At 62.9% G+C, this 230,686-nt stretch carries 204 protein-coding genes, 2 tRNA genes and 1 pseudogene (2 of these 207 cut by a window edge); 118 read left to right on the forward strand and 89 right to left on the reverse strand.

Annotated features, from left to right (window positions below; translation table 11 throughout):
• Positions 1-1,511, reverse strand: the 5' portion of a protein-coding gene (locus TM49_RS08335; RefSeq protein WP_052700023.1) for a Ppx/GppA phosphatase family protein. Its footprint begins 61 nt before the window's first position; 1,511 of the gene's 1,572 nt are visible here — the first part of the coding sequence; the start codon lies at positions 1,509-1,511; the stop codon falls past the left edge of the window.
• Positions 1,512-1,791: 280 nt separating this feature from the next.
• Between TM49_RS08335 and TM49_RS08340 the strand changes: the two genes are divergently transcribed.
• Both TM49_RS08340 and TM49_RS08345 read left to right on the forward strand, forming a co-directional pair.
• Positions 1,792-1,865, forward strand: a tRNA-Gln gene (locus TM49_RS08340).
• A gap of 356 nt (positions 1,866-2,221) precedes the next feature.
• Positions 2,222-9,088: an autotransporter outer membrane beta-barrel domain-containing protein gene (locus tag TM49_RS08345; RefSeq protein ID WP_082074672.1), complete on the forward strand. Its 6,867-nt coding sequence runs from the start codon at positions 2,222-2,224 to the stop codon at positions 9,086-9,088.
• Positions 9,089-9,123: 35 nt separating this feature from the next.
• Here TM49_RS08345 and TM49_RS08350 read toward each other — a convergent pair whose 3' ends face one another.
• From TM49_RS08350 to TM49_RS08380, 7 genes are all read right to left on the reverse strand, one after another.
• Positions 9,124-10,008, reverse strand: a complete 885-nt coding sequence (locus TM49_RS08350) for a MurR/RpiR family transcriptional regulator (RefSeq protein WP_045680486.1) — start codon at positions 10,006-10,008, stop codon at positions 9,124-9,126.
• 13 nt (positions 10,009-10,021) lie between these two features.
• The gene (locus tag TM49_RS08355) at positions 10,022-11,062 is read right to left on the reverse strand and encodes an ABC transporter ATP-binding protein (RefSeq protein WP_045680488.1); all 1,041 of its coding nucleotides are present in this window, start codon (positions 11,060-11,062) and stop codon (positions 10,022-10,024) included.
• On the reverse strand, positions 11,059-11,811 hold the full coding sequence (locus TM49_RS08360; protein WP_144409672.1) for a glycerophosphodiester phosphodiesterase family protein: 753 nt from the start codon (positions 11,809-11,811) through the stop codon (positions 11,059-11,061). The genes TM49_RS08355 and TM49_RS08360 overlap by 4 nt, the downstream gene beginning before the upstream one ends.
• A 26-nt stretch (positions 11,812-11,837) precedes the next feature.
• Positions 11,838-12,647 carry a carbohydrate ABC transporter permease gene (locus TM49_RS08365; protein ID WP_052699770.1) on the reverse strand — a complete coding sequence of 270 codons (810 nt, stop codon included), beginning with the start codon at positions 12,645-12,647 and terminating at the stop codon, positions 11,838-11,840.
• Positions 12,637-13,506: a carbohydrate ABC transporter permease gene (locus TM49_RS08370; RefSeq protein ID WP_045680493.1), complete on the reverse strand. Its 870-nt coding sequence runs from the start codon at positions 13,504-13,506 to the stop codon at positions 12,637-12,639. The genes TM49_RS08365 and TM49_RS08370 overlap by 11 nt, the downstream gene beginning before the upstream one ends.
• Before the next feature lie 103 nt (positions 13,507-13,609).
• On the reverse strand, positions 13,610-14,863 hold the full coding sequence (locus TM49_RS08375) for an ABC transporter substrate-binding protein (protein WP_045680495.1): 1,254 nt from the start codon (positions 14,861-14,863) through the stop codon (positions 13,610-13,612).
• Between the two features lie 116 nt (positions 14,864-14,979).
• On the reverse strand, positions 14,980-15,900 hold the full coding sequence (locus TM49_RS08380) for a LysR family transcriptional regulator (RefSeq protein WP_045680496.1): 921 nt from the start codon (positions 15,898-15,900) through the stop codon (positions 14,980-14,982).
• A gap of 531 nt (positions 15,901-16,431) precedes the next feature.
• Between TM49_RS08380 and odc2 the strand changes: the two genes are divergently transcribed.
• Positions 16,432-17,565: an ornithine/lysine decarboxylase gene (odc2, locus tag TM49_RS08385; RefSeq protein ID WP_045680497.1), complete on the forward strand. Its 1,134-nt coding sequence runs from the start codon at positions 16,432-16,434 to the stop codon at positions 17,563-17,565.
• Positions 17,566-17,681: 116 nt separating this feature from the next.
• On the forward strand, positions 17,682-18,272 hold the full coding sequence (locus TM49_RS08390; protein ID WP_045680500.1) for a GNAT family N-acetyltransferase: 591 nt from the start codon (positions 17,682-17,684) through the stop codon (positions 18,270-18,272).
• Positions 18,273-18,385: 113 nt separating this feature from the next.
• Here the strand turns inward: TM49_RS08390 and TM49_RS08395 are convergent, their stop codons facing one another.
• Together TM49_RS08395 and TM49_RS23630 are read right to left on the reverse strand one after the other, a co-directional pair.
• Positions 18,386-18,949, reverse strand: a complete 564-nt coding sequence (locus tag TM49_RS08395) for a GcrA family cell cycle regulator (RefSeq protein ID WP_045680502.1) — start codon at positions 18,947-18,949, stop codon at positions 18,386-18,388.
• 243 nt (positions 18,950-19,192) lie between these two features.
• A complete protein-coding gene (locus tag TM49_RS23630) occupies positions 19,193-19,333 on the reverse strand; it encodes a hypothetical protein (RefSeq protein WP_158498619.1) in 141 nt (46 codons plus the stop codon).
• Between TM49_RS23630 and TM49_RS08400 the strand changes: the two genes are divergently transcribed.
• The 4 genes from TM49_RS08400 to TM49_RS08415 all read left to right on the forward strand — a co-directional run bounded on the left by TM49_RS08400 (position 19,332) and on the right by TM49_RS08415 (position 23,402).
• Positions 19,332-20,519 carry an aspartate aminotransferase family protein gene (locus TM49_RS08400; RefSeq protein WP_045680504.1) on the forward strand — a complete coding sequence of 396 codons (1,188 nt, stop codon included), beginning with the start codon at positions 19,332-19,334 and terminating at the stop codon, positions 20,517-20,519. The two genes, TM49_RS23630 and TM49_RS08400, sit on opposite strands and share 2 nt — an antisense overlap.
• 30 nt (positions 20,520-20,549) lie before the next feature.
• Entirely contained in the window at positions 20,550-21,473 is a 924-nt protein-coding gene (gene argF / locus TM49_RS08405) for an ornithine carbamoyltransferase (RefSeq protein WP_045680506.1), read from the forward strand.
• Between the two features lie 31 nt (positions 21,474-21,504).
• On the forward strand, positions 21,505-22,497 hold the full coding sequence (locus TM49_RS08410; RefSeq protein ID WP_045680509.1) for an Hsp33 family molecular chaperone: 993 nt from the start codon (positions 21,505-21,507) through the stop codon (positions 22,495-22,497).
• Between the two features lie 206 nt (positions 22,498-22,703).
• Positions 22,704-23,402, forward strand: coding sequence for a TetR/AcrR family transcriptional regulator (locus tag TM49_RS08415; RefSeq protein ID WP_052699771.1), 699 nt, complete (start codon positions 22,704-22,706; stop codon positions 23,400-23,402).
• Between the two features lie 7 nt (positions 23,403-23,409).
• On the opposite strand, the gene TM49_RS08420 is transcribed toward TM49_RS08415, so the two are convergent.
• Together TM49_RS08420 and TM49_RS08425 are read right to left on the reverse strand one after the other, a co-directional pair.
• Positions 23,410-24,984, reverse strand: a complete 1,575-nt coding sequence (locus TM49_RS08420; RefSeq protein ID WP_045680511.1) for a DHA2 family efflux MFS transporter permease subunit — start codon at positions 24,982-24,984, stop codon at positions 23,410-23,412.
• Between the two features lie 61 nt (positions 24,985-25,045).
• Complete coding sequence (locus tag TM49_RS08425; protein ID WP_045680513.1) at positions 25,046-26,173, reverse strand: HlyD family secretion protein; 1,128 nt, start codon at positions 26,171-26,173, stop codon at positions 25,046-25,048.
• A gap of 326 nt (positions 26,174-26,499) precedes the next feature.
• Here TM49_RS08425 and TM49_RS08430 point away from each other — a divergent pair, with 326 nt between their 5' ends.
• From TM49_RS08430 to lysS, 3 genes are all read left to right on the forward strand, one after another.
• The gene (locus TM49_RS08430; protein WP_045680515.1) at positions 26,500-27,285 is read left to right on the forward strand and encodes a TerC family protein; all 786 of its coding nucleotides are present in this window, start codon (positions 26,500-26,502) and stop codon (positions 27,283-27,285) included.
• A 157-nt stretch (positions 27,286-27,442) separates the two neighbouring features.
• Positions 27,443-28,909 carry a glutamate--tRNA ligase gene (gene gltX, locus TM49_RS08435; RefSeq protein ID WP_045680516.1) on the forward strand — a complete coding sequence of 489 codons (1,467 nt, stop codon included), beginning with the start codon at positions 27,443-27,445 and terminating at the stop codon, positions 28,907-28,909.
• Between the two features lies 1 nt (position 28,910).
• On the forward strand, positions 28,911-30,398 hold the full coding sequence (gene lysS, locus TM49_RS08440) for a lysine--tRNA ligase (protein ID WP_045680517.1): 1,488 nt from the start codon (positions 28,911-28,913) through the stop codon (positions 30,396-30,398).
• 190 nt (positions 30,399-30,588) lie between these two features.
• Here lysS and TM49_RS08445 read toward each other — a convergent pair whose 3' ends face one another.
• Both TM49_RS08445 and TM49_RS08450 read right to left on the reverse strand, forming a co-directional pair.
• On the reverse strand, positions 30,589-31,920 hold the full coding sequence (locus TM49_RS08445) for an aspartate aminotransferase family protein (protein WP_045680518.1): 1,332 nt from the start codon (positions 31,918-31,920) through the stop codon (positions 30,589-30,591).
• Between the two features lie 11 nt (positions 31,921-31,931).
• Entirely contained in the window at positions 31,932-32,909 is a 978-nt protein-coding gene (locus tag TM49_RS08450) for a phosphotransferase enzyme family protein (protein ID WP_045685005.1), read from the reverse strand.
• Positions 32,910-33,310: 401 nt separating this feature from the next.
• Between TM49_RS08450 and TM49_RS08455 the strand changes: the two genes are divergently transcribed.
• The 10 genes from TM49_RS08455 (at position 33,311) to eutC (ending at position 44,116) form a co-directional block, all read left to right on the forward strand.
• Complete coding sequence (locus tag TM49_RS08455; RefSeq protein ID WP_045680520.1) at positions 33,311-34,471, forward strand: transporter substrate-binding protein; 1,161 nt, start codon at positions 33,311-33,313, stop codon at positions 34,469-34,471.
• A complete protein-coding gene (locus tag TM49_RS08460) occupies positions 34,468-35,046 on the forward strand; it encodes an ANTAR domain-containing response regulator (RefSeq protein WP_144409511.1) in 579 nt (192 codons plus the stop codon). Before TM49_RS08455 ends, TM49_RS08460 begins: the two co-directional genes overlap by 4 nt.
• Before the next feature lie 21 nt (positions 35,047-35,067).
• The gene (locus TM49_RS08465) at positions 35,068-35,961 is read left to right on the forward strand and encodes a proline iminopeptidase-family hydrolase (protein WP_045680523.1); all 894 of its coding nucleotides are present in this window, start codon (positions 35,068-35,070) and stop codon (positions 35,959-35,961) included.
• A gap of 40 nt (positions 35,962-36,001) precedes the next feature.
• Positions 36,002-37,696 (forward strand): ABC transporter substrate-binding protein, encoded by a 1,695-nt coding sequence (locus TM49_RS08470; protein WP_045685006.1) that lies wholly within the window; start codon positions 36,002-36,004, stop codon positions 37,694-37,696.
• 255 nt (positions 37,697-37,951) lie between these two features.
• Entirely contained in the window at positions 37,952-38,974 is a 1,023-nt protein-coding gene (locus TM49_RS08475; RefSeq protein ID WP_045680525.1) for an ABC transporter permease, read from the forward strand.
• Between the two features lie 10 nt (positions 38,975-38,984).
• Positions 38,985-39,956, forward strand: a complete 972-nt coding sequence (locus tag TM49_RS08480; RefSeq protein WP_045680527.1) for an ABC transporter permease — start codon at positions 38,985-38,987, stop codon at positions 39,954-39,956.
• The gene (locus tag TM49_RS08485; RefSeq protein WP_045680529.1) at positions 39,956-40,975 is read left to right on the forward strand and encodes an ABC transporter ATP-binding protein; all 1,020 of its coding nucleotides are present in this window, start codon (positions 39,956-39,958) and stop codon (positions 40,973-40,975) included. The genes TM49_RS08480 and TM49_RS08485 overlap by 1 nt, the downstream gene beginning before the upstream one ends.
• Positions 40,972-41,955 carry an ABC transporter ATP-binding protein gene (locus TM49_RS08490; RefSeq protein WP_045680533.1) on the forward strand — a complete coding sequence of 328 codons (984 nt, stop codon included), beginning with the start codon at positions 40,972-40,974 and terminating at the stop codon, positions 41,953-41,955. Before TM49_RS08485 ends, TM49_RS08490 begins: the two co-directional genes overlap by 4 nt.
• 47 nt (positions 41,956-42,002) lie before the next feature.
• Positions 42,003-43,373 (forward strand): ethanolamine ammonia-lyase subunit EutB, encoded by a 1,371-nt coding sequence (locus TM49_RS08495; RefSeq protein ID WP_045680534.1) that lies wholly within the window; start codon positions 42,003-42,005, stop codon positions 43,371-43,373.
• Positions 43,370-44,116: an ethanolamine ammonia-lyase subunit EutC gene (gene eutC, locus TM49_RS08500; RefSeq protein WP_045680535.1), complete on the forward strand. Its 747-nt coding sequence runs from the start codon at positions 43,370-43,372 to the stop codon at positions 44,114-44,116. Before TM49_RS08495 ends, eutC begins: the two co-directional genes overlap by 4 nt.
• 98 nt (positions 44,117-44,214) lie before the next feature.
• Here the strand turns inward: eutC and pglB are convergent, their stop codons facing one another.
• Entirely contained in the window at positions 44,215-45,528 is a 1,314-nt protein-coding gene (pglB, locus tag TM49_RS08505) for a polygalacturonase PglB (RefSeq protein ID WP_045680536.1), read from the reverse strand.
• Positions 45,529-45,784: 256 nt separating this feature from the next.
• Here pglB and TM49_RS08510 point away from each other — a divergent pair, with 256 nt between their 5' ends.
• The 11 genes from TM49_RS08510 to TM49_RS08560 all read left to right on the forward strand — a co-directional run bounded on the left by TM49_RS08510 (position 45,785) and on the right by TM49_RS08560 (position 62,090).
• Positions 45,785-48,829 carry an alpha-mannosidase gene (locus TM49_RS08510; protein WP_169749066.1) on the forward strand — a complete coding sequence of 1,015 codons (3,045 nt, stop codon included), beginning with the start codon at positions 45,785-45,787 and terminating at the stop codon, positions 48,827-48,829.
• Positions 48,826-49,869, forward strand: a complete 1,044-nt coding sequence (locus TM49_RS08515; protein ID WP_045680538.1) for a LacI family DNA-binding transcriptional regulator — start codon at positions 48,826-48,828, stop codon at positions 49,867-49,869. The genes TM49_RS08510 and TM49_RS08515 overlap by 4 nt, the downstream gene beginning before the upstream one ends.
• A gap of 186 nt (positions 49,870-50,055) precedes the next feature.
• Positions 50,056-51,957, forward strand: a complete 1,902-nt coding sequence (locus tag TM49_RS08520) for an ABC transporter substrate-binding protein (RefSeq protein ID WP_045680539.1) — start codon at positions 50,056-50,058, stop codon at positions 51,955-51,957.
• A gap of 149 nt (positions 51,958-52,106) precedes the next feature.
• Complete coding sequence (locus TM49_RS08525; RefSeq protein ID WP_045685007.1) at positions 52,107-53,093, forward strand: ABC transporter permease; 987 nt, start codon at positions 52,107-52,109, stop codon at positions 53,091-53,093.
• A gap of 7 nt (positions 53,094-53,100) precedes the next feature.
• Positions 53,101-54,237, forward strand: coding sequence for an ABC transporter permease (locus TM49_RS08530; RefSeq protein WP_045680541.1), 1,137 nt, complete (start codon positions 53,101-53,103; stop codon positions 54,235-54,237).
• Positions 54,238-54,245: 8 nt separating this feature from the next.
• On the forward strand, positions 54,246-55,280 hold the full coding sequence (locus TM49_RS08535; RefSeq protein WP_201777037.1) for an ABC transporter ATP-binding protein: 1,035 nt from the start codon (positions 54,246-54,248) through the stop codon (positions 55,278-55,280).
• Positions 55,277-56,308: an ABC transporter ATP-binding protein gene (locus TM49_RS08540; RefSeq protein WP_045680543.1), complete on the forward strand. Its 1,032-nt coding sequence runs from the start codon at positions 55,277-55,279 to the stop codon at positions 56,306-56,308. Before TM49_RS08535 ends, TM49_RS08540 begins: the two co-directional genes overlap by 4 nt.
• Positions 56,305-57,558, forward strand: coding sequence for an HAD family hydrolase (locus TM49_RS08545; protein ID WP_045680545.1), 1,254 nt, complete (start codon positions 56,305-56,307; stop codon positions 57,556-57,558). The genes TM49_RS08540 and TM49_RS08545 overlap by 4 nt, the downstream gene beginning before the upstream one ends.
• Positions 57,551-60,049, forward strand: coding sequence for a hypothetical protein (locus TM49_RS08550; protein ID WP_179945017.1), 2,499 nt, complete (start codon positions 57,551-57,553; stop codon positions 60,047-60,049). The genes TM49_RS08545 and TM49_RS08550 overlap by 8 nt, the downstream gene beginning before the upstream one ends.
• Before the next feature lie 4 nt (positions 60,050-60,053).
• Complete coding sequence (gene bglB / locus TM49_RS08555) at positions 60,054-61,139, forward strand: beta-galactosidase BglB (RefSeq protein ID WP_045680547.1); 1,086 nt, start codon at positions 60,054-60,056, stop codon at positions 61,137-61,139.
• A 78-nt stretch (positions 61,140-61,217) separates the two neighbouring features.
• On the forward strand, positions 61,218-62,090 hold the full coding sequence (locus TM49_RS08560; RefSeq protein WP_045680549.1) for an NAD(P)-dependent oxidoreductase: 873 nt from the start codon (positions 61,218-61,220) through the stop codon (positions 62,088-62,090).
• Between the two features lie 6 nt (positions 62,091-62,096).
• Here the strand turns inward: TM49_RS08560 and TM49_RS08565 are convergent, their stop codons facing one another.
• Positions 62,097-63,080 carry an AraC family transcriptional regulator gene (locus tag TM49_RS08565; protein ID WP_045680551.1) on the reverse strand — a complete coding sequence of 328 codons (984 nt, stop codon included), beginning with the start codon at positions 63,078-63,080 and terminating at the stop codon, positions 62,097-62,099.
• A gap of 83 nt (positions 63,081-63,163) precedes the next feature.
• Between TM49_RS08565 and TM49_RS08570 the strand changes: the two genes are divergently transcribed.
• Both TM49_RS08570 and TM49_RS08575 read left to right on the forward strand, forming a co-directional pair.
• The gene (locus tag TM49_RS08570; RefSeq protein WP_045680553.1) at positions 63,164-64,357 is read left to right on the forward strand and encodes an MFS transporter; all 1,194 of its coding nucleotides are present in this window, start codon (positions 63,164-63,166) and stop codon (positions 64,355-64,357) included.
• Between the two features lie 172 nt (positions 64,358-64,529).
• A complete protein-coding gene (locus tag TM49_RS08575) occupies positions 64,530-65,027 on the forward strand; it encodes a BON domain-containing protein (RefSeq protein WP_045680555.1) in 498 nt (165 codons plus the stop codon).
• Positions 65,028-65,085: 58 nt separating this feature from the next.
• On the opposite strand, the gene TM49_RS08580 is transcribed toward TM49_RS08575, so the two are convergent.
• The 3 genes from TM49_RS08580 to TM49_RS08590 all read right to left on the reverse strand — a co-directional run bounded on the left by TM49_RS08580 (position 65,086) and on the right by TM49_RS08590 (position 69,849).
• Positions 65,086-67,533 carry a beta-glucosidase gene (locus TM49_RS08580; RefSeq protein ID WP_045680556.1) on the reverse strand — a complete coding sequence of 816 codons (2,448 nt, stop codon included), beginning with the start codon at positions 67,531-67,533 and terminating at the stop codon, positions 65,086-65,088.
• 109 nt (positions 67,534-67,642) lie between these two features.
• The gene (locus TM49_RS08585) at positions 67,643-68,248 is read right to left on the reverse strand and encodes an exopolysaccharide biosynthesis protein (protein ID WP_244464823.1); all 606 of its coding nucleotides are present in this window, start codon (positions 68,246-68,248) and stop codon (positions 67,643-67,645) included.
• Positions 68,249-68,328: 80 nt separating this feature from the next.
• Complete coding sequence (locus TM49_RS08590; protein WP_045680559.1) at positions 68,329-69,849, reverse strand: alkaline phosphatase family protein; 1,521 nt, start codon at positions 69,847-69,849, stop codon at positions 68,329-68,331.
• A gap of 164 nt (positions 69,850-70,013) precedes the next feature.
• On the opposite strand from TM49_RS08590, the gene TM49_RS08595 reads away from it, so the two are divergent.
• Both TM49_RS08595 and TM49_RS23635 read left to right on the forward strand, forming a co-directional pair.
• On the forward strand, positions 70,014-70,262 hold the full coding sequence (locus TM49_RS08595; RefSeq protein WP_045680562.1) for a hypothetical protein: 249 nt from the start codon (positions 70,014-70,016) through the stop codon (positions 70,260-70,262).
• 72 nt (positions 70,263-70,334) lie between these two features.
• A complete protein-coding gene (locus TM49_RS23635; RefSeq protein WP_158498620.1) occupies positions 70,335-70,607 on the forward strand; it encodes a DUF7218 family protein in 273 nt (90 codons plus the stop codon).
• Here TM49_RS23635 and TM49_RS08605 read toward each other — a convergent pair.
• Positions 70,601-71,083: a MarR family winged helix-turn-helix transcriptional regulator gene (locus TM49_RS08605; RefSeq protein ID WP_045680564.1), complete on the reverse strand. Its 483-nt coding sequence runs from the start codon at positions 71,081-71,083 to the stop codon at positions 70,601-70,603. The genes TM49_RS23635 and TM49_RS08605 overlap by 7 nt on opposite strands.
• Before the next feature lie 276 nt (positions 71,084-71,359).
• On the opposite strand from TM49_RS08605, the gene TM49_RS08610 reads away from it, so the two are divergent.
• The 7 genes from TM49_RS08610 to mutT all read left to right on the forward strand — a co-directional run bounded on the left by TM49_RS08610 (position 71,360) and on the right by mutT (position 79,725).
• The gene (locus TM49_RS08610; protein ID WP_045680566.1) at positions 71,360-73,135 is read left to right on the forward strand and encodes an N-acetylglutaminylglutamine amidotransferase; all 1,776 of its coding nucleotides are present in this window, start codon (positions 71,360-71,362) and stop codon (positions 73,133-73,135) included.
• Positions 73,136-73,146: 11 nt separating this feature from the next.
• Positions 73,147-74,973, forward strand: coding sequence for an N-acetylglutaminylglutamine synthetase (gene ngg / locus TM49_RS08615; protein WP_082074675.1), 1,827 nt, complete (start codon positions 73,147-73,149; stop codon positions 74,971-74,973).
• 3 nt (positions 74,974-74,976) lie between these two features.
• A complete protein-coding gene (locus TM49_RS08620) occupies positions 74,977-76,170 on the forward strand; it encodes an osmoprotectant NAGGN system M42 family peptidase (RefSeq protein ID WP_045680568.1) in 1,194 nt (397 codons plus the stop codon).
• A gap of 115 nt (positions 76,171-76,285) precedes the next feature.
• Entirely contained in the window at positions 76,286-77,158 is an 873-nt protein-coding gene (locus tag TM49_RS08625; RefSeq protein WP_045680570.1) for a peptidylprolyl isomerase, read from the forward strand.
• A 48-nt stretch (positions 77,159-77,206) separates the two neighbouring features.
• On the forward strand, positions 77,207-78,442 hold the full coding sequence (gene argJ, locus TM49_RS08630; protein ID WP_045680572.1) for a bifunctional glutamate N-acetyltransferase/amino-acid acetyltransferase ArgJ: 1,236 nt from the start codon (positions 77,207-77,209) through the stop codon (positions 78,440-78,442).
• A 117-nt stretch (positions 78,443-78,559) separates the two neighbouring features.
• Entirely contained in the window at positions 78,560-79,318 is a 759-nt protein-coding gene (locus TM49_RS08635) for a GNAT family N-acetyltransferase (protein WP_425283280.1), read from the forward strand.
• On the forward strand, positions 79,315-79,725 hold the full coding sequence (mutT, locus tag TM49_RS08640; protein WP_045680576.1) for an 8-oxo-dGTP diphosphatase MutT: 411 nt from the start codon (positions 79,315-79,317) through the stop codon (positions 79,723-79,725). The genes TM49_RS08635 and mutT overlap by 4 nt, the downstream gene beginning before the upstream one ends.
• Before the next feature lie 422 nt (positions 79,726-80,147).
• Here mutT and xseA read toward each other — a convergent pair whose 3' ends face one another.
• Together xseA and TM49_RS08650 are read right to left on the reverse strand one after the other, a co-directional pair.
• Positions 80,148-81,611, reverse strand: coding sequence for an exodeoxyribonuclease VII large subunit (xseA, locus tag TM49_RS08645; RefSeq protein WP_045680578.1), 1,464 nt, complete (start codon positions 81,609-81,611; stop codon positions 80,148-80,150).
• 146 nt (positions 81,612-81,757) lie between these two features.
• Positions 81,758-82,747: a Gfo/Idh/MocA family protein gene (locus TM49_RS08650; protein ID WP_045685011.1), complete on the reverse strand. Its 990-nt coding sequence runs from the start codon at positions 82,745-82,747 to the stop codon at positions 81,758-81,760.
• A gap of 169 nt (positions 82,748-82,916) precedes the next feature.
• Between TM49_RS08650 and TM49_RS08655 the strand changes: the two genes are divergently transcribed.
• The gene (locus TM49_RS08655) at positions 82,917-83,867 is read left to right on the forward strand and encodes an aldo/keto reductase (RefSeq protein WP_045680580.1); all 951 of its coding nucleotides are present in this window, start codon (positions 82,917-82,919) and stop codon (positions 83,865-83,867) included.
• A complete protein-coding gene (locus TM49_RS08660; RefSeq protein ID WP_045680582.1) occupies positions 83,864-84,319 on the forward strand; it encodes a GNAT family N-acetyltransferase in 456 nt (151 codons plus the stop codon). Before TM49_RS08655 ends, TM49_RS08660 begins: the two co-directional genes overlap by 4 nt.
• Before the next feature lie 294 nt (positions 84,320-84,613).
• On the opposite strand, the gene mutM is transcribed toward TM49_RS08660, so the two are convergent.
• Positions 84,614-85,504, reverse strand: coding sequence for a bifunctional DNA-formamidopyrimidine glycosylase/DNA-(apurinic or apyrimidinic site) lyase (gene mutM / locus TM49_RS08665; RefSeq protein ID WP_045680584.1), 891 nt, complete (start codon positions 85,502-85,504; stop codon positions 84,614-84,616).
• 123 nt (positions 85,505-85,627) lie between these two features.
• Here mutM and ubiE point away from each other — a divergent pair, with 123 nt between their 5' ends.
• The 11 genes from ubiE to guaA all read left to right on the forward strand — a co-directional run bounded on the left by ubiE (position 85,628) and on the right by guaA (position 98,067).
• On the forward strand, positions 85,628-86,404 hold the full coding sequence (ubiE, locus tag TM49_RS08670; RefSeq protein ID WP_045680586.1) for a bifunctional demethylmenaquinone methyltransferase/2-methoxy-6-polyprenyl-1,4-benzoquinol methylase UbiE: 777 nt from the start codon (positions 85,628-85,630) through the stop codon (positions 86,402-86,404).
• Positions 86,405-86,413: 9 nt separating this feature from the next.
• Positions 86,414-88,003 (forward strand): 2-polyprenylphenol 6-hydroxylase, encoded by a 1,590-nt coding sequence (gene ubiB / locus TM49_RS08675; RefSeq protein ID WP_045680588.1) that lies wholly within the window; start codon positions 86,414-86,416, stop codon positions 88,001-88,003.
• Positions 88,004-88,132: 129 nt separating this feature from the next.
• Positions 88,133-89,416 carry an RsmB/NOP family class I SAM-dependent RNA methyltransferase gene (locus tag TM49_RS08680; protein ID WP_045680591.1) on the forward strand — a complete coding sequence of 428 codons (1,284 nt, stop codon included), beginning with the start codon at positions 88,133-88,135 and terminating at the stop codon, positions 89,414-89,416.
• Positions 89,417-89,542: 126 nt separating this feature from the next.
• Entirely contained in the window at positions 89,543-90,817 is a 1,275-nt protein-coding gene (locus TM49_RS08685) for an imelysin family protein (RefSeq protein ID WP_045685012.1), read from the forward strand.
• A 198-nt stretch (positions 90,818-91,015) separates the two neighbouring features.
• The gene (locus TM49_RS08690) at positions 91,016-92,554 is read left to right on the forward strand and encodes a di-heme oxidoreductase family protein (protein ID WP_045680593.1); all 1,539 of its coding nucleotides are present in this window, start codon (positions 91,016-91,018) and stop codon (positions 92,552-92,554) included.
• Positions 92,551-93,630 (forward strand): imelysin family protein, encoded by a 1,080-nt coding sequence (locus tag TM49_RS08695; protein ID WP_045680596.1) that lies wholly within the window; start codon positions 92,551-92,553, stop codon positions 93,628-93,630. Before TM49_RS08690 ends, TM49_RS08695 begins: the two co-directional genes overlap by 4 nt.
• A 6-nt stretch (positions 93,631-93,636) precedes the next feature.
• Positions 93,637-94,731 (forward strand): DUF1513 domain-containing protein, encoded by a 1,095-nt coding sequence (locus TM49_RS08700; RefSeq protein WP_045680597.1) that lies wholly within the window; start codon positions 93,637-93,639, stop codon positions 94,729-94,731.
• Between the two features lie 42 nt (positions 94,732-94,773).
• Complete coding sequence (locus tag TM49_RS08705) at positions 94,774-95,229, forward strand: TspO/MBR family protein (RefSeq protein ID WP_045680598.1); 456 nt, start codon at positions 94,774-94,776, stop codon at positions 95,227-95,229.
• 157 nt (positions 95,230-95,386) lie between these two features.
• Positions 95,387-95,836 (forward strand): PaaI family thioesterase, encoded by a 450-nt coding sequence (locus tag TM49_RS08710; RefSeq protein WP_045680599.1) that lies wholly within the window; start codon positions 95,387-95,389, stop codon positions 95,834-95,836.
• The gene (locus TM49_RS08715; RefSeq protein WP_045680601.1) at positions 95,837-96,463 is read left to right on the forward strand and encodes a 5'-methylthioadenosine/S-adenosylhomocysteine nucleosidase; all 627 of its coding nucleotides are present in this window, start codon (positions 95,837-95,839) and stop codon (positions 96,461-96,463) included.
• A 38-nt stretch (positions 96,464-96,501) separates the two neighbouring features.
• Positions 96,502-98,067, forward strand: a complete 1,566-nt coding sequence (gene guaA, locus TM49_RS08720) for a glutamine-hydrolyzing GMP synthase (protein ID WP_045680602.1) — start codon at positions 96,502-96,504, stop codon at positions 98,065-98,067.
• 9 nt (positions 98,068-98,076) lie between these two features.
• Here guaA and TM49_RS08725 read toward each other — a convergent pair whose 3' ends face one another.
• Entirely contained in the window at positions 98,077-98,967 is an 891-nt protein-coding gene (locus TM49_RS08725) for a LysR family transcriptional regulator (protein WP_045680604.1), read from the reverse strand.
• Positions 98,968-99,070: 103 nt separating this feature from the next.
• Between TM49_RS08725 and TM49_RS08730 the strand changes: the two genes are divergently transcribed.
• Positions 99,071-99,934 carry an SDR family oxidoreductase gene (locus TM49_RS08730; RefSeq protein WP_045680606.1) on the forward strand — a complete coding sequence of 288 codons (864 nt, stop codon included), beginning with the start codon at positions 99,071-99,073 and terminating at the stop codon, positions 99,932-99,934.
• Positions 99,935-99,999: 65 nt separating this feature from the next.
• On the opposite strand, the gene TM49_RS08735 is transcribed toward TM49_RS08730, so the two are convergent.
• From TM49_RS08735 to TM49_RS08755, 5 genes are all read right to left on the reverse strand, one after another.
• Complete coding sequence (locus TM49_RS08735; RefSeq protein ID WP_045680607.1) at positions 100,000-101,100, reverse strand: transporter substrate-binding domain-containing protein; 1,101 nt, start codon at positions 101,098-101,100, stop codon at positions 100,000-100,002.
• A gap of 26 nt (positions 101,101-101,126) precedes the next feature.
• Positions 101,127-102,281, reverse strand: a complete 1,155-nt coding sequence (locus TM49_RS08740) for a calcium:cation antiporter (RefSeq protein WP_045680608.1) — start codon at positions 102,279-102,281, stop codon at positions 101,127-101,129.
• 111 nt (positions 102,282-102,392) lie between these two features.
• Positions 102,393-106,562: a translocation/assembly module TamB domain-containing protein gene (locus TM49_RS08745; protein WP_045680609.1), complete on the reverse strand. Its 4,170-nt coding sequence runs from the start codon at positions 106,560-106,562 to the stop codon at positions 102,393-102,395.
• Positions 106,563-106,954: 392 nt separating this feature from the next.
• The gene (locus TM49_RS08750) at positions 106,955-108,883 is read right to left on the reverse strand and encodes an autotransporter assembly complex protein TamA (protein WP_052699773.1); all 1,929 of its coding nucleotides are present in this window, start codon (positions 108,881-108,883) and stop codon (positions 106,955-106,957) included.
• A gap of 217 nt (positions 108,884-109,100) precedes the next feature.
• Positions 109,101-109,379: a YMGG-like glycine zipper-containing protein gene (locus TM49_RS08755; RefSeq protein ID WP_045680612.1), complete on the reverse strand. Its 279-nt coding sequence runs from the start codon at positions 109,377-109,379 to the stop codon at positions 109,101-109,103.
• Between the two features lie 358 nt (positions 109,380-109,737).
• Between TM49_RS08755 and hemA the strand changes: the two genes are divergently transcribed.
• Positions 109,738-110,952 carry a 5-aminolevulinate synthase gene (hemA, locus tag TM49_RS08760; protein ID WP_045680613.1) on the forward strand — a complete coding sequence of 405 codons (1,215 nt, stop codon included), beginning with the start codon at positions 109,738-109,740 and terminating at the stop codon, positions 110,950-110,952.
• A 112-nt stretch (positions 110,953-111,064) separates the two neighbouring features.
• Positions 111,065-112,180, forward strand: a complete 1,116-nt coding sequence (locus TM49_RS08765; protein ID WP_045680615.1) for a serine hydrolase domain-containing protein — start codon at positions 111,065-111,067, stop codon at positions 112,178-112,180.
• 6 nt (positions 112,181-112,186) lie between these two features.
• On the opposite strand, the gene dxr is transcribed toward TM49_RS08765, so the two are convergent.
• Entirely contained in the window at positions 112,187-113,350 is a 1,164-nt protein-coding gene (gene dxr / locus TM49_RS08770; RefSeq protein ID WP_144409513.1) for a 1-deoxy-D-xylulose-5-phosphate reductoisomerase, read from the reverse strand.
• 200 nt (positions 113,351-113,550) lie between these two features.
• On the opposite strand from dxr, the gene TM49_RS08775 reads away from it, so the two are divergent.
• The gene (locus tag TM49_RS08775; RefSeq protein WP_045680617.1) at positions 113,551-114,432 is read left to right on the forward strand and encodes a 3-hydroxybutyryl-CoA dehydrogenase; all 882 of its coding nucleotides are present in this window, start codon (positions 113,551-113,553) and stop codon (positions 114,430-114,432) included.
• Between the two features lie 4 nt (positions 114,433-114,436).
• Here the strand turns inward: TM49_RS08775 and cueR are convergent, their stop codons facing one another.
• The 3 genes from cueR to TM49_RS08790 are packed head-to-tail and all read right to left on the reverse strand — an operon-like array spanning position 114,437 to position 117,353.
• On the reverse strand, positions 114,437-114,841 hold the full coding sequence (cueR, locus tag TM49_RS08780) for a Cu(I)-responsive transcriptional regulator (RefSeq protein WP_045680618.1): 405 nt from the start codon (positions 114,839-114,841) through the stop codon (positions 114,437-114,439).
• A gap of 54 nt (positions 114,842-114,895) precedes the next feature.
• Positions 114,896-115,768: an NAD(P)-dependent oxidoreductase gene (locus TM49_RS08785; protein WP_045680619.1), complete on the reverse strand. Its 873-nt coding sequence runs from the start codon at positions 115,766-115,768 to the stop codon at positions 114,896-114,898.
• 1 nt (position 115,769) lies between these two features.
• Positions 115,770-117,353: a peptide chain release factor 3 gene (locus TM49_RS08790; RefSeq protein WP_045680620.1), complete on the reverse strand. Its 1,584-nt coding sequence runs from the start codon at positions 117,351-117,353 to the stop codon at positions 115,770-115,772.
• A gap of 299 nt (positions 117,354-117,652) precedes the next feature.
• On the opposite strand from TM49_RS08790, the gene dut reads away from it, so the two are divergent.
• From dut to TM49_RS08820, 6 genes are all read left to right on the forward strand, one after another.
• Complete coding sequence (dut, locus tag TM49_RS08795; RefSeq protein ID WP_045680622.1) at positions 117,653-118,144, forward strand: dUTP diphosphatase; 492 nt, start codon at positions 117,653-117,655, stop codon at positions 118,142-118,144.
• A gap of 98 nt (positions 118,145-118,242) precedes the next feature.
• On the forward strand, positions 118,243-119,505 hold the full coding sequence (locus TM49_RS08800; RefSeq protein ID WP_045680623.1) for an MgtC/SapB family protein: 1,263 nt from the start codon (positions 118,243-118,245) through the stop codon (positions 119,503-119,505).
• 149 nt (positions 119,506-119,654) lie between these two features.
• Positions 119,655-120,623 carry a cysteine synthase A gene (cysK, locus tag TM49_RS08805; RefSeq protein ID WP_045680625.1) on the forward strand — a complete coding sequence of 323 codons (969 nt, stop codon included), beginning with the start codon at positions 119,655-119,657 and terminating at the stop codon, positions 120,621-120,623.
• A 223-nt stretch (positions 120,624-120,846) separates the two neighbouring features.
• Positions 120,847-121,821, forward strand: a complete 975-nt coding sequence (locus TM49_RS08810; RefSeq protein ID WP_045680627.1) for a C4-dicarboxylate TRAP transporter substrate-binding protein — start codon at positions 120,847-120,849, stop codon at positions 121,819-121,821.
• Positions 121,822-121,897: 76 nt separating this feature from the next.
• Positions 121,898-122,434, forward strand: coding sequence for a TRAP transporter small permease (locus TM49_RS08815; protein WP_045680628.1), 537 nt, complete (start codon positions 121,898-121,900; stop codon positions 122,432-122,434).
• Positions 122,425-123,711: a TRAP transporter large permease gene (locus TM49_RS08820; protein ID WP_045680631.1), complete on the forward strand. Its 1,287-nt coding sequence runs from the start codon at positions 122,425-122,427 to the stop codon at positions 123,709-123,711. The genes TM49_RS08815 and TM49_RS08820 overlap by 10 nt, the downstream gene beginning before the upstream one ends.
• 36 nt (positions 123,712-123,747) lie before the next feature.
• On the opposite strand, the gene TM49_RS08825 is transcribed toward TM49_RS08820, so the two are convergent.
• Together TM49_RS08825 and TM49_RS08830 are read right to left on the reverse strand one after the other, a co-directional pair.
• Positions 123,748-124,656, reverse strand: coding sequence for a response regulator transcription factor (locus tag TM49_RS08825; protein ID WP_045680634.1), 909 nt, complete (start codon positions 124,654-124,656; stop codon positions 123,748-123,750).
• Entirely contained in the window at positions 124,649-128,014 is a 3,366-nt protein-coding gene (locus TM49_RS08830) for a hybrid sensor histidine kinase/response regulator (RefSeq protein WP_045680635.1), read from the reverse strand. Before TM49_RS08830 ends, TM49_RS08825 begins: the two co-directional genes overlap by 8 nt.
• Positions 128,015-128,172: 158 nt before the next feature.
• On the opposite strand from TM49_RS08830, the gene olsC reads away from it, so the two are divergent.
• On the forward strand, positions 128,173-128,991 hold the full coding sequence (gene olsC, locus TM49_RS08835) for an ornithine lipid ester-linked acyl 2-hydroxylase OlsC (protein ID WP_082074678.1): 819 nt from the start codon (positions 128,173-128,175) through the stop codon (positions 128,989-128,991).
• 15 nt (positions 128,992-129,006) lie between these two features.
• On the opposite strand, the gene trmD is transcribed toward olsC, so the two are convergent.
• The 5 genes from trmD to ffh all read right to left on the reverse strand — a co-directional run bounded on the left by trmD (position 129,007) and on the right by ffh (position 132,702).
• Entirely contained in the window at positions 129,007-129,693 is a 687-nt protein-coding gene (trmD, locus tag TM49_RS08840) for a tRNA (guanosine(37)-N1)-methyltransferase TrmD (protein WP_045680637.1), read from the reverse strand.
• Positions 129,693-130,259 (reverse strand): ribosome maturation factor RimM, encoded by a 567-nt coding sequence (rimM, locus tag TM49_RS08845; RefSeq protein ID WP_045685016.1) that lies wholly within the window; start codon positions 130,257-130,259, stop codon positions 129,693-129,695. Before rimM ends, trmD begins: the two co-directional genes overlap by 1 nt.
• 166 nt (positions 130,260-130,425) lie before the next feature.
• Positions 130,426-130,809 carry a 30S ribosomal protein S16 gene (gene rpsP / locus TM49_RS08850; protein ID WP_045680640.1) on the reverse strand — a complete coding sequence of 128 codons (384 nt, stop codon included), beginning with the start codon at positions 130,807-130,809 and terminating at the stop codon, positions 130,426-130,428.
• A gap of 40 nt (positions 130,810-130,849) precedes the next feature.
• Positions 130,850-131,161 (reverse strand): chorismate mutase, encoded by a 312-nt coding sequence (locus TM49_RS08855; RefSeq protein WP_045680643.1) that lies wholly within the window; start codon positions 131,159-131,161, stop codon positions 130,850-130,852.
• Positions 131,161-132,702 (reverse strand): signal recognition particle protein, encoded by a 1,542-nt coding sequence (gene ffh / locus TM49_RS08860; protein ID WP_045680644.1) that lies wholly within the window; start codon positions 132,700-132,702, stop codon positions 131,161-131,163. The genes TM49_RS08855 and ffh overlap by 1 nt, the downstream gene beginning before the upstream one ends.
• Positions 132,703-133,013: 311 nt before the next feature.
• Here ffh and TM49_RS08865 point away from each other — a divergent pair, with 311 nt between their 5' ends.
• Positions 133,014-134,036 (forward strand): MBL fold metallo-hydrolase, encoded by a 1,023-nt coding sequence (locus TM49_RS08865; protein ID WP_045680646.1) that lies wholly within the window; start codon positions 133,014-133,016, stop codon positions 134,034-134,036.
• 1 nt (position 134,037) lies between these two features.
• Here TM49_RS08865 and TM49_RS08870 read toward each other — a convergent pair whose 3' ends face one another.
• Together TM49_RS08870 and TM49_RS08875 are read right to left on the reverse strand one after the other, a co-directional pair.
• Positions 134,038-134,727: a DNA alkylation repair protein gene (locus TM49_RS08870; protein WP_045680648.1), complete on the reverse strand. Its 690-nt coding sequence runs from the start codon at positions 134,725-134,727 to the stop codon at positions 134,038-134,040.
• 33 nt (positions 134,728-134,760) lie between these two features.
• Entirely contained in the window at positions 134,761-135,660 is a 900-nt protein-coding gene (locus tag TM49_RS08875; protein ID WP_045680649.1) for a DMT family transporter, read from the reverse strand.
• Positions 135,661-135,975: 315 nt separating this feature from the next.
• Between TM49_RS08875 and dapF the strand changes: the two genes are divergently transcribed.
• The 16 genes from dapF to TM49_RS08950 all read left to right on the forward strand — a co-directional run bounded on the left by dapF (position 135,976) and on the right by TM49_RS08950 (position 151,478).
• On the forward strand, positions 135,976-136,854 hold the full coding sequence (dapF, locus tag TM49_RS08880; RefSeq protein ID WP_045680650.1) for a diaminopimelate epimerase: 879 nt from the start codon (positions 135,976-135,978) through the stop codon (positions 136,852-136,854).
• A gap of 92 nt (positions 136,855-136,946) precedes the next feature.
• Positions 136,947-138,209 carry a tRNA (N(6)-L-threonylcarbamoyladenosine(37)-C(2))-methylthiotransferase MtaB gene (gene mtaB / locus TM49_RS08885; protein WP_045680651.1) on the forward strand — a complete coding sequence of 421 codons (1,263 nt, stop codon included), beginning with the start codon at positions 136,947-136,949 and terminating at the stop codon, positions 138,207-138,209.
• A 61-nt stretch (positions 138,210-138,270) separates the two neighbouring features.
• Positions 138,271-139,620 carry a signal recognition particle-docking protein FtsY gene (gene ftsY / locus TM49_RS08890; protein WP_045680652.1) on the forward strand — a complete coding sequence of 450 codons (1,350 nt, stop codon included), beginning with the start codon at positions 138,271-138,273 and terminating at the stop codon, positions 139,618-139,620.
• Positions 139,621-139,740: 120 nt separating this feature from the next.
• A complete protein-coding gene (locus TM49_RS08895; protein ID WP_045680653.1) occupies positions 139,741-140,385 on the forward strand; it encodes a septation protein A in 645 nt (214 codons plus the stop codon).
• A gap of 121 nt (positions 140,386-140,506) precedes the next feature.
• Positions 140,507-141,295 carry a DeoR/GlpR family DNA-binding transcription regulator gene (locus TM49_RS08900; protein WP_144409515.1) on the forward strand — a complete coding sequence of 263 codons (789 nt, stop codon included), beginning with the start codon at positions 140,507-140,509 and terminating at the stop codon, positions 141,293-141,295.
• 136 nt (positions 141,296-141,431) lie between these two features.
• Positions 141,432-141,710, forward strand: a complete 279-nt coding sequence (locus TM49_RS08905; protein ID WP_045680655.1) for a metal/formaldehyde-sensitive transcriptional repressor — start codon at positions 141,432-141,434, stop codon at positions 141,708-141,710.
• Positions 141,707-142,753, forward strand: a complete 1,047-nt coding sequence (dmeF, locus tag TM49_RS08910) for a CDF family Co(II)/Ni(II) efflux transporter DmeF (RefSeq protein ID WP_082074679.1) — start codon at positions 141,707-141,709, stop codon at positions 142,751-142,753. Before TM49_RS08905 ends, dmeF begins: the two co-directional genes overlap by 4 nt.
• Positions 142,754-142,947: 194 nt before the next feature.
• Entirely contained in the window at positions 142,948-143,403 is a 456-nt protein-coding gene (rplS, locus tag TM49_RS08915) for a 50S ribosomal protein L19 (RefSeq protein WP_045680662.1), read from the forward strand.
• Between the two features lie 175 nt (positions 143,404-143,578).
• A complete protein-coding gene (locus tag TM49_RS23395) occupies positions 143,579-143,797 on the forward strand; it encodes a hypothetical protein (protein WP_144409516.1) in 219 nt (72 codons plus the stop codon).
• Positions 143,798-143,922: 125 nt separating this feature from the next.
• Positions 143,923-144,717: a transporter substrate-binding domain-containing protein gene (locus TM49_RS08920; protein WP_045680663.1), complete on the forward strand. Its 795-nt coding sequence runs from the start codon at positions 143,923-143,925 to the stop codon at positions 144,715-144,717.
• Positions 144,718-144,753: 36 nt separating this feature from the next.
• Entirely contained in the window at positions 144,754-145,584 is an 831-nt protein-coding gene (locus tag TM49_RS08925; RefSeq protein WP_045680664.1) for an amino acid ABC transporter permease, read from the forward strand.
• Positions 145,585-145,842: 258 nt separating this feature from the next.
• On the forward strand, positions 145,843-147,252 hold the full coding sequence (gene leuC, locus TM49_RS08930) for a 3-isopropylmalate dehydratase large subunit (protein WP_045685019.1): 1,410 nt from the start codon (positions 145,843-145,845) through the stop codon (positions 147,250-147,252).
• A gap of 258 nt (positions 147,253-147,510) precedes the next feature.
• On the forward strand, positions 147,511-148,575 hold the full coding sequence (locus tag TM49_RS08935) for a 3-carboxy-cis,cis-muconate cycloisomerase (protein WP_045680665.1): 1,065 nt from the start codon (positions 147,511-147,513) through the stop codon (positions 148,573-148,575).
• A 143-nt stretch (positions 148,576-148,718) separates the two neighbouring features.
• Positions 148,719-150,107, forward strand: coding sequence for a MocR-like ectoine utilization transcription factor EhuR (gene ehuR / locus TM49_RS08940; RefSeq protein WP_045680666.1), 1,389 nt, complete (start codon positions 148,719-148,721; stop codon positions 150,105-150,107).
• Positions 150,108-150,109: 2 nt separating this feature from the next.
• On the forward strand, positions 150,110-150,913 hold the full coding sequence (gene fdhD / locus TM49_RS08945; protein ID WP_045685021.1) for a formate dehydrogenase accessory sulfurtransferase FdhD: 804 nt from the start codon (positions 150,110-150,112) through the stop codon (positions 150,911-150,913).
• Entirely contained in the window at positions 150,906-151,478 is a 573-nt protein-coding gene (locus TM49_RS08950) for a nucleotidyltransferase family protein (protein ID WP_045680667.1), read from the forward strand. The genes fdhD and TM49_RS08950 overlap by 8 nt, the downstream gene beginning before the upstream one ends.
• On the opposite strand, the gene TM49_RS08955 is transcribed toward TM49_RS08950, so the two are convergent.
• Entirely contained in the window at positions 151,459-151,839 is a 381-nt protein-coding gene (locus tag TM49_RS08955; protein WP_045680668.1) for a winged helix-turn-helix transcriptional regulator, read from the reverse strand. The genes TM49_RS08950 and TM49_RS08955 overlap by 20 nt on opposite strands.
• Before the next feature lie 109 nt (positions 151,840-151,948).
• On the opposite strand from TM49_RS08955, the gene TM49_RS08960 reads away from it, so the two are divergent.
• The gene (locus TM49_RS08960; protein WP_045680670.1) at positions 151,949-152,695 is read left to right on the forward strand and encodes an SDR family NAD(P)-dependent oxidoreductase; all 747 of its coding nucleotides are present in this window, start codon (positions 151,949-151,951) and stop codon (positions 152,693-152,695) included.
• A gap of 64 nt (positions 152,696-152,759) precedes the next feature.
• Here TM49_RS08960 and typA read toward each other — a convergent pair whose 3' ends face one another.
• From typA to uxaC, 14 genes are all read right to left on the reverse strand, one after another.
• On the reverse strand, positions 152,760-154,586 hold the full coding sequence (gene typA, locus TM49_RS08965) for a translational GTPase TypA (RefSeq protein ID WP_045680672.1): 1,827 nt from the start codon (positions 154,584-154,586) through the stop codon (positions 152,760-152,762).
• A gap of 158 nt (positions 154,587-154,744) precedes the next feature.
• Positions 154,745-155,371, reverse strand: coding sequence for a GUN4 domain-containing protein (locus TM49_RS08970; RefSeq protein ID WP_045680673.1), 627 nt, complete (start codon positions 155,369-155,371; stop codon positions 154,745-154,747).
• Between the two features lie 11 nt (positions 155,372-155,382).
• The gene (feoB, locus tag TM49_RS08975) at positions 155,383-157,221 is read right to left on the reverse strand and encodes a ferrous iron transport protein B (protein ID WP_045680675.1); all 1,839 of its coding nucleotides are present in this window, start codon (positions 157,219-157,221) and stop codon (positions 155,383-155,385) included.
• A 140-nt stretch (positions 157,222-157,361) separates the two neighbouring features.
• Entirely contained in the window at positions 157,362-157,640 is a 279-nt protein-coding gene (locus tag TM49_RS08980; RefSeq protein ID WP_045680677.1) for a FeoA family protein, read from the reverse strand.
• A 2-nt stretch (positions 157,641-157,642) separates the two neighbouring features.
• Positions 157,643-158,149: a ferritin gene (locus TM49_RS08985; RefSeq protein ID WP_045680679.1), complete on the reverse strand. Its 507-nt coding sequence runs from the start codon at positions 158,147-158,149 to the stop codon at positions 157,643-157,645.
• A 284-nt stretch (positions 158,150-158,433) separates the two neighbouring features.
• A complete protein-coding gene (locus tag TM49_RS08990; RefSeq protein ID WP_045680681.1) occupies positions 158,434-159,960 on the reverse strand; it encodes a UxaA family hydrolase in 1,527 nt (508 codons plus the stop codon).
• A gap of 56 nt (positions 159,961-160,016) precedes the next feature.
• Positions 160,017-161,486 (reverse strand): mannitol dehydrogenase family protein, encoded by a 1,470-nt coding sequence (locus TM49_RS08995; RefSeq protein WP_045680683.1) that lies wholly within the window; start codon positions 161,484-161,486, stop codon positions 160,017-160,019.
• A complete protein-coding gene (gene kduD, locus TM49_RS09000) occupies positions 161,464-162,213 on the reverse strand; it encodes a 2-dehydro-3-deoxy-D-gluconate 5-dehydrogenase KduD (RefSeq protein ID WP_045680685.1) in 750 nt (249 codons plus the stop codon). Before kduD ends, TM49_RS08995 begins: the two co-directional genes overlap by 23 nt.
• Positions 162,213-163,034 (reverse strand): 5-dehydro-4-deoxy-D-glucuronate isomerase, encoded by an 822-nt coding sequence (gene kduI / locus TM49_RS09005; RefSeq protein ID WP_045680686.1) that lies wholly within the window; start codon positions 163,032-163,034, stop codon positions 162,213-162,215. The genes kduD and kduI overlap by 1 nt, the downstream gene beginning before the upstream one ends.
• Before the next feature lie 16 nt (positions 163,035-163,050).
• Complete coding sequence (locus tag TM49_RS09010; RefSeq protein WP_045680688.1) at positions 163,051-163,374, reverse strand: cupin domain-containing protein; 324 nt, start codon at positions 163,372-163,374, stop codon at positions 163,051-163,053.
• 10 nt (positions 163,375-163,384) lie between these two features.
• Positions 163,385-164,665 (reverse strand): TRAP transporter large permease, encoded by a 1,281-nt coding sequence (locus TM49_RS09015; RefSeq protein WP_045680690.1) that lies wholly within the window; start codon positions 164,663-164,665, stop codon positions 163,385-163,387.
• Positions 164,666-164,669: 4 nt separating this feature from the next.
• On the reverse strand, positions 164,670-165,188 hold the full coding sequence (locus TM49_RS09020) for a TRAP transporter small permease (protein ID WP_045680692.1): 519 nt from the start codon (positions 165,186-165,188) through the stop codon (positions 164,670-164,672).
• 70 nt (positions 165,189-165,258) lie between these two features.
• Positions 165,259-166,248, reverse strand: a complete 990-nt coding sequence (locus TM49_RS09025; RefSeq protein WP_045680694.1) for a TRAP transporter substrate-binding protein — start codon at positions 166,246-166,248, stop codon at positions 165,259-165,261.
• Positions 166,249-166,280: 32 nt separating this feature from the next.
• Positions 166,281-167,684 (reverse strand): glucuronate isomerase, encoded by a 1,404-nt coding sequence (gene uxaC, locus TM49_RS09030; RefSeq protein ID WP_045680695.1) that lies wholly within the window; start codon positions 167,682-167,684, stop codon positions 166,281-166,283.
• Positions 167,685-167,789: 105 nt separating this feature from the next.
• Here uxaC and TM49_RS09035 point away from each other — a divergent pair, with 105 nt between their 5' ends.
• Both TM49_RS09035 and TM49_RS09040 read left to right on the forward strand, forming a co-directional pair.
• Positions 167,790-168,491 (forward strand): GntR family transcriptional regulator, encoded by a 702-nt coding sequence (locus TM49_RS09035; RefSeq protein WP_045685023.1) that lies wholly within the window; start codon positions 167,790-167,792, stop codon positions 168,489-168,491.
• Complete coding sequence (locus tag TM49_RS09040) at positions 168,488-169,396, forward strand: sugar kinase (protein ID WP_045680697.1); 909 nt, start codon at positions 168,488-168,490, stop codon at positions 169,394-169,396. Before TM49_RS09035 ends, TM49_RS09040 begins: the two co-directional genes overlap by 4 nt.
• Positions 169,397-169,420: 24 nt before the next feature.
• Here TM49_RS09040 and TM49_RS09045 read toward each other — a convergent pair whose 3' ends face one another.
• Positions 169,421-170,365 carry a helix-turn-helix transcriptional regulator gene (locus TM49_RS09045; RefSeq protein ID WP_045680699.1) on the reverse strand — a complete coding sequence of 315 codons (945 nt, stop codon included), beginning with the start codon at positions 170,363-170,365 and terminating at the stop codon, positions 169,421-169,423.
• A gap of 301 nt (positions 170,366-170,666) precedes the next feature.
• On the opposite strand from TM49_RS09045, the gene TM49_RS09050 reads away from it, so the two are divergent.
• The 5 genes from TM49_RS09050 (at position 170,667) to pglA (ending at position 177,549) form a co-directional block, all read left to right on the forward strand.
• Positions 170,667-171,563 carry a carbohydrate ABC transporter permease gene (locus TM49_RS09050; RefSeq protein WP_045680701.1) on the forward strand — a complete coding sequence of 299 codons (897 nt, stop codon included), beginning with the start codon at positions 170,667-170,669 and terminating at the stop codon, positions 171,561-171,563.
• A gap of 2 nt (positions 171,564-171,565) precedes the next feature.
• Positions 171,566-172,477, forward strand: coding sequence for a carbohydrate ABC transporter permease (locus tag TM49_RS09055; protein WP_045680702.1), 912 nt, complete (start codon positions 171,566-171,568; stop codon positions 172,475-172,477).
• A gap of 5 nt (positions 172,478-172,482) precedes the next feature.
• Positions 172,483-173,595, forward strand: coding sequence for an ABC transporter ATP-binding protein (locus TM49_RS09060; protein WP_045680704.1), 1,113 nt, complete (start codon positions 172,483-172,485; stop codon positions 173,593-173,595).
• 28 nt (positions 173,596-173,623) lie between these two features.
• Complete coding sequence (locus TM49_RS09065) at positions 173,624-174,898, forward strand: ABC transporter substrate-binding protein (RefSeq protein WP_045680706.1); 1,275 nt, start codon at positions 173,624-173,626, stop codon at positions 174,896-174,898.
• Between the two features lie 71 nt (positions 174,899-174,969).
• Positions 174,970-177,549 (forward strand): polygalacturonase PglA, encoded by a 2,580-nt coding sequence (gene pglA, locus TM49_RS24015; protein WP_342021362.1) that lies wholly within the window; start codon positions 174,970-174,972, stop codon positions 177,547-177,549.
• Between the two features lie 115 nt (positions 177,550-177,664).
• On the opposite strand, the gene TM49_RS09080 is transcribed toward pglA, so the two are convergent.
• From TM49_RS09080 to TM49_RS09090, 3 genes are read right to left on the reverse strand one after another with little or no spacing between them, the layout of a single operon-like run.
• Positions 177,665-178,462: an ABC transporter ATP-binding protein gene (locus TM49_RS09080; RefSeq protein WP_045680708.1), complete on the reverse strand. Its 798-nt coding sequence runs from the start codon at positions 178,460-178,462 to the stop codon at positions 177,665-177,667.
• Positions 178,462-179,400 (reverse strand): ABC transporter permease, encoded by a 939-nt coding sequence (locus TM49_RS09085; protein WP_045680710.1) that lies wholly within the window; start codon positions 179,398-179,400, stop codon positions 178,462-178,464. The genes TM49_RS09080 and TM49_RS09085 overlap by 1 nt, the downstream gene beginning before the upstream one ends.
• A 2-nt stretch (positions 179,401-179,402) precedes the next feature.
• On the reverse strand, positions 179,403-180,368 hold the full coding sequence (locus TM49_RS09090) for an ABC transporter substrate-binding protein (protein ID WP_045685027.1): 966 nt from the start codon (positions 180,366-180,368) through the stop codon (positions 179,403-179,405).
• Between the two features lie 196 nt (positions 180,369-180,564).
• Between TM49_RS09090 and ung the strand changes: the two genes are divergently transcribed.
• From ung to TM49_RS09110, 4 genes are all read left to right on the forward strand, one after another.
• Positions 180,565-181,266, forward strand: a complete 702-nt coding sequence (gene ung / locus TM49_RS09095) for a uracil-DNA glycosylase (RefSeq protein ID WP_045680713.1) — start codon at positions 180,565-180,567, stop codon at positions 181,264-181,266.
• 57 nt (positions 181,267-181,323) lie between these two features.
• The gene (locus TM49_RS09100) at positions 181,324-182,751 is read left to right on the forward strand and encodes an aldehyde dehydrogenase family protein (protein ID WP_045680716.1); all 1,428 of its coding nucleotides are present in this window, start codon (positions 181,324-181,326) and stop codon (positions 182,749-182,751) included.
• A 115-nt stretch (positions 182,752-182,866) separates the two neighbouring features.
• Positions 182,867-183,256: a RidA family protein gene (locus TM49_RS09105; protein ID WP_045680717.1), complete on the forward strand. Its 390-nt coding sequence runs from the start codon at positions 182,867-182,869 to the stop codon at positions 183,254-183,256.
• 41 nt (positions 183,257-183,297) lie between these two features.
• The gene (locus tag TM49_RS09110; RefSeq protein WP_045680718.1) at positions 183,298-183,726 is read left to right on the forward strand and encodes a GlcG/HbpS family heme-binding protein; all 429 of its coding nucleotides are present in this window, start codon (positions 183,298-183,300) and stop codon (positions 183,724-183,726) included.
• A 51-nt stretch (positions 183,727-183,777) separates the two neighbouring features.
• Here TM49_RS09110 and TM49_RS09115 read toward each other — a convergent pair whose 3' ends face one another.
• Positions 183,778-185,487 carry a glycoside hydrolase family 32 protein gene (locus TM49_RS09115; RefSeq protein WP_045680719.1) on the reverse strand — a complete coding sequence of 570 codons (1,710 nt, stop codon included), beginning with the start codon at positions 185,485-185,487 and terminating at the stop codon, positions 183,778-183,780.
• Between the two features lie 250 nt (positions 185,488-185,737).
• On the opposite strand from TM49_RS09115, the pseudogene TM49_RS09120 reads away from it, so the two are divergent.
• A pseudogene (locus TM49_RS09120) lies at positions 185,738-186,480 on the forward strand (Stf0 family sulfotransferase).
• A 33-nt stretch (positions 186,481-186,513) separates the two neighbouring features.
• Here the strand turns inward: TM49_RS09120 and TM49_RS09125 are convergent.
• Positions 186,514-187,404, reverse strand: a complete 891-nt coding sequence (locus tag TM49_RS09125; protein WP_045680720.1) for a DMT family transporter — start codon at positions 187,402-187,404, stop codon at positions 186,514-186,516.
• Between the two features lie 209 nt (positions 187,405-187,613).
• Here TM49_RS09125 and TM49_RS09130 point away from each other — a divergent pair, with 209 nt between their 5' ends.
• From TM49_RS09130 to TM49_RS09145, 4 genes are all read left to right on the forward strand, one after another.
• Positions 187,614-188,912 carry an adenylosuccinate synthase gene (locus TM49_RS09130; protein ID WP_045680721.1) on the forward strand — a complete coding sequence of 433 codons (1,299 nt, stop codon included), beginning with the start codon at positions 187,614-187,616 and terminating at the stop codon, positions 188,910-188,912.
• Positions 188,913-188,974: 62 nt separating this feature from the next.
• Positions 188,975-190,852 carry a hypothetical protein gene (locus TM49_RS22595; RefSeq protein WP_144409518.1) on the forward strand — a complete coding sequence of 626 codons (1,878 nt, stop codon included), beginning with the start codon at positions 188,975-188,977 and terminating at the stop codon, positions 190,850-190,852.
• 284 nt (positions 190,853-191,136) lie between these two features.
• A complete protein-coding gene (locus TM49_RS09140) occupies positions 191,137-192,279 on the forward strand; it encodes a fumarylacetoacetate hydrolase family protein (protein ID WP_144409519.1) in 1,143 nt (380 codons plus the stop codon).
• Positions 192,280-192,304: 25 nt separating this feature from the next.
• Positions 192,305-193,825: an aldehyde dehydrogenase (NADP(+)) gene (locus TM49_RS09145; protein WP_045680723.1), complete on the forward strand. Its 1,521-nt coding sequence runs from the start codon at positions 192,305-192,307 to the stop codon at positions 193,823-193,825.
• Between the two features lie 84 nt (positions 193,826-193,909).
• Here TM49_RS09145 and efp read toward each other — a convergent pair whose 3' ends face one another.
• The gene (gene efp, locus TM49_RS09150; protein ID WP_045680725.1) at positions 193,910-194,479 is read right to left on the reverse strand and encodes an elongation factor P; all 570 of its coding nucleotides are present in this window, start codon (positions 194,477-194,479) and stop codon (positions 193,910-193,912) included.
• A 121-nt stretch (positions 194,480-194,600) separates the two neighbouring features.
• Between efp and epmA the strand changes: the two genes are divergently transcribed.
• On the forward strand, positions 194,601-195,656 hold the full coding sequence (gene epmA / locus TM49_RS09155; protein WP_045680727.1) for an EF-P lysine aminoacylase EpmA: 1,056 nt from the start codon (positions 194,601-194,603) through the stop codon (positions 195,654-195,656).
• Between the two features lie 41 nt (positions 195,657-195,697).
• Here epmA and cel5A read toward each other — a convergent pair whose 3' ends face one another.
• Positions 195,698-196,747: an endoglucanase Cel5A gene (gene cel5A / locus TM49_RS09160; protein WP_082074680.1), complete on the reverse strand. Its 1,050-nt coding sequence runs from the start codon at positions 196,745-196,747 to the stop codon at positions 195,698-195,700.
• 374 nt (positions 196,748-197,121) lie between these two features.
• On the opposite strand from cel5A, the gene purU reads away from it, so the two are divergent.
• From purU to TM49_RS09195, 7 genes are all read left to right on the forward strand, one after another.
• Positions 197,122-198,012, forward strand: a complete 891-nt coding sequence (gene purU, locus TM49_RS09165) for a formyltetrahydrofolate deformylase (RefSeq protein ID WP_045680730.1) — start codon at positions 197,122-197,124, stop codon at positions 198,010-198,012.
• A gap of 445 nt (positions 198,013-198,457) precedes the next feature.
• Positions 198,458-198,667: a hypothetical protein gene (locus tag TM49_RS09170; RefSeq protein ID WP_045680732.1), complete on the forward strand. Its 210-nt coding sequence runs from the start codon at positions 198,458-198,460 to the stop codon at positions 198,665-198,667.
• A 104-nt stretch (positions 198,668-198,771) separates the two neighbouring features.
• The gene (locus TM49_RS09175) at positions 198,772-199,113 is read left to right on the forward strand and encodes an ElaB/YgaM/YqjD family protein (protein WP_045680734.1); all 342 of its coding nucleotides are present in this window, start codon (positions 198,772-198,774) and stop codon (positions 199,111-199,113) included.
• Between the two features lie 2 nt (positions 199,114-199,115).
• Complete coding sequence (locus TM49_RS09180) at positions 199,116-199,538, forward strand: hypothetical protein (RefSeq protein ID WP_052699779.1); 423 nt, start codon at positions 199,116-199,118, stop codon at positions 199,536-199,538.
• Between the two features lie 102 nt (positions 199,539-199,640).
• Positions 199,641-200,651 carry an aldo/keto reductase gene (locus tag TM49_RS09185; RefSeq protein WP_244464824.1) on the forward strand — a complete coding sequence of 337 codons (1,011 nt, stop codon included), beginning with the start codon at positions 199,641-199,643 and terminating at the stop codon, positions 200,649-200,651.
• 112 nt (positions 200,652-200,763) lie between these two features.
• A complete protein-coding gene (locus TM49_RS09190) occupies positions 200,764-201,576 on the forward strand; it encodes an aldo/keto reductase (RefSeq protein WP_045685035.1) in 813 nt (270 codons plus the stop codon).
• A 130-nt stretch (positions 201,577-201,706) separates the two neighbouring features.
• The gene (locus tag TM49_RS09195) at positions 201,707-201,979 is read left to right on the forward strand and encodes an usg protein (RefSeq protein ID WP_045680738.1); all 273 of its coding nucleotides are present in this window, start codon (positions 201,707-201,709) and stop codon (positions 201,977-201,979) included.
• A 12-nt stretch (positions 201,980-201,991) separates the two neighbouring features.
• Here TM49_RS09195 and TM49_RS09200 read toward each other — a convergent pair whose 3' ends face one another.
• From TM49_RS09200 to msrA, 10 genes are all read right to left on the reverse strand, one after another.
• Positions 201,992-202,528, reverse strand: coding sequence for a hypothetical protein (locus TM49_RS09200; RefSeq protein ID WP_052699780.1), 537 nt, complete (start codon positions 202,526-202,528; stop codon positions 201,992-201,994).
• A complete protein-coding gene (gene deoA / locus TM49_RS09205) occupies positions 202,525-203,835 on the reverse strand; it encodes a thymidine phosphorylase (RefSeq protein WP_045680740.1) in 1,311 nt (436 codons plus the stop codon). Before deoA ends, TM49_RS09200 begins: the two co-directional genes overlap by 4 nt.
• A gap of 3 nt (positions 203,836-203,838) precedes the next feature.
• A complete protein-coding gene (gene deoC / locus TM49_RS09210) occupies positions 203,839-204,612 on the reverse strand; it encodes a deoxyribose-phosphate aldolase (RefSeq protein WP_045680742.1) in 774 nt (257 codons plus the stop codon).
• On the reverse strand, positions 204,609-205,409 hold the full coding sequence (locus TM49_RS09215) for a purine-nucleoside phosphorylase (protein ID WP_045680744.1): 801 nt from the start codon (positions 205,407-205,409) through the stop codon (positions 204,609-204,611). The genes deoC and TM49_RS09215 overlap by 4 nt, the downstream gene beginning before the upstream one ends.
• Positions 205,406-205,804 carry a cytidine deaminase gene (cdd, locus tag TM49_RS09220; protein WP_045680746.1) on the reverse strand — a complete coding sequence of 133 codons (399 nt, stop codon included), beginning with the start codon at positions 205,802-205,804 and terminating at the stop codon, positions 205,406-205,408. Before cdd ends, TM49_RS09215 begins: the two co-directional genes overlap by 4 nt.
• A gap of 1 nt (position 205,805) precedes the next feature.
• Positions 205,806-206,771 (reverse strand): ABC transporter permease, encoded by a 966-nt coding sequence (locus TM49_RS09225; RefSeq protein ID WP_045680748.1) that lies wholly within the window; start codon positions 206,769-206,771, stop codon positions 205,806-205,808.
• Between the two features lie 2 nt (positions 206,772-206,773).
• Positions 206,774-207,883 carry an ABC transporter permease gene (locus TM49_RS09230; RefSeq protein ID WP_045680750.1) on the reverse strand — a complete coding sequence of 370 codons (1,110 nt, stop codon included), beginning with the start codon at positions 207,881-207,883 and terminating at the stop codon, positions 206,774-206,776.
• Between the two features lie 7 nt (positions 207,884-207,890).
• Complete coding sequence (locus tag TM49_RS09235) at positions 207,891-209,417, reverse strand: ABC transporter ATP-binding protein (protein ID WP_045680752.1); 1,527 nt, start codon at positions 209,415-209,417, stop codon at positions 207,891-207,893.
• Positions 209,418-209,640: 223 nt separating this feature from the next.
• Positions 209,641-210,633 (reverse strand): BMP family lipoprotein, encoded by a 993-nt coding sequence (locus tag TM49_RS09240; protein WP_045680754.1) that lies wholly within the window; start codon positions 210,631-210,633, stop codon positions 209,641-209,643.
• Between the two features lie 235 nt (positions 210,634-210,868).
• Positions 210,869-211,519, reverse strand: a complete 651-nt coding sequence (gene msrA / locus TM49_RS09245) for a peptide-methionine (S)-S-oxide reductase MsrA (RefSeq protein WP_045680755.1) — start codon at positions 211,517-211,519, stop codon at positions 210,869-210,871.
• 257 nt (positions 211,520-211,776) lie between these two features.
• Here msrA and TM49_RS09250 point away from each other — a divergent pair.
• Positions 211,777-211,866 (forward strand) — tRNA-Ser (locus TM49_RS09250).
• 141 nt (positions 211,867-212,007) lie between these two features.
• Positions 212,008-213,273, forward strand: a complete 1,266-nt coding sequence (locus tag TM49_RS09255) for a tyrosine-type recombinase/integrase (RefSeq protein WP_045680758.1) — start codon at positions 212,008-212,010, stop codon at positions 213,271-213,273.
• Here the strand turns inward: TM49_RS09255 and TM49_RS09260 are convergent.
• The 6 genes from TM49_RS09260 to TM49_RS09280 all read right to left on the reverse strand — a co-directional run bounded on the left by TM49_RS09260 (position 213,255) and on the right by TM49_RS09280 (position 218,937).
• A complete protein-coding gene (locus TM49_RS09260) occupies positions 213,255-213,554 on the reverse strand; it encodes a hypothetical protein (protein WP_045680760.1) in 300 nt (99 codons plus the stop codon). The genes TM49_RS09255 and TM49_RS09260 overlap by 19 nt on opposite strands.
• Before the next feature lie 746 nt (positions 213,555-214,300).
• Entirely contained in the window at positions 214,301-214,699 is a 399-nt protein-coding gene (locus TM49_RS23400) for a c-type cytochrome (RefSeq protein WP_244464825.1), read from the reverse strand.
• Positions 214,623-215,696 (reverse strand): c-type cytochrome, encoded by a 1,074-nt coding sequence (locus tag TM49_RS23875; RefSeq protein ID WP_244464826.1) that lies wholly within the window; start codon positions 215,694-215,696, stop codon positions 214,623-214,625. Before TM49_RS23875 ends, TM49_RS23400 begins: the two co-directional genes overlap by 77 nt.
• An 11-nt stretch (positions 215,697-215,707) precedes the next feature.
• Positions 215,708-217,312 carry a GMC family oxidoreductase gene (locus TM49_RS09270; protein WP_045680762.1) on the reverse strand — a complete coding sequence of 535 codons (1,605 nt, stop codon included), beginning with the start codon at positions 217,310-217,312 and terminating at the stop codon, positions 215,708-215,710.
• 30 nt (positions 217,313-217,342) lie between these two features.
• Positions 217,343-217,858: a sugar dehydrogenase complex small subunit gene (locus tag TM49_RS09275; RefSeq protein ID WP_045680765.1), complete on the reverse strand. Its 516-nt coding sequence runs from the start codon at positions 217,856-217,858 to the stop codon at positions 217,343-217,345.
• A gap of 134 nt (positions 217,859-217,992) precedes the next feature.
• On the reverse strand, positions 217,993-218,937 hold the full coding sequence (locus TM49_RS09280; RefSeq protein ID WP_045680766.1) for a DMT family transporter: 945 nt from the start codon (positions 218,935-218,937) through the stop codon (positions 217,993-217,995).
• A 125-nt stretch (positions 218,938-219,062) separates the two neighbouring features.
• Here TM49_RS09280 and TM49_RS09285 point away from each other — a divergent pair, with 125 nt between their 5' ends.
• Positions 219,063-219,548 (forward strand): Lrp/AsnC family transcriptional regulator, encoded by a 486-nt coding sequence (locus TM49_RS09285; protein WP_045680768.1) that lies wholly within the window; start codon positions 219,063-219,065, stop codon positions 219,546-219,548.
• 12 nt (positions 219,549-219,560) lie between these two features.
• Here TM49_RS09285 and TM49_RS09290 read toward each other — a convergent pair whose 3' ends face one another.
• Positions 219,561-219,926 (reverse strand): winged helix-turn-helix transcriptional regulator, encoded by a 366-nt coding sequence (locus TM49_RS09290; protein WP_201777038.1) that lies wholly within the window; start codon positions 219,924-219,926, stop codon positions 219,561-219,563.
• 109 nt (positions 219,927-220,035) lie between these two features.
• Between TM49_RS09290 and TM49_RS09295 the strand changes: the two genes are divergently transcribed.
• Positions 220,036-220,893 (forward strand): MBL fold metallo-hydrolase, encoded by an 858-nt coding sequence (locus tag TM49_RS09295; RefSeq protein ID WP_045680771.1) that lies wholly within the window; start codon positions 220,036-220,038, stop codon positions 220,891-220,893.
• Between the two features lie 62 nt (positions 220,894-220,955).
• Here the strand turns inward: TM49_RS09295 and TM49_RS09300 are convergent, their stop codons facing one another.
• The 5 genes from TM49_RS09300 to TM49_RS09320 all read right to left on the reverse strand — a co-directional run bounded on the left by TM49_RS09300 (position 220,956) and on the right by TM49_RS09320 (position 225,772).
• Positions 220,956-222,152, reverse strand: a complete 1,197-nt coding sequence (locus TM49_RS09300; protein ID WP_244464827.1) for an MFS transporter — start codon at positions 222,150-222,152, stop codon at positions 220,956-220,958.
• A gap of 167 nt (positions 222,153-222,319) precedes the next feature.
• A complete protein-coding gene (locus TM49_RS09305) occupies positions 222,320-223,078 on the reverse strand; it encodes an SDR family oxidoreductase (RefSeq protein ID WP_045680774.1) in 759 nt (252 codons plus the stop codon).
• 140 nt (positions 223,079-223,218) lie between these two features.
• A complete protein-coding gene (locus TM49_RS09310; RefSeq protein ID WP_045680775.1) occupies positions 223,219-223,761 on the reverse strand; it encodes a carboxymuconolactone decarboxylase family protein in 543 nt (180 codons plus the stop codon).
• Positions 223,762-223,851: 90 nt separating this feature from the next.
• Entirely contained in the window at positions 223,852-224,670 is an 819-nt protein-coding gene (locus TM49_RS09315; RefSeq protein ID WP_045680777.1) for an alpha/beta fold hydrolase, read from the reverse strand.
• A gap of 112 nt (positions 224,671-224,782) precedes the next feature.
• Positions 224,783-225,772, reverse strand: coding sequence for a GlxA family transcriptional regulator (locus tag TM49_RS09320; protein WP_045680779.1), 990 nt, complete (start codon positions 225,770-225,772; stop codon positions 224,783-224,785).
• A 100-nt stretch (positions 225,773-225,872) separates the two neighbouring features.
• Here TM49_RS09320 and TM49_RS09325 point away from each other — a divergent pair, with 100 nt between their 5' ends.
• Positions 225,873-226,664 (forward strand): SDR family NAD(P)-dependent oxidoreductase, encoded by a 792-nt coding sequence (locus tag TM49_RS09325; protein WP_045680780.1) that lies wholly within the window; start codon positions 225,873-225,875, stop codon positions 226,662-226,664.
• 21 nt (positions 226,665-226,685) lie between these two features.
• Here TM49_RS09325 and TM49_RS09330 read toward each other — a convergent pair whose 3' ends face one another.
• Positions 226,686-227,084 carry a winged helix-turn-helix transcriptional regulator gene (locus tag TM49_RS09330; RefSeq protein ID WP_045680783.1) on the reverse strand — a complete coding sequence of 133 codons (399 nt, stop codon included), beginning with the start codon at positions 227,082-227,084 and terminating at the stop codon, positions 226,686-226,688.
• A gap of 124 nt (positions 227,085-227,208) precedes the next feature.
• Between TM49_RS09330 and TM49_RS09335 the strand changes: the two genes are divergently transcribed.
• Genes TM49_RS09335 through TM49_RS09345 form a run of 3 tightly spaced genes read left to right on the forward strand, consistent with a single transcriptional unit; the run spans position 227,209 to position 229,319 of the window.
• Positions 227,209-228,222, forward strand: coding sequence for a zinc-binding alcohol dehydrogenase family protein (locus TM49_RS09335; RefSeq protein WP_045680785.1), 1,014 nt, complete (start codon positions 227,209-227,211; stop codon positions 228,220-228,222).
• Between the two features lie 14 nt (positions 228,223-228,236).
• Positions 228,237-228,545, forward strand: a complete 309-nt coding sequence (locus tag TM49_RS09340; protein WP_045685037.1) for a putative quinol monooxygenase — start codon at positions 228,237-228,239, stop codon at positions 228,543-228,545.
• Positions 228,546-228,605: 60 nt separating this feature from the next.
• The gene (locus TM49_RS09345; protein ID WP_045680787.1) at positions 228,606-229,319 is read left to right on the forward strand and encodes an SDR family oxidoreductase; all 714 of its coding nucleotides are present in this window, start codon (positions 228,606-228,608) and stop codon (positions 229,317-229,319) included.
• Positions 229,320-229,439: 120 nt separating this feature from the next.
• On the opposite strand, the gene TM49_RS09350 is transcribed toward TM49_RS09345, so the two are convergent.
• Positions 229,440-230,336: a LysR family transcriptional regulator gene (locus TM49_RS09350; RefSeq protein WP_045685039.1), complete on the reverse strand. Its 897-nt coding sequence runs from the start codon at positions 230,334-230,336 to the stop codon at positions 229,440-229,442.
• A gap of 97 nt (positions 230,337-230,433) precedes the next feature.
• Here TM49_RS09350 and TM49_RS09355 point away from each other — a divergent pair, with 97 nt between their 5' ends.
• Positions 230,434-230,686, forward strand: partial view of an SDR family oxidoreductase gene (locus tag TM49_RS09355; protein ID WP_045680789.1) — the 5' portion only. Its footprint extends 548 nt past the window's final position; 253 of the gene's 801 nt are visible here — the first part of the coding sequence; the start codon lies at positions 230,434-230,436; the stop codon falls past the right edge of the window.

The raw sequence follows: 230,686 nt of genomic DNA on the forward strand, positions 1-230,686 counted from the left end.
TCACGCATCATCATGTCGGTCAGGATGCCCTCGCGCAGGCCGCGATCGGCGACCCGCATGCGCGGCGCCGGCCAGCGGCGGCGGATGGCCTCCAGAATGGCGCACCCGGCCAGGACGAGATCGGCCCGGTCCGGCCCGATGCAGGGGTTGGCGGCCCGGCCGGCGAAATCCCAGGAGAGCAGCTTTGCCTGCATTGCCGAGACCTCGTCATCGGAAAGCCAGATGCCATCCACCTTGCGCCGGTCATAGCGCGGCAGGTCGAGATGGACGCCGGCAAGGGTTGTCACCGTTCCGGAGGTGCCGATGAGGTGGAAGCCGTCGCGGGCATCGCCGCATTCGATCTCCGGGCAATGGAAATCGCCCAGCAGGGCCTCGACTTCCCGCACCATGGTCTCGAACACTTCCGGCGTCACGTCGTGGCCGCCGTAACGCTCCGACAGCGTGACCACGCCGACGGGTAGAGAGGTCCAGTGCGAGATGTGGTTGGCAAGCCGCTGCGAACGCTGACCATCGAGCCGGATGACCGCGATCTCGGACGAGCCGCCGCCGATATCGAAAAGCACTGCCGCGCGGGTCTCGCGTCCGATCAGCGAGGCGCAGCTCGAGACAGCAAGGCGCGCCTCGGTCTCGCGGTTGATGATCTCGAGCTCGAGCCCGGTCTCCTCGCGCACCCTTGTCAGGAAGGCCTCGCCATTGTCGGCTGCCCGGCAGGCCTCGGTCGCGATCAGCCGCATGCGGCGCACGGCGCGGCCCTTCAGCTTGGCGGCGCAGAGCGACAGCGCCTCGATGGCACGGTCCATGGCGTCCGGCGACAGGCTTCCCGTCGCCGCAAGACCCTCGCCGAGCCGGACGATGCGCGAAAACCCGTCGACGACGCGGAACTGGTGGCTGCGGGTCGGCTGGGCGATCAACAGGCGGCAATTATTGGTGCCGAGATCGAGTGCGGCATAGAGGCGGTGGTCGGGATGACGCTCGCCATGGTGCCGGCCGCGATGCGCGCCGCCAGCGTCAGGAGAGCTCGTCTTGTGCGATGGTTCCCGTGTGGTCGTGTCAGCCGGACGAGCCTCGCCGCCAGGCGCACGCGCCGGCGGAGCCTGATGGGCATCGGCAGTCTGCTGGGCCGTTTCCACGCGCTTGCAGCCATCTGCGCCGAGCGGTCCGCGCGCATGTCCCTTGCGCCGCCGCCGGCGCTTGTGAGAAGGCGCACTGGTCTGCTGGTTCTCGGCAGCATCCGCCTTCACGGCTTGCTGCGGGGCATCGCCATTGCCGCCATGCCGTCGCTTGCCGCGGCGACGCTTCTTCCTGCGTTTTCCGACAGGGGCATCGCCGGCCGATGCCGGGACATCCCTTGGCTGCGGTGCTTGCGCACCGCCACCATGAGCGGGCACTGCGGCGGCCGCCTTCGTGCGGCCTTTCCGTGATCGGCGGCGTGGCGGAGTGTCGCCATTGCCACCATTCGTCAAGCGCACCCCGCCATCTGACAGCCTGCCGCTGTTTTGGGGGTCTTCCACTTTGTCTGTTCCATCGCGCCGCGCAAACATAAGCTCGCGACATGGCGCTCATACGATTTTCAAGTTGACCCATCATAGCAGTGCGTCAGGACGAGGCCAATGCCTTTTGTGCGCTGCGCCGAAACCGCCCGCGCGCGTCGTCGTTTCAGGGCGAGGGCCGGCGGCGGCGATCTCGCCCGCAACGAAGGAAAAAGCGACACAAAAATTTTGCCTCCACCCCTTGGCAATCCCGCTCATTTCTGTTTATAAGCCCACCACACCGACGCGCCGGGCGCGTTGTTGGGGAATAGGTTAACGGTAGACCCACGGACTCTGACTCCGTTAGTCCTGGTTCGAATCCAGGTTCCCCAGCCAAATCCTTCCGTTATTTTTACGCCTTGTTGTCGCTTCGCTCTAAACGCGCATCGCGGTATCCTTTGATCGCTGCTACTGGGGCGTGACCGCGAATTTGCCATCTTGTGTTTCCTGCATGCCGTCCACCGGCGAGGGGCTACTGCTTTCCGGTGTTGCTAGTCCTGCGTGTGGCAGTTGCCGACGGACACGCTGAATTACGCCTAAATCCATGGAGAATATTGGAAAAACCGCAAGAACGGCGTCGTTTTACCAAAAACAGTCTGAGGTTTTTCCGTGCTTCAAGCTAAGGTCAAGGAGGAGCCCGCGCGCACGATTTTGCCGCGGGCTTAGCCTATCGACATGAGTGGGGAACGGACGTGGTCAGCAAAATCCGAAGCGCCAAGGCGGCAGCTAGCGAAAGCATGCGTCGGAAATCCCGCACTAAGTGGATCGCCTCGTCGCTCCTGTTCCAGTCGACGGCCCTTGCCGGGACGTTGGCCGGTGTGCCGGTGCCGTTCTATTCCAGAGGCTATACGAAGGCCTATGCGGCGGCGACGTGCGATCCCTCTTCGACGAGTTCCGTGGTCAACAATACCAGCGCTGTCAGCTCGACGACCTTTACCTGCACGATCTCGTCAAGTTCCACGCTGACCGCGCCGCAATATGCCTATGGCGGGGCCTACGCCGCCTATCAGAATCTCCAGTCCTATCAGTTCGGCTATTACAAGCGGAACCAGTATTTCTATAACACCACGTTCCAGCGCATCCCCCACGGTCAGCCGGGTCTGAACATCACGCTCACCAATAGCGCCACTGTCGACGTAACCGCTAGCGCGGCGACGTCGAGCCTGATTTCATCGAGCACCGCCAGCAAATATCTCTACTTCCAGCGGTCGACCCAGACGAATGGCATCTCGGTCGTGTCGCTCGGCAGCAATGCGTGGTACACGACAGGCAATGGCGGTGTGGTCGGCAGCGGCGGCAATGGCGGCAACATCACGATCACGAATACCGGGTCTATTACCAGCAGTGCTGGCGGCGGCATCTATGCGCTTTCGCGCGCCGGCGACGGGCTGCAGGCCTACAAGGGAGGTGTCGGCGGCGCGGTCTCGATCGTCTCCTCCGGCGATGTGTCCGGCTCGACCTCTGGCATCGCGGCGATCAGCCAGGGCGGAACGTCGAGCGGTCCCGTGCCGGGCTACTACGCCAAAGCGACGGCCGGAAAGGGTGGCGCGGTGACCGTCAAGGTCTATGGCGACGTTTCCGCCACGACCTCCGGACCGGCCGTGCTTGCGGCGTCCTACGGCGGCAACTCGCCGCGCGCCAAAAGCCGTTTCTACAAATACGAATACCAGATCGCCTACGATCTGGAGACCACGCAATTCGAGGGTGGCGTAGGCGGTGATGGCGACAGCGTCGGCCTTTATGTCGGCTCGTCCTCGAATGCCTTTTCGGGCACCATTTCCACGGTCTCTTCGGGCAAGGTCAATTCCGATACGGTCACGCGCGCGACGGGCGCTGCGCTCGCTGCCACGAGCATTGGTGGCCAGGGTATCAACACCTATTCGTCCGGCTATTATAACTATTACAGCGGCGGCAATGGCGGCGCGGTCACGGTCAAGGCAGAGGCCAGTTCGTCGGCGCTGATCACGACGGCGGGCGCCGGTTCCCCGGCCGTTCTGGCGCAGAGCGCCGGCGGGGCCAGCCCGGCCGATACCAGCACCTTCAACACCTATCTTTCAGGCTATACCGGTGGCGACGGCGGTGCCGTCACGGTCGGTCTTTCGGGCGGCGGCAGGATCGTGACCAGCGGCGACAATGCCAGCGGCATCGTCGCCCAGTCGCTTGGCGGCGCCGGCAAGTCGACGATCGACGATTCGACCTATGGCAATGCGGGCTCCGCCGGCACGGTCTCGGTCACCACGGATTTCGCGATCACCACCAAGGGCGCCTATTCGCACGGCATCGTCGCCCAGTCGGCGGCGGCGGCCTTCGGCTACGGCATCTACAGCTATGACGGCAACGGCGATATCGTCTGGGGCGATGTGAATGACGCCTCGACCGGCAGCGACAATGTCACGGTGACAAACAGCGGTGCGATCAACACCTATGGTACATCTTCGCACGGCATTGTCGCCCAGTCGATCGGCGGCGGCGGCGGCGTTCTCAATGCGACGGCGAAGCTCGAGACGACGAGCGGTTTCGTTGATACCAAGGCATCGCAGACCGTTGGCTCCGGCAACAGCAAGGCCGCCGGCTCGACGGTGACGGTCACCAACAACGGCAACATCACGACTCATGGCGGCACCACGACCACCGATACGCTGAGCGTCGGCGGCACGGCGCTGACCGGCGGCATCGGCATTCTTGCCCAATCGATCGGCGGCGGCGGCGGCATTGCCATCGGCTCCGGCGCGACTGGGATTCTCGGCGGCTCCGGCGATAGCGGAACGGCGGGCTCGGCGGGTGGCGGGGTCTATGTCACCAATACGGCCGTGATCACGACCAATGGCGCGGAAGCGCACGGCATCGTTGCGCAATCGGTCGGCGGCGGTGGCGGTATCGGTCAGAATGGGTACGGTTTCCTGTCCGCGATCGGCGGCAAGGGCGGCAATGGCGGAGACGGCGGTACGGTCACGGTGACCAATCCCGGAACCATCAACACCAACGGCGATTACGCGAGTGCGATCATCGCACAGTCGATCGGCGGCGGTGGCGGTACGGGCGGCAAGGCCAGTTCCACCGGCATCCTGGTATCGATTGCCGTCGGCGGACAGGGCGGCGGTGGCGGCGATGGCGGGTCCGTGACGCTGGAGCGGGAAGACGGCAGCGCCATTTCGACCACGGGTTATCATGCAACGGCCATTCTGCTGCAGTCGATCGGCGGCGGCGGCGGCTCGGGCGGCGCGGCGAAGGCCACGTCCGGCGGGCCGGACTTCTCGCTCTCGATAGCGACCGGCGGTGGCGGTGGCAGCGGCGGCCAGGGTGGTGGGGTGTACGGGCATATCGGCGGGAAAGTCGTGACAACCGGCTCGGACTCCGTCGGCGTGCTGGTGCAGTCGATCGGCGGCGGCGGCGGCGATGGCGGCGGCTCGACGGCCAAGGCGATTGCCGCCGGCATTCCCGACAATGAAGAGGGTGGCAGCTACTCGCTGGCGGTCTCCATATCGCATGGCGGGACCGGCGGGTCCGGCGGCGATGGCGGCAAAGCCGAGGCCTGGATTGAGGACGGTGCCTCGATCGGCACTGCCGGCGACGGTGCATCGGCACTGGTCGTTCAGTCGATCGGCGGCGGCGGCGGCAATGGCGGCGATTCAACGGCTGCATCGGGAACCACATCGCTGCAGGGCCTCGTGGACAAGGTCAGTGGCGGCGCGGTGGACCTGGAAGGCAAGGCGGTATCGCTTGCGATCGACGTTTCCCATGGCGGTTCGGGCGGCGATGGCGGTTCGGGCAGCGAGGCCTATGCCCACAATCTCGGCGCGATTTCGACTTCCGGTGACTTTTCCTATGGCATGCTGGTGCAGTCGATCGGCGGTGGCGGTGGCTCCGGCGGAACCGGCGAAAGCGATTCCCTCAGCACCTTCGGCGATTCCAAGTTCAGCGCCGGCGTCACGCTTGGCGGCAGCGGAGCGACGGCCGGCGATGGCGGCGTTGCCAAGAGCGGCGTCTCGGCCTCGGGTTCGATCAACACCTCCGGCAGCAATGCGAACGCGCTCGTTGCCCAGACCATCGGCGGCGGCGGTGGCACCGGCGGCAGCGGAAGTGGCGATCTCGACGCCGACAATGCCGTGTCCCTCGGTTTCGGCGGCACGGGCGGTGCCGGCGGCGCCGGAGGCACCGCCTATGCATGGAACGCCGGGAAGATCGTCACGACCGGCGATGCCTCGGACGGTGTTCTGGCGCAGTCGATTGGCGGCGGCGGCGGTACCGGCGGTTCCGGCACCAGCTCCATCTCGCACTCCACCGAGGTCAAGAAGGAACTCAAGAAATGGGAAAGCGCCAAGCTGGCCCTCAAGGCGGGCCTCGATATCGACAGCACGCTTTCAGCGACGCTGGGTGCCTCTGGCGGTAGTGGCGGTGATGGCGGGACTGTGATCGTCGGGCTGCCGGAAAAGGGCCAGACCGACTTTTCCTATGGCACGATCACGACCTCCGGCACGACCTCCCATGGTGTCGTCGCGCAGTCGATCGGTGCCGGCGGCGGTTCGGCCGCGGTTTCGTCCAACCAGAGTGCCGCGACTTTGGGTGCCGCCATCGACGGCCTCGATCTCAGTGTCGATGTCAACCTGTCGCTTGGAACCGCCAACACGGCAGGCTCGACCGGCAGTGGCGGACAGGTGAGCGTCTATGTCTCCGATACCTATACGTCCGGTTTTTCGTCGATGGGCGTGGTTGCCCAGTCGATTGGCGGCGGCGGCGGGATTGCGACCTCAAGCGGCTATGCACCCTCATCGCTTTCTGTCGTGCTCGGATCACACACGAAGGCGGACAACGCCATCAATACCGGCGGCACTGTCGGTGTGGAGCTTCTGAGTGGCGAGAAGATCGTCACCTCGGGCGATAATTCGAACGGCATCATGGCCCAGTCGATCGGCGGCGGCGGCGGTCTCGCAATCGCCGCGTTCGGCACGGATACTGCTGCAAACGACGACACGACGTCCGATGTACTGGATATCACGCTTGGCGCCGAGGCGGTCTCCTCGAATATCGGCGATCTCCAGAGTGGCGCGGTGACGGTCACGGGCAAGGGGGCTATCGCCACCAGCGGCACGCGCGCCATCGGCATCGTTGCCCAGTCGATCGGCGGCGGTGGCGGTTTCATTGCTGCCTCCAGCACCAGCATTTCCTCGGTAAAGTTTGCCGCGGCGCAGTATTCCGGGGTCGCCTACAGCGCCAACGTCTCGCTCGACAGCGGCTCGATCCAGACTTCCGGCGATGGCGCTGCGGGCATTGTCGCCCAGGCGATCGGTGGTGGTGGCGGCTTTGCCGCCGATCTCTCGTCAGGAAAGATCAATACCTATTACGTCTCCGCGAGCGATACGACATACGGCTACAACACCAGTTCCGGAGGCGCATCGCAGGGCGTCAATATCAGCGTCGATTCGAATTCCTCGATCTCCACGACCGGTGGCTATGCGCACGGCATCATCGCCCAGGCGATCGCCGGGTCGGGTGGCATCTGGCAGAAGAACGGCAAGGTCTATGCTGGGTCGCTCTACCGGAGCAGCTATTCTTTCTCGGGGTTCGTGGACATCACTGTCGACGGTTCGGTCAAGGTCGAGGACGAGCATGCCTGGGGCATCTGGGCGCAGACGCTCAACCGGGAGATCACCGTCACGGTGGGCGCCTCGGGGTCGATCAGCGGGTCCAACAGCTCGGACGAGAATGGCGGCGCCATTCATGGCGCCTCCGCCAGCAGCGGCAGTTTCCAGCTCTACAATTCCGGCAGCATCACCGGCAATGTCGTGACCTCGAAGGCTGGCAAGGAGACCTACGCGAAAGACTTTACCTCGACGTCGTCGGCGAGCGCGGACGGTGCCGTCAGTCTTTCGACAGCGGCTCCTGCGGGCAGCGCCCTGATGCTCAACAGCGGAACCGGTACGTTCACGACCGGCGCCATTGCCGGGCTCGATACGGTGCTCAATGCGGGCGCGATCAATGTCGGCGGAGAAGGCACGATCCAGCAGACGGTGTTCTCGGGCGATCTCGTCGGCGTCGGCACGTCGTCTGCCGGCAGCGCCTATGATGCTGCCACGATCGGACTGTCGCCGCAGTTCTCGACGTTCGACTATTACACCCGGGCAGCAAAAAACAGCTGGCGCACGGCGGATGCCAGCAAGGGCGGCCTGATCACCGGGCTCGATGTCGACATGGAGAACGGCACGGCGGACGCGCTGCTGGTATCCGGCGATTTCGCCGGCACCTGGGGCATCGACGTCAACGGGGTTTCGCTGCTACCGAACACCCGAACAGATTTCCTGCAGGTTAAGGGAACAGATACGTCCGATATCAGTGTGCTGTCGTCTCTGGTGTTCGATTTCACCGACGTCAGTACCTCATCCAAGGGCTGGACCGGCTTTTCCGTGGCCGATGCCCATTTTGCCAATACGGGTGTCTCGCTTGGTCGAAACGCCACAGAAATCACGACGGCAATGCAGCAGGTCTGGGACACGGTCGAAGACGGCAGCGCTACGGATGTGCAGGTCGGCGACGACGAGATTTCGCTCGGTCAGGTGTTCGGTGCCTTCCACCAGTCGACGCCGAAGAGTTTCTCCGACATGCTGCTCGAGCTCGCCTCCGAGGCAACGACGGCGCCCATGGCGGAATCGCCCTCGGCGGCCATCGCCGCGGCCAACAATGTTTTATCCTGCCCGGCCTTCGCGGTCACCGGCGTGATGATGGACGAGGGCTCCTGTACCTGGGGCCGACTTTATGGGAGCGGCGCCGAGCAGGGCATGGTCGGCGATTCCATGGGCTACCAGAAATCGGGCGGCGGCCTGCAGGCCGGCGGCCAGAAAGCGTGGGGCGACGGCTGGTTCACGGGCGCCGGGTTGACCTTCGAGAACGATTGGTTCCGCAACGATGCGGGAACCGAGAAGCTCGAGCAGCAGTCGCTGTCAGGTGCGGTCTCGCTGAAGAAGGAGATGGGCCCGTGGCTGTTCGGCCTCGTCGGCGGTGCCGGCTATAACTGGGGCGATTCCACCCGCTTCATCAGTCTCGATACGCTGCGGGCGACGGCAAAGGGTTCGCCGGATTCGGCGATGTTTTTCGCCCGGGCGCGGGCGTCTTATGAGTTCGCGCTCAGCGATGAATACTACATGCGTCCACGGGTCGATTTCGACGTCGTCAACATGCACCAGTATGGGTATGACGAGACCGGGGCGGGGGCACTGAACCTGATGGTCGATGGCAATTCGGACACTGTCTTCAGCGTCACGCCGGGGATCGAGTTCGGAGCGCGGCTGCCGTTCCTTCAAGACATGCCGGCGCGGCTTTATGGCGATCTCAGCGTTTCGTTCCTGTCGAATGACGAATGGGAGACGACGGCGCGGCTGGCGGGCATTTCCTCGATGGACAGTTTCTCGACGTTCACGCCGATTGCCGATACCGTCGGCCACCTCACGCTCGGCCTCGATCTCGCCAAGCGCCAGGGCATGGAGTTCCGGATCCAGTATGAAGGATCGTTTGCCGACTCCTACCAGTCGCATGTCGGGTCTATGCGTTTCGGCTATCGGTTCTGATACCCCGCGGCGGCGCCTTTGCCGCCGATCCCGCCTCAGCCCCAACTGAATGAGGGGCCTTCCTCGCGGAAGCGGTCGAACTGTTCGATCGCCTTCAGGGAACGGCCATTGTCGATCGCGGCAAGGTCAAGGATGACGGTGTTGGCGATGGTCATCGGCACGACGAGCGATTGCGACTGGCCGAGCGCGCCGCGCGAGACCGTGATGTGATGATCCGGCGGCGGATTGAACCGGCCGCCGGCGACATCGGTGACAGCGAGCGTCGTTGCGTCGCGGTCGGCCGCCACGGTGCGAATATCGTGCATCAGCGGCGGCGGGCTGCGGAAGGCGAAGAGCCAGAGCACGTCGTCTTCCGTCATGGTCATCAGCGTTTCGCGCATCAGGTTCGGCGTCGCCGTCAGGTCGGTGGCGTTGTAGCCGGAGCGGTTGAGGCGAAGGTTCACCAGATGGGCGAGCGCGCCGAAGTGGCCAAGGCCGACCACAAAGATCCGCCGGCAATCGCGCATGGCCTCCGAAAACCGCCGGATCTGGCCGTCATTGACCGCCTTTCGTGCGCTCTCCAGCGCGGCAATCTCGCTGTCGATGACGGAAGAGACGAGCGCGCCCTCATCGGCGCGCAGCAGGCGGGCGGCGACGCGGGCGGCGCCGTTGTCGAAATCCTCGCCTTCGTCGACGAGGCTGTTCTGCAAAAATGTGCGGAATTCGGGATAACCCTCGAAGCCGAGCCTGCGCGCAAGCCGGACGGCGGATGAGGGGTGAAGCCCGGCGCGGTTTGAAATCTCGCGTCCGTTCTCCAGCGCTGCCCGCATCGGGTTCTGCATCAGCACGTCGAGGAGGCGGGTATCGGCCTCCGTCAGCCGCTCGGCATTGAGCGCCACGAGTTCGCTCAGATGCTGTGGAATATCGTCTGCTCTGTCCATGTCCTGCCCGGTGTCAGCCTTCCTGAACGGCGAATTCACGACGCGCGCCGGTCTTGCTGTCGAAGAAATGCGCGGCCTTCATGTCGCAGGCGATCCAGCAATCATCGAGATCGGCGGGAAGCGCGCTGCGGTGGGCGGTCAGCGTAACCCGGCCGGCCGGCGTCTCGCAATGGAGCACGACATCCGAGCCCGTCATTTCGCTCAGAGTGACGCTGGCGGGAAGCGCGGTGCCTGCTGGTTTCGCGCCAACCAGCGTCAGCGCATCCGAACGGAGGCCGATGGTCAGATCCGAAGGAACGCCGGCGCTCTTCAGCTCGGCGGCTTCGAGGAAGTTCATTTCCGGTGCGCCGATGAAGGAGGCGACGAAGCGGTTCGCCGGCCGGTCGTAGATCGCCTCGGGCGTGTCGAACTGCTGCAGGTGGCCGTCCTTCATCACCGCGATCCGGTCAGCGAGCGACAGCGCCTCGGTCTGGTCGTGGGTGACGTAGATGATCGTGGCCTTCAGCGTCTTGTGCAGTTCCTTGATCTCGCGGCGCATGACGACGCGCAGCGCGTTGTCGAGGTTCGAGAGCGGCTCGTCCATCAGGAAGGTCGAGGTCTCGCGGGCAATTGCCCGGCCCATGGCGACGCGCTGGCGCTGGCCGCCGGAAAGGGCCGCGGGCTTGCGGTCGAGATAGGGCTCGAGCTGCAGCGTGCGGGCGACTTCCTCAGCCCTGGCATTACGCTCCCTCTTCGGCATGCCGCGCAGTTCCAGCCCGAAGGCGATGTTTTCCCGCACCGTCATGTGCGGGTAGAGCGCGTAGTTCTGGAAGATCATCGCGATGTCGCGATCCTGCGGGGCGATGTCGTTGGAACGCTTGCCGCCGAGGATGATGTCCCCCTCGCGGCAGGTCTCAAGCCCCGCGATCAGCCTCAGCAAGGTCGACTTGCCGCAGCCGGAGGGGCCGACGATGACGATGAATTCGCCGGGGGCGATATCCATCGACACGCCATGCAGCACGGTCGGCCCCCTGTCATAGGATTTGCGGATGTTCTGCAGTGTAATGCGGCTCATGGTCGGTTCTCCTGGCGGGCATTACGGATGGCGAGTGCAAGGGTGGGGCGGTCGGTGGTGAACACCTTGACGCCGAGATCGAAGGCCTTTTCGATCTGCGGACGTGTGTGTGCGGCCCAGCAGCCGAAGCCGAGGCCGGCCTCTTCCACCATCGCCTGCAGCGCGGCGCTGGCGGTATCGATGTTGACGCCGATTTCGGTGATGCCGCGCAGCCGGGCGATTTCGATCACGCCGCGCGCACCGAGCTGGCTGAGGATCGCGGGCGAGACCAGCCACAGGGCCGGCCGCTCGGTGGCGGGCGCAAGTTCGCTCAGCGTGTCGACAAGGAACGAGGAGAAGGTCGCTGTGGCAAGCTTTCCGCCGGCATCGAGCGCGGCAACGGCCTTTGGCACGAAACCGGGATAGGGGCGTCCGTCATGGCCGGGCTTGATCTCGCAGCGGAAGGCAACCGGGCTTTCGGCGAAGATGGCGCAGAGCTCCTCGACGTAAAGCGGATGGCGGTAACCGGCGCCGGCGTGGTCGACGATTGCGGTGCGCACCTCGGCTGCCGTCATCGCCGCAATCACGCCGGAGGTGTCGGTGGTGCGATCGAGGGTTGCGTCGTGGTGGACGATAATGCGGCCGTCGGCGGTCGGGTGCAGGTCGAACTCCACCTCGTCAACGGCCATGGCCGCGGTTGCGGTGAAACCCGCCCAGGTGCTGTCGCCGAATTCGAGGGTTCCGCCGCGGTGGGATGCAATGCGTGTCACTGTGGTCTTTCCAGTCATGATCATGATTATTTCACGGCGCCCATGGTGATGCCGCGGATCAGGTGGCGTTCGACGAGCACGAATCCGAGGATCACCGGCAGGAGCGAGATGGTGGAGGCGGCCATCACCAGCGGCCAGTCGATCAGCCCTTCGCCTGGGTTGAGGCGGTAGAGATGGGCGAGGCCGACCTGCAGGGTGTAGAGGTTCTCGCGGCTGGTGGCGACCAGCGGCCAGATGTAGTTGTTCCACTCGCCGATGAAGATGTATAGCCCCATCGAAAGGATGGCGGGCTTGGCGATCGGCACGATCACGCGCCACAGCACCTTCATGGGCGTCGCGCCATCCATATAGGCGGCCTCATCGAGCGCGCGCGGAATGCCTCGGATATATTGCCGGAGGAAGAAGGCGGCGAAGCCGTTCGAGATCGCCGGCAGGATCAGTCCGGCATAGGTGTCCAGCAGCCCGGCATCGGCAAGCGTCAGGTAGTTCGGGATGAGGCTGATATGGCTCGGGATCATCAGCGTCGCCACCGTTGCGGCAAACAGCAGGTTGTTGCCGGGAAAGGTGAAGCGGGCAAAGGCGAAGGCCGCCATAGTGGCGAAGACCGTTCCGATGACGGTGACCGCGCCGGAAACGATGATGCTGTTGAACAGATAGCGGGCGAAATTGTACTGGCCGACGGCGACCTCGTAGTTGACGAGGGTGAAATGCACCGTGCCGGTATAGTAGGCTGTCGAGGTCTGGAACGACATCCAGATCGAATAGAGCACCGGCGACAGGAACAGCAGGCCGGCGACAAGGGCGAGGCCGGAGAGGATGGGGTTGTCAGGCTTCATAGTGAACCCTCCGTCCAAGGACGCGCGATTTGAACACGGCCAGTCCCACCAGGAGAACGAACAGCAGCACGGCGAGCGCCGATCCCTGGCCGATGTCGAAGAGGGTGAAGCCGATCTGGTAGAGACGGTTGACGAGAAGGTCGGTGGCGCCCGCCGGCCCGCCTCTCGTCATGACGTCGACCAGCGTGAACACCTGGAAAGCCTCGATCACGGAAATGACCAGCAGGAAGTAGGTGGTCGGCATGACAAGAGGAAATGTAACCCGGCGGAACACGTGCGCCTTCTTGCCGCCGTCGACGGCAGCGGCATCGTAGAGCTCCTGCGGGATCGCCTGCAGGCCGGCAATGTAGATGACCACGTCATAGCCGAGCTGTTTCCAGGTGTTGATGAAGATCAGCACGCCGAGCGCCAGGTCCGGGTTCTGCATCCACCGCACCTTGTCGATGCCGACCACGCCGAGAAGGCCGTTCATCATTCCGAAGTCGGTGGCGAACACCCAGGAGAACACCACGGCGATGGAGACCGTCGAGGTCACGGACGGCAGGAACAGGGCGCCGCGCAGGATGCGCCGGGCAAACGTCTCGCGGGTCAGCGCGCTCGCAAACCAGAGCGCCAGGCCGAGCCGGATCGGCACGGAGATGACGGCGAAGACGGTCGTTACCCACAGCGAATTCCAGAACGCATCCGAGCGGAACAGGACCCGGTAGTTGTCGAAGCCGACGAAGGGCTTGTCGGCCGACATGAAGTCCCACTGGCGGAAACTGAGATCGACGCTGGTGACGATCGGGATATAGGTGAACACCGCGATGAACAGCATCAACGGCAGAACGAAGAGATAGGGCGTCAGCTTGCGCAGCATGGGCGGCTTCCTGTGCTGCCGGGTTTGCCGGCAGGCTGTTGGCGGCTTGGCCCGCGCGCCGGAGCGGGCGCGCGGGCCTTTGCGATTGTGCTGATTTCAGCGCTTACTTGGAGAGGCGGTCGGCTTCTTCGCGGGTGCGGGCGGCAAAGTCATCGAGCGCCGGCTGCACATCCTTGGTGCCGAGCGCCATGGCCTGCCAGACATCGTACTCGTTGGCGCGCATCCAGGTGACGACCGGCGGGCGCGGACGGCCGCGGGCAAAGTCGAGCTGGTCGATGGCAACCGTGATGCCCTCTTCGTTGGCGATTGCTTCGGCCGCGCGTGATTGGTCAGCGGTCTTCTTGTTGATCGGCATGTAGCCGGTCGCGGCAAACCAGATCGCGTTCGATTCCGGGTTGGCTGCAAACGAGATGAACTTGTAGGCCGCGTTCTTCACATCCTCATCGGCGGAGGACAGGATGCCGATGCCGGCGCCGCCGATTGGAACCGAGCAGACCTTGTTGCAGGGCATGCGCAGCACGACGACATCATCGCCAAGCGCCTTCTTGACGTCGCCGTAGTCGCCGGTCGAGTTCATCATCATGCCGGCATGGCCGGACAGGAACACCTGCTTGTCGCTGGACTCGTCGGTCACGCCATCGGGCGAGGCGACGCCATCCTTCACCAGCGAGGCCATCCATTCGTAGGCTTCGACCGTGTTCGGGCTGTCGATGAGAATGTCGCCGGACTTGGAATCGATCAGGTCGCTGTCGTTCGACATGATCAGGCCCCAGCGGGCGAACTGGCCCGGAGACGTCATTCCCATGACATCTTCACCGCCCAGAGTATCGGTGATCTTCGAGGCAGCAGTTTTGATTTCGTCATAGGTGACGAGCGGCGGCAGATCGGCGTAACCCGCCTTCTCGAAAACGTCCTTGTTGACGTAGAGAACAGGCGTCGAGGAGTTGAACGGGATGATGTAGTTCTTGTCCTGATAGACGCCGACCTCGCGGGCGAAGTTGAAGAGGTCGCCGGAAAGCGGATCGTTGGCGAGCTGTTCGGAAAGATCGTCGAGAACGCCACGGTCGGCGAACAGGCCGTAGCGGGTAACCTCCATGATCACCGCGTCAGGCGCGCGACGAGCCGGAATGGCTGCCTGGAGCTTGGCGACGATGTCGTTGTAGTTGCCGATGAACTGGGCATCGATATGGATATCGGGGTTCGCGGCTTCGAAATTGTCGATGATCTCGGCAAGCGCTTTGCCATTTTCGCGATCGTCGGCGAAACTGTGCCAGAATTCGACGGTGGTTTCAGCGAAGGCGGCAGGCGCCATCAGGGCGACGGCGCCGGCGAGGAGATATGCGGAAAGGGTCTTCATGGAAATTGTCCTTTGCAATCATAATTGCAGTGCGATGGCACTCTGCAATTATTCTTTCCGGACGACATTCCGATGAATGAAAGATGAAGCTTTGATTACAGTCGCCGGTTCGGCGCTCAGTGCTCCTGCGTGCCGTCGCAATCGTTTTCCCGGAACCATTTCGTCAGATAGTCGACGAAGCTTCTGACCTTGGTCGGCAGGTAGCGGCGGTGCGGGTAGATCGCGTAGATGCCCGAATGCGGCGGCAGGTGTTCTTCAAACAGGCTGATGAGCCGGCCGTCTGCAATCGCCTGGCGGGCGATGAAGTCAGGCAGGATCGCGACGCCAAGGCCGGAGAGCGCGCCGCGCATCGTCGCTATGGGCGAGTTGACCGTGACCGGGCCGCGGATCGGCACGGAATAGATTGTACCGTCCTCGGGGTTCTGGAAACGGACGGAGCCGTGGGATCGCGGATTGGTGTCCACCAGGAAAGGGACGTGTGAGAGGTCGGACGGGCTCTTCAGCGGGGTGTCGAGCGTTTCCAGCCATGCTGGCGACGCGCAGATCAGCGTTGAGAAGTCGGCGAGCTTGCGGGCGATCATCGCCGAATCCTCGAGCCGCGTGATCCTGAGGGCGACATCATAGCCTTCCTCGACCAGATCGACGAAGCGATCCTCGGCCACGATTTCGAGCGAGATTTCCTGGTGGCCGGCGGCGAAGTCGATCAGCGACTGTCCGACCGGGGCGTCGATGAAGGTGCGGGGCACGGAGATGCGCAGCTTGCCGCGGAGGTCGGTGTTATTGGCGCGCACGGAGTCGGCGAGGTTGTCGACCTCGAGCAGGATGTCGGCCGCGCGGCGGTGATAGATCTGTCCGGCCTCGGTGAGCGAGAACTGCCGCGTGGTGCGGTTGAGGAGCAGTGCGCCGAGGTCGTCCTCGAGCTCCCGGACATATTTCGACAGCAACGCCTTGGAGCGGCCGGTCTTGCGCGCGGCGGCGGAAAAACCTTCCGCCTCGACCACATCGATAAAGGCCCGCATCCTCGTCAAAGTGTCCATGAACGCTCCTGTCGGCTTGCCGAGAAAAAATTATTGGGTTTTGTCAAACAGATAGCATGACGACGGTCCCAGAGGGGAGATTTTCGCCCACACCCACTTGATTTCCAAGTGAGATTTTCATATTTCTCCGCTTGCCCAAAGTCGCGCGTGCCTGTGGGTGTCCGCCGAACCCTCGAATGGTGAGGGTCACGGTAAGGTACCTGGAACTAACCCCTCCAGTCGCTTCCCGGCCAACCGGTCAAGCGAGGACATCTTGAAGCAACGACGGTGCGGGCCTTTCTGGTGTCTCCCGGATTTCCATCCCCGGGGTACTAAAGAGGCACATACCATCATTGCCGGAAGTGCGGCGGGTTACCCCACCAATCCATGGCAGACAAAGCCGGATCAACCTTGTTCTCAGGGCTGGTTCATTCTTGAGCGTTCGCCGCTATCGTTCCCCGGGGTCTCCACCGGCCGGGATCGTGCGCGGATCGATGCGCCCTTTGTCATCCGGAAATACCGGATCAGAATGCTTCAGAAGGGGTTAGAACGATGACCACCGAGCGTATTGCCGAATTCTTCCGCACCCGCCGTCCCGATGGCCCTTGCCTCGTTGTCGACCGCGAAGTCGTGCGTGACAATTACACTGCCTTCCGCCGCGCCCTGCCGAACAGCGACATCTTCTATGCCGTCAAGGCCAACCCGGCGCCGCAGATCCTCGAATTGCTTGCCAGCCTCGGCTCCAATTTCGATTGCGCGTCCGTCGCAGAAATCGAAATGGCGCTCGAAGCCGGTGCGACTTCCGACCGCATCTCCTTCGGCAACACCATCAAGAAGGAGCGTGACATCGCGCGCGCTCACGTGCTCGGCGTCAACCTCTTTGCTGTCGACAGCCACGAGGAAGTCGAGAAGATTGCCCGTGCCGCCCCCGGCGCCCGCGTCTTCTGCCGGGTTCTGACCGATGGCGAAGGTGCCGAATGGCCGCTGTCGCGCAAGTTCGGCTGCGTCCCGCCGATGGCCGTCGATGTCCTGGTCTATGCACACCAGCTCGGTCTGGAGAGCTACGGCGTCTCCTTCCATGTCGGTTCGCAGATGACCAAGGTCGATGCCTGGGATGCTGCCCTTGGCGATGCCAAGCGCGTCTTCGCCCAGCTTGCCAAGCAGGGTATCCATCTGAAGATGGTCAACATGGGTGGTGGTTTTCCGACCAAGTACCTGCGTGACGTGCCGACGGCGGAAGCCTATGGCCAGGCGATCTTCGCGGCGCTGTCCCGCCATTTCGGCAACCAGCTTCCGCGCACGATCATCGAGCCGGGCCGCGGCATGGTCGGCAACGCCGGTGTCATCAAGTCGGAAGTCATCCTGATCTCGAAGAAGTCGGATGAGGACAAGCACCGATGGGTCTTCCTCGATATCGGCAAGTTCGGCGGTCTCGCCGAAACCATGGACGAGGCCATCCGCTACCCGATCCGCACAGAGCGTGACGAAGACGAGATGGAGCCCTGCGTTCTGGCCGGCCCGACCTGCGACAGCGCCGACGTGATGTACGAGAAGAACATGTATCCGCTGCCGATCACGCTGACGATCGGCGACGAAGTTCTGATCGAGGGAACTGGTGCCTACACCACGACCTATGCATCGGTCGCCTTCAACGGCTTCGAGCCCCTGAAGTCCTACGTTATCTGAGGACTTTCTCCTTTCTGCAAACCGATGCGGCGAACAAAACGCCGCATCGGGGTAAACCGACCGGGTGCGCGACGCCCGGCCATTTTGCTGCACCGTAATTTTGGGGATTGTCCGAGATGACCCCGGTACTTCAGGAAATCGTTTCCCTGTTTCACACGCCTGCCTTCGTCATCGAAGAGGAGGGTCTGTCCGACGTCATCGCCCGCGAAGCGCTGCTCGATCGCGCCATGGGGCCGAAGCGCAAGAAGAAGTCGTCGGAAAAGATCCGCCGCAACCGGCTGCCGGCCGATGGCCTGGCGCTGGTCGCGCGTGACGAGACCGGCCGCGTTATCGGCACGGTGCGCCTGTGGCATGTCGATGCCGGCGTCAACGCCGAAGGTCACGGCGTGCCCGCGCTGCTGCTCGGCCCGCTCGCCGTCGATCCGGACACCAACGGCAAGGGCGTCGGTTCGGCGCTGATGCGCGCTGCGATCTCGGCTGCCGCAAAGCGCGGCCATGGCGCGATCCTGCTGGTCGGCGATCCGGAATATTACGAGCGGTTCGGCTTTTCTGCCGCCAAGGCGCAGCATCTCGTCATGCCTGGCCCGTTCGAGCGTCGCCGTTTCCTCGGCCTCGAGTTGAAGAAAGGCTGGCTTGGTGGCGCTGCCGGTATGCTGGTTGCCACCGGGACGCGGCTCACCGCACCCCGCCTGCGCAACGCTGCCTGAGCCGGCGGCTTTCCCCATCCGTGAAGGCAAGCACTGGGAGCTGACCTTCACGAAAAAAAAGACCCCCGCCGGCATCGCCGCGGGGGTCTTTTTGATCGTTGATCGCTTGCGTCTCAGCTCGCGCGGCGACGTTCGCTTACCGGCTGGTAAGCAAGCTTGGCGTGATAGCTGCAATAGGGCGAGTTTTCCGGGCTTTCGCAGCCGCAGAAAAAGAAATCGTCGGCGGTCGGGTCGCCGACCGGCCACTTGCAGGTGCGTTCCGTCAATTCGGTCAGCGCGATCTTCCGCATGATCGGAACGACGACGCCGGCCTTGGCCTGGGGTGCCGGAGCGGCCTCGGCCTCGATCACCGTTTCCTGCTTCAGCGCCGTCGCGCCGGCCGTGCGCGGTGCGCTCGGCGTTGCCTGCGGCGGGGGTGCGCTCGGCTGGGTGCGGCCGGCGGCGCGCGAAGCGAAGTTCGGGGCGCGTGGCGGCGTCGTGTTGCGATTGGTGGGGCGGGTGGCCGAAGCGGTGGCGGGCGTCCCGCTCTTCGCGCGGCCGGGAAGCGCGAGGCGGTGCACCTTGCCGATCACCGCATTGCGGCTGACGCCGCCGAGCTGTGTCGCGATCTGGCTCGCGCTCAGGCCCTCGGACCAGAGTTGTTTGAGTTTTTCGACGCGCTCGTCTGTCCAGCTCATCCATTGTCTCCGCAGGTTGCTGGGCGGAATCCGATACCAAGCCCCGGAACATGTCCGGAGCGGCAATATGCCACCAGTTAGGGTGATCGGGACCCGCCGCTTGCAGTCTTGTGTTGGTGCTAAGGTAGGCCCATGGCGGTATCGTGGCAAGGTTGGCGCGAATCGGCGGAATCCATTTTCGCGGTTTTCCCCAACTTGATGCATTTGTCATTTTTCTGCGGTGTCGAGCCGGCATTGCCGGTCTCACGCTGCATTTATTGACATTGGAAGCGGACATGACAATATAAGAGCCGCCGCCGCCATCATGGCGGCATTTTTAATTTCTGAAGCGGCGAAACCACCACGAAAGCCGCCATCCAAAACCCGTCGGAGTTCAACCGTCATGTCCGGAGCATCGTCTCTCTACAACACTTTTGCCAGAATACCGCTCACCTTCGAGCGCGGCGAGGGCGTGTGGCTTGTCACCGACAAGGGCGAACGATACCTGGACTTTGCAGCGGGCGTCGCCGTCAATTCGCTTGGCCACGCGCATCCGCATCTGGTCGAGGCGCTGAAGGCCCAGGCTGAAAAGCTCTGGCACGTCTCGAACCTCTACCAGGTCGCAGGACAGGAGAGGCTGGCCGACCGGCTGACCGCCGTGACCTTCGCGGACAAGGCATTCTTCAACAATTCCGGTGCCGAGGCGCTGGAGACGGCGATCAAGACCGCGCGGCGCTACCAGTACAGCAAGGGGCATCCGGAGCGGATCGACATCATCACCTTCGAAGGGGCCTTCCATGGCCGGACGCTGGCGACCATCGCGGCCGGCGGCCAAGCGAAATATATGGAGGGCTTCGGTCCGAAGGCTCCGGGCTTCGTCCAGATCCCGGCGGGTGATGTCGCGCTGCTGAAGGAAACCATTTCGGAAACAACCGCGGCCCTGCTGATCGAGCCGATACAGGGCGAGGGCGGTGTGCGCACGGTTGAAAAGGCGTTTCTGCAGGAGATGCGCAAGCTTTGCGACGAGCATGGCCTGCTGCTGATTTTCGATGAAGTGCAGACCGGCGTCGGCCGGACCGGCACGCTGTTTGCCCACGAGCAGACCGGCGTGACGCCGGATATCATGGCGATCGCCAAGGGGATCGGCGGCGGTTTTCCGGTCGCAGCCTGTCTCGCCACCGAAGAGGCGGCCTCCGGCATGGTTCCGGGCGTTCACGGCACGACCTTCGGCGGCAATCCGCTCGCCATGGCGGTCGGCAATGCCGTGCTCGACATCGTTCTGGAGGACGGCTTCCTTGACCATGTGAAGTCGATGAGCCTGATCTTCCGTCAGGGGCTTGCCGAGCTCAAGGACCGCTTCCCCGGTGTTATCGAGGATATCCGCGGCGAAGGCCTGATGCTTGGTATCAAGGCGAAGGTGCCTGCAGCGCAGCTTGCCATTGCCATGCGCGAGGAGAAGCTTCTCTCGGTTCCCGCCGGCGACAATGTCATCCGGCTGCTGCCGCCACTGACGGTTTCGGCCGAAGAGGTGCGCGAGGGCCTTGCGCGACTTGGCCGCGCCGCTGAAAAGATCAGCGCCTCCGCCGCATAGACCGCATGACGTTTCTGAAAGAGTAGTTCCATGTCCACCAGTCCGAGGCATTTTCTCGATCTCTCCGCCGTTTCCAAGACCGCGCTGCGCGGCATTCTGGATGACGCGGCGGTGCGAAAGTCGGCCCAGAAGGCCGGAACGGCAGACAAGCCGCTTGCCGGCAAGGTGCTGGCTATGATCTTCGAGAAGCCGTCGACGCGCACGCGGGTCTCCTTCGATGTCGGCATGCGCCAGCTTGGCGGCGAGACGCTGGTGCTCTCCGGCAAGGACATGCAGCTCGGCCGCGCCGAAACCATCGGCGACACGGCGCGGGTGCTCTCGCGTTACGTCGATGCGATCATGATCCGCACCACCGATCACGACCGGCTGCTGGAGCTTGCCGAATACGCCACCGTGCCGGTGATCAACGGCCTGACGGATGCGACCCATCCCTGCCAGATCATGGCCGATCTGCAGACCTTCGAGGAGCATAATGGCCCGGTCGCAGGCAAGACGATCGCCTGGACCGGCGACGGCAACAACGTGCTGCATTCCTTCATCGAGGGTGCTGCGCGGTTCTCCTACCAGATGAACATCGCCGTGCCGGAAGGTTCCGAGCCAGATGCCCGCTTCGTCGACTGGGCGCGCAAGGAAGGGGCCGAAGTGCGTTTCTTCGACAGCGCAGATGAGGCCGTCGAGGGCGTTGACTGCGTGGTCACCGATACATGGGTGTCGATGAACCAGGAACACAAGGCGCGCGGCCACAACGTGTTCCAGCCCTACCAGGTCAACGCCGATCTCATGAAGCGGGCAAAGGACGATGCGGTGTTCATGCATTGCCTGCCCGCACACCGCGGCGAAGAAGTGACCGACGAGGTTATTGACGGACCGCAATCAGTTGTTTTCGATGAGGCCGAAAACCGGCTTCACGCACAGAAATCCGTTCTGGCCTGGTGCCTCGGCGCTTTCGACTGAGGCTTGCCTTGCCAGGCAAGGAGTAAAAACAATGCAGGATATTGAAAGCCAGCTCGGCGAACTCGGTTTCGCCGGAGACGACATGGTTGTGCCTTTCCAGGTGGACGCGCTCGATGTGCGCGGCCGCACGGTCCAGCTCGGACCGCTGCTCGATACCATTCTGTCGCGTCATGATTATCCCGAACCTGTCGCCCGGCTCTTGGCCGAGGTCGTGGTGCTGACGGCGCTGATCGGTACGTCGCTGAAATTCGAGGGCAAGTTCACCGTCCAGACCAAGAGCGACGGCGCGGTCGACCTTCTTGTCGCCGATTTCGCCACGCCCGACGCATTGCGCGGCTATGCCCGCTTCGACGCAGAGGCGCTTGAGGCCGCTGTCGTGGAAGGTCGCACCGAGCCGGAGCAACTTCTCGGCGCCGGCATTCTCGCCTTCACCATCGACCAGGGAAGCTACATGCAGCCCTACCAGGGCATCGTGCAGCTCGACGGCAGTTCGCTCGAGGACATCGCCACGACCTATTTCCGCCAGTCGGAGCAGATCCCGACAGCGGTGCGCCTTGGCGTCGCCAAGCTGTTCGACCGCGATGACAACGGCGAGCGGCGCGAGAGCTGGCGGGCGGGCGGTCTGGTCGCGCAGTTCCTCCCGCAGGAGCCGGAGCGCATGCGCCAGCCGGACCTTCCGGGCGGCGACGGCGATGACGGCGAACTTTCGCACGATGTCGATGACGCCTGGAACGAGGCGCGGGCGCTGGTCGAGACCATCGATCTCGACGAGATGACCGATCCCGAAGTGGGCGCCGAGCGTCTGCTTTATCGCCTGTTTCACGAGCGTGGCGTCAGGGTCTATCCGGCGCAGGCCGTTTATGATCGCTGCAGCTGCTCTCGCGACCGCATTCTTGGCGTGCTCAAGGGCTTCACCGCCGAGGAGATCGACGAGAGCACGGCCGAGGACGGCAAGATCACGGTCACCTGCGAGTTCTGCTCGACGGCCTACGAGTACACGCCGGACGAAGTGAAGAAGGCCTGATCGGCCGTTCATCAAACGACTTATCGAACCCGTTGGTTCAACAAAACCGTTGAACTGGCGGGTTCGCACGCGTATTCAGGAAGGGTGGCCGGGCGACAAAGCCGGGTCTTGTGACGGAAGCGGATGTAGTTTCGCCTTCGGCACTTTTCATGAATCGTGAAGGGAGATCGCGCCGGTCGCGGTCGCCTGAAACAGGAGCGGCGCCTTTGGCATTTGGCAAGCGAAAATCGGGTTTTGGCTCGGACTGTTGTCCAATCCAGCGCTTCGGTCGACATGCGGCCGGCGAGGACCCGATCAAGCGCGCGCAGATCCTGGAGGGCGCACGGCAGGTGTTCATGAATGTCGGCTTCGATGCCGCGAGCATGAACGACATCACCAAAGCGGCCGGTGTTTCCAAGGGCACGATCTACGTCTATTTCGAAAACAAGGGCGAGCTCTTCCAGACGATCATTCTCGAGGCCAAGCAGCGGATATTTGAGAATCTGCGCGACGCGCTGGCGGCGGAGGGGCCGGCCGAGGATATCCTCAAGCGCTTCGCGATCGGGCTTGGCACCGGCATGACCTGCGACGAGACCATCAAGGCAATGCGGATCGCCATCGGTGTCGCCGAGCGCTTCCCCGAACTGGTCCGCTCGTTCTTTGGCAATCACCCTGAAAACCTGATCGACACAGTGAGCGACTTTATCGTCGCCCGCGCCGAACGTGGCGAGCTCCAGGCAGAAGACCCGCGCATCGCCGCGACCCAGCTTCTGGAACTCTGCACTGGCCATCTGTGGAAGATGCGGCTGTTCGGCCTGATGGCCGACGAGCCGCCGCCCGAGATGGTAGAGGCCATGGCGAACGAGTCCATCACGCTGTTTCTCTGCCGCTATGGCACAAGCGAGAGCGCTTCTCCGTCAGCTTGAACTGGTATCAGTGGCCACCGCCGCCGGCGCCGGCCTTCGGTTTGCGCACCAGCACGACGCAGAGGCTGAGGAAGGCGAACAGCACCGTCAGCAGCACGAAGACGTCGATGAAGGCGAGCAGCCAGGCCTGCTGGCCGACGATCTGGTTGAGCTGCGACATCGCGCCCTTCTCGCCATCAAGGCCGTGGCTCGAATAGAGCGAGCTCAGCGAGTCGACCCATTCCTGGGTAGTGACGCTTGCAGCGTTCAGGCTTGCGGCCAGGCGGTCGAAATGAAAGTCGTCGCGGCGGCTGAGCAGGGTGTTGATGATCGCAAGCCCGACGGCGCCGCCGAGATTTCGCGTCAGGTTGAAGAGGCCCGAGGCGTTCTTCACGTCCTGCGGCGGCAGGGTGCCGAGCGCGATGTTCGATACCGGGATCATCGAGATCATCAGCGCCACGCCACGGCCGGCCTGCGGCCAGAACAGCTCCCAGTAGTCCCAGTCAGCGGTGATATGGGTCATCTGCCAGGTGCAGAGCGAAAACAGCGCCAGCCCTATCCCCATCATCACCCGCGGGTCGAGCTTGTTCTGCAGGATGCCGGCAACCGGTGCGGTCGCCATCATGAAGGCGCCGGTGACGAACATCGTCTCGCCGATCATCAGCGCGTCATAACCGCGGATGCGGGCCATGTAGAGCGGGAACAGGTAGACGAGGCCATAAAGCCCGATGCCGAGCGAAAACGAGAAGATCGAGCCGACGGCGAAGTTGAAGTTGCCGAAGGCGCGAAGATCGACCACCGGAGATGGGGAGGTGAAGGCGCGGTAGAAGAAGATGACGGCGCCGCCGATCATCGCCACGAAGGCATAGCGGATGACATCGGCCTGGAACCAGCCCTCGATGTTGCCTTCCTCGAGGAAATATTCGAGCGAGCCCAGGAAGACCGCCATCGACGCGAGGCCGAGCCAGTCGAAATGTTTCAGCAGCGAGAGGTCCGGTTCGTCGAAATTGATCAGGAACCAGGCGCTGATGGCCACCACAATGCCCGGGATGACGTTGATCAGGAACAGCCAGTGCCAGGAAAACGCATCGACAAGATAGCCGCCGACGGTCGGGCCGATCGTTGGGGCAAGCGTTGCGACGAGGCCGACGACAGGAATGACGGTCGAGCGCTTCGACGGCGGAAACGCCACGAAGGCCACGGCGAACACCGCTGGCACCATGCCGCCCGACATGAAGCCCTGCAGGGCGCGATAGACGATCATCTGGTCGATGCTGGTCGCCGTGGCGCAGAGCGCGCTGCAGGCGGTGAAGGCGGCCGCCGAGACGGCGAAGACCACGCGGGTCGAGAAGATCCGCGCCAGAATGCCCGACAGCGGGATCATGATGACCTCGGCGATGAGGTACGAAGTCTGCACCCAGGCGATTTCATCCGCGCTCGCCGAAATGCCCGCCTGAATGTCGGTCAGTGCCGAGGCGACGATCTGGATGTCGAGGATCGCCATGAACATGCCGAATGCCATGACAACGAACGCAATCCACGTGCGCAGGCTGACATGGTCGGACGGCACGCTTTGCGCGGTGCTTTCGGCGGTATCGGTCATGGCGGGTCTGTCCGGTTGGCATCGGGTCTGCGGGCGGCGGCGAGGTCGCCCGCAGCGGAAATCAGCGGTTGTCTGCGACCACCTGGCCGAGCGTGCCGTCCGGCGCGGTGCGGCTGTCGGCAGCGGCGGTCACCGAAAGCCCGGCCTTCAGATAGTCCTTGGCGAGCACGTCATCGGGGATCGAGATGCGCACGGGAATACGCTGCACCACCTTGGTGAAGTTGCCGGTGGCATTCTGCGGCGGCAGCAGGGCGAAGACGGCGCCCGAGGCAGGCGAGAAGGATTCCACCGTTCCCGTGAAGTCGTCCTCGGCGAAGGCATCGACACTGACGCGCACCTTTTCGCCGACACCGAGCCTGTCGAGGTCGGTCTCCTTGAAGTTGGCAACGACATAGAGATTGGCGGTCGGCACCAGCGCGCCGAGCCGGGTGCCGGAGGCGACGAGATCGCCGACCTGAACATTCTTGTTGCCGAAGATGCCGTCGAACGGGGCCCGGATTTCGGTGAAGGCGAGGTTGCGCTTGGCCATTTCGATGGCAAGCTGCTGCTCTTTCAGCGCTGCCTGCTGCTGGGCGAGCTGGGCCTGGGCGGTGGTGATGTTCGACTTGGCGACCTCGATGGCTGCGTTGGCGGCTTCCACCTGCGCCTTCAGCTGGTCGAGCGCTGCCCTGGCATCGTCATAGGCGGCGACGGTGGCGGCACCTTTTTCCTTCAGCGTCTCGGCGCGCTGCAGGGCGCTCTTGGCGTTGTCGATCTGCGGGTCCAGCGCGGTGCGGTTGGCCTTCGCCTGCGACAGCGATGCCTTGGCGCCGGCGATCTGGGCTTCGGTCGCCTTCAGCGCGACATTCTGGGCATTGAGCTGCGCTTCGGCCTGGGCAAGCGCATTCTGATAGTCGCCATCGTCAATGCTGACCAGCAGGTCGCCCTTGTTGACCTTCTGGTTGTTCTCAACCGCCACGCTTTCGACATAGCCCGAAACCTTGGGCGAGATCGTTGCGATATCGCCTTCGACATAGGCATCGTCGGTCGAGACGATGAAGCGGCCCTCGGTCCACCACTGGTAACCGAACCATCCGGCGGCGCCGACGATGGCAAGACCGATCACAGAGAAAACAATCGGGCGGATGCTGCCACCTGACTTCTTCTCGGGCTCGCGCGGGGCCGGGTGGACGTCTGTCTCGTTGCTCATGCTTAAGGGCCTTTCCTGCGCCGAAACCCTTTGGGAGCGGGGCGGCTTGAATGGGCAAAAAACAATTCGAACTGGTGAGTTCGATTTAAGGCGGTGCTAATGCGCCTTGGCGGGCGCGCTGTCAAGTCAGCTGGCGGAACCGGAACCGGAATGCAGGTAATACGTTGATGACGGAGGTATGGATTTGCAGATATATAAAGCGATGGCCGCACCGGACGGGGATGCCGACCAGGCAAACCATCCTCAACGGCCTTTCTTATATTAGAAGCAGCGACCGGTAAATCAAGCCGCCGACCGTCGGTAACCGGGCGCAGAGGGAGGCCAATTTGACCGACATTCTTGCGCTGGCCGGCGAGCCGGAAGCCTGGGCCGCCCTGGTGACGCTGATCATCATGGAGGTCGTGCTCGGCATCGACAACCTCGTCTTCATCTCGATCCTCACCAACAAGCTGCCGGAAGAACGGCGGCAGGCGGCACGCCGGATCGGCCTTGGCCTCGCACTGGTGTTGCGGCTTGTCCTGCTGGGAACGGTGGCCTGGATCGTGCAGTTGACCGAGCCGCTGTTTTCCGCCTTCGGCCATGGCTTCTCCTGGAAAGACGTGATCCTGATCGCCGGTGGCCTGTTTCTAGTGTGGAAGGCGACCCGCGAGATCCATCACAATGTCGACCCGCAGGAGCATCCCGGCGAAATGGTCGGCGGCGCGGTGAAGACCGGTTTTACCGCCGCGATCCTCCAGATCCTGCTGCTTGATCTGGTCTTTTCCATCGACAGCATCATCACCGCCGTCGGCATGACCGATCATCTGCCGATCATGGTGATTGCCGTTATCGTCGCCGTGACGCTGATGCTGATCGCGTCCGGCCCGCTTGCCCGTTTCATCGAGGCCAACCCGACCATTGTCATGCTGGCGCTTTCCTTCCTGCTGATGATCGGCATGACGCTGATTGCGGACGGCCTCGGCTTCCATGTGCCGAAGGGATATGTCTATGCCGCCATGGCGTTTTCCGGCCTCGTGGAGGCGCTCAACATGCTGGCGCGCCGCAAGCGCCGGCTGGACCGTGCCGCGCGCGGCGACGATGCGGGTGCGCCGGCTGCCGAAACCCGGCATTGAGCCTGCCGTCGCGGCCGTATGGCTTGACGGAAAGGGTTGAATATGGCCTAAGGCTGGCCTGAAAGGGCCGCCTTCCGGCAGGGAGCATAGCGGCCCGGGCAATTCAGCATTTTCCAGAGAAAGACTGCCGGCCCGGCCGGCAGGACGGACAAAAACAATGAGCACAACCGGCCCCCGCCTGCGCATCGCGCCATCTCCGACCGGCGAGCCGCATGTCGGCACCGCCTATACCGCGCTGTTCAACTATCTTTACGCCAAGAAGATGGGCGGCACATTCATTCTCCGCATCGAGGATACCGACGCCACGCGCTCGACCCCCGAATTCGAGAAGAACGTGCTCGACGCGCTGAAATGGTGCGGGCTGGAATGGGCCGAAGGTCCGGATGTCGGCGGCCCCTACGGCCCCTATCGTCAGTCCGACCGCAAGGACCTCTACAAGCCCTATGTCGACCGTCTGGTCGAAGAAGGCCATGCCTTCCATTGCTTCTGCACGCCGGAGCGGCTGGAACGCATGCGCGCCGGCCAGCGCGCCGAGGGCAGGGCGCCGAAGTATGACGGGCTCTGCATGCATCTGAAGGCCGAAGAGGTTACCGAGCGCATCAATTCCGGCGAACCCAATGTCGTGCGCATGAAGATCCCGACCGAAGGTTCCTGCAAGTTCACCGACGGCGTTTACGGCGATGTCGAAATCCCGTGGGATGCTGTCGACATGCAGGTGCTGCTGAAGGCCGACGGCATGCCGACCTACCACATGGCGAACGTCGTCGACGACCACATGATGAAGATCACCCATGTGGCGCGCGGCGAGGAGTGGCTCGCCTCGGTGCCGAAGCACATCCTGCTCTATACATATCTGGGGCTCGAGCCGCCGCAGTTCTTCCATCTGCCGCTGATGCGCAACCCCGACAAGTCGAAGCTTTCCAAACGGAAAAACCCGACCTCGATCTCCTATTACTCGGCCCTCGGCTACCTGCCGGAAGCGCTGATGAACTTCCTCGGCCTGTTCTTTATCCAGATCGCCGAGGGCGAAGAGCTGATGGATATGCCGACGCTCATCGAGAAGTTCGACGCCGACAATCTCAACAAGTCGGGCGCCGTGTTCGACACGCAGAAGCTTGAATGGCTGAACGGCCGCTTCCTGCGCGAGACGCTGTCGGAAGAGGATTTCATCCTGCGTGTCGCCGCCTGGGCGTCCGAGAATGCGCGGCTGAAGGAAGGGCTGAAGCTTTCCCAGAGCCGTATCACCAAGCTCGGCGAACTGCCGGCGCTGATGGGCTTCCTGCTGCAGTCGGACATGGTTCCGGAGGCCGAAGCCTTCGCGAAGATCAAGAAGACCAATCCGGCGGAAATCCTGGAGATCCTGCAGGCCGTCCAGCCGGTGCTGGAAAAGCTGGTCGAGTGGAACGTCACCACCATCGAGGAAGCGCTGCGCCAGCTTTCCGAGGATATGGACAAGAAGCTGCGCATCGTCGTTGCGCCGCTGTTCGTGGCCATGTCCGGCTCGTCGCGCTCGCTGCCGCTGTTTGACTCGATGGCCATTCTCGGCCGTGCCGTTGTCCGCCAGCGGCTGAAGACGGCCGAGACCGTCGTTGCAGGCATGGTCGCAGAAGAGGCAAAGAAGTAAGATGAACAAGAAGACAGAAGAACTCTCCTCCGACGCAACGGAAGTCCGCGCCCAGAAGCTTGAAATCCTGCGCGAGAAGATCGGCGACGTCTATCCGGCGCATTTTCATCGCACGATGACCAATGCCGAACTGGCCGAGCGCTATGCCGATCTGCCCGATGACGTGACGACCGAGGATGTCGTCACCGTCGCCGGCCGCGTCTATTCGATGCGCAATTCCGGCATGTTCGTCGATCTGCGCGATGCCTCCGGCAAGATCCAGATCTTCTCGCACAAGGACACGACGCCCGAGGATGTGCGCGAACTGTGGTCGCTGGTCGATCTCGCCGATATCGTCGGCGTCACCGGCGTCGTGCGCCGCACCAAGCGCGGCGAGCTGACGATCAACGCCCAGCAGCTCACCATCCTCACCAAGGCGCTGAAGCCGATGCCCGAGAAGTATCACGGGCTTGCCGATATCGAGACGCGCTATCGCCAGCGCTACCTCGACATCATGAGCAACGAGGATTCCAAGCTCCGTTTCATCCAGCGCTCGCAGGTGCTCTCCGGCGTCCGCCGTTTCCTCGAGGACGAAGGCTTCATGGAAGTCGAGACGCCGATGCTGCAGTCGATCTATGGCGGTGCCACGGCCGATCCGTTCAAGACGCATCACAATGCGCTCGACATCGACATGTATCTCAGGATCGCGCCCGAACTCTACCTGAAGCGCGTGCTGGTCTCGGGCCTCACCGACAAGGTGTTCGAGGTCAACCGCAACTTCCGCAACGAAGGCGTTTCGACCCGGCACAATCCCGAATTCACGATGATGGAGTGCTACTGGGCCTATGCCGATTACGAGGACATGATGGGTATCGTCGAACGCATGTTCGAGACGCTGGCCATCAAGCTCCATGGCGGCACGAAGCTGATGTTCGGTGAGACCGAGCTCGACTTCCAGGGCCCGTTCAGGCGCGTTCCGATGCCCGACGCCGTCAAGGAAGCGACCGGCATCGACTTTCTGTCGATCGCGACCGACGAAGACGCCCGCGCCGCGGCCAAGGGTGCCGGTTTCGAGATCGAGAACGACTGGACCTGGGGCGAGTGCCTCGCCTTCATCTTCGAGGAAAAGGTCGAGTCCACGCTGATCCAGCCGTCCCACGTTACCCACTTCCCGAAGGACATCTCGCCGTTTGCCAAGGAAGTGCCGGGCGAGCCGCGCCTCGTCGAGCGTTTCGAGACCTATGTCAACGGCTGGGAACTCGGCAATGCGTTTTCCGAGCTCAACGATCCGGTCGAGCAGCGCCGCCGCATGGTGGAGCAGCTCGAACAGGCCCATGCCCGCGGCGAGACCGACAAGCGGCTTGACGATGATTTCCTCAACGCCATGGACCACGGCATGCCGCCCGCCGGCGGCCTCGGCATCGGCATCGACCGCCTGATCATGCTTCTGACCAACGGTCCCTCGATCCGCGACGTCATTCTGTTCCCGGCCCGCCGGCAGAAGGACTGAGGGCGCCCGCAATTTTCAATCTCCCCCCTTGAGGGGGAGAGGCCCCGACAGGGGCAGAGAGGGGGGGGACCCTCTCGACACAGGTTCGGAGTTTGTGGCTTTCGCCCGATACCCCTCTCTGTCGCTTTCGCGACATCTCCCCCTCAAGGGGGGAGATTGATGGCCGTGGGTTGGGGCCTGTCGCCCCGCCTCAAATCCGCTGTAGCACCCCATCCAGCGCCTCCACAAAAAACGCTGACTGCGCTTCGGTAAACGTCAGCGGCGGCCGAACCTTCAGCGTGTTGGCGTCGCGGCCGGCGCTACCGAGGAGGACGCCGGCTTCCTTCATGCGATTGATGACCTTGCGGGTGGTGGGCTGGTCGGCGGCACCCGTTTCGGGGTCGACGATATCGACGCCGAAGAACAGGCCGGCGCCGCGCACCTCGCCGATGCGGGGATGGCGGGGCATCAGGTTCCGCAGCGCATCGGTGAAGGCACCGCCCGTCAGCCTGGCATTCTCGATCAGCCCCTCATTCTCGATCACATCCAGCGCCGCCATGCCGGCGGCTGCTGCGACCGGATTGCCGCCGAAGGTGTTGAAGTAGTTGGTGTCGGCGCAGAAGGCGCCGAGAAGAGCAGGCCGGGTGACGCAGGCGGCCATCGGGAAACCATTGCCGAGCGGCTTGCCCATGGTGACGATATCGGGCTCGATTTCGTGGCGCATGAAGCCCCAGAGACCGCCGCCGGTGCGACCCATGCCGGGCTGCACCTCGTCGGCGATATAGAGCCCGCCTGCCGCATGCACCGCCTCGACCGCCGGCTTCAGGAAGCCTGCCGGATCGGCATGGATGCCGTCGCTGGAAAAGATCGAATCCGCGATGAAGGCGGCGCAGCCATAGCCTTCCCCCTCGAGATCGGCGATCGCGGCCTTGAGTGCCGTGGTAAAGCTTGTCGCAACATCTCCACCGGGTGCCTGCGAGAGCGAAGGGGCCGGGATGGTCCGCACGAACGGCGCCGGCTTGCGGTCGCGGGAGACGTCCGGCGAGATTTCCGTCACCAGCGCGGTGTTGCCGTGATAGGCGGCTTCGGTGACGACGAAGCCCTGCTTTCCGGTGGCGTTTCGAGCGATCCGCATGGCGATATCGTTCGCCTCGCTGCCGGTGCAGGTGAAGACGATGTTGGAGAGGCGCGCGGGGAAGGTCGCGAGCAGGCGTTCGGAATAGTCCTCGACGACGCGGACCAGATAGCGGGTGTTGGTGGTCAGCAGCGCCGATTGCCGGGCGACGGCTTCGGCCACGTGGGGATGGCAATGGCCGACCGATGGCACGTTGTTGTAGGTGTCGAGGTAACGCCGGCCCTTGGCGTCGATCATGTAGGCACCTTCGGCGCGAATGGCTTCGATCGGCTCCTCGTAGAACAGCACGGAGGCCGGGCCGAAGGTGGCGTTGCGCTTCTTCACGCGCTCGGCGAGGGCGACATCGAGTTCGCCGGCCTTGTCGGGATCGAAACGGTTATGGGCGAGAATGCCGGTATGGCTGCTCATTGTCATGTCCTTCAGCGGGAGAGGTAGCGTTCGGCAAGCGCCACCGTGCCATCGGTAAAGCCGGTGCCGAGCGTTTCTGCCGTCGGGGTTTCGGAATGGGAGGCGAGCCAGGCGGTGAGCTGCATGCGCCGCAGCATGACGAACATCGGAAGGGCCGCCTCGTCCTTGGCGCTAAACGGCGCGACGCGGCGATAGCCCTCCACCCAGGCATCCTGCAGCGTCGGGGCGACCGGGTCGGCCTCGAGAAAGCTGATGGCGGCGGCGAAGTCATAGGCAAACCAGCTCATGCCGCAGTCGTCAAAGTCGATCACGGCAAGGCGGTTGCCATCGACGAGAAGATTGGCCGCGCGCATATCGCAATGGACGAGGCCAAAGCGATCCGGCTCCTCACCATAAGCCGCAAGCTTGCTAGCGAGACGGGTGTGAACCTTTTCCAGAATGGCCTTGCCATCGGCCGTCAGGCCCATGGCTGCGCGCCAGTCGCCCCAGTAGGCGCGTTCGCCCAGGATCGTGTCGAAATTCCAGACCTTGCGATCGAAGCCGGCCGGCTTTTGCCACATCTTCGCATGGGCATGAAGCCGGGCATTGATCTCGCCGAGCTTGCCATACCATTTGGCGCCTTCGGCATCGGCATCCGGCTCGCTGCCCTTCAGATAGGTGAAGGCTACGGCGAAGCGTTCGGTGTCGCCATCGGAGAAAGAGGTCAGCAAGGCGCCGTCGACGGTCGGGATCGGTTCGGGCGTCTCGACCACCCCGTCGCGTCTCAGCGCCTCGATCCAGGCAAGCTCGGAGAGGATCTGTTCGCGGGTGTGATAGGCCGGACGATGAACGCGGATGATCATCCGTGTGTCGCCGTTTTCCGCCAGATAGGTTGCGTTTTCGGAGATGGTCAGCAGACGCACGCTGGCCGTTTCCGGCATGGCCCATTGCGGCAGTGCCGCGCGTATGCTGTTTTCCAGCCGGTCGAGAAATTCCTGATTGTAGAGCATGGGCATTCCGGTCTGTTGCTGATTTTGTATTTACAACATAAAAATGTTGGAAATAGCAACAGAAACCACACAGGGCGATGTGGGTATTTCAATAGGCTCTAGGGCACTTTGGGTGCGGAAAAATACCTTTAAGCTTCTGTTTACCCGTATAAATATCAAGTGGACGTTTCGGATTTTGCGGAGTGGGGCTTCGAAGGTAGCCGGGAATAAATGTTGAAGGTGCCATATTTTAGGCAGATGTGGTCAAATAATAAGCATTATTTTCTGTTGACTGAAATATGGACGGTGGATAGGCTGAAAATACAAACTGGCTACAGCGGCCAAAGGCAATCGCGCCTCGTTCGGTGCCCCCATTGAGGGGGCGCGGCGGGGCGTTTTTCGTTTTCGGACAGGGCGTTATTTTGACCGGGACCTATCCCATCACCTTGCTGTTTTCGGCCTCCGGCACCTACGCCGCGCTTGGGCGCGAGGCCGTGGCGGGCGCTTTGGCGGCGGTGGTCGAGGTCAATGCGGACGAGCAGCTGCGGGTGCGGCTGACGCCGACGCTCCTTGACCCGGAAGGTCAGGACCAGCGCTACGCCCAGCTTGCCGATCAGGCGCTGAGGGATGGCGCCCGCCACATCGTCGGCACGATCACCTCGTCTGCGCGCAAGGAGGTCATCCCCGTGGTGGAGCGGCACGCCGCCCTGCTGTGGTATGCCTTTCCCTACGAGGGCTACGAAGCCAGTCATCATGCGCTCTATTTCGGCGCTTCTCCCAACCAGCACCTGCTGCCGCTGTTTTCGCATCTCCTGCCGCACCATGGCAGCCGGCCGTTCATCGTCGGCTCGAACTATATCTGGGGCTGGGAAATTGCCCGGATCGCCCGCGAACTCATCGAGGCGCGCGGCGGTGCGGTGCTCGGCGAACGTTACCTGCCGCTCGGGAATGTAAACTGCGAGCAGATCATCGCGGAAATCCGAGCGAAGAAGCCCGATTTCATCCTATCCAATCTCGTCGGCGAAAGCCTGCATGCCTTCCTGCGCGCCTATCACGCGCTCGGCCTTGAGGACGAAGACTTCCGACCCGAGCGGCGGCCGGTGGTTTCCTGCAACCTGACGGAAACCGATCTCGCCGTGGTTGGCGCCGCGGCGGAAGGGCACCTGACGGCTTCAGCCTATTTCGACGGGCTGGATACGGCGGCAAACCTTGCGTTCCGCGCCCGGATGGCAGAACGGCAGGGCAAGGGCAAGCCGATCTCGTCGTGCTTCGCCTCGGTCTATTCCGCCGTCCATATCCTTGCGCAGGCGATCGCCGAGGCCGGCTCGGACGATCCGCGTATCGTGCGCGAAATCGTCACCGCCCGCCATTTCGACACGCCGCTCGGCAGGATCGCGGTCGATCCGGCAACCCAGCATGCGGATCTTACCCCGCATCTCGCACGCGTCGGCGCCGACGGCAGCTTTCATATCGTTGCAAGCGGCGCCCGGCCTGTGCCGGCCGACCCCTATCTTGCCGGCGATGCAGCGCGCGAAGCTCTGGCCCAGCGCACCCGGCCCGAACCGCTGAGGGTGGTCAAATGATGGAAAGACCCGATCTCGCGCTCTGGGACGCCGTCATCCTGCATCGCCCGCACCCTTCGGTCGATGCGCTGATGCGCCAGCTTGCGGTGCTGAACGTCTCCGCCCGCGCCGTCTGGCCTCAACTCGATGAGGCAGATGCCGCGGCCGATGTGGTGTTCTTCGATGCCGACAGCGGCCATGACGAACAGTTCCCCTGGCCGCCGGGCTTTGCGCCGATGCCGATGATCGCGCTGATCGGATCCGAGGCGCCGGGCCGCATCGAATGGGCGATCCGTCAGGGCTCGAATGCGCATCTCCTGAAGCCCGTCGGTTCAACCGGCGTCTACAGCGCGCTTCTTGTGGCAGCCCATGCCTTTCAGTCGGTACGGGCCAAATCCGACGATATCCGCGTGCTCGAGAACCGGCTCAGCCAGCGTCCCTCAGTCGTCCATGCGGTGATCGTGCTGATGCGACAAGGCGCGCGCGACGAGGCTGCGGCGATGAAGACGCTGCGCTCGATCGCGATGAACTGGCGCATGACCATCGAGGAAGCCGCCGAAACCATTTGCAACAACGAGCGCCAGCGCGGCGCGTGAGAAGCACAAGGAGAACAGCACGTGTCAGTGACGGAAGGTTTTGCGCCCTATGGCGAGTACCAGACCTGGTACCGGATCACCGGCGATCTGAAATCCGGCAAGCCGCCGTTGATCGTCGTCCATGGCGGGCCGGGTTGCACGCATGACTATGTCGACAGCTACAAGGATGTGGCCGAGAGCGGCCGTGCCGTCATCCACTATGACCAGGTCGGCAACGGCAAGTCGACGCATCTGCCGGAAAAGGGCGCTGACTTCTGGACCGTCGATTTCTTCAAGGCCGAGCTTCACAACCTCATCGACCATCTCGGCATCCGTGACGCCTATTGCGTTCTCGGCCAGTCCTGGGGCGGCATGCTTGGTTCGGAATTTGCGATCGACAGGCCGGACGGTCTGAAGGCGCTGGTGATTGCCAATTCGCCGGCCGCCATGGAGACCTGGATTTCCGAGGCGAACCGCCTGCGCAAGGCGCTCCCCGGCGGCGTGCACGAAACGCTCCTGAAGCACGAGCAGGCCGGCACCACCGACAGCGCCGAATACAAGGCGGCGACCGATGTGTTCAACCAGAACCACGTCTGCCGCATCGTGCCGATGCCGCCCGAGGTCAAGCACACCTTCGACCAGATCGACGCCGATCCGACTGTCTACCACACCATGAACGGGCCGAATGAGTTCCACGTCGTCGGCACGATGAAGGACTGGTCGGTGGTCGGCAAGCTGCACGCGATTACAGCGCCGACCTATCTTGTCTCCGGTCGCCATGACGAGGCGACGCAGGCCTGCGTCACCCCCTTCCTGAACGAGATCCCGGACGTCCGCTGGACGGTGTTTGGCAACTCCTCCCACATGCCGCATGTCGAAGAGCGGGCTGCCTGCATGGCCGCAGTCGTCGCTTTTCTTGATGAGAAGGCCGGCTGACCGGTCCGAAACCCTGAACGAAAACAAAGGAACAGCAGCAATGACACGCATGCACCGAAATCTACGCAAGGCCGGAGCGGCACTCGCGCTTGGCCTCCTCGCCCAGACCGCGCTTGCCGGATCGGCAGGCGCCCAGGATCGCGCCGCGCTTCTGGAAGAACACAGCGGCGGCACGATGACGCTTTCGGCCGTCTCCGCCGCCGGCACCATCGATCCGCACGTCAACTACACCGCCGAGTTCTGGCAGGTGTTCCAGATGCTCTATGACGGGCTGGTGAAGTTCAAGCAGGCCTCGCGCGCCGAGGGTTACGAGATCGTTCCGGACCTCGCCGAAGCCATTCCGGAGCCGGAAGACGGCGGCAAGACCTATGTCTTCAAGCTGCGCGACGGCATCAAGTTCGCCGATGGCTCCGATGTGACGGCGGAAGATGTCGTCGCCTCGTTCCAGCGCATTTTCAAGATCCACGGGCCGACGTCGGGCTCGTTCTACAACAACATCGTCGGCGCCGATAAGTGCCTCGAAGATGCCGAGAACTGCACGCTGGAGGGCGGGATCGTTGCCGACGAGGACGCCGGCACCATAACCTTCCACCTGATGCAGCCGGATTCGGAATTCTTCGACAAGCTCGCCGTGCCACATGCCTCGATCCTGCCGGCCGAAACCGCCGCGACCGATTCCGGTACGAACTATATTCCTGGCACTGGCGCCTACATGATCGAAAGCTACGATCCGAACGACAAGATGGTGCTGAAGCGCAATCCCGCGTTCAAGGAGTGGAGCGTTGCCGCCCAGCCGCAGGGGTTCCCGGATGAGATCATCTACCGCTTCGGCATGAACGAGGAAGCCGCGATCAACGCCATCCAGAACGGCCAGATCGACTGGATGTTCGATCCGCCGCCGGCCGATCGCCTGAACGAACTCGGCACGCAGTATGCCGAGCAGGTGCATGTCAATCCGCTGGCCGCCTTCTGGTATGCGCCGATGAACACCAACCTCGCGCCCTTCGACAATGTGAAGGTCCGTCAGGCGGTAAATTACGCCATCGACCGCAATGCGCTGGTGAATATCTACGGTGGCCAGGTGCTTGCCCAGCCGACCTGCCAGATCCTGCCGCCGGATTTCCCCGGCCATGAAGACAACTGCATCTACACTCAGGATCCGGGCACGACATGGTCGGCGCCGGATATGGACAAGGCCAAGCAGCTTGTCGAGGAAAGCGGTACGGCTGGCCAGAAGGTGACGGTTGTTGCCGAGGACACCGCGACCTCGCGCGCCGTCGGTACCTATCTGCAGAGCGTTCTGTCGGAGCTCGGTTATGATGCGACGATGCAGGCGATCTCGCCGAACATCCAGTTCACCTACATCCAGAACACCGACAACAACGTGCAGATCTCGGTCTCGCAGTGGTTCATGGACTATCCGCAGGCCTCGAACTTCCTGAACGTGCTGCTTTCCTGCGCCTCGTTCACGCCGGGCTCGGATGCCTCGATCAACATTGCCGGCTACTGCAACGAGGATATCGACGCCAAGATGGCGGAAGCGATGCAGACGGCGGTGACCGATCCGGAAAGCGCCAACAAGCTGTGGGCGGAAGTCGACAAGGCGTTCATGGAACAGGCGCCCGTTGCGCCGCTGTTCACCCCGAAGAACGTCGACTTCACCTCCAAGCGCGTCGGCAACTTCATCTTCTCCAACCAGTTCCGCTGGGTCATCGACCAGTCCTGGGTGCAGTAACTCCTTGTCGAACGTCTTCCCTCACACGCGCGTCATCCTCGGGCTTGACCCGAGGATCCAAGCACCTTCGGTCGCGAGCGGTGTTTCGAGTGAGGGATGACGGTGAGATATGCTCGCAAAACGCCAACTAAGCCAGAGTAGCGGCGGGATTAGATCCTCGGGTCAAGCCCGAGGATGACGCCCGTAAAATGGCTGATCTGTAAAAACATCGCAGGGCGTCTTCGCCCTGCCATATCCAACACGAGACCCGTGCCCATGACAGACGCCACGATACCAGCACCGACGGCAAAACCAGCCCGCCGCGCCGGGCAGAGCCCGATGCGCCGCGCCTGGCTGATCCTGTCGCGCGACAAGGCGGCGATCGGCGCGTTCATTCTGCTGGTGGTCATCGTGCTCGCCTGTCTGGCCGCACCGCTTTACGCTCAATATGTCGCCAAGACCGATCCGTTCCGATCGAATATTTCCGGCAGCATCGAGATCGACGGCAAGTCGGAAAAGATCATGCAGGCCTCGACCACTGGTCTCGGCCTTGGCGTCACCCCCATTGGCCCGACATGGCACGCGCAATACATGCTCGGCGCCGACAATCAGGGCCGCGATGTCGCAGCGCGTCTGCTTTACGGCGGACGAAATTCGCTCCTGATTTCCTCGGCGGCGACGCTAATCTGTCTGGTGCTCGCCGCGGCCATTGGCATTTCGGCGGGCTTCTTCGGCGGCTGGGTGGACATGGTTCTGTCGCGCATTCTCGAGGTGCTCTGGGCCTTTCCGGTCTATCTTCTGGCCATATCGCTCTCCATCGTGCTGCTGTCGCAGACCATCGTCCTTGGTCCGTTCGAAATCACATCCGGCAGCCTCGTCCTGCCGATCGTCATTATCGGCATCATCTATGTGCCCTATATCGCCCGGCCGGTGCGCGGGCGGGTGCTGTCGCTCCGCGAAAGCGAATTCGTGCTGGCCGCAAAAGGCCTCGGCATTCCGCGCTGGCGCATCCTGATCAAGGACATCCTGCCGAATGTGACGACGACGCTGATCGTCTACATCCCCATCATGATGGCACTCAACATCGTCACGGAATCGGCGCTCTCCTTCCTCTCCATAGGCGTCCAGCCGCCGGATGCGAGCTGGGGCACGATCATTCAGGACGGGCAGGGGCTGCTCTACACCCGGCCGATGGTGGCGCTCGCCCCCGGCATCTCGATCGTGCTGACCGTGCTGGCGCTGAATGTGCTCGGCGACAGCGTGCGCGACGCACTCGACCCCAGAACCAAGCTGCGCTGAGGAAAAGCCCATGATCTTCGCCATCCTTCAGCGTCTCGGCCAGATGGTCTTCGTGCTCTTCGGCATTTCCGCGCTGGTCTTCCTGATCTTCTTCGCCACGCCGGGCTCCGACCCCGCCGCCCGCATCGCCGGCCGCAATGCCGCGCAGGAGACGGTGCAGGCGATCCGCAAGGATTTCGGCTTCGACAAGCCGCTGCCGGTGCAATACGGCATCATGATGAAGAAGCTCTTCATCTCCCGCGACCTGACCTCCTTCGTCAATCGCGGGCTGACGGTGGTGCCGCAGGTGATGCGCGCCGCCCCCATCACGCTGTCGCTTGTCGCGGGTGCGGCGGTGCTCTGGGTGTTCGGCTCCATCTTCGTCGGGGTGATCGCGGCGCTGACCCGCGACAGTATCATCGACAAGGGGCTGATGATCCTCGCCCTCATCGGTGTCTCGATGCCGGTGTTCTGGCTGGGCGAGCTGATGAACCTCGTCTCGCAGAGCCGGTTTCACGATACCTGGCTGTTCTCCTGGGTGCCGGGCCTTGGCTACAAGCCGTTCTTCGACGGTCCCTGGCTCTGGTTCAAGACGCTGGTGATCCCGTGGTTCACGCTCGCAGCCCTCTATATCGGCATTTACGGCCGCGTCCTGCGTGCCAATCTCGTTGAAGCCTATCAGGAGGACTATATCCGCACCGCCCGCGCCAAGGGGCTCTCCCCATCACGGGTGATGCTGCGCCATGCGCTGCGCATGTCGATGATCCCCTTCGTCACCATGTTCGGGCTCGATTTCGGCGTTCTGGTCGGCGGTGCCGCGCTTCTGACTGAGGTCGTGTTCGGCCTGAACGGCGTCGGCCGGCTCACCTATCAGGCGATGCTGAACCTCGATCTGCCAATGATCCTTGCCACCGTCATGTATGCGTCCTTCTTCGTCGTCGTCACCAATGCCGTTGTCGATATTCTCTATGTCGTACTCGATCCGCGGGTGAGGGAACACTGATGGAAACCAGACCACCACTTCTCGATGTTCAGGGCCTCTCGGTCTCCTTTGCCTCCGATCGCGGCCGGGTGAAGGCCATTGACGATGTCTCCTTCAGTGTCGATGAGGGCGAAATCCTGTCGATCGTCGGTGAATCCGGCTCCGGTAAATCGGTGACGCTATTGTCGCTGCTTGGCCTCAACGATCCGAAGACGACTTTTGTGGACGGCGCCGTCTCCTTCAAGGGCAAGCGCATCCTCGAAATGCCCGACCGTGAACTGCGCCGCATCCGCGGCAAGGAAATCGGCCTGATCTCGCAGGATCCGATGACGGCGCTGACGCCGGTCTACACGATCGGCTGGCAGATCGCCGAGCAGGTGCGCACGCACGAAAACATCTCCAAGAGGGCCGCCCGCGCGCGGGCCGTCGAGCTGCTCGCCTCCGTTGGGCTGCCGAACCCGAACGAGGCGGTGGACCGCTATCCGCACCAGCTTTCCGGCGGCATGCGCCAGCGCGCCGTCATCGCCATGGCGCTGTCCTGCAGTCCTTCGCTTCTCGTCGCCGACGAGCCGACGACGGCGCTTGACGTGACGGTGCAGGCGCAGGTGCTGGACCTACTCTTGAAGCTGCGCGACGAGTTCGGCTCGGCTATCATCCTCATCACCCACGACATGGGCGTGGTCGCCGAGGTCGCCGACCGGGTGCACGTCATGTATGCCGGCCGCATGGTCGAAAAGGGCACGACCGCCGAGGTCTTCGATCATCCGATGCATCCCTATAGCTGGGGCCTGATGGCCTCGATCCCGCCGCTTTCCGGCGAGAAGCTCGCCCGCCTGCCATCCATTCCCGGCATGCCGCCGACGCCCGGCGCCATTCCCGAGGGCTGCGGCTTCGCACCGCGCTGTCGCTTCGCGCGGCCGGCGTGCAACAGCCGGCCGCCTGTCCAGCGCATCGGCGACCAGACGGCGCTCTGCGTGCTGGAAGGGGAGGAGCGGGCAGCAGCTCGCCGCGAAGTTCTGGCGCATGAGGTTACAGCATGAACACGCCCCTTCTTTCGACCCGCGACCTCACCAAGCATTTCACTGTCGGCAAGACGATGCGCCCCGGCTCCGGCCGCACGCTTTATGCCGTCGAGGATGTCACCATCGATGTTCAACCCGGTGAAACGCTGGGCCTTGTCGGCGAATCCGGTTCGGGAAAATCCACCTTCGGTCGCTGCATCACGCGGCTTTACGATCCGACTTCGGGCAACCTGCTTTTTGATGGAAAGGACATCACCAAGGCCGGCGAACGCGGCCTCCTGCCGGTGCGCCGGCGCATGCAGATGATCTTTCAGGATCCCTCCGCCTCGCTGAACCCGAAGCGCCGGGTCCGCGATATCGTCGGCGATGCCGTGCGCGTTCATGGCATCCGCAAGGGCCGGGCCGTCGATGAATGGCTGGAGGAACTGATGGATCTCGTCGGCCTTCGCGCCGAGCATCTCGATCGCTATCCGCACGAATTCTCCGGCGGCCAGCGTCAGCGCATCGGCATTGCCCGCGCGCTTGCCGTCGAGCCGGAACTGATCGTTGCCGACGAGCCGGTGTCGGCGCTCGATGTCTCGGTGCAGGCGCAGATCGTCAACCTGTTCTCCGAACTCAGGGAAAAGCTGAACCTCACCTATATCTTCATCGCCCATGACCTTGCTGTCGTGCGGCAAGTGTCGAGCCGGGTGGCGGTGATGTATCTCGGCTCTCTGGTCGAGATCGGCGAGACCGATCGCCTCTATACCAGCCCGAAGCATCCCTATACGCAGGCGTTGCTGTCGGCCGTGCCGCAGGCGGCGAACCGGGGCAAGCGGCAGCGCATTCTGCTGGAGGGCGAAATTCCGAGCCCGCTCGATCCGCCGAAGGGCTGCAAGTTCTCTACCCGATGCCCCTTCGCCGACGACCGCTGTCGCGCCGAGCGGCCGAAGCTTGCCGATGCCGGCCAGGGGCGCCAGGTTGCCTGCCATTATCCGCTTGAAGACGCGCTTGCCTGACGGGGAGACCCTCAATAGCATGGCCGAAAACGCCGAGGGATAAACGCATGAGCTATAGCATCACCGCCGGCGGCACGCTGTGGCGCTTTGACAACCTCAAAAGCCTGATGGCGAAGGCAACGCCACTGCGCTCCGGCGACGTGCTGGCCGGCATCGCTGCTGAGAGCGCCGAGGAGAGTGTAGCAGCCCGCATGTGCCTTGCCGAGGTGCCGCTGAAGACGTTTCTCAGCGAAGCGCTGATCCCTTACGAGGACGATGAGGTTACCAGGCTGATTATCGACAGCCACGATGCCGTGGCCTTTGCGCAGATCGCGCATCTGACGGTTGGTGATTTTCGTGATTTTCTCCTCTCCGCCGATGGGGCCACGTTGTCGCGGCTTGCCCCCGGCATCACCCCGGAAATGGCCGCTGCCGTCTCCAAGCTGATGCGCAATCAGGACCTCATCCTGACGGCGAAGAAATGCCGGGTGGTGACGAAATTCCGCAACACGCTCGGACTTGAGGGGCATATGTCTGTCCGGCTGCAGCCCAACCATCCTTCCGACGACCGGATGGGTATTGCCGCCTCGATCGTCGATGGCCTGCTTTATGGTACGGGGGACGCCGTCATCGGCATCAACCCGGCCTCCGACAATGTCGCCGTGCTTTCCGACCTGGTCGAGATGCTCGCCGGCATTATCGACCGCTACGAAATCCCGACGCAGGCCTGCGTGCTGACGCATGTGACGACATCGATCGAGATGGCGAACCGGGGCCTGCCTGTCGATCTCGTATTCCAGTCGATTGCCGGGACCGAGAAGGCCAATACCTCGTTCGGCATTTCGCTTGAAATGCTGCGGGAAGGCTATGAGGCCGGCCTTGCTCTCAAGCGCGGCACGGTCGGCGAGAACCTGATGTATTTCGAGACCGGGCAGGGCTCCGCGCTTTCGGCAGATGCCCATTTCGGCTGCGACCAGCAGACGCTGGAGGCCCGGGCCTATGGCGTGGCCCGCGTCTTCTCGCCGCTCCTCGTCAACACCGTGGTCGGCTTCATCGGTCCCGAATATCTCTATGACGGCAAAGAGATCATCCGCGCGGGGCTGGAGGATCATTTCTGCGGCAAGCTGCTCGGTCTGCCGATGGGCTGCGACATCTGCTATACCAACCATGCCGAGGCCGATCAGGATGACATGGACACGCTGCTGACGCTGCTGGGTGCTGCTGGCATCAACTTCATCATGGGCATTCCCGGCTCCGACGACGTGATGCTGAACTACCAGTCGACCTCCTTCCACGACCAGCTTTACCTGCGCGACGTGCTCGGGCTGAAACGGGCACCGGAGTTCGAGGCGTGGCTCGAAAAGGTCAGGGTCACGGATGGCGCTGGTCATCTGCTGCCCCAGGACGCTGGCCACGCGCTTCTGAGGATCGCCTCATGAGCGCGCCGGATCCCTGGGAAGCCCTGAAAAAGTTCACCGATGCCCGCATCGCCATTGGCCGTTCCGGTTCGTCATTGCCGACACGTGAAGTGCTGTCTTTTGCTCTGGCCCATGCCCGCGCGCGTGATGCCGTGCATGCGCCGTTCGATGCCGATACGCTGGAGGCGGGGCTCAAGGCGCTCGGGCTTGAGACAGTAAAGGCTCGAAGCCGTGTTGCCGATCGGCGCGAATATCTGACACGGCCGGATTATGGCCGTCGACTGGCGCCGGAGGATGCGGAACGCATCGCGACGCTGAAGGTGGAGCCAGCCGATATTGCGATTGTGGTCGCCGATGGCCTATCGACGACAGCCATCGAGGCCAATGCCATTCCCTTTCTTTCGGCTCTGCTGCCACGGCTGACGAAAGCCGGATTTTCCATCGCACCTGCGGTCATCGTCGAAAACGGCCGGGTTGCGATCGGCGACGAGATCGGGGCGCTGCTGAAGGCCCGGCTCGTCCTTGTTGCCATTGGTGAGCGACCGGGGCTTTCCTCCGTCGACAGTCTCGGCGCCTATCTGACCTTCGCGCCGAAGCTCGGCCGGTCCGATGCGGAGCGCAACTGCATTTCCAACATCCGCCCCGCCGGCCTGAAGCCGCCGCTTGCGGCCGACAAGGCGGCCTGGCTGATCAGGGAGGCCGTGCGGCGTGGCCTCACCGGCGTCAATCTCAAGGAAGACACGCAGACGCTGCTGGAAGACTAGATCATCGGGCGATTAGTTAGCATCGCCCGATGATCTGGTTTCCTTTTTAGCCGCATCGGGTTGTCGAAAAACCGGTATCCACTTTTTCGCCCGATGCTCTAGTCGATGACGACTGTCTTCGTGTTGAACCCCGGCGGCAGCGGTGCCGGACGGTCGATTGCGACATTCTCCAGCGTGAGACCCTCGACATTATGGGCAAACAGGCCGGGCATGCCGCCCGGATAGTCGATCATGCCGATCACGCGGCCATCAGCCCCCTTGCGCCAGGCATTGGCGCGTCCGGTCGAGCCGGGCTCCACCACGAGATCGGCGGGGGTGGGGCGCAGGTCGTAGGCAATCGCGGTTCCATATTGCCCTGGCCTCTGCGACAGGGCGAGGTTGCGGATGGTGATGTCGGCTATGCCGCCCTTGTGTTCGCTGTAGAGGTTGATCGCGCCTTCCATGCTGCCGCTGATATTCTCGACCGTGACGTTGGTAACCGTGCCGGCGGGGCGGGTCTCCGGGCGGCGGTCGACGAGGTTGATCGTCAGCGCTTCGCCCGATCCCCAGAAGCCGGCGGGTGTCTCTTGGCATTCCAGCCGGATATCGGAAAAGCGCACGTTTTCCACGGGGCCGCCATCGCGGGAAAAGATGCCGAGGCCGCGGTTCGAGCCGACGATCTCGCAGTGCTCGAACACGATATCGCGGAAGGGGGCGAAGGATTCCGTGCCGATCTTCAGCGCGCAGGACCGTGACTGCACCCGGCAGCCGGACACCGTGATCCGCTCGCAGGCACCGGAAATCGAACCATCGGCGCGGATCGAGGTCTTCAGCACCACGCCGTCATCGGCGGTTGCGATGTCGCAGCCGGCAATGGTGACGTCGCGGCAGCCGTCGATGACCACGCCATCGGTATTGGGCATTCTGAGGTCGTTTTCGACACGGATATTTTCGATTGCAACATTGCCGCAATCGACGAAATGCAGCGTCCACATCGCCGAGTTGGTGACGGTGATGCCGGAGAGCCGGACGCCCTCGCAGCCATCCAGCACCAGCAGCCGCGGCCGGAGCTTTGCCGGGATGCGGGTTCCCATCTCGTTGTCGTCTCCGGTCGAAAACGCGGTGCCGTCGCAGACGATGCGGCCATTGCCGGTGATGGCGATATTGCTGGCGCCGGCCGCAGCGATCATCGCCCGGTCGCTATCCTCGGCGATCACGGCGACGCGGGTCGCGGCATAGGCGTCGTAGTCGGCAATGAAGTGCAGTTCGGCGCCGTCTTCAAGCCGCAGCTCGACATTGGGCGCCAGCCGCAGGCCGCCGCTGCGATGGCGGCCAGGTTCGAGCACGACGATCACGGAGCCGCCGGCGTCGATTGCCTGCTGGATGCTGGACGTCGCTTCGCCGTCGCCGGCCGGAATGCGGATTTCGCGCAATCTCTTCCTCCCTCATAAAAATATTTTTATGAAATTTGTGTGTCGATCCTCTTCGTCCCTTCCTCGTCTCTAGACCGGAGCTGAAAGTTTTGCAATTTTAATGCACGAGGACGCCGCGAAATGTCTGCCGTTCGAAAGCTGGCATGGAAATATTTGCATTAACTGGGCGTAATGGGAGGGTAAGCTGATCGAATTCTCGAAAATCGAGCACCTTGTCGAGGTGCTGCGCGAGCGCATTTTCATAGGCACGGATACCATGGCGGACTTCGCTTTCCGTGAGGCCCCGCCATCGGAACGGGCGCGGATGCTCGCCGGCCCGGAGCCGGACTGGGAGGCGGTGACGCCGGACACGGTCTGGGGTGAACCGCAGAGCTATTTCTGGTTTGCGGGCAGAGTGCGCATTCCCGAAGAGCTCTCCGGCAAAAGGCTTTGCCTCGGCGTCGAGGCCATGTTCGGTCGGGTGATGGGGCGTTCGGATCCGCAGTGCCTGGTGCGCATCAACGGCGAAATCGTTCAGGGTGCCGACTACAATCACCGCGAAATCCTGCTGACGAAATCCGCGCGGGGTGGCGAGGTCTTCGACATCATGATCGAAGCCGGCACCATCGAGAGCCGGCGCCAGCTCGGCTTTGCCGGCCGTATCCTGATCCACGATACCGAGGCCGAGGCGCTCTACTACGATCTTCGCGCACCGCTCGATGTGGCGAAGCATCTCGACATTCACGACCACCGCCGCGATTTCATCCTGAAGACGGTCTATCAGGCGATCAACGCCGTCGATCTGAGGGCCGGCAATTCCCGGCGTTTCTCGGAGAGCCTTGCGGCTGCGCGGGCAACTGCCGCGAAGATCTACGAGGCTGCCGATACCGAGATCGCGCCGCATATCACCGTCACCGGCCACACCCATATCGACGTCGCCTGGCTCTGGCGCATCCGCGAGACGCGGCAGAAGATGGCGCGGTCGATGGCGACGGCGCTGCATCTGATGTCGGAATATCCGGAATACAGGTTCATGTACAATCAGGGCCTGCTGCTCGACTATCTTGAGCAGGACTATCCCGCGCTGTTCGAAGGCATCAGAGAGCAGCAGCAGGTCGGCAGGTTCGAGATCGAAGGTGCGCTGTGGCTGGAGCCGGACGCCAACGTGACCGGCGGTGAATCGCTCGTCCGCCACGTGCTGCGCGGCGTGCGCTACCACGAGCAGACGTTTGGCGTGCGCCCGCGCGTGCTGTGGCTGCCGGATACGTTCGGTTATTCCGCCGCCTTCCCGCAGATCATGAAGCTTGCCGGGCTTTCGGTGTTCGTCACCCACAAGATGTCCTGGAACGACACCAACAAGATGCCGAGCGAGACCTTCTTCTGGCAGGGGATCGATGGCACACAGGCGCCGACCTATTTCCTCACCACTCAGCCGGCTGACGCTACCTCGATCAATACGACCTATTGCCCGGACCTCAAGGCCAGCCATGTGATGGGCACCTGGCGCCGCTATGCCGAGAAACAGGCGAATGACGAACTGTTCCTGGTCTATGGCTTCGGCGATGGCGGTGGCGGCCCGACGCGGGAAATGCTGGAACATATCCGCCGCATGGAACGCGGCATTCCCGGTTGCCCGCGCGTGTCGCAGGGCTTCATGGGGCCGGTTCTGGATCGCATCGTCGCGCGCATGCATGGGAACCCTGCAGACTATCCTGTCTGGGTCGGTGAGCTCTATCTCGAATTCCACCGCGGCACCTTCACCTCGGTCGCCAAGGTCAAGCGCAACAACCGTCGGGCGGAAGCGATGCTGCGGGAGCTCGAAACACTCGCAAGCCTCGCCTGGTTCTCCGGCGCTGCGGACTATCCCGGCGAGGAGCTTGCCGCCCTCTGGGATATCGCGCTCCTGAACCAGTTCCACGATATCCTGCCCGGCTCCTCGATCGGCCTCGTCTATGACGACAGCGACGAGGACTATGCGACCTTCTTCGGGCGGGCCGAAGTGCTGCGGCAAAGCCTTGCGGGTGCGCTGGCAGGCGAGGGCGAGATGCTCGCCGTCAATCCCTTCGCGCAGGCCGCCGGCGGGCTGGCGATGCTGGCCTCCGATGAGCCGGTGACGGTTGCGGGGCGGGCGTCGCAGACAGTCATCGCGGCGGACGGCGCCCGGCTTCAGGCCGTGCCGGTCGAACCAGTGCCGGGGCTTGCTGCGGCGCGGCTGCCGGTTGTGCCGGCAACGGCGGCAGCGTCCGGCAACGGGTCGCTGGAGGTCACATCCGAGCGTCTTGAAAACGACCGGGTCCGTGCGGCCTTTGATGACAGAGGGCGGCTGGTTTCTCTGATCGACAAGGTGTCGGGCCGCGAATGCCTCAAGTCCGGCGAGGCCGGCAACCGGCTTCAGGCCTTCCGCGACCTGCCGGCGCAATATGATGCCTGGGATATCGACCGCACCTTCGAGGATCAGGTTTTCGAAATCGACAATCTTGTCAGCGCGGAAGTGGTCGAGACCGGGCCATATCGCGCCGCCATCCGCTTCGAATGGGCTTATGAGGCATCGCGCATCGTTCAGGTGGCTTCGCTTGAGGCTGACGGCGGCGTGCTCGCCTTCGACACATCCATCGACTGGCACGAGCACAACACGCTGGTGAAGGCAGCCTTTCCGCTTGCGGTGCGCGCGGCGGAGAGCGAGGCAGAGATCCAGTTCGGACATGTCTCGCGCCCGACCCACGCCAATACCAGCTGGGACCGTGCTCGCTTCGAAAGCCCGATGCATCGCTGGGTTTCGCTGTCAGAGCCCGGTTTCGGCGTGGCGTTCCTTAACGACTGCAAATACGGCTATGACGCCCGCGGCACGACGCTGCGGCTGACCCTGCTGCGCTCGCCGACCTATCCGTGGCCGGAAGCCGATCAGGGCGAGCACCGCTTCCGCTACGGCATCATGCCACATCACGGCATTGATGGTTCGGCCGTGTCGATGGCGGCGGAAGCGTTCAATCATCCGCTGAACCTGATTGCGGGCAAGGGCGCCGGCGCTGCGGGCGTGATTGCGCCGCCGCTTGCGGTCGACAATCCGGCGATTGCCGTGGAAGCGGTGAAGCGGGCCGAGGATGGCGATGGCCTTGTCGTGCGGCTCTGGGAACGGCACGGCGCGCAGCAGACAACTGCGATTGCCTTTTCAGCGGAGATTGTTGACGTGACCGAGGTCGATCTCATGGAAGAGGCGCCTGTCGCTCTGCCGCTTGAGGGGGGAGAGGCAAGGCTCACCTTCGCGCCGTTCGAGATCAAGACGCTGAGGCTGAGGCGTTCCGCCGAAAGGAGACCTGGATGAGCAAGGGTGAGAAGGTTGGCATGCGCGATGTTTCCGAGCGTGCCGGTGTCGCGATTTCCACCGTCTCGCACGTGCTGAACGGCACGGCGCCGATCTCCGAGGAGGTGCGTGCCCGCGTGCTCGATGCCGCCCGTGAGCTTGGCTATCTTGCCCGGCGCACCGCGCGTGCCTCGGTCAACGCCGTCAACAAGGTGCTCCTGGCAGTGCCGCAGGACGCGCTGCCGGACAGCGACGTCAACCTCGTCTCCTGGACCATCCTCAACGCGCTGACGCGCGACTGCGAGGCGCGTGGCGTGCGTCTTGTGCCCTTCACACTGAGCCGCGAGGATCCGGTGGAGGCCGTCGATATGGCGGCAAGGGCGGCGAAGGCCGATGGTATCATCGTCATCAATGACGACCGCAGCGCGTTGCTTGATGCGATCGGCCGCTCCGGCATGCCCGCTGTCCTCATCAACGGCGAGGATCCGAACATGCATATCGACAGCGTCACGCCCGGCAACCGCTTCGCCGCGCAGAAGGCGACGAAGCTCCTGATCGACAAGGGGCACCGCCGCATCATCCATCTCACCTGGCGCGGCCGCAAGACCGTCGACCGGCGTCTAGACGGCTTCCTCGACGCGTTCCGCGATGCCGGTTTGCCGGAAGAGGGCGCAATCGTCGTCATGGCGCGCGGCTTCGAACCGCAGCATGGCGACGAGGCGCTGGCGGAATGGATGGAGACACATCCCGATCTCGACGGTGCGACCGCGCTGTTCTGCGCCGCCGACAATCTCGCCTTCGGCGCGATCCGGGCGCTGAAGCGGGCCGGCAAGCGCGTGCCGGAGGATATTTCGGTGATGGGCTTCGATGGCGTGGCGCTCGGCGAGCTTCACCAGCCGCCACTGACGACGGTGCTGATTCCGCTCGAGCAGTTCGGGCCGACGGCGCTCGATCTTCTGGAGGCGCGGGCGAAAAACGGCCAGACGCCGCGCGCGGCGCATCGGGTCGAGCTCGGCTGCGAGGTGGTTCTGCGCGACAGCATTGCGGTGCCGAAGGGCTGAGTGCCAGTGTCTTTCCTGTAGAAATGAAAATATTTTCATTTTGATGGTTTGGAATGACGGGTCATCCTGTGGAATTTTTTTATTGCTTTTTTGCAGAAATCGCCGTTAGAAATGGTCGAGAATTGTGGAGGGCCGGTAATCAGGGAGGTTCCCGGCTTGGATTAACACTCTGAATGGGAGGGAATTATGAAATTATTTTTACGGTCCGGTAGCCTTGCCGTTGCACTACTTGCCAGTGTCTCTCTGGCGCATGCCTTCCAGGAAGCGCCGATGCTGAAGGCCGAGGTCGACGCCGGCAAGTTGCCGCCGGTCGACGAGCGTCTGCCCGCTGACCCGATGGTGGTTGATGCTGTTGAGGTCGGCCAGTATGGCGGCACCTGGCACCGTGCCTATAGCGGCCCGGGCGATCGCTGGGGCCCGACCAAGCTGATGGAAGAGCGCGTGCTCAAATACGTACCGGATGCCGAGGGCAACATCTCGCTGGTGCCGGCCTACATCGAAAGCTATTCCGTCAACGACGACTCCACCGAATTCACCTTCACGCTTCTCGACGGCATGAAATGGTCCGACGGTGAGCCGGTGACGACCGAGGATGTCGAGTTCTGGTACAATGACGTCTTCCTCAACAAGGCGCTGACGCCGACCATCGACCCGACCTTTTCACCGGGTGGCGTGCCGATGACGCTGGAGGTCAAGGACGACCGGACCTTCACGATCAAGTTCGCCCAGCCCTATGTCTACTTCCTCAACATCCTGGCCAAGGACTCAACCGGTGAGCCGAGCCTCGACCGCCCGTCCTTCCTGTATCCGAAGCATTATCTGAGCCAGTTCAACGACCATTATGCGAACGCCGACGAACTCGCCAAGGCGGCCGCAGACCATGGTGTCCAGCGCTGGAGCGATCTCTGGGGTTCGAAGGGGCCGATCACCTCGTGGTGGCAGAACCCGGAACTGCCGGTGATCACCGCCTGGAAGATCGAAACGCCGGCGCCGGCCAATGTCGTGACCATGGTGCGCAATCCCTACTACTGGGCGGTCGATCAGGACGGCAACCAGCTTCCCTATATCGATCGCATCGAACATCGCCTGTTCGACGCGGCTGACTCGTTCAACCTGATGATCGTTCAGGGCCAGATCGACATGCAGATGCGCTACGTCAACACCAGCGATTTCACCTTCTACAAGGAAAACGCGGACAAGGGCGGCTACCATGTCGGCACGTCGATCTCGGCAAATGTCTGGTCCTTCGTTCCGAACCTGAATACCACGGACGAGCAGCTCAACCCGCTGTTCAACAATGCCGACTTCCGTCACGCGCTGTCCGTCGGTATCGATCGCGAGACGATCAACGAACTGGGCTTTGCCGGCCTTGGCGAGCCTCGGTCCGTATCGCCGGTTTCCGGCTCGCCGTATTTCAATGCCGACTGGGAGACGCACTGGACCGAATACGATCCGGATCTCGCAAACGAGCTTCTCGACAAGGTCGGCCTTTCCGAACGCGACGCCGACGATTATCGCCTGCTGCCGAACGGCAAGCGCCTGCAGATCGTGGTAGAGGCCTACCAGGACTACGCGGCTCCGATCCTGGAAGTTGCCGCCGACTACTACAAGGATATCGGCATCGAGCTTCTGCCGCGCATTATTGACCGCACGCAGTGGGACGATAACCGCGACAATAACAACTTCCAGATCCAGTACACGCCGGTCGACCGTCTCTCCGTGGTGTCCGCCGATCCGCGCAACATCATGGGCAATGACAGCTACGCCCAGCAGCACTACGTCTGGTATTCGACCGAGGGCGAAAGCGGCATCGAGCCGCCGGCCGACGATCCGATCCGCACCATCTGGTCTGATTGGGACAAGGCTTCCGTCGCAGGGTCCGTTGAAGATGCGGATGCTGCTCTCAACGACATGATCGGCACCTTCGTGGATCAGGGCTATGTCATCGGCCTGGTCGGCGAGGAAAAGGCGCCGATGATCGTCAAGAACGACTTCATGAATGTGCGCAACGACCTGATCCAGGACGATGTCACCCGCGGTGTCGGTTATGCCCAGCCGCAGCAGTTCTGGATCAAGCAGGGCAACTGACGTCCCGAAGAAGCGCGGCATGGCGGGTCACCGCCGCCGCAAGGTGAGGCCTTCCTCCCCGAAGAGTAGCGGCTCCGCGATCATGCGGAGCCGGCCGGCCGCCCGTTATCGCGGGCGGCCGGTGGGTGGCAGTGTGCGGAGAGCAGACGATGGCAAATTTCCTGTTGCGACGAATTCTGTGGGCGATCCCCACACTGATTGTCGTGTCCTTCATATCCTTCATCATCATCCAGCTTCCGCCCGGCGACTATGTCACAGCCTATGCCGCGGAGCTGCGCAACAGCGGTGAATACATCACCGCCGCGCAGGAGAATGCGATCCGCACCCAGCTCGGGCTCAACGATCCGATCCTTGTGCAATATGTCCGCTGGATCGGCAATATCCTGCTGCATGGCGATTTCGGCCAGTCGTTCCACTGGAACGCGCCGGTCTCCGACCTGATCTGGAGCCGGCTGGCGCTGACGTTGCTCTTGTCGTCGCTGTCGCTGGTGTTCACCTGGATCATCGCGATCCCGATCGGCGTCTATTCGGCGCAGCGTCAGTATTCGCTGCTCGACTACGTGTTCACCATCTTCGGCTTCCTCGGCAAGGGCATTCCGGACTTCCTGCTGGCGCTGATCCTGATGTGGATCGGCTTCGCATGGATGAACATCGATGTCGGCGGCCTGATCTCGCCGCGCTTCGAAGGTGCGCCGCTCAGCCTTTCGAAGGTCCTGAACGTGCTGAACCACGTCTGGATCCCGATTGTCGTGCTCGCAACCGGCGGCGCGGCGGGACTGATCCGCGTCATGCGTGCCAACATGCTCGATGAGCTCGGAAAACCCTATGTCGAGACCGCTTATGCACAGGGGCTCTCGGAACGCCAGGTGGTCTGGGGCTATCCGGTGCGCGTGGCGCTGAACCCGTTCATCTCGACGGTGGGCTGGGCGCTGCCGGCGCTGTTTTCAGGCGACGTCATCACCGCCGTCGTGCTGAACCTTCCGACCACCGGGCCGCTGATGCTGCAGGCGCTGAAGATGCAGGACATGTATCTCGCCGGCGCCTTCATCCTGATCCTCAGCGTGTTCACCGTCATCGGCACGCTGCTTTCCGACATCCTTCTCGCGTGGTCCGATCCGCGCATCCGTTACGCGTGAGGCCATCATGACCTATGAAACGACCGTCTACGCGGAAGAAAACGAGCTCGCCAACGCCGAGCAGACCATCTACACCGCCAATTCCTGGAAGCTGATGTGGTGGCGGTTTCGCCAGCATCGGCTGGCGGTGGTGTCGCTGGCTTTCCTCGTGCTCGCCTACCTCGTCGCCATCTTCGCCGAGATCGTCGCGCCCTATGCGCCGGATTCGATCGAGCGGCTGGAGACCTTCGTGCCGCCGCGTCTGGTTCGGGTCGTCCACGACGGTTCGCTAACGCGGCCCTTCGTCTACGAGCTGAAGCGCACCCGTGATCCGGAGACCGCCCGCGTCACCTATGTCGCCGACACCAGCAAACCGTTGCCGATCAAGTTCTTCGTCCATGGCGAGAAATACAAGTTCTGGGGCATCTGGAAGGCCGATCTGCATCTCTTCGGCATTGATGCCAAGCGCCAGAAGATCAACCTTCTCGGCACGGATTCGCTCGGCCGCGACCTGTTCTCGCGTCTCGTCTACGGCGCAAGGGTGACGCTTTCGGCGGGGCTCATCGGGGTGTTCTTCGCCTTCGTGCTCGGTATCTTCTTCGGCTCGATCTCCGGCTATTACGGCGGCTTCGCCGACACCGCGATCCAGCGGATGATGGAATTCATCCGATCGGTGCCGACGATCCCCTTGTGGATGGGCCTTGCCGCAGCGCTGCCGATCTCGTGGAACCCGCTTTTCGTCTACGTGCTGATCACGCTGATCCTGGCGCTGATCGGCTGGACCCATCTCGCCCGCGTCGTGCGCGGCCGGTTCCTGTCGCTGAAGTCGGAGGATTATGTGATGGCGGCGCGGCTTGCCGGTGCCTCGGAATACCGGGTCATCACCAAGCACATGCTGCCGGCAATGACCTCCTACATCATCGCGGCGATGACGCTCGCCGTGCCGGAGATGATCCTCGGCGAGACGGCGCTGTCCTTCCTCGGGCTTGGGCTCAGGCCGCCGGTCGTCTCCTGGGGCGTGCTGCTGCAGGATGCGCAGAACCTCCGCTCGATTTCGCTCGCCCCATGGCTGCTTGCACCCGGTCTTGCCGTGGTCGCGGTCGTGCTGGCTTTCAATTTCCTCGGTGACGGCCTGCGCGATGCGGCCGATCCCTACGGACAATAGGTGCCGCCATGCTGGACCAAGTCAAAATGCCGCCGGAACGGCTTCTGCAGCTCGATGATGTCGAGGTTGCATTCAAGACCCGCGACGGGCTGGTGACCGCCGTCAACGGCGTCAACTATCACGTCAACCGCGGCGAGGTTCTCGGCATCGTCGGCGAAAGCGGCTCGGGCAAATCGGTGACGGTGCGGGCCATCATGCGGCTTCTGGCGAAGAATGCGCGCGAAGGGGACGGCACGATCCGCTTCAATCCGGACGGCGAGACCGAATATCGCCTCGATGGTGTTGCCCGCGATAGCCGGCTGATGCGCCGCTTGCGCGGTGGCAAGATCGGCATGGTGTTCCAGGAGCCGATGACGGCGCTCTCGCCGGTGCATTCGATCGGCACCCAGATCATGCGCACGGTGATGCTGCACCGGCGTGTCGGCAAGGAAGAGGCCCGCGCCCGCGCGATCGATCTTCTGGCGCGCGTGCAGCTCCCCCAGCCGGAGCGGCTTGTCGACAGCTATCCGCACCAGCTTTCCGGCGGCATGCGCCAGCGCGCGATGATCGCGCTCGCGCTTGCCTGCGACCCGGCGCTCCTGATTGCCGACGAGCCGACCACGGCGCTCGACGTGACCACCGAGGCGCAGATCCTCGAACTGCTGAAATCGCTGCAGCAGGAACTGGGCATGGCGATCATCTTCATCACCCACAATTTCGGCGTTGTCGCCGATATCGCTGATCGGGTGGCGGTGATGTATCTCGGCCGTGTGGTCGAGACCGGGCTTGTCGATGACATTTTCTACAATCCGCAGCATCCCTACACCCGGGCACTGCTTGGCTCGATCCCGCGTCTCGGCCAGCAGAAGCAGCGGCGCCTCAAGGTCATCAAGGGCTCCGTGCCGGATCCCTACAACATCCCGTCCGGCTGTGTGTTCCACACCCGTTGCGATTATGCCGATCCGTCCATCTGCGCCGCCAAGGCGCCGCCCCGCATTCCCTTTCCGCGCGGCCAGGAGGCGCTCTGTCACTTCGCCGGAAACCTGCCGGAGGGCGGACAATGAACGAGATGAAGACCATGCCGGATGACGCGCTGATTTCGGTGCGCGGCCTGAAGAAGCATTTCGTTGTGAAGGGCGGCAAGAAGGGCCGCGAGCTGAAGGTGCTGCGCGCCGTCGACGATGTCACCTTCGATATCAGGAAGGGTGAGACCTTCGGCCTTGTCGGCGAGAGCGGTTCGGGCAAATCCACCGTCGCGCGGCTCATCCTCAGGGCTTATGGCCTGACGGAAGGGGAGATCCTGTTTCGCAGCGAGGAAGGCGGCGTCATCGACATCTCGGCGATGGGGGACAAGGAACTGCGCCCGGTCCGCCGCGAAATGCAGATGATCTTCCAGGATCCCTATTCCTCGCTCAATCCGCGCATGACGCTGCTGGAACTCATCGGCGAACCGATGGTCGTCCATGGTTACACCAAGGAGCAGATTGCCAAGCGCGTTGCGGAACTCCTCTCCTTCGTCGGGCTGCGCCCGGAATATGCCTCGCGCTATCCGCATGCGTTTTCCGGCGGTCAGCGGCAGCGTATCGGCATCGCGCGCGCTCTGGCGCTTTCGCCCGCCTTCATTGCCGCCGACGAAGCGGTCTCGGCGCTCGATGTCTCGGTCGCCGCCCAGAACATCAACCTCCTGCAGGACCTGCAGGAGCAGTTTCACCTCACCTATCTGTTCATCACCCACGATCTCGGCATGGTCGAGCACATTTCGGACCGCATCGCCGTCATGTATCTCGGCCAGATCGTCGAGCTCGGGGAGACGGACAGCCTGTTTGCACGGCCGCGCCATCCCTATACGGAAGCCCTCCTGCGTGCCGTGCCGCAGCCGGACCCGCGCAAGCGCTCCACCGAAAAGCGCGGTGTGCTCAAGGGCGAAGTTCCCGACGCCTCCGAGCCGCCTTCCGGCTGCGCCTTTCATCCTCGCTGCGCCTATGCGACGGAACGCTGCAGCGCTGAAAAGCCTGCTCTTCGCGAGGTCGCCGGGCGGCAGGTCCGCTGTCACTACGCAGAGACACTGGAATTGCAGGGAGTGGGCGAATGACCCTGTTTACACCCGCCGTGCCGGCACCGCCAACGGATGCCCGAGACGGTGATTTCGCACTGGCGGCGCGATACCGGCCTGTCCTGATGCTGGACGGGAACGAGCCGTCGCCGCCGCTGGCGCTCGGCTACAGCGTCATGCGCGCGGCGACAAAATCGCCGTCCTCGAAGTTCGCCATCGCCCCGCCGCCGGGGGGCGCCGTCATCGAATATGCCATCTGGCACGACTGGGACATCCAGCATCTCTACGACCTGGAACATGTCTGGGTGCATCTCGATGCGGCGGGCGCTGTTACCCGTGTCGAGGGCTCCATGCATGGCATGCGGGTCTCGATCGATGACGGCAGTGGCCTGCCGGAGATGGAGGGCACGCGGCCGGTGCTTTATGTCGAGCCGGGCAAGCATGCGCTCTGGGGCGTTTTGCGCAGTATGTCGTTCATCGCCGGTCACCATATTGCTCAGATGTGCGGTCCGGAGGCCGGTCGGGAGGGCGTGCATCTCGGCAATTCCTTTGCCGAAGGTGGCGCCTATGCCGCGACTGCCCGCGACCACCGGCTTGCAAGGCTTGCGATGAAACGTGCCGCCTTCACGCCCTCCTTCCTGTTCGAGCGCCCAGCGACGGAGCCGGCGCTGATGCCGTGGTCCGCGCTCGCCGCCTTCATACCGTTGCGGATGAAGGCGCTGATCGCCGCGCTGCCGGAAAAGGTACCGCATCTGGAAGCCGTGTTCCTCGATTGCGGCGATACGCTTATCGACGAGAGCACGGAGATAAGGCTTCCCGGAAGCGATGTCGTGGTTGAGGGCGATGAAATACCCCATGCGATGGATGCCGTGCGCGCGCTCCACCGGCTTGGCCACCGGCTGGCGCTGGTTGCCGACGGGCCGCGCGGGACCTTCGAGAACATGCTGATGCCGCGCGGTATCTGGGACCTGATGGATACCCACGCCATCTCCGGTGATGTCGGCGCGTCCAAGCCATCGCCGGAGATGTTCGAGGCGGCGATGGACGGCCTCGGGCTGGGCCACGAGGCGCGTTCCCGCATTGTCATGGTCGGCAACAATCTGGAGCGCGATATCCGCGGTGCCAACGAATTCGGCCTTATCAGCCTGTTCGTCGCCTGGTCGAAACGGCGCACCCATGTGCCGGCTGCGACAATCGAAGTGCCGCAATACCGCATCGACAGCCTCGACCGGCTGGTCGCCGAAATCGAGGCCATCGAGTTGTCGCTGACGGAGGCCGCTGATGGCTGAAAAAGCACGCTTCATCAGTCGCCCCGGCGAGACCGTGACGGCGTTCGCGCTCGGCCCGCTTGAGGCCGCGTATTATCCCGGCGCGGTGACGCGCGGGGCCGACAATGTCGACTACAAGTTCGTCAACGGGTTTGTGGATGTGGGTGAGCTGCCCTGTCGCACGGCGCTCAGGGCCGATATCGCGACCCGGACCGTTGCACTGAAGGACGATTTCGAGATCGTCTCGACAAACCTGCCGGGCTTCAACCGCAGGCTCGAATTCTCCGGTTTCTGGCATCGCCCGACGCGGCTTCAGCGCTGGGTGCGCACAAGGCTGGTGCCGCCTGCTGCTGGTGCCTATCCGTTCCGCCTTTCGACCTGCGGCGGCGTTCATGTCTGGGTCGATGGCGAATTGGCCGCCGCCTTCGAGCCATACACCCGCAACGTCGCGCAGGAGACGGAGATCGTCCTGGACCTTGCCGACGGCGGTTGCGAGGTCGTCATGCTGGTCGAGGAAATGGCCGAGCGCGACACCAATTATTTCGTTGAACTGACCTTTCTCGGCGACGGCGATCTTGCTGCCGTCATTCCCGGCGCCGCCGACCAGCAGGCGCTCGATACGCTGATGGCGCTCGCCCGCGCCGTGCGTCCCGCGAAGGTCGTCTTTGGTGAGGGTGACGTCGTGGAACTGGTGTTCGACACGCCGGCGGGAAGCGATGTGACGGTGTCGGCAGCCGTGCACCAGAGCGTCCACATGCGCCACCTGCCGCCGCTCTACGAGATGATGGTGACGCTTGCCGCCGGGCAGGACCGGGTACCGCTTGGCCTGCCGGAGAGCTTGCCGGACGGCTATCACGAGCTCGAACTTGTGTTTTCTCTCGGCGAGAGCCGCATCGACCGGGTCATTGATTTCGCTCTGCTGCGCGACGAACAGCCACTGAAGCTCTCCGGCGATCTCGCCACACGCAAGAAGGCCGGGCTCGACTATCTGGCCGAACATGGCGAGCAGCGCATGGGCCGCGTTCTGGCGCGCCTCGCGCGCGGCCTGCCGCTAGACGAGGCCTCCTTCGCGGCACTCGAGGATACGCTCCTCGCCATCGACGACCGACGTGACTGCTCCGACTTCGTCATGGTGCCGCTGCTCTGGGTTTATGGCGCTCACCGCGACGCGCTTCCGCCGGAGCTGATCGCCCGCATCGAGGCCGCCATCCTCGGCTACCGCTATTGGATGGACGAACCTGGCAATGACGCAATGTGGTTCTGGAGCGAGAACCATGTGCTGTGTTTCCATGTCAGCGCGCTGATCGCCGGCCGGCTGTTTTCCGATGCGGTGTTCCCCAATGCGGGCCTGACCGGTGCCGAGCATGCGGCGCTTGCCGAAAAACGCCTGTCGCGCTGGTTCGATGCCATCGAGGACCACGGTCTCGCGGAATGGAACTCCGCCGCCTATTACCCGATCGATTTCATCGGCTTGCTGGCGCTGCAGCGCTTTGCCGGCGAAACGCTGAAACGTCGTGCCGAGGGCGTCCTCGACCGGCTGTTCACGATGATCGCGCTGCATACGATCAACGGCGTTGCGGCCGGCACGATGGGCCGGGCCTATGACAAGGAGCTCAGGGCCGGTCCGCTCAGCGAGCTTGCGCCCTTCGCCACCATCGCCTTCGGGACAGGCTGGCTCAATCGCGGTGTCGCCGCGCTGCCGATGTTCTGCGCCGGCGATTATGTGCCGCCGGAAGGACTTTGCGAATACGTTGCGCCGTCGCCGGGCCGGGCCGTTTCAGCGCATTATATCCAGGGCTACAACAAGGCCGCCCAGCTCGCGCTATACAAAACCGCGGCCATGCAGCTTTCCGCCAGCATCGATGCCGAACCGGGCCGAAAGGGGCATCAGCAGCATCTCGCCGATGTCCAGGCCGCCGGTCATCCGATGGCGCGCGTTTGGGTCAATCATCCGGGTGCCGATGATCCCTGGGGTTCTGACCGGCCGTCCTACTGGGCCGGAAACGGCATCATGCCGCGCGTCGGCCAATACCAAAACGTCTGCCTGATGCTGAGCGAGCTCGGTGAGAACCCGCGACTTGCCTTCACCCACGCCTATGCCCCGATTTCCGTCTTCGACGAGCATATTGCGGGCGAGGACTGGCTGGTGCTGCGCTCCGGCGGTGGCTTTGTCATGCTGAAGGCAACCGGGCCCATCGAATCTGTCAGCGAGGGGCCCGGTGCCGGGCTCGAGCATCGTGTGACGGGTCGCCGCACCGGCTTTGCGATGATGGTCGGCGACCTCGCCGCAACCACGCTCGCAAAGGTCGCTGACATCGCCCGTGCCGCAACGCTCCGCCTTCAGGACGACCCGCTCGCGCTCGTTTTCGAACGGCCCGCAGCGCCGCTTCTCAAGCTCGACTACCACGACGGTCTCTTCGTCGACGGAACACATCATCCCTTCCCCACAGGCTCGCATCTCCCCGAAATAAGCGGGCTGGCGGCTGTCCTTCCCAAACCTGAAAAAGACTGAAGCCATGTATCACGACAGACAGGAACTTCTCGGCCATCTTTCCAGCGTCGCCACCGGCCTCTCCCGGCTTCGCGGCATCAACGAGACCGCGCCCATCGCCGAGGGTGCCTTTTCGCTGCAGTTCGATGAGTGGGACTGGGAGATCGGCGTCGGCGTCTACGGGCTCTATCGCCATGCCTGCCAGACCGGCGACATGGACCTGGTTGCGGCGCTGGCCGACTGGTATGACTGGCAGATATCGCGCGGCCTGCCGCCGCGTCAGGTGAATTCGACCGCGCCGATGCTGGCGCTCGCCTTCCTCATCGACGATGTCGACCGGCCGGACTGGGAAGAGTTGGTGAAGGACTGGGCCGGTTGGCTGGTGAAGGGGCTCGCCCGCACCGAGGATGCCGGTTTCCAGCATGTCGTGAAGGAGCGAATGAACGACGGCGAGCTCTGGGACGACACGCTGTTCATGACCTGCCTGTTCCTCGCCCGCGCGGGAAAACGCTTCGAGCGACCGGACTGGGTGGAGGAGGCGGTCTATCAGTTCCTCCTTCACGCCCGCTACCTCGGCGATGCGAAGACCGGCCTCTGGTATCATGGCTGGACCTTCAACGGTCGCCACAATTTCGCGAATGCCTTCTGGGCGCGCGGCAATTCCTGGATCACGATCGCCATCCCGGAACTGTTCTCGATCGTCGACGACCTGCCGTCCTCGACCCATCTCTATCTCGCCAATGTGCTGCTGTCGCAGGTCAACACGTTCGAGAAGCTGCAGAATGCCGATGGCTTCTTCCACACGCTTCTCGATGACCCGGCAGCCCCGATCGAGGCGTCTGCCACCGCAGGCATCGCCTACGGCATTTCGCGCGGCATTTCGCTCGGCATATTGCCCGAGCGGCTGCGTCCCGTTGCGGAAAAAGCCTTTGCTGCTGTGCTGAACTGCATCGGCGATGATGGCATTGTCACCCATGTCTCCGACGGCACGCCGATGGGCCATACGCTGCAGTTCTACAAGGACATCCCGGATATCCCGGCGCCCTATGGGCAGGCGCTGACGATGATGATGCTGGTGGAGGCAATGTCGCGGGCGACGGCCAAAGGTTAGGCAGGTCACCGAGCCTTTTCCTGCCGGCCCATTTCCGGTAAGCCTGCCGTTAACTGATAATTCGAGAAGGAACGGCAGATGGCAAAGGTGGCATTCATCGGACTGGGCGTCATGGGATATCCGATGGCGGGGCATTTGAAGGCGAAGGGCGGACACGACGTGACCGTCTATAACCGCACTGCCGCCAAGGCCGAGGCCTGGGTCGCCGAACATGGCGGCGCCAGCGCCGCAACGCCTGCCGAGGCCGCAAAGGATGCCGATTTCATCTTTACCTGCGTTGGCAATGACGACGACCTGCGCTCGGTCACGCTTGGCGAGACCGGGGTGATCGCGGGCATGAAGCCGGGTGCGATCCTCATCGACAACACCACCGCTTCCGCCGAGGTCGCGCGCGAGCTTGCCGCCGCCTGTGCCGAGAAGGGCTGCGGCTTCATTGACGCGCCGGTTTCCGGTGGGCAGGCCGGTGCGGAAAACGGCGTTCTCACCGTCATGTGCGGTGGCGACACGGAGACCTTTGAAAAGGCGAAGCCGGTCATCGAGGCCTATGCCCGCATGGTCGGGCTGATGGGCGAGACCGGCGCGGGCCAGCTCACCAAGATGGTCAACCAGATCTGCATTGCCGGTCTCGTACAGGGGCTCTCGGAAGGCATTCATTTCGGCAAGAAGGCCGGACTCGACATCGAGAAGGTCGTCGAGGTGATCTCGAAGGGCGCTGCCGGCTCCTGGCAGATGGAAAACCGTCACAAGACCATGAACGAGGGCAAGTACGATCACGGCTTTGCCGTCGACTGGATGCGCAAGGACCTCGACATCGTGCTGGCGGAAGCCCGTCGGAATGGCGCGACGCTGCCGGTCACGGCGCTGGTGGATCAGTTCTACGGCGACGTACAGAAGCTCGGCGGCAATCGCTGGGACACGTCCGCGCTGCTGGCGCGGCTGGAGGACAAGTAGGCTGCTCTACAATTGCGCGGGCAGGCTTGAGACGATGCGGCTTGGCGGGTGGCCGGTGATGCGCTTGAAGGCGCGGCTGAAGGCGGCCTGCGAGCCGTAGCCGAGGCGATGGGCGGCTGTTTCGACCGCAATGCCCTCGCGGCCGATCCAGTCGGCGGCGAGGCGCATGCGCATTTCGGTGAGATAGCGTAGCGGCGTCACCCCGGTGACCTCAAGAAAGCGTTCGGCGAAGACCGATCGCGAGGCACCCATCTCGCGCGCAAGTTCGGCCACCGACCAGTTGCGGCCCGGATCGCGATGAAGTGCGACGAGCACGCGGCCGAGGCGAGGGTCGCGCAGCGCAGCGATCCAGCCCGTGGCATCGCCGCAGCCGCACTCGACCCAGGCCCGCACGATGCAGGCGGCGACCACGTCGGCAAGGCGCGAGAGAATGCCGGCATAACCGGCGCGGCCGTCCTTGGCCTCGCGCGCCATGGCTTCCAGCATGGGCAGGATTTCCGGGTAGCGCTCGGTCAACGTGTCGACGCGCATCACCTCGGGCATCAGTGCCACCAGAGGATGCATACTGCCGAGGTCAAAGTCCATGCAGGCGGAAAACAGCACCACCCGCTTTTCGGGCGGTGTCGCTTCGCATGTCCGGATTTCCCTGACCTGCGGGCAGATCGGCGCGGTCGGCAGGGTCGTGAGATCGGTGCATGGCACGGGATTTTCGGGCGATGAAGCGAGGCGGTGCGATCCGCCGCGGGGCAAGAGGGCCGCGTCGCCAGCCGCCATGTCGTGGACCGCGCCGCTGGACGTGATCAGCGCAATCTGGCCACGGGCGATGAACACGAATTTCGCCCGCGGATCGTCGTCGCCGCCGAAGGAATGGGAAAACGGTTCGGCAAGCTCGATGCGGCGGTAATCGATGCCGACGAGGCGCATGCCGAGCAGGAGTTCGCTCACAAGATCGGCGTCGAGTGGTCGGGTTTCGGACGAATGATCATGCATGGCGGATTTACTGGCATAGAAAGTCCGGCAAGTCCAGCTTAGCTTAACGCCATCCTCTTCCTCCCATCGCGAAGGATATCGCAATGAACCCTGTTACGAACGAGAGCGCGTCCGGTGCGCCCGCCTGGGGCGCCGTGGCGGCGATGACGCTTGGCGTCTTCGGCCTCGTCACCGCCGAGTTCCTGCCGGCGAGCCTGCTGACGCCGATTGCCGCCGATCTCGGCATCTCGGAAGGCACTGCCGGCCAGGCGGTGACGACGACGGCGATGTTCGGCTTTGCCGCGAGCCTGTTGATCTCGGCGGCTGCCCGCGGCGCGGATCGGCGCCATATGATGATGATCTTTTCGGTCCTTCTGGTGATCTCCAATCTGATGGTGGCCTTTGCGCAGGGCGTATCCATGCTGCTCGCGGGCCGGGTGCTGCTCGGTGTCGCGCTCGGCGGCTTCTGGGCAATGTCGACGGCCGTCACCATGCGTCTCGTCCCGCCGGCTCTGGTGCCACGGGCGCTTTCCATCGTGATGAGTGGTGTATCCGCCGCGACGGTATTCGCCGCCCCGGTCGGCAGCTATCTCGGCGAAATCATCGGCTGGCGCGGCGTTTTCCTGCTGGCCTCGCTGCTCGGTGGGGTCTCGCTTGTTGCACAGTGGCGCAGCCTGCCCAGCATGCGGCCCGCCGGTATCGCCCGGTTGCGGACGCTCGGCGAGGTGTTTCTGCGTCCCGGCATCGGCATCGGCATGCTGGCCGTGCTGCTCGTCTTCGGCGGCCACTTCATCTTCTTCACCTATCTTCGGGCCTATCTCGAGACCAGCGGCGGATTTTCGATCGAGATGATTGCGATCGTCCTGCTCGGCTTTGGTATCGCCAATTTCTTCGGCACTTTCCTTGCCGGTCGGATGGCGCAGCTGAACCTGAGGTTGACGCTGGTGATCGTGCCGTTGTCGATGGGCACGCTGGCGCTGGTGATGGTCGCCTTCGGTGGCAATCCGCTCACCGATATCGTCTCTGTCGTGCTGTGGGGCATGATCTTCGGCGGCGTCCCGGTAGCCTGGTCGAGCTGGATTGCCCGCACGGTGCCGGATGAGGCGGAGAGCGCGGGCGGCCTGTTCGTCGCGACAATCCAGCTTGCGATTGGGCTTGGCGCCGGCCTCGGCGGCATCGTGTTCGACGCCGCCGGCGGAACCGGGACACTGTTTGCGAGCGGCGTGGTGCTGCTTTTCAGCGCGCTGACCATCATGCTCGGCGTCCGCACCCGCGCGGCTTCGCCTGCTGCCGCGTGAAACGAGCACCATCAGAAATCGGTGAAGCCCGGCTCCGGCCGGGCTTTTTCGTGCTGTCAGAGTCTTGCGGCACTGCTTTGCCACGACCTGTCACTTTCGCTTCATAAATCAGCAGGGGCTGCGAACCTTCCGGCCTTTCATCCGTTTAAGGGACATGAAAGGGAGATCGATCATGGCTGAAGTAAACAGGAAACTGCACGAGAGTGCGCGGGAGGAAGATTACCGCGATTTTGAAGCCCGGGACCTGGATGATGGCTGGCCCTATGGCGACGAAGACGGCCGCAAGGGCCGCCGCAACGCCCCTTATGGCGCAACCAGCTCCAACCTGGATCAGCGGGCCGATGCCGGCGCTGAGATTACCGGCGATACGGTGCTCAAACGCGGCGTCGGCAAGTCGCTGACGGATGCCGAGGAAGAAAGGCTGATCGAAAACGACGATCTCGCCGACACGATCACACGGTGTATCGACGACGATGACCGTTTCGATGTCGGGCTGATCACCGTTGATGTCTCGCGTGGTATTGCGCGGCTTGAGGGCGAGGTCGAGACCGAAGAAGATCGCGTTCATCTCGAGCGCATGGTGCTCGCCGTCAAGGGCGTGCGCGACGTGCGCAGCCACGTGATGCTGATCGGCGCCGACAGTCACGTGCCGTGGGATTTTGATCAGTAGGATGGAGGGGACCGGGCAGGGAGGCCCTCTGGCGCCCTGCCCGGAGCAACGCGGTCGCTCAGTCGAGGATCATTTCCGGCATATCGATGGCTGCGGAAGTGCGCAGGTCGGTGGCCGAAAAGCCTGCGCTCACGGTGAAACGTCCCGCTTCAATGCGGAAGGCGCCGATCGTCGTGTCATAGAAGGCGAAGGCGCGAGGCGGTAGGGCGATGATGATCTCGCGGCTTTCTCCCGCCGCAAGCTCGATCTTCGCAAAGCCCTTGAGTTCCCTCACCGGCCGTTCGACGCTGGCCTCATCATCGCCGACATAGATCTGCAGCACGGTGCTGCCCGCGCGGACGCCGGGATTGGTGACCGCAATGCGCGCCAAAAAGCCGGTTTCATCCTCATCAAGATCCAGCGACCCGCAGTCGAAATCGGTGTAGGAAAGACCGTAGCCGAACGGAAACATCGGATCGATGCCCTGCTGGTCGTAGTGGCGATAGCCGATGAACAGGCCCTCCTGATAGCGCACCTTGCCATCAAGCCCTGGATAGATTTCCGGGTCCTGACGGAAGGTCGGATTGTCGCGGAAGCGCTTCGGGAAGGTCTGCGGCAGGCGCCCGCCCGGCTCGGCATCGCCGAACAGAACATCGGCGATGGCATTGCCCGCTTCCTGACCCGGATACCAGGCCTGCAGCACCGCCGGCACATCATCGAGCCACGGCATTTCGACCGGGCCACCGGTCTGCAGCACGACGATGGTGCGCGGATTGGCCTTGGCAACGGCGGCGACAAGCTCGTCCTGGCGGCCGGGCAGGGTAATGTCCTCAAGGTCGCTGCCCTCGGTATCCCATTCGCCCGAACGGCCGACGAAGACGATCGCGGTCTCGGCCGTTGCAGCCGCTTCCGCCGCCGCGGCGATGTCATCGTCGCCAAGCGGGCGTGAAACGCCGGCCCTGAGCGCAGAGAGGCCGAGTGATTTGGCAGCACCACAGGCAAATTCGATGGTCACCGCATAGGCCTTGCCCGCCTCCAGCGTGATATCGGCGGTCACCTCGTCCGAGCCCTCCTCAAAGAAGGTCCGCCCGCGCGTCCACCCGTCCCAGAGATCGATGATGCATTTGCCGTCGACGAAGAGCTTTGAAAGCCCGGCAGAATGCATGCCGAAGCGGTGAAGGCCGCTCGCATCAGGAACGAAGGTGCCGGAAAGCCGGGCCGAGAAGCGGTGCGGATCGACCTTGCCGCCGGCAAAGGGCGGGATCCAGAACATGTTGGCGTCGTTGACCGTTTCAGCGTGGGCCGGATCACCGGAAAGCGTGGCATTGGCGAAATAGTCCACGGCGATATCGCCGGTCCACACCGGTTCCCAGCGATGATTGGTGCAGCCCTTGGCATAGACCAATCGGTCCGCGCCGAGCCTGTCGGCAAGCGCGTCGAAGGGGGAAACGCGATAATGCGGATTGAGCTGCGCCGAGCCGCCGCCCATGATCTGCGCGGTCTTCGCATTCGGCCCGATGATGGCGATCTTGCCTGCGGTTTCTGCAAGCGGCAGCAGGCCGTCCGCATTCTTCAGCAGCACGGTTCCCGCCGCGCCGGCGCGGCGGATGAGGGCGCGGTGCTCGGGCCGGTCGTCGGCGTGTTCTTCGAAGGCTGTCTTTTCGTCAAGGGCGCCGGTGCGCTCCATCAGGAGCAGGATATCGAGCACGCGCGCGCGGATGGTCTCGCGCGTCACCGTGCCGGCTTCGACGGCGGCCACCAGCTTCTCGCCGCGGTCGCGGGCCGGCCCTGGCATTTCGAGATTGAGGCCGGCATTCACCGTTTCGGCCGTCGAATGCGAACCGAACCAGTCGGACATCACCACACCGTCAAAGCCCCAGTCCTTACGCAGCACGTCGGTCAGAAGCCACTGGTTTTCGGATGTGTAGGTGCCGTTCAGGCGGTTATAGGAGCTCATCACCGCCCAGGTGCCGGCCTTCTTCACCGCATCCTCGAAGGGGCGGAGATAGATTTCCCTGAGCGACCGCTCCTCGATTTCCGAGCTCATCGTGGTGCGCTCGATTTCGGATTCGTTGCCGGCGAAATGCTTGATGGTGGCCGAGACCTTGCGGCTCTGCAGGCCCTCGACATAGCCGACGGCGAGCGCTGCGGTGAGCTCCGGATCCTCCGAATAGCATTCGAAGTTGCGGCCATTGGTGACGGAGCGGTGGATGTTGACGGTCGGCGCCAGCGATACGTGGGCGCCCTTGGACTTCACCTCCTCGGCGATGGCCGCGCCGATCTCGCGTGCCAGGGCGGGATCGAAGCTGGCGCCGATGGCGATGCCGACGGGAAAGGCGGCGGACTTCACGCCGCCGACCAGCGAACCGGAACCGCGCGCCCCGTTCGGGCCATCGGTGACCCTGAGCTTGCCGATGCCGAGACGGTCGACCGCCGGCAGCGACCAGAAATCCTCGCCCGAAAGCAGCGAAACCTGCTCCTCAAGCGTCATTGCGTCAGCCAGCGCCGCGAGCCTGTTCGAAACCATCGTCTCTCTCCTCACCGAACTTCAGATGCGTCGAGGGTGTTCTAGCATCTTCGGGGCGGGATCGGGCAATCGCAAATGTCGCGGCAGCGAAAAGCGCAATTTATGGCTCTTACAGCGAGGACAGCACGGCGTAGATCCCCCAGGTTACGACGCCGACGGGGATAAGGGCGATCAGCGCAAACAGGCCGTCGCGGGTCAGCATCGCAAAAGCGATCAATGTCACCGCCACACCGACGAGCGAGGACGAGAACGGCACGAATTCCAGCATCGGCATCACCACGCCGAAGATGACGCAGGCGAGCGGCAGGATGACGTGAAACGGTCTGTGGAACAGAAAGGTCAGCCGTCTGCGGCTGAGCTTGTCGATGAACCGCGTCAGCGGCAGCAGCCTTTCCAGCCCGTCATGCAGCTTGGCCGACTTGACGGACCGTTTGCGGATCCAGCCGGGCAGCCAGATCTGCTCGTGGCCGACCAGCCTTTGTCCCGCGATCAGCAGGATGATGATGCCGCAGAAGGTCGAAAGCCCCGGTATGCCGCTGAGCGGCGTGATCAGCACCAGCGCGGGCAGCAGCAGCAGCGGCACGAACGAAGTCTGCCCGAAGGAGCGCATCAGCTCATCGACCGACACGGACCCGTCGCCGGTTTCGCTGATCGCCCGCTTGACGATATCGGTCAGCGACTTCAACGCATGATCGCTCGCGCTGGCGTTTTCCAAGGATAGCTCCTGAGGCGGGGATGTCATGTGAGATGAACGCCATCCGCCCGACAAGGTTCCCTCGATGCGCAGCAGGCCCGCTATTGCCGGATGAGCCCATCCGGCGACACGGTGGTTGCGGCGAGCGTCTGGTCGAGGTGCTCCGATCGCAGTGACAGGAGCTTTTCGGCATAGGCGAGGCGGGCCGGAAGATATTTCGGGTCGTCGGCGACATTGGTGCATTCGTGCGGGTCGATTGTAAGGTCGAACAGCAACGGTTTCATGCCGGCGAAGTGGACATATTTGAAGGCGTGGTCGCGGACGACGGCGAGGTTGCAGAGGCTGTAGGGGAGGTCGAAGTGCTCCTCTGCCTTTGCTCTGGCGATGTCGCGGAAATCGTATTCGTAAAAGGCGGCGTCGCGCCAGGTCTCGGGCTTCTTGCCGCGCAGGAACGGCATCAGCGAGGCGCCGTCGACATGGTTTTCCGGCACGAGGCCGAGGCGCGCGGCAAGCGTCGGCAGGATGTCGGCGGCCGAGGTGAAGGCGTCGACCTGTTTGCCTTCGCCTTTCGGGTATTTCGGGTCGCGGATGACGAGGGGCGTGTGGTAGCTCCCCTCGAAGAAGCCGCCCTTGCCGAGCATCCAGTGGTCGCCCATCATCTCGCCGTGATCGGAGGTGAAGATGATGATGGTGTTGTTCCATGCGCCGGTCTTCTTCAGCGCGGCGACGATGCGCCCGATCTGGGCGTCGACCTCGGCGATCATGCCGAAATAGATCGCTCTCAGCGCCGCATAATCGGTCTCGGACCAGTCCGCGATCCGTCCCTTGGCGCCGGGCAGGAATTTTTTCTTTTTCTTGCCGCCCTGCGTTTCAAGCTCCCAGGCTAGGAAGGGGTGCAGTTCTGCTTCGCGCGCGCGGCTTGGGGCACGGGAAAAGCCGAGGTTCTGCTCGGGCGCGAACATCGTGTTGTAGGGTTCCGGCACCACATAGGGCGGGTGCGGGCGGATGAAGGAGACGTGGGCGAACCAGTTGCCCTCCTGTTCGGAGTGCCAGCGCAGGAATTCGTCGGCAAGGAAGGCCGTCTCGGTCTCGTCGGCGCTGTAGGCGGGCGGAGCGTTCGACACGCCCTTGCCGTTGCCGGAGATCGGTTTCTGGATCGCAAGGTCGGTCGCCTCGGCATGACCGCGGCCGCGCAGCCAGGAGAGCCAGGGCTTCTGGTGCTCCGGCAGAAGCTGGCGCACGGTAAATCCCGGCAGCACGCCCTCATAGCTCTGCAGCTGGCTGTCGTTCGGCGACAGCGCGCGGGGATCGGGTGTGGTGTCGGTATAGCCGAACAGCGTTGGATCGTAGCCGGCGCGGCGGGCGAGCCTTGCGATATTGTCGAACCGGTCGTCGAGTGGCGTGCCGTTGCGGGCGACGCGATGGTTCATCTGGTAGAGGCCGGTATAAAGCGTGGCGCGGGCAGGCGCGCAGGGCGCGGAGCCCGCATAGTGGCGCATGAAGGCGACGCCTTCGGCGGCGAGTGCGTCGATATGCTGGGTCCTGACAGTGGGGTGGCCGGCGAGGCCAAGGCAATCGCCCCGCCACTGGTCGGCGGTGATCAGCAGGATGTTGGGTTTCATCGCGTCGCTTCCGGCTTGGCTTGCGGGTGGGATATGGCATGCGAGTATAACGGAAATTATGACGTCGTGTTCGTGGCAAGTGACGATTCTGCGCCGAAAGCGCATTGATTTTGCCTGTCGGCTGTGTACCTCTTGGGCTGAGGAAACATGTGAAGAGGGCGAATATGACACAGGAACGTCTCGACCGGCTGGAAGCGCAGATGGCCGCTCACCAGGAAGTGCTGATCGCGCTCGCCTCCGCCCTTTCCGAAGAACACCGTGTTCGCTTCCGCGCGGCGCTGGATGGGCTGTTGACGGTCAAGGGGCAGGAAGAGGACCCGGGTTTCGAGCCAGACGAAGCCTTCGCCTTCCAGTATCGGGTCTCGGAGACGATCCGGGCGATCGTCGAAGGTGCGGAAGCGCGCTCGAAATAGACCGTTCCGACAGGCCTTCTGTTGGAACCATCCGCGATGATCGAACGTTAATCCGGCGACCGACCGGAGAACTTGTATCATGGCTTCCAGCAACAACCGTTCGTCCGTGAAGGACGAGGACACCTACAAGGCCTGCGCGAGGACGGCGCATCCAAGGAAAAGGCGGCGCGCATCGCGAACGCCAAGGCCAACAGCAAGATGCACCCTTCGAAGAAGGGCGGCAAGTCCGAGCCTTTCGAGGAATGGACGCGCGATGCGCTCTACGATCGCGCAAAGGAGATTGGCGTCGAAGGCCGGTCGGATATGAACAAGCACGAGCTGATCGACGCTTTGCGCAATCACTGAGGCGGACGAACTTCCGCCTCCACCTCGTCCGCGCCTGGATCGAGGAGGTCGGCGACCCTGATGAAGGACGTGACGATGGCCTCCTGCTCGATAGCCGAAAATGCGGAAAAATCAGCGGCAAAACCATCGGCAAACAGCGATGGCGCGCTCGAAAGCGTCTGCAAACCGGCCTCTGTCAGCATCGCGCGCACCTTGCGCCGGTCTTCCAGCGATCGGCTGCGCTCGATGAGGCCCTTGGCCTCGAGCTTGTCGAGAATGGTGACGGTCGTCGCCGGGCTGAGGTCCGCCTGCTTCGAGATTGCCGCGGTCGTCAGCGCACCCTGGTCGGCCACGGCCTGCAACACCACGATCTGCGGAATGGTAAGGCCCGTCTCCCGGCCGATGCGCTTGGAGCGGGCATCGATCGCATGGGCGATGCGGCGGATGGATTTCATCACCGCGCGGGCATTATCCGGATTCAGTGCGTCATTCGTCATGCGGAATAATTACAGCAAAAATAATTTGAACTCAAATGATTTTTGCTGTAATCAAAATACAACCCTTGATGTTTCCCATCGGTGGCGGACATGCTTTCGCCGCCGGGAAACGTTTTTATCGGTGGTCGTGCGGCTCTGTCGCAGGCCGCCTCTTCATCGGCGCGCCGGCTTCAGGCCGGCCTTTGCGGCGCCTTGAAAATTGAGAGCGCCCTTGGCGGGAGCCATTCCCGCATCTGACCGGGTGCAACGAAATAAACAGGAGTAACCGACCAGCTCATGTGTGGTATTGCCGGAGAAATCAGATTTGACGGAACGCTCGCCGACAGCGAGGCCGTCGCGAAGATAACAGCAGCCCTGGCCCCGCGCGGCCCGGATGGCAGCGGCATCCTGGCCCAGGGGCGCTATGCCTTCGGGCATCGTCGCCTCAAGATTATCGACCTTTCGGAAAAGGCCGCCCAGCCGATGGTCGATCCCGAGCTCGGGCTCACGATCGTATTCAACGGCTGCATCTACAACTATCCGGAGCTGCGCAGCGAGCTGGAAGACAAGGGCTATCGCTTCTTCTCCACCGGCGACACCGAAGTCATCATGAAGGCCTATCACGCCTGGGGCCGCGACTGCGTCGAGCGTTTCCACGGCATGTTCGCCTTCGCGATCGTCGAACGCGACAGCGGCAAGGCCATGCTGGCGCGCGACCGCTTCGGCATCAAGCCGTTCTACTATGCGACCAGCGGCCGCAACATCCGCTTCGCTTCCACGCTGCCGGCGCTTCTGGCGGGTGGCGGCGTCGATCGCAACATCGATCCGGTCGCACTGCACCACTACATGTCGTTCCACGCCGTCGTGCCGCCGCCGCACACCATCCTGAAGGGCGTACGCAAGCTGCCGCCGGCGACGGTGCGCTGCTATGAACCCGATGGTTCGTTCGAGGATATCCGCTACTGGGCGCCGAAGCACGAGCGCGATCCGGCGACCGCCAAGCTTTCCCGCGAGGAATGGCGCGACCGTGTGCTTGATGCGCTGCGGCTCGCCGTGCGTCGCCGCATGGTCGCCGACGTGCCGGTCGGCGTACTGCTGTCGGGCGGTGTCGATTCCTCGATCATCACCGGGCTTCTGGCCGAGGAAGGCCAGAAGGACCTGATGACGTTTTCGATCGGCTTCGAGGAGGCCAATGGCGAAAAGGGCGACGAGTTCAGCTATTCCGATCTGATCGCCGAACGTTTCGGCACGGATCATCACAAGATCTTCGTGCCCTCGTCCGATCTGATGAGCGCGCTGCCGGACACGATCAACGCGATGTCGGAACCGATGGTCTCCTATGACAATATCGGCTTCTTCCTGCTGTCGCGCGAAGTCTCCAAGCATATCAAGGTCGTGCAGTCGGGGCAGGGGGCCGATGAAATCTTCGCCGGCTATCACTGGTATCCGCCGCTGCAAAATTCCAACGACGTCGTTGGTGATTATGCCAAGGGCTTCTTCGATCGCGACCATGCCAAGATGGCCAAGCACCTGTCGCCGGAATGGCTGGCCGAGGAAGATGTCAGCCGCGCCTTCGTCGAAAGCCACCTGATGGCGCCGGGCGCCGCAAGCCCGGTGGACAGGGCGCTGCGTCTCGACAGCCAGGTCATGCTGGTTGATGATCCGGTCAAGCGCGTCGACAACATGACGATGGCCTGGGGGCTTGAGGCGCGCGTGCCGTTCCTCGATCATGAACTTGCCGAACTCGCGGCCACCATTCCGCCGGAGTTCAAGCTCAACGATGGCGGCAAGGGCGTGCTGAAGGATGCCGCGCGTCTGGTCGTGCCGCACGAGGTCATTGACCGCAAGAAGGGGTACTTCCCGGTTCCGCAGCTCAAATACATCTCCGGCGAATATCTCGACATGGTGCGCGACACGCTGACCAGCCAGGTCTCCAGCGAGCGCGGCCTGTTCAACAAGGCCTATCTCGACGACCTGTTCATTGATCCGATCGGCCACATCACTCCGCTGCGGGGCTCCGAGCTCTGGCAGGTGGCGCTTCTGGAAATGTGGTTGCAGTCGCACGATATCTGAGAGGCATACCGATGACATCGGAAAAGGGCCCGAAAGACAGTTCGGAACATCGCAGCCGCGATGCCTATTCGCACCGTCTGAAGCGGATGCGCACCCAGGGTATGAAACCGCCGATCGCGGCAGGCGAGGAGGCACCGAAAGCCGATGCCTCCATCGACTGCGGCTGGGGGCGGATCGTCTTCGGCCAGACCTTCGCCAACCCCAAGCTGCTGATCGAGACGCTGCGCGCGGAGGTTCCCGACAGGCGCGATATCGCGATCTATGTTCGCGATCCGCATGTGGTGCTCGCCAATGCGCCGCAGGAGGTGTTTCTCGACCCCTCGCACACCTACCGCCTCGATCTTTCCACCTACCGGCCGGCAGCAACCCATCCGCAGGGCTTCTTCATCCGCCGGCTGACGTCGGAAATCGATGCGCAGGCGATCAATCGCATCTATGCGGCGCGCGCGATGGTGACGGTGCGGCCGGATTTCTTCTGGCGCCAGCGCGACGCCCGCTCGATCGTCTATTTCGTTGCCGAGGACGAGCATACCGGCCAGATTCTCGGCACGGTCACGGGCATCGATCACAGTCGCGTCTTCAACGATCCGGAAAAGGGCGCCTCGCTCTGGTGTCTGGCGAGCGACCCGCAGGCCCATCATCGCGGCATCGGAGAGGCGCTCGTGCGTCGGCTGGCGGAGCATTTCATCGCACGCGGCGCGGGCTATCTCGATCTCTCCGTGCTGCACGACAATCCAGCGATCCGTCTCTATGAAAAGCTTGGCTTTCGCCGAGTTCCCTATTTCACCGTCAAGCGCAAGAACCAGATCAACGAGAAGCTGTTCACCGGCCCGGAGGCCGATGATTACGAGGCGCTCAATCCCTATGCGCAGCTCATCGTCGCCGAAGCCCGGCGCCGCGGCATCTCGGCTGAAATCACCGATGCCGAGGGCGGCTTCTTCCGCCTCTCCTATGGCGGGCGCTCCATCCTGTGTCGTGAAAGCCTGTCGGAACTGACGACGGCGGTCGCCATGTCGATCTGCGACGACAAGTCGGTGACGCGACGCTGCGTCGAGGCCGCCGGCGTCAGGGTGCCGCGGCAGATGACGTCCGATGCCGGGGACGAGGCGATCGCCGCATTTCTGGAAGAGGCCGGCGGGCTGGTGGTCAAGCCGGCGCGTGGCGAACAGGGACGCGGCATCTCCGTGGGCGTAACGACGCTGGACGAGGTCCATTCGGCGGTTGACGCGGCCAAGGCCTACTGTGATACGGTGCTGATCGAGGAAATGGTGGAGGGGGAGGACCTGCGCCTCATCGTCATCAATTTCCGCCTCGTTGCCGCCGCCATCAGGCGTCCGGCCCATATCGTCGCCGATGGCCGTTCGACCATTGCCGAGCTCATCGAAAGCCAGAGCGCCAGGCGGCGTGCGGCAACCGGTGGGGAATCAGCCATCCCGCTCGACGCGGAAACGGAGCGGACGGTGCATTCGGAAGGCTTCGCCATGGACGACGTGCCGGAGGAGGGCAAGGAAATCCGGGTGCGGCGCACCGCCAACCTGCACACCGGCGGCACCATTCACGATGTCACCGACATCGTGCATCCCAAGCTCGTGGAGGCGGCCATTGCCGCCGCCCGGGCCATCGACATACCGGTCGTCGGTATCGATCTGATGGTGAAGTCGGCCGAAGGGCCGGACTATGCCTTCATCGAGGCCAACGAGCGGCCGGGCCTCGCCAACCACGAGCCGCAGCCGACGGCGGAACGCTTCGTCGACCTGCTGTTCCCGCTATCCATGCCCGCCGGCGCAAGACAATTCGCCCGCGATGCCCACAAGAACGAGCCGGAGAAGAACGAGTAGCAGATGGAACGCCTGACGATTGACGCCGAATACCTTGCCGACATTCTGAAATCGCTTTTCGCGATTCCCTCGCCGACAGGCTACACCGACACGATCGTGCGTTTCGTCTCCGGCGAACTGGAAAAGCTCGGGCTTACGGTGGAGATCACGCGGCGCGGTGCCATCCGTGCGGTCCGTCGCGGCAAGGACAGCCGCGGCGCCCGCGCCGTCGTTTCCCATGTCGATACGCTCGGCGCCCAGGTGAAGTATCTGAAGGATAACGGCCGGCTGGAACTGGTGCCGATCGGGACCTGGTCGGCACGCTTTGCCGAGGGCGCTCGGGCGACGATCTTCACCGAGAAGGGCTCCTATCGCGGCACCATCCTGCCGCTGAAGGCCTCCGGCCACACCTTCAATGACGAGATCGACAAGCTGCCGATCGGCTGGCCCTATGTCGAACTCAGGGTTGACGCGCTGACCCGCGACAAGGACGACCTCGACCGGCTCGGCATCGAGATCGGCGACATCGTCGCCATCGATCCTCAGCCGGAATTCCTCGACAACGGCTTCATCGTCTCCCGTCATCTCGACAACAAGGCCGGCGTGGCACTGATGCTGGCCGCGCTGAAGGCGATGCAGGATGCCGACGTCGAAACGCCGGTGGCAAGCCACTGGCTGTTCACCATCGCCGAGGAAGTCGGCGTCGGTGCCTCGTCGATCGTCTCGCCGGAAGTCGCCTCGCTCGTATCCGTCGACAACGGCACCTCTGCACCCGGACAGAATTCCTCCGAATTCGGCGTCACCATCGCGATGGCCGACCAGACCGGCCCGTTCGACTGGCATCTGACCAAGAAGCTCGTCGACGTCTGCAAATATAACGACATCCGCTATCAGAAGGATGTGTTCCGCTATTACCGCTCGGATTCGGCCAGTGCCGTGGAAGCCGGGGCCGATGTGCGCACCGCGCTCGTCACCTTCGGCGTCGATGCCTCGCATGGCTATGAGCGTATTCACATGCATGCGCTGCGTTCGATCGCCGAGCTGATCACCGCCTACCTGACCTCCGATGTCGAGATCAAGCGCGACTTCCAGCAGACCGGCCCGGTCACCGGCTTCACCCGCCAGCCGACCGGCAAGGCGCGGCAGGAACTCTCCGCCGATGTCGAGACGGAAGAGATCGACGATCCGGATCATCCGCACTCTGCCGGCCATGCCTGAGCGGGCACTGCCCCGTCATTGCCTTTCGCATTCTATTGTTTGGCCACATTCGTGTGGCCCTGCTGGCGCCTGGAAAGGACGAAATCCTTTTCAGGCAACAACCAAGGATGTTCCGATGCAGAAGAAGAAGATTGCGGCAGCGTTGATGCTGGCCGGTTTCGTGGCGGCGGCGACGGCCCCCGTCTTTGCCGAGGATGCCGCCAGTGCCGGCGACAAGACCGTCATCGCCACCGTCGCCAACCAGCCTATCTACCAGTCCGAGCTCGACAGCACGGTCAAGGCGCTTTCGGCGCAGTTCGGCAACGCACCCAAGGAGCAGCTTGAAGGTATCGCGCTTTCGTCCCTGATCGACATGAAGCTCGTTAACCAGGCGGCTGAGGCCGAAGACCTCGACAAGACGCCGGAGTTCCAGGCCCGCCTGGCGGAGGCTCGCCAGCAGGAGCTCTACAACGAGTATTATGACGAGCATATCGCCTCGGCGGTCACCGATGACATGGTGAAGGCGCGCTATGATCAGGAGATTGCGGCACTGCCGAAGGTGCAGGAGGCGCATGTCCGCCAGATTCTCGTCTCAAGCGAGGACCAGGCCAAGGACGTGATCAAGAAGCTCGATGATGGTGGCGATTTCGCCAAGCTTGCCGAGCAGTTTTCGACCGGTCCGGCTGCCAAGTCCGGCGGCGATCTCGGCTACCTGAGCGAAGGGCAGATGGATCCGGATCTGGAAAAGGCTGCCTTTGCCCTGAAGGCCGGCAGCTATACCGAGGATGCGGTGAAAACCGATGACGGCTACCACATCCTTGAGGTCGAGGAATTCCGCGACAAGGCACCGGCTTCGTTCGACGATGTGGCTCCGCAGATCCGCCAGATGGTGGTGCGCGACGAGTACCGCAATCAGCTCGATCAGATGAAGAAGGACGGAACCGTCGTGATCAAAGATAAAGGCTTGCAGGCCGACTATGATGCGGTCAATAAAGACCAGCAATCCTGATAACCGTGAGCCGGCCCGCCAAGGGCCGGCCCTTCTAGGGGACCATCCATGACGACCGCCCTTTCTCCGCTCGCGCCGAAATCCTATCCGCCGATGCCCGCCATTGACGGCGTGCGGCTGGCGACGGCGGCTGCCGGTATCAAGTACAAGAACCGGACCGACGTGATGATGATGGTGTTTGACGAGAAGGCCGCGGTCGCGGGTCTGTTCACCCGCTCGAAATGTCCCTCCGCCCCGGTCGATTTCTGCCGCGCCAACCTGCCCTCCGGCAAGGCCAAGGTGCTGGTCGTCAACTCGGGCAATGCCAATGCCTTCACCGGCAAGAAGGGCGCTGCCGCCACGTCGATGACCGCAAAGATGGCGGCCGAGGTCGCGGGCTGCGGCGAGGACGAGGTCTATCTCGCCTCCACCGGCGTCATCGGCGAGCCGCTCGATGCCTCGAAATTCGGCGGCGTGCTCACCGGCATGGCCGGCGAGGCGAAGGCCGATTTCTGGCTTGAGGCCGCCAAGGCGATCATGACCACCGACACCTATCCGAAGGTCGCGACGCGCGGCGCCGAGATCGATGGCGTCGCCGTGACGCTCAACGGCATGGCCAAGGGCGCCGGCATGATCGCGCCGGATATGGCGACCATGCTTTCCTTCATCGCCACCGACGCCGCAATTGCCGCGCCCGCTCTCCAGGCGCTGCTTTCCGAGGGCGTTGGCCAGAGCTTCAATGCCGTCACCGTCGACAGCGACACGTCCACCTCCGACACCGTGCTCGCCTTCGCCACCGGCAAGGCGCCCGGCCAGGACGAGATCGCCGATGCTTCAGATCCGCGGCTCGATGATTTCCGCGCAGCGCTGCACGCGCTGATGAAGGACCTTGCGCTGCAGGTCGTGCGCGACGGCGAGGGCGCGCGCAAGATGGTGACTGTCAACGTCACCGGCGCCGAGGACGACCGCGCCGCCAACGTCATTGCCCGGTCGATTGCCAATTCGCCGCTGGTGAAGACCGCGGTTGCCGGCGAGGATGCCAACTGGGGCCGCGTCGTCATGGCCGTTGGCAAGGCCGGCGAGAAGGCCGACCGCGACCGCCTGGCGATCTGGTTCGGCGATATCCGCGTCGCCGTCGATGGCGAGCGCGATCCCGATTATTCCGAGGCGCATACCTCCGCCGTGATGCGCGAACAGGATATCACCATCCGCGCAGATCTCGGCATCGGCAGCGGTCAGGCGACAGTCTATACCTGCGATCTCACCAAGGAATATGTTGCCATCAACGGCGATTACCGGAGCTGACCCGTTGCCCGCCGGCAACACCGGCGGGCGCTTCGTCTCTGGCCGTGTTTACAGGCCTCGCGCCACCGTAGTATCTGAACGCAAACGAAAAAATCATTGCGACGGGGTCATGGTCAGGTGAGTGCGGACCTTCCACTTGTGCGGCGGCTGGAGGCCATGGGACTGCGTGCCTGGCCTGCCCGTAACGTGCTCTATGACGGTGCCTGGCAGCTCCGGCTGACGGCCGGCCACCCCTCCAAACGGCTGAACAGCATGTCCGTGCTCGACCAGTCCGACATCGCCGACGTCGACATTCGCTTCGAAAAGGCCCGCCGCCATTATGCCGCCTTTGGCCGGCCGCTGATCGTGCGGCAGACGCCGTTGACGCCCTCCGCCCTGATCGAGCACCTCACCGATGCGGGTGCAAAGCCTTTCGACGAGACGCTGGTGATGACGCTCGACCTCCGGTCATTTTCGGCCGATGAAGATATCGAGCTAATCCCGAGCCAGGATGTCGGCCGCTTCGTCGATGCGGCGCTGAAGGTCAATCCGGTCGAGGGGCTCACCAAGGCGGGCCTCGCCGAAGTGGTGACCGCGATCAAGCCGGCGCACGGCTTCTTCATTCGCGAGGACAAGCAAGGCGAGCCGATCGCGGCGGGGCTCTGTGTCCACGATTTCGACATGGCCGGCATCGAAGCGCTGGCGGTGGCCGAGAGCGCCCGCAGAGAGGGCCATGGCCGCTTCCTCGCCGGCGGCATGCTGCGCTGGCTGAAGAGCCGCAACGCCGGCAGCGTCTGGCTGCAGGTGACCGCCAGCAACGCACCGGCGATCGCGCTCTATCAATCGCTGGGCTTTGCCGAGGCCTATCGTTATCGCTACTGGAAGGAAGCGGCATGAGCGCGGATTTCAAAATTCTGCTGGTCGCGGCCTGCGCGCTGATCGACGCCGATGGCCGCATCCTCCTGGCGCAGCGTCCCGAGGGCAAGTCGCTTGCCGGCCTCTGGGAATTTCCGGGCGGCAAGGTGGAGCCTGGCGAGACGCCCGAGGCCTGCCTGGTCCGCGAACTCGAGGAAGAACTCGGTGTGACGACAAAGTCCGCCTGCCTCGCGCCGCTGACCTTCGCCAGCCACACCTATGACGATTTTCACCTGCTGATGCCGCTCTATATCTGCCGCCGCTTCGAAGGCTTTGCCACCGGCCGCGAGGGACAGGCGCTCAAATGGGTGCGCGCCCGCGATCTCCGCGATTACCCCATGCCCCCCGCCGACGAGCCGCTCATCCCGATCCTGCAGGATCTGCTGTAAGCGGGGCGTACAGCGGCCGCATCTCAGCTGGTCTCTCCGCCCACCGGCTCCCCCTTGAGGGGCAGAGAGGGGGCAGTGCTTCCGGTCAACTCTGCACCTGCGGTTTGCGGTTCACCCCCTCGGCCCTTCAAGGAGCAGGGCAATCGTATATGGCCTTTGAACTCGCTCCACGTACTCTCTCCCGCCTGCGGGAGAGATGCCCCGAAAGGGGCAGTGAGGGTGAAGCGGCATCCCAGAATTGCGAGGGCGTCCGTGTGGATAAGTTCTCCCCTCAATGTCGCTGTCGCGACATCTCTCCCCTCCGGGGCGAGAAGACTTGGGGGCAGTGCCGAAAAGCCAGATGTGACAATCCTGCCTCAAGGGGGGAGATCGATGGCGGCAAGCGCTGAGGTCCGGATCGTCAAGACCAGAATTGTTGCCGCTCAGAACAGGCTGCCCTGTTCCGGAGGCTTCTTGGTGGGTTTCGGCGCGGCCTTCTTGCGTGGCCTGGCTTCCGGTTCGGCGGGCGCAGCGCTGCCGTCCCCGGTCACGGCGCTGACGCGGCCATCGGCAAATTCGATCTCGACGGCGGCACCCGGCGCCAGGCCGGCGGCCCGGGGCACGGGCCGGTTGTCGCCATCGCGGATAACGGCAAAGCCGCGGGCGAGCACGTTCTTGTAGGACAGCGAGTTGAGTACACGCTGCTGCCCGGAAAGCGAGGTTCTCAAGCCCCGGAAATGCGCGGCGATCGCAGTGTCGGAACGGCGGGCGAGCACGGCCACCTGTTCGCGGTCGCGGGAAATCATCATCTCCAGCCGCCGCGGCATGGCCGAAAGGCCAGAGCTGCTGCGCTCGAACTGCCGGCGCTTGTTGATGGTGTTGAGTTCCAGCGCCCGCGTCAGCCGGAGCGCGGCCTCGTCAAAGCGCCGGCGCGGCAAGGCCAGAAGCTGGTCGAGCGAGGGCAGGCCGCGGGCAAGGCCGGTCAGCGTCTGCCGGCGGAAATCCATCAGCCGCGACATTGCCGAGGAAAGCCGCGCAGCGGTGCGCGCCTGATCTGCGACAAGCTCGGCCTTCACCGGTACGGCCCGTTCGGCCGCTCCCGTCGGCGTCGGCGCGCGGTAGTCGGCGGCGTGGTCGATCAGTGTCCAGTCGGTCTCGTGGCCGACGGCGGAAATCAGCGGAATGTCGCTTTCAAAGGCCGCCCGCACCACGGCCTCGTCGTTGAAGCCCCAGAGGTCTTCGAGAGAGCCGCCACCGCGCGCGACAATCAGCACGTCAGGCTGGGCAATCGGACCGCCGGGCGCAAGCGCGTTGAAGCCACGGATGGCGTTCGCCACCTCGTCGCCCGAACCCTCGCCCTGGACCTTCACCGGCCAGACGATGACATGGACCGGAAACCGGTCGGCGATGCGGTGCAGGATGTCACGGATGACGGCACCCGTCGGCGAGGTGACGACGCCGACGACGCGCGGCATGAAGGGCAGCGGCTTCTTTGCCGCCTCGGCGAACAGACCCTCGGCCGCAAGCCTCTTGCGCCGTTCTTCCAGAAGCGCCATCAGCGCGCCGGCGCCGGCAGGCTCCATCTCCTCGATGACGATCTGGTATTTGGATGCGCCCGGGAAGGTCGTGACCTTGCCGGTGGCAATCACCTCCATGCCCTCTTCCGGCTTGATGGCGAGCTTGGAAAATGCGCCGCGCCAGACGACGGCATCGATGCGCGAGCGCTCGTCCTTCAGCGAGAAATAGGCGTGGCCGGAGGAATGCGGCCCACGATAGCCGGAGATCTCGCCGCGCAGGCGAATGCGGTCGAAGCGGTCCTCGACCGTCCGCTTGATCGAGCCGGACAGCTCCGAAACAGTGAATTCGACCAGATTTCCGGCCGAATCGGCGTCAAACAGATTGCTCATGGGGCCAGTCTAGGGATTGTCGGTGCGGATGTCCGGGGAAAATTTCCGTTGCACGGCTTCACCCTCGGCCTTGCTCCGACGGTCTTTGGGCAACAGCGCATGGACACTCGGGTCAAGCCCGAGCACCCCCGAGCAGATTATTGGCCTCAAACCGCCTCCCAGCCGCCGTCCTTGCGACCGGCGCGGTAGATGGCGTCGATGAACTTCTGGTTCTTCACCGAGTTCTCCAGCGTGAAGGCCGCATCGGTAGCCCCTGCGACGGCCTTCGCAAAACCCTCGATCTCGCGCACATACTGCCGGCTGTCCTGGAAGCGGAAGGCGGTCGTTTCGGAATGGTTCTGGTTGGAAAGCAGTACGGTTTCCTCACCCCAGACATTGGCGTTGAAGGGCGAGACGACCTCGATCACGCCCTTGGTGCCGTGGAAGGCCATGGTCTGGCGGTTGGCAAGCTGGGTGGAGATATAGAAGCTCATCTCGAAGCCCGGAAATTCCGCGCGCACCGAAGCGTAGATGTCGGTGCCGAAGGTGTCGTCGAAGCGCACCGTCGCCTGCACGCGCTCCGGTTCCTTCTCGGTCACGAAGCGGGTCGTCACCGCCGGATAGACGCCGATATCCGGCAGACCGCCGCCGCCGAGCGACAGGATGTTGCGCATGTTTGTGGCGTCCTTCAGGAAATAGGTGAAGGCGCCCTGTACATGCACGAGGTCGCCGATCGCGCCTTCCTTCAGCAGTTCGCGGACCTTCAGCCACACCGGCGCATAGGTGACCATGAAAGCCTCGCTGATGACCACCTTGTTGCGGTCGCGCGCTGCAATCACCGGGGCGATGTCATCGGCGGAAAGCGCCAGCGGCTTTTCCACCAGCACATGCTTGCCGGCATCGGCGGCCTTGATCGCCCATTCGATATGCTGCGATGTCGGCAGCGGGATATAGACGGCGTCGATTGTATCGCTCGCCAGCATTTCCTCATAGGAGCCGAAGGCATGCGGCGCGCCGAAGCGATCGGCAAGGGCGCGGGCGCGGTCGACATCGCGGCTCGCCACCGCCGAAAGCACGGCACTTTCCGCATCCGTGATCGCCGGGATGACATGGTTGCGGCCGATCTTGGCCGTCGACAGAATTCCGAAACGCAGCATGTTGAGCTCCTCGCCATTGGTTCGCGCCACCATAAAAACCGGTTTCTCGGTTCGCAAGCGGGCGCTTGCCGATCATGGCATTCTTCTGGCGACTTTCATTGTCATCCGTCCAGATCGGACCTAGTTTAGGCGATACAACCTGTTTTTGCGGCGCGGAGGAGGATATCTCATGCATAAACGAATGCTCGGACGGACGGGAATGGAAATCGCGCCGATCGTCTTTGGCGGCAATGTCTTCGGGTGGACGGCGGACGAGGCGACCTCGTTCGACCTGCTCGACCGCTTCGTCGGCGCCGGCTTCAACGCGATCGACACGGCGGATGTCTATTCACGCTGGATACCCGGCAATTCGGGTGGCGAATCGGAGACGATCATCGGCGACTGGCTTCAGCGCGGCGGTGTTTCGCGCGACGAGGTGATCATCGTCACCAAGGTCGGCTCCGACATGGGCGACGGCCGCAAGGGCCTCAAGGAAGACTGGATCATGCAGGCGGTGGAGGATTCGCTCAGGCGGCTCAAGACCGACTACATCGATGTCTATCTCGCCCACCGGCCCGATCCGGACACGCCCTATGAGGAAACCATCGCCGCCTTCACCAAGCTCAGGGAGCAGGGCAAGGTCCGCGCCATTGGCGCCTCGAATTTCAGCGCGGAACAGCTGGAGGAGACGCTGAGGCTCGCCGAGCAGACCGGCCGCGCCCGCTTCGATGTACTGCAGCCGGAATATAATCTCTATGCGCGCTCTGGCTTCGAAGGGGCGCTCGCCGAGCTCTGCGTCGAGCACGATATCGGCGTCATCCCCTATTACAGCCTCGCCTCCGGCTTCCTCACCGGCAAGTACAAGTCGGCGGAAGACACTGAAGGGGCGGCGCGTGGCGGCGGCGTGGCGAAATATTTCGACGATCGCGGGCGGCGCATTCTCGCGGCCCTCGAACAGGTGGCCGGCGAGACCGGCGAAACACCTGCCACGATCGCGCTTGCCTGGCTGATGACGCGACGCGGTGTCACCGCGCCGATCGTCAGTGCTTCGAAGCCGGAACAGATGGACGCAATGCTGAAGGCGCCCGAAGTCGCGCTTTCAGCGGAGGCGCTCGAAATCCTGCAGGAGGCCGGTGAATGAGCGGTGTCGTCGTTCGTACGGCGGTTGCCGCGGACAGGGCCGCCTGGGAGCCGCTGTGGCAGGCTTATCTTCTCTTCTACGGCAGAAAGGATCTGCCGGCCGACGTCACCGAAATGACCTGGTCGCGCATCATCGATCCGGTCAGCAACGTGTTCACCCGGCTTGCCGTTGTCGATGGCAAGGTGCGGGGCTTTGCGACCTGCATCCTGCATCCGCGTACCTGGGCGATCGAGCCCGCCTGCTATCTGGAAGACCTCTATGTTGACGAGGCCACGCGCGGCAAGGGCCTCGGCCGGGCGCTGATCGACGACCTCATCGCGATGGGCCGGCGTGATGGCTGGACCAATCTCTACTGGCACACCGAAACCACCAACGCCACTGCGCGGCGGCTTTATGATCGCTACGACAAGGCCGATGGCTTTGTGCGCTATCGACTGCCACTGAAGGGGTAGGTTCGCGGGACGACGGAAAACAATCTTGCCCATTTAGCAGGGGAATCGCATATGACGTGGCGGCTTGCCCCCAATACTCTCTCCCGCTCGCGGGAGAGATGCCCCGAAAGGGGCAGTGAGGGTGGAGAAGCATCTCAGGGTTGTCAGCGTGTCCGTGATGACAGGCTCCCCCCTCACTGTCGCTGTCGCGACATCTCTCCCCTCCGGGGCGAGAAGGTTTGTGGGCTATGCGGAAAGGCCATATGCGATTGCTCCACCCTCAAGGGGGGAAGGCGGCGGCGCCATCGGATGCTCTCACCCCTTCTGACACGCCGGGCAATAAAACGTCGAACGGCCGCTCTGCACCGCACGCGCGATCGTGCCGTCGCAATCCGCGTGCCGGCATGGGGCACCTGTCTGGTCGTAGACGGCAAAGGAATGCTGGAAATAGCCGAGCGTTCCGTCGGTCTTGCGGTGATCGCGCAGCGTCGAGCCGCCGGCTTCGATGGCTTCGGCAATGACATCGCGGATGGCCGGCACCAGTCGTTTCAGCCCGTCGCGGGGCCTGCCCGTCGGCGTCACCAGATGGCCGGCGGCGCGGAAGGGTGACAGCCGTGACCGCCACAGAGCCTCGCAGACATAGATATTGCCGAGGCCGGCGATATTGCGCTGGTCGAGAAGTGCGGATTTCAGCGGCTGGGTCTTGCCGGCAAAACGGGTGGCAAGCAAATCGGCATCGAGGCTGTTGCCGGTCGGCTCCGGACCGAGGCCGGCGAAGCTCGCATCGGCATCGAGACCGGCGCGGGCAATCAGCTTCATGAAGCCGAAACGGCGAGGGTCGTTGTAGATGATGCGGGTCGCTGGTGCTCCGTCGAGGTGGAAGATGACATGGTCATGCGCCGGCGACGCACCACGCGGGATGTGAAAATCCCCCGGTGTCTCCGCGATGCCGCCTTCTTCCACCCGGTAGGATCCCGACATGCCGAGATGCGCGACGATGGTCATGCCGTTGTCGAGATCGATGAGCAGATATTTCGCGCGTCGCCCGAGCGCCGCGATGCGTTGTCCGGCGACGGCAGTGGCAAAATCGTCGGGGAAGGGGAAGCGCAGGTCTGCCCGGCGCAGTTCCAGTCTTTCGATTGTGCGGCCTTCCATGGCAGGGGCAAGCCCGCGCCGCACGGTTTCGACTTCCGGCAGTTCCGGCATTTAATTCAGGCCTTTGGCGTTTCGTTTTTGTCTGTTTCGGTTTATAGCCGCATTGCCGGAGAGATAGCGCAATGAATTGCGTTTCGCTATGGTCGGTGCAATTTGAAAGATGAGGTGCGCGAAATGGCAGACAGCCGGACCCGAGCCGATGGCGGCATGGAAACTTCCTTCGGCTTCCGCGATGTCGCCGATGGTGACAAGCAGCCGCTGGTCAACGACGTCTTCCACAAGGTCGCCAAGCGCTACGACATCATGAACGACGTCATGTCGGTCGGCCTGCACCGCGCCTGGAAGAACGGCATGATTGCGGCGCTGAACCCGCCCTCCGATCCCGATTATCATGTGCTCGACGTTGCCGGCGGAACGGGTGACATCGCCTTCCGCATCATCGAGGCCTCGCACAAGCTGGCGCAGGCGACCGTGCTCGACATCAATGGCTCGATGCTCTCCGTCGGCGAAGAGCGCGCCAGGAAGAAGGGCATTGCCGACAACCTCACCTTCGTCGAGGCCAATGCCGAGGAACTGCCCTTCGACGACAAGACTTTCGACGCCTACACGATCGCCTTCGGCATCCGCAATGTGCCGCATATCGACAAGGCGCTTTCGGAGGCCTATCGCGTGCTGAAGCGCGGCGGCCGTCTTCTGGTGCTGGAGTTTTCCGAGGTCGAGGTGCCGATCCTCGATCAGGTCTATGACCTCTGGTCGTTCCACGCCATTCCGCGTGTGGGCAAGGCGATCGCCGGTGATGGCGAGCCCTATCGCTACCTTGTCGAATCGATCCGCAAGTTCCCGAACCAGCAGGATTTCGCGAAGATGATCGAGCGCGCCGGCTTCTCGCGCGTCAAGTTCACCAACTATTCCGGCGGCATTGCCGCGCTTCATTCCGGCTGGAAGCTGTAGGCATTATTGATGGGCGCTTTCCGATCCTACATGAACCTCATCGGCGTCGGCTGGGTGCTGACGCGCGAGGGGGTGATCAATGCGCTGCCATCGGAAGGCCTGCCGACGATGGCGCGCCTGATGAAGGCGATGCTGGTGCCGCTGGCCCGCCCGCGCTCGCGCAAGGAGGCGCGCTCTGACCGGATCGGCAAGGCCGTCTCGCGCCTTGGGCCGTCCTATGTGAAGATGGGCCAGTTTCTGGCAACCCGGCCGGATGTCGTCGGCGATGGTTTTGCCAATGATCTCGCCCAGCTGCAGGACCGCATGCCGTTCTTCCCGGTGGAGGCGTCCAAGGCGACGATCCGCGGCTCGCTCGGCCGCACGGTCGAGGACCTCTATACCGAATTTTCCGATCCCATCGCCGCGGCCTCGATCGCGCAGGTGCATCCGGCGAAGGTTCTGACGCCCGAGGGCGAGAAGAAGGTCGCCGTCAAGGTGATCCGTCCCGGCATCCGCCAGCGCTTCAACGAGGATCTCGGCGCCATGTATCTGGTGGCGCATCTGCAGGAGCGCTTCGTGCGCTCCAGTCGGCGTCTGCGCCCGGTCGAGGTCACGCGCACGCTGGAACAGACCACCCGCATCGAGATGGATCTCCGGCTGGAAGCCGCCGCGATCTCGGAAATGACGGAAAACACCGCCCATGATCCGGGCTTCCGCCTGCCAAAGGTCGATTGGGAGCGCACCGGCCGCGATGTCGTTACCATGGAGTGGATCGACGGCATCAAGATGTCGGATCTCGAAGCGCTGAAGGCGTCCGGCCACAATCTGGAAGAACTTGCGGTCACCCTGATCCAGTCCTTTCTGCGGCATACGCTGAGGGACGGCTTCTTCCACGCCGACATGCATCCCGGCAATCTCTTCGTCGACAATGACGGCATGATCGTCGCCGTCGACATGGGCATTGTCGGCCGGCTCGGAAAGAAGGAGCGGCGGGTTCTCGCCGAAATCCTCTACGGCTTCATCACCCGCGACTACATGCGTGTGGCCGAAGCCCATTTCGAGGCGGGTTACGTGCCGGGGCACCACAACAAGGCCTCGTTCGCGCAGGCGATCCGCGCCATCGGCGAGCCGATCCACGGCCAGTCGGCGGAGACCATTTCGATGGGCAAGCTGCTGACGCTGCTGTTCGAGATCACCGAAATCTTCGAGATGTCGACGCAGACGCAGTTGATCAACCTGCAGAAGACCATGGTCGTCGTCGAGGGCGTGTCGCGCATGCTCGATCCGCATTTCAACATGTGGAAGGCGGCCGAACCGGTAGTCTCGACCTGGATCGAGCATAATCTCGGCCCCCGCCGGGTGCTGGCAGACATGCAGGACGGCCTGAAGGCGGCGCTGAAGCTCGCCGAGGCTTTGCCCGAGATCGCCGACAAGACCGAGACCTTCCATAACGAAATCGTCGCGATGAGCGAGAAAGGTCTGCGCTTCGACGAGAGCACAGCCGAAGCCATCGGCCGCGCCGAAGCTCGCCACACCCGTTCGGGTCGCGTGGCGCTGTGGCTGATCGCGCTGGTGATGGTCTACCTCGCCGGTATGGCTTCGTTCATGTGGCTGAGGTAGGGCGATGATGACTTTTGGCGCTCTGCCGCATAGCCCCCTTCAATTCGCGCGCGCCTCCACGCAGAGGCTTGCTGCCAAGCCAGATTTCCGGGGCCGGTGTCGCCCCTCTCATTCTACGGAGCATTGCTGATGCGCATTGGCGGGCGTCTCGCGGGCGCGATCGAGGTTCTGGCTGAAGTGGAGGAGCGCAGGCGGCCGATTGCCAATGCGCTGAAGGACTGGGGTACGGCGCACCGTTTCGCCGGCTCCGGCGACCGGGCGGCGATTGGCAACATCGTCTATGACGCGTTGCGCTGCAAGCTTTCCCACGCCTTTCTGATGGACGACGGAAGTCCGGCGGCGCTCGCCCATGCCGTGCTCTACCGGCAATGGGGCATTTCGCCGGAAACGCTTGCCGGCATGCTGGACGGCGACAAGTTTGCGCCGGAGCCGCTTCCCGAAGCAACGCTGGCCGCTTTCAACAGCCGCAGTCTCGCCGATGCGCCGGATGCCGTGCGGGGTGACCTGCCGGAGTGGATCGTGCCGGCCTTTCAGGAGAATTTTGGCGAAGGCTGGCTCGCCGAAGCCGAGGCGCTGAACCTGCGCCCGCCGCTCGACCTGCGCGTCAACACGCTGAAGGCGGACCGGGAGAAGGTGAAGAAGGCGCTTTCGCGCGCCGGTGCTGATCTTTCCGCGATCGCGCCGAACGGGTTGCGCATTCCGCCGGGTGCGGGTCCGGATCGCCTGCCGAACGTTACCGCCGAACTTTCCTTCCAGAAGGGCTGGTTCGAGGTGCAGGACGAGGGCTCGCAGATCGTGGCTCGGCTGGTCGATGCCAAGGCCGGCCAGCAGGTGCTTGACTACTGCGCGGGCGGTGGCGGCAAGACGCTGGCGCTTGCAGCGGCCATGGACAATGCCGGGCAGGTTCACGCCTATGACGCAGACCGCACGCGGCTTGCGCCGATCATCGAGCGGCTGCGCCGCGCCGGCACCCGCAATGTCCAGGTGCATGACGATGCCGCAGGCCTCGAGGGTCTGCAATTCGACCGCGTGCTGGTCGATGCCCCCTGCACGGGCACCGGCACCTGGCGCCGCCGGCCCGACATCAAGTGGCGGCTTTCGGAAAAGAACCTCGAGGAGCGCACGACCCAGCAGGCCGAGGTGCTTGCCGCGGCCTCTCGTTTCGTGAAGCCGGGCGGCGCGCTCGTTTATGTCACGTGTTCGCTGCTGCCGGCGGAAAACCAGAACCAGGTGCAAGCCTTCCTGGCCGCCAATCCGGACTTTTCGGCGGAGCCGGTCGAAACGCTCTGGCCGGGTCTGTTCCCGGGCGTTGCAGCGCACCCGCATTTCACCGCAGGCGCGTTTGCCACGCTGACGCCTGCCATCACCGGGACCGATGGTTTCTTCTGCGCGATCCTCCGCAAACGCGTCTGAAATTGACGATCCGCAAAGCCAGGACGGCCGCGGATGGCTTATTGCGTTCCGTTAACTGGATTATTTGACACTAGTTTGTTTTTCCTTCATGTAGGCCCGAGCATCATTGAAGGAGAGGGACCTATGATGAACTTCAGAAAACGTGCCGTTCTGGCTGGTTTTGCCGCGTCCACGGCACTCGCCGCACCCGCATTCGCAGCCGATGTCACGCCTGAGGCGGTGGTGAAGCATTACGCCGATGTTGCGCTTGCTAAATACCAGGATTCGCTGACAACGGCCGAGGCACTGGACGCTGCCATCGATGCTTTCCTCGAGAACCCGAGCGAGGAAACCCAGAACGCCGCCAAGGAAGCCTGGATCGCCGCACGCGTTCCGTATCAGCAGACCGAGGTCTATCGCTTCGGCAACCCGACCGTTGACGACTGGGAAGGCAAGGTCAACGCCTGGCCGCTGGACGAAGGCCTGATCGATTACGTCGATGCCTCCTACGGCATGGAGAGCGACGAAAACAGCCTCTACACCGCCAATGTCATCGCCAATTCCGAGATCATGATCAACGGCGAAAGCGTCGATACCACCGAGATCACGCCGGTGCTGCTCTCCGACACGCTGCAGGAAGCCGGCGATATCGAGGCCAATGTCGCGACCGGTTACCATGCCATCGAATTCCTCCTGTGGGGACAGGATCTGAACGGCACGGATGCGGGTGCGGGCGAGCGCTCCTACACCGACTACCTCAGCGACGGCTGCACCAACGGCAATTGCGACCGCCGCGCCGCCTACCTCTCGGCTGCCTCCGAGCTTCTCATCTCCGACCTGCAGGACATCGTTTCGGCATGGGAAGAGGGTGGCGAGGCTTACACCTACGTCACCGAGGATCCGACGCGCGGTATCGCCGCCATCCTCACCGGCATGGGTTCGCTCTCCTATGGTGAGCTTGCCGGCGAGCGCATGAAGCTCGGCCTGCTGCTGCACGATCCGGAGGAAGAGCATGATTGCTTCTCCGACAACACCCATGCCTCGCACCTGAACGACGCGATAGGCATCCTGCAGGCCTATACCGGTGAATATACCCGCGTCGACGGCACGGAAGTGTCGGGTCCGTCGGTGTCCGATCTGGTCGCTGAAAAGGACCCGGCGCTGGACGAGGAAATCAAGGCAAAGCTCGTGGCTACCGTCGAAGCCATGGAAGCGATGGCCGCACGCGCCGAGGCCGGCGAAGCCTATGACCAGATGATCGGCGAAGGCAATGACGAGGGCAACGCCACCGTCCAGGCCGCCATCGACGGCCTGATCGAGCAGACGCCTTCCATCGAACGCGCCATCGCAGCCCTCGAACTCGGTCAGATCGAACTCGAAGGCTCCGACAGCCTGGACAACCCGGACGCCGTGTTCCAGTAAGAATGCGATTGGGCGGCGCGTACGCACTGCCTGTGGCGGGTGCGCGCGTCCCTTGCATTCTGCTTCATCCTCGGGTCAAGCCCGAGGATGAAGCCGAGAAAGAGGCGTGGCCGGTTTGCCTGCTGGAGCGCTAATTGGGCGGACGGCGGCATTGCCTTGCCTTGCAACAATAAGGACGGCCGGAACGACCGTGGCGAAATGACAGTGACGAAACGGCATCTTCTGGTGACACTGGCAGCGGCTCTGGCCGCTTCTTTGTGTTTTACGGCGGCACATTCCAACGACTGGACGCCGCCGAGCGAGCGAACAGATCTCAATCCCAAGGATCGAAGCCGCGTCGAAAGCGTCACCCGGCCGACGACAGATTTTTCGAAGGCCGAGCGGTTCGAGACGATGCAGGGCGGGGCCGCGACCAGCAAGGCGACCGTCAACCGCGACAGCTTTTCCCACTCCTCCGCCAACATCACCTTCGCGGAAGAAGAAACCTTCAAACTCGGCAATGCGCTGTTCCGCAAGTTCTGGGTCTCCTCGCCGTCCTCGACGCAGGCCTCCGACGGGCTCGGGCCGCTGTTCAATTCCCGCTCCTGTCAGAGCTGCCATCTCAAGGACGGTCGCGGCCATCCGCCGGAGGCGGGCGACGATGCAAGCTCGATGTTCCTGAGGCTCGCACGCCCGGCCCGCACGCCGGAGGAGCAGGCGCGGATCGACAGCTACGAAACCATCAATTTCCCGGACGAAGTCTATGGCGGCCAGCTGCAGGATTTCGCCGTGCCCGGCCTTGCCGCCGAAGGGCAGATGAAGATCGAATACACGGAAGAGCCGTTCACGCTTGGTGACGGCACGGTCGTCTTGCTGCGCCATCCTACATATAGCATTGCCGACCTCGCCTATGGTGATCTTGGTCACGACACGACGCTGTCGCCGCGTGTCGCCAACCAGATGATCGGCCTCGGCCTCGTGCAGGCCATTCACCCGGCCGACATTCTGGCGAATGCCGATCCCGATGACGCGGATGGCGATGGCATCTCCGGCCGGCCGGCGATCGTCAGCGATCATCGCAGCGGCGACGTCAAGCTCGGCCGGTTCGGCTGGAAGGCGCAGAATGCAACAATCCGCGATCAGTCGTCTGGCGCCTTCTCCGGCGATATCGGCATATCGACGCCTGACGCGCCCAACAATTACGGCGATTGTTCGCCGGCAGAGGCCGAGTGCCTCGCCATGCCGCATGGCGCCCAGCCGCGTCTCGGCGAAACCGAAGCACCCGACCCGGTGATGGAGCTCGTCACATTCTATTCCGAAAACCTTGCCGTTCCAGCGCGCCGCGATGTCGATGATCCGCAGGTGCTGCGCGGCAAACAGGTGTTCTACGAGGCCGGCTGCACCAGCTGTCACACGCCCAAATTCGTCACCTCGCGCGATGCCGAGAACCCGGCTCATCGCTTCCAGCTTATCTGGCCCTATTCCGATTTCCTGCTGCACGACATGGGCGAGGGGCTTGCCGACGGCCAACAGGTTGGGATGGCCGATGGATTTGAGTGGCGTACCCCGCCGCTCTGGGGCACGGGGTTGACAGAAACGGTCAATGGCCATTCCTTCTTCCTGCATGACGGGCGCGCCCGCAACCGCACCGAAGCCATCCTCTGGCATGGCGGCGAGGCGGAGGCCGCGCGCGACAATTTTGCCAACGCCCCGGCGGATGACCGGGAGGCCCTGATCAAGTTTCTGGAGTCGCTTTGAGACATCTCGCTGCCGCCACACTCGCCCTTCTTCCGGTTCTGCCCGGCACGGCTTCGGCCATGAACCGCGATGCCGTGCCCATGGTGCTGGAACAGGCCGTGGATGGTTTCATCCGGCCGGGCTACGAGCGCTTCCAGATGGCAGCGAACGGCATGGTTTCCGAGATGCAGGCCTTTTGCGAGGCACCGGATGAGGCCCGCTATGCGGCGGCCACGGCTGCCTTTGACGAGACGGTTGCCGCGTGGTCGGCAATCGAGATCGTCCGCACTGGCCCGGTTCTCGACGAGCACCGTTTCGAACGGGTGCTGTTTTATCCCGATCGCAAGAGCATCGGCCTGAAACAGGTGCAGGCGGCCATCATCGAGGAGGACGAGACCGCACTCGACCCCGATTACCTGCCGCAGAAAAGCGTCGCCATGCAGGGGTTGCTGGCGCTGGAATTCGTGCTGTTCGGCACGCAGTATGAAACCATGTTCGACAGTCCGAAGAGTTATCGCTGCCGCTATGGCGAGGCGATCGCCGAGAACATCGACAATATTGCCGGCGAGGTGAGTGCGGCCTGGAGCGCACCGGATGGTGTCGCGGATGCCTGGAAGCATCCCGGCCCCGACAATCCTCTGTTTCGCACCGAGGACGAGGCGCTGACGGCGCTGCTTGGCATTCTGGTGCATGGCGCGGAGACGGTGCGCGATCAGCGCATCGAATATTTCTATGGCGGCGAGGCGGGGCGCAGCCTTGCGACGCGCGCCATCTACTGGCGGTCGGAAAATACCTGGCCGTCGATCCTTGCCAATCTCGACGGGCTGCAGGCCCTGCTCAACGATGCGGAGATGGAGAAGCTGCTGGATGACGACGTTCGCTCCATCGTTTCGTCCATCAACTTCCTGTTCTCCTCGATCGAAGGCGTCACCGGTGAGATGAACCCGGATATCACTTTTGTGCTGGAGGACCCCGATCAGCGCGCCAAGCTCGATTATCTTGTCCTCAACATGAAGGACCTCATCCTGCGGCTCAACGATCATTATGGCGCGTCGATCGGGCTTGGCGCCGGCTTCTCCTTTTCCGACGGAGACTGATGCGCCATGCGCTCGGCCCTCATCGATCGCCGTGATTTCATCAGGGCTGCCGGCGTTGCCTTCCTGACGGGGCTTGCGCCTGAGGCGGCCTTCGCGCTGACGCGGGCCGATGCCGTCTTTGCCACAGGTGTGCGAAAGACCGACCGCAGCTTCGCGCTGGCGCTGATGGCCGAGGACGGCGCCTTCATTGCCGAGATCGCCCTGCCGGATCGCATTCATGGTCTTGCCGTGTCGCCGGCCGATGGCCGCGCTGTCGCCTTCGCCCGCAGGCCCGGCACCTTTGCTGTCGCCTTCGATCCGGCCGGTGCCATCGCACCATCGATCTTCCACACCCCGGAGAACCGCCATTTCTACGGTCACGGCGCCTTTTCGCCGGATGGGCTGCTGCTCTATGCCAGCGAGAACGATTTCGACGCACGGCGCGGCGTCGTCGGGCTCTACGACGCGCGTAACGGCTTTGCCCGCATCGGCGAATTTCCGACCTATGGCGTCGGACCACACGACCTGACGGTCACGCCGGATGGCCGGTTTCTGATCGCCGCCAATGGCGGCATCGAGACCCACCCGGATTTCGGCCGCACCAAGCTCAATCCCGATCACATGCAGCCCTCGCTCGCCCTCATCGATGCCGCGACCGGCACGCTCGTCGAAAAGCATGACCTGCCGCCCGAACTCAGCCAGCTTTCGACCCGGCATCTGGCGCTGGGGGGTAACGGGCGGATTTGGTTCGCCTGCCAGTTCGAGGGCCCGCGCAACGAGACGCCGCCGCTCGTCGGCCGGTTTGCGCCGGGCGAGGCGCTTTCATTTGCCGCGCTGCCGGAGGATGTGACGATCGGGCTCGGCAATTATGTCGGAGCGATTGCTTGCAACTCGCGCGACGGCCTGATCGGCCTCTCCTCGCCGAAAGGCGAAGGCATGGTGGTGCGGCTTGACGAGGCGACCGGTCGCTTCGTCTCGTCGGAGCGCCTCGCCAACGCCGCCGGCATCGCGCCTGCCGCGCATGGCTTTGCCGTCGGCACCTATGACGGGCTTTTCGGCGGGCGACGTCACGATCTTGCCTTCGATCAGCATATCATCCGCCTTGCGGATCGCCCGGCGTGACGGGCTCCCACTTTTGCTCAAATCGGCCTATAGGGTGGTCCCATGAACAAAACAGCCATTTCCGCAGCCTTCGTCATAGGCACCGTCATTGCCGGTCTTCTGGTCGGCTACATCACCCTGCCCGGCGAATGGTATGCCGGACTTGCCAAGCCGCCGTTCAATCCGCCGAACTGGATTTTCGGGCCGGTCTGGACTGTGCTTTACATTCTCATAGGTCGCGTCGGCGCGCGGGCCTATTTCCGCCGCGTGGAACATCCGAACCTCCTCAACCTCTGGATCGCGCTCCTGATCCTCAACCTGCTGTGGAGCCCGGCCTTTTTCGGCCTGCACCAGATGGTTCTGGCGTTGGCGATCATCATCCTGCTGCTCCTCGGCATCATCGCCTTCATCGCGATTGCCCGAAAGCGGGACCCCGTTTCGGCCGGTCTGTTCGTGCCCTATCTCATCTGGGTCGCCTTCGCCACGCTGCTGAACGCCTCGCTGCTCTACCTGAACTGAGGCCGGCTGCTTGCCGGAAGCTGCGCGGCGTGGCAGGTTGAACGCAGGTTTTCGGATGGTTGCCGCCTTGCGCCACTCGATTTTCCTTCAACGGGGAGATCGGCCGTGCGGCGGAGTTCGGGGCAAAGGCAAATCCCGCACGCAACAAAGGCAGGGCATGGCGAATTTCGAGCATGGTGATTTTCACGCGCGGATCGTGGGAAGCTTCGCGAGCCAGGGCGCGATGACGATGATCGGCGCCGAGCTGACGCGGATCAGCCACGGCGTCGTCGAGATCGAGCTGCCCTTCGACACCAAGCTCACCCAGCAGCACGGCATTCTCCATGCCGGCGTCATCGCCACCGGGCTTGAGACCGCCTGCACCTATGCCGCCTATACGATGATCGATACCGATGCCTCGCTTCTGACCATCGAGTTCAAGGTCAACCTGATGTCGCCGGGGCGCGGCAGCCGGTTCCTGTTTCGCGGCGAGGTCACGCGTCCCGGCACCAACATCATCGTCACCGATGGCCGCGGTTACGCCGTCGGCGATGGCCCCGCCAAGCTGATTGCCTCGATGTCCGGCACGGCCATGGTGGTGCGCGACAGGGAAGGGTTTCAGGACTAGATGGAAATGATTGCTGGCAAGACCGTGCTGTTCGTCATGGCGGCAGCACCCGAATATGGCGAGCGGCTGAAGGCCCGTATTGCGCCGCTGATGACAGGCATCGGCCCGGTGGAGGCGGCGGTCGTGCTGACGCGCGCGCTGGCAGAGGCCTCCGGCAAGGGGGCCTTGCCCGATCTTGTCGTCTCTCTGGGGTCAGCCGGATCAGCGATGCTGGAGCAGACGGAAATCTATCAGGCTTCGTCCGTCTCCTATCGCGATATGGATGCCTCGCCGCTTGGCTTCGAGAAGGGCCGCACGCCCTTCCTCGATCTGCCGGCGGAAGTGCCGCTGCCTTTCGCCATACCCGGCATTCCGGCCGCAAGGCTGTCGTCGGGGGGCAATATCGTTTCCGGCGCAGCCTATGATGCCATCGATGCGGATATGGTCGACATGGAAACCTTCGCGCTGCTGCGCGCCTGCCAGTCCTTCGATGTGCCGCTGATCGGCCTTCGCGGCATTTCCGATGGCAAGGCGGAGCTGCATCACGTCGATGACTGGACGCAATATCTGCACATAATCGATGAAAAACTGGCTGTCGCCATCGATCGGCTGGAAAGCGCCATTGAAACGGGCGCAATTCCCCTCTAAACGCAGCTTTTAGCTTTCATAGAGCGGAAGGCCCTCCCATGACCGCAGAGATTACCCATCCCGATTCCGTCCTGATCATCGATTTCGGCAGCCAGGTGACGCAGCTGATCGCGCGCCGCGTGCGCGAGACCGGCGTCTATTGCGAGATCGTGCCGTTCCAGAAGGCGGAGGAAGGCTTCGAGCGTCTGCAGCCGAAGGGCGTGATCTTCTCCGGCGGTCCGGACTCGGTGACGCGCGAAGGCTCGCCGCGGGCACCGCAGGCCGTTTTCGACAGCGGCGTGCCGATACTGGCCATCTGCTACGGCCAGCAGACGCTCTCCGTTCAGCTCGGCGGCGTGGTCGAGGGCGGCCACGCGGCGGAATTCGGCCGGGCGGATGTCGAGATCCTGAAAGCTTCGCCGCTCTTCGAAGGCATCTGGGAAGTCGGGAAAAAGTATCCGGTGTGGATGAGCCATGGCGACCGCGTCACCGTCGCCCCGGAAGGCTTCGAGATCATCGGCGTCTCGCCGAATGCCCCGTTTGCCATCTGCGTCAACGAGGAAAAGCGCTACTACACGACGATGTTCCACCCGGAAGTCGTCCACACGCCCGATGGCGGCAAGCTGCTTGCCAATTTCGTGCACAAGATCGTCGGACTGAAATCGGACTGGTCGATGGCGGCCTATCGCGCCGAGATGGTGCAGAAGATCCGCGATCAGGTCGGCGACAGCAAGGTCATCTGCGCGCTGTCCGGCGGCGTCGACTCGTCCGTTGCCGCGCTCCTGATCCATGAGGCGGTCGGCGACCAGCTCACCTGCATCCTCGTCGACCACGGCCTGATGCGCAAGAACGAGGCCAACGAAGTGGTCGCGATGTTCCGCGAGCACTACAATCTCCACCTCATCCACGTCGATGCTGTCGACAGGTTCGTGGGCGAACTGGAGGGCGTTGCCGATCCGGAAACCAAGCGCAAGATCATCGGCCGGCTGTTCATCGAGACCTTCGAGGAAGAGGCGAAGAAGCTTGGCGGCGCCGATTTCCTCGGTCAGGGCACGCTCTATCCCGACGTCATCGAAAGCGTGTCCTTCTCCGGCGGCCCCTCGGTCACCATCAAGTCGCACCACAATGTCGGCGGGCTCCCCGAGCGGATGAACATGAAGCTGGTGGAGCCGCTGCGCGAACTGTTCAAGGACGAGGTCCGCGTGCTCGGCAAGGAGCTCGGCCTGCCCGATTCATTCATCGGCCGGCATCCCTTCCCGGGACCGGGCCTTGCCATCCGCTGCCCCGGCGGCGTGACCAAGGAAAAGCTCGACATCCTGCGCGAGGCCGACGCCATCTATCTCGACGAAATACGGAAAAACGGCCTTTACGACGTCATCTGGCAGGCCTTCGCCGTGCTGCTGCCGGTGCAGACCGTCGGCGTGATGGGCGATGGCCGCACCTATGAATTCGTCTGTGCACTGCGCGCCGTGACCTCGGTCGATGGCATGACGGCCGATTTCTACCAGTTCGACATGAACTTCCTCGGCAAGGCCGCCACCCGCATCATCAACGAAGTCCGCGGCATCAACCGCGTAGTATACGACGTCACCTCGAAGCCGCCCGGCACGATCGAGTGGGAATGATCTCCAGCATCACCCTTCCATGAAGGCGGCGAGTTCGTCTGGCGTTCCGTTGGGAAAGGCCTGTTTCAGGTAGTCGAGGAAGGCGGAAACGCGAGCGCTCAGGAGTCGCCGTGAAGGGTAAAGCGCCCAGAGCGTGATGGCACTGTCGGCAACGTCACCCCAATGCACCAGCCGGCCGGCGGCGAGATCCGTGCTCACCAGCGATATTGGCAGGCAACCGGCGCCGGCGCCGGCACGCACGGCATCCCGCACCATGATCAACGATGACAGGGTAAGTACCGGCCTTGCCTGAAGCTCTGACGGTCCCTCAGGGGTGGCCAATCGCCAGACCATGGTGTCGCTCGCATGCCGCGATACGGCGGGAGCGGGATGGCCCGCGGTGGGGCGTTTGAGGTCGGGGCTTGCCACGACTACCAGGCGGTCTCGCAGGAATGCCCGCCCGACAAGGGAGAGGTCCGACGGCGGATCGACCCGGATCACCAGATCAAAACCCTCCTCGATCAGGTCGACCGCCCTGTCTTCGGTCGTCACCTCCAGCCGGACATCAGGATAGGCTTGCACGAAGCCGGCGGCGATCTTGCCCATGGCGGTCTGTGAGAACACCAGCGGCGCGCTGATCCGCAGCCGGCCGCGCGGCTTTTCGCCGCCGGAAGCGATCGCCGCCGTGGCTTCCTCGAGTTCGTTCAAGAGAAGACCGGCGCGTTCGTAAAGTGTGCGGCCTTCCTGGGTTAGCTTCAGCGCACGGGCCCCGCGCTCGAACAGGCGGATGCCGAGGCTTGCCTCGAGTTCACCCACACGACGCGACAGGGTCGCCTTGGGACGGGCGGAAGCGCGGGCGGCGCGACCAAAGCCGCCATGGCGGGCAACAAGCGTGAAATCCGAAAGCGCCAGCAAATCCATCTGTTCCACCTGTGAGACGTTCCGTCTAAATGTAGCGTCTACCGGACCTCCTGTGAACCGATCATATTCCCCTCATCAACAACACGCTTACAGGAGCAACACTATGACCATACTCGTAATCGGAGCCACCGGCCGCATCGGCCGCCATGTCGTCGAACAGCTCGCAAGCCGCGGTGTGAGTGTCCGCGTTCTTACCCGCGATCCCGCCAAGGCCGAATTTCCGGCCGGCGTCGAGGTTTTCAAGGGAGAGCTGCTCGATCTGGATGCCCTCAGGGCGGCAATGACGGGCGTCGACGCCTTCTTCCTTCTGAATGCCGTCACTGCGGATGAATTCACTCAGGCGCTCATCACTCTGAACATTGCCCACGAGGCCGGCGTCGAGCGGCTTGTCTATCTGTCGGTGATCCACGCCGATCAGTTCGTCAACGTGCCACACTTCGCCGTCAAGTACGGCGCCGAAAGGATGCTCGAGCAGATGGGCTTCAGTGCCACGGTCCTGCGGCCGACCTACTTCATCGACAACGACGCCCAGGTTCGCGACGTGATCGTCGACCACGGTGTCTATCCAATGCCGATCGGCAGCAAGGGCCTCGCAATGGTCGATGCCCGCGATATTGCCGAGGTTGCCGCAATCGAGCTCATCCGGCGGGCGGATGCGACCGGCAAGCTTCCGGTCGAAACCATCAACCTCGTCGGCCCCGAAATTCTGACCGGTGAGGGCGTCGCCGCCATCTGGTCGGATGTGCTCGGCCGCCCGGTCGCCTATGCCGGTGACGATCCGACGGGCTTCGAGCAGACCATGGCGGGTTTCATGCCGGCGTGGATGGCCTACGAGATGCGGCTGATGGCGGAGCGCTTCGTCGGCGACGGGATGATCCCGGAGGCCGGCGACGTCGAGCGGCTGACCGCAATCCTCGGCCGTCCGCTCCACACCTACCGGGATTTCGCTGTCGCCACGGCGCGTTGATCTTGCCGGTGGTTCGAAGCCATGGGAGCTGCTTCGGCGGTTCCCATGGCCTTGTCATGAGATGTTCAGCGTTCGTCGCCGAAATAGTCCTGGGCGATCTGCTGCACGATGCCGTCTTCCTGGAGGGCCAGTAGGCGCACCGTGATCGGGTAGATCATCGTGTCCTGGCCGTAGGGCAGGGCGAAGCCGTATTTTTCGGGCGAAAACAGCCTGCCGACGACATCGAGGCCGAGCTCCGGATTGCGGAACTTGTAGTATTCGAGCACCGGGGCGTCGGCGACGATTGCATCGACATCATTGCCACGCAGGCCGTCGACGGCCGCTTCGATGCCGGGATAGGTGATGAAGTCTATCCCTTGCCGGCGCATCAGGTTCTCCGCCGTCGAGCCGCGGAAGACGCCGACCGTGGTGCCCGGCAGGTCGTCCGGTCCGTTGATCCCGCCGGTGATGGCGATGCTGGTCATGACGCTGGTGACCGAGGAGGTGACATAGGCGACGACCGCGATGCCGATGATCAGCCAGAAGGCGGAGAAAAACCGGCCATACCAGCCGAACAGGCGCGACCGGCTCGGCAGCGTCCCCTTGGTGACGACCAGCATCACCGAATAGAAGCTCTCGGCGACGCCATCGCGCCAGCGCTGCGGGAAGTTCTTGTCGAAACGGCGGTCGAAGATCGTTAGGCCAACGGTTCCGATGAGGATGAAGACCAGGAGCCAGGCGTAGTAGCGCAGATAGCCGGCCTCGGCGAGACCGTTCCAGAGATTAACGAGCGAGGAGGAGGTCCGGTTGTCGATCATCACCCGCAGACCGGAATCGAAGAAGGGTTGGGTGAAGTCGACCCGTTCGGCGCGGTCCTCGGTAATCGAGATCGCGCCGACGGCGACATCGACCTCCCGGGCTTCGGTGGCGGCGAGAAGGTCGGCCACCGTATCGTATTCGACATAGCGTGGCGTCACGTCGAGCCCTTCGGCGATCCGTTTCCAGAGCTCGGCCGCCATGCCGCCATAGTTGCCATCCTCGCCACGGGTGATGAAGGGCGGCGTCACCCTGTAGCCGACGGTGATCTCCGGTCGGTCCTGCGGGGCATCCTGTGCGCTGGCCGGCGGCACGGCCATGGAGAAGATCAAGGCGAGGCCCAGAATAAGCGGCCGGATTATCATCAGCATGTCGTCGTTCTCCCCTTGAGGGTCGGTCAGCCCCGGTAGAGCAGCATCAGGAATGCCACGAAGATCAGGAAATGGACGGCACCCTGCAGAACATGGGTGCGCCCGCTCGAAAACGTCACGATCGAAACTGTGAAGATCAGGATCAGCATCATGACGTCGATGCCGGCGAGCCCGAGCACCAGATCGAGGCCGAGTGCGCTCGACAAGGCAAGCATGATCGGTACGGTCAGGCCGATCGTCGCCAGCACCGAGCCGAGGAAGATGTTGACCGATTGCTGCAGCCGGTTGGCGAGCGCCGCCTTGACGCCGCCAATCCCCTCCGGTGTCGTCACCAGAATGGCCATCATGACACCACCGATCGCGACCGGCATATGCAATGTCTCGATGATGTAGTCGACCGGCTTGGCGAGCGTCTCGACCAGGAAGACGATCGGCGCAATGTAGCAGACGAGGAGCAGAAGGCTGATGCCGACTGGATAGGGCGAAGCCTCCGTCTCCTCGTGAAGTTCCTCGGCATCGCCTTCAACCTGGGGAAGCGAGAAGAAGGTGCGGTGACGGCCAGTCTGGATCAGCAGGAAGATGATGTAGAGGCCGGCGGCCATCAGCCCGACCATGGCCTTCTGAAGCGCGCTCAGCGTCGGGCCTTCGGATGAGCGGCTAAAGTCCGGCAGCACGAGACTGAAGACGGCGAGCGGTATGATGACGCCGAGATAGGCGTTCGCGCCCTGCAGATTGAAGCTCAGCTCCTTGTGGCGGAAGGCACCCAGCAGCAGCGAAATCCCCACCATGCCGCCCATGATGATCATCACCACCGAAAACAGCGTGTCGCGTACCAGCGCCGGATTGTTCTCGCCGTGCAGCATCACCGCTGTGATGCTCAGGACCTCGATGCCGGTGATGGAGAGCGTCAGCACCAGCGTGCCGAAGGGTTCCCCAAGCCGGCTCGACAGCGCCTCCGCGTGCCGCACCACGCCTATGGCAGTGGCGAGGATGATGATGAAGAGCCAGGAAAGAACGGCGACAAGCTTGAACGGATTGGCGAAGCCGGTGGTGAGCGGGTGTTCGAACAGGAGGACGAGAAGACAACTCAGGAGAGCCGCACCCAGAACCTTTTCGCGCCTGAGAAAGGCGACGAGCGGAGACTGCGGTTTCGCTGTCGTCGCGGTGCTGCCGGTATTCACGCTGTCACTCCTGCCATGCCGAGGGGGCACTTATCGATTGCCACTTTCTCGCCATGTTTTCAACCCGGCGGTGCAGCGCTTGCGATCGGCAGTGTGAGAGAGCGAACTACTCTAGTATTCCCGTTCGTAGAAGATGCCGCCCGAGGTTTCACCGCGGGAACCGGCCGATCCCTTGAGGATGAAGTTTCGGCCGATGTCGATGTTGATATTGGCCTGCGTGCCGGTGTCGCGGCTCTGTTCGACCTCGACATAGGTGTTGTTGTTCAGATACTTGCCGACGCTGACCGAGGTATTGCCGGCATCGTCGGTGCTGAGGTCGAGGTTGTCGATGCCGAGCGCATTGCGCACCGCTGAGAACAGCGACTGGTCGGTGCCGCCGGTCAGCTGCAGCACGGCGTCTGCAAGCTGGGCAATCTGCAGCGCAGACAGTCTTGAGGACGACTGGTTGAACAGGAGCTGGGCGAGGATCTCGTCCTGCGGCAGCGGCGGTGTCGAGCTCAGTTGAACCTGCGGATCGCTGGCAACACCCTCAAGCGTTATCGAAATCGCGGTGGAGCCCGCCGAGGTCTGGGCCTGCAGGTCGATGATCGGCACGAGGGCACCACCGAAGGTGATGCGGCCGCGCGAGAAATCGAGACGGCGGTTGAGCAGGGAAAGTCGGCCGCGGATCAGGTCGAAGCCGCCGGAGACAACCGGATTCTGAGTGGTTCCGGCGACGCGGATCGAGCCGCCGAGTTCGGCATCAACGCCGCGTCCACGCACGAAGATGGCATTCGGCGCGTCGATGGTGATGTCGAGCGCGATCGATGAGCGTGCCCCTGTCGTCTCCTGCGGCGCAAGGGCCTTGGCCTGTGCGAGGACGGCCGCCGAGGCGTTCTCATGAACGATGTTGATGTCCGAAATCGAGGCCGGAAGCCGTTCGGGAATGGTGATCGCCGTCCTGCCGAGCGCCAGCCGGCCGGAAAGCCGTGGCGAGCCGAGGACGGGACCGTCCAGCGATAGCGTGCCGTTGACGGTTGTCGACAGCAGCGTACCGTCATTGATCACGGCATTGTCGGCGACGACCTGCAGCGCGGCGGGAAAATCGCCGGTGATGCCGACATTGCCCTTGATCGTTATCGTACCGCCACCGCTCAGACGGCCGGTGATACCGTCGATCGTCACCCGGTCGCCGGCAAGCGCGACCCGGCCCCTGATGTCATTCAACGTAATGCCGCGGCGGATATCGGTCAGAGAGGTGATGTTGACGTCGACGCCGCCGGAAAGTTGCGGGCTTTTCGCACTGCCGCCCACGGTGATGTCGCCGGTAGCGCTTCCGGAGAGCACGAAACCGGCGTTGGCGGCGGCGGCGGAGACCATGCTGAGCGGCAGCTGGCCTCTGACGGCGAGGTCAAGCGGCATGTTGCCGGTGAGGCCGACCGAGCCGTTGGCGGTAACGGTCATGCCGCTGCCGTTGTTCATCGTCGCGTCGGTGGTCACCTGGTTGCCGTCATAGCGGCCACTGGCCGAAAGCGTGAAAGAAGGGCCGCCGAGTTGACGGTTCTGGGCAAGGTTGCCGTTGTTCCAGGTCAGGTCGTAGTCGGCCGCGGGATTTGCGAGCGAGCCACTGGTCCTGACCGTGCCGGAGACCGTGCCTTCCGCGCCGAGCGACGGCACGAACAGGTTGGCCACCGCGGCGGAGACGCCGTTGATGTCGATCGCAAGGTTCAGCGTGTTGCCGACACTGCCGCTGGCGCTGACCGTGCCGCCACCGATGCCGAGCCGGATATTGCTGAGGTTTGCCGTGCCGTTGGCGATGGAAACGTGGCCGGGCTGGGCGAGCCTCAGGTCGACGGCCATCGGCGAGCCGGAGAGCCGCTGCAGGTCGATCTCGATCGTATCACCACGGGTCACCACCGCTTCGGCCTCGATGGGCTTGTCCTGGTAGCGGGCGGCGAGGTCGAAGGTCGTGGAATTGCCATCGTTGCGGGCGGTCAGCGCGATGTTGGAAACGCTCTGGCCGCTGGCATTCAGCGTGCCGACGGCGATCTTGCCGCTCGCCTTGAGTTCGGCGATATCGGCAACCGTGACGTCGGCATCGAGGTTCTCGGCACTCACCGTCGCAAAGCCGAGGCGATCGCTGCTGGCATCAAGCGAAAGTCCCAGCTTGCCGCCATCATTGTCGAGCTCGACCCGGCCCTTGAGGCTGCCGGAGGCCTGCTGTCCTGCAAGGCCGGCAAGAAGCTTCAGATCGGGAAAGTCAAAACTGATGCCGCCGGCGGGCAGGAACTCGCCGTTGAGCGTCAGGTCGCCGGAAAGCGTATTGGCACCGACCTTGCCGTCGATCCCGGAGATTGCGATTGCGCCATCGCTGGAAGCGACGTCGGCTGCGAGCGTCAGCGGCTGGCCCGCATAGTTGCCGCTTGCCGAAAGCGTGGCCTCGGGCGCTGCCATATCCGCCTTGCCGGACAGAGTCAGCACGAAATTCTCGAGCGTCTCGCCGGTGATCTGCAGGGCGTCTGCGGTCACCTTCGCATCGATATCGGGCTTGGTGACATCGCCTTTTGCGTCGAGCGAAAGCTCTGCCTTGCCGGAGACCTGGGGCGCAAGCCGCGCAAGATCGGCGACCACCGCCTTCAGGGAAGCGTCGAGGCTGCCATCGGAAAGCGCGACATCACCGGATGCGTTGACGAGGTCGTTTTCGACCTCAAGGCCGGAGAGCGAGATGGCACCGCCGGCGGCGAGCGCGAAATCGCTCTCGACCCGTGTCGTGCCGGAGATCATGTTGGCGGCGGCCGTCGGCAGGGCGTCTGGTGCCAGGAACAGTTTGGCATGCCCGTTCAGGCCGCCATCGGCGGTGTCGTAGGCAAGGTCGACGGTTCCGCCGATGGCGCCGCTTTCGAGCGTCGCCTTGTCCAGCGTGATCTGCGATCCCGCAAGCGTCACCGGTGCCTTGATCGTCACCGGAGCCCGGACGAAGGGGCTGATCGCCTCGTTGTCGAGGACGATGCCGCCGACCGAAAGCGTCGTGTCGAGCGTGCCGCTGCGCTCCGTGATGTTGAAGCCGGTTCCCTTGACGTCGAGCGCCACGTCGCTGACATCGGCCTGCGGCACGGTGAGGCGCGCGAGTTTGGCGGAGGCGGTGATGTCGGCATTTTGCGCATCGCCGGAAAGCGTCACCGCGGCGCTGGTCATCGCGAGCGAAAGCTGATCCTCGCCAAGCGGCCAGGCGAATGGCACCGGCTCATCGGTTGCGGCCAGCGTTGCCGTGAGGTCGTTGGTGCCCTTCGGGTCGTAGGCACCGGAGGCCTGAAGCGAGAAGCCGCCGGTCGTGACCGTACCGCGGTTGATGGCGACGCGACCCGAGGGGGCGAGCGTCGCCGAGACGTCGAGATTGGTCGTGCCTTCGACCAGCGAGCGGAAATCTTCGGGCGCAAGCGGCGCGAACTGCCCGCTGCCCGACAGCGCCACGGTGCGATTGCCATCGGCATCAAGCTGGTGGTCGATATCGATGGTCCCGAGCGTGTCGCCGGAAAGGGCCGCGGTCAGCGTTCCGGACCAGTCCGACAGGGGACCGTTGCCGTCGAGCTTGATGTTGAGCGCCGGTGCACCGGGAAGCTTGATGAGGGTGGCGACGATCCCGCCCTCCGGCTCGTTGACCTCGGCGGAAATGTCCATGCGGTTGTCGGCCGGTGCGTAGTCAACCGTTGCCTTCACATAGGTATTGGGCCGTGCGCGATGCGTGGCATCGAGCGCCACGGAGATCCTGTCCTTGACCGCATCGACATGTCCCTCGGCCGAAAGCGGATAGTCCTCGCCGAGGACCGGCGCGCCGATGTCGATCGCCGGGAAGCCGAAATGCGAGATCTCGATGCCGATCGGCAGTGAGAACGGGCCGCTCTCTTTCGTCGCCGTATCCGCCTTTTCGGGGCCCGGGGCAGGCAGACGCTTCATTTCGATCGATTGGGCCGTCAGGTTCTCTGCCGAGAACTTGCCGCTGAAAAGCGCCAGCGGCGACCAGTCGAGCACGATGTCCTGAACATCCACATAGGGGCCTTCGCTATCGGAGACCGTCACCGATTCGACGGTAAAATACCCTGTCAGCGGGGCGCTGACCCGGCCGACATGAACCGCGAAATCGGGCGATGCGATGCGCTTGGTGACCTGCTGAACCGCGAAATTGGCACCGAAGCCGGTATAGCCGACCAGCACGAACGCAACCACCGCAACAAGGACCAGCACGCCGAGAAGAACGGCGATCAGGCGAAGTGCAAAGAGCAGTGGTGCGGTGACGTATTTCATCTCGACTTAAATGTCCCTGTCAGTGTGCTGGTTCCGGCGCGGCCGCATCTTTTCATGAAAGGCATGAAAATGCCCTTAAATTCAAGGTCATTTGATGACGATGCTGTGAGTCGCGAGGATTGCTAGAGCCCTTCAGGCTTAAATGGAAGCGTCCTGCGGCAAGGAATTTGCGCCAGGACCAAGGGCTTTGGCGCAGGGCATAGCCGTAGCTATGTCCAAGCCGAAGACCGCCGGCAATGGCGCAAATTCATGCCGCCCATCGGGTTTGCCGAAACCGGCCCTCCACTTTGTCGAAACCCTTCGCCATAGCTATGGCTATGCCGCGCGGGCTTCTTCGCGTGGAATGACCGGTTTGGGCAAACAGGACGGATTCCATTTAAGCCTGAAGGGCTCTAGAACGCCTGGCCGATACCGGCGTAGATGCCGTAGCGCTCGCCGTTCGGGTAACGATCGAGGGGAACGGCGACATCGAGGCGGATCGGGCCGAAGCTCGTCAGGTAACGCACACCGATACCGGCGCTGGCGCGAATGTCACCGAAATCCGGGAATGCGTCGGAGGACACGTCGGCCGCATCGACGAAAGGTACAATCTGGACGTTCTTGGTGACGCCGATTCGCGCTTCCACCGAAGCCTCAACATAGGAGCGGCCGCCAGTCTCGTCGCCATTCGCGTTCAGCGGCGAGATCGTCTTGTAGCCATAGCCGCGCACGCTGCCGCCACCGCCCGAATAGAAGCGGTCCGTTGCCGGAATGTCCTTCAGGCTGTCGCCGCCGACGATCGTGCCGACGCCGAGCCTGCCGGCAAGCACGAAGCGGTCATCGGCACCCGCGGCGAAATAGGTCGAGGCGATCGCGTCGAACGAGGAGTAGAACGTGTCGCCGAGGAAGTCATAGGTGGGCTGGGCGGTGGTGATGAGGTAGAGCCCCTCGGTCGGGTTCAGCGCATCGTTGCGGCTGTCGCGATCAAAGGCGACCGGAACGGAGAAGGTGAGGTAGTCCTCGGTGCCGAAGGCGTCCTCGATGTTGGCGTAGCGGGTCTCAACGCCACCGGTGATCGTGTTGTAGTCACCCTGCTCATAGCTGTAGGTCACCGCGGCAGCGACGGACTTGGCATTGTAGGGATCGGGGTTTTCCGCCGCCGTCAGCAGGCTGGCTGTCAGTGTGCCCGAAGGCAGGAACAGGCCGGGCCGTGTGAAGGTAATGCCGCCGGCGAAATCGAGATCGTCAAAGCCCGATGCTTCGCCGATTCGGGCGACGCTTCCCTCGATCTTCAGCCCTTCGGCGTGGCCGAACAGGTTGCGATGGCCCCAATAGCCCTCGAGCCCGGCGCCGTCGATCGATGAGATTGTCGCGCCGACACCGAAATAGCGGAACTTGCCGTCCTTGACGTTGATCGTGGTTGGCAGCTGTCCGTTGTCGTCGAGCGCATCGCCGGTGTTGATGACGACGGAATCGAAGGTGTTCAGCTTGCGCAGCCGGTTTGCGGCCTCGTTCAGTTCTTCCGGGGAGTAGCGTTGCCCGGCCTTCAGCCGCGAGTAATGGCGGATGAAATCCGGATCGACGGCCTCCGAACCCTTGATCGCTACCGGGCCGAGATCGGCAATCGGCCCAGCCATCGCGCCGATGATGACGTCGATCGTGGCGTTGTCGTGGTTGGCGATCACCTCCCGCTGGGTGATTTCTGCGAAGGGATGGCCCTCGTTCTTGAGGTCGTTGACGATGGCGTTGGCCGCCGACAGGATGGTGGTCGAATAGGCCGGCGTGCCGGTGACGAGGTCATATTTCGCCGGGTCGAATTGCGCCGCATCGCCTTGAAGATCGATCCTGGCAAAGTTGAAGAGCGGGCCTGCCTTGACGTTGACGGTGACCGGAACCGGATTGACGCGGTCGAAATTCGGAAGGCCGACAATGTCGGTGATCGGTCTGCCTTCGATGTAGATATCGACGAGGCCGCCGTAATAGGCTCTTTCGTAGAGCGAGCCGACAAGGATCTGCAGGTCGTCGCGCGCCTTGACGAGAAGGCCGAGATCGCCATCGACCGGCTGGTCCTGGCCGGAGACGAGTTCGGAGCGTCTGCGCAGGAACCCTTCAAGGTCGCTGTCGCCGCCGGTCAGCGTGAAATTGACGGTGTAGCGGACGGGGTCCTGAACCGTGTCTACCTCTGCGTCTCGCTCGCCCCAGAGGTGGATGCCGAACAGGCTGAAGGCCGCGGCTTTCTCCGCGGAGAGGCCGACACAGGCAAAAAGGCTGACGGCAAGCAGCAGTCCCGGTTTGACCGGAACGGCTATGCCGGGGAACAGCCTCGTGAACGCATGTGCCATAGAAAACTCAGATAATACTGCTGGTTAGAGTCACTCTGGTATAAACTATCATAGAATGCCTTTCGGGCCCGCGCCAAAAAGCAAAACCCGCCAACAGCGTTAACCAAATCTTTCGGTCTCGCTGCTGGCGGGTTTTTCAATACGTGTTTCGGCGAGCCCGGTAAAGACCGCAGGGCGGCTCGGGCTGCCGACGCGCCGCCTCAGCGGCGCGCTTCAATCAACGGTAGCCGGGCGGGCAGGTGTCGGTGTATTCGCGGCCGTAGCGGTCACGATAATAGCACTTGTTGTTGCCCTCGGCGGCACGGCCGATCAGGGCGCCGGCGGCGGTGCCGACAGCTGCGCCGACGAGTGCGCCACCCAGGCCGCCACCATCAATGGCGGTGCCGACGAGCGCGCCGGTGCCGGCGCCGATCGCTGCACCTTCCTGTGTGGGTGTGCAGGCCGTGGCAGCGAGCGCCGAAACGCCAATCAGAAATCCAGCAAGAATCTTTTTCATAATATCCCTCACTCAGGTTGTCATAAGGTCTTGTTGTGGCTGGATGCTTCGTGTCTGCCGAAGGCTTTCCGGCCAAGGCCACCTCCACAACGTCATACAAGAATAGGGCGCAGGGAGGAAGAAAAAAGCGGCAACATGATATTTGCAAAAAAAACCTTAAAAACAGCCAAAGCGATGGCGGATTTGACACCGATCAAGTTTTAAGGCTTGCGGTTGCGTGTAAAAGCAGTTTGGAATAATTCAAACAAGGGCCAATTGACGCATGCGCGGGTTTTGGGGGCTCTGCGCCTTGACGTTGTTCAAACTTCGTCAAATTTTAAAGGAAACAAAAATGGCCTTGCGGTGGAGCATCTGAGTGATGGATTTCGAAGCATTTTTCAAAGGCGAACTCGAAGGACTGCATGAAGAAGGCCGGTATCGCGTCTTCGCCGAACTGAAGCGGCATCGTGGTGACTTTCCGCGCGCCTCCCGTTTCAAGGACGGCGTCGCGTCCGACGTTACCGTTTGGTGTTCCAACGATTACCTCGGCATGGGGCAGTGTCCCACCGTGATCGCCGCCATGCAGGAGGCGATCGAGGCTTGCGGAGCAGGGGCCGGCGGCACCCGCAATATTTCCGGCACCAACTACTATCATGTCCAGCTCGAAAACGAGCTTGCCGATCTTCACGGCAAGGAAGCGGCGCTGATCTTCACCTCCGGCTATGTGTCGAACTGGGCCTCGCTCGGGACGCTCGGCCAGAAGATCCCGAACCTGATCATCTTCTCCGACGCGCTGAACCATGCCTCGATGATCGAAGGTATCCGTCACGGCAAGAGCGCACGCGTCATCTTCCGCCACAACGACCTCAACGATCTCGAGGCCAAGTTGAAGGCCGCCGATCCGGCAGCGCCGAAGCTGATCGCCTTTGAATCGGTCTATTCGATGGATGGCGATATCGCCCCGATCAAGGAAATCTGCGATCTCGCCGACAAGTATGGCGCGATGACCTATCTCGATGAAGTGCATGCCGTCGGCATGTATGGTCCGCGCGGCGGCGGTGTTGCCGAGCGCGAAGGTCTGATGGACCGCATCACCATCATCGAAGGCACGCTCGGCAAGGCTTTCGGCGTCATGGGCGGCTATATCACAGGCTCCCAGGCGCTGGTCGATTTCATCCGCTCCTTCGCCTCCGGCTTCATCTTCACCACGGCCCTGCCGCCAGCGCTCGCTGCCGGGGCGGTTGCCTCGATCCGTCACCTCAAGGTCAGCCAGATCGAGCGCCAGCGCCACCGCGAGCGGGTCCAGGCGCTGCGCGTCAAGCTCGATGGTGCCGGCATTCCGCATATGCCCAATCCGAGCCATATCGTGCCGGTGATGGTCGGCCACGCCTCGAAGTGCAAGTGGATTTCCGATATCCTCCTCGACGATTTCGGCATCTATGTGCAGCCGATCAATTACCCGACCGTGCCGCGCAAGACCGAGCGCCTGCGCTTCACGCCGACGCCGCTTCACACCGACGCCGACATCGACCATCTGGTGAACGCCTTGCATTCGCTGTGGTCGCAATGCGCGCTGGCACGGGCTGTGGCCTGAGCGTTCCGGCTTGAGGGCTCCCCGCCGTCGCGGGGTGCCCCGTCACCCGAAATTCACTTGACACCGACCGCCTCCATTTGATCTCTCAAGGCAAATCCTGGGAGGTTCGATCATGGATATTGCGGCAAGAACCGATGCGGTCATCGACCGGTCGATCGACGAGGGACGCATTGTCGGCACGGTGGTGAAGGTGCTGCGCGGCGGCGAACCCGTTTATGTGCGCGCGGCAGGCTATGCGGATCGCGAGGCCGGAAAGCCGGTTCAGGAAGACACGATCTTCCGCTATGCCTCGGTGACCAAGCCATTTGTCGCGACTGCGGCGCTGGCGATGATCGATGCCGGCAAGTTCACGCTCGACAGCCATGTCAGCGAGCTTCTGCCGTGGTTTCATCCGCCGGGCCCGGACGGGCGGCAGGCGGTCATCACCGTTCGCCAGCTCCTGACCCATACCGCTGGCCTCACCTACAAGCCCGGCGCCGGCATCCTTTCGGTCCACGATTCGATTTCACTCGGCATCGAAAACACCAACCGGACGCTGGAGGAAAACTTCTCCCTGCACAACACCGTGCCGCTCGCCTACCAGCCCGGCACGGCCTGGGAATATTCGATCGCCATCGACATCCTCGGCGCGATCCTCGCCGAGGTCCATGGCGGCTCGGTCGAGGATGCGCTCCGCCACTATGTCTTCGCCCCACTCGGCATCGCCGATACCGGGTTTCGCGTTGCCGATCGCGAGCGGCTTGCGACGGCCTATTACAACGCCGAACCCGCGCCGCAGCCCATGGGCGAGCCGGAGCGCGTCAAGTTCTCCGAGGAGATGACCTACACCTTCTCGCCGGCGCGGATCTTAAACCGCGAAGCTTTCCAGGGTGGCGGCGGCGGCATGGCGGGTACCGCGGATGCCGTGGTGCGGCTTCTGGAGATGTATCGCCGTGATGGCACCGGTGTTCTGAACACCGAAACGGCACGCGCGGCCTGCCGCAACCAGATTGGCGATCTTCGTCTGCGCCCCGGCGTCAGGTTTTCGTTCATCGGTTCGGTGATGGAAAATCCGGCGCTCGACAATTCGCACCTGCCGGAGGGCACGGTCGCCTGGGGCGGCATCTACGGCAACAACTGGTGCTACCATCCGGCAAGCGGCACGGTCGTCGTGGCTTTGACCAATACGGCGCCGGAAGGCTGCGACGGGCCGTTCAAGTTTCAGCTGCAGGAAGCGGTCTTCGGCTGAGGCCGTTCAGCGGCGAAGGCGTTCGGCCGCAAGCCGGCGCGCCTCCGCATCTGCGGTGTAAACGTCTTCGATGCCGGCGGCCTCGGGGAGGCCGGAAAGCGCCTCCATCACGGCCTCCGCAACCTCGGCCATTTCAAGGAAGCCGCAGCGACCCTCGATGAAAGCCTCGAGCGCGATTTCTTTCGCGGCATTCAGCACCGCGCCCTGCAGCCCGCCGCGCTCCATCGCAAGCCGTGCCAGCCGCAGCGCCGGAAAGCGCGTCTCGTCCGGCGCCTCGAAATCGAGCCGCGCGAGCCTGGCGAAATCGAGCCGGTCGACGGCGAGCGGCTGGCGCTTCGGATAGGCGAGCGCATAGCCGATGGCGGTGCGCATGTCCGGCACGCCGAGCTGGGCCAGCACCGAACCATCGGCATAGCCGACCATGGAATGGATGATGGATTGCGGGTGGATGACGACTTCGACCTGCTCCGGCTTCAGGGCGAACAGGTGCATCGCCTCCAGCATTTCCAGCGCCTTGTTGAACATCGAGGCGCTGTCGATCGAGATTTTCAGACCCATCGACCAGTTCGGATGCGCCCGCGCCGTCGCCGCATCGACATGGCGCATCTCTTCCAGCGACTTGTTGCGGAAGGGACCGCCCGACGCGGTGATGATGACGCGCTCCAGCGCCTGGCGCTGATGCTCCTCGAAAACCTGGAAGACGGCCGAATGTTCGCTATCGACGGGGATCATCGTGCCGCCGCCGCGTTTGACCGCATCGAGAAACAGCGGTCCGGCGGAAACGAGGCATTCCTTGTTGGCAAGCGCAATGTCGGCGCCACGTGCGGCGGCCGCCAGCGCCGGCTTCAGGCCGGCCGTGCCGACGATGGCGGCCATCACCATGTCGTTTTCCCGCTCTGCCGCCTCCATCAGGCCGGAGGGGCCGGCGGCTGCATCGACGCCGGTGCCGGCAAGCGCTTCCTTCAGTGCGCCGTACCGGCTTTCGTCGGCCGTCACCGCGATCTCGGCGCCGCTGGCGACCGCCTGCCGTGCCAGGGCCTCGACATTGGCGTTGCCGGTGAGCGCGGTGACCTCGAACGCATCGCGACCGCCGAGCTGGCCGATGACGTCGAGTGTGCTGACCCCGATCGAGCCGGTGGCGCCGAAAATGGCGATGCGTCGCTTACTCATGATGCCGTCCATTCGTATTCCTGCCCTGAGGCCCTAGCCGAATTTTCGGCGGAAGGACAGGGGGATTTGCGGCTTTTCGGGTTGCGGCCGCCGGCGATCATTCGCCAGCCCCAAAAGGCTGGAAAAACCGGTCGCGAACGATTATCACCGGTAGCGGGAAGTTTCGGCTTTCCGGTTGAACGGACGAGAGGAAACGCATCATGGCCGAAAGCATCAGACGGATAGGCGTGGTCGGTGCGGGGCCGATGGGCTGCGGTGTCGCGCATGTCTGCGCGCTCGCCGGCTATGACGTTCACCTCATCGACCACGGCCAGGAGCAGATCGAGCGGGCGCTGGCGACGATCAACGGCAATCTCGCGCGCCAGGTTTCGAGCGGCAAGCTTTCCGATGACGACCGCAAGAAGGCGCTGAAGCTGATCTCCGCCTCCACCGATCTGCAGGATCTCGCCTCCGTCGATATGGCGATCGAGGCGATCAGCGAGGACGAGGATGCCAAGCGTGCGCTCTATGCCAAGATCTGCCCGATCCTGAAGCCAGAGGCGCTGCTTGCCACCAACACTTCGTCGCTGTCGATCACCCGCCTTGCCGCTTCCACCGACCGGCCGGAGCGCTTCATGGGCGTTCACTTCATGAACCCGGTGCCGGTGATGGAACTGGTGGAGCTGGTGCGCGGCATCGCCACCGAGGAAGTGACCTTCAACACCGCCAAGGAATTCGTCCGCTCGCTCGGCAAGACGCCGACGGTCTCGGAGGATTTTCCGGCCTTCATCGTCAACCGCGTGCTGCTGCCGATGATCAACGAGGCGATCTACGTTCTCTACGAGGGCGTTGGCACGGTCGATGCCATCGACACCGCCATGAAGCTCGGCGCCCGCCATCCGATGGGGCCGCTGGAGCTTGCCGATTTCATCGGCCTCGATACCTGCCTGTCTGTGATGCAGATGCTGCACGAGGGCCTCGCCGACAATAAATATCGCCCGTGTCCGCTGCTGGTCAAATATGTCGATGCCGGCTGGCTCGGCCGCAAATCCGGTCGCGGCTTTTACGACTATCGCGGCGACGAGCCCGTCCCAACACGCTGACGCCTCAGTGGCAGCAGCTTCCCGTATTGCCCGAAAGCTCCTCCAGGATCGGGCAATCCGGCCGGTGGTCGCCGTGGCAATGGTCGGCAAGGTGCTGGAGGGTGGCCTTCAGGCTTGCGAGGCGGGCGAGTTTTTCGTCGATCTCGGTGATCTTGGCAAGCGCCAGCGCCTTGACCTCTGCACTTTCGCGGGCGTCGTCGTCGTAAAGCGAGAGAAGCAGCCGGCATTCCTCGACCGAAAAGCCGAGGTCGCGGGAGCGGTGGATGAAGTTCAGCCGGTGGACGTGATTGTCCGAATAGTCGCGATAGCCGTTATCGGCCCGGTCGGCGATGACGAGGCCGATATCCTCATAATAGCGGATGGTCTTGGCCGGCAGGCCAGAGCGCTTCGCGGCTTCGCCGATGTTCATGGGGCAACTCCAAACATTCCTGTTTCTGGAATGTAGGATCTGCCGCCTTCTGTTTCAATCGACCGCGAGCGCCATCCGCAGCATCGCCGCCAGATCCTCGTCGCCATCGCCTTTTTCCAGGCAGGCCCTGTAGCTTGCAAGCGCGGCGTCGATGGCCGGCGTGTCGACATCGTAGCTGTCGGCGACGCCGGCAAAGAGGGTTGCATCCTTCACTGCGCCTCTGACTGGAAAGCCGACGCTTCTGTCATGGCCGAGAATGCGCGGTGCGCGAGCCTTCAGCGCCGGCGTGCCGCCGGGACTTGTCATCAGGATTTCGAGCATTTTTTCGAGCGTCAGGCCGGCGCGCTTGCCGGTCGTCAGCGCTTCGCGAAGCACTTCCCAGTAGCCGCAGAGCACCATGTTGTTGACGATCTTGGCTGCCGCGCCGGTGCCGAGCGAGCCGGCATGGTGGATGCGGTTGGAGAGTGTCTGCGCCACCGGCAGGAACCGTTCGAAATCTATATCGGCGCCGCCGATATAAAAGCCCGCCCTGCCATCGATCACCGTTTCCGGGCCACCGGAGATCGGCGCATCGATGGCGCTGCCGCCCTTGGCTTTGATGTGTCCGGAGAACTGGCTGAGAAGGCTCGGGCTCACGGTCGAGGTCTCGACCACCAGCTTGCCCGGCAGCGAGGTGGAGACCAGCGCCTCCAGCACCGCGCTCACCGCCTCGTCGTTGATCAGCGAGGTGATGATGATGTCGGCCTTGCGGGCAAGCGTCGCCGGGTTCAGCGCGACCTCGGCGTGGGTCTCGGAGGCAAGCTCCATCGAAACGCCGCTGCGCGACCAGACCACCAGCGGAAACCCGTAGGCGGAAAGCCGGCGCGCCATCGCCGTGCCCATGCGGCCCATGCCGCAGATGCCGATCGTCTCCTTCACGTCAGCCATATCAGGCCGCCTTTGCCTGATGGTATTCCTTGATGGCGATCATCCGGATCTCCGGCGCCCGCTCGCTCTCATAGTTCAGCGAGAAACCGTCCTGCGCGAGGAACACCGGGTCGCCATCGAGATCACGGGCGATATCGCCGCGATGGCCGGAGATGAACTTTTCGAGGTCGGCGTTCTTCTCGGCCGAAATCCAGCGGCAGACCGAAAACCGCGCCATTTCGAAGGAGACCGGCAGACCGTATTCCGCCTTCAGCCGCTCCTTCAGCACGTCGAGCTGCAGCGCGCCGACAACGCCGACGATTGCGGGCGAGCCGTCCTCGGGAGTGAAGAGCTGCACCACGCCTTCCTCGGCCATCTGCTGCAGCGCTTCCTTCAGCTTCTTCGCCTTCATCGCATCCTCAAGGCGGACACGGCGGAGGATTTCCGGCGCGAAGTTCGGCACGCCCTGGAACACCAGCGCCTCGCCGTCGGTCAGCGTGTCGCCGATCCTCAGCGCGCCGTGGTTCGGAATACCGACGACATCGCCGGCATAGGCCGTATCGGCCAGCTGGCGCTGCGAGGCGAAGAAGAACTGCGGTGCGGTGAGGCCCATCTGCTTGCCGGTCCGGGCAAGCCTCGCTTTCATGCCGCGCGTCAGCGTGCCGGAGCACACGCGCACGAAGGCGATGCGGTCGCGGTGGTTCGGGTCCATGTTGGCCTGGATCTTGAACACGAAGGCGCTCATCTTCGGGTCGGTCGCTTCCACGGTGCGGACATCGGCCACCTGCGCGCGCGGCGCAGGCGCGAAGTCGGAGAGCGCATGGATGAGATCGCGCACGCCGTTGTTCCTCAACGCCGAGCCGAAATAGACCGGCGTCATGTGGCCTTCCAGAAACGCCTGCCGGTCGAAGACCGGATAGCCATCGATGGCGAGTTCGGCCATCTCGGCCCATTCCTGGCGCTCGTGCTCGGGAAGCTTTTCCGACACGACTTCCGGTCCGTTTACCTTTGTCAGGCCCACCTCGCTGTCGCCATAGCGCACGGCGCTTTCCTTCAGGTGATAGGTGCCGGCAAAGCTCTTGCCCTGCCCGATCGGCCAGGTCATCGGCACGGTGTCGAGCGCCAGCTTTTCCTGCACTTCCTCGAGGATTTCGAACGTGTCGCGGGCCTCGCGGTCCATCTTGTTGACGAAGGTGATGATCGGGATGTCGCGCAGCCGGCAGACCTCGAACAGCTTCAGCGTCCGGGGCTCGATACCCTTGGCCGCGTCGATCACCATGATGGCGGCGTCGACGGCCGTCAGCGTGCGGTAGGTGTCGTCGGCAAAGTCTTCGTGGCCGGGGGTGTCGAGCAGGTTGAAGACGGTGTTGTCATATTCGAAGGTCATCACCGAGGTGACCACCGAAATGCCGCGTTCGCGCTCGATCTTCATCCAGTCCGACCGGGTCTGGATACGGTCCTTCTTCGCCTTCACCTCGCCGGCAAGCTGGATCGCGCCGCCGAACAGCAGCAGCTTTTCGGTGAGCGTGGTCTTCCCGGCGTCGGGATGCGAGATGATCGCGAAGGTTCGGCGGCGTGCGACCGCCTCGGCAAGCGTTTCGGGCATCAGCTGAATATCCTGTTGATGGCGGCCTATGTAGCGATTTGGGCCGCAAGATGCAATTGACCTGTCGCACGCCGATGGCAAAGGATGCGGGCGAGAGAAACGCCGCGCGCGAGAGGCAACATCACAACGGATTTGGAATGCGGCCTCTCCATTCTCTCTGGCGTCATCCTCGGGCTTGACCCGAGGATCCATGCACATCTCCCTGCGACGGGCGTGAGCGTGTCGCGGCTCAGCCTTTGATGCAGGCCGCAGGCTCCGCTCGCGACAAAGGTGGCTAGATGCTCGGGTCAAGCCCGAGCATGACGGGGGAGAGGAGGGACGGCCAAGAACACGATGACACGGAAACGAAAATGACACTGAAGCTGAAACGCCTGGAAAACGCAGAAGGCATCGAACCGCCGGCCTACGAGACATCCGGTTCTGCCGGCATGGACATCCGTGCCGCCATCGATGCGCCGCTGACGCTTGAGCCCGGCAAGCGGGTGCTGGTGCCCACCGGCTTCATTTTCGAGATTCCGGAAGGCTTTGAAGCTCAGATCCGCCCGCGCTCCGGCCTTGCCTTCAAGCACGGCATCACCTGCCTCAATACCCCCGGCACCATCGACAGCGATTATCGCGGCGAGGTGAAGGTGCTGCTCGTCAATCTCGGCGAGGAAGCCTTCGTGATCGAGCGCGGCATGCGCATCGCCCAGGTGATCATCGCCCCGGTCACCCAGATGCCCGTCACCGTTGTCGACGCGCTCACCGATACCGTCCGCGGCGCCGGCGGTTTCGGCTCGACGGGGGTCTAGCGCTCCTTCGGCCGTTCCCGCCTCTGAAAATCGCTGTATTTCCGCTGCCGGGCTGCTGGTATAATTTCCGCAACGCGGGTTACAGCGGAGGCTTGCGGATGGAGATGTTGGAGGCGTTTCAGCGGATCGGGCTGGCGCTCGCGATCGGTCTTCTCGCCGGCATCGAGCGCGGCTGGCAGGAGCGCGACATGGCCGACGGGCAGCGTGTCGCGGGGATCCGCACCTTTGCCCTGGTCGGGCTTCTGGGCGGGCTTGCCGGCTATCTCGGGCTGATCGTCGGCGCAGCCGTGCCGGCGACGCTTGCGGCCGGGCTGGTGGCCGCCTTTATCGTGTTCGACTACAAGGCTGCCGCGCCCCACAACGATTTCAGCGTCACCAGCGTGATTGCGGCGCTGGTCATTTTCGCGCTCGGCATCGTCTCGGTGACCGGCGACATGCGGCTTGCGGCCGCCGGCGGCGTGGTCACCACCGTTCTGCTCGCCGCCCGCCATTCCCTCCACGGATTCCTGAAGACGATGACCTGGGTGGAGCTGCGCTCCGCGCTGGTGCTGCTGACGATGAGTTTCGTGGCCTTGCCGCTCCTGCCGGACCGGGCGATCGATCCCTGGGGCGGCTTCAATCCGTTTGCCGTCTGGCTGATGACGGTGATGATCGCCGCACTTTCCTATGCCGGCTACGCCGCGATGCGGATTGCCGGACCGGATCGCGGCATTCTGTTTGCCGGCGCCACCGGCGGCGTCGTTTCGTCAACGGCGACGACCCTGTCCTTCGCCCGCATCTCGGTGAGCGAACCGGCGCTCGCGCGAAAGCTCGCGGGCGCTGCCTCGATTGCCGGCGGGCTGTCGCTGGTCCGCTGTTTCGTGATCGCGTCGGCTGTCGCTCCGGTGCTCGCAAAGCCGCTCGCCTTTGCGCTGGCGCCGGGGCTTTTCGCCTTTGTCGTTGCCAGCCTCCTGCTCAGCGGCAGCAGGGGCCACCCGAAGGCCGACCTTCATCTCTCCAATCCGTTCGAGCTCTGGTCGGTGCTGCGCTTCGGCGCCCTGCTCGGGGTCATCGGGTTTGTCGCCAGGATACTGGTCAATGTCCTTGGCCCCTCCAGCATCGTGTTCATCGCGCTCGTCTCCGGCATCCCCGATCTCGATGCCATCACGCTGTCGACCGCGCATCTGGCCGGAAACGCGGTGCCTGTCGATACCGCCGCCATCGCGGTGCTGACGGCGACGGTGTCCAATCTCGTCACCAAGGTCGCGCTCGCCTATGGCAGTGGCACGCGGGACTACAGTCGGTTGCTGGCGCTGGTAACCCTCGGTGTTGTCCTCGTCGGCGGCGCTGGGTTTTGGGCGTTCCTGGTCTTGTTGCGGTGAGGGTAGGCGGAGGGGCGGAATAAAATTCCGGAAACAGGCTTCCGATTGGAAGTGTGTTTCAGAAGTCAGCGACGCATTGCCCGTTCGTGCCTCGCATTCCGGCGCTGCCGGCCCTACCTAAGAACTATCCAATTCAGGGAGCATCCACCATGGAACAGAACGGCAAACCCGGACGCGGGAAGGTATATTCCTCCATTCTCGAAACGATCGGCGACACGCCGCTCGTTCGCCTCGACAAGCTGGCGAAGGAACATGGCGTCAAGGCCAACCTTCTCGCCAAGCTCGAATTCTTCAATCCCATCGCCTCGGTGAAGGACCGTATCGGCTTCGCCATGATCGAGGCCCTGGAAAAGGCCGGCAAGATCACGCCCGGAAAGTCCGTGCTGGTCGAGCCGACCTCCGGCAATACCGGCATCGCGCTTGCGTTTGCCGCTGCGGCCAAGGGCTACAAGCTGATCCTCACCATGCCGGAATCGATGTCGATCGAGCGCCGCAAGATGCTGGCGCTGCTCGGTGCCGAGCTGGTGCTGACCGAGCCGCCGAAGGGCATGAAGGGCGCTGTCGCCAAGGCCGAGGAAATCGCCGCCGAAACCCAGAATGCCGTCATCCCGCAGCAGTTTGAGAACCCGGCCAATCCGGAAATCCACCGCAAGACCACGGCCGAAGAAATCTGGAACGACACGGATGGCGCCGTCGATATCTTCGTTTCCGGCATCGGAACGGGCGGCACGATCACCGGCGTCGGCCAGGTGCTGAAGGCGAAGAAGCCGGATGTGAAGGTGATCGCCGTCGAGCCGGCGGCCTCACCGGTGCTTTCCGGCGGCTCGCCCGCTCCGCACAAGATCCAGGGGATCGGCGCCGGCTTCGTGCCGGGCGTGCTCGATACCTCAGTCTATGACGAGGTCGTGCAGGTCGAAAACGACGATGCCTTCGCGCTTGCCCGCGAAGTTGCCCGCCTTGAAGGCGTGCCGGTCGGTATCTCTTCCGGCGCTGCACTGAAGGCGGCAATCGAGGTTGGTTCCCGGCCCGAGAACGAAGGCAAGAACATCGTCATCATCATCCCGTCCTTCGCCGAACGCTATCTGTCGACGGCGCTGTTCGAAGGGCTTGGGCAGTAAGAACCTGTAGCGCCGGGGCCAACCGGCGCGACCGTTATCAAGGCTCTTTTGAGGCCGGAGATGTGGCAGAGGCCACGTCTCCGGCCTTTTTGTTGCGCCGTGGCAAATTTGTCGCGGTGCCGCAATCACTGTTGACAAATTTCAAATTTATATGTGAAATAAGTAATCATATATAAGCGTCCTTATCGGAGGAGGGCGCTGATATCTCAGGAGGAAGACAATCATGAAATTTGCAAGTGCCGCTCTTTTTGCGGCCGGTATTCTGTTCGCCGGTACCGCCATGGCGGCCGACTACACCATTCGCCTCGCCAGCTCGCTGTCGCCGGGCGAGCCGACAATCGAAGCCGCCCAGTTCTTTGCCGACGAAGTCGCCAAGAGGACGGATGGACGTGTTGAAATCCAGGTGTTCCCGGCACAGCAGCTCGGCAGCGAGAAGGACGTCAACCAGATGATGCGCCAGGGCGCGCCGATCATCTCGGTGACGTCGTCCGGCTATCTCTCCGACTTCGTGCCCGATTTCGGTGTGGTCGAAGGGCCTTACCTACTCGACAATCCGGCGCAGTTCGAAAAGATCGCCAATTCCGACTGGTTTGCTGCGATCAAGGATCAGTTCGGCGAGAAGGGCATTACCTTCCTCGTCGATGACGCGCTCTTCGGCGCTCGCAACATTCTGGCTGACAAGCCGGTGCGCACGCCCGCCGACGTCGATGGCATGACGATCCGCATTCCGCCGAACACGGTCTTCGTAAAGACCTTCGAGGCCATGGGCACACGGCCCGCGACCGTAGAATGGTCGGAAGTCTACAGCGCCCTCCAGCAGAACGTCGTTGAAGGGGCAGAAGCGCCGCTTGGCTCGCTCTGGGGTTCCAAGCTGTACGAAACCCGCGACACTATCTCCCTGACCCAGCATTTCACCGCCTTCACCTTCTGGGTGATCAATTCCGACTATTTCAACAGTCTGCCGGATGACATCCAGCAGGTGATGATGGAGGTCGGCAAGGAGACGGGCAAACTCGCCACTGAACTGACGCTGAAGCGGGACGAGGATTACAAGTCGAAGTTCCGCGATGCCGGCGTCACCATCGTCGACGACGTCGACATCAAGGCCTTCCGCGAAAAGACCGCCGGCGTTTATGACCAGTTCCCGAACTGGACGCCCGGTCTCTATCAGGAAATTCAGAAGATTCTCGCCGAATAAGCCGTTCATTCGAACTGCCGGGGCCGGGGTGCGAACACTCCGGCCCTTCGGCGGCACACTTCCAAGGCGGGAAACCATGTCCAATACATCGCAACACCCCGGTCTGCGCCCCATCCACTATTTCGAGGAAATCATCAGCGGGTTAGCGCTCGTCGTGCTGGTGGCTGCCGTCTGCTGGGGCGTCGTCACGCGCTACATCACCGAAACGCCTGCCGCCTGGACGGGTGACATCGCCTCGGTCGCCTTCGCCTGGCTCATCTTCATGGGCAGCGCCGCGGCCTTCAAATACGGCATGCATATGAGCATCGATCTGGCGTGGATGCTGATCCCGCCCGGTCCGCGACGCATCCTCGGCGCCCTCGTCGATCTCCTCATCCTCACCTTCCTCGCCTATGCCACCTGGCTCGGCGTGAAATTCTGCCTCAGCACGATGGATGATCCGATGCCGATCCTCAGATGGCCGCGCGCCATCCTCTATGCGGCGCTGATGTGCGGCTTCGCCTGCATGTTCCTGCGCTATGCCGGCATCGCCTGGCGCCGGCTCAACGGTGATATGGCGCCGACGCATCGCCTTTCTGAATCCCCTGAAGAAGGAGGCGCGGGATGGGCCTGATACCGATCGCCATCATGCTGGCGCTGTTCCTGCTGAACACGCCGATCGCGCTGGGCATTGCCATGGCGGCGCTGAGCTTCTTCCTGATGTCGAGCGGTTTGCCGATCAGCTCGTTCATCCAGAAGATGGCGTCCTCCACCGAATCCTTTCCGCTGCTCGCCGTGCCGTTCTTCATCTTCGCCGGAACGATCATGAACCATGCCGGCATCACCCGGCGCCTGCTCGGCTTTGCGGATGCGCTGGTGGGCCATACTGTTGGCGGGCTGGCGCAGGCCAATGTGATGCTGTCGGCGCTGATGGGCGGGCTCTCCGCCTCGGCCAATGCCGATGCCGCCATGCAGGCCAAGATGCTCGGCACGGAGATGGTCCGGCGCGGCTATTCACCGGGCTTCACGGCAGCGGTCTGCACCTGTTCCGCCGTCATCACGCCGATCATTCCGCCAGGCATCGGCCTCATTCTTTATGGCTTTCTGGCGAACGTTTCCGTCGGACGTCTGTTCATCGCCGGCATCATCCCCGGCCTGATGATCATGGTCGCCTTGATGATCGCGGTGCGTATCACCGCGAAGCGTCGCAATTACCAGCCGACGCGGGTGAAGATGGCGACCAGTCGGGAACTCTGGAAGGCCTTCGTGGAATCGCTCGGCGCCTTGTCGATCATCGCCTTCATCCTGATCGGCATCCGGCAGGGTATCTTCACGCCCACCGAGGCCGGGGCGATGACCGTGGTCTATGCCTCGCTCATCGGCTTCTTCTGGCACCGGGAGCTGAAGATTTCGTCTTTCCCGCTGATCATCATCGAAACGGTGCTGGCGACCTCGGTGGTGATGCTGATCATCTGCGCGGCCGGCGCTTTCGGCTTCTACATGACCTGGGAGCAGATTCCGTCCAAGGGCGCGGCCCTGCTGCTCGGCGTCACCCAGAACCCGCTGCTTCTGCTGCTGCTGATCAATGTGCTGCTGCTCGTCATCGGCATGCTGATCGAGGGCACGGCGGCGCTGATCCTGCTGACCCCGATCCTGGTGCCGGCGATCACCAAGCTCGGCATCGATCCGCTGCAGTTCGGCATCATGATGGTGGTGAACCTGACCATCGGCGGTGTAACGCCACCGGTCGGCACGCTGATGTTCACCTCGTGCTCGGTGCTCGGCGTTTCCGTCGGTGAATATATGCGCGAGGCATGGCTGTTCTTTGTCGCCCTGCTTGCGGTGCTGCTGGCGCTGGTCCTGTTTCCCTCGATCGTGACCTTCCTGCCGGACCTGATGATGGGAAAATAACAGTCTGCTGACCGCCATTGCCCTTTGCGGTGGCGGTCAGATGTCATGCAGCACATAGGCCGCCTTGACGGCGGCAGAGGCGCGGTTTTCGACGCCCAGCTTGACGTAGATCTGTTCCAGATGCTTGTTCACCGTGCGGGTCGAAAGGCCCAGAATGTCGGCGATGTCGCGGTTGGTCTTGCCCTTGGCGATCCACATCAGTACCTCGGCTTCGCGTGCCGTCACCGCGAAATGCTTGCGCAGCACCTCGTCGTCGCCGACAGGATTGGCCGGCATCACCCGAAACAGGAATTCCTCGGCGCCGGTCTTTTCCAGAAAGGCGAGCTGAAAGAGCTTCCTGCCGGCGTCGCTGAGTGCCAGCACGGCCTCGCTGCCCGGCTGTGCCTCTCCACCGCCGGTTGCGAGCCATGCGGCGATTTCCCTCGAGATTAACCCAGTGTCCGGCTCGCTGCCGGTGGCGTCCGCGATCAGGCGGCTCGCCTGCGGCGTCATCCACCGAAGCCTGCCATCCGGCCCCGCGGCCAGGAGATGCCGCCCTGTCGCATCGAGCGCAACCCGCGCGCTCTGGGCCGAGCGGGCATTGGCGAGGTGGACGCGGATGCGGGCCCTCAGTTCATCGATGTTGATCGGCTTCGTCAGGTAGTCGACGCCGCCCGATTCCAGCGCATGGACGATGTGTTCGGTCTCCGACAGCCCTGTCATGAAGATCACCGGCGTGCCGGCAGCCGGGCTGGCCTTCAGCCGCCTGCAGGCCTCGAACCCGTCCATCTTCGGCATCACCGCATCCATGAGCACCATGTCGGGCGTGATCTTCTCGACGATCTTCAGCGCGCTTTCGCCGGAGGTGGCGATCAGCACCGAATAGCCTGAGGCTTCGAGCGCATCCGTCAGGAAACTGAGCGCCTCGGGGCTGTCATCGACCAGAAGTACGATTTCCTCAGCCATCGGTTTCCTCTGCGGCCCGCACGAAGCGGATGAAGCCATCGATATCGAAGGCGGTGATGTAAGCGCCTGCCTTTTCTGCAAAGGGCTGGTATGCGGCGCTCTTTGAAAGCGCATCGAGTTTCTCGCGGATACCGCGTAGATAGCCGATTTCGGCGAGGCCTATCAATTCGTCGCGGTCGCTTTTCGGCGGCGGGACGGGCTTTTCGGCAGGTTTTTGTGGGCTGGCCGCCTTCTGGGTGCGCCACACCAGGCCGAGCTGCAGCGCCAGCACATCGCGCAGCCGGTTGAGGTTGACGGGCTTGGAGAGCGTGTCGTTGTGGCTGTCGTCGCCCCGGCCGATCACCGCGTCATCGCCGATATTGGCCGAAAGCATCACGATCGGGCTGGTGATGCCGGCCTCGCGCAGCCGCGTCGCAAGCTGCCAGCCGTTCATGCCGTTCATGCGGATGTCGAGGAGGAAGAGGTCCGGCTTTTCCTCCTCCAGCATGTCGAGTGCGCCGGCACCATCCTCGGCAAGAAGCACGGCAAAGCCAAGCTGGCCGAGAATGTCGCGCATCATCGCCCGATGGTCGGCATTGTCGTCGACCACCATGATCGTGCGGCGCGGGCCCTCATAGCCGGCACGCTCGTTCTCGGCCGTCGCGCGCCACAGCGTTGGCCGGTCGATGGAGGCGAGCATCAGCCGCACGGTGAAGGTCGTACCCTTTCCCTCCTCGCTTCTGACATCGATCGCGCCGCCGAGCGTGTTGACCAGGAGACGGGTAATGGTAAGGCCGAGGCCGAGGCCCGGCTTCTCGCTGCGCCCGCCGCGTTCGAACGGCTCGTAGATGCGACCGAGGTCGCTGGCGGCGATGCCGCTGCCGGTGTCGGAAACGATGAAAGTCGCGACCTGGCTGCGGTAGCGGGCGGTGAAGGTAACGGTGCCGGTGTCGGTGAATTTCACCGCATTGGAAAGCAAGTTGACGAGGATCTGTCGCAGCCGCTTCTCGTCGCTTCTGACATGAGCCGGCAGGTTGCGGTCGCGCTCGTGGTGAAAGGTGAGGCCTTTGGCGCGGGCCTGGGTTTCGAACATGTCGGTGATCTGGTCGAGGAACTCCGTGAGATCGATCTCGTTGGAAAACACCTGGAGCCGGCCGGATTCGATCCGGGATATGTCGAGCAGGCCGTCAATCAGGCCGGAGAGATAATCGGCGGAGCGGCGGATCGACTTGATCGCCGGCTGGCGCGCTTCCGGTATCGTCGGGTCGCGCTCCAGAAGCTGGGCATAGCCGTAGACGGCATTGAGCGGTGTGCGCAGCTCGTGGGAAAGGCCGACGACATAGCGGCTCTTGGCCCGGTTGGCCGCTTCTGCCGCTTCCTTGGCGGCCTGCAGCGCGGCATCCGTCTTCTCGTGGGCGGCGATTTCCTTGAGCAGCAGCGTGGTCTGGCGGGAGGATTCTTCCTCCGCCACCATCCGGCTGTCATGGGCAAGCACGAAGAACCATGCGACGACGCCGGCCACCAGCGAGAACACGAAGAACACGATCAGCGATGTGTCGTAGACCACCGAGGCCGTCTCCGGCGATGCCTGCGCCATCTGATAGGCTACCATGCCGAGGATCGCGCCGATGAAGGCGACGGAGAGCGCAAAGGCGATGCCGTAGCGTCCCAGTCGGCTCGAGAGCTGGGCGACGACACGGTGCGGCAGGAGCTTGTAAGCGACGGTGGCGACCTGGGTGTTGAACCTGGCCTTCGGCTTGCAGAGATCGTGGCAACGGCTGTCGAGCGAACAGCAGAGCGAGCAGATCGGTCCGGCATAGGCCGGACACCAGGCCATGTCCTCCGGCTCGAAGGGATGTTCGCAGATCGAGCAGGTGATCGCGGTTTTCGACTGCCAGCCCTTGCGTGGCTTGCGGGCGAGGTAGTAGCGCCCGTCCGTGGCCCAGGCGAGAAGCGGTGAGGCAATGAGGGCCACGATAAGCGCGATGAACGGCGCAAACGAGACGGCAAGCGCCCCGAACAGGCCGAAATGGGCGGCAAGGGCAATGCCGCCGGAGGTCGCCATCGCGCCAAGTCCCACCGGGTTGATGTCGTAGAGATGCGCGCGCTTGAACTCGATGCCGGGTGGCGACAGACCGAGCGGCTTGTTGATGAACAGGTCGGCCGAGATCGTCGAGAGCCAGGCCATGGCGACGATCGAGAATACGCTGAGCGAGGCTTCCAGCAGGCGGTAGATGCCGAGCTGCATCAGGAGCAGGGCGATCGCAACGTTGAAGATCAGCCAGACGACGCGGCCCGGATGGCTGTGGGTCAGGCGCGAGAAGAAGTTCGACCATGCGAGCGATCCGGCATAAGCATTCATCACGTTGATCTTCAGCTGCGACACGACGACAAAGGCCGCCATCAGCAGAAGTGCTGCTGTCTGGTTGGGGATCATGTAGCCGAAGGCGGTGAGATACATATGGGCGGGATCGGCCGCTGCCGTCGTCGGGGTACCGGCCGAAAGCGCGAGAACGGCGAGGAACGAACCTGCCATCAGCTTCGGCACGCCGACCACCACCCAGCCGGGACCGGCGAGGAAGATGGCAAGCCGGTGGCGCAGTTTGCGCTTGCCGCTCGCCGGCAGAAACCGGAGGAAGTCCACCTGCTCGCCGATCTGCGGCATCAGCGCGAAGATGACGCCGGCAGCCGCGGCAAAGCCGGCCAGCGTGAACGGTGCGGCGGAACCGGGTGCCACTGATGGCGTATGGAGGCCGCCGAAGGCTCGCCACACTTCGAACTTCTCGAAGTCCATGAAGGCGATGAACACGAAAGGCAGGATGTTGAGGATGATCCAGAACGGCTGGGTGATCAGCTGGAACCGCGAGATCATCTGCACGCCATAGGTGACGAGCGGGATCACCAGAACGGCGGAGATGATGTAGCTGATCCACAGCGGAATGCCGAAGGCGAGCTCCAGCGCTCCCGACATGATCGACGCCTCGATCGCAAACAGGATGAAGGTGAAGCTGGCATAGATCAGCGAGGTGACTGTCGAGCCGATATAGCCGAATGAGGCGCCGCGGGTCAGAAGGTCGATATCGACGCCGTGGCGGATCGCATATTTGGCGATCGGCAGGCCGGCAAGCAGCATCACGGCGGCTGCGACAATGGCGGCGAAGAAGGCATTGGTCGTGCCGTAGGAAAGCGTGATCGTGCCGCCGATCGCCTCCAGCGCCAGAAACGAGATCGCGCCGATGGCGGTCTGCGAGATGCGGCTCGAGGAGAACCGGCGCGCGCTCTTCGCGGTAAACCGCAGCGCGTAGTCCTCCAGCGTCTGGTTGGCGACCCAGCGGTTATATTCGCGCCGGACGGGAATGATGCGTTGGCGTGGCGTCATATACTCTGCTTTGAAACGGGCTTTGACCGAATGTTTCGGTATCGCGCCCGCTTGGCAAGCGAAAACGCGGGGAAATGCCGCAGCCATGCCGCACTTTTTCCTTTTTTGCGCAATGTTATGCTCAGTCAAACACGACCGCATCCGAAAGGCAGAGGGACATGGCGAAGGCAGAGACGAAAACCGGCAATGACGGCCAGACTTTCGGAACCGAAGGCATCGCGCCGATGGAGCGTCCGAGCGCGGTGACCCGCTTCTTCATGGGCATCGTCAACTGGGCGGAAAAGCTCAACCTGAAATATGCAATCCATGGCAATCCGCCGGTCTATGACAACGCCACCTTCCCGTGGGCAAAGGATATCGAGGCGGCGGCCCCCGCCATCCGCGCAGAGCTCGACAAGGTTCTGTTGCGCCAGAGCGAGCTGCCGAGCTTTCAGGATATCTCGACCGACGTGAAGACGATCTCCAGCGACAATCACTGGAAGACTTTCTTTCTGCTGGGCTACGGACTGAAATCGGAACAGAACATCAAGGCCTGCCCGAACACCTGGGCAGCGATGCAGAAGATTCCGGGACTGACGACCGTCATGTTCTCGATTTTCGAGCCCGGCAAGCACCTGCCGGCGCATCGCGGCCCTTATAATGGCGTGCTGCGGCTGCATCTCGGCATGATCGTGCCGGAGGCGGCACCCGATGAGCTCGCAATCCGCGTCAAGGACCAGATCTGCCACTGGGAAGAAGGCAAGGTGCTGATCTTCGATGATGCCTATGAGCACGAAGCCTGGAACCATACCGACAAGACCCGCGTCGTGGTGTTCGTCGATTTCGTCAAGCCGACCCGCTTCCCAGCAAAATTCGTCAACTGGCTGCTGATGAACATGGCGGTGTTCACCCCCTTCATCCGCGAGGGGCTGGATAACCACAAGGACTGGGAAAAGAAGTTCTACGCCGAGGCGGAAGCGCTCAGAAACCGGCCGTAAGCGAGCGCGGAAGGCTCAGTCTTCCGGGTCGAGCAGGTCCGGCCGCCTGAGGGCGGTCAGTTCCATCGCCTTTTGATGGCGCCACTTGTCGATCGCGGCGTGATTGCCGGAGGCGAGCACTTCGGGGATCGTCTCGCCTTCCCATTCGGCGGGTCGGGTATAGTGCGGATGCTCCAGAAGGCCGTCCTCGAAGCTCTCATGCGTACCGGAAAGCGCATTGCCCATCACGCCGGGAAGCACCCGGACGACGGCATCGAGCAGCACCAGCGCAGCCGGCTCGCCACCTGAAAGGATGTAGTCGCCGATCGAGACTTCCTCGAGACCGCGACGGTCGATGACGCGCTGGTCGACGCCCTCGAAACGGCCGCAGACGATCACGGCGCCGGGGCCGTCTGCAAGTTCGCGCACGCGTTTCTGGGTGAGGGGACGGCCCCGCGGGCTCATCAGCAGCCGCGGCCGGTCATCGTCGCCCGAGACGGCGTCGATGGCCTTGCCGAGGATGTCGGCTCTGAGCACCATGCCGGCGCCCCCGCCGGCCGGTGTGTCATCGACGCTTCTGTGCTTGTCTTCGGTGAAGTCACGGATGTTGACCGCTTCCAGCGACCAGTCGCCGCGATCGGCTGCCCGGCCGGCAAGCGACGTGCCGAGATGGCCGGGAAACATCTCCGGATAAAGCGTCAGAACCGTCGCGCGAAATGCCATTACAGTCCGCCGGTGCCCGGGAATTCCGAACTGTCGTCGTCACCGTCATCGACGAGGCCGGCGGCCACGGGGTCGATCAGGATGCGGCCATCCTCGAAATCGACTTCCAGCACGGCGTTTTCATTGAACGGGATCAGCACCGGCCGGCGACCGGGGCCTTTCAGCTCCAGAAGATCGCCCGCGCCGAAATCGAAGATCGCGCTGACGGCGCCGTAATTGTTGCCCTCATCGTCATAGACGTCCAGGCCTTCGAGATCGGCGTAGAAATATTCGTCGTCGTCGAGCTCGTCATCCGGCAGGTGTTCGCGCTCGAGATAGAGGTTCAGCCCGCGCAGCGCCTCGGCGGCATTGCGGTCGTTGACGCCGCGGAAGCGGATCACGATCATGTTGTTCTTGCCGGGGCGGGTCTCGAGGATTTCGAAGGTGCGTCCGTCCTCTGCATGAAGGTGCCCGTAGTCGCCGACGGTCAGCGGATTGGCCGTGAAGCAGCGCACCCGAACATCGCCGCGCAGTCCCTGCGCCGCGCCGACGGTTGCCATCAGTACCGGATCTTTGAGTTTCGCCATGGTCGTTCGCTTTCTGCCATTCATGGCTATCTAGGCGCTTTTGCGACAAAGGAAAAGGCCGGGCAGTGATGCCCGACCTCTTTGTCGACAAAGCATTTCCGGACGCCGGCCATCGCTAACGCTTTCCGCGCAATCGCGGAAGCGGCGGGCCGGCGGCAGAGAAACCTTATTCCGAAGCTTCTGCGGAGGCTTCGGCGGCAGCGGCTGCTGCTTCTTCGGCCTTCTGCTTCTTCTCGGCGGCGCGCTCTTCGGCCTTCTTGCCGGGCTTCGCCTTGTTCGGGTTGTTGCGAACCTTGCGCTCGGCAATACCGGCTTCTGCGAGGAAGCGCAGAACGCGGTCGGTCGGCTGGGCGCCGGTGCCGAGCCAGTACTTCACACGGTCGGTGTCGAAAACGACACGCTCTTCCGAGTCCTTCGGCAGCATCGGGTTCCAGTGGCCGAGCTTCTCGATGAAGCGGCCGTCGCGCGGGGAGCGCTCGTCAGCAGCAACGATGTGGTAGTAGGGACGCTTCTTGGAACCGCCACGGGCGAGACGAATTTTGATTGCCATTTCTGTTTCTCCTTGATGGGTATTGACCGTTTTCGGCCTTTTACTGTTCGACGCTGCTGTGTTCTGCAGCGATCTGCTCATGGTGCCGGATGACTTCCCTGATGATGAAATTCAGGAATTTCTCGGCAAAGTCTGGGTCGAGGTCGGCATTCTTCGCCAAAGTCCTCAACCGGGTGATCTGCTGTTCCTCGCGGGCCGGATCGGCCGGAGGAAGGTCATGCTGGGCCTTCAGGTGGCCAACCGCCTTGGTGCAACGAAAGCGTTCGGCCAGAACATGCACCAGTGCCGCATCGAGATTGTCGATCGACTGGCGGTACTGCGCGAGCTGCTGGCGGATTTCGGTGTCGGTCATCACTTCTTGCCCTTGCCAAAACCGCCAAAGCCGCCGCCCAGACCGGGAAGCTTCGGACTGCCGAGGCCCGGAAGACCGCCGCCACCGAGGCTGCCGGCCTGCTTCTGCAGTTCGGCAAGCTGGTTGGCGTCGAGCTTGGAAAGGTCGGGCATGCCGCCCATTCCACCGGGAAGGCCGCCCGGCATGCCACCGCCCATGCCGCCGCCGAGCATGTTCATCATCTGCTTCATCTTGCCTTTGCCCTTGCCGCCCATGGCCTTCATCATGTCGGCCATCTGGCGGTGCATCTTCAAAAGCTTGTTGATGTCGGCAGCTGAGGTGCCGGAACCTGCGGCAATGCGCTTCTTGCGCGAATTCTTCAAAACGTCCGGATGGGCGCGCTCATATTTGGTCATCGACGAGATGATGGCGAGCTGGCGCTTGAACACGCTGTCGTCCATTCCGGCCGCCGCGAGCTTGTCCTTCATGCCGCCCATGCCGGGCATCATGCCCATGATGCCGCCCATGCCGCCCATGTTCTGCATCTGCTTCAGCTGTTCGGCCATGTCGTTCATGTCGAACTTGCCCTTGGCCATCTTCTCGGCCATGGCCCGCGCCTTTTCGGCGTCGATCGTCTCGGCGGCCTTTTCGACCAGCGAGACAATGTCGCCCATGCCGAGGATGCGGTCGGCGATGCGCTTGGGATGAAACTCCTCCAGCGCGTCCATCTTCTCGCCGGTACCGATGAGCTTGATCGGCTTGCCGGTAACGGCGCGCATCGAAAGGGCCGCACCGCCGCGGCCGTCGCCATCCATGCGGGTCAGCACCAGGCCGGTGATGCCGACGCGCTCATCGAAGTTGCGCGCCAGATTGACGGCATCCTGACCGGTCAGGCTGTCGGCAACCAGCAGGATTTCATGCGGGTTCGACACCTTGCGGATGTCGGCCATCTCGACCATCAGCGGCTCGTCGATATGGGTGCGGCCGGCGGTGTCGAGGATGACGATGTCATGACCGCCGAGCTTGGCGGCCTGTACGGCGCGCTTGGCGATCGAAACGGGGTCCTGGCCGGGAATCACCGGCAGGGTGTCGACCTTTGTCTGCTCGCCGATCTGCTTCAGCTGCTCCTGCGCCGCCGGGCGGCGGGTGTCGAGCGAAGCCATGAGCACGCGTTTGCGGTCGCGGTTCGTCATCCGCGCCGCGATCTTGCCGGTGGTCGTGGTCTTGCCCGAGCCCTGCAGGCCGACCATCATGATGACGACCGGGGCGGGCGCGTTGAGATCGATGGTGACGCCTTCCGAGCCCAGCATCTCGACCAGCTCGTCATGGACGATCTTGACCACCATCTGGCCCGGCTTGATCGACTTCAGAACTTCGGCGCCGACGGCCTTTTCGCGCACGCGGGCGGTGAAGTCGCGCACCACTTCCAGCGCAACGTCAGCCTCAAGCAACGCGCGGCGCACTTCGCGAAGTGCTGCAGCGACGTCGGCTTCCGAAAGCGATCCGCGGCCTGTCAGTCCCTTGAGGACGGAACCAAGGCGGTCCTGGAGGTTCTCAAACATTCACGCATTCCCTTTTCGTTTCGGCTTTTCCGGCTGAAACGTTGGCATAGCCACCGACAAAAACAAGACGCAAAGCAAAAAACCATCCGAGGGCGCATCGCGCTGTCGGATGTTGACCTCCGGGATCTCTTTACACCTTTGCGGGTCCCGGTCGGCTGCTGAGCGTCTTTGGTGTCAGCTAAGTCAGCGCGGATAAACAGGAAGATCGCGGCAAAGTCAAGTCCTGCAGGCGTTTCTGCCGCGCCCATGGAACTTTTCGCGGCGCACATCATATATCCTAGGCGCGTGAAACCCAGCAACAGGACGATGACATGACATCAGGCAGGACGATGCCCAGGAGGAAGAACCGCTATTATGACGGACCCAAGAGCGATCATTTCGACGGAGCGCGATTCTTCAATCCCGAAGGCATGAGCCTGCCCGGGTTTCGCGAGATGCTGAAGTGGCAGATGGAGAGCAACCGCGCCAAATGGCCGAAATCGGTCGCATGTCCCTTCGCACCGGCCCGGCCTGCACCCGAGGTCAGCGGCAACGAACTGCGGGTGACGATGATCGGTCACGCCAGCCTGCTGATCCAGGTTGCAGGCGCCAATATCCTGACCGATCCGATCTTTGACGAGCGGGCGAGCCCGTTCCGTTCGGTCGGGCCGAAACGGGTCTGCCCACCCGGCGTGCTGATCGAGGACCTGCCGAAGATCGATACGATCCTGGTCACCCACAATCACTATGATCACCTGAGCCTCGATACGCTGGAGATGCTGCACGAAGCGCACCGGCCCCGTTTCATCACGCCGCTTGGCAACGATACCATCATCCGCTCCAGGCTCTCGGATGCCGATATTACCGTGCTCGATTGGGGCGGCCAGGCGATGACGGCCGGCGGCGTCGGCGTCATTGCCGAGCCGTGCCACCACTGGTCGGCGCGCGGCATTGCCGACAGGCGCATGGCGCTCTGGGCTGCCTTCGTGCTCGAAACGCCGGCGGGGCGCATCTATCATATCGGCGATACCGGTTTTCACGAGGGGCGGAACTATCGGGCGGCGGCCGAAAAATACGGAAGCTTCCGCCTCGCCAATCTGCCGATCGGTGCCTATGAGCCGCGGTCCTTCATGCGGGGCGAGCATCAGGATCCGGTGGAGGCGGTCGAGGGCTTCCGGCTCTGCAACACCGCCTATGCCGTCGGCCATCACTTCGGCACTTTCCAGCTCACCGATGAAGGTCGCGATGCGCCAGTCGAAACTCTGAAATCCGCGCTCGCCGATGCCGGCATCGGCGAAGACCGTTTTCGTCCGCTGGAACCCGGCGAGGCGTTTGACGTGCCGGCTGAGCCCTGATCTAGGCTTTCAGCCGGGCGCGACGTTTGGGGTCGGTCAGGTACTTCACCGCGTCCCGGCCGACCCAGCGTCGCGTCCGGTTGTCGGAGGCCGCAAGTTTGTCGGCAAGGCCGAGCGCTGCTTCATGGCACGCCTTGTTCCGCATGCCGATATTGCGCAGGGCCCAGTTCACAGCCTTCTTCACGAAATTGCGCTCATCGCCGGCATGATGCTCGATGAGCGGCAGGAAGGCGAGGAAGGTCGCCGCCGGCTCCTGCTTGCAGTGGACGGCAGCCCCAGCGATCATCGCAAAGGCGGTCCGGCGCACGAATTCACGCTCGTCTGCGGCAAATGAGGCGATCAGCGCCGGGTCCAGCCGCGCCTCGACGAAGATATCGGCGGCGGTATCGACGATCTCCCAGGAGGCAAAATCTCCGGCAAGGCGAAACATCTCCTCAGGCGTCAGCCGGGCCGGCTCGAGGGTCAGCAGCGCCAGTACGCGCGCCTCGCGCACCGGGGTTTCCCAGAGTGCGAACGCCCGCCCGTGATCGCGGCCGACCGCGCGGGCCAGTTGCTGGAGCTGCCGATTGGAAAGGCCGATGGCCGTATCGGTGCGGATGCCGACGCGGGCCATCTCCGCAATCCGCGTCGGGTCGGCGCGTTCGGCGAGCTCCGCCATGATTTCCGCCGCCGAAGATTGATGCGACAGCATGTCTGCCCCTCCCTGGGCCAACCTCGATATCCGTCAACCGCCGACGAGCGAGGCCTCCGTCGACGATGCGCCCTTGCGCTGTTTCAGGGCGTGCTCGCGCCAGATGGTAAACACGCCGGCGCCGACCACGATCAGCGCACCGATGACCATGTGGCTGGTCAGGGTCTCGTGGAAGATCAGAACGCCAAACAGCGAGGCGTAGACGAGCTGCAGATAGGTCACGGTCTGCACCGTGACGGCTTCCGTCACCTCCAGCGCTCGGATCAGGCAGTAATGGCCGGAAATGCCGGTGATGCAGAGTGCCGCGAGCCAGCCCCAGTCGGCCCAGCCGACCGTTTCCCAGAAGAACGGGCCGATGAGGCTGGTGACCACCAGGCCGACGATGCCGGTGTAGAACAGGCTGACCTCGGCGCCGTCATAGCGCCCTGCAAGACGGGTATAGAGCGAATAGAGCGAGAAGGTGATGCAGCAGCCGACGGGGATCAGTGTCAGCATCGAGAAATTGGCGTCGAACGGATTGATGATGATCAGCACGCCGAACAGACCGATGATGATGGCGATCCAGCGCCGCCAGCCGACCTTCTCGCCGAGAAGTGGCACGGAAAGCAGGGCGACCACCAGCGGCGCCGACATGAAGATCGCCTGGCTCTGCGCCAGCCCGACCATGGCAAACGACAGGATGGAGACAAAGATCTGCCCCACGAGCAGCAGGCTCCGCCAGATCTGCAGGCCGAGATGCTGCGTGGCGATCGCCTTCCTGAAGCCGACCGGCGAACGCGCGGCGAGGATGACGACGAACGCGCCAAACGCCCAGAACCGCACCATCGAAATGAAGAAGGGTGAATAAAGCGGTCCGAGATGGCGCGTGATGGCATCCTGGATGGCGAAGATCGTGATGGCGGAGAAGGCGAAGACGATACCGGAGACCTTCATGCACAAAACCTGCCAGCACTGCGGCCGGCCCGGCCTGGGGCGGCGGACGACTTCGAAATGGTAAACAACATGAACAGAACTTTCAGATGCCCCGGATTTCGGCGGGGCAGCGGCGTCAGAATGGCGAGGCTCGGGGAGGAGAGGTCGCCGGGGAGGGATGGGCCGACACTACACCGTGAGAAACCCGCTGGCAAAGGCTTGAAGGTGGTGCATCAGTTTTCCGCGCGTTTTTTTGGCGACGGTCGGATATCCACTGGTGACCGGCGCCGTTCTTGACCATATAACGCGCCGGGAAGAGATGAGCGGAGCCACGCGATGACGCAGACGAACGACAAGGCGCCGATGATGCGCATGAACGGGCTTGGCAACAAGATTCTCGTGATCGACATGCGCGGCCGCCAGGACAAGGTGACGCCGCAGGCGGCGATCCGCCTCAACGCTCACCCCGACACGGCCTTCGACCAGATCATGGCGCTCTACGATCCGCGCGACGACGCGCCGGACGGCTGGATCGACATTCTCAATTCCGACGGATCGATGGCGCAGGCCTGCGGCAACGGCACGCGCTGTGTCGTCGACTACCTGAACGCGGCCTCCGGCCAGACCCGCTTTGCCTTCCGCACCATTGCCGGTTCACTTCTTGCCGAACGCCACGGCGATGGACTGATCTCGGTGGACATGGGCCCGCCGGAATTCGAGTGGGAGAAGATCCCGCTCGCCGGCCCGGCGGCAGATACGAAGCACATCGCGCTGGCCGAGCCGCATGAGGCCGACCCCGCCCTGCAGCGTTTCTCCGCCGCTTCGATGGGCAATCCGCACGCGGTGTTCTTCGTGCCGCGCGATGTCGACAGTTACGACATCCTCGCTTTCGGCCCGCGCTACGAGCATCATCCGATGTTTCCCGAGCGCGCCAACATTTCGCTGGCGCAGGTCACTTCGCCGTCCTCGCTGTCGCTGAAGACCTTCGAGCGCGGCGCCGGCCTCACGCTCGCCTGCGGCTCCGCCGCCTGCGCCGCCGCTGTCTCCGCTGCCCGTACCGGGCGCACGGGCCGCAAGGTCACGGTCTACCTGCCGGCCGGCGCGCTGGAAATCGACTGGCGCGAGGACAACGACCACGTCGTCATGACCGGGCCTGCCGTGCTCGAATGGCGCGGCGCGGTTGAGCCCGCAACGGGCGAGTGGGAGCGGCTTTAGGCATCGCGCCCAGCCTTTCCTCCACCAGACTGAGCTTCCAATCCGGCCGGGATTGCGCCATATAGCGGCCAAACGAAACCGCGACGAGCGCGATGACCATCAAGACCCTGACATTCGGCTGCAGGCTGAACACCTATGAGAGCGAAGTCATGCTCAAGGCCGCGCAAGAGGCGGGGCTTGAGGATGCCGTTCTGGTGAATACCTGCGCGGTGACCGGCGAAGCCGTGCGCCAGGCGCGTCAGGCGATCCGCAGGGCGCGACGGGAGAACCCCTCGGCCCGCATCGTTGTGGCCGGCTGTGCGGCGCAGACCGAAAAGGAGACCTTCGCGAAGATGCCGGAGGTCGATGCGGTGCTCGGGAACGCCGAGAAGCTGGAAGCACGACACTATCGCGCGTTGCCGGATTTCGGCGTCGCCGCCGAAGAAAAGCTGATCGTCAACGACATCATGAGCGTGACCGAGACGGCGCCGCAGATGGTGGAGAGCATTGACGGCCATGTGCGTGCCTTTCTGCAGGTGCAGAATGGCTGCGACCACCGCTGCACCTTCTGCATCATCCCTTATGGTCGCGGCAATTCCCGTTCCGTGCCGATGGGCGCCGTCGTTGATCAGGCCCGCAGGCTTGCCGAAGAGGGCTATCGCGAGATGGTGCTGACCGGCGTCGATGCCACATCCTATGGTGCCGACCTTCCGGGCGCGCCGACGCTCGGCCTGCTGGCGAAGACGCTGCTGAGGCAGGTGCCGGAGATTGCCCGCCTCAGGCTGTCCTCGATCGACAGTATCGAGGTCGATCGCCATCTTCTCGATCTCATCGCCGACGAGCCGCGCTTCATGCCGCATCTGCACCTGTCGCTGCAGCATGGCGATGACCTGATCCTGAAGCGGATGAAACGCCGGCATTCCTCCGCCGATGCGCTCGGCTTCATGGCGAAGGCCCGCGAACTGCGCCCCGGCATTGCCTTCGGCGCCGATTTCATCGCCGGGTTCCCGACGGAGACCGAGGCGCATTTCGAAAATCTGGTGCGGCTTGCCGAAGAGGCCGATATCGCCCGGCTGCATGTCTTTCCCTATAGCCCGCGTCCCGGAACGCCGGCAGCGCGGATGCCCCAACTCGACCGGGCGCTGGTCAAGGAGAGGGCGCGGCGGCTGCGCGAAACGGGCGAAAGGCTGATGCGGAACCATCTCGACCGCATGGTCGGCACGACGGTCACCGTGCTGACCGAACGCGGCGAAAACGGCCACAGCGAAAACTTCACGCCGGTTGCTACGCCGGGCTTTGCGCCAGGGCTCTTTGTGGAGGCCTGGATCACCGGTCACGAGGGCGGCAGGCTTGCCGCGGAGCTTTCGCGGCGTTGACAAGGCTTGCCGGCCCAAAGGATAAGGGTACGACTACCGGCAAGCAGAGGAAAATATTCCCATGGCCATCGGCTTCATGAAAAACGTCTTCACCTTCGGCCGCAACAAGGGCCCGAAGGACGATCCGCAGGTTGTTGCGGAAACGCCTGAGGACGTCGCGCTGCCCGAGGAGCAGGAGGTCGTTTTCCCCGAGGCGCCAGCGCCGGAGGCTCCCGCCGTCGTCGAGGAAGCCGATAGCGCCGATCCGTGGGATGATGACAGCATCGTCGGTGGTGTCGTCGGGCCGTCCACTGTCGAGCCGGAAGAGGCGGAGCTGGTACAGCCTGAAGTGCGGCCGGAACCGGCGGCCGAAGTTCCGCCTGCGCCACCGGTTGAAACGCCTGCGCCCGAAGCGCCGCCTGCCCACGTCAAGAACACCGGCTTTGAAATCGTCAGCGGACCGCGCCCGGTAGCGCCTGCCGTGGCGCAGCCGAAGAAGCGGATGACCTGGTTCCAGCGCCTGCGTGCCGGGCTGCTGCGCACCTCGCAGCAGCTTTCCGGCCAGATCGCGGCGCTGTTTACCAAGCGCAAGCTCGATGAAGAGGCGCTGGAGGAGCTGGAAGACCTGCTGATCCAGGCCGACCTCGGCGTCGAGACGGCGATGCGGATCACCGACACGCTGTCGTCGGAACGCTATGGCCGCGATGTTTCCGGCAAGGATGTCGTGCGCATCATGGCGGGTGAGATCACCAAGGTGCTCGAGCCGGTGGCAAGGCCGCTCGCGCTCGATCTCTCCGTCAAGCCCCATGTCATCCTCGTCGTCGGCGTCAATGGCACCGGCAAGACCACCACCATCGGCAAGCTTGCCGCCAAGCTGACGCGTGCCGGGCTCAAGGTGACGCTCGGCGCCGGCGACACCTTCCGTGCCGCCGCCATCGAGCAGCTGAAGATCTGGGCCGATCGGACCGGAGCCGAATTCGTCGGCACCAAGCTTGGCGCGGATGCGGCGGGCCTCGCCTATGACGCCTTCAAGCGCGGCCAGGAAAACGGCTCCGACGTCGTCATCATCGACACCGCCGGCCGGCTGCAGAACAAGGCCGAACTGATGGACGAACTGTCGAAGATTGTCCGCGTGCTGGGCAAGCTCGATCCGGATGCACCGCACACAGTGCTGCAGACGCTGGATGCGACGACCGGGCAGAATGCGATGAACCAGGTGGAGATCTTCCGCAACGTCGCCGGCGTCTCCGGTCTGGTGATGACCAAGCTCGATGGCACGGCGCGCGGCGGTATCCTCGTTGCGATCGCCGCCAAGCACAAATTGCCGGTCTATTTCATCGGCGTCGGCGAGGGCATCGACGATCTGGAGCCGTTCGAGGCGGCCGAATTCGCCCAGGCGATCGCCGGCACGGAGCTTGAGGAAGAGGCCTGAGGCAGGTTTGTGTCCCTCGCGCGGTTTTCCTCGCAAAATCGCCGCTTTTTGGGTTGAAAGGGCCATGCCCCCCTATGATATGAGCCAAGGGCGCCACTACGGCCCCGAACAGGAAACGGCATGACCACAAAACTTTCCAAGGAACAGAAGGAAGATCCGGTTTTGAAGCTCGTCTTCGAGCTCGGGCCACTTCTGATCTTCTTCTTCGCCAACCTGCGCGGCGAATGGCTGATGAAGATGTTTCCGGCGCTCGCCGCATTCGGCTCGCCGCTTCTGGTGGCAACCGCACTGTTCATGGCCGCAACCGTGATTTCGCTCATCGCCTCGCGCATCGTCATGGGCAATATCCCGATCATGCCGCTCGTATCCGGCGTCGTGGTGCTGATCTTCGGGGCGCTGTCGATCTGGCTGCAGGACGAGACCTTCATCAAGATGAAGCCGACCATCGTCAACGGCCTGTTCGCCGTCGTGCTGCTCGGCGGCCTTCTGTTCGGCAAGTCGCTGCTCGGCTACGTATTCCACTCCGCCTTCAGGCTGGATGACGAAGGCTGGCGCAAGCTGACGCTGCGCTGGGGCCTGTTCTTCGTCTTCCTCGCCATCCTGAACGAGGTCGTCTGGCGCAATTTCTCCGCCGATGTCTGGGTCAATTTCAAGGTCTGGGCGACCATGCCGATCACCATCATCTTCACGCTGTCGCAGATGCCGCTGATCATGCGCCACTCGATCGATCCGGTCGGCGAGGAGAAGCCCGAAGACGGGCAGTGAACGCCGATCGCTGGCCGATGCCCCTCAGTTGCCTTTAGGGCGCCGGCGTCATAGTTTCGGCTGCGCTTGCCGTGTCGGGCTGGTTGCGGGAGTGGCAGGGTAATCGGGGGCGATGTGCAGCATGGACAAGAAGACGCGCCGTCAGCAGGCATTGATACGGTTTCTGGAGCAATATCACTACATGTCGCTGGAGGAGATCGCCCAGCGCTTTTCGGTGACGACCCAGACGGCGCGCCGCGACATCCAGGACCTTGAACATGCCGGCAAGGTGCGCCGGCTGCATGGCGGCGCGACCTTGTCGATGTCGGTCGATCCGCTGGTCTACCGTGCCCGGCGTGTCGAGAATGCCGAGGCCAAGGAGATCATCGCCCGCCTCGTCGCCGCCCGCATCTATGACGGCGCGACCATCTTCCTTGATACCGGAACCACCTGCGAGGCAATCGCCCGCGCGCTCGTTGGGCACAAAGGGCTTCGGGTGGTCACCTATTCGCTGCGCGTCGCCAATATTCTCTCCGAGGGCACCGATTTCACCATCGCCGTGCCGGGCGGCTTCGTCCGCCAGGTGGATGCCGGCGTCTTTCATCAGGAGACGGCCGAATTCATCCGCCGCTTCAAGTTCGAGCTGGCCGTGATCGCGGTCAGCGGCATCGATGTCGCCGGCGATATCTGCGATGACGATCATGCCGAAGTGGAGGCCGTGCAGGCGGCGATGCAGCAGGCCGAACGCACGCTGCTGGCCGTCGACACCAGCAAGTTCGGCCGCCGCGCGCTGGTGCGGCTTGCAAGCCTGTCCGATATGGACGAACTGATCTGCGAACGCATGCCCGATCCGCCCTTCGACCGCCTTCTGCGCGAAGCGAGTCTTGCAATCGAACTGGGCGAGCCGGCCCCGGCGGGAACCGCCGCCTGATCCACCTCCCTGTCCCCGCCGTCTCTGTCGGGCTTTGCGACACGGCTTCTTGCCGGAATTTCCCATGCTCCACCCGGACTGCTTGCTGGGCGGCGGCCGTTGCATCGCATGAATATATAGGGTACCCTCCTATGCTATGTCACATACACAGCAAAACAAGGACAGGCTTCTCGCCCGGGTCCGTCGGCTGAAGGGGCAGCTCGAGGCCGTGGAGCGGCAACTCGAGGCCGGTGCACCCTGCGCCGATGTTCTCAATCTCGTCGCCTCGGTGCGCGGTGCAGTCAACGGGCTGACGCTGGAGCTGATCGAGGATCACATGCGCGAACATGTCGTAGCACCGCTGGCGCCTGGCAATGAGGCGAGTGCCGCGGGCGCGGAGGAACTGATCGCGGTTATAAGGCGGTACTTGAAATGACCCACGACCACACGCATCCTCACGATCACGATCACGATCACGATCACGATCACGATCACGATCATGGGCACGGACATGATCATGCGCACGGCGATCACCACGATCATGCACACCACGACCACCATGGTCCCGCTCTGGCGGGCGAGCACGACCATGTGTTTCTCGGCGACAATCATGACCGCAACGAGAAGCGCACCTGGCTGGTGATCGCCATCACCGCCACGATGATGGTGGTCGAGATCGTCTGCGGCTCGCTGTTCGGTTCAATGGCGTTGACGGCCGACGGCTGGCACATGTCGACCCATGCGGCGGCAATGCTGATTGCGGCCCTTGCCTATCTCTACGCTCGGCGCAACGCCAACAATCCACGCTTTTCCTTCGGAACCGGCAAGATCGGGGATCTTGCCGCCTTCGGCAGCGCCGTGGTGCTGGCGCTGATCGCGCTGCTCATCGGCTGGGAAAGCCTGATGCGACTCAGAAGTCCGGTCAGCATCAACTTCACCGACGCCATACTCGTCGCGGTGATCGGTCTCGTCGTCAACCTCGTCTGCGCCGTGCTGCTGCATGAAAATCATGGTCATTCGCACGGTCATGCGCATGGGCATTCGCATGGCCATGATGCCCACGACCACAATCTGCGCGCCGCTTATCTGCATGTGCTGGCCGATGCGCTGACCTCGGTGCTGGCGATCGTGGCACTGGCGTTCGGCCGGATGTTCGGCTGGTCGTTCCTCGATCCGCTGATGGGCATTGTCGGGGCCATTGTGATTGCGCGCTGGTCGTGGACACTGATGCGCGATACCGGTGCGGTGCTGGTCGACTACAACAGCGATGCGGAGGACCTGTCGCCGGAAATCCGCCGCATCGTCGAGGCGGAAGGCGCCCGTGTTCAGGACCTGCATCTGTGGTATCTCGGCCCCGGCCACCGGGCCGCCATCATTTCGCTCGCCGCCGATCATCCGAAGCCTGTCACCTACTACCGCGACAAGCTTGCCGCGGTGCAGGGCCTCTCGCATCTGACGGTCGAAGTCGAAACCGCCTGAGGCTTCGGGCGAATAGGGGGTGACAGGCGGGTGAAAATCGTCTATACGCCCGCCCTGACTGGAACATCCGGTCACCCAAATGAAAAACCGCGTAACGCTCCCGCCTTCGAAGAAGGCAAATCCGGAGGCATTGACCAAAGGATCATCGTCGGGCGCTCTGGCCGTTAAAGCAAGATTTGAAAGAGGTTAGACCGATGAACATCATCGAGCAGCTCGAAGCTGAAGAGACCGCGCGCATCGCCGGTCAGCGTGAACTTCCCCCGTTCGAAGCCGGTGACACCGTGCGCGTCAACGTCCGCGTGACGGAAGGTACCCGTACCCGTGTACAGGCCTTCGAAGGCGTTTGCATCGCCCGCTCCGGCGGCGGCATCCACGAGAATTTCACCGTTCGCAAGATTTCCTACGGCGAAGGCGTCGAGCGCGTATTCCCGGTATACTCGCCGCAGGTTGAAGGCGTCGAAGTCATCCGCCGCGGTAAGGTTCGCCGCGCCAAGCTCTACTACCTGCGCGATCGTCGCGGCAAGTCGGCTCGTATCGCCGAAAACACCTCGGTCCGTTCGCGTCGCCTGAACGACGATGCCCGCGAAGCGGCTGCTGCCGCCCGCGCCGCCGCGAAGGCCGAGAAGGACGCAGCGTCCAGCGCCGAATAAGCGTTTCTGCGCCACGTATTTTGAAAGAGCCGTCCCCTGGGGCGGCTCTTTTTGCATGTCTGGATTGCAGTCTCCGTTCCCGACTGGAAAAAGCCCGAATTGGCTCCTATCTGCATCTCCGGTTGAATGAAAGGTGCGATAGCCCTTAAGGGGCGAAGCGCCGAATGGAGCTGAAATGCACACACAGCGCGCCATTGTGGCTGGCGTAGAAAGCCCGATGATCCTGGGCTCGATTGCCACACCGGTTCTGGCCGAAACGGTCAGGTCTCGCGACGCATTCGATTTTCTTGCCGATCTTGAAAAGACCGGGGCGCAGGGCGCCTTTGCCCGGCTTGGCCGCCTGGGCGGCACGGCCGATTTCGGTCGGGCGATGTTGCGCTGGCGCGCCCGCTGAGCGAAGGCGGCATCTTCCGGCCGTGAAGAGGCACGGTGCATGCGGCGTTTTGCGGGCGTGAGCGGCTTGCCTATCTGTATCCTGATGTGACACGTTCTGCTGGAACTTGTTTAAGGGAGACATTCATGTTCGCACGCTGCGCCCTTGCCGCCACGCTTTTCGCCGCGCTCGCCGCCACCTCCGCCATCGCCGACGATCTGCCGGACCTTAAGGGGCGCACGGTCACCGTTGTTGCCGAAAACACCTATCCGCCGCTGCAGTTCGTTGACCCCAAGACCGGTGATGCCATCGGTTGGGAATATGACGCTGTCAATGAAATGGCGCGCCGGCTCAACTTTCAGGTCGAATACGAGACGACGAGCTGGGATGCGATGATCCAGGCCATTCACGACGGCCAGTACGACATGGGCATGGACGGCATCACCATCCGCGAGGACAGGATGGAGATGGTGGATTTCTCCGCTCCCTACATGCATTCCGAAATGCTGATGCTGGTCCGCGGCGACGAGGATCGTTTTAGCGATGCGGAGGGGTTCGCAGCACTGGATGGTGGGCTGATCGGCACGCAGGCCGGCACCACGCCCTTCTACACTGCTGTCTACGATGTGCTCGACGGCAACGAGCAGAACCCGCGTATCAAGCTATATGAGACCATCGGCGCGGCCGTTCAGGCGCTTCGGATAGGCGACGTCGATCTTGTGCTCACCGACAGCACCGCCGCGAACGGTTATGTAAATGTTTCGGATGGCGCGCTGAAGCTTGTTGGCGAGCCGCTTGGGGCTGAGGACTTCGGCTTCATCTTCCCGCCGGATTCCTATCTGCAGGATGCGATCGATGACGCCATCGCTTCGATGAAGGCCGACGGCACGCTTGATGCCCTGAACAAGAAATGGTTTTTCGATTACAAGATGGGTCAGTAAAAGGAGCCTCGCGCCCAACGGACTCACGGAAGAATCATGGATTTTCAGACATTGCCCGCGGGCAACAAGGGCGAGCGGCCCTGGTGGCTCTATGCCGTCCTGGTGCTCGCCGCGGCAATTGCCGTCTCCATCGCCCTTAACGGGCGTTATGCCGAAGTCTTCGGCATCGTTTCGAAGGGGATCGGCGTGACGGTCTTTGTCACGCTGGTCGCCTTTGCGCTTGCCGTGCTTTTCGGTCTGTTGATCGCCCTGCTCGGGCTTTCCGGCAGCGTGGCACTTCGGCAGATCGCGCGGTTCTACGTCGAGATCATCCGCGGCATCCCGATTCTGGTGCTGCTCTTCTATGTGGCCTTCGTCGGCGCGCCGGCGATGGTCTGGCTTGCCAATTTCGTGCTGACGCCGCTGATCGATGCGGGCGTGATGCAGAAGATCGTCGTTCGTGACTTCTCGCTTCTGTGGCGGGCCGTCATCGCGCTCACCATCGGCTACGCCGCCTTCATCGCGGAGATCTTCCGCGCCGGCATCCAGGCCGTGGAGGAGGGGCAGCTTGAGGCGGCGAAGGCGCTCGGGCTCAGCCGGTTCCAGCGCTTCCGCCTGATCGTCTTTCCGCAGGCGATCCGCACGATCTTTCCGCCGCTCTCCAACGACTTCGTCTCAATGGTGAAGGATTCCTCGCTCGTCTCCGTGCTCGGCGTCGCCGACATCACCCAGATGGGCAAGGTCTACGCCGCGAGTTCGTTCCGCTTCTTCGAGACCTATTCGATCGTCGCCTATGTCTACCTGATCCTGACCATCGGTCTGTCGCTGCTGCTGCGCGGCTTCGAGCGCCGCATGCGCCGGCGGGCCGGCTATGATCTCAGGCGCTGAGCCAGTTTTGAACCATTCTCGGAAGTGATTGCCGAACCTCGGGAAAGCTGGTAATACGCGGCACATGAGGATCATTGAACATTGCAACCAGGCCGTCCGTTTCAGGCCGTTCGTTCTGCAGGACCGCAAGCGTCTGCCGGGGCGGTTCTTTGCGATGCTTTCCGGCGCGCTCAACGCCCGACTTAGCTGATCCGGTCTTCCGACGAACACCGGCGTCTGCGCCATATTCTTCCTTTTCGACATATGGGTCATGAAACCATGAGCAAAGCTCGCACACTCTACGACAAGATCTGGGACGACCATCTGGTGGACAGCCAGGATGACGGGACCTGTCTCCTCTACATCGACCGCCATCTGGTGCATGAAGTCACCAGCCCGCAGGCGTTCGAAGGCCTGAGGCTCGCCCACCGCAAGGTTCACGCGCCGCTGAAGACGCTGGCTGTGGTCGACCACAACGTTCCGACCACACCGGACCGCGTCAACGGCATCAAGAACGAGGAAAGCCGCATCCAGGTGGCCGCCCTTGCCCAGAACGCGCTCGATTTCGGCGTCGAATATTACTCCGAGAAGGACAAGCGTCAGGGCATCGTCCACATCGTCGGCCCCGAGCAGGGCTTCACTCTGCCGGGCATGACCATCGTCTGCGGCGACAGCCACACCTCGACGCATGGCGCCTTCGGTGCGCTCGCCCACGGCATCGGCACCTCGGAGGTCGAGCATGTGCTCGCCACTCAGACGCTGATCCAGAAGAAGGCCAAGAACATGCTGGTGCGTGTCGACGGCAAGGCGCCGGAAGGCGTCACCGCCAAGGACATCATCCTCGCCATCATCGGCGAGATCGGCACGGCCGGTGGCACCGGTCACGTCATCGAGTTCGCCGGCGAGGCGATCCGCGACCTGTCGATGGAAGGCCGTATGACGGTCTGCAACATGACCATCGAGGGCGGTGCCCGCGCCGGCCTGATCGCGCCGGACGAGAAGACCTTCGAATACATCAAGGGCCGTCCGCGTGCGCCCGAGGGCGAAGCCTGGGACCGTGCCGTCGAGTACTGGCAGTCGCTGACCACCGACGAGGGCGCGGAATATGACCGCGTCGTCACGCTCGATGCCGCCAACCTGCCGCCGATCGTCTCCTGGGGCTCGTCTCCGGAAGATGTCATCGCGGTCACCGGCGAAGTGCCGAACCCCGACGATATCGCCGACGAGACCAAACGCGCCTCCAAGTGGCGGGCGCTGAAATATATGGGCCTCACGCCCGGCAAGAAGATGACCGACGTGACGATCGATCGCGTCTTCATAGGCTCGTGCACCAATGGCCGCATCGAGGACCTTCGCGCGGCTGCCGCCGTTGCCAGGGGCCGCAAGGTCGCCGGGAACGTCAATGCCATGGTGGTTCCGGGCTCCGGCCTCGTCAAGGAACAGGCGGAAGCCGAAGGTCTGGACAAGATCTTCATCGAGGCCGGCTTCGAATGGCGCGAGCCGGGCTGTTCCATGTGCCTTGCCATGAACGACGACCGGCTGAAGCCGGAGGAGCGCTGCGCCTCGACCTCGAACCGCAATTTCGAGGGCCGCCAGGGCTACAAGGGCCGCACCCATCTCGTCTCCCCCGCCATGGCCGCCGCTGCCGCCATCGAGGGCCACTTCGTGGATATCCGCGCTTGGAAATAACGTCCTGAGGCGTCGCAGACTTTAATCTCCCCCGGCCACATCTCCGGGGGAGTGCAGGCGAAGGTGAGCGCTTAAGTGCGGTCACCCTTGCCATACCTCGCGGTGTATTTTGTGCCAGACGGGAATGCCTCCTGAACAAACCGCAAAATCCCGCCCGGGCTTGCTTGTTTGGTCGCATTGTCGCAATGTGGACGGAACCTCGGAGGTGCCGCGGAATGATGCCGGTCGCCTCCCGACAAAAGCAAGTGATTGTAACTCATGAGCTATTCAGCGTTTGACCACCCCGTTCTCTCGGGGCTCGTGGGCGACGAGGAAATCGCCGCCTTTTTCTCGCTTGATGCGGAAATCGAAGCGATGCTGGCCTTCGAAGCCGCACTTGCCGAGGCCGAGGCGCGGGCCGGTGTCATTCCGGAAGAGGCGGCAAAGGCGATCGGCGAGACCTGCGCTAAGTTCAAGCCGGATATCGCGTCGCTGAAGAAGGCGACGGGCCGCGATGGCATCGTCGTGCCTGATCTGGTGCGCCAGCTCAGGGCCGCTGTCGGTCCCAAGGCCGGGCAGTACCTCCATTTCGGCGCAACCAGCCAGGATGTCATCGACACCTCGCTGATGATGCGGCTTTCCGCAGTCTCGACGCTTCTGCTGGATCGCCTCGATCATCTGTTCCAGCGCATCGACACGCTGGATGCGCGTTTCGGTGAGCGCACCCTCATGGGTCGCACGCGCATGCAGCCGGCGCTGCCGATCACGGTATCGGACCGTCTGCGCTCGTGGCGCGAGCCGGTGCTCTACCTCCGTCAATTCCTCGTGCGGGTCGACAGCCAGCTTTTTGCCGTCCAGTTCGGCGGCGCGGTCGGCACGCTTGACAAGTTGCCGGAAAGCGGCGTCGAGGTCCGGGCGATGCTCGCCGATATTCTCGGCCTCATCGATGCGCCGCAGTGGCAGAACCAGCGCAACGTGCTTGCCGAGTTCGCTTCCGCGATGTCGCAGATCACCGGCAATCTCGGCAAGTTCGGCCTCGATATCGCGCTGCTGGCCGAAATGGGCGGCGAGATCGAGCTGGTGGATGGCGGCGAATCCTCCGATATCGAGGGCAAGCGCAACCCGGTGGCCGCCGAGGTGCTGGTATCGCTCGCCCGCTTCAACGCGGTGCAGCTTTCGGGCATGCATTCCGCCCTGGTGCACGAGCAGGAGCGTTCGGGCGCGGCCTGGACGCTGGAGTGGCTGACGCTGCCGCAGATGGTGGCCGCGGCCGCAGCCTCGCTGAAACTCGCCGATCTGCTCTGCACCCGGATCAAGAGCCTCGGCACAGTCGCCAAATCTTAACCAATTGCACTGATTTGCAGCAGGCTGCTCACAGCGGCCGGCGGTGAAGACGGCGAAAAATCATGATCTTGTCGGCCGCTTGTGGTTCCGCCAGGCGTCGCAAGGCTATTGTCAATTGACATGATTTGCCGCACCATCGGCCCATGACCAAATGGCGACCAAATCCCCGGCTGATCAAGCGGCCGGCCTATCTTTCCATTGCCGAACAGATCGCGGGTGCCATTCGTGATGGCCTGCTGATCGACGGCATGCGGCTGCCGCCGCAGCGGCAGATGGCCTCGGACCTCAAGATCTCCGTGCAGACCGTCAGCCGCGCCTATGAGGAACTGGCCCGGCGCGGCATGGTGACCGGCGAGGTTGGCCGCGGCTCCTACGTCAAGGCGGCGCCGAAGGGGCCGGAGCGGCCCTATCTGGCCGAAGGGGCGACCGGCGTCATCGACCTCTCGATCCTGAAGCCGGTCTGCGAAAGCCGCAGCCTGGCGAAATTCCGCAATGCCTTTGCCGAGCTCGGCAACACCATGCCGCCGGAACTGGCCTTCTCGATGATGCCGAATGCGCTGTTCAAGCGCTACCGCATGGCGGGAGTCAACTGGCTGGCCGCCTGCGGGGTCAAGGCGCCGCCGCATGGCATCACCGTTACCAACGGCTCGAGCGATGCGATGACGGCGGCCTTCATGAGCGTCGTTCCCGCCGGATCGGCGCTCGCGACCGAGGAACTGACTCATCCCATGGTGCGCCCGCTCGCCGGCTACCTCGGCATCGATCTCGAAGGTGTCGAGGTGGATGCGGAGGGCATCGTGCCGGCCGCACTTGAGGCACTGGCCGGCCGCAAGCGGCTGCGCGCGATCTTCCTGCAGCCCTCGGCCGCCGGGCCTCAGGGCATTCTCATGAGTGCGCCGCGGCGTCGGGCGATTGCAGCCATTGCCCGCCGCCTCGACCTTGCGATCATCGAAAACGACGTGCTCGGGCCCCTGGTCGACAATCGGCCGCCGCCGGTGGCCTCGTTCGCGCCCGAGCGCACGCTTTACATGACCGACCTTTCCAAGAACACGATACCGGGGCTGCGCTGCGGCTTCGTTGCGGCGCCAGACCGTTTTGCCGCCGCCGTTTCCAACCGCTATCTGGCTGCAAACTGGGTCGCGACGCCGGTGATGGCGGAGATCGCCAGCCGCTGGATCTTCGACGGCACAGCGACCGAACTCATAAACTGGCAGCGCATGGCGCTGAAACGCCGCCGCGCGATTGCGGAAAAGGAGCTCGCCGGCCTCAGCTACCGGATGACGCCCGGTGCGCTGCATCTCTGGCTTCCCCTGCCGGAGCATATGAACGAGGCGACCTTTGTCGACCGCGCCCGCCTTCGCGGGGTTTCGGTTGCCGGTTGTTCGACATTCCGCGTCGGCCGCGGCAGTGGCGCGCCGGCGATCCGGGTCTCGCTTGCCGCCTGCAGCGAGATCGAGCTTGCCTCCTCGCTCGCCCTCATCACCGCGATGCTTCAAGGCGCGAAGCAACCGCCGAAACCGGCTCTGGCGTGACGGTGGTCTCCGAACGAAAGCCGGCGTTGGTCTTTGCCGATGGCAGCGCGAAGTCGGCGGAACGGGCCGTTCCCGCGGAAGTCGCCATCGCGATGAGCTATCGCGGTTCGTCGCATGCGGTGATGATGGCGACGCCGGCCGATCTTGTCGATTTTGCCTATGGCTTCAGCCTGACGGAGGGGATCGTCGGCAGCGCCGTGGAGATCCTCGAGGTCGATGTGGTGCCGTTCGACAAGGGTATCGACCTGCAGATTACCCTCGCGGGAGACCGTTCGGATGCGCTTGCGGCCCGCCGGCGATCAATGGCGGGGCCGGTCGGCTGCGGGCTCTGCGGGCTGGAAAGCATCGATGCGGCGATGCGGAGCGTTTTGCGCGTTGGCGATGGCTTCACCCTTCGCCCCCAAGACGTCAATGCCGCCGTCGAGGCCCTGTTTCCGCAGCAGCCGCTGTTTGCCGAAACCCGCGCGGTTCACGGCACTGGCTTCTACCGGCCGGGGGAGGGGATGCTGGTCGTGCGCGAGGATGTCGGGCGGCACAATGCGCTCGACAAGCTCGTTGGCGCGTTGGTGCGGCAGGGCATTGAAGGCGCAACCGGCGCCGTTGTCGTCACCAGCCGGCTTTCGGTGGAGATGATCCAGAAGACGGCCACCGCCGGCGCAACGGTCCTGATCGCGATATCGAACCCGACCGCACTTGCCATCGACACCGCAGAGGCCGCCGGCATCACACTGATTGCGACGGCCCGCGGCGACGGCTTTTCGGTCTACACGCATGCTCACCGCGTGAAGGTTAGGGATAATGGATGACGTCTCCCGCCTGATCGGCGCTGTCGAGCGAAGCCCGCTGCTGGCACCGATCCTGCTGGCGTGGGAACGGATTGCGCTGCCCGACTGCTGGCTGGTCGCCGGTGCGCTGGCGCAGACGGTGTGGAACGATCGGTTCGGCTACGCGCCGGACCGCGGTATTGCCGATATCGATATCGTTTATTTCGATCCGGATGATCTTTCCGAAAGGGCGGAGGCGCACGAGGCGGCGCGTATCCGGGCGCTGTTTTCCGACATCCCCGCCTGGCTCGACGTCAAGAACCAGGCGCGGGTGCATCTCTGGTATCCGGGGCGGTTCGGCTATGCGATCGCGCCCTATGACAATACCGCCCGCGCCATCGCCACCTTCCCGACGACGGCGACGTCGATCGGCATCCGGCCCGGTCCCGGCGGGATCGAGGTCGAGGCCCCGTTCGGCCTTTCCGATCTGATGAGTGCCACCGTGCGGCCGAACAAGACTCAGGTTTCCCGCGAGGTCTATGAGGCGAAGGTCGGCCGCTGGCAGACCTTGTGGCCCGAGCTCGCCGTCATGCGATGGGATGATTGATCGGGATGCGCGTGGCCCGGCCATTTGCCATCGAAGCCTCGATATCCGCCCGGTTCTCCTCGCCCCAGCCGCAGAGCGGCTTCAGCGCCTGAACCAGGCTTTCGCCGAACGGCGTCAGCGAATATTCGACCCGTGGCGGCACCTCGCCGAAATCCTTGCGCACGATCAGCCCGTCGGCTTCCAGTTCCTTCAGATGCTGGATCAGCACCTTGTAGCTGGCATCGCGCACCGCGCGCTTGAGCTCGCCGTAGCGGCGGGTCTTCTGGCCGAGAAAGGTCAGGATCAGCGGCTTCCACTTCGATCCGATCAGCGCCAGCGTCGCATGCAGGCCGCAGGTGAAGGTCTGGCTTTCATTGCTCATGACGCATCTCCGTCAAAAAAAAACTTGGGTACTTACCAAATGGTGCATACTGGAGGAAAAACAAGTGCGCACCCAGATGTGTCCCATACGAAACTGGAGACACCAGAAAATGAGACTGAAAGACAAGATTGCCGTCATCACCGGCGGCTCGACCGGCATCGGGCTTGCGAGTGCCAAGCGTTTCGCCGCTGAAGGCGCCAAGGTCTATATCACTGGCCGCCGCCAGGCGGCGCTGGATGCAGCTGTGTCCGAGATCGGGAATGGCGCCCGCGGGCTTCAGGGCGACGTTGCAAAGCTCGAGGACCTCGACCGTATCTTCGAAACGATCCGCGATGAAGTCGGGCATATCGATGTCCTGTTCGCCAATGCGGGCATCGGCCTTCTGGCCCCGCTCGGAGAGATTACGCCGGAGCATTTCGACGAGCTCTTCAACATCAACGTCCGCGGTATGGTGTTCACCGTGCAGAAGGGCCTGCCGCTGATGGGCAAGGGCGGTGCGATCATCCTCACCGGTTCGACCACCGGCGTCATGGGCACGCCCGCCTTCAGCGTTTACAGCGCCGGCAAGGCCGCAATCCGCAATTTCGCCCGCTCCTGGGCGCTCGATCTGAAGGGCACCGGCATCCGCGTCAACGTCATCTCGCCTGGCCCGACGGAAACGCCGGCGCTCAGCGAGGTGGCGCGATCGACGGGCAACAAGGATGCGATGTACGACGGCCTGATTTCGATGACCCCCCTCGGCCGTATCGCCGACGCATCCGAGACGGCAGCCGCAGCCCTGTTCCTGGCCTCCGAGGACAGCAGCTTTATGACCGGAAGCGAGGTTTTCGTCGACGGTGGCGCGGCGCAGGTCTGACAGGCCGTCAAAAAAGAACCCGGCCGCCTGGGCCGGGTTCTTTCAGGTCGGTATCGTCGCCGTATCAGGCTGCGCCGGCGCGGGTCTTTTCGAAGCGCTTGCGCTCGTTGGAGTCGAGATACATCTTGCGAAGGCGGATCGACTTCGGCGTGACTTCCATCAGTTCGTCGTCCTGGATCCACGACAGCGCGCGGTCGAGCGTCATGCGGATCGGCGGGGTCAGCTTGACCGCTTCGTCCTTGCCGGCGGAGCGGATGTTGGTGAGCTGCTTGCCCTTCAAGACGTTGACCTCGAGGTCGTTGTCGCGCGTGTGAATGCCGACGATCATGCCGGCATAGACCTTGTCGCCCGGCTCGATGATCATCGGGCCGCGATCTTCGAGGTTGAACATGGCGTAGGCAACGGCTTCGCCGGCCTGGTTCGAAAGAAGAACGCCCTGGTTACGGCCACCGATCTCGCCCTTGAAGGGCTGGTAGTCGTGGAACAGGCGGTTCATGATCGCGGTGCCGCGGGTATCGGTCAGAAGCTCCGACTGATAGCCGATCAGGCCACGGGTCGGGGCGAAGAAGCGCAGGCGCACGCGGTCGCCGCCCGAAGGCCGCAGTTCGACCATCTCGCCCTTGCGCTCGGCCATCTTCTGCACGACGACGCCGGAATGCTCCTCGTCGACGTCGATGACGACTTCCTCGATCGGCTCCATCAGTTCGCCGGTCTCTTCGTCCTTGTGCATGACTACGCGCGGACGCGATACGGCGATCTCGAAGCCTTCGCGACGCATGGTCTCTATCAGCACGGCAAGCTGGAGTTCGCCACGGCCGGAGACGTAGAATGAATCCTTGCCTTCGGCTTCCTCGATCTTCAGCGCGACATTGCCTTCGGCTTCCTTGAACAGGCGGTCGCGGATGACGCGGCTCGTGACCTTGTCGCCTTCGGTGCCGGCGAGCGGAGAGTCGTTGACGATGAAGGACATCGTCACCGTCGGCGGGTCGATCGGCTGGGCGGTCAGCGGCGTGGTGATGGCCGGGTCGCAGAAGGTGTCGGCAACCGTGCCCTTGGAAAGGCCGGCAATCGCGATGATGTCGCCCGCCTGGGCTTCCTCGATTGGCTGACGCTCGATGCCGCGGAAGGCGAGGATCTTGGAAACGCGACCGGTTTCGACGGTCTTGCCATCCTGGTTCAGAACCTTGACGGCCTGGTTCGGCTTGATCGTGCCGGAATGAACGCGGCCGGTGATGATGCGGCCGAGATAGGGGTTGGCTTCCAGAAGCGTGCCGATCATCGAGAACGGGCCTTCGGCAACCTGCGGTGCCGGAACATGATCGACCACGAGATCGAGGAGCGGGCCGAGGCCCTGGTCCTTGGGGCCTTCCGGCGAGGTGTTCATCCAGCCGGCGCGGCCGGAGCCGTAAAGGATATGGAAGTCGAGCTGCTCGTCGGTGGCGTCGAGAGCGGCAAACAGGTCGAAGACCTCGTTGACGACTTCATCGGCGCGGGCGTCCGGACGGTCGATCTTGTTGATTGCGACGATCGGGCGAAGACCAACCTTCAGTGCCTTGCCGACCACGAACTTGGTCTGCGGCATCGGGCCTTCGGCGGCGTCGACGAGAACGATCGCGCCATCCACCATCGACAGAATGCGCTCGACCTCACCGCCGAAGTCGGCGTGGCCGGGGGTGTCGACGATGTTGATGCGGGTGTCCTTCCAGACAACCGAGGTCGCCTTGGCGAGGATGGTGATGCCGCGCTCTTTTTCGAGGTCGTTGCTATCCATCACGCGTTCATCAACGCGCTGGTTCTCGCGGAATGCGCCGGACTGTTTCAGAAGCTCGTCGACAAGGGTCGTCTTGCCATGGTCAACGTGCGCGATGATCGCGATGTTGCGAAGTGCCATGTTTTAAATCTCTGGGGCTGGGGCGCAGTCAATCTTGGGGAGGAGCGCCCGGTACTCATGCGGGCGCTCTTACACACATTTTGACGAAAACGAAAGAGAATGTTTTGTGGCGGCCGCCTTCAGGGGGCTGCAATATCGCCAAAACGGCCTTTCGAAGCTCAGTTTGCGGCCAGAATTTCCGGTCTGCAGGCCGTGAAACGGTGTTCCAGGAGATCGAACAGCGCACCACCTGTCTGCGGGTGGCCGTCGCGGGATTTGAACGGCGCGCGGATACCGTCTTCCGGCTTGAACACCGGCAGGTGGCCCACGGGTGCATCGGCGGGCGCGAAGCTCATCTCGTCATAAGTGAGCCACCGGCCGTCCCGCCGCCAGCCGACGGCGGAGCCGAAGGCATCGAGCCTGTCGGGTGTGCGGGAAAGCGTGGTCTCGCCCTTCTCGTCAAGCGTCGCCAGCACCTTCTCCTGGGCGGAGAGGCCGAAGCGACCGCCGGAGGCGTTCATGAACAGCGCGTCCATGTAGACAAGGTCGGCGCAGGGCAGGCGCTCGACGTCGTCCGTGCCAAGCCAGCCCTCGTTGGTGCGGTTTGCGAGCTGGAGCACGATCTCCGAAGCCTCGGTATTGGCGGCCTTGAAATCGCCGGCGGCAAGTTCGTCCCGCATCCTGCCATAGCGTGTCGCAGGATTGTAGGCGCCGCGGCCATCCAGAAAGGTCAGCGCCGAGATGACAACGATCAGGAATGCTCCACCGGCCAGGGCAAACGTCTTGTTCTTCAGGAGATTTTTCATCGGAATTCCCCTTACTTGAAGCCGAGGAGGAGGGCGCCCTGATAGAAGGCGAAGGCAACGAGCCACGCGTAGACGAGCGACACGACCAGCGAGAATACCATGAACATCGTCGAGCGGCTTTCCGCGCGCACGGTGGCCACCGTTGTCAGGCAGGGCGTGTAGAGCAGGCAGAACAGGCAGAAGGAATAGGCCGCTGCCGGCGATACGGTTGTCGCTATCTGATGGGCGACGAGGCCGGAAGACATGGCGTAGATGGTCGACAGCGAGCCGATGACCACTTCCTTGGCGATGAAGCCGAAGATCAGCGCCAGCGTCAGATAGGGATTGATGCCGATCGGCGCCATGACCGGCTGCAGCAGCTCGCCGAGCTGTCCGCCCCAGGTATCGAGGCCGGTAGCATCGGTCGGGAAGTTGGTGAGGAACCAGACGGCGATGGTTCCGATAACGATGAAGTTGGTCGCGCGATGCAGGAATTCGCGCAGCTCGCCGAAGCCGCGCAGCCAGACCTGCCGCAACGTCGGAACGCGGTAGGGCGGCAGCTCCAGAACGAAGGGCTCGGTATTCTTGAATTGCTTCGAGCGGGAGAAGATGGCGGCGGCGATAAACGCGGCGACGAAGGAAATGACGTAGAAGGAGAACAGGACCAGCGGTCCCTGCGCCGGCGGGAATACGGCGGCGATGATGAAGACGAACACTGCCAGTCGCGCGGAACAGAGCGAGAAGGGGATAATCAGCATGGTCAGCAGCCGGAGCGGCTGCGAGCGCATCACTCGTGTTCCCATCAGCGCCGGCACGTTGCAGCCGAAGCCCATCATCTGCATCACGAAGGAGCGTCCGTCGAGGCCGATGCGACGCATCCACGTATCCATCAGATAGGCCGCGCGGGAAAGGTAGCCGCTGTCTTCCACCGCTGCCATGCAGAAGAAGAACAGCATGATCAGCGGCACGAAGGAGGCGACGGTGGCGACGCCGAGCCAGATGCCGTTGATGACGAAATTCTGCAGCCAGCTCGGGCCGAGGCTGAGCACGGGCTCGAGGATGCGGTTCTGGATCCAGTCGGTGATGGCGCCGACCCAATCCTGCGAAGGCAGGCCGATGGTCCAGACGATGTAGAAGACGAACAGCATCACCGCGAAGAACAGCGGCAGGCCGAAGACAGGATGCAGCAGGAAGCGGTCGAGCTTCTGCGTCATCGTCACCGGCGGCGTTTCCGGATAGACGACAGCGCCGGAAAGCGTGCTGGCAAGCGTCTCCTCGGTCATCAGCGTTGCGCGCAGCGCCTCGTAGTCGGCATAGACCGGGGGTGCACTCGCGCGCCTCTCCAGCATGGCGTCGACGCTTGCGATCGCTTCCGGATAGCCCTCGCCATATTTGGCGCTGATCAGATGGACGGGCACGCCAAGCCGGGCGGAAAGCGCTTCGGTATCAATGGTGATGCCGTTCTTGCGGGCCTCGTCCGCCATGTTGAGCATGATGACCGCCGGCAGGCCGAGCTGCTTGACCTGCAGCGGCATCAGGATCTGCCGGTCGATCTGGCTGGCATTGACGACGATGATGACGAGGTCGACCGGATAGGATTTCAGGAAGTCGGCGACGACGGTCTCGTCTTCGGAAAAGCCTTCGAGGTCGTAAATGCCGGGAAGATCGACGAATTCGGTCTCGCGGCCGTTGAGCCTGATGCGGGCATTGGAGAGAGACACCGTGATGCCCGGCCAGTTGCCGACATAGGCGCTGGCACCGGTGATGCGATTGTAGAGCATCGACTTGCCGGTATTCGGCTGGCCAATCATGGCAATGCGCGGCACGTCGTTGAGGTCGAGATTGGCTTCGGCGGGCGAACAGTGGCTCATGGCGGCTTCCGGAATGGGTCTGTTGAGCCGGCCTTTCAGCCGGCGTGTCGGCGATGTTCAGTGTTGGACCCGCGTGCCTTTGCCGGCATTCTTGTCGCGTATGCGATGCGCGACGGGCGCGCATCGACTTTTCTGCAGCGTCAGACCTTGCGGACCTTGACGAGCTCGGCTTCCGTGCGGCGGATGGCGATTTCGGTCGCCTTGCCGGCGCGCACCACCAGCGGGCCGCCGAACCAGCCGCGCCGCACCATGGAAACCTGATGCGTGCTGGAAAGTCCGAGCGCCCTCAGGCGCACGGAAAGGCCGTTTTCGAACTGTCCGGCCTCGACAATCTCGACAATGCCGCTTTCGCCGGGCTGAAGGCTTTCCAGTGAAACGATGCGACCCTCAAGGGCTGTATCAATGACCGGATCGTTCATGACTATTCGGCTCCGCCGATCTTGGAGATTTCCTGGTCGATGAAATAGAGCGCGTGCGGGCCGTCGCCGATCAGGTCGATCTTGGCGAGAATATCGGAGAACTGGGTCTCCTCCTCGCGCTGCTCGCGCACAAACCACTGCAGGAATTCGAAGGTGGCGTGGTCGCCTTCCTCTTCGGCGCGGGTGGTGGCGGCGTAGATGTTGCGGGTCACCTTCTGCTCGGTCTGCAGGATGGCCGAGAACAATTCACGCGGCGTTCCCGCCTTGATTTCGGGGGCCGGCATTTCGGCAAACTTTACAGCGAAGTCGAGGTCGAAGAGATAGGCGAGGAACCGGCGCATGTGGTCGAGTTCTTCATTGGCCTGGGCGAGAAGGAAGGAACTGCAGCCGGCCATGTTGCGCTGATTGCACCAGGCGGCGGCCTGGAAATAGAAGCGCGCGCCCTCCATTTCGCCGTTCAGGAGTTCATTCAGCTGCGGTGCAAGCGCTCCCGAGTTCGTTACAGTCATCTGGGGTCCTTTCCCTGTCATTATGCAATCTATGGCACACGGAATGCGTGTTCGCAAGATACTTAACTAAAATAGGAAGCTTTTATTAAGAGGCTGTTTTTGCTTCCGAAAGCTTCGCCCATTCGTTACCCTCAACTTTCTGAACGTCGGCTGAATTGGATCATCGGTCAGCCATGTCGGGCTCGCAACGATGAGCGGCGCGAAGCTATCCTCCTCAAAAACGGACGAAAAAAGGCCGGAGGCGCATCGCGCTTCCGGCCTTGGAAAACCCGGTCAGGCTTGATTTACATCACCGCACCGACCTGCCAGGGCACAAATTCATTGTCGCCGAGCCCAAGGCTTTCCGACTTGGTCTTCTTGCCCGAGGCGGAAGCCAGCACGAAGTCGAGGATTTCCTCGCCCTTGGCGTGAAGGTCCGCGCCATCGGAAAGAATGTCGCCGCAGTTGAGGTCCATGTCGTCCGGCATGGCGGCGAAGAGCGCCGAATTGGTGGCGATCTTGATCGTCGGCGTCGGCTTGGAGCCGAAGGCCGAGCCGCGGCCGGTGGTGAAACAGAGCATCTGTGCGCCGCCGGCAATTTGGCCGGTCGCCGAAACCGGGTCGTAGCCGGGGGTGTCCATGAACAGGAGGCCCTTGTCGCGGATCTGCTCTGCATATTCGAGAACGCCGGCTAGCGGCGTGCTGCCTGCCTTGGCGACGGCGCCGAGGGATTTTTCCAGAATGGTCGTCAGCCCGCCCTGCTTGTTGCCGGGGCTTGGATTGTTGTCCATCGAGCCGTGGCTGGCGGCGGTATAATCCTCCCACCAGCGGATGCGTTCCAGCAGTTTCTGGGCCACGGCATCGCTTGCCGCACGGCGCAGGAGAAGCTGCTCGGCGCCATAGATTTCAGGGGTTTCGGATAGAATGACCGAGCCACCCATGCCGATGAGAAGATCGCTGGCAATGCCGAGCGCCGGGTTGGCGGTGATGCCGGAAAAGCCGTCCGAGCCGCCGCATTGAAGCGCGAGCTTCAGTTCCGAGGCCGGGATTTCGGTGCGCTCGACGGCATTCACCTGCGGCAGGAAGGCCTTGATGTGGTCGACGATCATGTCGATCGACTTCTGGGTGCCGCCGTTTTCCTGGATCGTCATCATGAAGAACCGGCTTTCGTCCAGTTCACCATAGATTTCGCGCATGCGGGCAAGCTGCATCTGTTCGCAGCCGAGGCCGACGAAGACCGCCGCGCCGACATTCGGGTGTGTCGCATAGCCCCACAGAACGCGCTGCAGATTGTCGAAGCCGGGACCGGAGGAGGCCATGCCGCAGCCGGTGCCGTGGGCGAAGGCGGCGATGCCGTCGATGTTCGGGTATTCGTCGAGCACGCCGGAATGATTGATGATTTCTGCCGCCCGGCGGATCACCGTGGCCGAACAGTTCACCGTTCCGCAGATTGCGATGTAGTTGCGTGTGCCGGCTGCGCCATTGGCGCGGCGATAGCCCATGAAGCTCTTCGGCGCGACATCGGGGATCGCTGCCTTCGCGGCTTCCAGATCGGCGCCGACCTCATAGTCGCGGCCGTGGTCGCCGAAGGTGCAGTTATGGGTGTGGACGTGTTCGCCGGTCTTGATATCGCGGGTCGCGTAGCCGATGAGCTGCCCGAATTTGAAGATGCCGCCGCCTTCGGGAATATCGGTGTTGGCGATCTTGTGGCCGCGGGTCACGGGCCCTTCGAGGGGCACGCCGGTACCAAGCGGCGTATCGTCCGCGCCGGCGCGGCCGGTCAGGATAGAGACCGTGTCCTTCGGATGAAGTTTGAGACAGAGTTCAGCCATTTAAGCCTCCGGCCTGATGGGAGGCGTCCGGCAGGGCCGGGCACCTCCGTCATGAGTTACTTAACGATTTCGGCCGCCATCGCACGGGCGCCCTTGGCGAGCAGCCCTTCATAGGCGGCGACGAGGCCATCGACGAAGGCCTTGTTGTCCTGCAGTGCTTTCGGGAAGACCTCGGACACGCCGACCAGCGCCTCAACCTTCTTGCGCGGCGTCTCTCCGGAATCGGAAAGGGCCTTCAGCTTTTCGGCGAGCGGGTCGCGCACGTCGATCGGGTTGCCACGCTCGTCGACGCCGCCGACATAGCGCATCCACGCCGCGATCGCGAGCGATAGACCCGGCACGGGTCGGCCGGCCGCGAGGTTTTCCGTAACCGTCTCGAGAATGCGCTGCGGCAGTTTCTGCGAGCCATCCATGGCGATCTGCCATGTCAGGTGGCGGATCGACGGGTTGGAATAGCGCTCGAACAGCGCGGCGGTGTATTCCTCAAGGCTGACACCGGGAGGAGCGTCGACGGCCGGGATGATTTCCTTTTCCCAGAGGAACTTGCAGTAGGCTGCAAGCACGGTGTCGGAAACCGTGTCGTAGATGGTTTCCTTGCCGGCGAGATAGCCGAGATAGGAAATCGAGGAATGCGTGCCGTTGAGGCAGCGCAGCTTCATGTGCTCGAACGGGGTCACGTCCTCGACGAGTTGGGCGCCGACGGCGCCGATGTCCGGGCGCTGGCCATCGACGAACTTGTCTTCGACGACCCACTGCCGGAACGGTTCGTGCATCACCGGTGCCGGGTCGTAAACGCCGGTCAGTTCGGCAACATGTTCGATGTCTTCAGGTTTGGTCGCCGGAACGATGCGGTCGATCATGGTGCAGGGGAAGGTCACTTCCTTCTCGATCCAGGCCTGCAGTTCGGGATCGATCATGCCGGCGAGCTCGACGACGACGGCATGGACGACATGGCCGTTGTTCGGCAGGTTGTCTGAACTCATCATCGTGAACGGGCGGATGCCTGCCTTGCGGCGGCGGTCAAGGGCGCGGACGATGTAGCCGATCGCGGACTTCGGTCTGTTCGGGTCCTTCAGGTCCTCGACGATGAAGGGGTGCTCGCGGTTGAGCTTGCCGGTGGACGGGAAATGGCAATAGCCCTTTTCCGTGACCGTCGAGGTGACGATCTTGATCTTCGGATCGGCCATCAGCGCGAGGACGGCTTCCGGATTGTCCGGTGCGTCGAGCACGTCATTGATCACGGGGATCACCTGCGGCTCGATGCCGGTCGGTGCGAGCGACACGGCGGTGTAGGCGAAACCCTGCGGTTCGAAGATTTCGCGCTGTTTCGGCGGGGTCATCAGATTGACGCCGACGATGCCCCAGTCACCGCCGGCCTCTCGCATGGCCTCATAAAAATAAATGGCACCATGAGCGCGATAGAACGCCCCCAGTCCCAGATGCACAATCCCCGTGCCCGGACGCGGCGCGTCCGGGCGTTTTAACCGGGGAAGGCTTTCCACATCAGCGGGCAAGCCAACCTCCATCTACATTCAGTATTGCGCCGTGGATATAGTCCGCGGCTGGTGATGATAGGAACACGGCCGTACCGCCCATGTCGGCTGCCGAGCCCCAGCGACCGGCCGGAATACGGCCGAGGATTTCCGCCGAACGATCCTCGTCGGCGCGAAGGGCTGCAGTGTTGCCAGTCGTGATGTAGCCAGGAGCAATCGCGTTGACATTGATCCCCCTGGCGGCCCATTCGTTCGCCAGGGTTTTGGTGATGCCGGCTACAGCGCTCTTGGAAGCGGTGTAGGACGACACGCGGATACCGCCCTGAAAGGACAGCATCGATGCGATATTGACGATCTTGCCGGTGCCGCCACGCGCGAGCACCTTCTTGCCGAAGGCCTGGCAGGTGAAGAACACCGCCTTAATGTTCACATCCATCACGCCGTCCCAGTCCTCTTCGGAGAAGTCGACGGCGTCTGCGCGGCGAATGACGCCGGCATTGTTGACCAGGATGTTGATCGGCTTGTCATAGGCCTCGATGAATGCCTTGCCGGCCATCGGATCGGACAGGTCTACGATCTCGCTGACGGCCCTGCCGCCAGCCTCGGTGATCATTTCGACGGTTTCATCAGAACGACTGCGGCCTGTGCAGACGACCTCCGCGCCTGCCTCGCCGAGCGCAAGCGCAATACCCTGGCCGATACCGGTATTGGCCCCGGTCACCATGGCGCGCTTGCCTTCAAGGGAAAAGGAAATAGCCATTATTTCAGCGTCTCCATCGAGACCATTTCCACGTCCTTGTAGTCGACGTTGTCGCCGGCCATGGCCCAGATGAAGGCATAGTTCGATGTGCCGGCGCCGCTGTGGATCGACCAGGGCGGCGAAATCGCGCCTTCCTCGTTCTTCAGCACCAGGTGACGGGTCTCGTCGGGCTCACCCATCAGGTGGATGACGCGGGCGCTCTCGTCGAGGTCGATATAGAGGTAGGCCTCCATGCGGCGGTCATGAACGTGGGCCGGCATGGTATTCCAGATCGAGCCCTTCTGCAGCTTGGTCATGCCGACCACGAGCTGGCAGGATTTCATCACGTCGGGATGGACGAACTGGTAGATCGTGCGCTCGTTGCAGTTTTCGGCAGCGCCCAGCGTGACATTGGCGGCTTCCGCGATCTTGATCAGGCGCGACGGATAGGTCTGATGCGCCGGCGCGGAGATGATGTAGAAGCGGCCTTCGCCGGAGAAGGTGATCTTGCCGGCGCCCATGCCGAGATAGAGCATGTCGCCGTGGACCATGTCGTATTCGGCATCGGCGGTGACCTTGCCCGGTCCGCCGAGCTTGACGATGGTCATCTCGCGGCGGTCGAGGATCGAGGCAGTGCCGCATTCGGCAACGTGATCGAGCTCGAGCGGCCCTTCGGCAGGCGTGGCGCCGCCGACGATCATGCGGTCGTAATGGGTGTAGATGAGATTGATTTCGCCGGGAACGAAAATATTGCTGACGTGAAAATGTTCGCGCAGTTCGGTGGTGTCGAACGTGGCGGCCGTCGCCGGGTCGATGGCGTGGCGCGTTTCTACATTAAGCATCTGGTTCTCCTTCAGTTTAAAGAAAATCGTCCCGCCGGGGCGTGAAAGTGTCGAGCAGCGTGCCCGCCTCCAGCGCCACGCATCCATGCGTGGCACCGGAGGGGATCACGAAGCTGTCGCCCGGTCCGATATCGAAGCTCTCACCTTCGATGGTGAACCGGAAACGTCCCGACTGGACATAGGTCGACTGCACATGCGGATGGCTGTGCGGGCTTCCTTCCCCGCCCTCAGGAAAACGGAACTCGACGACCATGAGTTCGGCGCTATCGGCAAGAACCGTGCGCTTCACGCCGTTGCCGGCATCGACTGTCGGGAATTTAGCAATCGGCGCGTCGGCCATTGAGGTTCTCCTAGTGGAACAGGGATGGCAGGAAGAGGGTGAGTGACGGAATGTATGTCACCAGCAAAAGCGTTACGACGGCGGCCAGGTAGAAAGGCCATATGGTTCTGATCGCCTGGGTGACCGGTATCTTGCCGACCGCGCAGCCGACGAAGAGAACCGAGCCGACCGGTGGCGTGCAGAGCCCGATCCCGAGGTTCAGGATCATGATGACGCCGAACTGCACCGGATCAACGCCGAAGGCGGTGGCGACGGGCAGGAAGATCGGAGTCGTTATGACGATCAACGGCGACATGTCCATGAACGTTCCGAGAATAAGCAACGCAACGTTGATGAGCAGCATGATCACGATCGGATTGTCCGAGATCGTCTGCATGAAGGCAACGATGTTGGCCGGCACCCTCAGATAGGCGAGCAGCCAGCCGAAGCAGGCGGCAGAGCCGATGACCAGCAGCACCATGGCCGTCGTCTTGACCGCACCGACGGTCACCTCGACGAAGGTCTTGAAGTCCATCGTGCGATAGAGGAACAGCGTGCAGGCAAGCGCATAGACCACCGCGATATCGGAGCTTTCCGAGGCGGTGAAGATACCCGAACGCACGCCGCCGAAGATGATCGCGATCAGGATCAGGCCGGGAATGGCGTCGATGAAGAGTTCGCCGGCAATCTTCATGCCGGGAAACTTCTCGGTGGGGTAGCCGCGCTTCTTGGCGACGAAATAGGCTGCCACCATGAGCGAGAGCGCCAGCACGATACCGGGGACGATGCCGGCCGTGAACAGATCGGCGATCGAGATGCGTCCACCACCGGCGATCGAATAGATGATCAGGTTGTGGGACGGCGGCAGCATCAGCGCGATCATCGCGGCGGTAACCGTGATGTTGACCGCGTAGTCCGCATCATAGCCGCGCTCTTTCATTTGCGGCACCATCAGGCCGCCGATGGCCGAGGCGTCGGCCGCGGCCGAGCCGGAAATGCCGCCGAACAGCACGGAAGCGGCGATGTTGACCTGGCCGAGGCCACCGCGGAAGTGACCGACGGTCGCGCCGGCAAGTGCCACCAGCCTGCGGGCGATACCGCCACGCACCATGATCTCGCCGGCATAGATGAAGAATGGGATCGCCATCAGCGCGAACACCGAGACGCCCGAATTCAGGCGCTGGAACACCACCACCGGCGGCAGGCCGAGATAGAGGATCGTTGCAAAGGACGAAATGCCGAGGCAGAAGGCGACCGGGGTTCCGATCAGAAGAAGGACGGCGAATGAACCGAAAAGGACGACAAGTTCCATGGGTCTACTCCTCGTCGTCGAACAGGTCGGTCTCGCCGAAGCGGGCGGTCGGCAAGCCTGCGGCGCGCCGTGCGATGCGTTCGAGCGAGAAGATGATCATGAGAGCACCGCCGCAGACCAGCGACAGGAAGCTGACGCCGTCGGGAATGCCGAGCGAGGGCATGGTCGCGTTCCAGGTCTTCTCCGTGAGCTGCCAGCCGTAGATCACCATGCCTATGGAAAAACCGACGACGCAGATGTCGGAAATGGTGAAGAAGGTCATCTTCAGCTTCCTCGGAATGACATGGATCAGGATGTCGAAACTGAGGTGATATCCCTCGCGGATGCCGACGGCAGCGCCGAGGAAGATGAACCAGCCCATCAGCAGGATCGAGGTTTGCTCGGTCCAGATAGGCGTCGAATTGAGCACATAGCGGCCAAAGACCTGCCAGGCGATAAAGGCTGTCATCAGCGCCAGGCCGATCGCCGCCCCCCAGAGCGCCATTGTGGCGATGACGCCAAGCCCGCGCGCTACCGATTTCATTGTATCTTGCACTTTACTCACTCCCCCGAGGAGAGGGGCGGCGGGCTGGCCCGCCGCGCCCATCAGGTGCTTACTGGACGGCCTGGACCCGCTTGACCATGTCCTTGAGCTTTTCGCTCGTGACATGCTTCTCGTAGACCGGACCCATGGCTTCAATGAACGGCGTCTTGTCGATATCGGTGATGATCTCGACACCGGCGTCGCGGACGACCTTCTCGGATTCGGCTTCGCGTGCAGCCCAGGCCTCACGCTGGAAGACGACCGATTCCTTGGCGGTCTTGCGCACGCAAGCCTGCTGGTCCGGCGTCAGCTTGTCGTAGCTCATCTTCGACATCACCAGCACTTCCGGCACGATCAGGTGTTCGTCGAGCGTGTAGTAGGGCGCGACGTCGTAGTGGCTGGAGCTCTCGAAGGACGGCCAGTTGTTTTCCGCGCCGTCTATAACGCCGGTCTGGATCGAGGAATAAACCTCGCCATAGGGCATCGGCGTGGCGTTGGCGCCAAGGGCGTTGACCATGTCGACGAAGATGTCCGACTGCATGACGCGGAACTTCATGCCCTGCAGGTCTTCCATCGACCGGACCGGACGCTCGCGATTGTAGAACGAACGCGAGCCGCCGTCGTAGAAGGCGAGGCCGACAAGATCATAGGGTTCGAAGGCGGCCAGGATCTCGTCGCCGATCTCGCCGTCCATGACCTTGTGCATGTGGTCGGTGGAGCGGAAGATATAGGGCAGCGACGGGATCTGCGTTTCCTCGATCAGGCCGTTGAACGGCCCGAGGCTCACGCGCAGCATGTCGATCACGCCGAAGCGGGTCTGTTCGATCGTGTCCTTTTCCTCGCCAAGCTGCGCGGAATCGTAGACTTCGATGCCGATTGCACCGCCGGTGCATTCTTCCAGCAGTTCTCCCATGTGCTGGACGGCTGTCACGGTCGGATAGCCCGCGGGGTGCGTATCCGAAGAGCGCAGCATCATGTCGGCAGCATTGGCGCTGACCGAACCTGCCGCGATGATCGCGACAGTCGCAATTCCCATTCCCAGTTCTTTCAAGCTTTTCATAAGGTCCTCTCCCTGCTTGAAAATGGCTGTTGCTACAGCCTGTATGCGCGCTTGACCAAATTGTAGGTCAAGTCGCGCGCGACGTCCGGGGCCTCGTCTTCATCGAGACGTCCGGTGGCGACAAGGGTCGCCAGAAATGCACAGTCGACGCGGCGGGCGACATCGTGGCGCGCGGGGATCGAGCAGAATGCGCGCGTGTCGTCGTTGAAGCCGACTGTATTATAGAAGCCTGCCGTTTCCGTGACGGTTTCACGGTAGCGGCGCATGCCTTCGGGGCTGTCGTGGAACCACCATGCCGGGCCGAGCTTGAGGGCGGGATAGACGCCCGCCAGCGGCGCGAGCTCACGGGCAAAGGCGGTCTCGTCCAGCGTGAACAGGATGATGGTGAGCTTGGGGTTCATGCCGACGGCGTTCAGCAACGGACGCAGTGCCTTGACGTAGTTGGTCTGCGTCGGGATGTCGAAGCCCTTGTCGCGGCCATGACGGGCCATGACCTCGTCGGAATGGTTGCGCATGGAGCCGGGATGGATCTGCAGCACCAGGTCGTCATCAATGCTCATGCGCGCCATTTCGGTCAGCATCTGGCCGCGGAAGGCATCGGCCTCTTCCGGCGTGCACTTGCCCATCAGTGCCTTCTGGAACAGGGCGGCTGCCTCGGCCTTCGGCAGGTCTTCGGTGCGCGCTGTGGCATGGCCATGGTCGCTCGACGTCGCGCCGAACGCCTTGAAGAAGGCGCGGCGCTGCCGGTGAGCATCCAGATACTGGTCATAGTCGGTGGTGTTGAGGCCGGTGATTTCACCGAACTTCTCGACGTTTTCGGTAAAGCCCTCGAATTCGGGATCGACCACCGGATCGGGACGATAGGCGGTGACGACACGTCCGCCCGTCCAGCCGCTCTCACGGATCATCTTGTGCCATTTGAGGTCGTCGAGCGGGCTTTCGGTGGTCGCGATGACCTCGATGTTGAAACGCTCGAACAGCGCCCGCGGCCGGAATTCCGGCTTCTGCAGGCAGTCATTGATGTGGTCGTAGAACTCGTCGGCCGTGTCCGGGCCGAAACGTTTGGTGAGGCCGAAGACATGCTGGAAGGAATGTTCGAGCCAGCCGCGGCTCGGCGTGCCACGCAGCAGGTAGAAGTTTTCGGCAAACAGGCGCCAGATCTTGCGGCTGTCGGTCTCGGTCTCGCCGCCGTCGACGCGCGGAACGCCGAGATCGGTCAGCGGCACGCCCTGGGAGCAGAGCATGCGGAAGACATAGTGGTCGGGAACGACGAAGAGCTTGGCCGGATCAGGGAAAGCCTCGTTTTCGGCATACCAGCGCGGATCGGTGTGGCCATGGGGGCTGACAATGGGAAGATCCTTGATCTCGCTATAAAGCGCGCGCGCGAACTCGCGTGCCTTCGGTTCGATCGGAAAGAGCCTGTCTTCGTTCAGCATTGATGACCTCCCAAAATTGCTTCTCTGTGACCTGCGGAAATGCAAGATTGCATTTTGTGGAAAAACTAATATGTTAGTATGCGTCGGAAGTCAATGGAGATGCGGATGGCTGGGGAAATCAAAATTGCAGCGCTCGCGCAGAAGCGCACGCCATCAGTCACGGATCTTGTCTACGAACACCTTTATCAGCAGGTTGTCGAGAACAAGCTGCCGCCGGGCTCGAAACTTTCCGAGATCGATGTCGCCCGCCAGCTCGGTGTTTCCCGCCAGCCGGTGCGCGACGCCTTCTACCGGCTTTCGCAGCAGGGCTTCCTCAGCATACGCCCGCAGCGCGCGACCCTGGTCACGCATATTTCCGAGGAAGACGTGCAGCAGGCCCACTTCATCCGCTCCGCCCTGGAGGTCGCAACGGTCGCGGCCGCGGCCGAGCATTTCTCCAAAGCCGATTGCGAGGCTTTGCGCAGTCTTATCGCCGAGCAGGCGACGGCGATCGGCAACGACGATCGGATCGGCTTCCACACGCTCGACGATGAGTTCCATCGTGTCATCTGCGAATTGTCCGGCCATGGCAGTGTCTGGTCATTGATTCGCGATCACAAGGCGCATATGGACCGGGTACGGTTTTTGAGTCTGGCCTTTGGCGCTAGGGAAGCGCTTGAGGAGCATACCCGCATCGCCGATGCGATCGCCGCTCATGACGTCGATGGCGCGGTTGCTGCGATGCGCGGACACCTGTCCCAGATCGCGAAGATCGTCGACCGCATTCACGTATCCCACCCCGCCTTTTTCGAAATGGACGAGACATGAAATCCGAAAATATCCTGTGCATCGGCGAATGCATGGTCGAGATGGCCCCGCGCGAGGACGGCGCCTATATGCGCGGCTTCGCCGGCGACACCTTTAATTCTGCCTGGTATCTGGCAAAGCTGCTGCCGAAATCCTTCACCGTCGATTATTTCACCGGCGCCGGCACGGATGCGGTATCGGACGAAATGCTGGCCTTCATGGAGAATGCGGGCGTCGGCACATCCACGATCCGCCGCATTTCCGACCGCACGGTCGGCCTCTACATGATCGCCCTGAAGAATGGCGAGCGCTCCTTCTCCTACTGGCGCGGCCAGTCCGCCGCCAAGCTGCTCGCCGCCGACCGCGCGGCGCTTTCTGCGGCCGTCAAGGACAAGGGGTTGATCCTGTTTTCCGGCATCACCATGGCCGTGGTGAATGCGGAAGACCGGCAGACCCTGTTCGAGGTGCTGGCCGAGGCCCGTGCCGCCGGAACCACGATCGCCTTCGACCCCAACATGCGGCTGCGGCTTTGGCCCTCGCGCGAGGTGATGGCCGAGACGATCATGCAGGCGGCCGAAGTCAGCGACATCGTGCTGCCCTCCTTCGATGAGGATGGCTCGATTTTCGGTGACAAGACCCCGGAAGCGACGATTGCCCGCTACCGCGCAAAGGGCGTAAAGACCGTCATCGTCAAGAACGGCGTCGATACGATTTACGCCGAGGACGAGGTTGCCGGCCCGCTGACCTATCAGCCGGTCCCCGCCGAGAGCGTCGTTGATACGACGGCTGCCGGCGACAGCTTCAATGCCGGCCTGATTACCGCACTGATGACCGGTGCAGGACTTGCAGATGCCATCGAACGCGGTGCCACGCTTTCTTCCCGCGTCATCGGCGCGCGCGGCGCGCTGGTGCCGGAGGCGCTGTAACGCCGTGCCTCGCTGCGCCGCCCCTCAGTCGGCGTCGCTATGTTGAATGGTGTCCTCGATGGGCCGCAGCAACGGGAAGACGGCCATGCCGTCTTCCTCCCCACGGGGAAACCCGCCTTCCTGATGGCGTTTGGTCAGAACCTTGTAGCCGGCCGGGCTGACGCCGATGTAGCGCTTGAACATGCGCGAGAAATAGTAGCTGTCGGTATAGCCGACGAAATCGGCGGCCTGCTTCACCGTCTGGCCGCTGGCAAGCAGCGCCATGGCGCGCTCCATGCGTTTGAATTCCTGATATTTCGGCGGCGTCAGGCCGACCTGTTTCTTGAACTCCCGACGGAAATAATCCTGGTTATAGGGGATCGAATCGAGCACGCGCGGCACGGTGTCGGAGCTGAGCGGGTCGGCGGCGATCTGCGACGCCGCGACCATGACCGACAGCGACAGGCTGTCCGGGTTGTTGACGGAAACCTCCTGCTGCGGCCGCCAGCGAATGAAGGCCGCCTCGATGAATTCGGTCAGGAGCACCATGAACATGTGGTGCTGGGCGAAGGTGGTCGACGACAGCGGCGAATTCTCCCGGTAGTGACGGGCCAGCGGCTGGATCATCTCCCACCGCGGCAAATCGACCCAGAGCCGGCAGTCCATCTGCTTGAACAGGTCCATGCGGCCGAAAATCTCGGCGCGGAAGTGCTGGGCGACGCCGGTATAGAGCTCCTTGGAGACCGACCGTCCGACGAAGCGTTCGCCGGCGGGTATCATCATCGCCCGGCCCGGTTTCATCTCGAAATGCTCGCCTGCGATCTCGTATTCCCCGCACCCGGTCAGGCAGATGACGAGGTCATGGACCTTGTTGATCTTGTCCGTGCTCCATGTCGAAGTGTGCAGCATTCTGATGACCGAACGGGTCAAAGTCAGGTTCAGCGCGTTCGCCGCAAGTCCATCGAGAACCCCACCTTCGATTTTCTCCATCTTTTTGTCCGAAACCCTCTATTCCAAATTTTCGCCCGAGGAGGATTATGAACACTCGAAACGCCGAAATAAAGGCGTGTTGCGTCACGAAACGACTGGGAGGTTGTAGCACGCATGGGAAGAGACAAGAGCTTCATCGGCTAATCCCTCGCGCTGCGCTTAAGCGCCATGTACAATTCAGCATACAATAACGTCTTTGCCGCCCCGCCGGTTGGGCACGCGCGCATCTGCGCCGCGTTCCGTCCGGCCAAGGCGTCGGCGACTTTCCGGCTCAGCCGGAAAATCAACAAGGAATGCGATCATGGGCGGTGAAAATCGGTTCATGGGGCTCGCCTATCTGTCCCCTTACATCATCGGCCTGCTGCTTTTTACCGCAGTGCCTTTCGTCGCCTCATTCGTGCTGTCGTTTACCGACTACTCGTTGATGAGCGCGCCGCATTTCGTCGGCCTGAAAAACTATATCAAGCTGTTCACCGGCGACCGCACCTTCAACAAGTCGCTGTCGGTGACGTTGATCTACGTGTTCTCCACGGTGCCTCTGAAGCTTGCCTTCGCGCTCTTCATCGCGGTGATCCTGAACTACAAGCTGAAGTTCATCAACTTCTTCCGCACGGCCTTCTATGTGCCGTCCATCCTTGGCGGTTCGATCGCGATCGCGGTTCTGTGGCGGTATCTGTTCCAGTCGGGCGGTGGCCATGAAGGCCTGGTCAACATGGCGCTGATGGCCGCCGGTTTCGAGCCGGTGAACTGGTTCGGCGATCCCACCAACGCATTGTTCACCATCACGCTCCTGCGCCTGTGGCAGTTCGGCTCGGCGATGGTGATCTTCCTGGCCGCGCTGCAGAGCGTCGACAACTCGCTCTACGAGGCGGCCGCCATTGACGGCGCCGGCAAGTGGCGCACCTTCTTCTTCATCACCCTGCCGCTGATCACGCCTGTCATCTTCTTCAATCTGATCATGCAGACGGTTCAGGCGTTCCAGGAATTCAACGGTCCCTACATCATCACCAAGGGCGGACCGCTGAAGGCGACCTATCTGTTGCCACTCTACATTTATGACGAGGCCTTCAAGCACTTCAAGATGGGCTACGCCTCCGCCATCGCCTGGGTGATGTTCGCCATCATCATGGTCCTGACGCTGATCGCCTTCTGGTCGTCGCGCCACTGGGTCTACTATGCCGGCGACAAGAGGAGCTGATCATGACCGAGCAAACCTTGTCATCCACCCTGAGTGCCCGTGATCTGGAAGCGATCGAAGCCCGCAAGCGCGAACAGCGCAAGGTGCTGATTTCCTCGATCTTCCGCTACATCATCCTGTTCGCCGTCGGCCTGATCATGCTCTATCCGCTGATCTGGCTGGTTGGGGCCTCGTTCAAGACCAACGCCGAGATCTTCTCGGGCGCCGGCTTCTGGCCGAGAAGCCCGACGCTTTCCGGTTATGTCGAAGGCTGGAAGACATCGACGCCCTATACGTTCGGGCGGTTCTTCCTCAACACCTTCCTGATCCTGATCCCGAAGCTGATCGGAACGGCGATCTCGGCAACGGCGGTGGCCTATGGCTTCGCCCGCTTCGAGTTCCCCGGCAAGAAGATCCTGTTCGCCTCGCTGATCGCGATCCTGCTGCTGCCCAACGTCGTCACCCGCATCCCGCAGTACCTGCTGTTCCGTGAGTTCGGCTGGCTGGACAGCTTCCTGCCGCTGTGGGTTCCCTCGGCCTTTGCAGGCGACGCGTTCTTCGTCTTCATGCTGGTGCAGTTCCTGCGCGCCATCCCGCGCGACATGGAAGAGGCGGCCCGCGTGGATGGTGCCAATAGCTGGCAGACGCTGATCTTCATCGTCGTGCCGCTGCTGACGCCGGCGCTGATCTCTGTCTGCCTGTTCCAGTTCATGTGGTCGATGAACGACTTCCTCGGCCCGTTGATCTACATCTCGTCGGTCGACAAGTACCCGGTATCGCTGGCGCTGAAACTGTCGATCGATACCACCGAAGCATTCGACTGGAACAAGATCCTCGCCATGTCCGTCCTGACGATCGCCCCCGCGCTGATCGTGTTCTTCATGGCACAGAAGTATTTCATCGAAGGAATCTCCGCTGGCGGAGTCAAAGGATAAGAACCATGGCCAGAGTTGAGCTGAAAAACCTCGAAAAGATCTACGGCAAGTTCAAGGCCGTCCACGGCATCGACCTCGAAATCCATGATGGCGAATTCATGGTCCTGGTCGGCCCCTCCGGCTGCGCCAAGTCGACGACGCTTCGCATGATCGCAGGCCTGGAGCGTATCTCCGGCGGCGAGATCCGCATCGGCGACGACCTTGTCAACGACAAGGCACCGGGCCAGCGCGGCATCGCGATGGTGTTCCAGAACTACGCGCTCTACCCGCACATGAAGGTGAAGAACAATCTCTCCTTCGGCCTGCGCCTGAAGCACGCGCCGAAGGACCAGATCGCCGCCGCCACCGAGGACGTCTCCCATATCCTCGAGATCGAGGATTACCTGGAGCGTCTGCCGAAGCAGCTTTCGGGCGGTCAGGCGCAGCGCGTCGCCGTCGGCCGCGCGCTGATCAAGAAGCCGCAGGTGTTCCTGTTCGACGAACCGCTGTCGAACCTCGATGCCAAGCTGCGCGCCTCGATGCGGGTGCGCATCACCGACCTGCATAAGCAGCTGCTTGCGGATGGCATGCAGTCGACCGTCGTCTACGTCACCCACGACCAGACGGAGGCGATGACAATGGGCAACCGCATCTGCGTGATGAAGGAAGGCCGGATCATGCAGGTGGCCGACCCCTACACGCTCTATCGCAAGCCCGCCAACGCCTTCGTCGCCGGCTTCATCGGTTCGCCGGAAATGAATATCGGCGATGGCACGCTGGGAACGGATGGCACCATTCGCATCGGTACCCAGGTGCTGAAGCTTGATGCCGGAACGCTCGCCCGTCTCGACAAGGATGCGCCCACCGAGGTGACCTACGGGCTGCGCCCGCAGCACTTCGCGATCGCCGGTCCCGATGCAACAGACGGGCTGGTCGGCCGGGTGTCCCATGTCGAATTCATGGGCCACGAAATCTACCTCTACATCACCGTCGAGGATCACAGCTTCACCGTCGTCGTGCCGGCGGCCGGTCTGGGACATAGCTATATGCGCGACGACCAGATCCGCATCGTTCCCCAGGACGATGCAATGCACATATTCCACCGCCGCACCGGCGAGAACATCTCGCTCGCGGCTTGATCGTCTCATCTTTTTCAGGGAGGACAACATGAAACTGAAGACGACTATACTGGCCACGCTGATGGCCGCAACCAGTCTCACCGCAGCCCAGGCGGCGGATCTGCGCATGTCATGGTGGGGCGGCGACAGCCGTCACGTGGCAACGCAGGACGCGCTGAAATATTGCGGCGAAAAGCTCGGCCACACCATCAGCCCGGAATTCACCGGCTGGGACGGCCACCAGGAAAAGATCACCACGCAGCTTGCCGGCGGTACCGAAGCCGACATCATGCAGATCAACTGGCCATGGCTGCCGCTGTTCACGCCGCGTGGCGAGGGCTTCGCCGATCTCAACGACTACGCCGACATCATCGACCTGACGCAGTGGACCAAGGACGATCTGGCATCGGGTTCGGTCAACGGCCATCTTCAGGGCCTGCCGCTGTCGACCACCGGCCGCCTGCCGTGGTTCAACCAGACCACCTTCGAAAAGGCCGGCGTGCCGATCCCGACGACCTGGGATGACCTCGACACCGCCGCCGCCGCCTTCAAGGAAAAGCTCGGCGACGGCTACTACCCCTACGAAGCGACCGGCGCCGACGGACTTGACGCCCGCCTTCTGATGATGGCCTACCTGACCCAGAAGACCGGCAAGACCATGATCGACCCGGAAACCGGCGAATTCCTCTATTCCGTTGAGGAAATCAAGGAAGGGCTCGATCTCTACAAGCGGTTCCAGGACGAAGGCGCGATCATTCCGTGGCCGGAAGTGGCCGCCGGCGGCAACCGCCCGCTGCATGAAAACCCGGCATGGGCCGATGGCCACATCGCCGGCACGTTCCAGTGGGACACGGTCTACTCCAAGATCAATGACCCGCTTCAGGAAGGTGAAGTTCTCGTCCCGACCAAGATCCTGCTCGCCGAAGGCGCCACCAATGACGGCGTCTATCGCAAGCCTTCGATGCTGTTCTCGATTTCGAAGAACTCGAAGGATCCGAAGGCCGCTGCCGAAGTCGTCAATTGCCTGCTGAACGATTCCGGTGCGATCGAGATCCTCGGGACCCAGCGTGGCATTCCGGCTGCCAAGGGTGCCTATGAGCAGCTGAAGGCCGCCGGCGCGATCGAGCCGCAGCTCGCCGCTGCCCACGACATCATCCTGGAAGCCACCGGCCCCACGATCTCGCCGCTCAACGAGCATCCGCAGTTCGTGCAGGTCTTCGGCGATATTCTCGAGGAGTTTGCCTACGGTCAGATCGATTCCGAAACGGCCGCAGAGGAAATCGTCGAGGGTTCGACCGACGTTCTGCAGGGGCTTCAGAACTAAGAGCCGCTGTTGAAATCCGGGGCGGCGGCTGACCGCCGTCCCTCAGCCCATACATTGACTGGACGATGATGATGACCGCCATCGAGCTTCTCGCCGTGACGGCGAGGACGGCGACGTTTGCCGTTTTTTCCGGACGGAATAACTATTTCCTGAAGTCGCCGCAGGCATGGCGTCTCGTGGCCGATGGCACCGAGGTGCAGGCCGGCGAGATCGATCGGACCGTCTTTTCCGTGAGCGACCTGACACCGGAAGCCGGCTACCGCCTCGAGATCGGGGGCGAGAGCCTCGATTTCAGCACGGCTGCCGAAAGCCGCTACGCCGATATCACCGAATTCGGTGCCTCGCCGGAGAGCGAGAATAACGCCGCAGCCATCCAGTCGGCGATCGACGCCATGCCGGAGGGGGCGACCCTCCACATCGGCCCCGGTATCTGGAAGAGCGGGCCGCTGTTCCTGACGTCCGGTCTGACCCTCGTTCTCGATCGCGATGCCGTGCTCTATGGCATTGCCGACCGTTCGCAATATCCGATCCTCCCCGCCCGTCGCGACGATGGTCGTGTGCTCGGCACCTGGGAAGGCGTGGCAGAAGCCTGCTATGCCTCGCTGATCACCGCCATCGACGCGACGGGCGTCGCGATTGTCGGCGATGGGCGGATCGATGCCGGCGGCGACCGCGGCGACTGGTGGACATGGCACAAGGAAACGCGCGATGGCGCCCGCCGTCCGCGCAGCCTGTTCTTCAGCTATTGCCGCGATGTCACCATTGCCGGCATCACCATCTGCAATTCCCCGGCCTGGATGCTGCATCCGGTCTTCACGCGCGACATGCTTGTCGCCGGGGTGAAGATCGAGAGCGATCCGCATTCACCGAACACCGATGGTTTCGATCCGGAGTGCTGCGAGAATGTCACCATGCGCGGCATTCATTTCTCCGTCGGCGACGACTGCATCGCCATCAAGGCAGGCAAGCGCGATCCGAAGGGCGGGCTCGATGGTCCGACACGCGATATCCGCATCGAAAACTGCTTCATGGAGCGTGGCCATGGCGGCGTGGTCATCGGCTCGGAAATGAGCGGTACGGTGTCCGGTGTCACCGTTGCACGCTGCGAGATGCGCGACACCGATCGCGGCCTCAGGGTCAAGACCCGGCGCGGACGTGGCGCTTACGTCTCCCGCATCCTCGTTGAGGATTGCGTGATGGACAACGTCGCAAGCCCCTTCGTCATGAACGCCTTCTATTTCTGCGACGCTGACGGCAAGTCCGACTATGTCCAGTCGCGCGCACTTTCGCCGGTGGACGAGACGACGCCGCGCATGTCGGATATCACCTTCCGCCGGATTGTCGCACGTAATGTCCACACGGCCGCCGCCGCCTTTTATGGCCTGCCGGAAATGCCGATCGAAAATGTCACCATCGAGGACTACACGGTCTCCTATGCGCCCGATGCTGTCGCGGCGCCGCCGGTGATGGCCTGCCAGATCGATCCCGTGCGTCATGGCGGGATCATTGCCGAAAACGCCTTCGTCAGCGCCCGGAATGTCGTCTTCGAGCGGCAGGGCACGGAAGAACCGTTTTATCGTCAGTGGCTGCTGCGCTATTGCGACGAATACGCCGCCGACTACCGGGCCTACAAGGGCGGGCCGCTCTGCTATGAGGACGGCTGCCTTTATCGCGGTCTGATCGCGCTGCATGAGGTGACCGGCGAGCAGCGCTGGGTCGATCATATGGTCCGTCTGGTCAACGCTCAGGTTGCTCCTGACGGCACGATGGCGGGCTACGAGCTTGAGGATTTCAACATCGACAACGTGCTCTCCGGGCGCGCGCTGGTGTGGCTTGCCCAACGTTTCGATGATCCACGTTACCGCAAGGCCGCAGACACGCTGGCCGAGCAGCTTTCCCGCCATCCGCGCGTCAAGGAAGGCCCGCACTGGCACAAGCATCGCTATCCGGAGCAGGTCTGGCTCGACGGGCTCTATATGGGCCTGCCGTTCAAGCTGGAATACGGCCTCGCCTTTGGCCGTCCCGATTTCGTGGAAGAGGCGGCGGATGAGCTGCTGGCCGGTCTCGCTCTCACCTATGACGCGTCGAGCCGGCTCTACCGCCACGCTTACGATTCCGCGAAGGCCCAGCCCTGGGCCGACCCGGAGACCGGACTTTCGCCGGCGCACTGGGCGCGGGCGATCGGCTGGGCGGCCATGGCCATGATCGACGTCGTCGAGAACCTCCCGGCGGGCGAAAAGCGCGATGCGATCACCGCCCGCTGGCAGGCGCTGGCCGCGCGTCTCACAGAGCTTGTAACGGCCGATGGCCGCTGGCTGCAGGTTCCCGACATGCCGGAGATGGGCGGCAATTATGCCGAAAGCTCGGCAACGGCCATGCTTGCCTATGTCTACATGAAGGCTTCCCGCCTCGGTCTCGGCACTGATCGCGACCCCGGTATTGCCGCTTTCGAATCGCTGATCAAGAATGCCTTCGAGACCGATGTCACCGGCCGCCGTGTTCTTGGCCGCATCGTCTGGGTCGCCGGCCTCGGCGGCTTCAACGGCAACTATCGCGACGGCACGCCGGGCTACTACCTCACCGAGGCAATCAACCCCGACGACATCAAGGGCGTCGGGCCGTTCATGATGGGGTTTGCGGAGACGCTGTAGCGGGCACCCCAGACTGGATGTGGCGGCCTCACACGAATGCGTTGCCGCCATCAGATGCGCCCTCAGGGCAAGTTTGAAAAGCTTTCGCGACGTCGGAAAGGCGTCGCGAAAACTGTCATCCCAGCATCAGCTGATCATCGTCGATCTCGGTTCCCGCCGCGCGGCCGAAACGTTCGAGCAGGTCGGAGACCTTGAGCTTCGAGCGTTCCTCGCCCTTGATATCGAGCACGATGCGGCCGGCATTCATCATCAGCGTTCGCGAGCCGTAAGCCAGCGCGTCCTTCATCGAATGCGTGACCATCAGCGTCGTCAGGCGACCTTCACCGGCGATCTCGGCTGAGAGTGTCAGCACCTTGTGGGCGGCAGACGGGTCGAGAGCGGCGGTGTGTTCGTCGAGGACGAGGATCTTCATCGGCAAAAGCGTCGCCATCAGCAGGCTGACGGCCTGGCGCTGGCCGCCGGAGAGCGCTCCGATCGGGGTTGCCATGCGGTGCTCGAGCCCGAGGCCGAGCTTTTCCAGATGCTCGGCGAACATCGCCTTCTGACCGTGCTTGCCGAGGGCGAGGCTCAGCCCGCGCCTTTTGCCGCGGGCGGCAGCGAGGGCCAGGTTTTCCTCGATCGACAGCGACGAGCAGGTGCCGAGCCGCGGTTCCTGAAACACCCGGCCGACGAGCCCGGCGCGCTTGGCGGCGGGCCAGGCGGTGACGTCATTGCCGGCAAGATGCACAGTGCCGGTATCCGGTTTGGTGGTACCGACGACGGTCGAAAGCAGCGTCGACTTGCCGGCGCCGTTGGAGCCGATGACGGTGACGAATTCACCCTCGGCGATGTCGAGCGAGACGCCGCGCAGCGCCCGCACTTCGGTCGCCGTGCCGGCATTGAAGGTGATGTGGATGTCGGAGAGTTTCAGCATCAGCTCTGCTCCTCGTCAGCCTGTTGTGCGCCGCGTACGAGCTTGAAGTTGAACAGCGACTTGCGCCCCTTCTTGCCGCGGCTCTGGGAAAGCACGACGGCGACGGCCACGACGATGGCGGTGATCAGGTTCAGGTCCTGCGGCTTGATGCCGATGAAGCCGGCCGACAGCGCGAAGGCGATGAACAGGCGGTAGACGACCGCGCCGATGACGCAGCCGAGCGTCGCCAGAAACACCGTGCGGCGGCCGAGAATGGCCTCGCCGATGATCAGCGCCGCAAGCCCGGTGACGATGGTGCCGACGCCCATGGTGACGTCTGCCACACCCTGCATCTGGGCAAACAGCGAACCCGCCAGCGCACAGAGCGCATTGGCGATCGCCATGCCGAGCAGCGTCATCGCGCCGTTGCGGATGCCCTGGGCTTCCGCCATGGCCGGGTTTTCGCCGGAGGCGCGAAGGCCGAGGCCAAGTTCGGTCTTCAGGAACCAGTCAATGATCAGCTTGGCGCCGATGGCGATGATGAGGAGCAGGATCGTGTTGCTCCATAGCCCGGCGCCGACAAGGCTTTCGAAACGGGAAAACACGGTGTCGTGGCCATAGACCGGAAGGTTCGGCCGTCCCATGATCCGGAGGTTGATCGAAAACAGCGCCACCATGGAGAGGATGCCGGCAAGCAGGTTCATAATGCCGAAGCGGACATTCAGCAGCCCGGTGACGAAACCGGCGATGGCGCCGGCAAGCATGCCGAAGACGGTCGCAATGAAGGGGTCGATGCCGTGGACGATGGCGGCGGCGGAAACCGCCGCGCCGAGAGGAAAGCTCCCGTCCACCGTCAGGTCCGGAAAGTCCAGGACCCGGAAGGACATGAAGATGCTCAACGCCACGAGGGCGAAGAGCAAGCCGGTCTCAAAAGCTCCGGCGAGCGCGAAAAGCGTCATTTTTATTCGATGACCTTCTTGGCGCTGTCTTTGACGTCCGCAGGCACCTCGACGCCCATGGCTTCGGCCGCCTTCATGTTCAGGAACAGATCCTGATTGCCGGGAACGACGACCGGAATATCGGCGATCGCCGTCCCGTCGAGGATCTGGGCGACCATGTCGCCGGTGACCTTGCCCATTTCGGCATAGTTGAAGCCGAGCGCCGCAACGGCACCACGTTCGACGGAATCGGTGTCGGTGGTGAAGACCGGCAGCTTGGCGCGTTCGCCGACGGTGACGATGGCTTCGAGGACCGAGATCACCGAATTGTCGGTCGGCAGCAGGATCGCGTCAGCCTTGCCGACGAGATTGCGGGCGGCATCCGGAACCATGGTCGACTGGGCGGCGGGGCTTTCGACGACGGTGAGGCCGAGTTCCTCGGCGCCGGCCTTGATCTCATCCACCTGGACGACCGAGTTGGCTTCGCCTGGATTATAGATGACGCCGATGGTCTTGACGTCCGGAACGAGCTTCTGGATCAGCTCCAGTGCCGGCTTCGGCGGCTGCTTGTCGGAGGTGCCGGTGATGTTGGCTTCCGGCGCTTCGGGGCTCTCGATCAGGCCGGCGGCGACCGGGTCGGTCACGGCGGCGAAGACGACGGGGGCATCGCCCATGGCGTTCTTCAGCGCCTGCGCCGACGGGGTCGAGATGCCGACGGAAACGTCGGGCTTGATGCCGGCGAATTCATCGGCGATCTGCGTCTGCGTGGTCATGTTGCCCTGGGCGGAGCGGGCGACGACCTTCAGGTTCTCGCCTTCCGTGTAGCCCTTTTCGGCGAGGCTTTCGACGATGCCTTCGCGTACGGCGTCAAGCGCGGGGTGTTCCACGATATAGGTGATGGCAACGGTCTTGGTATCCTGCGCCACGACTGGCGCGGCAAAGCCGGCAAGCGCAGCCATGGCGGCGGTGGCCAGCACCGCTGTCTTCAACTTGAGCATTTCGAAACCCCCTGTCAGGATTGTTCTTCACGCGGAATAATCGCGTCGGCAGTTTGGACCGCCGTAAAGCCCCGGTCAACGCCGCGGGTTGCGGGTTGAACACATTTTCGCCCTGCTTTCGGGTTTGCCAAATGGCCGGCGCGCCGGTAACACGACAATAACCAAGTTTCTATGGAGCCAAGGCACGATGGGCGAGGGCGAAATCAGGTTGGAACAGGGCTGGCGCGAGAAGCTGAAGCCGGAATTCGAGAGTGCCTATATGGCCTCCCTGAAGTCGTTTCTGGTGGACGAAAAGCGCGCCGGACAGACGGTTTTTCCCAAGGGCAACGAATATTTCCGCGCGCTCGACCTGACGCCGCTCGATCAGGTCAGGGTGGTCATTCTCGGTCAGGATCCCTATCACGGACCGGGGCAGGCGCATGGCCTCTGCTTTTCCGTTCGGCCCGGCGTGCGCACACCGCCGTCGCTCGTCAATATCTACAAGGAACTCGCCACCGATGTCGGCTTCCAGAAGGTCAATCACGGCTTTCTGGAGCATTGGGCGAAGCAGGGCGTGCTGCTGCTGAACTCGGTGCTCACCGTCCGGCAGGCCGCCGCCGCATCGCATCGCGGCAAGGGCTGGGAAGAGTTTACCGATGCCGTCATCCGCACCGTCAACGAGGAATGCCCGCATGTGGTCTTCATCCTCTGGGGCGCCTATGCGCAGAAGAAGGCCAGTTTTGTCGATCGAAACCGGCATCTGGTGCTGAAGGCGCCGCATCCTTCGCCGCTCTCCGCGCATAACGGCTTTTTCGGCAGCCGGCCGTTTTCCAAGGCCAACCAGTTTCTGCTGGAGCAGGGCATGGAGCCGATCGACTGGCAGCTTCCGCAGGATCCTGAAGATAGCTGAAGTCATTGCCCTTTCAGCGCCGATGCCCCATTTGAGCTAAAACACTGCGAGGACGCCATGAGCAACCATCAGAAATTCTTCATCGACGGCAAGTGGGTCGCGCCGACCGGGGACAAGACGCTCGATGTCATCAATCCGGCAACGGAGGAAGCCTTTACCGCGATCGCGCTTGGCAATGCGACCGACGTCGAAAAGGCGGTGATGGCGGCGCGGGGGGCCTTCGACAGCTTCTCGCGCACCACGCGCGAGGAGCGGATGGCGCTGCTTCAGCGCATCATCGAATGCTATCTGGCGCGCGAGGACGATCTTGTCGAAGCGGTCAGCAACGAAATGGGCGCACCGCTCGCCTTTGCCCGTGAGAACCAGGTGCCTGTCGGCGCCTCGCATCTGAAATCCACCCTGGAAGCGCTTGCCACATTCGAATTCGAGGAAGTGCGCAACAAGGGACTGATCGTGCGCGAGCCGATCGGTGTCTGCGCGCTGATCACGCCGTGGAACTGGCCGCTGAACCAGATCTGCGCCAAGGTCGCGCCGGCGATCGCGACGGGATGCACCATGGTGCTGAAACCCTCCGAGATCGCGCCTGTCTCCGGCATCATCTTCGCCGAGATCATGGAGGAAGCCGGCGTCCCCGCCGGTGTCTTCAACCTCGTCAATGGTACCGGGCCGGATGTTGGCCAGGTCATGGCGGGCCACCCCGAGGTCGACATGGTGTCGTTCACCGGCTCGACGCGCGCCGGCATCATCGTGGCGAAGACTGCGGCCGACACGGTCAAGCGCGTCTGCCAGGAACTCGGTGGCAAGTCGCCGAACATCATCCTCGATGATGCCGACCTCGAAAAGGCTGTCGCCCACGGCGTGCGCAACTGCTTCGACAATTCGGGCCAGTCCTGCGATGCGCCGACCCGCATGCTGGTGCCGGAGGGCAAGCATGATGCAGCCCTTGAAATCGCCAGGGTCACGGCCGAGAGCCTGAAGACCGGCGATCCCCGCGCCGAGGGTACCGATCTCGGCCCGGTCGTCAGCAAGGTCCAGTACGACAAGATTCAGGGCCTTATCGAGGCTGCGATCGCGGAAGGCGCGACGCTCGTCACCGGCGGTCCCGGCCTGCCGGAGGGGCTCAGTCGGGGCTACTACATTCGTCCGACCGTGTTCGGCAATGTCGACAACGAAATGACCATCGCACGACAGGAGGTCTTCGGTCCGGTGCTGTCGATCCTGCCCTACGCCAACGAGGAGCAGGCGATCGCGATCGCCAACGACACCGAATATGGCCTCGGCGCCTATGTCCAGTCCGGTTCGCTCGATCACGCCCGCGCCGTCGCGAAGCGGATCCGCGCCGGCAATGTCTCGATCAACGGACCGACATGGGACACGGCCATTCCCTTCGGCGGCTACAAGCAATCCGGCAACGGACGCGAATTTGCCGACTGGGGCATGCACGATTTTCTGGAAATCAAGGGGATACGCGGCTACACGGCTTAAAAACCGTGTCCGATCCGCTACAGTGGCCGCGCCCGGCGCCGCAAGGCTGCCGGGTCAGGCTTGACAGCCGGGCCGAAGAGAAGCCATGCGTCCCCAACCTTGCGGAGGCTACACCATGAAGAAGATCATCAATCCGGCGGGCCTGCGCCGTCCCTTCAGCAACAGCAGCCACGGCGTCTACGTGCCGCCGGGTGCCGGGCTTCTGGTCATCTCCGGTCAGGTCGGCATCGGCCCGGACGATGTCATCCCGCGCTCGGTCAAGGCGCAGGCGGAACTCTGTTTCGAGACGATCGGCAAGATCCTCGCCGAAGCCGGAATGGGCTTCGAGGACATCATCCGCGTCAACGGCTACGTCACCATGCGCGAGGATATCCCCGCCTATCTCGAGGTGCGCGACCGCTATGTCGGGGACCCGATGCCGGTCTCGACCCAGCTCATCGTCAGCGGCTTCACCCGCGCCGAATTCCTGGTCGAGGTCGAGGTGACGGCGGCAAAGGCGGCCTGAGGGCCGGCTGAATGATCCGGACGACGACAAGGACACTGAGCATGAAAAGCATTGCACTGAAGACCGCGCTCTCGATTGCAGAGGCCGGGCTTTCCCACGCTGAAAAATCCGGTTTCAAGCCCATGGCCGTGGTCGTCGTTGACGATGGTGGCCGCCTCGTTGCCTTCATGCGGGGGGATGGCGCCTCGCCGGGCCGGTTCGAACTGGCGCTCGCCAAGGCCAATGGCTGCGTCATGCTGGGTGTCGGCGGCCGGGCGCTTGCAGCACTCAACGCTTCCAATCCCGGTGTCGTAACCGCCGCCGGCAACGCCTTCGGCGGCAAGCTGTTTCCGGCGCCGGGCGGCGTTCTGCTGCGCGATGGTCAGGGCGCAATCATCGGCGCCGTCGGCGTTTCGGGCGATACGCCTGACAATGACGAAGCCGCCGCCATCGCCGGTATCCGCGCAGCAGGCATCGACTTCCAGCCATAAAGCGACCGCATCCTCGCGGACGTCAGATGTTTCCACCTGACTGCGAAATTCCTAAAGCGACAGCCCCCAGACCTTTGCCGTCTTGATCCCGCCGCTGCGAATGCGCAGCGAGTGGATGGGATCGAAGCCGGCGATGCGCTTGGTGCCGGTCCAGCGGCCGTTGTCGGCGAAGACCTCGACCGAGCCGATGTCGAGGAAGACGCGGATGTGGCTCGGCTTCGCACCAGGGGCGACGTAGTCCGGGGTCGCGCGTTCGATGTCGTCGAGGTAGATGAGGCGCATGCCTTCTGCATCGACCTTGATCACGATCTCGATATTGTTGTGGTAGAGATCGAGCTCGAAGGATTCGTTCGAGCCGTCGAGCTCGATCACGATTTCCGCCTGCCCCGTTTCCAGCGTAATCAGTTCGCCGGCTGCAAGCTGGGTCTCGTCGATCAGGTGATCGCGCAGCTTTTCCACGCCCTCGATCGGCGGCGTCAGCAAAACGTTGTCGGTCGGATCGTAGACAAGATTTCTCGGTAGGGTCATCGCCGTCGGAAAATCGATTTCGGGGGCGGCGTCGGCCCAGTTGGCGAGCCAGCCGATGCCGACGGGCGTGCCCTGATCGAGGAAGGCCTGGAAGGCATAGTTGTCGGTAACGAAATCTAGCTCCTGCTCGAATTCCGGCGTGAAGGTCGTGCCGTCGAAATGGCCGACGGTTGCCGATGTCAGGTTGCGGCGGCCTGTGGCCTCGTCGTGGCTGTGCATCAGGCCGCACATCAGCACCCAGTGAGTGTTGGGGTCTCCCGCCGGGCCGTCGAGCGGCAGCAGGCAGGGACATTCGATGACCTGTGTGTTGTGCCGGCCTTCCGAATGCAGCACATCGACGAATTCCCAGCCGCCCGCGGCCGTCACGTCGGCGGTCTGGTAGAGCAGCACGACGCCTTCCTCGTTTCGGCGGCTGCCGAGCAGCATCTTCCAGTAGCCGTCGGGACCGCGGAAGACATACGGGTCGCGGAAATCGAGCGTCAGGCCCTCAAGCTCCGGGCGATTGTCGATCAGCGGATGCGCCTCGCCGGCGAAAATCAGCGATTGCGACGTCGCCATCATCTGGATTTCGCGCTCCGGCGCACGGTCCGTGACGGATTCGGTGAAGAACACGCGGATGCCGGCGGAATTGTCGAGCGGAATCGCCGAGCCGGAGAACGCGCCGCCGCGCTTGGCCGGCCGGTGGCTGAGGTCCTCGGAGGGAAACAGGAAGATCGGCATGTGCCGCCAGTGCAGGAAGTCCTCGGAAATCGCATGGCCCCAGTGCATCGTGTTCCAGGTGAGGCCGTGCGAATAATGCTGGTAGAACAGGTGAGCGGAGCCGTTGAACCGGCCGAAGCCGTTCGGATCGTTCATCCAGCCGAAGGGCGGGCGGAAGTGGTAACTGCCGGGCGCCGGCGCCGGCGCATTGGCCGCGTGGGTGCGCAGAACGGTGATGCCTTCCTCCAGCACCTTGGCATCGGTAAACCAGTAGGCGACGGATACCGTCGTGGTCTCCGGATCGTAGGCGCATTCCAGTTCGCCGCCATGGGGCACGAAGAACATGCGGAATTCGTATTCCTCGGAATTCTGGACGAAGATGTTGCCGAACACCTGTTCGTTCAGCGACAAACGCATTTCCGCCGGCGCGTGCGGATGAATTGCCTTCAGCCAGACATGGAGCACGGCGTTGACGGGCACGTGGCTGCGCAGCTTGCGAAGGCGGGTTTCGTCGGCGGTTTTCTGTTCGGACATGCGTTTTCGTTCCTTCCCGCAAAGGATTTCATCAGTGCTCTGTTTGGCGGCCGCTCCCGCCCAAAGGTGCTCCTAGACCTAATGCGACAGACGAGGATGTAAAGGGCGCGGGCGGCTCTTGGCTGTCTTTTTGGCGCGCATGGTGAAGGATGCGCCGCCGCCGCGAAGGGTGAAGCTTGATCCGGGCTTTTGTCCGGGGTAACGAATTGCGGCTCTCTGCGCTGCTGCGGAGCCCACGGGAGATGCACCAATGTCCCAATTCCAGTCCTATGTCATCTGCACCTCGCCGCGCAGCGGCAGCACGCTCTTGTGTCGGCTCCTGGCAGCGACCGGCGTGTCCGGCAATCCCGGCTCGCATTTCCACCGACCGGACATTGAAGCGTGGCTGCGTTCATTCGGGCTGGAGCGGATCTATGGCGAGAGTTCCGCATCTTGGAAGCGGCGAAGGCAAAGGGCCGTCTCGATACCGGCATGTTCGGCCTTCGGATGCAGCGCGGAAGCTTTCCATTCTTCATCAGCCGGCTTGGCGTGATGTTTCCGGATGCGGCGAGCGAACGGGCGCGCATTGAGGCCGCCTTCGGACCGACGCTGTTCATCCACCTGACGCGCCTCGACAAGGTGGAGCAGGCCGTATCCTGCGAGCGTGCCCGGCAGACCGGACTGTGGCACCGGGCGCAGGACGGCAGCGACATCGAGCGGCTGGAGCCCGTTTCTGTCGCCGGCTATGACGGTGACGTGCTGCGCGCGCAGTATGACGAGTTTGTTGCTTTTGACCGGGCCTGGGAGGCCTGGTTTGCGGCGGAGGGTATCGTTCCCTACCGCATCACCTATGAGGCGCTTTCGGCCGCGCCTGCCGAAGCGCTCGCCGATCTCCTGGCGGCGCTCGGCCTGTCGCGCAGTCACGCCGAGGGGATGAAGCCGGATATCGCCAAGCTTGCCGATGCCACGAGCGGCGAGTGGATTGCGCGCTTTCGGGCGGAAAACGGGCTCTGATCAGGCCCCCGTCAGGTCCCTATCAGGCCCCTATCAGGCTTTGTGCGGCTTGCCGAACTCGGCGATCGCAATACCGCCGACGGCAAGCGCCAGGGCGACCGCATGGAAGCCGCCGAAGTGCTCGTCGAGCAGCAAGACCGCAAGCACTGTGCCAAAGACCGGGATCAGGTTGATGAACAGGCCCGCGCGGTTCGGGCCGATGATCTCGACGCCGCGGATGAAGAAGGCCTGCGAGATCAGCGATGGGAACAGGGCGGTATAAAGCACGACGCCGATGCCGACCGGGTCATGCGGCAGGATCGAGTTCCCCGCGACCGCCTCGCCGATGGTCAGCGGGATCGAGGCAACGAACGAGCCTGCACAGAACGACATCACCATGACCCGCCAGTTGAGCGGCGGCTTCCAGCGCAGGGCGACGGTGTAGCCGGCATAGCAGAGTGCTGCGAGCAGGCTCAGCACGTCGCCGGTGTGAATGTCGAGCTGCAGCAGCTTTGCGAGATTGCCTTGCGAGACGACGACGGCGACGCCGACAAGCGTCACCAGAAAGCCCACGAGCTGCAGCATCGTCGAGCGCACCCGGAACAGCGCGAAATTGATGACGACGATGAACAGCGGCAGGATTGCCTGCACGATAGAGACGTTGACGGCGGAGGTGAGCTTCAGCGCCGAGTAGAGGAAGGCGTTGTAGGCGCAATAGCCGACGGCGCCGAAGGCGAAGACAAGCAGCCAGTTGCTGCGGATCGTGGACCAATCGCGGCGGACCTGTGGCAACGACAAAAGCCCGATGACGAGCGCCGCGATACCCCAGCGAAGCGAATTCAGCACCATTGGCGACACATGACCCACAGCAAGTTTGCCCGCCGTCAGATTTCCGCCCCAAAGGAATGTGGTGATGGTCAAAAGCAGATAGGCCTGCCATCGCATGGCGATTCGTCCCTGTTCTGTTTCACCCGCATATTCGGTAACGCAGGGATGATGAAAATGCGAATGCAGACCGCATAATCCGTTCGAACCGCGTTTGTCACGAGAAAATTTGGGGCGACAGCGCGTGGGGGATCGCATTATCCAGATGGGATCGCTATAGATGCTGCGGCCCTTTGGGGCGTGGTATCGGAATTCTTTAGGTAGGTAAGATGACGAATGTTGTAGTGGTCGGTTCCCAGTGGGGCGACGAGGGCAAGGGCAAGATCGTTGACTGGCTTTCGGAGCGCGCCGACATCGTCGTGCGTTATCAGGGCGGCCACAATGCCGGCCACACGCTGGTCATCGACGGCACCAGCTACAAGCTGTCGCTTCTGCCCTCCGGCGTCGTCCGTCCAGGCAAACTTGCCGTCATCGGCAACGGCGTGGTTGTTGACCCGCATGCGCTGATCGCCGAGATCGGCCGGCTGGAAGCGCAGGGCGTTACCGTCAACACGGATAACCTGCGCATTGCCGACAACGCCACGCTCATCCTGTCGCTTCACCGCGAGCTCGACGGGATGCGTGAGGATGCTGCCTCCAATTCCGGCACGAAGATCGGCACCACCCGCCGCGGCATCGGCCCGGCCTATGAGGACAAGGTCGGCCGTCGCGCCATCCGCCTGATGGACCTCGCCAATCTCGAGACCCTGCCGGCGAAGATCGATCGCCTTCTTACCCATCATAACGCCCTGCGCCGCGGCTTCGGCGCGCCGGAGATCTCGCATGCGGCGATCATGGACGAGCTGACCTCGGTCGCCGACAAGGTCCTGCCTTTCCGCGAGACGGTGTGGCTTATGCTGGACAAGAAGCGCCGCGCCGGTGCGCGCATCCTGTTCGAAGGCGCGCAGGGTTCGCTGCTCGACATCGACCACGGCACCTATCCGTTCGTGACATCGTCGAACACGGTGGCCGGGCAGGCTGCGGCGGGTTCCGGCATGGGGCCGGGCGCGCTGCAATATGTACTCGGCATCACCAAGGCCTATACGACCCGCGTCGGCGAGGGACCGTTCCCGACCGAGCTTCACGACGAGATCGGCAACTTCCTCGGCGAGCGTGGCCATGAATTCGGCACGGTCACCGGGCGCAAGCGTCGCTGCGGCTGGTTCGATGCGGCGCTGGTGCGCCAGGCGGTCGCCACCAACGGCATCACCGGCATTGCGCTCACCAAGCTCGACGTGCTCGATGGTCTCGACGAGCTGAAGATCTGCGTCGGCTACGAGCTCGACGGCGAAGAGATCGAGGCGCTTCCGGCAAGCCAGGGTGCCCAGGCCCGTGTCAAGCCGATCTACATAACGCTTGAAGGCTGGAAGGAATCGACTGTCGGCGCCCGCAAGTGGGCAGACCTTCCCGCCCAGGCGATCAAGTATGTACGTCAGGTTGAAGAGCTCATCGGTGCTCCCGTTGCGCTTTTATCCACAAGTCCTGAGCGCGACGACACCATTCTCGTCACCGATCCATTTGAAGACTAACAGGAAATGCGAGTATTGTAGCGGGAGCGGCCCCGCGTCGGCCCGCACAATAGGGGTAATATATGGCGGATTTCACAGCAGTCATTCGACGCGCAGTCGAGGGCTTACCGGATAACACTCCAGAACTGCGCGCCCGCGTCTATGAGAAGGCGCGGTCTGCGGTTGTCCGGCAGATGGAAAACATGAATCCGCGCCCGCCGGAAGCGCTGATCAAGCGCCAGATCGACAAGATCGATGCGGCGATTGCCGAGGTCGAGGCCGAGTTCGCCGAAGCCCTGCCGGAAGACGAGGCCGTCGAGGAACCGCCATTCGTCGCCCCCGATCTTCCGGGCACCGACAATCCGGAGGCCTATGACGCGCCGGAAAGCGAAGACGAGACTCCGGCCGAGCCTGTCGCCGCGCCCTATGAGGAACCGGCTGCCGATGACGATCGCGAGGAGGAGGACGAGCCCGAGCCTCTGTCCTGGCAGCAAAGCCCCGAGCCCGAACCGCCGCATCACGAGGAGCCGGTCGAGGATACCGAACCCGAAGAGGCTTACGAGGACGAGCCGGAGGCGCCCGCCTATCGTTACGGCGATACGGCACCCTATGGTGGCTTCCACGGCGCGACCTTCGAACCCGTCGATCGAATCGAGGACGAGGAGCCGGAGCCCGACTACAGTTTCGAAGCGCCGGATGAGCCGCTCGATGATAGTGCCGGCGTGGTTCTTTCCGACGACGATGAAGACGAGGACGACGAGCTCGACCGCCACACCGGCCAGTCTGACTGGGCCTTTGCAGCCGCAAGCCCGGCTGAGAGCGCGTTCGAGCCTGCACCGCCGCCGCCGCGCCGCCCCGTGCCGGAAAAGGACTGGGCGCATGTCGACAGCCTGCTCGGACTGGAGCCCGAAGAGCCGGGTAGCGGTTTCGACGAATTCGAAAATGAGGGCGAGGAAGCAGCCCACCAGGACCCTGGTGACGGTCGCCGCCGGCGGATCGTCATGGCTGTTGTCGGCGTCGTCGTGCTTCTGGTCGTCGCCGTCGGTGGTTATCTTGGCTGGTCGAACCGCGATACGCTGATGGCGCTGGTTTCGCCCGCCGACGAGCCGGCCGCCGTCCAGACGACGCCGCCGGAAACCGCCACCTCCGGTCAGGATGGTTCCACGTCGAGCGACCAGGCTGCCGCGCCGGCGCAGGGCGAGACTGCGGGCATCGAAAAGCAATTCACCCAGCGCCTGCTCCCCGACGGCAACGAGGTCGAGGAAGGGCTTCCCGCTGCCGGAACCGAGACCGGCCCGGCCCGCACTGTTGCCAGCCAGACGACGGCGAGCAGCGAGGCACCGCCGGCCGCCGGCCAGAATGCTGCCGATCCGGCCCCGCCCGTCGGTGCGGCGCAGAAGATGTATGTCTATGAGGAACAGCTCGGCCAGTCGGTGCCCTCGGCCTTCCAGGGAACGGTGGAATGGGAGCTGAAGCAGGAGAAGAACGGCACGGATGTGCCCGAACCGGTCATCGAAGGCACGATGAGCGTGCCGGAGGCCGGCATTGCCGGGACCGTCACCTTCCGCCGCAACGATGATCCCTCGCTTCCGGCAAGCCACCTCGTCGACATCGCCTTCACGCTGTCGGACAATTTCGCCGGTGGCGCGGTCGAGAATGTGCAGCGTATTTCGATGAAGAGCACCGAGGCCGCCCGCGGCGATCCGCTGATCGCCGTCTCGGCCAAGATCACCGATGACCTCTACATGCTGGCGTTGAACGATTTCGACCAGGCCCGCGCCCAGAACCTTGCGCTTCTCGGCGATCGCAACTGGATCGACATCCCGATCACCTACCGCAATGGCCGCCGGGCATTGCTGACGCTGGAAAAGGGCACGACCGGAATGGCGATCTTCGATCGCGCCATCCAGGAGTGGCAGGCCCTCGGCGATATCGGTGACAGCGGCAATACCGGCAACTGATGCCAAACCGGCTGCGGACGTTTGCGCCGCAGCCGGTTCCTCCTCTCAGCCCACCCGCTGCCCCATCCTTCTTGCTCAGAAACACCGCCGCTGCGCCATTTCCGGATGGTGTTGCGGTTGTCGACGAACTGTGGACGGTCTACATAGTCTGACATTCCGCAAGCCGTCCTGGCTTTGCCGGAGTGTTCGGGATCGAAACCGCGTTCCGGCCGTTGACAGTCGAGACGCTTTCGCTGCCGTGGAGGAGGAGCGCCTTCGGCGCCGGCACAAGGATTTTGCAAGAGATGACGATGATCGACGATCAGAATGGCGTGTGGCTCGGACGCGTGTGGCTGCCGGAGGCCGAGGGGCCGGCGGTCGTGACGCTGCGCGGTGGAGCGGTTTATGACATCACCTCTCCGGTTGCTCCGCTTGTCCGTGATATCTGCGAGATGGAAGCGCCGGCCGATTATGTGCGCGATGCTCCGGGCTTCCGGCTCGGAACGCTGGAGGAGGTCGCGGCCGCGACGCCGGGCGATATGGAATCCATCCACTTCCTCAGCCCCTGCGACCTTCAGGCGATCAAGGCCTGCGGCGTCACTTTTGCCCGTTCCATGGTGGAGCGCGTCATCGAGGAAAAGGCGGCGGGTGATCCGAAGCAGGCGGAAGCGATCCGCGCCCGCATCGGGACGGCGATCGGCGACAGCCTGAAGAATATCGAGGCAGGCTCCGAGGCGGCGGCTGCCGTCAAGCAGGCGCTGATCGGCGAGGGGCTGTGGAGCCAGTATCTCGAGGTCGGCATCGGCCCGGACGCCGAAGTCTTCTCCAAGGCGCAGGTCCTGTCTTCCGTCGGACCCGGCGCGGAGGTCGGCCTGCACCCGGTTTCAAGCTGGAACAACCCGGAACCCGAAGTGGTGCTCGCCGTTTCTTCGGCAGGGCGCATCGTCGGCGCGACGCTTGGCAACGACGTCAATCTGCGCGACGTCGAAGGCCGCTCGGCGTTGCTGCTTGGCAAGGCCAAGGACAACAATGCCTCCGCCGCCATCGGCCCGATGATCCGGCTTTTCGCTGATGGCTTTTCGCTTGATGACGTCCGCCGTGCCGAGCTGACGCTGACAGTGACCGGCGAGGACGGCTACACTATGACCGGCCATTCCTCGATGTCCGAAATCAGCCGCGATCCGGCGGTACTTGTCAGCCAGACCATCGGCCGGCATCACCAGTATCCGGATGGCTTCATGCTCTATCTCGGCACGCTGTTCGCACCGACCGAGGATCGCGACGTGCCGGGCGAAGGCTTCACCCACAAGCCCGGCGACCGCGTGGTGATCTCGGCGCCCGGCTTCGGCCGGCTTGAGAACACGGTGCGGCTTTCGACCGAGTGCCCGCCCTGGACCTTTGGCGTCCGCGCCCTGATGAGTAATCTCGCTGCGCGCGGCCTCGTCTGAACGATCAAACACAAGGAGAAATCCCATGACCTACACCCCGCACGGCAAGCACCTCATCGGTGGCGAATGGACCGCCGCCGATATCACCTTTTCCTCCGCGCCGGCCAGCGGCACGCCGCACGAATTTTCCGAGGCGAGCGAAGAGCTGATTGATGAGGCGGTCAAGGCGGCCGAGGCGGCGTTCTGGTCTTATGGCTATTCCAGCCGCAAGGAACGGGCGGCATTTCTGGAGCGGATTGCCGACGAGATCGAGGCGCGGGCGGATGACATCACCGCGATCGGCACGGCCGAGACCGGTCTGCCGGCCGGGCGCCTTCAGGGCGAGCGCGGCCGCACCACCGGCCAGCTCCGCATGTTCGCCCAACATATCCTGAAGGGTGCCTATCTCGACCGCCGCCACGATGTGGCCATTCCCGACAAGACCCCGCCGCGCCCGGACCTGAGGATGATCGAGCGGCCGATCGGCCCGGTGGCGGTGTTCGGCGCCTCGAACTTCCCGCTCGCCTTTTCCACCGCCGGCGGCGATACCGCATCGGCGCTTGCGGCCGGCTGCCCGGTCGTGGTCAAGGGCCATCCCGCCCATCCCGGCACGGCGGAAATCGTCGCCGAGGCGATCCTTGCGGCGATCGAGGCCTGCGGCGTCCACCCGGGCGTGTTCTCGCTGGTTCAGGGAGCCTCCTACGAGGCAGGCGGTGCGCTCGTCACCCATCCGCTGATCAAGGCCGTCGGCTTCACCGGCTCGCTGAAGGGCGGCAAGGCGCTGTTCGATCTCTGCGCGGCACGCGACGAGCCGATCCCGTTCTTCGGCGAACTCGGCTCGGTCAATCCGAACTTCCTGCTGCCGGAAGCGCTCGGGCATCGTGGCAAGGACATCGCCAAGGGCTGGGCGGCTTCGCTGACCATGGGCGTCGGTCAGTTCTGCACCAATCCGGGCATCATGGTCACCCTTGCCGGTCCAGAGGCCGATGGCTTCGCCAAGGCCGCGGCGGAGGCGCTGGGCGAGGTCGGACCGGCGGTGATGCTGACGGAGGGCATCGCCCGGGCCTATCGCGGCGGGGCCGAGGCTGTTGCGGGCGCGAAGGGCGTCGAGACGCTGGTGAAGGGCAAATGCGAGGCCCGCGAGGGTGCGCCGGCGCTCTACCGCACCACCGGCAAGGTGTTTCTCGACAACCCCGATCTTGCCCATGAGGTTTTCGGTCCGCTGGGCATCATCGTCATGGCCGCGGACGCGCAGGAAATGCGCGCAGTCGCCGAGCGGCTCGAGGGGCAGCTGACCTGCACCCTGCACATGGAACGCGACGATACCGAGTTTGCCCGGACGCTGCTGCCGGTGCTGGAGCGCAAGGCCGGGCGCCTGCTAGCCAATGGATTTGCGACCGGCGTCGAGGTGTCGGATGCGATGGTCCATAGCGGCCCATATCCGGCCTCGACCAATTTCGGCGCGACGTCGGTCGGCACGCTCGCAATCCGCCGTTTCCTGCGCCCGGTCTGCTACCAGAACATTCCGGAAGCGCTGCTGCCGGAAGATATCCAGCACATCGCGTGAGATCGGCAAAAATAAACCCGCCGGAGGCGGCGGGTTTTTCGACAGGCGGGCGCGACAGCCCGCCTTTTTCATGCGCTGAAGCGCTCAGTCCTTGGCGCGCTCGACGTAGGAGCCGTCCTCGGTGAGGATGACGACGCGGGTGCCGGCGTCGATATGCGGCGGCACCATGGTGCGCACCCCGTTCGACAGCATGGCCGGCTTGTAGGACGACGAGGCCGTCTGGCCCTTGACGACGGGTTCGGTCTCGGTGATCTCCAGGGTCACCTGGCGCGGCAGTTCGAGCGCAATGGCAACGCCCTCGTGGATCGACAGGACCACGGTCATGCCCTCGGAAAGATAGGCGGCGGCATCGCCGACATCATCCGCGCTCATGGTGAGCTGATCGTAGCTCTCCGGGTTCATGAAGTGGAACCCTTCGGCATCGTTGTAGAGGAAGGTGTGGTTGTTGTCTTCGACGAAGGCGCGCTCGACCTGCTCCGTCGTCTTCCACCGCTCCGAAACCTTGACGCCATCCGAGATCCGGCGCATGTCCACCTGGGTCACGGGCGTGCCCTTGCCGGGGTGGAAATTCTGGGCGGTGAGAACGACGTAGAGCCTGCCGTCGACATCGACGACATTGCCCTTGCGCAGCGACGAGGCAATGACCTTGACCATGAGACTTCCCTGTAACAGCGGCGGTCGGCCGCAAACCTGCTTCAATGTTGAGAGCGGGACTATCTTAAAAACGTATCAATGGCCAGACCCAAACGCCGAAAGCCTGAGAAAGCCCGCCAATATGCCGCTTGAAACCCCGAAAACCTCGCCCTGGTGGCAGCGCGACCGTCATGCCGACCGCAGGCCGATATTGCTGGCACGCAACCGGATCCGGGCAGCTGCCGGCCGCTGGTTCGCCGGCGAAGGCTTCATAGAGGTCGACGTGCCGGCCCTGCAGGTTTCTCCCGGCAACGAGACCCATCTACACGCCTTTTCGACGGCGATGATCGGCAATGACGGCGAAGCGCAGCCGCTCTATCTCCATACTTCGCCGGAATTCACCGCGAAGAAGCTGCTCGCCGCCGGCGAGGAGAGGATCGTCACCTTCGCCCATGTCTATCGCAATCGCGAGCGCGGGCCGCTGCACCACCCGGAATTCACCATGGTCGAATGGTATCGGGCGGGCGAGGACTACAGCGTCCTGTTCGATGACTGCCGGCGGCTGATGGCGCTCGCCACCGAAGAGGCTGGAGTCTCGCGGTTCACCTGGCGCGACGTCCACTGCGATCCCTTCGCCGAACCCGAGAGACTGAGCGTTGCCGAGGCCTTCGACCGCCATGCCGGTATCGACCTGCTGGCGACCATTGCGCCTTCCGGCGAGACCGACCGCGCGGGCCTTTCGGCGCAGATGCGGGCCGCGGGCATCCGCCACGGTGACGACGACACCTGGTCGGATCTGTTCTCGCGCGTCCTTGTCGAAAGGATCGAACCGCATCTCGGCCACGGCCGGGCGACCATTCTCGATGCCTATCCCGCGCCCGAGGCGGCGCTGGCGCGCAAGAGCCCGCGCGATCCGCGCGTCAGCGAGCGGTTCGAGCTCTATGCCTGCGGCGTCGAGCTCGCGAACGGTTTCGGGGAACTGACCGACGCGGATGAGCAGCGCACGCGCTTCCTGGCCGACATGGCTGAGAAGGAGCGGCTCTATGGCGAGCGCTATCCGCTGGATGAGGACTTTCTGGCGGCCCTTGCCGAAATGCCGCCGGCGAGCGGCATCGCTCTGGGCTTTGATCGCCTAGTGATGATCGCAACCGGCGCAAGGCGGATCGAGGATGTGCTCTGGGCGCCCGTCGCCGGCTGAGGCGCTTGCGCCGCTGTGAGGTTGTCGCTTCTCAGCTCAGCTCAGCTCTTGGTATTGCAGCTGGCGCGGGTCGTGTTGCTGCCGAGCACCGGCTGGAGAGTGCGCAGTTGCTGCGTGCCGCCATCGCGTGGATTGGAATGGATGATCATCGGCGAGTCTTTCGGCCACCAGTCGCCGCCCGCCCAATAGGCCCAGCCGAGCCAGGCGCGCGGGTTCTGCTGGACCACGTCGACCATCTGCTTCAGGCCGCGCAGGCACTGGATCTGTTCGGTTGTGCCGAATTCGCCGAGAAAGCCCTGAACATCATTGGCATTCAGCCAGGAGGTGAAGTCGTTCAGCGCCGAGACGGCATCGTCGATCTTGGAGCAATCGGCATTCTTGCCGGAGAAATCGTCGTCCGTGTACTGGTGGACCTCGTAGGCGAAGTTGTTCGACGAGTCGACGACCTGTGCCATGACGGAGGCGTTCGAAGGGCCGTAGAAGGTCTGGCTCCAGCTGTGCGCACCGGTCCAGGCGGTGCCCGGAACGAGCACGAGATTGCCGGCGCCGATGGTGCGGATCGCGTCGATCGCGGCATTGGCCGCAGCAAGCCAGGCCGGCGCGGAAATGTCGTGCGGCTCGTTCATCAGCCCGAAGATGACGTCGTCGTCATTGGCGAAGACCGCGCTGAGCCGCTTCCAGAAGTCGGCGAAAGCGGCGACGGGCACATTCGGGGTGCCGATCATTTCGCCGTGGTAGCGGGCGTAGTTGTGCACGTCGAGGATCACGACCATGCCATTGTCGCGGAGGGTCTCGACCGTGTCCTTGATGCGGGAAAGCTCGGTGGCATCAAGCGTGCCGTTTAGTGTCGGCTGCAGCCGTTCCCAGAGAAACGGAAGACGGACAGCGTTGAAGCCGTCGTCGGCGAAGGCCTTTATGGTGCTCTCGGAGGGGTAGATGTAGCCCTGGCCATAGGGATCGCCGGGCTGGCCGAATTCCGCGCCGGAGAGGTTGATGCCGTGGAGTGTCATCTCACAGCCCGCCGCCTGCGCCGAGAGCGGGGCGAGGGTGGTCGCTATGATGGCTGCGGATGCGGCAAGCATGCGCGGCATGGACGGGAAGAGACGGCATGATCCGTTTCCTTGCAATGGCATTCACGAACTCCACTGTCGCCTCCTTCTCGGGAGGGCTGGTTTCTGCGACGCGGGCGCACCGGCAGCGAATTTAAGCAAGGTTTCAAAAGGTGTTCAAGTAGACCTATAGGGCGGCGCGCGCATGTATCAACAGGGCGACACCGGCAAAAAGGCAGACGGATGCATTGCCGGCCGCCGCCATTTTGACGGCAAAGCGCATCTTTGCGTCGTAGCTGCTACAGCGCGATGACGGCCGAGATAGTCAGATGCCTAGGCGGCTGCGCTGTTGAAAGCAGGCCTGCAAGCGATTATGACCAACCGGCCGCAAAGGGTGGCGCGAGAAGGACAGGAAGATGGCGAAGAACGATTACGTGCTGACGGTAACGTGCCCCTCACGACGCGGCATCGTCGCGGCGATTTCAGGCTATCTTGCCAATGAAGGCTGCAACATCATCGACAGCTCGCAGTTCGACGATCTTGAGACCGGCCGCTTCTTCATCCGCGTCTCCTTCATTTCGGAGACCGGCGCCGGGCTTGCCGAACTCGAACAGGGGTTTGGCGCGATCGCGGCACCCTTCGAGATGGACTACCGCTTCCACGACGGTGCCTACCGGCTGAAGACGCTCATCATGGTCTCCCGTTTCGGCCACTGCCTGAACGATCTGCTCTATCGCTGGCGTATCGGCGCTCTGCCGATCGATATCGTCGGCGTGGTCTCGAACCATCTCGACTACCAGAAGCTCGTCGTCAATCACGACATCCCGTTCTACCACATCGCCGTGACCCGCGACACCAAGGCCACGGCCGAAGAGCGGCTGATCGGGCTGATCGACGAGACCGGGGCGGAACTGGTCGTGCTGGCACGCTACATGCAGGTCCTGTCCGATACGCTGTGCCGGCGGATGGAAGGCCAGATCATCAACATCCATCACTCCTTTCTGCCGTCGTTCAAGGGGGCAAACCCCTACAAGCAGGCCTATCAGCGCGGGGTGAAGCTGATTGGTGCCACGGCGCATTATGTCACGCCGGATCTCGACGAGGGCCCGATCATCGAACAGGAGACGGTGCGCATCACCCATGCGCAGAGCCCTGAGGACTATGTCGCACTTGGCCGCGATGTCGAGGCGCTGGTGCTGGCCCGGGCGATCCACGCCCATATCCACCATCGGGTTTTCGTCAACGGCAACCGCACGGTGGTGTTCCCGCCTTCCGCCGGCTCCTACGCTTCCGAGCGCATGGGCTGACCCAACGGGTCTGGACATTTTACCGATAGTTGCGACTTCTAGGGACGGCAAAATTTAATTTCCGGCGCCCTTGTCTGGCGGCAGCCTGCTCCTATCTGTCTTGGCAGAGTTTGGGATGCCGTACCGCGCGTTTCGCCGCGCGTGGAATCCGATTTCTCAAACTCCCTTCCTTTTGACATCTTTCTGAAGAATATCCTACATATAGATAAAATATAAGGCTGGTTGTCGAGCTGTAGTTCGTTTAGAAACCTGTTTGATGACGTGGCGGAAGCCGCATGAGGAGAGGGAGCTCCAAATGCCCTTTATGATGCGAAAAACGATCGTCCTGCGCCCGAACGGCAAATTGGTCTGTCGATCCCGAACGGGATCATGAACAGCATCAGGCTGTTGCACTTATAGATTGAAATTGCGGGCAGCCGCGCATAAGCGGACTGGAATCAGGTTCATGAAAAAGCAGATGATTGAATTCGGCGGTCAGCCGGTCGGCATCGTCGTCCCGGAAAACGGGCGCCTTAAATTCGTTGCGGTCAAGTTTCACGTTCACGCGCTTGACGGCGAGCTTTATGATACAATGGATGAGTTGAGGAACGCCATTCGGGCGCAGGTTGCCGCTTTTTACGAGGGCGGTGGCGAGCGCGCGGCGGCGGCCGGGTGACGCTGCCGAATTTGCGCCTGTTTCCGGAAGAAGCGCTGGAACAAGCGGAAGGCTGGCGCGTTGTCCGAACGGCAGCCTTTTTGTAAGAAATTCGGGAGTTCACGATGGCAGAAAACAAATCCACCAGCGCGCGCGCCGCAAGCGCGGCAAGCAGCAAGACAGAAGCCGACATCCAGGCGCAGATCGATCAGCTGCGCGGTGACATCGCTAACCTCACCAAGCTGATTGGCGATCTGGGCAGCGAGAAGGCCAGCCAGGCCCGCGCCCGCGCCGAAAAGCTTCGGGACGACGCCACCAAGGCGGGCCAGGAAGCTTATGACCGCGCCCGTGACGAGGCTCTCTCGATGGAGGAAGACCTCGAGGATCGCATCCGCATGAAGCCGCTTCAGTCTATTCTGATTGCCGCCGGCGTCGGTTTCCTCGCGGCCCTGTTCACACGGCGCTGATGATGGAACGATTCGTATCTCTGGCAGCGGCCGTCATGAGTCTTGACGGCCGCATGCTGGCGCGATCGGCCCGGCGCAATGCCATTGTCGCCGTCATCTTGCTCTTCCTGTTGTTGGCCGCTTATGTGAGCGGCGTCGCCGCGCTGGCCATATGGCTGTCGTCGATTTATGGCGCGCTCGGTGCCACGCTGGTGATCGCGATCGCCTCGCTGACGCTCGCGATCCTGCTTCTGATCTGGGCCATGATGATGAACCGGATGGAAAAGCGGCGCTACAGGGCGGCGAAGTACGCGACCGAGGAAATGCTTCAGGGCGTCTTCGGTCTCGTTCCGATGATGCTGCAGGAAAAGCCGATTACCGGCATGGGGGCCATTGCGGCCTTCGCCTATGTTCTTGCTCGGGCATCGATGAAGCGTCGGTCATAGCTTGACGTTCTGATCCGGGTCGGATTCGATCGACCTGCCGGGTGCCGGAGACGGCGTCCGGATGTTTTCGTTTTCATTCAAGAGATATTTTGGGAGGTTTCATTGGCAACTTCTTCCCTGCCGACGCGCAGGCTCGGCACCACGGACATGTCCATCACCCGTGCCGGTTTCGGCGCCTGGGCCATCGGCGGCGGCGACTGGGCGGCAGGCTGGGGTGCGCAGGACGACGACGACTCCGTCGCCGCAATCCGTGCCGCCGTCGGGCAAGGCCTCAACTGGATCGATACTGCAGCCGTTTACGGGCTTGGCCACTCGGAAGACGTTGTGGGCAGGGCGATCGCGGATATTCCGGCCTCCGAGCGGCCCTATGTCTTCACTAAATGCGGCCTTGTCTGGGATGAGACCGACCGGATGGCGTCACCTCGCCGCGTCGGCCACCCGGACAGTCTCGTGGTCCAGACGGAAGCCTCCCTCAAGCGTCTCGGCGTCGAGGTCATCGATCTCCTGCAGGTTCACTGGCCATCTGACGATGTGCCGCTTGCCGACTACTGGGGCGCCATGGCCAATCTGAAGAAGGCCGGCAAGGTGCGGGCGATCGGCCTTTCCAACCACTCGGTGGCACAGCTGGAAGAGGCCGAAGCCATAGCCCATGTCGACACGTTGCAGCCGCCATTTTCCGCCATCCGCCGCGATACGGCGGCCGAGCTTCTGCCCTGGGCGAAGGAGCACGGGACCGGCGTTATCTGCTACAGCCCGATGCAGGCGGGGCTTTTGACCGGCCGCTTTTCCGCAGAGCGCGCGGCGGCGCTGCCCGATGACGACTGGCGCAAGAACAATGCACAGTTCAATGGCGAGAAGCTTGAGGCCAATCTGGCGCTGGCTGATGCGCTGAAGCCGGTTGCCGAACGCCACGGTGTCTCGCAGGCGGCCGTCGCCATTGCCTGGGTTCTCGCCTTTCCGGGGCTGACCGGCGCCATTGTCGGTGCGCGCAATCCGCAGCAGATCGAAGGCTGGATCGCGGCCGCTAGCCTCGAGCTGACGGAAGATGATATTTCGGAGATTGCCGCCGCGATCGAGGGCACCGGAGCAGGCAGTGGACCCGTCCGGCCCTGACACAATTCCTTTCGACCGGTTTGCCGGACGGGAATCCAATATCACCGATAGACTGCGTTCCGCGATCACAGCGATGGGCGGAACGCACCCAATGCCCTCGGAGGACACACCGATGAAATCGATCAACGGCATCCCGCAGATGGGATTTGGAACCTGGAAGCGGCGCGATGACGAATGCTATCGCACCGTGCTTGCGGCCCTTGAGGCCGGTTACCGCCATATCGACACCGCGCAGGCCTATGGAAACGAGGAAAGCGTCGGCCGGGCGCTGGCCGATTCCGGTCTCGGCGACGACGACGTGTTCGTCACCACCAAGGTCTGGATCGACAACTACGGCGACGATGCGTTTCGGCCGAGCGTCGAGGAAAGCCTGAAGAAACTTGGCCGCAACAAGGTTGACCTGCTGCTGCTGCACTGGCCGGGCCGCAAGGGCGGACCTGCCATGGAGGATTACGTCGGACGGCTGGCGGCGGTCTACGACGACGGGCTTGCGGCGCGGATCGGCGTTTCGAATTTCACCACAGCGCTCATGGATGAGGCGGCGAAGCTTCTCGGCGACCGGCCGATTTCAGCCAACCAGGTCGAATGCCACGTCTTCCATCAGAACCGGGTCATCGCCGATTACTGCAAGGAGCACGGCATTGCGATGACGGCCTATTCGCCGCTGGCGCAAGGCAAGATCGCCGGCGAACCGGTGCTGAAGGAGATCGGCGCTGCGCACGGCGTCTCGGAAGGTGAAATCGCGCTCGCCTTTCTTCTGGCGGAGGGGCATGTGGTCATCCCGACCTCCAGCAAGCCGGAACGGGTGAAGTCAAATCTCGCTGCCGCCGAGATCACGCTGACGGCGGAGGAAATCGATCGCCTGCGCGACCTCGACCGAAACATGCGGCTGATCAGCCCGGAATGGGCGCCCGACTGGGATTGAGATTATTGGCAGCACTCAAATTTGGGTGCTGCTAGTATATTGAAATTATTGACTAAAAATAAAATTTGCGATTGAAGCGCTCACAAAAATACGGCAGCCTTTCTCATTGTCAACGACAATGAGGTGGAACATGCGATTTGCTTCGGAATTCGAGATGCAACTGGCCGGTTACGGGCTGACGACGGCGCATATCCTTTATCGGCTGCCCGATTTCGACAGCCTGCTGCAAACCTATGTCTGGCAGCACTACGACCTTGCGCCGGATTTTCCAGAGATGAACAAGTTTCTCGCGTTCTGGAAGGACAATCTCGAAGGGCCGCTGCATTCGGTGCGCTATGCCCACAAGCACCTGATCGGCCCCAATGAATGGCGGCAGGTCACGGGCGAGTTCGCGATCCACTGACGGATCGTTGTCTCAGTCGGCCGACGTGTCGGTGACGGCGTCGAGCTGGTCCCTGGCGGAAAGCGTCATGCCCTCGGGATTTGTGGCGATGATGTCGTCGATCCGGTCCTTGCCGGCCTCATCGACGATCACGAACTGTGTCTCCGACCAGGCCTGATTGGCCGGGGGCTCGCCGGAGCAGGTGAGGAAGCGGAAGCGAACGTCGACCACCGTCGCATCGCCTTCGCTTACCGCCGGTGCGATCGTGACGTCGCGCAGCGGGCAACCATCCTGGGCATTGACGACGACGTCGTAGTCGAATGGCGTTCCCATTTCCTCGGCATCCGGCGTCGTCATCGCACGCGCATAGGCCGCCTTGAAATCGTCGCTGAAAAGCCGGTCGAGTCTCTCTTGCGAGAAGAGGTCCTGAAAAGGCGCGTCACCGGCCCAGTTCGAAACGGTAACGGACATGACCTCGCGCACCGGGTCTTCCGGCGCTGCGGCGACGCTCGTCGCGAGAAGACAGGCAAGAGTGGCGGCGAATGCGGCCTTGGCGGGCAGGGTGTTCAACCTGTGATCCTTTCCAGTATCAGCGGGCGGTCCGGCGGCGCGGTATCGGCAAACGCTGTGGCCGCGACCATGGCCGATATGGCGGCGCGGGCGTCGTCCTCATTGGCGGCATGGACGAAGCCGAGCGGCTCGCCGGCATCGACCTTGCTGCCGATCGGCTTCAGGCCCGAATAGCCGACGCGGTGATCGATCGTATCATCCGGCTTCCGGCGCCCGCCGCCGAGCGAAACGACGCTGACGCCGATGGCGCGGGCGTCCATGGCGGCGATATAACCGGCGCACGGTGCCTCGACAGGGCGGATAACCGGGGCCGCTACACGGTATTTCTCAGACCTGTCGGTGAAATCGGCAGGGCCGCCGAGGCCTGCGACCATCCGGCCGAAGGTCTCCAGCGCCTTGCCGCTCGAGAGCACTTCGCGTGCTCTTGAAAATGCTTGCCCGTGGCTGCTGCCTTCGGCATTGCCGATCATTTCGGCGGCGGTGGCGAGCACGATGGCCTCAAGCCGTGTGCCCGCCTTTTCGCCGCGCAGGAAGGCGAGCGCGTTATCGACCTCGAGCGCATTTCCGACCGCATCGGCCAGCGGCTCGTTCATGTCGGTGACCAGCGCAGTGGTCGGCAGGCCGGCATCATTGGCGACCTTCACCAGAAGGCGGGCAAGCGCCTGCGCGTCATCGGGGTCGCGCATGAAGGCACCGCTGCCGTACTTCACGTCGAGCACCAGGGTCTGAAGGCCGGCTGCGAGCTTTTTCGAGAGAATGGACGAGACGATCAGCGGCATGGATTCGACCGTCGCGGTCACGTCGCGGATGGCATAAAGCCGCTTGTCCGCGGGTGCCAACGCGCCGCTCTGGCCGATGATCGCCGTGCCAGCCTCGCGCATGGTGCGGGCGAGCGTCTCTTCATCCGGATTGACCGTGTAGCCGGGGATCGATTCGAGCTTGTCGAGCGTGCCGCCCGTCGGGCCGAGGCCCCGGCCGGAAATCATCGGCACGGCAAGGCCGCAGGCGGCCGCGATCGGAGCGAGCATTAGCGAGACATTGTCGCCGATGCCGCCGGTCGAATGCTTGTCGGCAACCGGACGGCCGAGATCGTTCCATGAAAGAACGCGGCCGGAATCGCGCATCGCCAGCGTCAGCGCCACCGTCTCGTCCTCATCCATGCCGCGGAAGAAAACCGCCATGGCAAAGGCGGCGGCCTGGGATTCGGTCAGGCTGCCATCGGAAAGCGCGGTCACGAAATCGGAGATCTCCGCACGCGAGAGCAATTGCCCGTCGCGCTTCTTGCGGATGATCTCCTGCGCCAGCACGGACTAGTAGCCGCTGCCGCCCGACGACGAAGCCTTGCCGTCGAGCACGCCGAGAATGTCGTTGAGCAGGCTGGAGGCTCCGAAGCGGAAGGTGGTCGGCATCACCCAGCCTTCGCCCATCACCGTTTCGGCGAGGCTGAGATAAAGCTGGGCATCGCGGACGGAGGAAATGCCGCCGGCGGGCTTGAAACCGACGGTGCGGTCGGCCTGGCGGATGACGCCGAGCATGATGTCGGCGGCTTCCAGTGTGGCGTTGACCGAAACCTTGCCGGTCGAGGTCTTGATGAAATCGGCACCTTCGGCAATCGCCAGTTCGGAGGCCTTGCGGATCAGGCCCGCATCGCCCAGTTCGCCGGTTTCGAGGATGACCTTCAGGCGCACGGGTTCGCGGCAATGAAAGCGCACGGCGCGGATCATTTCACTGACGGCCCACTCATTGCCGGCCTTCAGCTTCTTGTATGGAATGACGAGATCGATCTCGTCGGCGCCGTCACGGATCGCCTGCTCGGTCTCTTCCTCGACCGCGCTGATCGAGAGATCTCCGGAGGGAAAGTTCACCACGGTGGCGATCTTGATGAGATGGTCCTGCCCAAGCATCTGCCGGGCAAGGCTGACGAAACGCGGCCAGATGCAGATCGCCGCCGGCGTGCCGTAGGGCGTGTGGGCGCGCTCGAGCAGGATTTCGATATCCTTCTCGGTGCAGTCATCCGAGAGATTGGTCAGGTCGAGGAGCGACAGCGAAACGGCGGCTGCCTCCTGGAGACTGTGATGTTTCATGGCTTACCCCCGCCAATCATGCGTTTTACGATCGCGGCCAGCTTGCGGCCACCGACGGGTGCCATGTTCTTGGTCTCGTCGTGGCCGAGTTCGCCGTCGCTCATGCCGGCTCCGAAATTGGTGATCACCGAGGCGGCCGCGACCTTCAGACCCAGAAAGCGCGCCAGAATGACTTCCGGAACCGTGGACATGCCGACCGCGTCGGCGCCCAGGATCCGGGCCATGCGGATTTCCGCCGGTGTTTCGAAACTCGGACCTGAAAACCACATATAGACGCCTTCGGCAAGGTCAATATCTAAATCTGCGGCTGCCTGGCGCATCCGGTCCGCGAGTTCGATGTCGTAGGCTTGGCTCATGCCGGTGAAGCGTCGGTCGCTGGGTTCGCCGATCAACGGGTTCATGCCGGAATAGTTGATGTGGTCGGAAATGAGCATCACCGAACCGGGCGGCATGTCCTCGCGCAGCGAACCTGCGGCGTTGGTCAGGATCAGCCCCTCGATGCCGAGGGCGGCGAGCGTTTCGAGCGGCAGGCGCATTGCGGCCGCATCGCCCTGTTCATAGTAATGGACCCGGCCGGACAGCATGATCACCGGCGTTCCGGCGAGCATGCCCGCGACAAGCCGCCCCTCATGGCCGCTGACGCCGCCGGCGGGAAAGCCCGGCAGTTCGGCAAAGGCGAAGCTTTTCGTGTCCACCAAAGCGTCGGTCAGCCCGCCAAGGCCGGAGCCGAGCACCAGGGCATAGCGCGGCCGGAATGCGCCGAGGGCGTCCTTCAGGATCAGCGCCGCTTCGGTCATCCGATGTCCTCGGTATCGAAGGCATGCGGCAGCAGTGCGGCGACCGTCACCGTCTCGCGCACCCCGCCATCGTCGCAGAGATAGACTTCCGTCGCCTTGTCGGAAAATTCCGCAAGCTTCTGCCGGCAGCCGCCGCAGGGCGAGCAGAGCGCGAGACGCGGCGCATAGACGGCAACCGCCTTGATTGCCTTCGCGCCCCCCATGATCATATGGCCGATCGCCACGCCTTCGGCACAGATACCCTCCGGATAGGCGAGGTTTTCAACATTGGCGCCGGCATAGACGGTGCCGTCGTCGGCGAGGATGGCTGCGCCAACGGGAAATTTCGAATAGGGCGCATAGGCCTTTTCGCTGGCCGCGCGGGCAGCGGAAAAGAGATCTGAAGGGCTCGCCATATCAGCGCTCCTTGGTATAGGGCACGCCGCCGGCCTTCGGTGGGCGAGCCGTGCCGATGAAGCCGGCGAGCAGGACGCAGGTCAGGATATAGGGCATGGCCTGGAAGATCTGCACAGGCACCTCGCCGATGAACGGCATCGACTTGCCCTGCATGAAGTTCGAGAGCGCATCGAGGAAGCCGAACAGCAGGCAGGCGAGCATCACCGGAACGGGCTTCCATTTGGCGAAGATCAGCGCGGCGAGCGCGATATAGCCCTTGCCGGCCGACATGTTGTTGATGAACGAGGCCGATTGGGCGATCGAGAGATAGGTTCCGGCAAAACCGCAGAGAAAGCCGGCGATGATGACGGCGCGGTAGCGTAGCCACGTCACCGAAATGCCAGCGGTGTCGACGGCGCCCGGGTTCTCGCCAACGGCACGAAGACGTAGGCCGAAGCGGGTCTTGTAGACCACCCACCAGACGATCGGGACGGTGAGGAAGGCGAGATAGACGAGGATGTTGTTGCCGGAGATCACATCCGAATAGAACTTGCCGAGGAAACCCATGTCGCGCGCGGCATCGGCGCCGGGAAGCTGGATGCCGGTGAAGCGGGCCGTGTTTTCGAGCTGAGGGGTGCGCCCGCCCTGGCGGAACCAGGCATTGCCGAGCACGACGGTAAGACCCGCCGCGACGAAGTTTAGCGCCACGCCGGAAACGATCTGGTTGCCGCGCGCGGTGATCGAGGCATAGCCGTGGACGATCGAAAATACGATCGAGATGCCGATGCCGCCGAGAAGACCGAGCCAGGGAGATCCGGTGTAATAGGCGACGACCGCCGCCGCGAAGGCCGAGGCCAGCATCTTGCCCTCGAGCCCGATGTCAAAGATGCCGGAGCGTTCCGAGAACAGGCCGGCAAGGGCGGTGAAGATCAGGGGAATGGAGAGCCGGACGGTCGAGCCGAGCATGCCGATGATGATGTCAATCATGGTCAGGCCCTCGCCATCTGTCGCCGCCCGAACACCCGGACAAGGGCGGGGCGGTATAGGAATTCAAGCGCGCCGGCAAACAGGATGACGAGACCCTGGATCATCACGATCATGTCGCGGGTGATCTGCGGCATCATGAACGACACCTGAGCGCCACCCTGGTAGAGGATGCCGAACAGGATGGCGGCGAGCACGATGCCGAGCGGGTGATTGCGCCCCATCAGCGAAACGGCGATGCCGACGAAGCCGGCGCCGGCGACGAATTCCACCTGCAGCCGGTCCGCCGAGCCCATCACCACATTGAGCGCCATCATGCCGGCAAGCCCGCCGGAAAGCAGCATGGTGAGGATGACGGTGCGCGCATAGGGAATGCCGGCATAGGTGGCGGCCGACGGGCTGAGCCCCAACGCCCTCACCGAATAGCCGAACTTGGTGCGCCAGATCAGGAACCAGACGCCGACACACATCACCAGTGCGATGATGAAGGAGACGTTGAGCGGCGCCGGGCCGAGCCTGGAGCCGAACATCGCCATCAGCCAGTTGAGGCTCGGCAACTGGCCGCCGGGCAGGAACCCACGGGTTTCCGGCGACATGGCGCCGGCCGGCTTCAGCACATGCACCAGCAGGTAGACCATCAGCGCCGCGCCGATGAAGTTGAACATGATCGTGGTGATGACGATGTGGCTGCCGCGCTTGGCCTGCAGCCAGGCCGGAATGAAGGCCCAGGCGGCGCCGAAGAGCGCAGCGCCCAGCACCGCAAACGGCATCGTCACATACCACGGCACGTAGTTGTCGAGCGCGAGCGCCACCAGCGCACAGCCGAGCCCGCCGACATAGGCCTGGCCTTCCGAGCCGATGTTGAACAGACCGGCGTGATAGGCCATCGCCACCGAAAGCCCGGTGAAGATGAAGTTGGTCGCGTAGAACAGGGTGAAGCCGATGCCCATCCCGCTGCCGAGCGCACCATTGATGAGGATGCCGAAGGCTTCCAGCGGGTTCTGGCCGATCATCAGGATCACCAGGCCGGATATGAGCAGCGCCGTGACCAGGTTGAGCAGCGGCATCAGGAAAAAGGTGACCCAGCCGGGCAGGGGCGTGTTGGCTGCGCTCATTTCGACCTCAGGACGCTATGCCGGCCATCATCAGGCCGAGTTTCTGTTCTTCCGTCTCCGGCGAGGCCTCGCCGACATTCTCGCCTGCAAACATCACCAGGATGCGGTCGGCAAGCGCACGGATCTCATCAAGTTCCACCGACACCAGCAGTACCGCCTTGCCGCTGTCGCGCATGTCGATGATCCGGCGGTGGATGAACTCGATCGCGCCGATATCGACGCCGCGGGTCGGCTGACCGACGAGCAGGATTTCCGGGTCGCGCTCGATTTCGCGGGCGACCACGATCTTCTGCTGGTTGCCGCCGGAAAAATTGGCGGTCTTCAGCGTCGGGTTTGGCGGGCGGATGTCGTATTTCTCGATCTTTTCCCTGGCATCATCGAGGATTGCCTGTCGGTCGAGCACGCCGGCCTTTCCGTATTTCGGCAGGTTGTGATAGCCGAGAATGGAGTTTTCGCGCTCCTCGAAGGGCAGGATCAGGCCCATGTGGTGGCGGTCTTCCGGGATATGGGCAACGCCGATCTTGCGGAAAGTCGCAGGGTCGGCATGTTCGATCTTCTTGCCGTCAATCCAGATTTCGCCCGAATGCGGCTTGCGGATGCCCGAAAGCGCCTCCAGCAGTTCCGACTGGCCATTGCCCGCAACGCCGGCAATGCCGACGATCTCGCCCTCGCGCACATCGAAGGAAACGTTTTTCACCATCGGCACGCCGCGGTGGTCGTGGACCGTGAGGTTGCGCACCGAAAGCGCGATCTCGCCAGGCTTGGCCTCGCCCTTTTCGACCCTCAGCAGAACGCGGCGCCCGACCATCAGTTCGGCCAGCTCCTCCACGGTCGTCTCCGCGGTGTCGCGCGTCGCTACCATCTCGCCGCGGCGCATGACGGAGACGTGGTCGGTAATCGCCATGATCTCGCGCAGCTTGTGGGTGATGAGGACGATGGTCTTGCCTTGGTCGCGCAGCATGCCGAGGATGCGGAACAGGTGATCGGCCTCAGCCGGCGTCAGCACGCCGGTGGGCTCGTCGAGGATCAGGATTTCGGCGCCACGGAAGAGCGCCTTCAGGATTTCGACGCGCTGCTGCAGGCCGACGGGCAGCTCCTCGATGACGGCATCGGGATCGACCTCGAGGCCATATTCTTCCTCAAGCCGCTTCAACTCCTTGCGGGCCGAACTCACGCCGCGGCCGAGCAGCATGCCGCCCTCGGCGCCGAGCATGATATTCTCAAGCACGGTGAAATCCTCGACCAGCATGAAGTGCTGGTGCACCATGCCGATGCCGGCGGCAATCGCGGTATCGCTGTCGGCGATCGAAAGCGTCTCGCCGTTGATTTTGATTTCGCCGTTATCCGCCTGGTAGAAGCCATAGAGAATGGACATCAAGGTCGACTTGCCGGCGCCGTTTTCGCCGATAATGCCGTGGATCGTGCCCTTTTCCACCTTCAGATTGATGTTCTTGTTGGCGTGAACGGACCCGAAACTCTTGTCGATGCCGATGAGTTCGATGGCGGGGAGTTTGGGGGCGGGCGTTGTGCTCAAGGGCCTGGTAACTCCTGGAAAGAGGAAAGCGCCGTCCTGTGGGTGACGGCGCTGCCGGAGAGCCGCCGGAAGCCTGCCCACCTGCGGGGCCGTCTTCCGTCGGCTATACGACGCACCGCCCGGCCGAAGCCGATTTCCAAGACGATACGCCGGTCTTGCCGCTAGCCACAGGGATGTGGCCGGGTGGAGGGGCGCGCTGGGCGCCCCGCCGCCTATGCCGCCATCAGTAGGGGCAGCTCGAATCGGTCGAGTAATCGTGAACTTCGATATCGCCGGCGACGATCTCGGCCTTGGCCTTGTCGACCGCGGCCATCATGTCTTCGGTGATCAGCGGCTTGTTGTATTCGTCATAGGCCCAGCCCACACCGTCTTCGGCAATGCCGAGGCTGTTGACGCCGGCCTTGAAGGCGCCGTCCTGGCTTTCCTTGAAGGCATTGTAGACGGCGTTATCGACGCGCTTGACCATCGAGGTCAGGACCGAACCGGGGTGAACATAGTTCTGGTTCGAGTCGACGCCGATCGAGTACTTCTCGGCATCGGCAGCCGACTGCAGCACGCCGAGGCCGGAGGCACCGGCAGCCGCGTAGATCACGTCGGCGCCCTGGTCCATCTGGTTCTTGGTGAGCTCGCCGGCCTTGACCGGGTCGTTCCAGGCAGCACCCGTGGTGCCGACGAAGTTGCGCAGGATCTTGACGTTTTCATCCGCCGCATGAGCGCCCTGGGCATAGCCGCAGCCGAACTTGTGGATCAGCGGAATGTCCATGCCGCCGACGAAACCGACCGTGCCGCTCTCGGACTTCATGGCCGCCAGCAGGCCGACGAGGTAGGAGCCCTGCTCCTCCTTGAACACGATCGACTGGACGTTCGGCGCTTCGACGACGTCGTCGACGATGTAGAACTCGGTGTCGGGGAACTGCGGCGCGATCTTCTCGACTGCCGATTTCCAGGCGAAGGACAGCGAAACGATCGGGCTGAAGCCCATCGAGGCGAAGTTCAGGATGGCCTGTTCGCCCTGCGTGTCGCCGGTCGGTTCGAAATCGCGGTATTCGACGCCGGTATCGGCCTTGAACTTCTCGGCACCGTTGTAGCCGGATTCGTTGAAGGACTTGTCGAACTTGCCGCCGGTGCCATAGACGAGTGCCGGCTTGAAATCGGCGGCAAGCGCCGAAGTCGACATGGCGGCAACGGCCAGAAGGCCCAGAATGGTTCTTTTCATATCGCTGCTCTGTTCCCTTAGAGTGAAGCTCAGCGCCCTCCCGTTGACCGACGCGAGGGCGCTCTGCCGGCGTCATCCCGCCGACCTTCCTTCATGGTTGCACGGCTCCGACAAAATTTCATCACAAAATTTACTTCTTGGGCAAAATTCACCGATTCTTTGTTTTCATTCGGCTTTCCACGAAAAAGGGGAGCGCGTTGCTCCCCTCTGTCCGTCGTTGATCGCGCCGCGGCGGCTAGCCGATGGGGCAGGAAACCCCGGTGCCCTTCAGGCCGCAATAGCCGGCCGGATTCTTGGCCAGATACTGCTGGTGATAGTCTTCGGCGAAGTAGAAGGCTCCCGCCTTGGCGATTTCGGTGGTAATCGCGTCAGAGCGGCCACTGGCCTTCAGCGCCTCCTGGAAGCGGTCGCGCACGTCTTCGGCCAGCGCAATCTCGGCATCGTCGTCGAGATAGATGGCCGAGCGGTAGGTCGTGCCGATGTCGTTGCCCTGGCGCATGCCCTGCGTCGGATCATGAGCCTCGAAGAAAATCCTGAGCAGCTCCTCGAGCTCGATCTCGGCCGGATCGTAGATGACGCGGACAACTTCGGCGTGGCCGGTAAGCCCCGTGCATGTCTCTTCATAGGTCGGGTTCGGCGTGATGCCGCCGGAATAGCCTGCGGCCGTGACATAGACGCCCGGCGTGTTCCACAACAGCCGTTCAGCGCCCCAGAAGCAGCCCATGCCGAGCAGCACTTCCTTCATGTTCTCGGGGTAGGGCGGGGCGAGCTTGCGGCCCGAAACGAAGTGATGGGTAGCTGTCGGGATCGGCTCCGAGCGGCCGGGAAGGGCGGTCTCGCTCGTCGGCATAACCGACTTTTCCTTTTTCAGGGTAGAGAAAAACATGCTGTTCTCCTTGAAACGAGCGCGGCGCGTGGGCGCGAAGCCAGCTGCCTCGCCGCAATTGACGCTAACATAAGTATCCGCGCGCCCTGCGACAAGCCGCCACGCTCTTTGCCGCCTGCCGAGCGGCGGCTTGCAGGCGTTTGGAATGGGCTGTCAATCATTTCAGAAATCTGACAGTTTCGGGTTGATCAACGCCGCATCATCGGTATATATCGCGCCGTTCCCGCCGCTCGGTTTCTCCGATGACGGCTCTTGATGGACAGGTGGCCGAGTGGTTGAAGGCGCACGCCTGGAACGCGTGTATACGGGTAACCGTATCGAGGGTTCGAATCCCTCTCTGTCCGCCATGCAATTTTCTAAATCTCTTAGTTTTATCCTTTTAAAACAGCGTGTTGGCTGATATTACGCGAACGCGTAGCCTTATTTACTTCGTTTCCGCTACACAATATGCTACACAATATGCTCCACATTGACTACGGGAGCGTGCGATGTCGCTCATGCGAAGGGGATCAATATTCTATATCCGGCGGCGTGTTCCGGCGCGGTTTGCTGCGGTCGACACCCGCAATGAGATCTGGCTGAGCCTCCACACCGATTCCGAGACACAGGCCAAGGCCAAGGAAGCTTTGATCTGGGCCGAACAGATCGAAGCCTGGGAGGCCCGGCTTGCCGGTGACACTGAGGATGCTGAGCTGCGTTTTCAGGCTGCCACGGAGCTGGCCCAACGCCGTGGCTATCGCTACCTGACGGTAGAGAAAGTGGCCGCACTCCCCAGGGCTGAACTTCTTTCGCGTATCGAAACGGTCGATGCGCAGAGAAGCGAGCCGCAGGAGGCTGCGGCGCTGCTTGGCGGTGTTGCCGAGCCACCTATCACAGTCAAACGTGCGCTGGAGCTTTACTGGCCGCTTGCGCACGACAGGACGATCGGCAAAAGCGAAGAACAACTGCGGCGCTGGCGTAATCCTCGGATCAAGGCCATCCGGAATTTCATCGCCGTTTGCGGAAATCTGCCCATTAAAGAGATCACCGGCGACATCATGCTAGATTTTCGCGCCTGGTGGGTGGAACGCGTAGATGTGGAGGGGCTGACGGCAAATTCCGCCAATAAAGATATCGGGCATTTTGGAGACATCCTGAAAACTGTCAACAAGATGAAGCGACTAGGCCTCGTGCTTCCTCTGACAGACCTTAAGCTGAAGGAAGGTGAAGCCAAAACCAGACCGCCGTTTTCCAATGCATGGATACGCAATGAGCTGTTGCGACCAGGTGCTCTGGATGGCCTTAACCCCGAGGCACGTGCTATCATGCTGGTGATGATCAATACGGGCGCCAGGCCGAGTGAGATCGCTGCTCTGACAACTAGCGAAATCCATCTCGATGCCAAAATTCCCTACATCTCGATCGAACCGATTGATCGGCAGCTCAAAAGCAAGAATGCCCGCCGCCGCATTCCTGTGCTAGGCGTTTCACTTGAGGCAATGCGTGATTTTCCAGATGGATTTGACGGATACCGCATGCGGTCGGCAGGGTTGAGCGGAACCATCAACAAGCTTCTCAGGGAAAACGGTTTGCGTGAAACGCCCGTGCACACGCTCTATTGTCTGAGGCATTCATTCGAGGACCGCATGCTGGCGGCCGGCATTGACGAGCGCATCCGGTGTGATCTGATGGGACATGCACCCAATCGCGAGAAGTATGGTGCTGGCGCGAGTCTGGAGCAGATGAGCCAACTGCTTCAGCCGATCTCATTTTGAGCGAGTAACAACCGTGCACGGCTTACGGCACTGTTCGACGTCTTTTCTTTCTCAAGCTCGATTTCCCGCTCGAGACGCTCGAAAATCGGTACGTAGACCGGGTCCGTGTCGATCAACCTTGCCACAATCATCAGGGCGTCCTCCAGCCGGGCAAGCTCATCCTGCCCCGCAGGCGAGCAGGATGACGGTCGGCGATACTGCCGACCTTCCGTCCCCTGCAATCGGGTCTGCTCTTCCTGTCCCTGCGCCATAGACTCCACGCCCATGCCTTCCTGCGGCATGACTTTCGTGTTTTCTGATGAGCCGAGTCTGACGGGACGGGAAAATTTTATCCATTCCAAAATTCACGCCAACTAACTGAAAATGTGGAAAGTTTCCCAAATTGTTATGAATGATTCGTCGTCGAGCGAGCATTCTGCTTGCCGCCGTTGCAGCACCGTTTTCTGCGGAGCGGACGTGTTGTCTGATCTGCATGAATCGCAGGTCTTCCAAACTCCATCTTGGACGGCTCTCCCATAGCTTTCCGAGAAGCCATCGACCTGCCACCGCTCTTGTCAATTGATGGCGGGCGTCAACTGCGATCATGGACTTTCCGCCCTCGCGCGATCACAGGGGAAGGTCGGTGTCGAGCTCAGGGGGGCATTACAGAAAAAGCTGCGGGATCCGGCGACTTATTTGATTTATTGATGAAGTCATGAGCGAAGGCTTTTTAATATCATTGTGCTTTTCGTCATCCGCGACAATCGCTCCGGCCCATTGCAGGGCTTTTCTCGCTTAGCTTCCGAGTCGCCAGCGGGACAGTAACCAGCGCTGACTGTTGTTTTCCATCTGAAAAAGAGATTCTAACGGTGAGCGCGTTGGTCCGCTGTCGTGTACTTTCGAACAGAGACCACACCTTACAATGAGGCGCGCCTGGCCGGCTCTAGCGTTGCTTGATTTGATCGGTCCTCTCCGGTTGCGCTAGCAGTCTTGATGGAAGAGCACACCGCGAAAGGCTGTGACGTGACCTCCGGACGGCTGAGGCAGTTCAGCCCTGCGACTGTTTTGAGAGGCTTTCATTGTCACGCGCCCGCTTCGTCAGTCGACGAATCACGATAACAAGAAGCAGGCAGACTATGATGGCAGCGGCGCCTGCGGCGAGTCTTACCAGCTTGAGCAGGGGCGATGTGACACCTCCATTTCTCAGTTCTGTGACCCGATGTTGCGTGATGCGTATCTCTGGGTTGCCGAAGGTCGCAAATACATAGTTGGTCAACTCGGCGATCTCCCCATCCTTCAGCGCATCGGCGAAAGGAGGCATTTCCTGACCAGTTTTTGGAAAGAGACCGGCCAGGACGGCCATGGCGACATTATCGGCTGTCGGGCGATGGTTCAGAGCCGCGTTGCCAGACATTGCCGGTAGACCGTTGCGGCCCTCGCCATTCAACTGATGGCATGTCGCGCAGTGATCTCCATAGAGCGTCGCGCCGACAGATGCTGTACCCGCGACCAGAGCAAAGTCCGTGATCACTGATGCCGTTACTGCGGCATTCGTTTGGGGGGGGGGAAGCGTTCATCGGCTGTGGCGCCACATCATGAATGTAGGTTGCGATGGCCGTAATGTCCCTATCGTGGAGTTGGCTAAGGCTGTTGTTGATTGCTTCAAGCATTGGCCCTCCAGCTTGTGACCCGGTCGGCGAGCGACCGGTCGAAAGATAGGCCGTGATGTCGCTAATGGACCAGACGCCTATGCCGTCGATCGGGTCCGAGGTGATGTTGGGCGCGAACCACGTTCCGAGAGACGCTCCAGCAAGCGCCTTACCCTCTTCCTCCGCCATCAGAAAATTGCGTGGCGTGTGGCAGGTAGAGCAATGAGCGAGGCTTTGGGATAAATAGGCGCCACGGTTCCACTCTTCCGATCGCGTCGGGTCATTCTGGAATGGCGCGCCGCGCGCAAAGATAAGGTTCCATGCCTTCATCGTGAACCGGAGGTTAAAGGGGAAGGGAAGCCGGGTCCTACTGGGCTCTTCGTCAACAGGGTCAACGCCATGCATGAAATAGGTGTAGAGCGCCTTCAGGTCATAGTCGGTGATAGTGGCGTAGGAGGTATAGGGCATAGCTGGATAGAGGTTCCGGCCGTCCTTACGCTCGCCATGACGCACGGCTCGATCGAACTCCTCAAGTGAATAGTTGCCGATCCCGGCGGTAGTAGAGGGCGTGATGTTGGTGCTGAAGATTTCTCCCAGCGGCGTGGAAAGCGGTAGTCCGCCGCCAAACGGTTTATCCTTCGTCGCGGTGTGACAGGCTCCGCAGTCTCCAGCGATGGACAGGTACTGGCCCCTGGCCATCAGGGCCGGATCTTCAACGGTTTGGGCGAGGGCCGGGCCCGCGCCAAACGCCAAAGCCGCAATGAACAGACGGGGGAGTGCCTTGGAGATTGTCATCGGTTCCTCCCTCATATCCTGCCGAGGATGGCGTCAGCGATTCTCAGGCTGAGCGCACTCGCCGTCAGCGTGGAATTGGCAGTTGCGACCGTCGGCATCACCCCGGTGGAGGCCATGTAGAGATTTTCGAAGTCCCATGCACGCCCCACGTGGTCTGTCACCGAGGTGCCGGGATCATCGCCCATCGCCAGCGTTCCGGTGATATGTTGATTGTTGCTGTAGGAGCCTGGCTTCGAATAGCGCACATCAGTGGCGCCCAGCATGGAAGCGATATCCGCGTAGGCAGCCAACGAGACCTGCATCCCGCGCTCGACGTAGTCGTCGAAAGAGTAGGAAAAGGCTGGCACGGGCAGACCCAGAGCGTCCTTCTTCGTCTTGCTGAGCATGACGCGGTTGTTCGGGTCTGGAAGCTGCTCCAGCACGTTTTTGATGCTGAACTCATGCGAAGCGCGATAACGGATAGCATCGGCAAGTGCCTGGCCGGTGAGGCCCTCTTTGATTGCTGCTGCCGTCACGGAGGCAACACGTGAGGAGTTGGACAGGTCGATGCGGAAGGCTGCGTGTTCTGATCGGAAAAGACCGTCGCGCATCAGCTGAATCGAAGAAGGGCTCATTGGCCCGCGCCCCGGCCATATCGGCTCATCGACGTAGAAGGTCGCCGAGTTTGACGGGTGATCCATCAAGTTTCGGCCGAGCTGATCATTGTTGTTACATAGGCCATTGGGGAAGGCGTCATCGGCCGACATGAACAGGATTTTCGGGATTTCGATTGCATTGGCGGCAAGCACGAAGACATTGGCTTCGACCCGGTGAGAAGTCTTATCCCAGTCGTAGTAGTGAAGCGCAGTGATCCGACCTTTGCTGTCATGTTCAAGCTTGTAGACCACGGCTTTGGCAACGAGTTTCACGCCGGCGGCTTCGGCGGCGTCTGCGGAAAGGCCGCCGTGATACTGGGCATCAATCGGGCAGATCGGCATGCAATTGTTGTTGCCGCAGCACTGTGGGCGCCCGGCATAAGGCAGGCTGTTCCGGCCGGTCGTATTCGTCAGCACCTCGTATTTGGGCGCGAGGCGGGAGGTGACGCGTTCTTCGAGGTAGGACTTTGCTACGCCCGGCATTGGGAACGGTGCGCTGCGCGGCGAGTATTTCGCCATCTCTTCCGGCCCAGAAACGCCCCAGAGGATCTCAGCTTCCAGATAATAAGACTCAAGGTCATTGTAGGAGATCGGCCAGTCGCGGCCGATGCCATAGGTGGTTTTGATATGAAAATCATTCGGCAGCAAGCGCCAGGCCTGGGCTGCCCAGTGCCAGGTCGTTCCGCCGACGACGCGAATATACTCGGGCTTGTAGGGCTTCGGGCCGATCTGTTCGAGATAACCGTTGTCTGCAGGCTGATAGTCCGGGAAGGGCGCAAATTCCGAGTTTGGGTACGGCGCTATAAAATCGCCCTTACGCGGGGAGCGGCGGAAGTTAGCCACGATTTGGTCGCGCTGAATCCGCGGGCCGGCCTCCAGCATCAATACCTCGCGGCCTGCCAGCGCGAGCTTGCGCGCGAGAAGTGCGCCCACAATACCGGAACCAACTACGACCACGTCCGTAGAATTTGTCTTCGTCATTGGAGAGACTTTCAAACTTCGGTTCAGTTTTCAGGCAGGTTTGTCAGCCCAGCTTCCATAGACGCCGTAGGCGTAACTCGGGGGGCTCAGCACGTCGGCGACAAGCCGGTTGGCAAGCGCCTGCGTATAGGTGACGCAAATCGCGTCGGCACCAATGCCTGCGATGCCTAGATACCAGCCAGTCAGTATTGTACCTGGGAGATCGTCGATCTCCACGTATGCTGGGTCTATCGCGAGTTGGTGTGCCAGATCGGCTGCCAACGGATTTCTTGCAGAGATGAAATCGGCAAGCTTCGAAATCTTGCTCTGGAAAGCCGGATCGGTCTTGGTGAAGGCTACCGACAACGCCTGGGCAAACTCCGGTGACAGGTCGGTTCTGCCAGTCAGGAACTTCGAGACCGAAATGAACTCCTCGTTTGGGCTTGCTTGCGGGGCCTTGGGCCAAGCGGAGAAGGGGAGTAGCGCAATGGCGCCGAGGGTCGCCGCGCTCTGGAGCAGTTTACGGCGACCGGTGTTGATATGGGCAAGCGATTTCTGATGAAGCATGGCTGAACCTTTGAGCCTTCGGTCCTCATGCAATAAAACGCGCTAAAGTCTGCGAATTGTATTTTCCGACGTAAATCCTGCTCGACCTGCATCTCCGCGACGGCGGTGCCGCTGCGGCAACCAAGTGGGGAAGGCTAGGCTTTCCCGGCGCCGCCGGCCGCGCGCACGGCCAGCAGCATGCCGCCAACCACCAGAACAAGCCCTATGGCAAAGGACGGCGTAATGGCATTGCCCAGTATGATCACCGAAGAGACTATACCGATCAGCGGCACGCCCAGCGTGAAGTTCGACATGGCGAAGGCCGTGATCCGACGACCATATTCGGCGGAAATGACGAAGCATGCCGATGTCGCAACCGGGCCGATGAAAAACAACAGCTCAAGCAGTGAGCGATCAAAGCTGATACCGGTCGGCGCGCCTTCCAGCGCATAGGCAAAGCCGCTCAGGGGAATTGTTGCGATCAACATCTGCCAGGGAGCCAGAGACAGGGGCGAGGCAGTCCATTTGTGGCGTCGGATATGCAGAATAACGACCGACCAGCAGATCGCGCCGATCAGCAGAAAGGCGCAGCCGATGAGGGTCTGTGGATCCGACCAGTCCAGTTCGAGGGGCGAACAGATGATGGCAACGCCGACAAGCCCGACGCCAAGCGCGCCCAGTTGCCGGCCGGACGGGGCCTGACGGAACATCAGCCAGCCCATGACAACGGCCCAGAGCGGCGTTGTGTAGGCCAGCAAAACGGCGCGGCTGGTATCTGTGTGGGTCATTGCGACCATGCCGAGCCCGGTAAAGGCCATCATCTGCAGCAGGCCCATGCTGGCGACGATCGGCCAGTCCGGCTTTGGCGGAAACCGCAGTTTGCCGCGCAGCGCCACGAAGACAAACAGGCAAAGCGCGGCACTGCCAAACCGCAATGCAGCGAGCCAGAGCGGCGGCACAACGCCAAGCGCAAGCTTCGTCGCCGGCCAGCTCAGCCCCCACAGAAGCACCATGGCAGCGAGCCAGAGAAACGTCTCTGTTTTCGTGTCACGCTTTCTGACAGGCGGCTTTTGCAGCGTGCAGTCCTGGCACAGGCTCATGCAGATCACTCCGGTTTCAGGAAGCAGAAATTATTCCGGAATGGAAGGAATTTCTCTTCTCAGTTTTTCAATTTTGAAGGAGAATCGGTTATCTGTTTCGATATTGTATGAAAATGAGGGTAATCATGCCGACCGTCTTTCCGGCGCTCGATGCGGCAAGTCTGCGCATCCTTGACGAGCTCCAGCGCAATTCGGAAATCAGCAATGCCGAGCTTGCGGAAAAGGTGGGGCTTTCCGCGTCGCCATGCTGGCGGCGTGTTTCGGAAATGCGCGCAGCCGGCATCATCCGTGGGGCGGTGACACTGGTTGATCCTTTGAAACTTGGCCTTGCCGTCAATGTCTTCGTGCATGTGACGCTGGCCAGACAGGACAGGGAAACGCTGGAGGTTTTCACCAGCGCGGTAAGCGGACGCCCCGAGGTGATGGAATGCTATCTGATGACCGGCGAGGCGGATTTCCTGCTGCGCGTCGTCATCGAGGATCTGATCAAATATCAGGCCTTCGTGCTGGAATGCCTGACGCAGATCCCCGGTGTGGCCAATATCCGCTCGAGCTTCGCCCTTGATCAGGTCAAATATACCACCGCCCTGCCGACAGGGCATCTGCGCTGAGAGCGGGCGGGGTCACGCCGTCAGCGCGTCTTCGCGATAGCGGCTGCGCGCGGCGTCCACCTGATCGCCGAACTGCTCTGACCAGGCGACAAGCGCGAGGACCGGCGCCTCGATCGAATGGCCGAGCTGCGTAACCCTGTATTCAACGGCAAGCCGCCCTTTGGTGAAGACGTGGCGCTCCACAAGGCCGTTCATTTCAAGCCGTCTGAGGCAGGCCGCAAGGCTTTTCTGCGAAACTGCGGGCAAGGCTCTTCGCAGGGCATTGAAACGTGCCGCACCGCCACTGTCGCACAGCGCTCCAAGTGCCGGAACGGTCCATCTGTCCGACAGGATGTCGAGTAATACCCGGGTGCGGTCGAGTTCGATGGCGTTGCTCACAATGGTTACCTCCACTGCACCTGATGGCATGAAGGTGCGTAATTTACATCAGGTTTCCGTTAGATACTATAGATGCGATCTGAATTTTTCGCATGATGGAGACTGAAGAATGGATAGTGTTGCCGATACGCGCCCCGATGCCGGTTCCGCCGCGATGCAGCTTGGCGAAATGGAGGTTCAAGCCCTCAGGGATGGCTGCTTCGAGCTGCCGGCAAGTTATATGCGGGCGCCGGACGTCGTGCCGGACGAGGTGCCGGACGCCGGGGATGGCCGGATGATGCATCTTGATGTCAACGCCTTTCTCATCCGCACAAAGAGCGAGAACCTTCTGGTTGACACCGGCGGCGGCTACCGGCTGGAGAAAGACGCCAACCGGTTGTTGCCGGCGCTGGCGGCGGCAGGGCTTGCGCCGGGCGATATCGACACCGTGCTCATCACCCATATTCATCCCGATCACACCAGCGGGCTTGTCGGAAGGGCGGGGGAAGCGATCTTCCCGCGGGCCCGCGTCAGGGTGCACCGCGATGAACTGGCCTTCTGGCGCAGCAGCGAGAATGCGTCCCGTGCGCCTGACGGGCAGGCGTTTCAGTTTCAGTGGGCGGTGGAGGCCTTTGCACCGTATGACGGACGGATCGACGTCTTCACAGAGGGCCCGGTTCTTCCCGGCATCCGCGCCATATCGCTGTTCGGGCATACGCCGTTTCACAGTGGCTTCGTCATCGATGGCGGCGACCGGCAGCTGCTGATCTGGGGGGACTGCGTGCACGACATCGGTCTGCAGGCGGCACGGCCGGAGATCGGTTTTGCCATGGATATGGATGCCGCAATGGCCGAGGCGGCGCGCCGGAAGGCCTTTTCCATGGCCGCCGATGACGGACTTCTGGTTGCCGGAATGCATGTCGCGTTTCCCGGTTTCGGAACAATCAGCAGACATGGCACGGGCTTCGTCTTCAAGCCGGCGGTCTGACCCTTTTGAAATGAGACGGCGTGCCCGGAACGGCTGACCGTGCCGGGCACGCCGGTCGGGCGTCAGGCCCTGCGGGCGAGAGAATATTCGATCGCAAGGGCAATGACCTCGGCGAGGGCTGCGGCAATGGCGATGCCCCAGACGATCTGCCAGGAGAGTATTTCGGCACCGGCAGCACTGCCGATCGAGAAGCCGAGATACATGGTCGACGTATTGAGCGCTAGCGAGACCGAAGCCTGCTGCGGCGGGCCGGCAGCAATCAGCCGCGCCATCTGGGCGGGGAAAAAGGACCAGACGCTGAACCCCCACAGCGCGATGGCCGCCAGAACCGGCACCAGGGCGAATTGCGCCGGCAGCAGCGCCGAAACCGCCATGACCGCGAAGGCGACAGCCAGCGCCACGAGCGAGCCGGCGACGACGTGGTTTGAGCCGAAGCGGTCGTTGAGCGTGCCGCCCACCGTCACGCCGATGGCGGCGGCAATGCCCCACATCGACACGGTGGCGCTGATGCCATTGGCGGAAAGGCCGAGGATATCCGTCAGATAGGGCGCGATATAGGGATAGGCGGTATAGGCGCCGATCGACCAGAACAGCGAGACCGAAAGCAGTCTCAGAATTGCCGGTTTGCGGAAAACGCCGAGCCGCTCGGACAGGCTGGCAACGGCAATATGCATGCCGGCATTGCCGGCAATGCCGCTGAAAATGCCGATGATCGCGACACAGCCCATCACGGCCACCGCCAGAAACGTGGCGCGCCAGCCGAAGGCATGGCCGACAATGGCGCCGAGCGGCAGGCCAAGCGCGATGGCAATCGTCATGCCGCCGCTGACAACCGCCAGCGCCCGGCCGCGCATTTCGGGTCTGACAATGACCCCGGCCAGCCCGTTGGCGCCCGGAACGTAGAGCCCGGAGGCAATGGCCATCAGAATACGGGCAAGCATCAGCATGGCGAAGCCGGAGGAAAAGGCGGCAATGAAATTGCCGGCGGTAAAGATCAGCATGGCGACGATCAGGGTTTCCCTGCGTCTGAGCCGTGCCGTCAGTACGGTGGAGATCGGCGAGCTCAGGGCCATGACCAGCGTGAAGACCACGATCAGAAGCGCGGTGGCCGGTACGCTCTTGCCGAAATCGGCGGCAATGCGCGGTAGCAACGGTGCGATCATGAACCCTTCGGTCCCGATCGCGAACGTGCCGAGCGCGAGGAAATAGGCCGGAATGAGCGACGATGGCGCCTCGGCCGGTTTGGTTTGCTGCAGCATGAGGAGTTCCTTCATCGCGCGCAATACCCGGCAGTGCGCGCGATGCGCAAGCGGGCTGGCTTATCTGGTCCGGGGCCTGCAACCTTCGGTCAAACAAGCGCGCTACACGGGTTAAACGGTCCTGAGCGCCACGCCCCCGGACGGGCGCATGGTGCTCGGCACGATCATCAGACGGGAATGGGATTGGCGATCATTTCGGCGTTGAAGCCGTTGACCATGGCGTGCTCGCCAATGCCCGGATTGTCACGGATGGCGCGGATTTCCTCGACGAAAATCTCCTCGTCATCGCTGGCCAGTCCGGCCATCGTCTTTTCGATGAACACTTCGAGCGGCATGGCGCGCGGATCGCCGCTCTTCTTGATCAGGTCGGTATCCACCCATGGCGGTGCGATTTCCTGAACACCGACATTGGTGTCGCGCAGCATGAACCGCTGCGACATCGCGTAGGAGTGCAGCGCTGCCTTGGATGCCGAATAGACGGCGGTGACGGCGAGCGGCACATAGGCCAGAACCGAGGTGTTGTGGATGATGGTGGCGCGCGGCTGGCGCTTCAGGTGCTCGATTAGCGCCGAAGTCAGGCGGATCGGGCCGAGAAGATTGGTGTCGATGATCCGGCGCGAAACGGTGTCGTCGATTTTGACCGCAGGGTCGTCAAACGGCATGATCCCGGCATTGTTGATCAGAACATTGAGACGCGGATAGGCGGCGACAAGCTCCGCAGCCGTGTCATGAATGTCGGCCGGATCCGTGATGTCGAGTGTGATACCATCCATGCCAGGATTGGCGGCGGTCACCTCGTCAATCAGCGCTTTTCTGCGTCCGGCGATAATGACCTTGTTGCCGAGGGCGTGGAAGGCTTCGGCCACCGCCCGGCCAATGCCCGATGTGCCGCCGGTGATGAAGATGGTGTTGTCGTTCATGTTCATGGTAGTTCTCCTTTTTTAAGGTCAGCCCGTCCCGTGCCGCGACCGGACCAGCCGGAAGGGCATCAAGGCATTGTGGTTGTGAAATCGGGGTAGGGGTGGACGGAGCCTCGGGCTCCGTCCTTCATCGCGTCGTGCGGGGCTCAGGCAGCCATGCGCTCGACCTTCGGAAAATCGAGCGTCGTGCCGACGATGTTGTTGACGCTGTTTGTCAGGATGCTGACAGCGACATGCGCAATGGTCTCGAGAATTTCGGCGTCGGAGACGCCGTAGGCGCGGGCGGCTTCAAGCGCCGGCGTGGCGTCCTGGCCATGGGTGGCATTGATCGCGAGCGCAAGCTCGAGCACTGCCTGCGCATGGCCGTCGGATGAACGCCCGGCCTGTGCGGCGGCGCGGTCTTCGGCGCTGACGCCAGCGGCGCGGGCAGCGCCCGTATGGGCGGCGAGACAGTAATCGCAGCCATTGGCGGCGGCCACGGCGATGGCGATCAGTTCGCGCGTCGCGGCGGGCAGAACGCCCTTGCGCAGGGTGGCGCCGGAACCGGTATAGACATCAAGCGCCGCCGGTGCGTTGGCCAGCACGCGATAAAGATTGGGCACCATGCCCATGGACGCCTTCGTCCTGGCGAAGATCTCGGCCACATGCGGTGTGATCTGCTCGTCGGTAAGCGGTTCGATTGCAGACATGTCATTCTCCTTGTCATAGGGCGGTTCGCGATCTTCCCGGAAAGGAATAAGAGCGCCGCCGTCGGGTTAAAAGTGCGGCAAAAGAGCGTTTCAGCCTTGTAGGAAGCGCTCAATTTCAGCGACGAAGTCATCGATCTCCTGAAACAGGAAGGCGTGGCCGGCATCGGGATAGAGCAGCAGCTTGGCGTCGGGGGCTGTCTGGGACAGCACATATGAGCGATAGGCGGGGATCATCACGTCATGCGCGCCATTGGCCACCAGAACCGGCAGTTTCAGTTCACGCGCCCGGTGCAGGATGCCGGGCCAGGCCGAAATTGCCTTCACCTGTCTGACGAAGGATTCGGCGGTGACCCTCGGACCGCGCGCCCTCTGACCGAGGACACGGGAAAGCGACGCCCGGCCGGCAGAGACGGCGCAGTCCGTCTCGGGATAGAACAGGAAGAGGAAGTCATCTTCCCCGTTTTCCGGCCGGGTCATGACCGACGCCACGCGCGGATGCGGTTGCGGTCCGTCGGCGATCGGGCCCGGGCTGGAGCCGGCAACGATCAGCCGGCGGACCATGTGCGGAAAATCAAGTGCGAACTGCTGCGCGATGGCGCCGCCGAGCGACCAGCCGAGAAGGTCGATCTGCGCGAGGTTGATCGTGACGAGAAAATCAGCCGCCACCGCCGCCATGCCGGCCACCGTTTCCGGGACCTGGCCACCGGAACGGCCAATACCGGCGCTGTCGAAACGGATAACCCGGCGATTGGCCGAAAGTCCGGTTATGAAGGCTGGGTCCCAGTCGTCCATCGTGCCGCGGAAGCGCTGGAACAACACCAGCGGCAGGCCGCCTTCGGGACCGCTGGCCTGCCAGGCGATCCGGCCGTGGCGGGTTTCGGCATGGCGTATCATCGGGGTTGTCGTCATCTGTCTGTCTCCTGAGGGCCGCCCCTTGGGGATGGCTGCGATGACAGAGAGATAGGCGCGAAGGCTTTTGTCTCAAAAGACGTATAAGCGTCATTTCAGGACATTGGCGCCGTCATACCGGTGTCGCGGGTTGGTTTCGGGGGGCGGCCGTTCCGGTGCCAGCCTCGCCCTCCACCATCTTCAGGCTGCGCCTGAGGGCCTGTGGCGGCTGGCCGAAGAAGCGGAGAAAGGCGCGGCGCATGCGATCGCGATCGGCAAAGCCGGTATCACGGGCGACAGTGTCGAGGGGATGGCGGCCATCCTCCAGCATGATTTTTGCGGCTTCAAGACGCAGCCGCTCGACCGCCTTGGCCGGTGACTGACCGGTTTCCTCACGGAAGATGCGGCTGAACTGGCGCGGGCTGAGCGAGGCGGCGTCTGCCAGTTCCTCCACCGTCAGCGGGTTCTTCAGGTTTTCGCGGGCATAGACCAGAGCGCGGCGTATCCGGTCGGAGCGGGGTTCGAGATCGAGCAGGGCGGAAAACTGCGACTGCCCGCCCGGACGGCGGTGATAGACCACCAGATTGCGCGCGACGGCGCGGGCGAGGCTTGCCCCGTGATCATCTTCGATTAGCGCCAGCGTCAGATCAATCGCCGCACTCATGCCTGCCGATGTCCAGATGTTGCCGTCGCTGACGAAGATGCGGTCGTCATCCACTTGTATATGAGGGAAGCGTTCCTGCAAGCTGCGGGCATGATACCAGTGGGTGGTGGCGATCCGACCGTCAAGTAGTCCCGCCTCTGCCAGCACAAAAGCGCCGGTACAAAGGCCCGCGACGCGGCGCGACTGCGCCGCCGCAGCGATGAGATAATTTTCCAATCCCTTCGAGATGCTGCGCGGTACCAATTCCCCCACCACCATAAGAGTGTCCGGAAAGTCCGAGAGCGGCTCGGTTTCAATTTTGATGCCGAGGGAGGAGCGAATTGTCCCGCCTTTTTCTGACATCACGGTCAAGCGGTAGCCGTTCTCGCCCAACGTTTGATTTGCAAACTCGAAGGCGGAAAGGGCCGCCATTCCCATGATCTGGAAGCCATCTTCCAGAATGAAACCAACATGCTGCACAACGTGCTCCGTTATGTCTCTAATTAACGCTTATATGACATTTGAGACATTGCCTTAGATCAGTAGCCTATCATCGTCAACCAACCCGAAGGAAAGACCCATGACCACAGCACTCATCACCGGCGCATCGTCCGGCATCGGCGCCATCTATGCCGATCGTCTTGCCGCCCGCGGCGAAGACCTCATTCTCGTTGCCCGCAACGCGACCCGCCTCGAAGCAATCGCCGACAAGCTGAAGACCCGTTATGGCGTCAGGGTCAGCACGATCGCTGCCGATCTGGCCAGCGCCGGCGGTCTCTCTGCGGTCGAGTCTGTGCTGAAGACCGATGAAACCATCGCCACCCTGGTCAACAATGCCGGTTTTGGCAGTGCCGCCCCGCTGGTATCGGCCGACGTCGATGAAATGCAGAATATGGTGGCGATTAACGTGACGGCCCCAATGCGCCTTGCCTATGCCGCCGTGCCGGCCTTCCGCGCCAGGGGCACGGGAACAATCATCAACATTTCCTCGATCGTTGCCATCGGACCGGAAGTCCTCAACGGCGTTTATGGAGGAACCAAGGCCTTCATTCTGGCTTTCAGCCATTCGCTGCGCAAGGAACTTGAAGATACCGGTGTCCGTGTGCAGGTTGTCCTTCCCGGCGCCACCGGCACAGAGTTCTGGGACATTGCAGGCCTTCCGGTCCGAAACCTTCCCGAAGAATGGGTGATGACCGCCGATGATCTGGTCGATGCCGCGCTAATGGGGCTGGACCGCGGCGAATATGCCACCATTCCCTCGCTGCTTGAGGCGGGACAATGGGATGCATGGGAAGCGGCCCGCGCCACCATGATGCCGCATCTTTCGAGCGCTGTGGTTGCCGAGCGCTATCGCCAGCAGATCGAGGCCTGATCGCGGTGGGGGGACATGGTCTCAGGCGTTTACCCGCTGTGTTTCGTTTGCTCGTTCGCGCGGATCGTGTCCCTTCGGCTTTCCGAACAGGCTGATATTGGCGTCCCCCCAACCTTTAAGCGACAGCAGGATGGGCTCCATGGTTCGGCCCAGCTCGGACAGCGAATACTCCACCTTCGGCGGCACCTGCGCATAGACGGTGCGCACGATCAGCCCGTCTTCCTCGAGCTCGCGCAGCTGGTTGGTCAGCATGCGCGGCGTGACGTTGACGATATGTCGGCGGATCTCATTGAAGCGCAGAGTGCCGGACAGAAGGTGAAACAGGATCACGGATTTCCATTTGCCGTCGATCAGACCGATCGCGGCTTCGACTGAACAGCCGGGGCTGCAGTCAAAACGGGAGTGGCGGGCCTTGGCCATGTCTTGCTCCTTAACAGTATCCAAAACGATACTATGTGCGTTCGTTGTGCGTATTGGCTCGATAAGAAGTTAATAGCATTTTGAAAGCACCGCAAGTTTTTGGTCAACAGCAAGGAGACAAGCTATGAAAGCCATTGGATACAAAAAGCCCGGTGCGATCGATCGTGACGATGCACTCATTGACATTGAACTGCCCCGCCCGAAAGCGACCGGGCGCGATCTTCTGGTCGAGGTTGCGGCCATTTCGGTGAACCCGGTCGATACCAAGATCCGCGCTGGCGCCACGCCGCCGGAAGGCGAATACAAGGTGCTCGGCTGGGATGCCGTCGGCCGTGTGGTCGAAACCGGTCCAGATGTGAAGAGTTTCAAGGTCGGTGACGCTGTCTATTATGCCGGTTCGCTGATCCGTCCCGGCGCCAACAGTCAGTTCCATCTGGTTGACGAGCGCATTGTCGGACACAAGCCGACAAGCCTGACCAATGCCGAGGCCGCGGCCCTGCCGCTGACGGCGATCACCGCATATGAAATGCTGTTCGACCGGCTCGACATCGCCCGCCCGGTTCCCGGCGCGGCCAATGCGATCCTGATTGTCGGTGGCGCCGGCGGCGTTGGCTCGATTGCCATTCAGCTTGCCAGGGCGCTGACCGACCTGACGGTCATTGCCACCGCATCGCGGCCGGAAACCGTATCCTGGGTCAAGGAACTCGGCGCCCACCATGTCGTCGATCACTCAAAGCCGATCGCCGAACAGGTCGCAGCACTGGGCATCGGCGGGCCCGCCTTTGTCTTTTCGACCACGGAAACCCACCGTCACTTGAAGGAGATCGTCGAGGCGATCGCGCCGCAGGGCCGTTTCGGTCTGATCGACGATCCCGATGGGCTCGATGTCATGGCGTTCAAGCGCAAGGCCGTTTCCACGCACTGGGAATTCATGTTTACCCGCTCGATGTTCGAGACCGCCGATATGGACGCCCAGCAGAAGCTGCTCGATCATGTTGCCGAACTGATCGACAGCGGCCGGATCCGTACCACGGTCACCGACATCCTGTCGCCGATCAGCGCCGCCAATCTGAAGAAGGCCCATGCGATCATCGAAAGCGGCAAGGCACGCGGCAAGATCGTGCTGCAGGACTTTTGAGCGGGAGCACAATGATGACCACAGGTTCAAAGGCCGAAGTGCATGTCGTGGCAGTGCTGAAGGCCAGGCCGGGCAAGGGCGCGGCACTGCTGGAGGCGCTTGAGGCGATCATTCCGGCGGTCCGCAGGGAAGATGGCTGCATCCGCTATGAGCTGACCGTTGACCGCGCAGATGCGGATCGCGCCGTCATGCTGGAAGTCTGGCGCGATGAAGCCGCGCTCGGCCGGCATGAGACCGCCGCCCCGTTTGTCTCGCTCGCCGCCTGCTTCGATGAACTGCTGGCAGAGCCGGTCGCCCTGCTGAAACTTCAGCACCGCATGTGAAACGGTACCGGCCATGTCTGACAGGGCATGGCCGGTCGTCCACACCCGAAAGGACAGATCATGACATCTCTTGAAAATGCCCGCGTACTCGTCATCGGTGGCAGTTCCGGCATCGGTCTTGCCACGGCCCGTGCTGCGGCTGCTGCCGGCGCCGAAGTCGTCATCGCCTCGCGCTCGGCGAAAAAGCTCGAAGCCGCAAAACAGGATATGGGCGTCAATGTTACGACAGCCGTGCTCGACATCACCGATGCCGAGGCGCTTGAAGCCTGGTTCGGCGCCGCCGCCTCGTTCGACCATATCGTGGTTTCTGCCGCGCAGACGCCGACCGGTCCGGTGCGCAAACTCGCACTGGACGACGCCCGCAAGGCCGTCGACAGCAAGTTCTGGGGCGCCTATCAGGTCGCCCGCGCCGCCCGCTTCTCCGAGCGGGGAACGCTGACGCTGGTCTCCGGTTTCCTCAGCGAGCGGCCGTCGGCAAGCTCGGTCCTGCAGGGCGCCATCAATGCGGCGCTGGAGGCGCTGGCCCGTGGTCTGGCGCTGGAACTGTCGCCGGTGCGTGTCAATACCGTCTCGCCGGGGCTGATCGATACGCCGCTGTGGAACGGTCTTGGCGACGACGGCCGGACCGCCATGTTCGACAAGGTTTCGAAGTCGCTTCCGGCAAAGACGGTCGGCAAGCCGGAGCATATTGCCAACGCGGTTTTATTCCTGATGACGACGCCGTTCGCCACGGGATCCAATGTCCGTGTCGACGGCGGCGGTGCGATCGGCTGACGCCCCGGTTTTGGCCGCCTGGAGCGTCTGGCGAAGACGTGGTGACCCGTTTTCGATAACCCGATGCGGCAAAACAGGGAAGCCAGACCATCGGGCGATGCGGATTAGTCGCCCGATAATTCAGGGCGGGACCGCGCGCAGCACCGCGATGAAGGCTCTCAGCCGCGCCGGAACCAGCCGGTGGCCGGGATAGTAGAGGCTGAGCCCGGGATAGGACGGGCACCAGTCGTCAAGCAACAGCCGCAGCGCACCGGTTTCAAGGTGCGCTGCGGCAATGCGTTCGGGCACATAGGCAATACCAAGGCCCGCAAGCGCGGCCCGCGTCATCAGTTCGGTGCGGTTCAGAACCAGCCTGCCTTCCGCCTCGATCCGGATGACCTCGCCATTTCGGCCAAACTCCCACTGCTGGGGTCTTCCAGCCGGTGTACGGCTTGCGATCAGGGCGTGCCCGGTCAGCTCAGACGGTGTCTGCGGCGCGGCGTGCCCCGCAAGATAGGCGGGGGCTGCGACCGTAACCATGCGCGAGGGACCGCCGATCTTCACGGCGACCATATCCAGCGGCACGGCTTCTCCCAGGCGAAAGGCCGCGTCATAGCCCCCGGCGACGATGTCGGTGAATTGCGGTTCGGCAACAAGGTCGAGCGTGACGTCGGGAAAGCGTTGCAGAAAGGCCGGCACGGTGCGCCGAAGCAGCAGCGCGGCCACCGTCTCCGAGGCGCTGATCCTGAGCCTGCCGCGCGCCGTATCGCCGGCACTGCCAACCTCGTCCAGAGCATCGTCAAGGCCTTCGAGCAACGGATGCACGCGTCCGGCAAACCGCTGACCGGCCTCCGTCAGCGCGACGCTGCGCGTCGTGCGGTTGAAAAGGCGCACGCCAAGCCTTGCCTCGAGATCGCGGATCATGTGGCTGAGCGTCGAGGGACCGATATCCAGTGCCTCGGCGGCCGCTCTGAAGCTCAGATGACGCGCGACGGCAGCAAAGGCACTCAGCTCGGCAAGCGTTGGACGTTCATTCATGGCCATTTCACCATCAGTTCATGCCGGATTGATGCGGTTATCAAACAAGAGTGCCGGGCCTATTTCAAGCACACACACGAAAGCCAAGGAGCAGAAAATGCGTGATACATGGTTCATAACCGGTGTGAGCAGCGGCTTTGGCCGCGCCATGAGCGAACAGGTGCTGGCATCCGGCGGGCGCGTGTTCGGCACGGTGCGCGAAGCCTCGGCAATCGCCGATCTGCAGAAGCGCTACCCGGACCGTTTCCGCCATGCGGTCGTCGACATGGTCGATGGCGATACGCTTGAAGGCGTCGTGGCCGATGCCTTTGAGGCCTTCGGCCGCATCGATGTCGTGGTCAACAATGCCG

The sequence above is a fragment of the Martelella endophytica genome (assembly GCF_000960975.1).
Taxonomy (GTDB): domain Bacteria; phylum Pseudomonadota; class Alphaproteobacteria; order Rhizobiales; family Rhizobiaceae; genus Martelella; species Martelella endophytica.

Coding starts and splice junctions, on each gene's coding strand:
- TM49_RS08935 (WP_045680665.1), top strand. CDS start 147,511: ATGAGCTATTCAGCGTTTGACCACCCCGTTCTCTCGGGGCTCGTGGGC.
- TM49_RS08450 (WP_045685005.1), bottom strand. CDS start 32,909: ATGCTCTACAATCAGGAATTTCTCGACCGGCTGGAAAACAGCATACGC.
- ffh (WP_045680644.1), bottom strand. CDS start 132,702: ATGTTTGAGAACCTCCAGGACCGCCTTGGTTCCGTCCTCAAGGGACTG.
- TM49_RS09050 (WP_045680701.1), top strand. CDS start 170,667: ATGGGCGGTGAAAATCGGTTCATGGGGCTCGCCTATCTGTCCCCTTAC.
- TM49_RS08775 (WP_045680617.1), top strand. CDS start 113,551: ATGGCCGAAAGCATCAGACGGATAGGCGTGGTCGGTGCGGGGCCGATG.
- TM49_RS08475 (WP_045680525.1), top strand. CDS start 37,952: ATGACAGACGCCACGATACCAGCACCGACGGCAAAACCAGCCCGCCGC.
- TM49_RS08765 (WP_045680615.1), top strand. CDS start 111,065: ATGGATATTGCGGCAAGAACCGATGCGGTCATCGACCGGTCGATCGAC.
- TM49_RS08900 (WP_144409515.1), top strand. CDS start 140,507: ATGGACAAGAAGACGCGCCGTCAGCAGGCATTGATACGGTTTCTGGAG.
- TM49_RS09310 (WP_045680775.1), bottom strand. CDS start 223,761: ATGTCTGCAATCGAACCGCTTACCGACGAGCAGATCACACCGCATGTG.
- TM49_RS08370 (WP_045680493.1), bottom strand. CDS start 13,506: ATGCTGCGCAAGCTGACGCCCTATCTCTTCGTTCTGCCGTTGATGCTG.
- TM49_RS08750 (WP_052699773.1), bottom strand. CDS start 108,883: ATGGCACATGCGTTCACGAGGCTGTTCCCCGGCATAGCCGTTCCGGTC.
- TM49_RS09270 (WP_045680762.1), bottom strand. CDS start 217,312: ATGACGAAGACAAATTCTACGGACGTGGTCGTAGTTGGTTCCGGTATT.
- deoC (WP_045680742.1), bottom strand. CDS start 204,612: ATGAAACATCACAGTCTCCAGGAGGCAGCCGCCGTTTCGCTGTCGCTC.
- TM49_RS08395 (WP_045680502.1), bottom strand. CDS start 18,949: ATGAGCTGGACAGACGAGCGCGTCGAAAAACTCAAACAACTCTGGTCC.
- TM49_RS09275 (WP_045680765.1), bottom strand. CDS start 217,858: ATGCTTCATCAGAAATCGCTTGCCCATATCAACACCGGTCGCCGTAAA.
- TM49_RS08470 (WP_045685006.1), top strand. CDS start 36,002: ATGACACGCATGCACCGAAATCTACGCAAGGCCGGAGCGGCACTCGCG.
- TM49_RS08525 (WP_045685007.1), top strand. CDS start 52,107: ATGGCAAATTTCCTGTTGCGACGAATTCTGTGGGCGATCCCCACACTG.
- leuC (WP_045685019.1), top strand. CDS start 145,843: ATGAGCAAAGCTCGCACACTCTACGACAAGATCTGGGACGACCATCTG.
- TM49_RS08425 (WP_045680513.1), bottom strand. CDS start 26,173: ATGAGCAACGAGACAGACGTCCACCCGGCCCCGCGCGAGCCCGAGAAG.
- hemA (WP_045680613.1), top strand. CDS start 109,738: ATGGATTTCGAAGCATTTTTCAAAGGCGAACTCGAAGGACTGCATGAA.
- olsC (WP_082074678.1), top strand. CDS start 128,173: ATGGCGAAGGCAGAGACGAAAACCGGCAATGACGGCCAGACTTTCGGA.
- TM49_RS08895 (WP_045680653.1), top strand. CDS start 139,741: ATGACCACAAAACTTTCCAAGGAACAGAAGGAAGATCCGGTTTTGAAG.
- TM49_RS09015 (WP_045680690.1), bottom strand. CDS start 164,665: ATGGAACTTGTCGTCCTTTTCGGTTCATTCGCCGTCCTTCTTCTGATC.
- TM49_RS08445 (WP_045680518.1), bottom strand. CDS start 31,920: ATGAGCAGCCATACCGGCATTCTCGCCCATAACCGTTTCGATCCCGAC.
- TM49_RS09040 (WP_045680697.1), top strand. CDS start 168,488: ATGAAATCCGAAAATATCCTGTGCATCGGCGAATGCATGGTCGAGATG.
- TM49_RS08575 (WP_045680555.1), top strand. CDS start 64,530: ATGGCTGAAGTAAACAGGAAACTGCACGAGAGTGCGCGGGAGGAAGAT.
- TM49_RS08680 (WP_045680591.1), top strand. CDS start 88,133: ATGCGCATTGGCGGGCGTCTCGCGGGCGCGATCGAGGTTCTGGCTGAA.
- rpsP (WP_045680640.1), bottom strand. CDS start 130,809: ATGGCAATCAAAATTCGTCTCGCCCGTGGCGGTTCCAAGAAGCGTCCC.
- xseA (WP_045680578.1), bottom strand. CDS start 81,611: ATGAGCAATCTGTTTGACGCCGATTCGGCCGGAAATCTGGTCGAATTC.
- TM49_RS08545 (WP_045680545.1), top strand. CDS start 56,305: ATGACCCTGTTTACACCCGCCGTGCCGGCACCGCCAACGGATGCCCGA.
- TM49_RS08655 (WP_045680580.1), top strand. CDS start 82,917: ATGCATAAACGAATGCTCGGACGGACGGGAATGGAAATCGCGCCGATC.
- TM49_RS09035 (WP_045685023.1), top strand. CDS start 167,790: ATGGCTGGGGAAATCAAAATTGCAGCGCTCGCGCAGAAGCGCACGCCA.
- TM49_RS08595 (WP_045680562.1), top strand. CDS start 70,014: ATGACACAGGAACGTCTCGACCGGCTGGAAGCGCAGATGGCCGCTCAC.
- TM49_RS09350 (WP_045685039.1), bottom strand. CDS start 230,336: ATGAATGAACGTCCAACGCTTGCCGAGCTGAGTGCCTTTGCTGCCGTC.
- TM49_RS08380 (WP_045680496.1), bottom strand. CDS start 15,900: ATGGACACTTTGACGAGGATGCGGGCCTTTATCGATGTGGTCGAGGCG.
- TM49_RS09130 (WP_045680721.1), top strand. CDS start 187,614: ATGACGAATGTTGTAGTGGTCGGTTCCCAGTGGGGCGACGAGGGCAAG.
- TM49_RS09285 (WP_045680768.1), top strand. CDS start 219,063: ATGCCGACCGTCTTTCCGGCGCTCGATGCGGCAAGTCTGCGCATCCTT.
- TM49_RS08460 (WP_144409511.1), top strand. CDS start 34,468: ATGATGGAAAGACCCGATCTCGCGCTCTGGGACGCCGTCATCCTGCAT.
- TM49_RS08955 (WP_045680668.1), bottom strand. CDS start 151,839: ATGAGCAATGAAAGCCAGACCTTCACCTGCGGCCTGCATGCGACGCTG.
- TM49_RS09055 (WP_045680702.1), top strand. CDS start 171,566: ATGACCGAGCAAACCTTGTCATCCACCCTGAGTGCCCGTGATCTGGAA.
- TM49_RS08610 (WP_045680566.1), top strand. CDS start 71,360: ATGTGTGGTATTGCCGGAGAAATCAGATTTGACGGAACGCTCGCCGAC.
- bglB (WP_045680547.1), top strand. CDS start 60,054: ATGTATCACGACAGACAGGAACTTCTCGGCCATCTTTCCAGCGTCGCC.
- TM49_RS08580 (WP_045680556.1), bottom strand. CDS start 67,533: ATGGTTTCGAACAGGCTCGCGGCGCTGGCTGACGCAATGACGCTTGAG.
- TM49_RS08660 (WP_045680582.1), top strand. CDS start 83,864: ATGAGCGGTGTCGTCGTTCGTACGGCGGTTGCCGCGGACAGGGCCGCC.
- TM49_RS08540 (WP_045680543.1), top strand. CDS start 55,277: ATGAACGAGATGAAGACCATGCCGGATGACGCGCTGATTTCGGTGCGC.
- TM49_RS09190 (WP_045685035.1), top strand. CDS start 200,764: ATGAAATCGATCAACGGCATCCCGCAGATGGGATTTGGAACCTGGAAG.
- TM49_RS09345 (WP_045680787.1), top strand. CDS start 228,606: ATGACATCTCTTGAAAATGCCCGCGTACTCGTCATCGGTGGCAGTTCC.
- mutM (WP_045680584.1), bottom strand. CDS start 85,504: ATGCCGGAACTGCCGGAAGTCGAAACCGTGCGGCGCGGGCTTGCCCCT.
- TM49_RS08815 (WP_045680628.1), top strand. CDS start 121,898: ATGTCCAATACATCGCAACACCCCGGTCTGCGCCCCATCCACTATTTC.
- efp (WP_045680725.1), bottom strand. CDS start 194,479: ATGGTCAAGGTCATTGCCTCGTCGCTGCGCAAGGGCAATGTCGTCGAT.
- TM49_RS08390 (WP_045680500.1), top strand. CDS start 17,682: ATGACCCCGGTACTTCAGGAAATCGTTTCCCTGTTTCACACGCCTGCC.
- TM49_RS08570 (WP_045680553.1), top strand. CDS start 63,164: ATGAACCCTGTTACGAACGAGAGCGCGTCCGGTGCGCCCGCCTGGGGC.
- ngg (WP_082074675.1), top strand. CDS start 73,147: ATGACATCGGAAAAGGGCCCGAAAGACAGTTCGGAACATCGCAGCCGC.
- TM49_RS08560 (WP_045680549.1), top strand. CDS start 61,218: ATGGCAAAGGTGGCATTCATCGGACTGGGCGTCATGGGATATCCGATG.
- ehuR (WP_045680666.1), top strand. CDS start 148,719: ATGACCAAATGGCGACCAAATCCCCGGCTGATCAAGCGGCCGGCCTAT.
- ftsY (WP_045680652.1), top strand. CDS start 138,271: ATGGCCATCGGCTTCATGAAAAACGTCTTCACCTTCGGCCGCAACAAG.
- TM49_RS08970 (WP_045680673.1), bottom strand. CDS start 155,371: ATGAAAAATCTCCTGAAGAACAAGACGTTTGCCCTGGCCGGTGGAGCA.
- TM49_RS08410 (WP_045680509.1), top strand. CDS start 21,505: ATGCAGGATATTGAAAGCCAGCTCGGCGAACTCGGTTTCGCCGGAGAC.
- TM49_RS09025 (WP_045680694.1), bottom strand. CDS start 166,248: ATGAAAAGCTTGAAAGAACTGGGAATGGGAATTGCGACTGTCGCGATC.
- TM49_RS22595 (WP_144409518.1), top strand. CDS start 188,975: ATGGCGGATTTCACAGCAGTCATTCGACGCGCAGTCGAGGGCTTACCG.
- cueR (WP_045680618.1), bottom strand. CDS start 114,841: ATGAACATCGGCGAAGCCGCGAAGCGCTCTGGCCTGCCGGCCAAGACC.
- TM49_RS08785 (WP_045680619.1), bottom strand. CDS start 115,768: ATGGCTGACGTGAAGGAGACGATCGGCATCTGCGGCATGGGCCGCATG.
- TM49_RS08510 (WP_169749066.1), top strand. CDS start 45,785: ATGGCGGACTTCGCTTTCCGTGAGGCCCCGCCATCGGAACGGGCGCGG.
- TM49_RS09110 (WP_045680718.1), top strand. CDS start 183,298: ATGAAAAGCATTGCACTGAAGACCGCGCTCTCGATTGCAGAGGCCGGG.
- TM49_RS08480 (WP_045680527.1), top strand. CDS start 38,985: ATGATCTTCGCCATCCTTCAGCGTCTCGGCCAGATGGTCTTCGTGCTC.
- dmeF (WP_082074679.1), top strand. CDS start 141,707: ATGACCCACGACCACACGCATCCTCACGATCACGATCACGATCACGAT.
- TM49_RS09175 (WP_045680734.1), top strand. CDS start 198,772: ATGGCAGAAAACAAATCCACCAGCGCGCGCGCCGCAAGCGCGGCAAGC.
- TM49_RS08495 (WP_045680534.1), top strand. CDS start 42,003: ATGAGCTATAGCATCACCGCCGGCGGCACGCTGTGGCGCTTTGACAAC.
- TM49_RS09140 (WP_144409519.1), top strand. CDS start 191,137: ATGACGATGATCGACGATCAGAATGGCGTGTGGCTCGGACGCGTGTGG.
- TM49_RS09170 (WP_045680732.1), top strand. CDS start 198,458: ATGAAAAAGCAGATGATTGAATTCGGCGGTCAGCCGGTCGGCATCGTC.
- mtaB (WP_045680651.1), top strand. CDS start 136,947: ATGACCATCAAGACCCTGACATTCGGCTGCAGGCTGAACACCTATGAG.
- TM49_RS08365 (WP_052699770.1), bottom strand. CDS start 12,647: ATGAAGCCTGACAACCCCATCCTCTCCGGCCTCGCCCTTGTCGCCGGC.
- TM49_RS08865 (WP_045680646.1), top strand. CDS start 133,014: ATGACATCAGGCAGGACGATGCCCAGGAGGAAGAACCGCTATTATGAC.
- TM49_RS09335 (WP_045680785.1), top strand. CDS start 227,209: ATGAAAGCCATTGGATACAAAAAGCCCGGTGCGATCGATCGTGACGAT.
- TM49_RS08700 (WP_045680597.1), top strand. CDS start 93,637: ATGCGCTCGGCCCTCATCGATCGCCGTGATTTCATCAGGGCTGCCGGC.
- TM49_RS09105 (WP_045680717.1), top strand. CDS start 182,867: ATGAAGAAGATCATCAATCCGGCGGGCCTGCGCCGTCCCTTCAGCAAC.
- TM49_RS09280 (WP_045680766.1), bottom strand. CDS start 218,937: ATGAGCCTGTGCCAGGACTGCACGCTGCAAAAGCCGCCTGTCAGAAAG.
- TM49_RS08980 (WP_045680677.1), bottom strand. CDS start 157,640: ATGAACGATCCGGTCATTGATACAGCCCTTGAGGGTCGCATCGTTTCA.
- guaA (WP_045680602.1), top strand. CDS start 96,502: ATGACCGCAGAGATTACCCATCCCGATTCCGTCCTGATCATCGATTTC.
- TM49_RS09255 (WP_045680758.1), top strand. CDS start 212,008: ATGTCGCTCATGCGAAGGGGATCAATATTCTATATCCGGCGGCGTGTT.
- kduD (WP_045680685.1), bottom strand. CDS start 162,213: ATGGCTATTTCCTTTTCCCTTGAAGGCAAGCGCGCCATGGTGACCGGG.
- TM49_RS09260 (WP_045680760.1), bottom strand. CDS start 213,554: ATGCCGCAGGAAGGCATGGGCGTGGAGTCTATGGCGCAGGGACAGGAA.
- ung (WP_045680713.1), top strand. CDS start 180,565: ATGGGCGAGGGCGAAATCAGGTTGGAACAGGGCTGGCGCGAGAAGCTG.
- TM49_RS08705 (WP_045680598.1), top strand. CDS start 94,774: ATGAACAAAACAGCCATTTCCGCAGCCTTCGTCATAGGCACCGTCATT.
- lysS (WP_045680517.1), top strand. CDS start 28,911: ATGAACAAGAAGACAGAAGAACTCTCCTCCGACGCAACGGAAGTCCGC.
- rplS (WP_045680662.1), top strand. CDS start 142,948: ATGAACATCATCGAGCAGCTCGAAGCTGAAGAGACCGCGCGCATCGCC.
- TM49_RS09325 (WP_045680780.1), top strand. CDS start 225,873: ATGACCACAGCACTCATCACCGGCGCATCGTCCGGCATCGGCGCCATC.
- TM49_RS09225 (WP_045680748.1), bottom strand. CDS start 206,771: ATGATTGACATCATCATCGGCATGCTCGGCTCGACCGTCCGGCTCTCC.
- TM49_RS08820 (WP_045680631.1), top strand. CDS start 122,425: ATGGGCCTGATACCGATCGCCATCATGCTGGCGCTGTTCCTGCTGAAC.
- TM49_RS08515 (WP_045680538.1), top strand. CDS start 48,826: ATGAGCAAGGGTGAGAAGGTTGGCATGCGCGATGTTTCCGAGCGTGCC.
- TM49_RS09215 (WP_045680744.1), bottom strand. CDS start 205,409: ATGACCGAAGCGGCGCTGATCCTGAAGGACGCCCTCGGCGCATTCCGG.
- TM49_RS08605 (WP_045680564.1), bottom strand. CDS start 71,083: ATGACGAATGACGCACTGAATCCGGATAATGCCCGCGCGGTGATGAAA.
- TM49_RS08420 (WP_045680511.1), bottom strand. CDS start 24,984: ATGACCGATACCGCCGAAAGCACCGCGCAAAGCGTGCCGTCCGACCAT.
- TM49_RS08755 (WP_045680612.1), bottom strand. CDS start 109,379: ATGAAAAAGATTCTTGCTGGATTTCTGATTGGCGTTTCGGCGCTCGCT.
- TM49_RS08520 (WP_045680539.1), top strand. CDS start 50,056: ATGAAATTATTTTTACGGTCCGGTAGCCTTGCCGTTGCACTACTTGCC.
- TM49_RS09145 (WP_045680723.1), top strand. CDS start 192,305: ATGACCTACACCCCGCACGGCAAGCACCTCATCGGTGGCGAATGGACC.
- typA (WP_045680672.1), bottom strand. CDS start 154,586: ATGGCACTTCGCAACATCGCGATCATCGCGCACGTTGACCATGGCAAG.
- TM49_RS23875 (WP_244464826.1), bottom strand. CDS start 215,696: ATGACAATCTCCAAGGCACTCCCCCGTCTGTTCATTGCGGCTTTGGCG.
- dxr (WP_144409513.1), bottom strand. CDS start 113,350: ATGAGTAAGCGACGCATCGCCATTTTCGGCGCCACCGGCTCGATCGGG.
- purU (WP_045680730.1), top strand. CDS start 197,122: ATGGCGAAGAACGATTACGTGCTGACGGTAACGTGCCCCTCACGACGC.
- TM49_RS09060 (WP_045680704.1), top strand. CDS start 172,483: ATGGCCAGAGTTGAGCTGAAAAACCTCGAAAAGATCTACGGCAAGTTC.
- cel5A (WP_082074680.1), bottom strand. CDS start 196,747: ATGCCGCGCATGCTTGCCGCATCCGCAGCCATCATAGCGACCACCCTC.
- argJ (WP_045680572.1), top strand. CDS start 77,207: ATGACGACCGCCCTTTCTCCGCTCGCGCCGAAATCCTATCCGCCGATG.
- TM49_RS09230 (WP_045680750.1), bottom strand. CDS start 207,883: ATGAGCGCAGCCAACACGCCCCTGCCCGGCTGGGTCACCTTTTTCCTG.
- TM49_RS08735 (WP_045680607.1), bottom strand. CDS start 101,100: ATGCTGATGATAATCCGGCCGCTTATTCTGGGCCTCGCCTTGATCTTC.
- TM49_RS08810 (WP_045680627.1), top strand. CDS start 120,847: ATGAAATTTGCAAGTGCCGCTCTTTTTGCGGCCGGTATTCTGTTCGCC.
- TM49_RS08960 (WP_045680670.1), top strand. CDS start 151,949: ATGAGACTGAAAGACAAGATTGCCGTCATCACCGGCGGCTCGACCGGC.
- TM49_RS08870 (WP_045680648.1), bottom strand. CDS start 134,727: ATGCTGTCGCATCAATCTTCGGCGGCGGAAATCATGGCGGAGCTCGCC.
- rimM (WP_045685016.1), bottom strand. CDS start 130,259: ATGGCGAAACTCAAAGATCCGGTACTGATGGCAACCGTCGGCGCGGCG.
- gltX (WP_045680516.1), top strand. CDS start 27,443: ATGAGCACAACCGGCCCCCGCCTGCGCATCGCGCCATCTCCGACCGGC.
- TM49_RS09305 (WP_045680774.1), bottom strand. CDS start 223,078: ATGAACATGAACGACAACACCATCTTCATCACCGGCGGCACATCGGGC.
- TM49_RS09100 (WP_045680716.1), top strand. CDS start 181,324: ATGAGCAACCATCAGAAATTCTTCATCGACGGCAAGTGGGTCGCGCCG.
- TM49_RS09115 (WP_045680719.1), bottom strand. CDS start 185,487: ATGTCCGAACAGAAAACCGCCGACGAAACCCGCCTTCGCAAGCTGCGC.
- TM49_RS08790 (WP_045680620.1), bottom strand. CDS start 117,353: ATGCCCGAAACGCTTGCCGAGGCGGTCGCACGCCGCCGAACCTTCGCG.
- TM49_RS09125 (WP_045680720.1), bottom strand. CDS start 187,404: ATGCGATGGCAGGCCTATCTGCTTTTGACCATCACCACATTCCTTTGG.
- TM49_RS08685 (WP_045685012.1), top strand. CDS start 89,543: ATGAACTTCAGAAAACGTGCCGTTCTGGCTGGTTTTGCCGCGTCCACG.
- TM49_RS08725 (WP_045680604.1), bottom strand. CDS start 98,967: ATGGATTTGCTGGCGCTTTCGGATTTCACGCTTGTTGCCCGCCATGGC.
- dapF (WP_045680650.1), top strand. CDS start 135,976: ATGACGCAGACGAACGACAAGGCGCCGATGATGCGCATGAACGGGCTT.
- TM49_RS08995 (WP_045680683.1), bottom strand. CDS start 161,486: ATGGAGGTTGGCTTGCCCGCTGATGTGGAAAGCCTTCCCCGGTTAAAA.
- TM49_RS08565 (WP_045680551.1), bottom strand. CDS start 63,080: ATGCATGATCATTCGTCCGAAACCCGACCACTCGACGCCGATCTTGTG.
- TM49_RS08905 (WP_045680655.1), top strand. CDS start 141,432: ATGTCACATACACAGCAAAACAAGGACAGGCTTCTCGCCCGGGTCCGT.
- TM49_RS08730 (WP_045680606.1), top strand. CDS start 99,071: ATGACCATACTCGTAATCGGAGCCACCGGCCGCATCGGCCGCCATGTC.
- TM49_RS08985 (WP_045680679.1), bottom strand. CDS start 158,149: ATGACTGTAACGAACTCGGGAGCGCTTGCACCGCAGCTGAATGAACTC.
- TM49_RS09195 (WP_045680738.1), top strand. CDS start 201,707: ATGCGATTTGCTTCGGAATTCGAGATGCAACTGGCCGGTTACGGGCTG.
- TM49_RS09330 (WP_045680783.1), bottom strand. CDS start 227,084: ATGGCCAAGGCCCGCCACTCCCGTTTTGACTGCAGCCCCGGCTGTTCA.
- trmD (WP_045680637.1), bottom strand. CDS start 129,693: ATGGCATTTCGCGCGACGGTTCTGACGCTTTATCCGGAGATGTTTCCC.
- uxaC (WP_045680695.1), bottom strand. CDS start 167,684: ATGCTGAACGAAGACAGGCTCTTTCCGATCGAACCGAAGGCACGCGAG.
- TM49_RS09315 (WP_045680777.1), bottom strand. CDS start 224,670: ATGACGACAACCCCGATGATACGCCATGCCGAAACCCGCCACGGCCGG.
- TM49_RS08710 (WP_045680599.1), top strand. CDS start 95,387: ATGGCGAATTTCGAGCATGGTGATTTTCACGCGCGGATCGTGGGAAGC.
- TM49_RS09240 (WP_045680754.1), bottom strand. CDS start 210,633: ATGAAAAGAACCATTCTGGGCCTTCTGGCCGTTGCCGCCATGTCGACT.
- TM49_RS08535 (WP_201777037.1), top strand. CDS start 54,246: ATGCTGGACCAAGTCAAAATGCCGCCGGAACGGCTTCTGCAGCTCGAT.
- ubiB (WP_045680588.1), top strand. CDS start 86,414: ATGGGCGCTTTCCGATCCTACATGAACCTCATCGGCGTCGGCTGGGTG.
- TM49_RS08925 (WP_045680664.1), top strand. CDS start 144,754: ATGGATTTTCAGACATTGCCCGCGGGCAACAAGGGCGAGCGGCCCTGG.
- TM49_RS08625 (WP_045680570.1), top strand. CDS start 76,286: ATGCAGAAGAAGAAGATTGCGGCAGCGTTGATGCTGGCCGGTTTCGTG.
- dut (WP_045680622.1), top strand. CDS start 117,653: ATGACGGGGGAGAGGAGGGACGGCCAAGAACACGATGACACGGAAACG.
- TM49_RS08800 (WP_045680623.1), top strand. CDS start 118,243: ATGGAGATGTTGGAGGCGTTTCAGCGGATCGGGCTGGCGCTCGCGATC.
- TM49_RS08350 (WP_045680486.1), bottom strand. CDS start 10,008: ATGGACAGAGCAGACGATATTCCACAGCATCTGAGCGAACTCGTGGCG.
- TM49_RS08355 (WP_045680488.1), bottom strand. CDS start 11,062: ATGAGCCGCATTACACTGCAGAACATCCGCAAATCCTATGACAGGGGG.
- epmA (WP_045680727.1), top strand. CDS start 194,601: ATGCCGCTTGAAACCCCGAAAACCTCGCCCTGGTGGCAGCGCGACCGT.
- TM49_RS08690 (WP_045680593.1), top strand. CDS start 91,016: ATGACAGTGACGAAACGGCATCTTCTGGTGACACTGGCAGCGGCTCTG.
- TM49_RS08825 (WP_045680634.1), bottom strand. CDS start 124,656: ATGGCTGAGGAAATCGTACTTCTGGTCGATGACAGCCCCGAGGCGCTC.
- pglA (WP_342021362.1), top strand. CDS start 174,970: ATGACCGCCATCGAGCTTCTCGCCGTGACGGCGAGGACGGCGACGTTT.
- TM49_RS08485 (WP_045680529.1), top strand. CDS start 39,956: ATGGAAACCAGACCACCACTTCTCGATGTTCAGGGCCTCTCGGTCTCC.
- TM49_RS09340 (WP_045685037.1), top strand. CDS start 228,237: ATGACCACAGGTTCAAAGGCCGAAGTGCATGTCGTGGCAGTGCTGAAG.
- TM49_RS09065 (WP_045680706.1), top strand. CDS start 173,624: ATGAAACTGAAGACGACTATACTGGCCACGCTGATGGCCGCAACCAGT.
- TM49_RS08950 (WP_045680667.1), top strand. CDS start 150,906: ATGGATGACGTCTCCCGCCTGATCGGCGCTGTCGAGCGAAGCCCGCTG.
- TM49_RS09080 (WP_045680708.1), bottom strand. CDS start 178,462: ATGCTGAAACTCTCCGACATCCACATCACCTTCAATGCCGGCACGGCG.
- TM49_RS09020 (WP_045680692.1), bottom strand. CDS start 165,188: ATGAAATCGGTAGCGCGCGGGCTTGGCGTCATCGCCACAATGGCGCTC.
- argF (WP_045680506.1), top strand. CDS start 20,550: ATGTCCACCAGTCCGAGGCATTTTCTCGATCTCTCCGCCGTTTCCAAG.
- mutT (WP_045680576.1), top strand. CDS start 79,315: ATGAGCGCGGATTTCAAAATTCTGCTGGTCGCGGCCTGCGCGCTGATC.
- TM49_RS08375 (WP_045680495.1), bottom strand. CDS start 14,863: ATGAAGACCCTTTCCGCATATCTCCTCGCCGGCGCCGTCGCCCTGATG.
- odc2 (WP_045680497.1), top strand. CDS start 16,432: ATGACCACCGAGCGTATTGCCGAATTCTTCCGCACCCGCCGTCCCGAT.
- ubiE (WP_045680586.1), top strand. CDS start 85,628: ATGGCAGACAGCCGGACCCGAGCCGATGGCGGCATGGAAACTTCCTTC.
- TM49_RS23395 (WP_144409516.1), top strand. CDS start 143,579: ATGCACACACAGCGCGCCATTGTGGCTGGCGTAGAAAGCCCGATGATC.
- TM49_RS08550 (WP_179945017.1), top strand. CDS start 57,551: ATGGCTGAAAAAGCACGCTTCATCAGTCGCCCCGGCGAGACCGTGACG.
- TM49_RS08920 (WP_045680663.1), top strand. CDS start 143,923: ATGTTCGCACGCTGCGCCCTTGCCGCCACGCTTTTCGCCGCGCTCGCC.
- TM49_RS09180 (WP_052699779.1), top strand. CDS start 199,116: ATGGAACGATTCGTATCTCTGGCAGCGGCCGTCATGAGTCTTGACGGC.
- eutC (WP_045680535.1), top strand. CDS start 43,370: ATGAGCGCGCCGGATCCCTGGGAAGCCCTGAAAAAGTTCACCGATGCC.
- kduI (WP_045680686.1), bottom strand. CDS start 163,034: ATGCTTAATGTAGAAACGCGCCACGCCATCGACCCGGCGACGGCCGCC.
- TM49_RS08650 (WP_045685011.1), bottom strand. CDS start 82,747: ATGCTGCGTTTCGGAATTCTGTCGACGGCCAAGATCGGCCGCAACCAT.
- TM49_RS08620 (WP_045680568.1), top strand. CDS start 74,977: ATGGAACGCCTGACGATTGACGCCGAATACCTTGCCGACATTCTGAAA.
- TM49_RS23630 (WP_158498619.1), bottom strand. CDS start 19,333: ATGACGGTTGAACTCCGACGGGTTTTGGATGGCGGCTTTCGTGGTGGT.
- cdd (WP_045680746.1), bottom strand. CDS start 205,804: ATGGCGAGCCCTTCAGATCTCTTTTCCGCTGCCCGCGCGGCCAGCGAA.
- cysK (WP_045680625.1), top strand. CDS start 119,655: ATGGAACAGAACGGCAAACCCGGACGCGGGAAGGTATATTCCTCCATT.
- TM49_RS08855 (WP_045680643.1), bottom strand. CDS start 131,161: ATGACCGACACCGAAATCCGCCAGCAGCTCGCGCAGTACCGCCAGTCG.
- TM49_RS08490 (WP_045680533.1), top strand. CDS start 40,972: ATGAACACGCCCCTTCTTTCGACCCGCGACCTCACCAAGCATTTCACT.
- TM49_RS09295 (WP_045680771.1), top strand. CDS start 220,036: ATGGATAGTGTTGCCGATACGCGCCCCGATGCCGGTTCCGCCGCGATG.
- TM49_RS08875 (WP_045680649.1), bottom strand. CDS start 135,660: ATGAAGGTCTCCGGTATCGTCTTCGCCTTCTCCGCCATCACGATCTTC.
- TM49_RS09085 (WP_045680710.1), bottom strand. CDS start 179,400: ATGACGCTTTTCGCGCTCGCCGGAGCTTTTGAGACCGGCTTGCTCTTC.
- TM49_RS08745 (WP_045680609.1), bottom strand. CDS start 106,562: ATGAAATACGTCACCGCACCACTGCTCTTTGCACTTCGCCTGATCGCC.
- feoB (WP_045680675.1), bottom strand. CDS start 157,221: ATGAGCCACTGTTCGCCCGCCGAAGCCAATCTCGACCTCAACGACGTG.
- TM49_RS08715 (WP_045680601.1), top strand. CDS start 95,837: ATGGAAATGATTGCTGGCAAGACCGTGCTGTTCGTCATGGCGGCAGCA.
- TM49_RS08830 (WP_045680635.1), bottom strand. CDS start 128,014: ATGACGCCACGCCAACGCATCATTCCCGTCCGGCGCGAATATAACCGC.
- TM49_RS09045 (WP_045680699.1), bottom strand. CDS start 170,365: ATGGAGAAAATCGAAGGTGGGGTTCTCGATGGACTTGCGGCGAACGCG.
- TM49_RS09300 (WP_244464827.1), bottom strand. CDS start 222,152: ATGCTGCAGCAAACCAAACCGGCCGAGGCGCCATCGTCGCTCATTCCG.
- TM49_RS08990 (WP_045680681.1), bottom strand. CDS start 159,960: ATGGCTGAACTCTGTCTCAAACTTCATCCGAAGGACACGGTCTCTATC.
- TM49_RS08400 (WP_045680504.1), top strand. CDS start 19,332: ATGTCCGGAGCATCGTCTCTCTACAACACTTTTGCCAGAATACCGCTC.
- TM49_RS09010 (WP_045680688.1), bottom strand. CDS start 163,374: ATGGCCGACGCGCCGATTGCTAAATTCCCGACAGTCGATGCCGGCAAC.
- TM49_RS08530 (WP_045680541.1), top strand. CDS start 53,101: ATGACCTATGAAACGACCGTCTACGCGGAAGAAAACGAGCTCGCCAAC.
- TM49_RS08590 (WP_045680559.1), bottom strand. CDS start 69,849: ATGAAACCCAACATCCTGCTGATCACCGCCGACCAGTGGCGGGGCGAT.
- msrA (WP_045680755.1), bottom strand. CDS start 211,519: ATGTTTTTCTCTACCCTGAAAAAGGAAAAGTCGGTTATGCCGACGAGC.